The organism is Thalassospira marina (assembly GCF_002844375.1).
Lineage (GTDB): Bacteria > Pseudomonadota > Alphaproteobacteria > Rhodospirillales > Thalassospiraceae > Thalassospira > Thalassospira marina.
Genome location: NZ_CP024199.1, coordinates 662,225 through 892,910 on the forward strand (window position 1 = coordinate 662,225; position 230,686 = coordinate 892,910).

Annotated in this window: 201 protein-coding genes, 2 tRNA genes and 1 riboswitch (2 of these 204 cut by a window edge); of the genes, 104 read left to right on the forward strand and 99 right to left on the reverse strand. The window is 54.9% G+C overall.

Annotated elements, in window-relative coordinates; genetic code table 11:
- The 5 genes from CSC3H3_RS02930 to CSC3H3_RS02950 all read right to left on the reverse strand — a co-directional run.
- On the reverse strand, nucleotides 1-229 hold the start of the coding sequence (locus CSC3H3_RS02930; RefSeq protein ID WP_101283593.1) for an NAD-dependent succinate-semialdehyde dehydrogenase. 1,253 nt of this gene lie to the left of the window's left edge; 229 of the gene's 1,482 nt are visible here — the first part of the coding sequence; it begins with the start codon at nucleotides 227-229; its stop codon lies beyond the left edge, outside the window.
- 230 nt (nucleotides 230-459) lie between these two features.
- Nucleotides 460-717 carry a hypothetical protein gene (locus tag CSC3H3_RS02935; protein WP_101283595.1) on the reverse strand — a complete coding sequence of 86 codons (258 nt, stop codon included), beginning with the start codon at nucleotides 715-717 and terminating at the stop codon, nucleotides 460-462.
- Nucleotides 714-3,983, reverse strand: coding sequence for an ABC transporter transmembrane domain-containing protein (locus tag CSC3H3_RS02940; protein WP_101283597.1), 3,270 nt, complete (start codon nucleotides 3,981-3,983; stop codon nucleotides 714-716). The genes CSC3H3_RS02935 and CSC3H3_RS02940 overlap by 4 nt, the downstream gene beginning before the upstream one ends.
- 43 nt (nucleotides 3,984-4,026) lie before the next feature.
- The gene (locus CSC3H3_RS02945; protein WP_101283599.1) at nucleotides 4,027-4,806 is read right to left on the reverse strand and encodes an MBL fold metallo-hydrolase; all 780 of its coding nucleotides are present in this window, start codon (nucleotides 4,804-4,806) and stop codon (nucleotides 4,027-4,029) included.
- A 470-nt stretch (nucleotides 4,807-5,276) separates the two neighbouring features.
- Nucleotides 5,277-6,236: an acetyl-CoA carboxylase carboxyltransferase subunit alpha gene (locus CSC3H3_RS02950; protein ID WP_101263709.1), complete on the reverse strand. Its 960-nt coding sequence runs from the start codon at nucleotides 6,234-6,236 to the stop codon at nucleotides 5,277-5,279.
- Nucleotides 6,237-6,399: 163 nt separating this feature from the next.
- On the opposite strand from CSC3H3_RS02950, the gene CSC3H3_RS02955 reads away from it, so the two are divergent.
- Nucleotides 6,400-6,921, forward strand: a complete 522-nt coding sequence (locus CSC3H3_RS02955) for a GNAT family N-acetyltransferase (protein ID WP_101283601.1) — start codon at nucleotides 6,400-6,402, stop codon at nucleotides 6,919-6,921.
- Here CSC3H3_RS02955 and CSC3H3_RS02960 read toward each other — a convergent pair.
- Nucleotides 6,897-7,382, reverse strand: a complete 486-nt coding sequence (locus CSC3H3_RS02960; protein WP_101283603.1) for a winged helix-turn-helix transcriptional regulator — start codon at nucleotides 7,380-7,382, stop codon at nucleotides 6,897-6,899. The two genes, CSC3H3_RS02955 and CSC3H3_RS02960, sit on opposite strands and share 25 nt — an antisense overlap.
- A gap of 139 nt (nucleotides 7,383-7,521) precedes the next feature.
- On the opposite strand from CSC3H3_RS02960, the gene CSC3H3_RS02965 reads away from it, so the two are divergent.
- Nucleotides 7,522-8,544, forward strand: a complete 1,023-nt coding sequence (locus CSC3H3_RS02965; RefSeq protein WP_101283605.1) for a zinc-binding alcohol dehydrogenase family protein — start codon at nucleotides 7,522-7,524, stop codon at nucleotides 8,542-8,544.
- Between the two features lie 132 nt (nucleotides 8,545-8,676).
- Here the strand turns inward: CSC3H3_RS02965 and CSC3H3_RS02970 are convergent, their stop codons facing one another.
- The gene (locus CSC3H3_RS02970) at nucleotides 8,677-9,591 is read right to left on the reverse strand and encodes a LysR family transcriptional regulator (protein WP_101283607.1); all 915 of its coding nucleotides are present in this window, start codon (nucleotides 9,589-9,591) and stop codon (nucleotides 8,677-8,679) included.
- 97 nt (nucleotides 9,592-9,688) lie between these two features.
- Between CSC3H3_RS02970 and CSC3H3_RS02975 the strand changes: the two genes are divergently transcribed.
- The gene (locus CSC3H3_RS02975; protein ID WP_101283609.1) at nucleotides 9,689-10,519 is read left to right on the forward strand and encodes an NAD(P)H-dependent oxidoreductase; all 831 of its coding nucleotides are present in this window, start codon (nucleotides 9,689-9,691) and stop codon (nucleotides 10,517-10,519) included.
- Nucleotides 10,520-10,558: 39 nt separating this feature from the next.
- On the opposite strand, the gene CSC3H3_RS02980 is transcribed toward CSC3H3_RS02975, so the two are convergent.
- A complete protein-coding gene (locus CSC3H3_RS02980; protein ID WP_101283611.1) occupies nucleotides 10,559-11,545 on the reverse strand; it encodes an HpcH/HpaI aldolase/citrate lyase family protein in 987 nt (328 codons plus the stop codon).
- Between the two features lie 395 nt (nucleotides 11,546-11,940).
- Here CSC3H3_RS02980 and CSC3H3_RS02985 point away from each other — a divergent pair, with 395 nt between their 5' ends.
- The 4 genes from CSC3H3_RS02985 to CSC3H3_RS03000 all read left to right on the forward strand — a co-directional run bounded on the left by CSC3H3_RS02985 (nucleotide 11,941) and on the right by CSC3H3_RS03000 (nucleotide 19,233).
- Nucleotides 11,941-13,110, forward strand: a complete 1,170-nt coding sequence (locus CSC3H3_RS02985) for a GGDEF domain-containing protein (protein WP_101283613.1) — start codon at nucleotides 11,941-11,943, stop codon at nucleotides 13,108-13,110.
- Between the two features lie 177 nt (nucleotides 13,111-13,287).
- On the forward strand, nucleotides 13,288-15,033 hold the full coding sequence (locus CSC3H3_RS02990; protein ID WP_101283615.1) for a calcium-binding protein: 1,746 nt from the start codon (nucleotides 13,288-13,290) through the stop codon (nucleotides 15,031-15,033).
- A 113-nt stretch (nucleotides 15,034-15,146) separates the two neighbouring features.
- Entirely contained in the window at nucleotides 15,147-16,895 is a 1,749-nt protein-coding gene (locus CSC3H3_RS02995) for a calcium-binding protein (RefSeq protein WP_101283617.1), read from the forward strand.
- A 247-nt stretch (nucleotides 16,896-17,142) separates the two neighbouring features.
- Nucleotides 17,143-19,233 carry a calcium-binding protein gene (locus CSC3H3_RS03000; protein ID WP_101283619.1) on the forward strand — a complete coding sequence of 697 codons (2,091 nt, stop codon included), beginning with the start codon at nucleotides 17,143-17,145 and terminating at the stop codon, nucleotides 19,231-19,233.
- 91 nt (nucleotides 19,234-19,324) lie between these two features.
- Here CSC3H3_RS03000 and CSC3H3_RS03005 read toward each other — a convergent pair whose 3' ends face one another.
- Both CSC3H3_RS03005 and CSC3H3_RS03010 read right to left on the reverse strand, forming a co-directional pair.
- The gene (locus CSC3H3_RS03005) at nucleotides 19,325-19,852 is read right to left on the reverse strand and encodes a glycine cleavage system transcriptional repressor (RefSeq protein WP_101263720.1); all 528 of its coding nucleotides are present in this window, start codon (nucleotides 19,850-19,852) and stop codon (nucleotides 19,325-19,327) included.
- 422 nt (nucleotides 19,853-20,274) lie between these two features.
- Nucleotides 20,275-20,351: transfer RNA gene (locus tag CSC3H3_RS03010), tRNA-Arg, on the reverse strand.
- A 335-nt stretch (nucleotides 20,352-20,686) separates the two neighbouring features.
- On the opposite strand from CSC3H3_RS03010, the gene CSC3H3_RS03015 reads away from it, so the two are divergent.
- On the forward strand, nucleotides 20,687-21,799 hold the full coding sequence (locus tag CSC3H3_RS03015; protein WP_101263721.1) for a hypothetical protein: 1,113 nt from the start codon (nucleotides 20,687-20,689) through the stop codon (nucleotides 21,797-21,799).
- Between the two features lie 494 nt (nucleotides 21,800-22,293).
- Nucleotides 22,294-22,773, forward strand: coding sequence for a DUF4169 family protein (locus CSC3H3_RS03020; protein WP_101283621.1), 480 nt, complete (start codon nucleotides 22,294-22,296; stop codon nucleotides 22,771-22,773).
- 305 nt (nucleotides 22,774-23,078) lie between these two features.
- Here the strand turns inward: CSC3H3_RS03020 and CSC3H3_RS03025 are convergent, their stop codons facing one another.
- The 3 genes from CSC3H3_RS03025 to lipB form a co-directional block, all read right to left on the reverse strand.
- The gene (locus CSC3H3_RS03025) at nucleotides 23,079-23,612 is read right to left on the reverse strand and encodes a winged helix-turn-helix domain-containing protein (protein WP_101263723.1); all 534 of its coding nucleotides are present in this window, start codon (nucleotides 23,610-23,612) and stop codon (nucleotides 23,079-23,081) included.
- Between the two features lie 618 nt (nucleotides 23,613-24,230).
- Complete coding sequence (locus CSC3H3_RS03035; RefSeq protein ID WP_245881252.1) at nucleotides 24,231-25,274, reverse strand: diguanylate cyclase; 1,044 nt, start codon at nucleotides 25,272-25,274, stop codon at nucleotides 24,231-24,233.
- A gap of 23 nt (nucleotides 25,275-25,297) precedes the next feature.
- On the reverse strand, nucleotides 25,298-25,984 hold the full coding sequence (gene lipB / locus CSC3H3_RS03040) for a lipoyl(octanoyl) transferase LipB (RefSeq protein ID WP_101283625.1): 687 nt from the start codon (nucleotides 25,982-25,984) through the stop codon (nucleotides 25,298-25,300).
- 119 nt (nucleotides 25,985-26,103) lie between these two features.
- Here lipB and CSC3H3_RS03045 point away from each other — a divergent pair.
- The 5 genes from CSC3H3_RS03045 (at nucleotide 26,104) to mgtE (ending at nucleotide 32,973) form a co-directional block, all read left to right on the forward strand.
- Nucleotides 26,104-26,190: transfer RNA gene (locus CSC3H3_RS03045), tRNA-Leu, on the forward strand.
- A 384-nt stretch (nucleotides 26,191-26,574) separates the two neighbouring features.
- Nucleotides 26,575-27,777: an N-acyl amino acid synthase FeeM domain-containing protein gene (locus CSC3H3_RS03050; protein ID WP_101283627.1), complete on the forward strand. Its 1,203-nt coding sequence runs from the start codon at nucleotides 26,575-26,577 to the stop codon at nucleotides 27,775-27,777.
- The gene (locus CSC3H3_RS03055; RefSeq protein ID WP_157831811.1) at nucleotides 27,774-28,670 is read left to right on the forward strand and encodes a class I SAM-dependent methyltransferase; all 897 of its coding nucleotides are present in this window, start codon (nucleotides 27,774-27,776) and stop codon (nucleotides 28,668-28,670) included. Before CSC3H3_RS03050 ends, CSC3H3_RS03055 begins: the two co-directional genes overlap by 4 nt.
- A gap of 280 nt (nucleotides 28,671-28,950) precedes the next feature.
- Nucleotides 28,951-31,242 (forward strand): NADP-dependent malic enzyme, encoded by a 2,292-nt coding sequence (locus CSC3H3_RS03060; RefSeq protein ID WP_101263727.1) that lies wholly within the window; start codon nucleotides 28,951-28,953, stop codon nucleotides 31,240-31,242.
- Between the two features lie 318 nt (nucleotides 31,243-31,560).
- A complete protein-coding gene (gene mgtE, locus CSC3H3_RS03065) occupies nucleotides 31,561-32,973 on the forward strand; it encodes a magnesium transporter (protein WP_101283629.1) in 1,413 nt (470 codons plus the stop codon).
- Nucleotides 32,974-33,268: 295 nt separating this feature from the next.
- Here the strand turns inward: mgtE and CSC3H3_RS03070 are convergent, their stop codons facing one another.
- Nucleotides 33,269-35,887, reverse strand: coding sequence for a bifunctional diguanylate cyclase/phosphodiesterase (locus CSC3H3_RS03070; RefSeq protein WP_101283632.1), 2,619 nt, complete (start codon nucleotides 35,885-35,887; stop codon nucleotides 33,269-33,271).
- A 432-nt stretch (nucleotides 35,888-36,319) separates the two neighbouring features.
- On the opposite strand from CSC3H3_RS03070, the gene CSC3H3_RS03075 reads away from it, so the two are divergent.
- Complete coding sequence (locus CSC3H3_RS03075) at nucleotides 36,320-37,720, forward strand: class I SAM-dependent RNA methyltransferase (protein ID WP_101283634.1); 1,401 nt, start codon at nucleotides 36,320-36,322, stop codon at nucleotides 37,718-37,720.
- Here CSC3H3_RS03075 and CSC3H3_RS03080 read toward each other — a convergent pair.
- Nucleotides 37,717-38,760 carry an AraC family transcriptional regulator gene (locus CSC3H3_RS03080; RefSeq protein WP_101283636.1) on the reverse strand — a complete coding sequence of 348 codons (1,044 nt, stop codon included), beginning with the start codon at nucleotides 38,758-38,760 and terminating at the stop codon, nucleotides 37,717-37,719. The genes CSC3H3_RS03075 and CSC3H3_RS03080 overlap by 4 nt on opposite strands.
- 96 nt (nucleotides 38,761-38,856) lie before the next feature.
- Here CSC3H3_RS03080 and CSC3H3_RS03085 point away from each other — a divergent pair, with 96 nt between their 5' ends.
- Complete coding sequence (locus tag CSC3H3_RS03085; RefSeq protein ID WP_101283638.1) at nucleotides 38,857-39,846, forward strand: oxidoreductase; 990 nt, start codon at nucleotides 38,857-38,859, stop codon at nucleotides 39,844-39,846.
- Between the two features lie 138 nt (nucleotides 39,847-39,984).
- On the opposite strand, the gene CSC3H3_RS03090 is transcribed toward CSC3H3_RS03085, so the two are convergent.
- Nucleotides 39,985-40,485 (reverse strand): SH3 domain-containing protein, encoded by a 501-nt coding sequence (locus tag CSC3H3_RS03090; RefSeq protein ID WP_101283639.1) that lies wholly within the window; start codon nucleotides 40,483-40,485, stop codon nucleotides 39,985-39,987.
- A gap of 199 nt (nucleotides 40,486-40,684) precedes the next feature.
- On the opposite strand from CSC3H3_RS03090, the gene CSC3H3_RS03095 reads away from it, so the two are divergent.
- The 7 genes from CSC3H3_RS03095 to CSC3H3_RS03125 all read left to right on the forward strand — a co-directional run bounded on the left by CSC3H3_RS03095 (nucleotide 40,685) and on the right by CSC3H3_RS03125 (nucleotide 45,970).
- Nucleotides 40,685-41,671, forward strand: a complete 987-nt coding sequence (locus tag CSC3H3_RS03095; protein WP_101263734.1) for a 2-hydroxyacid dehydrogenase — start codon at nucleotides 40,685-40,687, stop codon at nucleotides 41,669-41,671.
- A 278-nt stretch (nucleotides 41,672-41,949) separates the two neighbouring features.
- On the forward strand, nucleotides 41,950-42,249 hold the full coding sequence (locus CSC3H3_RS03100) for a zinc-ribbon domain and TM2 domain-containing protein (protein WP_101283641.1): 300 nt from the start codon (nucleotides 41,950-41,952) through the stop codon (nucleotides 42,247-42,249).
- Between the two features lie 124 nt (nucleotides 42,250-42,373).
- On the forward strand, nucleotides 42,374-42,742 hold the full coding sequence (locus tag CSC3H3_RS03105) for an NINE protein (RefSeq protein WP_157831812.1): 369 nt from the start codon (nucleotides 42,374-42,376) through the stop codon (nucleotides 42,740-42,742).
- Nucleotides 42,743-42,937: 195 nt separating this feature from the next.
- A complete protein-coding gene (locus tag CSC3H3_RS03110) occupies nucleotides 42,938-43,624 on the forward strand; it encodes a fumarylacetoacetate hydrolase family protein (protein ID WP_101283644.1) in 687 nt (228 codons plus the stop codon).
- Between the two features lie 20 nt (nucleotides 43,625-43,644).
- Nucleotides 43,645-44,442, forward strand: coding sequence for an exodeoxyribonuclease III (gene xth / locus CSC3H3_RS03115; protein ID WP_101283646.1), 798 nt, complete (start codon nucleotides 43,645-43,647; stop codon nucleotides 44,440-44,442).
- Nucleotides 44,443-44,689: 247 nt separating this feature from the next.
- Complete coding sequence (locus tag CSC3H3_RS03120) at nucleotides 44,690-45,541, forward strand: DUF748 domain-containing protein (protein WP_101283648.1); 852 nt, start codon at nucleotides 44,690-44,692, stop codon at nucleotides 45,539-45,541.
- Nucleotides 45,542-45,772: 231 nt separating this feature from the next.
- A complete protein-coding gene (locus CSC3H3_RS03125) occupies nucleotides 45,773-45,970 on the forward strand; it encodes a YqaE/Pmp3 family membrane protein (RefSeq protein WP_101283650.1) in 198 nt (65 codons plus the stop codon).
- 132 nt (nucleotides 45,971-46,102) lie between these two features.
- Here CSC3H3_RS03125 and CSC3H3_RS03130 read toward each other — a convergent pair whose 3' ends face one another.
- Entirely contained in the window at nucleotides 46,103-46,339 is a 237-nt protein-coding gene (locus CSC3H3_RS03130; protein ID WP_101283652.1) for a hypothetical protein, read from the reverse strand.
- Nucleotides 46,340-46,775: 436 nt separating this feature from the next.
- Between CSC3H3_RS03130 and CSC3H3_RS03135 the strand changes: the two genes are divergently transcribed.
- Entirely contained in the window at nucleotides 46,776-48,458 is a 1,683-nt protein-coding gene (locus CSC3H3_RS03135; protein WP_172963388.1) for a putative bifunctional diguanylate cyclase/phosphodiesterase, read from the forward strand.
- Between the two features lie 63 nt (nucleotides 48,459-48,521).
- Here the strand turns inward: CSC3H3_RS03135 and CSC3H3_RS03140 are convergent, their stop codons facing one another.
- From CSC3H3_RS03140 to htpG, 3 genes are all read right to left on the reverse strand, one after another.
- Nucleotides 48,522-49,847 (reverse strand): deoxyguanosinetriphosphate triphosphohydrolase, encoded by a 1,326-nt coding sequence (locus tag CSC3H3_RS03140; protein WP_101286073.1) that lies wholly within the window; start codon nucleotides 49,845-49,847, stop codon nucleotides 48,522-48,524.
- Between the two features lie 121 nt (nucleotides 49,848-49,968).
- Nucleotides 49,969-50,751, reverse strand: coding sequence for an SDR family oxidoreductase (locus CSC3H3_RS03145; RefSeq protein ID WP_101283656.1), 783 nt, complete (start codon nucleotides 50,749-50,751; stop codon nucleotides 49,969-49,971).
- Between the two features lie 97 nt (nucleotides 50,752-50,848).
- Complete coding sequence (htpG, locus tag CSC3H3_RS03150) at nucleotides 50,849-52,738, reverse strand: molecular chaperone HtpG (protein ID WP_101283658.1); 1,890 nt, start codon at nucleotides 52,736-52,738, stop codon at nucleotides 50,849-50,851.
- A 261-nt stretch (nucleotides 52,739-52,999) separates the two neighbouring features.
- Between htpG and CSC3H3_RS03155 the strand changes: the two genes are divergently transcribed.
- A complete protein-coding gene (locus CSC3H3_RS03155; RefSeq protein WP_101263743.1) occupies nucleotides 53,000-53,323 on the forward strand; it encodes an HPF/RaiA family ribosome-associated protein in 324 nt (107 codons plus the stop codon).
- A gap of 136 nt (nucleotides 53,324-53,459) precedes the next feature.
- Here CSC3H3_RS03155 and CSC3H3_RS03160 read toward each other — a convergent pair whose 3' ends face one another.
- Nucleotides 53,460-54,095, reverse strand: coding sequence for an NADPH-dependent FMN reductase (locus tag CSC3H3_RS03160; protein ID WP_101283660.1), 636 nt, complete (start codon nucleotides 54,093-54,095; stop codon nucleotides 53,460-53,462).
- Between the two features lie 93 nt (nucleotides 54,096-54,188).
- Between CSC3H3_RS03160 and soxR the strand changes: the two genes are divergently transcribed.
- The 12 genes from soxR (at nucleotide 54,189) to ftsY (ending at nucleotide 67,049) form a co-directional block, all read left to right on the forward strand.
- Complete coding sequence (gene soxR / locus CSC3H3_RS03165; protein WP_101283662.1) at nucleotides 54,189-54,716, forward strand: redox-sensitive transcriptional activator SoxR; 528 nt, start codon at nucleotides 54,189-54,191, stop codon at nucleotides 54,714-54,716.
- 169 nt (nucleotides 54,717-54,885) lie between these two features.
- Nucleotides 54,886-57,762 (forward strand): helicase-related protein, encoded by a 2,877-nt coding sequence (locus CSC3H3_RS03170; RefSeq protein WP_101283664.1) that lies wholly within the window; start codon nucleotides 54,886-54,888, stop codon nucleotides 57,760-57,762.
- 209 nt (nucleotides 57,763-57,971) lie between these two features.
- A complete protein-coding gene (locus tag CSC3H3_RS03175) occupies nucleotides 57,972-58,382 on the forward strand; it encodes an RNA-binding S4 domain-containing protein (protein WP_101263747.1) in 411 nt (136 codons plus the stop codon).
- 524 nt (nucleotides 58,383-58,906) lie between these two features.
- Nucleotides 58,907-59,041 carry a 50S ribosomal protein L34 gene (gene rpmH, locus CSC3H3_RS03180; RefSeq protein ID WP_073953396.1) on the forward strand — a complete coding sequence of 45 codons (135 nt, stop codon included), beginning with the start codon at nucleotides 58,907-58,909 and terminating at the stop codon, nucleotides 59,039-59,041.
- Between the two features lie 16 nt (nucleotides 59,042-59,057).
- Nucleotides 59,058-59,504 carry a ribonuclease P protein component gene (gene rnpA, locus CSC3H3_RS03185; protein WP_245881365.1) on the forward strand — a complete coding sequence of 149 codons (447 nt, stop codon included), beginning with the start codon at nucleotides 59,058-59,060 and terminating at the stop codon, nucleotides 59,502-59,504.
- 17 nt (nucleotides 59,505-59,521) lie between these two features.
- Nucleotides 59,522-59,791: a membrane protein insertion efficiency factor YidD gene (yidD, locus tag CSC3H3_RS03190; RefSeq protein ID WP_245881366.1), complete on the forward strand. Its 270-nt coding sequence runs from the start codon at nucleotides 59,522-59,524 to the stop codon at nucleotides 59,789-59,791.
- 52 nt (nucleotides 59,792-59,843) lie between these two features.
- Entirely contained in the window at nucleotides 59,844-61,565 is a 1,722-nt protein-coding gene (yidC, locus tag CSC3H3_RS03195; RefSeq protein WP_101263751.1) for a membrane protein insertase YidC, read from the forward strand.
- Between the two features lie 46 nt (nucleotides 61,566-61,611).
- Nucleotides 61,612-62,274: a ribosome biogenesis GTP-binding protein YihA/YsxC gene (gene yihA, locus CSC3H3_RS03200; protein WP_101263752.1), complete on the forward strand. Its 663-nt coding sequence runs from the start codon at nucleotides 61,612-61,614 to the stop codon at nucleotides 62,272-62,274.
- A gap of 40 nt (nucleotides 62,275-62,314) precedes the next feature.
- On the forward strand, nucleotides 62,315-63,241 hold the full coding sequence (argB, locus tag CSC3H3_RS03205) for an acetylglutamate kinase (protein WP_101263753.1): 927 nt from the start codon (nucleotides 62,315-62,317) through the stop codon (nucleotides 63,239-63,241).
- A gap of 161 nt (nucleotides 63,242-63,402) precedes the next feature.
- A complete protein-coding gene (locus CSC3H3_RS03210; RefSeq protein ID WP_101283666.1) occupies nucleotides 63,403-64,461 on the forward strand; it encodes a GGDEF domain-containing protein in 1,059 nt (352 codons plus the stop codon).
- Nucleotides 64,462-64,869: 408 nt separating this feature from the next.
- Complete coding sequence (mtaB, locus tag CSC3H3_RS03215) at nucleotides 64,870-66,117, forward strand: tRNA (N(6)-L-threonylcarbamoyladenosine(37)-C(2))-methylthiotransferase MtaB (RefSeq protein WP_101283668.1); 1,248 nt, start codon at nucleotides 64,870-64,872, stop codon at nucleotides 66,115-66,117.
- A complete protein-coding gene (gene ftsY / locus CSC3H3_RS03220; protein WP_101263756.1) occupies nucleotides 66,114-67,049 on the forward strand; it encodes a signal recognition particle-docking protein FtsY in 936 nt (311 codons plus the stop codon). Before mtaB ends, ftsY begins: the two co-directional genes overlap by 4 nt.
- Nucleotides 67,050-67,160: 111 nt before the next feature.
- On the opposite strand, the gene CSC3H3_RS03225 is transcribed toward ftsY, so the two are convergent.
- The gene (locus CSC3H3_RS03225; protein WP_101283670.1) at nucleotides 67,161-68,531 is read right to left on the reverse strand and encodes a diacylglycerol/lipid kinase family protein; all 1,371 of its coding nucleotides are present in this window, start codon (nucleotides 68,529-68,531) and stop codon (nucleotides 67,161-67,163) included.
- A 128-nt stretch (nucleotides 68,532-68,659) separates the two neighbouring features.
- Nucleotides 68,660-69,163 carry a Dps family protein gene (locus CSC3H3_RS03230; RefSeq protein ID WP_101263758.1) on the reverse strand — a complete coding sequence of 168 codons (504 nt, stop codon included), beginning with the start codon at nucleotides 69,161-69,163 and terminating at the stop codon, nucleotides 68,660-68,662.
- A 279-nt stretch (nucleotides 69,164-69,442) separates the two neighbouring features.
- On the opposite strand from CSC3H3_RS03230, the gene CSC3H3_RS03235 reads away from it, so the two are divergent.
- Both CSC3H3_RS03235 and CSC3H3_RS03240 read left to right on the forward strand, forming a co-directional pair.
- Entirely contained in the window at nucleotides 69,443-69,805 is a 363-nt protein-coding gene (locus CSC3H3_RS03235; protein WP_245881253.1) for a hypothetical protein, read from the forward strand.
- 157 nt (nucleotides 69,806-69,962) lie between these two features.
- The gene (locus CSC3H3_RS03240) at nucleotides 69,963-70,574 is read left to right on the forward strand and encodes a YqaA family protein (RefSeq protein ID WP_101283672.1); all 612 of its coding nucleotides are present in this window, start codon (nucleotides 69,963-69,965) and stop codon (nucleotides 70,572-70,574) included.
- Nucleotides 70,575-70,664: 90 nt separating this feature from the next.
- Here CSC3H3_RS03240 and CSC3H3_RS03245 read toward each other — a convergent pair whose 3' ends face one another.
- Nucleotides 70,665-70,874: a hypothetical protein gene (locus CSC3H3_RS03245; protein WP_101263760.1), complete on the reverse strand. Its 210-nt coding sequence runs from the start codon at nucleotides 70,872-70,874 to the stop codon at nucleotides 70,665-70,667.
- A 347-nt stretch (nucleotides 70,875-71,221) separates the two neighbouring features.
- Here CSC3H3_RS03245 and CSC3H3_RS03250 point away from each other — a divergent pair, with 347 nt between their 5' ends.
- The 3 genes from CSC3H3_RS03250 (at nucleotide 71,222) to CSC3H3_RS03260 (ending at nucleotide 74,779) form a co-directional block, all read left to right on the forward strand.
- The gene (locus CSC3H3_RS03250) at nucleotides 71,222-71,749 is read left to right on the forward strand and encodes an RNA polymerase sigma factor (RefSeq protein ID WP_101263761.1); all 528 of its coding nucleotides are present in this window, start codon (nucleotides 71,222-71,224) and stop codon (nucleotides 71,747-71,749) included.
- Nucleotides 71,749-71,991, forward strand: coding sequence for a hypothetical protein (locus CSC3H3_RS03255; RefSeq protein ID WP_101263762.1), 243 nt, complete (start codon nucleotides 71,749-71,751; stop codon nucleotides 71,989-71,991). The genes CSC3H3_RS03250 and CSC3H3_RS03255 overlap by 1 nt, the downstream gene beginning before the upstream one ends.
- A 1,318-nt stretch (nucleotides 71,992-73,309) precedes the next feature.
- Nucleotides 73,310-74,779 carry an AMP nucleosidase gene (locus tag CSC3H3_RS03260; RefSeq protein WP_101263763.1) on the forward strand — a complete coding sequence of 490 codons (1,470 nt, stop codon included), beginning with the start codon at nucleotides 73,310-73,312 and terminating at the stop codon, nucleotides 74,777-74,779.
- 102 nt (nucleotides 74,780-74,881) lie between these two features.
- Here CSC3H3_RS03260 and CSC3H3_RS03265 read toward each other — a convergent pair whose 3' ends face one another.
- From CSC3H3_RS03265 to CSC3H3_RS03290, 6 genes are all read right to left on the reverse strand, one after another.
- Nucleotides 74,882-76,336: a serine hydrolase domain-containing protein gene (locus tag CSC3H3_RS03265; protein WP_101283674.1), complete on the reverse strand. Its 1,455-nt coding sequence runs from the start codon at nucleotides 76,334-76,336 to the stop codon at nucleotides 74,882-74,884.
- A 93-nt stretch (nucleotides 76,337-76,429) separates the two neighbouring features.
- Complete coding sequence (locus tag CSC3H3_RS03270) at nucleotides 76,430-77,587, reverse strand: MFS transporter (RefSeq protein ID WP_101283676.1); 1,158 nt, start codon at nucleotides 77,585-77,587, stop codon at nucleotides 76,430-76,432.
- Between the two features lie 128 nt (nucleotides 77,588-77,715).
- A complete protein-coding gene (locus tag CSC3H3_RS03275) occupies nucleotides 77,716-78,306 on the reverse strand; it encodes a helix-turn-helix domain-containing protein (protein WP_101286075.1) in 591 nt (196 codons plus the stop codon).
- 187 nt (nucleotides 78,307-78,493) lie between these two features.
- Complete coding sequence (gene rsmD / locus CSC3H3_RS03280; protein WP_101263766.1) at nucleotides 78,494-79,063, reverse strand: 16S rRNA (guanine(966)-N(2))-methyltransferase RsmD; 570 nt, start codon at nucleotides 79,061-79,063, stop codon at nucleotides 78,494-78,496.
- A complete protein-coding gene (locus CSC3H3_RS25135) occupies nucleotides 79,063-81,009 on the reverse strand; it encodes a pseudouridine synthase (protein WP_101283678.1) in 1,947 nt (648 codons plus the stop codon). The genes rsmD and CSC3H3_RS25135 overlap by 1 nt, the downstream gene beginning before the upstream one ends.
- Complete coding sequence (locus tag CSC3H3_RS03290; RefSeq protein ID WP_425444977.1) at nucleotides 81,006-81,728, reverse strand: gamma-glutamyl-gamma-aminobutyrate hydrolase family protein; 723 nt, start codon at nucleotides 81,726-81,728, stop codon at nucleotides 81,006-81,008. The genes CSC3H3_RS25135 and CSC3H3_RS03290 overlap by 4 nt, the downstream gene beginning before the upstream one ends.
- A gap of 290 nt (nucleotides 81,729-82,018) precedes the next feature.
- Here CSC3H3_RS03290 and CSC3H3_RS03295 point away from each other — a divergent pair, with 290 nt between their 5' ends.
- Nucleotides 82,019-82,483 (forward strand): nucleoside deaminase, encoded by a 465-nt coding sequence (locus tag CSC3H3_RS03295; RefSeq protein WP_245881254.1) that lies wholly within the window; start codon nucleotides 82,019-82,021, stop codon nucleotides 82,481-82,483.
- Between the two features lie 149 nt (nucleotides 82,484-82,632).
- Here the strand turns inward: CSC3H3_RS03295 and CSC3H3_RS03300 are convergent, their stop codons facing one another.
- From CSC3H3_RS03300 to CSC3H3_RS03310, 3 genes are all read right to left on the reverse strand, one after another.
- Nucleotides 82,633-83,382, reverse strand: a complete 750-nt coding sequence (locus CSC3H3_RS03300; protein ID WP_101283680.1) for an SDR family oxidoreductase — start codon at nucleotides 83,380-83,382, stop codon at nucleotides 82,633-82,635.
- 133 nt (nucleotides 83,383-83,515) lie between these two features.
- Complete coding sequence (locus CSC3H3_RS03305) at nucleotides 83,516-84,439, reverse strand: AraC family transcriptional regulator (protein WP_101283682.1); 924 nt, start codon at nucleotides 84,437-84,439, stop codon at nucleotides 83,516-83,518.
- Nucleotides 84,440-84,576: 137 nt separating this feature from the next.
- Nucleotides 84,577-86,184, reverse strand: a complete 1,608-nt coding sequence (locus tag CSC3H3_RS03310; protein WP_101283684.1) for an OpgD/OpgG family glucan biosynthesis protein — start codon at nucleotides 86,182-86,184, stop codon at nucleotides 84,577-84,579.
- 286 nt (nucleotides 86,185-86,470) lie between these two features.
- Between CSC3H3_RS03310 and CSC3H3_RS03320 the strand changes: the two genes are divergently transcribed.
- The 5 genes from CSC3H3_RS03320 to CSC3H3_RS03340 all read left to right on the forward strand — a co-directional run bounded on the left by CSC3H3_RS03320 (nucleotide 86,471) and on the right by CSC3H3_RS03340 (nucleotide 91,312).
- Nucleotides 86,471-86,725 carry a helix-turn-helix domain-containing protein gene (locus CSC3H3_RS03320; protein WP_101283686.1) on the forward strand — a complete coding sequence of 85 codons (255 nt, stop codon included), beginning with the start codon at nucleotides 86,471-86,473 and terminating at the stop codon, nucleotides 86,723-86,725.
- Nucleotides 86,722-88,056, forward strand: a complete 1,335-nt coding sequence (locus tag CSC3H3_RS03325) for a type II toxin-antitoxin system HipA family toxin (RefSeq protein ID WP_101283688.1) — start codon at nucleotides 86,722-86,724, stop codon at nucleotides 88,054-88,056. The genes CSC3H3_RS03320 and CSC3H3_RS03325 overlap by 4 nt, the downstream gene beginning before the upstream one ends.
- Before the next feature lie 71 nt (nucleotides 88,057-88,127).
- A riboswitch (cobalamin riboswitch) is annotated at nucleotides 88,128-88,329 on the forward strand.
- A 156-nt stretch (nucleotides 88,330-88,485) separates the two neighbouring features.
- Nucleotides 88,486-89,511: an ABC transporter substrate-binding protein gene (locus CSC3H3_RS03330; RefSeq protein WP_101283690.1), complete on the forward strand. Its 1,026-nt coding sequence runs from the start codon at nucleotides 88,486-88,488 to the stop codon at nucleotides 89,509-89,511.
- 2 nt (nucleotides 89,512-89,513) lie between these two features.
- Nucleotides 89,514-90,548 carry a FecCD family ABC transporter permease gene (locus tag CSC3H3_RS03335; RefSeq protein ID WP_101283692.1) on the forward strand — a complete coding sequence of 345 codons (1,035 nt, stop codon included), beginning with the start codon at nucleotides 89,514-89,516 and terminating at the stop codon, nucleotides 90,546-90,548.
- The gene (locus CSC3H3_RS03340) at nucleotides 90,545-91,312 is read left to right on the forward strand and encodes an ABC transporter ATP-binding protein (RefSeq protein ID WP_101283694.1); all 768 of its coding nucleotides are present in this window, start codon (nucleotides 90,545-90,547) and stop codon (nucleotides 91,310-91,312) included. Before CSC3H3_RS03335 ends, CSC3H3_RS03340 begins: the two co-directional genes overlap by 4 nt.
- Nucleotides 91,313-91,366: 54 nt before the next feature.
- On the opposite strand, the gene CSC3H3_RS24955 is transcribed toward CSC3H3_RS03340, so the two are convergent.
- From CSC3H3_RS24955 to purD, 4 genes are all read right to left on the reverse strand, one after another.
- Nucleotides 91,367-92,110, reverse strand: coding sequence for a YfdX family protein (locus CSC3H3_RS24955; protein WP_101263778.1), 744 nt, complete (start codon nucleotides 92,108-92,110; stop codon nucleotides 91,367-91,369).
- A gap of 258 nt (nucleotides 92,111-92,368) precedes the next feature.
- Nucleotides 92,369-93,886, reverse strand: a complete 1,518-nt coding sequence (locus CSC3H3_RS03350) for a sigma-54-dependent transcriptional regulator (protein WP_172963389.1) — start codon at nucleotides 93,884-93,886, stop codon at nucleotides 92,369-92,371.
- A gap of 1 nt (nucleotide 93,887) precedes the next feature.
- The gene (locus CSC3H3_RS03355; protein ID WP_101283698.1) at nucleotides 93,888-95,345 is read right to left on the reverse strand and encodes a sensor histidine kinase; all 1,458 of its coding nucleotides are present in this window, start codon (nucleotides 95,343-95,345) and stop codon (nucleotides 93,888-93,890) included.
- Between the two features lie 117 nt (nucleotides 95,346-95,462).
- The gene (gene purD, locus CSC3H3_RS03360; RefSeq protein WP_101283700.1) at nucleotides 95,463-96,746 is read right to left on the reverse strand and encodes a phosphoribosylamine--glycine ligase; all 1,284 of its coding nucleotides are present in this window, start codon (nucleotides 96,744-96,746) and stop codon (nucleotides 95,463-95,465) included.
- Between the two features lie 122 nt (nucleotides 96,747-96,868).
- Between purD and xseA the strand changes: the two genes are divergently transcribed.
- The 3 genes from xseA to CSC3H3_RS03375 are packed head-to-tail and all read left to right on the forward strand — an operon-like array spanning nucleotide 96,869 to nucleotide 100,985.
- Complete coding sequence (gene xseA, locus CSC3H3_RS03365) at nucleotides 96,869-98,596, forward strand: exodeoxyribonuclease VII large subunit (protein ID WP_101283702.1); 1,728 nt, start codon at nucleotides 96,869-96,871, stop codon at nucleotides 98,594-98,596.
- Entirely contained in the window at nucleotides 98,596-99,450 is an 855-nt protein-coding gene (locus CSC3H3_RS03370; RefSeq protein ID WP_101263783.1) for a M23 family metallopeptidase, read from the forward strand. Before xseA ends, CSC3H3_RS03370 begins: the two co-directional genes overlap by 1 nt.
- Nucleotides 99,447-100,985 (forward strand): gamma-glutamyltransferase family protein, encoded by a 1,539-nt coding sequence (locus CSC3H3_RS03375; protein WP_101283704.1) that lies wholly within the window; start codon nucleotides 99,447-99,449, stop codon nucleotides 100,983-100,985. The genes CSC3H3_RS03370 and CSC3H3_RS03375 overlap by 4 nt, the downstream gene beginning before the upstream one ends.
- 12 nt (nucleotides 100,986-100,997) lie before the next feature.
- On the opposite strand, the gene CSC3H3_RS03380 is transcribed toward CSC3H3_RS03375, so the two are convergent.
- From CSC3H3_RS03380 to CSC3H3_RS03410, 7 genes are all read right to left on the reverse strand, one after another.
- Nucleotides 100,998-101,504, reverse strand: coding sequence for a MarR family winged helix-turn-helix transcriptional regulator (locus tag CSC3H3_RS03380; protein WP_101286076.1), 507 nt, complete (start codon nucleotides 101,502-101,504; stop codon nucleotides 100,998-101,000).
- A gap of 186 nt (nucleotides 101,505-101,690) precedes the next feature.
- Nucleotides 101,691-102,260, reverse strand: coding sequence for a hypothetical protein (locus tag CSC3H3_RS03385; protein WP_133125738.1), 570 nt, complete (start codon nucleotides 102,258-102,260; stop codon nucleotides 101,691-101,693).
- Between the two features lie 355 nt (nucleotides 102,261-102,615).
- Nucleotides 102,616-103,515 carry an LpxL/LpxP family acyltransferase gene (locus tag CSC3H3_RS03390; protein ID WP_101283708.1) on the reverse strand — a complete coding sequence of 300 codons (900 nt, stop codon included), beginning with the start codon at nucleotides 103,513-103,515 and terminating at the stop codon, nucleotides 102,616-102,618.
- A complete protein-coding gene (gene lpxK, locus CSC3H3_RS03395) occupies nucleotides 103,505-104,479 on the reverse strand; it encodes a tetraacyldisaccharide 4'-kinase (RefSeq protein WP_101283710.1) in 975 nt (324 codons plus the stop codon). The genes CSC3H3_RS03390 and lpxK overlap by 11 nt, the downstream gene beginning before the upstream one ends.
- The gene (locus CSC3H3_RS03400) at nucleotides 104,466-105,755 is read right to left on the reverse strand and encodes a 3-deoxy-D-manno-octulosonic acid transferase (RefSeq protein WP_101283712.1); all 1,290 of its coding nucleotides are present in this window, start codon (nucleotides 105,753-105,755) and stop codon (nucleotides 104,466-104,468) included. Before CSC3H3_RS03400 ends, lpxK begins: the two co-directional genes overlap by 14 nt.
- Nucleotides 105,752-106,513: a lysophospholipid acyltransferase family protein gene (locus tag CSC3H3_RS03405; protein WP_101283714.1), complete on the reverse strand. Its 762-nt coding sequence runs from the start codon at nucleotides 106,511-106,513 to the stop codon at nucleotides 105,752-105,754. The genes CSC3H3_RS03400 and CSC3H3_RS03405 overlap by 4 nt, the downstream gene beginning before the upstream one ends.
- A 4-nt stretch (nucleotides 106,514-106,517) precedes the next feature.
- Nucleotides 106,518-108,332: an ABC transporter ATP-binding protein gene (locus tag CSC3H3_RS03410; protein WP_342751356.1), complete on the reverse strand. Its 1,815-nt coding sequence runs from the start codon at nucleotides 108,330-108,332 to the stop codon at nucleotides 106,518-106,520.
- A gap of 247 nt (nucleotides 108,333-108,579) precedes the next feature.
- On the opposite strand from CSC3H3_RS03410, the gene CSC3H3_RS03415 reads away from it, so the two are divergent.
- Complete coding sequence (locus CSC3H3_RS03415; protein WP_101283716.1) at nucleotides 108,580-109,413, forward strand: BUD32 family EKC/KEOPS complex subunit; 834 nt, start codon at nucleotides 108,580-108,582, stop codon at nucleotides 109,411-109,413.
- Nucleotides 109,414-109,490: 77 nt separating this feature from the next.
- On the opposite strand, the gene CSC3H3_RS03420 is transcribed toward CSC3H3_RS03415, so the two are convergent.
- Together CSC3H3_RS03420 and CSC3H3_RS03425 are read right to left on the reverse strand one after the other, a co-directional pair.
- Nucleotides 109,491-110,630 carry a glycosyltransferase family 4 protein gene (locus tag CSC3H3_RS03420; RefSeq protein WP_101283718.1) on the reverse strand — a complete coding sequence of 380 codons (1,140 nt, stop codon included), beginning with the start codon at nucleotides 110,628-110,630 and terminating at the stop codon, nucleotides 109,491-109,493.
- Nucleotides 110,627-111,559: a UDP-2,3-diacylglucosamine diphosphatase gene (locus CSC3H3_RS03425; protein ID WP_101283720.1), complete on the reverse strand. Its 933-nt coding sequence runs from the start codon at nucleotides 111,557-111,559 to the stop codon at nucleotides 110,627-110,629. The genes CSC3H3_RS03420 and CSC3H3_RS03425 overlap by 4 nt, the downstream gene beginning before the upstream one ends.
- Nucleotides 111,560-111,779: 220 nt before the next feature.
- Here CSC3H3_RS03425 and CSC3H3_RS03430 point away from each other — a divergent pair, with 220 nt between their 5' ends.
- The 4 genes from CSC3H3_RS03430 (at nucleotide 111,780) to CSC3H3_RS03445 (ending at nucleotide 114,458) form a co-directional block, all read left to right on the forward strand.
- A complete protein-coding gene (locus CSC3H3_RS03430; protein WP_101283722.1) occupies nucleotides 111,780-112,736 on the forward strand; it encodes a diacylglycerol/lipid kinase family protein in 957 nt (318 codons plus the stop codon).
- A 136-nt stretch (nucleotides 112,737-112,872) separates the two neighbouring features.
- Nucleotides 112,873-113,220 carry an ArsR/SmtB family transcription factor gene (locus tag CSC3H3_RS03435; protein ID WP_101283724.1) on the forward strand — a complete coding sequence of 116 codons (348 nt, stop codon included), beginning with the start codon at nucleotides 112,873-112,875 and terminating at the stop codon, nucleotides 113,218-113,220.
- Entirely contained in the window at nucleotides 113,210-113,920 is a 711-nt protein-coding gene (locus CSC3H3_RS03440; protein WP_101283726.1) for a glutathione S-transferase family protein, read from the forward strand. The genes CSC3H3_RS03435 and CSC3H3_RS03440 overlap by 11 nt, the downstream gene beginning before the upstream one ends.
- A gap of 4 nt (nucleotides 113,921-113,924) precedes the next feature.
- On the forward strand, nucleotides 113,925-114,458 hold the full coding sequence (locus CSC3H3_RS03445; protein ID WP_215907550.1) for an SRPBCC family protein: 534 nt from the start codon (nucleotides 113,925-113,927) through the stop codon (nucleotides 114,456-114,458).
- A 175-nt stretch (nucleotides 114,459-114,633) separates the two neighbouring features.
- Here the strand turns inward: CSC3H3_RS03445 and CSC3H3_RS03450 are convergent, their stop codons facing one another.
- Entirely contained in the window at nucleotides 114,634-116,340 is a 1,707-nt protein-coding gene (locus CSC3H3_RS03450; protein WP_101283730.1) for a methyl-accepting chemotaxis protein, read from the reverse strand.
- A 259-nt stretch (nucleotides 116,341-116,599) separates the two neighbouring features.
- On the reverse strand, nucleotides 116,600-118,585 hold the full coding sequence (locus CSC3H3_RS03455) for a BCCT family transporter (protein WP_101283732.1): 1,986 nt from the start codon (nucleotides 118,583-118,585) through the stop codon (nucleotides 116,600-116,602).
- 773 nt (nucleotides 118,586-119,358) lie between these two features.
- Between CSC3H3_RS03455 and CSC3H3_RS03470 the strand changes: the two genes are divergently transcribed.
- From CSC3H3_RS03470 to CSC3H3_RS03480, 3 genes are all read left to right on the forward strand, one after another.
- Nucleotides 119,359-121,365 (forward strand): methyl-accepting chemotaxis protein, encoded by a 2,007-nt coding sequence (locus CSC3H3_RS03470; RefSeq protein WP_101283738.1) that lies wholly within the window; start codon nucleotides 119,359-119,361, stop codon nucleotides 121,363-121,365.
- Between the two features lie 375 nt (nucleotides 121,366-121,740).
- Entirely contained in the window at nucleotides 121,741-123,750 is a 2,010-nt protein-coding gene (locus CSC3H3_RS03475) for a methyl-accepting chemotaxis protein (protein WP_101283740.1), read from the forward strand.
- Between the two features lie 161 nt (nucleotides 123,751-123,911).
- On the forward strand, nucleotides 123,912-126,065 hold the full coding sequence (locus CSC3H3_RS03480) for a methyl-accepting chemotaxis protein (protein WP_157831816.1): 2,154 nt from the start codon (nucleotides 123,912-123,914) through the stop codon (nucleotides 126,063-126,065).
- Nucleotides 126,066-126,240: 175 nt separating this feature from the next.
- On the opposite strand, the gene CSC3H3_RS03485 is transcribed toward CSC3H3_RS03480, so the two are convergent.
- Complete coding sequence (locus CSC3H3_RS03485; protein ID WP_101283744.1) at nucleotides 126,241-127,590, reverse strand: TldD/PmbA family protein; 1,350 nt, start codon at nucleotides 127,588-127,590, stop codon at nucleotides 126,241-126,243.
- A gap of 139 nt (nucleotides 127,591-127,729) precedes the next feature.
- Here CSC3H3_RS03485 and CSC3H3_RS03490 point away from each other — a divergent pair, with 139 nt between their 5' ends.
- A complete protein-coding gene (locus CSC3H3_RS03490; protein WP_157831817.1) occupies nucleotides 127,730-128,497 on the forward strand; it encodes a 2OG-Fe(II) oxygenase family protein in 768 nt (255 codons plus the stop codon).
- Between the two features lie 127 nt (nucleotides 128,498-128,624).
- On the opposite strand, the gene CSC3H3_RS03495 is transcribed toward CSC3H3_RS03490, so the two are convergent.
- Nucleotides 128,625-129,518, reverse strand: coding sequence for an AraC family transcriptional regulator (locus CSC3H3_RS03495; RefSeq protein WP_101283748.1), 894 nt, complete (start codon nucleotides 129,516-129,518; stop codon nucleotides 128,625-128,627).
- Nucleotides 129,519-129,674: 156 nt separating this feature from the next.
- On the opposite strand from CSC3H3_RS03495, the gene CSC3H3_RS03500 reads away from it, so the two are divergent.
- Nucleotides 129,675-130,340: a hypothetical protein gene (locus CSC3H3_RS03500; protein WP_101283750.1), complete on the forward strand. Its 666-nt coding sequence runs from the start codon at nucleotides 129,675-129,677 to the stop codon at nucleotides 130,338-130,340.
- A 43-nt stretch (nucleotides 130,341-130,383) separates the two neighbouring features.
- Here the strand turns inward: CSC3H3_RS03500 and CSC3H3_RS03505 are convergent, their stop codons facing one another.
- A complete protein-coding gene (locus CSC3H3_RS03505; RefSeq protein ID WP_101286078.1) occupies nucleotides 130,384-131,907 on the reverse strand; it encodes a UbiD family decarboxylase in 1,524 nt (507 codons plus the stop codon).
- Nucleotides 131,908-132,160: 253 nt separating this feature from the next.
- A complete protein-coding gene (locus tag CSC3H3_RS03510; RefSeq protein ID WP_101263810.1) occupies nucleotides 132,161-132,631 on the reverse strand; it encodes a hypothetical protein in 471 nt (156 codons plus the stop codon).
- Between the two features lie 245 nt (nucleotides 132,632-132,876).
- Here CSC3H3_RS03510 and CSC3H3_RS03515 point away from each other — a divergent pair, with 245 nt between their 5' ends.
- Nucleotides 132,877-133,233: a DUF4170 domain-containing protein gene (locus CSC3H3_RS03515; protein ID WP_101263811.1), complete on the forward strand. Its 357-nt coding sequence runs from the start codon at nucleotides 132,877-132,879 to the stop codon at nucleotides 133,231-133,233.
- A 12-nt stretch (nucleotides 133,234-133,245) separates the two neighbouring features.
- Nucleotides 133,246-134,001, forward strand: coding sequence for a hypothetical protein (locus CSC3H3_RS03520; protein ID WP_101283752.1), 756 nt, complete (start codon nucleotides 133,246-133,248; stop codon nucleotides 133,999-134,001).
- Nucleotides 134,002-134,110: 109 nt separating this feature from the next.
- On the opposite strand, the gene CSC3H3_RS03525 is transcribed toward CSC3H3_RS03520, so the two are convergent.
- Entirely contained in the window at nucleotides 134,111-135,085 is a 975-nt protein-coding gene (locus CSC3H3_RS03525; protein ID WP_101283754.1) for a LysR substrate-binding domain-containing protein, read from the reverse strand.
- A gap of 173 nt (nucleotides 135,086-135,258) precedes the next feature.
- On the opposite strand from CSC3H3_RS03525, the gene CSC3H3_RS03530 reads away from it, so the two are divergent.
- A complete protein-coding gene (locus tag CSC3H3_RS03530) occupies nucleotides 135,259-136,602 on the forward strand; it encodes an MFS transporter (RefSeq protein ID WP_245881255.1) in 1,344 nt (447 codons plus the stop codon).
- Nucleotides 136,603-136,698: 96 nt separating this feature from the next.
- Here CSC3H3_RS03530 and CSC3H3_RS03535 read toward each other — a convergent pair whose 3' ends face one another.
- Together CSC3H3_RS03535 and ubiA are read right to left on the reverse strand one after the other, a co-directional pair.
- On the reverse strand, nucleotides 136,699-137,406 hold the full coding sequence (locus tag CSC3H3_RS03535; protein ID WP_101283758.1) for a class I SAM-dependent methyltransferase: 708 nt from the start codon (nucleotides 137,404-137,406) through the stop codon (nucleotides 136,699-136,701).
- A 96-nt stretch (nucleotides 137,407-137,502) separates the two neighbouring features.
- A complete protein-coding gene (gene ubiA / locus CSC3H3_RS03540) occupies nucleotides 137,503-138,447 on the reverse strand; it encodes a 4-hydroxybenzoate octaprenyltransferase (protein ID WP_101283760.1) in 945 nt (314 codons plus the stop codon).
- A gap of 58 nt (nucleotides 138,448-138,505) precedes the next feature.
- Here ubiA and CSC3H3_RS03545 point away from each other — a divergent pair, with 58 nt between their 5' ends.
- From CSC3H3_RS03545 to CSC3H3_RS03555, 3 genes are all read left to right on the forward strand, one after another.
- A complete protein-coding gene (locus tag CSC3H3_RS03545) occupies nucleotides 138,506-139,306 on the forward strand; it encodes a 16S rRNA (uracil(1498)-N(3))-methyltransferase (protein ID WP_101263817.1) in 801 nt (266 codons plus the stop codon).
- Nucleotides 139,307-139,317: 11 nt separating this feature from the next.
- The gene (locus CSC3H3_RS03550; RefSeq protein WP_101283762.1) at nucleotides 139,318-140,688 is read left to right on the forward strand and encodes a glutamate--cysteine ligase; all 1,371 of its coding nucleotides are present in this window, start codon (nucleotides 139,318-139,320) and stop codon (nucleotides 140,686-140,688) included.
- Nucleotides 140,689-140,794: 106 nt separating this feature from the next.
- Complete coding sequence (locus tag CSC3H3_RS03555) at nucleotides 140,795-141,091, forward strand: chorismate mutase (protein ID WP_101263819.1); 297 nt, start codon at nucleotides 140,795-140,797, stop codon at nucleotides 141,089-141,091.
- 71 nt (nucleotides 141,092-141,162) lie between these two features.
- Here the strand turns inward: CSC3H3_RS03555 and glpD are convergent, their stop codons facing one another.
- The 5 genes from glpD to phnD form a co-directional block, all read right to left on the reverse strand.
- The gene (gene glpD / locus CSC3H3_RS03560) at nucleotides 141,163-142,683 is read right to left on the reverse strand and encodes a glycerol-3-phosphate dehydrogenase (RefSeq protein ID WP_101283764.1); all 1,521 of its coding nucleotides are present in this window, start codon (nucleotides 142,681-142,683) and stop codon (nucleotides 141,163-141,165) included.
- Between the two features lies 1 nt (nucleotide 142,684).
- On the reverse strand, nucleotides 142,685-143,509 hold the full coding sequence (phnE, locus tag CSC3H3_RS03565) for a phosphonate ABC transporter, permease protein PhnE (RefSeq protein ID WP_101283766.1): 825 nt from the start codon (nucleotides 143,507-143,509) through the stop codon (nucleotides 142,685-142,687).
- Complete coding sequence (gene phnE, locus CSC3H3_RS03570) at nucleotides 143,503-144,312, reverse strand: phosphonate ABC transporter, permease protein PhnE (RefSeq protein ID WP_101283768.1); 810 nt, start codon at nucleotides 144,310-144,312, stop codon at nucleotides 143,503-143,505. Before phnE (CSC3H3_RS03570) ends, phnE (CSC3H3_RS03565) begins: the two co-directional genes overlap by 7 nt.
- On the reverse strand, nucleotides 144,309-145,106 hold the full coding sequence (gene phnC, locus CSC3H3_RS03575) for a phosphonate ABC transporter ATP-binding protein (protein WP_101283770.1): 798 nt from the start codon (nucleotides 145,104-145,106) through the stop codon (nucleotides 144,309-144,311). The genes phnE (CSC3H3_RS03570) and phnC overlap by 4 nt, the downstream gene beginning before the upstream one ends.
- Nucleotides 145,107-145,191: 85 nt before the next feature.
- The gene (gene phnD / locus CSC3H3_RS03580; RefSeq protein WP_245881257.1) at nucleotides 145,192-146,160 is read right to left on the reverse strand and encodes a phosphate/phosphite/phosphonate ABC transporter substrate-binding protein; all 969 of its coding nucleotides are present in this window, start codon (nucleotides 146,158-146,160) and stop codon (nucleotides 145,192-145,194) included.
- A 240-nt stretch (nucleotides 146,161-146,400) separates the two neighbouring features.
- On the opposite strand from phnD, the gene CSC3H3_RS03585 reads away from it, so the two are divergent.
- Together CSC3H3_RS03585 and fumC are read left to right on the forward strand one after the other, a co-directional pair.
- Nucleotides 146,401-147,231: a DeoR/GlpR family DNA-binding transcription regulator gene (locus tag CSC3H3_RS03585; RefSeq protein WP_101283774.1), complete on the forward strand. Its 831-nt coding sequence runs from the start codon at nucleotides 146,401-146,403 to the stop codon at nucleotides 147,229-147,231.
- 391 nt (nucleotides 147,232-147,622) lie between these two features.
- On the forward strand, nucleotides 147,623-149,014 hold the full coding sequence (fumC, locus tag CSC3H3_RS03595) for a class II fumarate hydratase (protein ID WP_245881258.1): 1,392 nt from the start codon (nucleotides 147,623-147,625) through the stop codon (nucleotides 149,012-149,014).
- A 77-nt stretch (nucleotides 149,015-149,091) separates the two neighbouring features.
- On the opposite strand, the gene CSC3H3_RS03600 is transcribed toward fumC, so the two are convergent.
- Nucleotides 149,092-149,568 (reverse strand): DUF2867 domain-containing protein, encoded by a 477-nt coding sequence (locus CSC3H3_RS03600; RefSeq protein ID WP_101283780.1) that lies wholly within the window; start codon nucleotides 149,566-149,568, stop codon nucleotides 149,092-149,094.
- Nucleotides 149,569-149,812: 244 nt separating this feature from the next.
- Between CSC3H3_RS03600 and CSC3H3_RS03605 the strand changes: the two genes are divergently transcribed.
- The 4 genes from CSC3H3_RS03605 to CSC3H3_RS03620 all read left to right on the forward strand — a co-directional run bounded on the left by CSC3H3_RS03605 (nucleotide 149,813) and on the right by CSC3H3_RS03620 (nucleotide 152,375).
- Nucleotides 149,813-150,391: a hypothetical protein gene (locus CSC3H3_RS03605; RefSeq protein ID WP_157831818.1), complete on the forward strand. Its 579-nt coding sequence runs from the start codon at nucleotides 149,813-149,815 to the stop codon at nucleotides 150,389-150,391.
- A gap of 41 nt (nucleotides 150,392-150,432) precedes the next feature.
- On the forward strand, nucleotides 150,433-151,014 hold the full coding sequence (locus tag CSC3H3_RS03610) for a copper chaperone PCu(A)C (protein ID WP_101283784.1): 582 nt from the start codon (nucleotides 150,433-150,435) through the stop codon (nucleotides 151,012-151,014).
- A gap of 167 nt (nucleotides 151,015-151,181) precedes the next feature.
- On the forward strand, nucleotides 151,182-151,676 hold the full coding sequence (locus CSC3H3_RS03615; RefSeq protein WP_101283786.1) for a cupin domain-containing protein: 495 nt from the start codon (nucleotides 151,182-151,184) through the stop codon (nucleotides 151,674-151,676).
- A gap of 48 nt (nucleotides 151,677-151,724) precedes the next feature.
- Nucleotides 151,725-152,375: a LysE family translocator gene (locus CSC3H3_RS03620; RefSeq protein ID WP_101283787.1), complete on the forward strand. Its 651-nt coding sequence runs from the start codon at nucleotides 151,725-151,727 to the stop codon at nucleotides 152,373-152,375.
- Nucleotides 152,376-152,486: 111 nt separating this feature from the next.
- On the opposite strand, the gene CSC3H3_RS03625 is transcribed toward CSC3H3_RS03620, so the two are convergent.
- From CSC3H3_RS03625 to tldD, 12 genes are all read right to left on the reverse strand, one after another.
- Nucleotides 152,487-152,837 (reverse strand): hypothetical protein, encoded by a 351-nt coding sequence (locus tag CSC3H3_RS03625; RefSeq protein ID WP_101263833.1) that lies wholly within the window; start codon nucleotides 152,835-152,837, stop codon nucleotides 152,487-152,489.
- Nucleotides 152,838-153,056: 219 nt separating this feature from the next.
- On the reverse strand, nucleotides 153,057-154,052 hold the full coding sequence (locus CSC3H3_RS03630; protein ID WP_101263834.1) for a peptide ABC transporter ATP-binding protein: 996 nt from the start codon (nucleotides 154,050-154,052) through the stop codon (nucleotides 153,057-153,059).
- Nucleotides 154,052-155,041, reverse strand: a complete 990-nt coding sequence (dppD, locus tag CSC3H3_RS03635) for a dipeptide ABC transporter ATP-binding protein (RefSeq protein WP_101283789.1) — start codon at nucleotides 155,039-155,041, stop codon at nucleotides 154,052-154,054. The genes CSC3H3_RS03630 and dppD overlap by 1 nt, the downstream gene beginning before the upstream one ends.
- Nucleotides 155,042-155,047: 6 nt before the next feature.
- Complete coding sequence (locus CSC3H3_RS03640) at nucleotides 155,048-155,920, reverse strand: ABC transporter permease subunit (protein WP_245881368.1); 873 nt, start codon at nucleotides 155,918-155,920, stop codon at nucleotides 155,048-155,050.
- Between the two features lie 86 nt (nucleotides 155,921-156,006).
- Nucleotides 156,007-157,017, reverse strand: a complete 1,011-nt coding sequence (locus CSC3H3_RS03645; protein ID WP_101263837.1) for an ABC transporter permease subunit — start codon at nucleotides 157,015-157,017, stop codon at nucleotides 156,007-156,009.
- A 130-nt stretch (nucleotides 157,018-157,147) separates the two neighbouring features.
- Nucleotides 157,148-158,755: an ABC transporter substrate-binding protein gene (locus CSC3H3_RS03650; RefSeq protein ID WP_101263838.1), complete on the reverse strand. Its 1,608-nt coding sequence runs from the start codon at nucleotides 158,753-158,755 to the stop codon at nucleotides 157,148-157,150.
- Nucleotides 158,756-159,147: 392 nt separating this feature from the next.
- Nucleotides 159,148-160,173: a threonine aldolase family protein gene (locus tag CSC3H3_RS03655; RefSeq protein ID WP_101283791.1), complete on the reverse strand. Its 1,026-nt coding sequence runs from the start codon at nucleotides 160,171-160,173 to the stop codon at nucleotides 159,148-159,150.
- A gap of 134 nt (nucleotides 160,174-160,307) precedes the next feature.
- Entirely contained in the window at nucleotides 160,308-161,324 is a 1,017-nt protein-coding gene (locus CSC3H3_RS03660; RefSeq protein ID WP_101283793.1) for a threonine aldolase family protein, read from the reverse strand.
- Between the two features lie 163 nt (nucleotides 161,325-161,487).
- Complete coding sequence (locus CSC3H3_RS03665; RefSeq protein ID WP_101283796.1) at nucleotides 161,488-163,755, reverse strand: CHASE2 domain-containing protein; 2,268 nt, start codon at nucleotides 163,753-163,755, stop codon at nucleotides 161,488-161,490.
- Between the two features lie 17 nt (nucleotides 163,756-163,772).
- Nucleotides 163,773-165,863 carry a FecR family protein gene (locus CSC3H3_RS03670; protein ID WP_157831819.1) on the reverse strand — a complete coding sequence of 697 codons (2,091 nt, stop codon included), beginning with the start codon at nucleotides 165,861-165,863 and terminating at the stop codon, nucleotides 163,773-163,775.
- A gap of 13 nt (nucleotides 165,864-165,876) precedes the next feature.
- Nucleotides 165,877-167,289, reverse strand: a complete 1,413-nt coding sequence (locus CSC3H3_RS03675) for a tetratricopeptide repeat protein (protein WP_101283801.1) — start codon at nucleotides 167,287-167,289, stop codon at nucleotides 165,877-165,879.
- Between the two features lie 301 nt (nucleotides 167,290-167,590).
- Nucleotides 167,591-169,024 (reverse strand): metalloprotease TldD, encoded by a 1,434-nt coding sequence (tldD, locus tag CSC3H3_RS03680; protein WP_101263844.1) that lies wholly within the window; start codon nucleotides 169,022-169,024, stop codon nucleotides 167,591-167,593.
- Nucleotides 169,025-169,211: 187 nt separating this feature from the next.
- Between tldD and CSC3H3_RS03685 the strand changes: the two genes are divergently transcribed.
- Nucleotides 169,212-170,486, forward strand: coding sequence for a DUF3422 family protein (locus CSC3H3_RS03685; RefSeq protein WP_101283803.1), 1,275 nt, complete (start codon nucleotides 169,212-169,214; stop codon nucleotides 170,484-170,486).
- A 42-nt stretch (nucleotides 170,487-170,528) separates the two neighbouring features.
- Here the strand turns inward: CSC3H3_RS03685 and CSC3H3_RS03690 are convergent, their stop codons facing one another.
- The gene (locus tag CSC3H3_RS03690; RefSeq protein ID WP_245881259.1) at nucleotides 170,529-171,596 is read right to left on the reverse strand and encodes a COX15/CtaA family protein; all 1,068 of its coding nucleotides are present in this window, start codon (nucleotides 171,594-171,596) and stop codon (nucleotides 170,529-170,531) included.
- A gap of 279 nt (nucleotides 171,597-171,875) precedes the next feature.
- Between CSC3H3_RS03690 and CSC3H3_RS03695 the strand changes: the two genes are divergently transcribed.
- Both CSC3H3_RS03695 and CSC3H3_RS03700 read left to right on the forward strand, forming a co-directional pair.
- A complete protein-coding gene (locus CSC3H3_RS03695) occupies nucleotides 171,876-172,433 on the forward strand; it encodes a precorrin-2 dehydrogenase/sirohydrochlorin ferrochelatase family protein (RefSeq protein WP_101286080.1) in 558 nt (185 codons plus the stop codon).
- Nucleotides 172,433-173,176 carry a phosphoadenylyl-sulfate reductase gene (locus tag CSC3H3_RS03700; RefSeq protein ID WP_101263846.1) on the forward strand — a complete coding sequence of 248 codons (744 nt, stop codon included), beginning with the start codon at nucleotides 172,433-172,435 and terminating at the stop codon, nucleotides 173,174-173,176. The genes CSC3H3_RS03695 and CSC3H3_RS03700 overlap by 1 nt, the downstream gene beginning before the upstream one ends.
- A gap of 141 nt (nucleotides 173,177-173,317) precedes the next feature.
- Here the strand turns inward: CSC3H3_RS03700 and CSC3H3_RS03705 are convergent, their stop codons facing one another.
- From CSC3H3_RS03705 to CSC3H3_RS03725, 5 genes are all read right to left on the reverse strand, one after another.
- Entirely contained in the window at nucleotides 173,318-175,294 is a 1,977-nt protein-coding gene (locus CSC3H3_RS03705) for an amidohydrolase (RefSeq protein ID WP_157831820.1), read from the reverse strand.
- 172 nt (nucleotides 175,295-175,466) lie between these two features.
- Nucleotides 175,467-175,670 carry a DUF2256 domain-containing protein gene (locus CSC3H3_RS03710; RefSeq protein ID WP_101283807.1) on the reverse strand — a complete coding sequence of 68 codons (204 nt, stop codon included), beginning with the start codon at nucleotides 175,668-175,670 and terminating at the stop codon, nucleotides 175,467-175,469.
- The gene (locus CSC3H3_RS03715) at nucleotides 175,667-177,190 is read right to left on the reverse strand and encodes a cryptochrome/photolyase family protein (RefSeq protein WP_101283809.1); all 1,524 of its coding nucleotides are present in this window, start codon (nucleotides 177,188-177,190) and stop codon (nucleotides 175,667-175,669) included. Before CSC3H3_RS03715 ends, CSC3H3_RS03710 begins: the two co-directional genes overlap by 4 nt.
- 62 nt (nucleotides 177,191-177,252) lie before the next feature.
- Nucleotides 177,253-178,692, reverse strand: a complete 1,440-nt coding sequence (locus tag CSC3H3_RS03720; RefSeq protein WP_245881260.1) for a deoxyguanosinetriphosphate triphosphohydrolase — start codon at nucleotides 178,690-178,692, stop codon at nucleotides 177,253-177,255.
- A 127-nt stretch (nucleotides 178,693-178,819) separates the two neighbouring features.
- A complete protein-coding gene (locus tag CSC3H3_RS03725; RefSeq protein ID WP_101283811.1) occupies nucleotides 178,820-179,242 on the reverse strand; it encodes a DUF4870 family protein in 423 nt (140 codons plus the stop codon).
- A 201-nt stretch (nucleotides 179,243-179,443) separates the two neighbouring features.
- Between CSC3H3_RS03725 and gor the strand changes: the two genes are divergently transcribed.
- Nucleotides 179,444-180,805 carry a glutathione-disulfide reductase gene (gene gor / locus CSC3H3_RS03730; protein WP_101283813.1) on the forward strand — a complete coding sequence of 454 codons (1,362 nt, stop codon included), beginning with the start codon at nucleotides 179,444-179,446 and terminating at the stop codon, nucleotides 180,803-180,805.
- Nucleotides 180,806-180,879: 74 nt separating this feature from the next.
- On the opposite strand, the gene CSC3H3_RS03735 is transcribed toward gor, so the two are convergent.
- Nucleotides 180,880-181,344 (reverse strand): Lrp/AsnC family transcriptional regulator, encoded by a 465-nt coding sequence (locus tag CSC3H3_RS03735; protein WP_101283815.1) that lies wholly within the window; start codon nucleotides 181,342-181,344, stop codon nucleotides 180,880-180,882.
- Between the two features lie 161 nt (nucleotides 181,345-181,505).
- Here CSC3H3_RS03735 and CSC3H3_RS03740 point away from each other — a divergent pair, with 161 nt between their 5' ends.
- The 5 genes from CSC3H3_RS03740 to CSC3H3_RS03760 all read left to right on the forward strand — a co-directional run bounded on the left by CSC3H3_RS03740 (nucleotide 181,506) and on the right by CSC3H3_RS03760 (nucleotide 192,098).
- The gene (locus CSC3H3_RS03740; RefSeq protein ID WP_425444971.1) at nucleotides 181,506-182,531 is read left to right on the forward strand and encodes a 1-aminocyclopropane-1-carboxylate deaminase; all 1,026 of its coding nucleotides are present in this window, start codon (nucleotides 181,506-181,508) and stop codon (nucleotides 182,529-182,531) included.
- Between the two features lie 219 nt (nucleotides 182,532-182,750).
- Nucleotides 182,751-187,829, forward strand: a complete 5,079-nt coding sequence (locus CSC3H3_RS03745) for an MG2 domain-containing protein (RefSeq protein WP_101283817.1) — start codon at nucleotides 182,751-182,753, stop codon at nucleotides 187,827-187,829.
- A gap of 12 nt (nucleotides 187,830-187,841) precedes the next feature.
- Nucleotides 187,842-190,043 carry a penicillin-binding protein 1C gene (gene pbpC / locus CSC3H3_RS03750; RefSeq protein WP_101283819.1) on the forward strand — a complete coding sequence of 734 codons (2,202 nt, stop codon included), beginning with the start codon at nucleotides 187,842-187,844 and terminating at the stop codon, nucleotides 190,041-190,043.
- 124 nt (nucleotides 190,044-190,167) lie between these two features.
- On the forward strand, nucleotides 190,168-191,049 hold the full coding sequence (locus tag CSC3H3_RS03755) for an alpha/beta fold hydrolase (protein ID WP_101283821.1): 882 nt from the start codon (nucleotides 190,168-190,170) through the stop codon (nucleotides 191,047-191,049).
- Nucleotides 191,050-191,099: 50 nt separating this feature from the next.
- Nucleotides 191,100-192,098: a LysR family transcriptional regulator gene (locus CSC3H3_RS03760; protein ID WP_101283823.1), complete on the forward strand. Its 999-nt coding sequence runs from the start codon at nucleotides 191,100-191,102 to the stop codon at nucleotides 192,096-192,098.
- 96 nt (nucleotides 192,099-192,194) lie between these two features.
- Here CSC3H3_RS03760 and CSC3H3_RS03765 read toward each other — a convergent pair whose 3' ends face one another.
- The 4 genes from CSC3H3_RS03765 to CSC3H3_RS03780 form a co-directional block, all read right to left on the reverse strand.
- Nucleotides 192,195-193,505 carry a TRAP transporter large permease gene (locus CSC3H3_RS03765; protein WP_101283825.1) on the reverse strand — a complete coding sequence of 437 codons (1,311 nt, stop codon included), beginning with the start codon at nucleotides 193,503-193,505 and terminating at the stop codon, nucleotides 192,195-192,197.
- A gap of 50 nt (nucleotides 193,506-193,555) precedes the next feature.
- Complete coding sequence (locus CSC3H3_RS03770; RefSeq protein WP_101283827.1) at nucleotides 193,556-194,185, reverse strand: TRAP transporter small permease subunit; 630 nt, start codon at nucleotides 194,183-194,185, stop codon at nucleotides 193,556-193,558.
- 147 nt (nucleotides 194,186-194,332) lie between these two features.
- Nucleotides 194,333-195,364, reverse strand: coding sequence for a TRAP transporter substrate-binding protein (locus tag CSC3H3_RS03775; protein ID WP_172963390.1), 1,032 nt, complete (start codon nucleotides 195,362-195,364; stop codon nucleotides 194,333-194,335).
- Between the two features lie 2 nt (nucleotides 195,365-195,366).
- Complete coding sequence (locus CSC3H3_RS03780; protein ID WP_101283829.1) at nucleotides 195,367-195,990, reverse strand: gluconokinase; 624 nt, start codon at nucleotides 195,988-195,990, stop codon at nucleotides 195,367-195,369.
- 352 nt (nucleotides 195,991-196,342) lie between these two features.
- On the opposite strand from CSC3H3_RS03780, the gene CSC3H3_RS03785 reads away from it, so the two are divergent.
- Nucleotides 196,343-196,996, forward strand: coding sequence for an SGNH/GDSL hydrolase family protein (locus tag CSC3H3_RS03785; RefSeq protein WP_101263860.1), 654 nt, complete (start codon nucleotides 196,343-196,345; stop codon nucleotides 196,994-196,996).
- Nucleotides 196,997-197,018: 22 nt separating this feature from the next.
- A complete protein-coding gene (gene gntR / locus CSC3H3_RS03790; RefSeq protein WP_101283831.1) occupies nucleotides 197,019-198,053 on the forward strand; it encodes an HTH-type transcriptional regulator GntR in 1,035 nt (344 codons plus the stop codon).
- A gap of 60 nt (nucleotides 198,054-198,113) precedes the next feature.
- Here the strand turns inward: gntR and CSC3H3_RS03795 are convergent, their stop codons facing one another.
- Both CSC3H3_RS03795 and CSC3H3_RS03800 read right to left on the reverse strand, forming a co-directional pair.
- Complete coding sequence (locus tag CSC3H3_RS03795) at nucleotides 198,114-198,695, reverse strand: IMPACT family protein (RefSeq protein ID WP_101283833.1); 582 nt, start codon at nucleotides 198,693-198,695, stop codon at nucleotides 198,114-198,116.
- Between the two features lie 45 nt (nucleotides 198,696-198,740).
- A complete protein-coding gene (locus CSC3H3_RS03800) occupies nucleotides 198,741-199,484 on the reverse strand; it encodes a sulfite exporter TauE/SafE family protein (protein WP_101283835.1) in 744 nt (247 codons plus the stop codon).
- Nucleotides 199,485-199,722: 238 nt separating this feature from the next.
- Between CSC3H3_RS03800 and CSC3H3_RS24330 the strand changes: the two genes are divergently transcribed.
- From CSC3H3_RS24330 to CSC3H3_RS03815, 3 genes are all read left to right on the forward strand, one after another.
- A complete protein-coding gene (locus CSC3H3_RS24330) occupies nucleotides 199,723-200,175 on the forward strand; it encodes a GFA family protein (protein ID WP_157831821.1) in 453 nt (150 codons plus the stop codon).
- 308 nt (nucleotides 200,176-200,483) lie between these two features.
- Entirely contained in the window at nucleotides 200,484-201,866 is a 1,383-nt protein-coding gene (locus tag CSC3H3_RS03810) for a class II 3-deoxy-7-phosphoheptulonate synthase (RefSeq protein ID WP_101283836.1), read from the forward strand.
- A 244-nt stretch (nucleotides 201,867-202,110) separates the two neighbouring features.
- Complete coding sequence (locus CSC3H3_RS03815; RefSeq protein ID WP_101283838.1) at nucleotides 202,111-202,596, forward strand: hypothetical protein; 486 nt, start codon at nucleotides 202,111-202,113, stop codon at nucleotides 202,594-202,596.
- A 6-nt stretch (nucleotides 202,597-202,602) separates the two neighbouring features.
- Here CSC3H3_RS03815 and CSC3H3_RS03820 read toward each other — a convergent pair whose 3' ends face one another.
- Both CSC3H3_RS03820 and CSC3H3_RS03825 read right to left on the reverse strand, forming a co-directional pair.
- Nucleotides 202,603-203,007, reverse strand: a complete 405-nt coding sequence (locus CSC3H3_RS03820) for a PIN-like domain-containing protein (RefSeq protein WP_101283839.1) — start codon at nucleotides 203,005-203,007, stop codon at nucleotides 202,603-202,605.
- Complete coding sequence (locus CSC3H3_RS03825; protein ID WP_101283841.1) at nucleotides 203,004-203,684, reverse strand: DUF433 domain-containing protein; 681 nt, start codon at nucleotides 203,682-203,684, stop codon at nucleotides 203,004-203,006. Before CSC3H3_RS03825 ends, CSC3H3_RS03820 begins: the two co-directional genes overlap by 4 nt.
- Before the next feature lie 205 nt (nucleotides 203,685-203,889).
- Here CSC3H3_RS03825 and CSC3H3_RS03830 point away from each other — a divergent pair, with 205 nt between their 5' ends.
- The 5 genes from CSC3H3_RS03830 (at nucleotide 203,890) to CSC3H3_RS03850 (ending at nucleotide 210,457) form a co-directional block, all read left to right on the forward strand.
- A complete protein-coding gene (locus CSC3H3_RS03830; protein ID WP_101283842.1) occupies nucleotides 203,890-205,566 on the forward strand; it encodes an NAD+ synthase in 1,677 nt (558 codons plus the stop codon).
- Nucleotides 205,567-205,592: 26 nt separating this feature from the next.
- Nucleotides 205,593-206,945 carry a glutamate--tRNA ligase gene (gltX, locus tag CSC3H3_RS03835; protein WP_101264200.1) on the forward strand — a complete coding sequence of 451 codons (1,353 nt, stop codon included), beginning with the start codon at nucleotides 205,593-205,595 and terminating at the stop codon, nucleotides 206,943-206,945.
- Nucleotides 206,946-207,015: 70 nt separating this feature from the next.
- Nucleotides 207,016-208,401 (forward strand): cysteine--tRNA ligase, encoded by a 1,386-nt coding sequence (gene cysS, locus CSC3H3_RS03840; protein WP_101283844.1) that lies wholly within the window; start codon nucleotides 207,016-207,018, stop codon nucleotides 208,399-208,401.
- A 155-nt stretch (nucleotides 208,402-208,556) separates the two neighbouring features.
- On the forward strand, nucleotides 208,557-209,708 hold the full coding sequence (locus CSC3H3_RS03845; RefSeq protein ID WP_245881261.1) for an aldo/keto reductase: 1,152 nt from the start codon (nucleotides 208,557-208,559) through the stop codon (nucleotides 209,706-209,708).
- Nucleotides 209,705-210,457, forward strand: a complete 753-nt coding sequence (locus CSC3H3_RS03850; RefSeq protein ID WP_215907551.1) for a DUF6064 family protein — start codon at nucleotides 209,705-209,707, stop codon at nucleotides 210,455-210,457. The genes CSC3H3_RS03845 and CSC3H3_RS03850 overlap by 4 nt, the downstream gene beginning before the upstream one ends.
- A 66-nt stretch (nucleotides 210,458-210,523) precedes the next feature.
- Here the strand turns inward: CSC3H3_RS03850 and CSC3H3_RS03855 are convergent, their stop codons facing one another.
- The 3 genes from CSC3H3_RS03855 to CSC3H3_RS03865 all read right to left on the reverse strand — a co-directional run bounded on the left by CSC3H3_RS03855 (nucleotide 210,524) and on the right by CSC3H3_RS03865 (nucleotide 212,673).
- A complete protein-coding gene (locus CSC3H3_RS03855; protein WP_101286084.1) occupies nucleotides 210,524-211,162 on the reverse strand; it encodes a LysE family translocator in 639 nt (212 codons plus the stop codon).
- A 292-nt stretch (nucleotides 211,163-211,454) separates the two neighbouring features.
- Nucleotides 211,455-212,117, reverse strand: a complete 663-nt coding sequence (locus CSC3H3_RS03860; protein ID WP_101283845.1) for a DsbA family oxidoreductase — start codon at nucleotides 212,115-212,117, stop codon at nucleotides 211,455-211,457.
- Nucleotides 212,118-212,415: 298 nt separating this feature from the next.
- The gene (locus CSC3H3_RS03865; protein ID WP_101263869.1) at nucleotides 212,416-212,673 is read right to left on the reverse strand and encodes a hypothetical protein; all 258 of its coding nucleotides are present in this window, start codon (nucleotides 212,671-212,673) and stop codon (nucleotides 212,416-212,418) included.
- A 325-nt stretch (nucleotides 212,674-212,998) separates the two neighbouring features.
- Between CSC3H3_RS03865 and cimA the strand changes: the two genes are divergently transcribed.
- On the forward strand, nucleotides 212,999-214,612 hold the full coding sequence (gene cimA / locus CSC3H3_RS03870; protein WP_101283847.1) for a citramalate synthase: 1,614 nt from the start codon (nucleotides 212,999-213,001) through the stop codon (nucleotides 214,610-214,612).
- Nucleotides 214,613-214,825: 213 nt separating this feature from the next.
- A complete protein-coding gene (locus tag CSC3H3_RS03875; protein WP_101263871.1) occupies nucleotides 214,826-215,614 on the forward strand; it encodes an RNA methyltransferase in 789 nt (262 codons plus the stop codon).
- A gap of 220 nt (nucleotides 215,615-215,834) precedes the next feature.
- Here CSC3H3_RS03875 and CSC3H3_RS03880 read toward each other — a convergent pair whose 3' ends face one another.
- Entirely contained in the window at nucleotides 215,835-216,446 is a 612-nt protein-coding gene (locus tag CSC3H3_RS03880; RefSeq protein WP_101263872.1) for a fasciclin domain-containing protein, read from the reverse strand.
- A 435-nt stretch (nucleotides 216,447-216,881) separates the two neighbouring features.
- Between CSC3H3_RS03880 and rpsD the strand changes: the two genes are divergently transcribed.
- Both rpsD and CSC3H3_RS03890 read left to right on the forward strand, forming a co-directional pair.
- Nucleotides 216,882-217,499 carry a 30S ribosomal protein S4 gene (rpsD, locus tag CSC3H3_RS03885; RefSeq protein WP_101263873.1) on the forward strand — a complete coding sequence of 206 codons (618 nt, stop codon included), beginning with the start codon at nucleotides 216,882-216,884 and terminating at the stop codon, nucleotides 217,497-217,499.
- A gap of 306 nt (nucleotides 217,500-217,805) precedes the next feature.
- The gene (locus CSC3H3_RS03890; protein ID WP_101283849.1) at nucleotides 217,806-218,246 is read left to right on the forward strand and encodes a PACE efflux transporter; all 441 of its coding nucleotides are present in this window, start codon (nucleotides 217,806-217,808) and stop codon (nucleotides 218,244-218,246) included.
- Between the two features lie 76 nt (nucleotides 218,247-218,322).
- On the opposite strand, the gene grxD is transcribed toward CSC3H3_RS03890, so the two are convergent.
- The 3 genes from grxD to CSC3H3_RS03905 form a co-directional block, all read right to left on the reverse strand.
- Entirely contained in the window at nucleotides 218,323-218,658 is a 336-nt protein-coding gene (gene grxD, locus CSC3H3_RS03895; RefSeq protein WP_101263875.1) for a Grx4 family monothiol glutaredoxin, read from the reverse strand.
- 94 nt (nucleotides 218,659-218,752) lie between these two features.
- Nucleotides 218,753-219,661, reverse strand: a complete 909-nt coding sequence (gene rarD, locus CSC3H3_RS03900; protein ID WP_101283851.1) for an EamA family transporter RarD — start codon at nucleotides 219,659-219,661, stop codon at nucleotides 218,753-218,755.
- Nucleotides 219,662-219,781: 120 nt separating this feature from the next.
- Nucleotides 219,782-220,015, reverse strand: a complete 234-nt coding sequence (locus CSC3H3_RS03905) for a BolA family protein (protein WP_101263877.1) — start codon at nucleotides 220,013-220,015, stop codon at nucleotides 219,782-219,784.
- A 360-nt stretch (nucleotides 220,016-220,375) separates the two neighbouring features.
- Here CSC3H3_RS03905 and CSC3H3_RS03910 point away from each other — a divergent pair, with 360 nt between their 5' ends.
- Both CSC3H3_RS03910 and CSC3H3_RS03915 read left to right on the forward strand, forming a co-directional pair.
- Complete coding sequence (locus tag CSC3H3_RS03910; RefSeq protein WP_245881262.1) at nucleotides 220,376-220,885, forward strand: glyoxalase superfamily protein; 510 nt, start codon at nucleotides 220,376-220,378, stop codon at nucleotides 220,883-220,885.
- A gap of 14 nt (nucleotides 220,886-220,899) precedes the next feature.
- Nucleotides 220,900-221,403, forward strand: coding sequence for a GIY-YIG nuclease family protein (locus CSC3H3_RS03915; protein WP_101283853.1), 504 nt, complete (start codon nucleotides 220,900-220,902; stop codon nucleotides 221,401-221,403).
- Here CSC3H3_RS03915 and CSC3H3_RS03920 read toward each other — a convergent pair.
- Nucleotides 221,336-222,292, reverse strand: a complete 957-nt coding sequence (locus CSC3H3_RS03920; RefSeq protein ID WP_101283855.1) for a LysR family transcriptional regulator — start codon at nucleotides 222,290-222,292, stop codon at nucleotides 221,336-221,338. The genes CSC3H3_RS03915 and CSC3H3_RS03920 overlap by 68 nt on opposite strands.
- Before the next feature lie 86 nt (nucleotides 222,293-222,378).
- On the opposite strand from CSC3H3_RS03920, the gene CSC3H3_RS03925 reads away from it, so the two are divergent.
- Nucleotides 222,379-223,176 carry a phytanoyl-CoA dioxygenase family protein gene (locus CSC3H3_RS03925; protein WP_101283857.1) on the forward strand — a complete coding sequence of 266 codons (798 nt, stop codon included), beginning with the start codon at nucleotides 222,379-222,381 and terminating at the stop codon, nucleotides 223,174-223,176.
- A 105-nt stretch (nucleotides 223,177-223,281) separates the two neighbouring features.
- Here the strand turns inward: CSC3H3_RS03925 and moaA are convergent, their stop codons facing one another.
- The 3 genes from moaA to CSC3H3_RS03940 form a co-directional block, all read right to left on the reverse strand.
- Nucleotides 223,282-224,280 carry a GTP 3',8-cyclase MoaA gene (gene moaA / locus CSC3H3_RS03930; protein ID WP_101263881.1) on the reverse strand — a complete coding sequence of 333 codons (999 nt, stop codon included), beginning with the start codon at nucleotides 224,278-224,280 and terminating at the stop codon, nucleotides 223,282-223,284.
- A 172-nt stretch (nucleotides 224,281-224,452) separates the two neighbouring features.
- The gene (locus CSC3H3_RS03935; RefSeq protein ID WP_101283859.1) at nucleotides 224,453-225,304 is read right to left on the reverse strand and encodes a hypothetical protein; all 852 of its coding nucleotides are present in this window, start codon (nucleotides 225,302-225,304) and stop codon (nucleotides 224,453-224,455) included.
- A 107-nt stretch (nucleotides 225,305-225,411) separates the two neighbouring features.
- On the reverse strand, nucleotides 225,412-225,597 hold the full coding sequence (locus CSC3H3_RS03940; protein ID WP_101263883.1) for a DUF3553 domain-containing protein: 186 nt from the start codon (nucleotides 225,595-225,597) through the stop codon (nucleotides 225,412-225,414).
- 335 nt (nucleotides 225,598-225,932) lie between these two features.
- On the opposite strand from CSC3H3_RS03940, the gene CSC3H3_RS03945 reads away from it, so the two are divergent.
- From CSC3H3_RS03945 to CSC3H3_RS03965, 5 genes are all read left to right on the forward strand, one after another.
- Entirely contained in the window at nucleotides 225,933-226,544 is a 612-nt protein-coding gene (locus CSC3H3_RS03945; RefSeq protein WP_101263884.1) for a histidine phosphotransferase family protein, read from the forward strand.
- Nucleotides 226,545-226,700: 156 nt separating this feature from the next.
- A complete protein-coding gene (locus CSC3H3_RS03950; protein ID WP_101263885.1) occupies nucleotides 226,701-229,358 on the forward strand; it encodes a hybrid sensor histidine kinase/response regulator in 2,658 nt (885 codons plus the stop codon).
- 17 nt (nucleotides 229,359-229,375) lie between these two features.
- A complete protein-coding gene (locus CSC3H3_RS03955; RefSeq protein ID WP_101263886.1) occupies nucleotides 229,376-229,882 on the forward strand; it encodes a chemotaxis protein CheW in 507 nt (168 codons plus the stop codon).
- An 89-nt stretch (nucleotides 229,883-229,971) separates the two neighbouring features.
- On the forward strand, nucleotides 229,972-230,337 hold the full coding sequence (locus CSC3H3_RS03960; RefSeq protein ID WP_073953532.1) for a response regulator: 366 nt from the start codon (nucleotides 229,972-229,974) through the stop codon (nucleotides 230,335-230,337).
- Nucleotides 230,338-230,401: 64 nt separating this feature from the next.
- Nucleotides 230,402-230,686 carry the beginning of a chemotaxis protein CheB gene (locus tag CSC3H3_RS03965; RefSeq protein WP_101283861.1) on the forward strand. 1,554 nt of this gene lie beyond the right edge of the window, so only the first 285 of its 1,839 coding nucleotides appear in the window; its start codon is at nucleotides 230,402-230,404; its stop codon lies off the right edge, out of view.

The following is a 230,686-nucleotide window of genomic DNA, read 5'->3' on the forward strand; positions in this document are numbered from 1 at the left end:
AGGCCGGAAAGGCCTTTTGTGCGGCCTCAACAGCGCGGCGGGTTTCGGTGACACCCATATTGGGGACCGTACCCAGAAAACTGCCGTCAAACGGGTTGGTGACCTCGATCACCTGACGATTATCGGCCGAGCACCAGCGCCCATCAATATAGGCGTGTTCGCGCAGCAGGCGCAAATCGGTCAGATTGCTTAACGACACACAACGCTGTTCTTTCAATTGTGCCGTCATGGGAGCCTCCTTAAAAACGGGCCCGGCCATTTTTGTGATGCCGGGTCTGCCTGTTGAACTGAAGGCAGCCTAACAATATCGGTGCAGAGGAGGTTTCCGAAGGTGATGCCAATTGTTGCGGTTTTTTTGGCAACAGGGGCCGTTTGGAGGATGTTTTTTCTGCGGCCTGTTGGGGGATTTTGGTTAGTGATTTGATATTTATGGAAAATCATCAAATCCAGACGCAGAAATTATTGGCTGTCTTTTTCGTTATTGTCGTTCAGCCAGGCTTTAAGTTCGCGGCGTTTTTTCTGTTTTTCAAACAGGGTGCGAATGATCAGCACCAGAAAAACCAGCAATAACAGCGTTGTGGTGGTGGGGAAGGCAAAGGGAATGCCGATGACCACCATAAGGGCACCCGCCAGACTGCCACCAATAATCGCCACCAGCCCGAGAACAAGCAGGATGGCGACAATGGCGGCAATAAGAATGGCGGCAAGTTTATTCATCGGCCCTGTTGATCGCGGCTCGAAAGCTGTTTGGTGGTCAGGTCCAGCCGTTCGGCAAGAACGCGCAGCAACTGGACAGAAACGGCCTGGTCCTGACGGACAAGACCCAGGAATTCCGCCTTGTCGAGCTTAAGAACGGTCATGTCTTCGACCACGCGGATGGTGGCAGAACGGGGCTGATCGACCAGCAAGGCAATTTCGCCAATCACTTCCTTCGGTTCGACATCACGCAGTTTCAGGGTTTGGGCTTCTTCGGTTGTCAGCCAGATTTCACCACGACCCGAAATCACGATAAAGGCCGCATCACCCGGTTCACCCTGTTTGACGATGATTTCGCCACGCTTATAGGTGAGACGCGGGCTGGTAAATGCCAGCAGTTTGATGACATTGGGGTCCAGTGCCGAAAACAGCGGAATGGTGCGCAGCAGCCGGACTTCTTCCTCGATGCTGCCATCTTCGGCCGGGGTGGTATCGCTTTCGGCGGTGATGGCGGCGGCATCAGCGGCGGTATCTGGCGATGTGCCTTCCTGGGTGTCACGCCGGGTCAGCTTGCCGTTGGACATATGCAGGCAGGTCGAAAAATGTTCGCCCGACATATCGGCGCCATCAACCCAGATCACACTGCGATCCGTTGCGCTGCGGGTCAGATATTCGACCACCTGATCGCGGGTTTCGTTATCGATGGCTGAAAGGGCCTCGTCGACAACAAGGATATCGGGGTTTTTGATCAGCGCGCGAACCAGCGTGATTTTTTGCCGCAGGCTTTGTGATACACGGCTGCCACCCACACCCACATCGGATTCAAGACCAAGGGCGATCAGGGCTTCGTATAGGCCGCCATCGCGTGCGATTTCAAACAGAACATCGCCAACGCGTTCTTCGGAATGTGCACGGCCATAGGCAAAGCGCCCGAACAGCAGGTTATCGAGGATGGATGCGGCAGCGGTATAGCTGTTGGCATCAAAGAAGTCGATTTCGCTGGCGAGGTCTTCGGGGATGTTTTCGTGGAATTTGGGCCGTGCCTTCAATACCAGATCGCGGAAATTGTCGTCCATCACGCGCAGGCGGTGACGGGCCGGTGTCAGGTTCATGGCGACTTCAAGCAGGCGCAGTCTGTCATCTTCGCCAATGTCATTGACCGCGACGCCATCAATGCGTTTGAGCATGTTTTTGACGTCAGCCAGTTCATCGGCGGAAATAAAGCTGTAGCGGTCGAAAAATTCGTGCCCCGGCGGCAGGCCGGTGAACAGCTCGATCATAAGATCGAGCATATTACGGCCCATATTGATCATGGGTTCATACAGGCCGTTATCGCGCAACACCCCCTGGAAATAGGGATGGGCAAGGAAATTGCGTCGTTCGTAATTTGGATTGACCGGCACACCAAAGATCAGGTTGATCCCGACGGTGGCGTTGTCGTTATAGCGGTCAATGTCAAAGGGTTCGACAAGGTCGGCAAGGCCGCGTTCAGCCAGCAGTTCCTTCAGGCGCGGGCGTGCGGCCAGCACCGCCTTTGACAGGTTGGGGCGCAGTTTGGGATCAATACGGCGGAACAGACCAATGCGGTAAATATCGCGGTCCAGATGGACGACAGACAACAGCGACAGCAATTCGCTGTTAAGCTGTTCAAGCGATTCATAACCGGGGCCGACATAATCGATCCATTGCCCGCTGGGGTCATAGGGAATGTTGCCGGACCGTTTGATTTCATCAAACATTTCCGCCGTCAAATGATCGGGAAGGTCGGTTGGCGATGCCAGTTTGACTTCTTCGACCAGGGCGGGCGGGGGCAGTTTGCCAATATCGGTCAGGTTTTCGCCAATGGCGTCTTTGCCGGTATTGCTGCCTTCGTCGCCATTTTCATCATCGTTGCCGTCTTTGCCCGCACTGCCGCCTGCGGCAGTTTTATGGTCAATTACCGGGCGATGTTTAAGGCCGTAAAGCAGGTTATCGGAAATGGTGCCGTGAAACAGATACGAATCCGGCCCGACATAGGCGGTACGCTGCCCCAATGCCGATGCGGGGAGCTGTGCTGCGTTCAGGTCATCAAACTGGATGCGGCCGCTGCTGGGGGTGATCAGGCGAACCAGCAAGCGCGCCAGATGCGATTTGCCGCTATCGGCTGTGCCTGTCAGCAGGGCGGATCCTGGCAGGGTCATGTTGAATGATACATTTTCAACAACGCGCGTGCCGTCATCATCCATCCAGGACAGGGCATATACATCCATCGGTGATTTAAGATGGTCGGCAACCGGGGCGGTCAGTTCGTGTTCCTGGTCCAGGTCGGGCAGTTCAAACTGTTCATAAAGCTGGTCATATTTGATATGGGCATCAGCCAGACGCTGGTAATAGGCCAGAAGTTCCTTCCAGGGGGCGGACATATCCTTGTAGGCGGCAAGGGCCGCAACCAGCGCGCCAAAGGACAGGTCGCCAGCAATAACCAGATAACCGCCAATCGAATAGAAGAAAAACGGCGTGATCTGGGCGATGAAGTTGTTGAGGAACTTGATGAAAAACTTGCGGAAATAGATTTCCTTGCGGATTTCAAAAATACGCCCCATGCGCTGGGTATAGCGCATGAGTTCATAGCCCTGGGTATTGTGGGCGCGAATGTCGGTCGCGCCGCTGACGGTGTCGCCGATATGTTCGGAAAGCCTGCGGATATTTTGAACGCGATCCTTGCCAAGCTGGTTTACGCGCCGCTGCAATTTGGGAATGATATAGCCCTGCAGCGGATAAAACGATACTGCCGCCAGCCCCATTAACGGGTCCTGGATAAAGATAAAGGCCGAGATCGTTACAAGGATGCCGCCCTGATAAACGGGCAGGGAAAAGGCCTCGCCAAAGAAACCGCCTAACGGTTCGGCTTCGGCGGTGATCATGGAAACGATTTCGCCCTGGCTGGTTTTGCGGAAATGCGGCAGCGGAAAACGCAGGACCCGTTCATACAGGATATAGCGCATCCGGCGCAAAAGCCGTTCGGCCATGACCCCGGTATATACGTTGATCAGGTATTTGAACCCGCCATTGATGAAAACCAGGGCCAGGAAAATACCCGACAGACTGAACAGATATTCAACCTGGTTTAACTGCACCCCCAGAATTTCAAATGGTTCACCAGCGCCACCGATGGCCTGGTTGACGATCATTTTGGGCAGGTCGAGGGAATAATACAGGAACGGAAAAGACAGCACCGTAATGATCAAAAGAACGATCTGCTGTAAGCGGCTATGGCGCCAGATATAGGCAAACACCGAATGCGGCATGCACGTTTCCCGTTATACTGCAACGCCCGACCGGTTGATCCGGTCAGGCCAGGTCAAAGCTTTGTTCCGGCATGGCAAATCCACAAAAGCCGTCGGCTACGGCATCGGGCTTCGCATAGGCCGGATAGTGATAAAGCCACATTTTGGCTTTGATATCGTCGGGCAGGGTCTTTAGCTGGTCGTAATGTGCATGTACACCCGAATGCCTTGGACCCAGTTCGCAATCCTGAAAAATGATATCGGCCTTGCGGTAATAGGGCATATGGGCATCGGGATCGAAAATCGCATCTGTTGTAACAAAAAAGCGTGTCGATTTTGTTTCGCCAAACAGCGCATATGACAGCATTTTTCCTTCGTCGGCGACAATATGGTCAACAGGCAGGATATCCATTTTAACGTCATGCCAGTTAAAACTGCCTTTTGGCGCCATCGGCTTGACGTTAAAATAGGTGTCCAGGGTGCTGTCGCCATGATCGCTGACTTCAAGGCCGCCCCGCAGGCTGTGTTCCCAAAGCGGTTCGATCAGTTCATCGACCAGATACAGGTCGACACGGTGGCGGCGGAAAATGAAATAGTTGCTAAGCGCGATCCATTCGAGACCGCCGATATGGTCCGAATGCAGGTGGCTGACATAGATGGCTTCAAAATCTTTCGGCCACAGGCCAAGGCGGTGCAGCGCATGGCGCGCATCCGTGCCGCAGTCAATCAGCATGCGTGCCAACTGGCCGGTATCGGTATTCGTGGTTTCCAAAATCATATTGCTTTGGAAATTATCGGCAGCGGTACAGAACGCAGATCCTGTGCCCGCAAAAGTAAGCTTCATTCCCCAACTCCCCTTGCTTTGACAAAATCTTAGACGAGGAATGGTGTTTAGAACCACCTTAATTTATTCAATTTTGCGCCGATTGCACGGTTTTGGGCGGCTTTGCGGGCTTTTGCCTGGCAAACGGCCCGGAAAACCGGGCCAGGGCCTGCAAATTCCCCTGCCTTGGGCGAATTTGGGTTGGGGCAACAAAACCAAAGCGCGCGTGCCGTACCAAAGAACAGGTAAAGGCGATGACTCGTTATATGTCAGTATGTTGTGGAAAATACGCGCTGGGTGCATTTGCGACGTGATGCCGGTGCCGGCGGCGTGATGCCAGTGCCGGGGGACCGGCGGGGATGGTGGCATATTGCGACGACAGGCCCGGCGATGCTGCCTTGGTCGTGGCTGTGTTGATAGGGAATGCTACCAAACAAAAAGGGCCGGCACCAAAATGGGCCGACCCTTTTTTAAATTTGCGACTGTGCCGGTCAGTTAAGACCCTGACGGCCCATATCGAGAAACTTGTCGCGGCGACGGGCCTTGAGAACGCCGCCTTCAAGATCGGAAAGTTCGATCAGGGCTTTTTCGATGGCATCGCCAACCATTTTGCAGGCATTCTGCGGTTCGCGCTGGGCACCACCAAGCGGTTCTTCGACGATTTCGTCAATCACGCCAAGCTGCTGCAGGTCCTGTGCGGTAAGGCGCAGGGCTTCGGCGGCGGTTTTGGCTTCTTCGCCCGAACGCCACAGAATGGAAGCGCAGCCTTCCGGGGAAATAACCGAATAAATCGAGTTTTCCAGCATCAGAACGGTGTTTGCCGTGGCAAGCGCAATCGCGCCACCCGAACCACCTTCGCCGATAATGACAGAAACCAGCGGCACTTTGATATCAAGGCAGGTTTCAATCGAACGGGCAATGGCTTCGGACTGGCCGCGGGCTTCGGCATCGGCACCGGGGAAGGCGCCGGCAGTATCAACCAGGGTCACAACCGGAATGTTGAAACGCTCGGCCATACGCATCAGGCGGATCGCCTTGCGGTAACCTTCGGGTTTTGCCATGCCGAAATTGTGCTTCACACGGGTTTCGGTGTCGCGGCCTTTTTCATGGCCGATAACCATGACGCTGCGCCCACGCAAACGCGCAAGGCCACCAATGATGGCTTCGTCTTCGCCATAAAGGCGGTCGCCTGCCAGCGGGGTGAAATCATCAAACAGGAATTTGATATATTCCACGAAATGCGGGCGATCCGGATGGCGGGCAACCTGGGTTTTTTGCCATGGGGTCAAACGGCCATAGGTGCTTTGCAAAAGCTTGGTCAGTTTGTCTTGCAGGCGCGCAACTTCATCGGCAATGTTGACTTCATCATCATTGCCGCTCAAATGGCGGAGTTCTTCGATCTTGCCTTCGAGTTCGGCGATCGGCTTCTCAAAATCCAGAAAATTGTGCATCAGGACGTCAAATCCGGCTGGGAAACAATGGTGCGGAACATACGTGATCAGTTTGCTACGTCAAGGGTCGAGCAAAAAAAGGCGCGATAAATTCAAGATTCAACCGTATCATTGACCAAATTGCATGAAATATGCGCCCCCAAGTTTGCCTGATGGAAATAATATGTCCACAAATTTGCAGATCACCGAGCTGCTTTCGCCCGATATTTCCGATTTTGACCGCCTTGTGGTTATTTTAAAGGAAGCCTTTGCCTTTCAGGATGGCATCGTAAACCCGCCCAGTTCGGTCAGCCGTGTGGACAGCGCTGAACTGCAATGGCGATTTGACCGTGATACGGTGCTGGTCGCGCGCGATGTTGCCAATAATGGGTTTATTATTGGCCAGGTCTGGATCGAACAGGGGGTGGATGATGCCTATTTTTACAAAATGTCGGTTGATCCGGCGTGTCATGGGCGCGGGATCGGGCAGGCGTTAATCAATGCGGCACTTGATCATGTTGCAAAGGCAGGTCGCCTGACCAAGGCGCGGCTGCATGTGCGCAAGGAACTTGCCGGTAATATTGCCTTTTTTACCCGCTGTGGCTTTGCCATTACCGGCGAAGGCAACCATCCGGGGTTTGATGCGCCAACCTATGTGATCATGACCCGCGATATCCTGCCTCAGGAAACACTTTCCATCGCCTGATCGTGCATGCGCGCCGTTGCCTTTGTCCGTGCTTTGCTGCCTTTGCCTGGGGTTTCGTAACCCGCCCCGGCAGGCTGGGGGGATTTGGCGGATTTCGCCGGTTTGGTTTTGGCATCGGGCTTCGGCGCATAATAGGGCACGTTTTCTTCGCCCCAGTCCTTTAGCGCGATGATGATGGCGCGCAGGCTTTCGCCCTTTTCCGTCAGGCTGTATTCCACGCGCGGGGGGACTTCGGCGTAAACCTCGCGGTGGATAACGCCATCCTGTTCAAGTTCGCGAAGCTGGCGGGTTAACATGCGCTGGGTGACGCCGGGCATTAACCGGCCCAGTTCGTTAAACCGTTTGGTGCCATCAAGCAGGTGAAACAGGACAACGCCTTTCCATTTGCCGCCAATCACCATCAGCGCCCCCTCAACAGGGCAGCCGGGGCTTCGGTTGGGCGGGCAGTTGAAACTGGTCATGTATCCTCCAAAACGGCAGAAAAGCCCAATAGTATACAAAGTGTCACTAGTGGCTTTAATTGTGCGTACTTATCATGGCCGTTATTATGGGGTAGGAAATTGGCATTCGCAAATCAAACCTCAGCAAGGAGGATCGACCATGAAAGCCATTGGCCTGAAAATTGCCCGTCCGGTGACGGATGAAAACCTGTTTGAACAAACTGACATTGAAACCCCCACTGCAACCGGGCATGACATTCTGGTGCGGGTCAAAGGTGTTGCCGTAAACCCGGTGGATTTCAAAGTCCGCCGTGGCAAGGCCGATGATGGTGCCTTCAAGGTGCTGGGCTGGGATGCCGCCGGTGTTGTTGAAGCCGTTGGTGACAAGGTCACACTTTTTAACAAGGGTGATGAAGTCTGGTATGCGGGGGATGTAACGCGGCCTGGTTCAAACAGTGAATTGCAACTGGTTGATGAACGCATTGTGGCCCTGAAACCCAAAAAACTGGATTTCGCAACCGCTGCTGCCCTGCCGCTGACGACGATTACGGCGTGGGAAGCGATGTTTGATCGCATGAAAATCGACCGGACTGCTGTTTCTGCCAATCAGGGGAAAAGCATCCTGATCATTAATGGTGCGGGTGGTGTTGGATCAATCGCCATTCAGTTGGCGAAAATGGCTGGCTTGACGGTGATTGCAACTGCATCCCGCCCGGAAACCATTTCGTGGGTCACGAAAATGGGGGCCGATCACGTGATCAACCATCATCAACCCCTGAAAGAACAGGTTGAAGGGGCCGGTTTTGCCGCCGTTGAGTATGTGCTTTGCACATCGGAAACCGATGAATATTGGGATGTGATGTGCGATCTGGTCGCACCGCAGGGCCATGTCGTGACCATTACCGAAGCCAAGAACAACCATAATGTGGATTTGCTCAAGGCGAAATCGGCCAGCTTTTCCTATGAATTCATGTTCACCCGTTCAATGTTCCAGACCGGTGACATGGTTGAACAGCACAAACTGTTAAGTGAGGTTGCCGCCCTGGTGGATGGCGATGCGCTGCAGGTTACCACCGGTGAAAATTTTGGCGCGCTGACACCCGAAAGCCTGCGCAAGGCCCACGCCCTGCTGGAAAGTGGCAAGGCCATTGGCAAGATCATTTTTGACGGGCTGGGTGCCTGAGGCATTTATAAGCCGGGCAGATAAAGGCCGTAATGATGGCGGGGGTTTTGCCCCGGACAAAGCCAATGCGGCATGAGATAGCAGACCGGACCGGTGATTTTTCGCCGGTCCGGTTTTGTTTTGGCGCGATATTTAAGGGTTTTGGGTGGGATCGCGCAGGAGCTGGTATATCCGTTCGCGCAGCCAGCGATGCATGGGGTGAGTTGTTGTGCGGTCATGCCAGACCAGGGCCATGTCAAAACCCGGCACTGGCAAAGGCGGTGGCAGGATTTGCAGGCGGCCTTCGCGGTTTTGCGCCACCCGTTTGGGGACAAGGGCGATCATGTCGCTTTGGGCGATGATATCGGGCACGATCAGAAAGCCCGGCGCGGAAAGGTAAACCCGGCGGGTTTTTCCCAGTCCTTTCAGGGCGGCATCGGCCGGGCCTTCAAACCCGCCGCCTTCGGGCGAAACCATGACGTGATCAAGCATGCAAAATGTTGCAAGGTCCAGTTTGCCGTGAATGGCAGGGTGGTTGGGCCTTGCAATGGCAACGTAATCTTCGTGGTAAAGATGGCGCATATGCAGGGCTTTTGGGGCGGTTTCGGGTGTGGTCATGGCCAGGTGAATATCGCCCCGGACCATTTCATCTTCCAGATGGGCGGTATCAATGGTGCGCCATGACAGGCGAATGCCCGGTGCCTCGTCATGCATGGCATGAAGCAACGGCAGCAGCACCGAATATTGCACATAATCGCTAGCCGCAATGGCGATGGTTGCCCGGATTTCGGCGGGGTTAAACGGGCTGGTTTCGGCAATGACACGGCGCACAGCTTCGATTGCGTCATGGAGTGGTGCCTGAAGTTCGAGCGCGCGTTCGGTCGGGATCATGCCGCGCTGGGATGGCAGCAATAACGGGTCATTTAGCAGGTCGCGCAGGCGGGTCAGCCGCGCGGAAAGGGCGGGTTGGCTGATATTGAGGCGCTGTGCCGCCCGGGTAACATTGCGTTCTGCCAGCAGGGTATCGAGGGTGACCAGCAAATTCAGGTCAAGCTGTTTGATATCCATTGAAATTATACCAAAACATAAAAACTTTGATTTCAACGATAGCAGGGCAATGGGGAATGATCACCCGATAAAGTGATTTTCCAAAAAGGATGAGACCGTGAAAAAGATCCTGATTGTCCATGCCCACCCCGAGGCACAATCGCTGACATCGGCCTTGAAAGATGTTGCCGTAACCACATTGCGGGCGCGCGGCCATGATGTGCAGGTATCGGACCTGTATGCCATGGGCTGGAAAGCCGGGGCCGATGCCGATGATTTTACCGACATCACGAACCCCGATTGCCTGCGGTATGTGGCGGAATCCCGCCATGCCTTTGCATCTGGCACCCAAAGCCCGGAAATTGCCGCCGAACAGCAAAAACTGTTATGGGCGGATGCGGTTTTATTTACCTTTCCGCTGTGGTGGTTTGGCATGCCTGCCATTTTGAAAGGCTGGTTTGACCGGGTTTTTGCCTTTGGCTTTGCCTATGGTGTTGGCCAGCACGGCGGGGAGCGCTGGGGTGATCGCTATGGCGAAGGTGTTATGGCCGGGCGGCGCGCCATGGTGATTTTGCCCATTGGCGGGCGTGCGCCACATTATAGCGACCGGGGTGTTAATGGCAGCCTGGACGATATTTTGTGGCCGATCACGCACGGAACACTGTTTTATCCTGGCTTTGATGTGTTGCCGGCTTTCCCGGTTTATCAAAGTGACCGCATGGATGACGAAAGATGGCAACAGGTTAAGGTGGACCTGATTGATCGCCTTGATACCCTGTTTGACGCCGAACCGATTGCCTTTCGCACACAAAATGGCGGCCATTACGATGGGCAACAGCGTTTGAAACCCGGCCTTGGCGGGGGCGAGGGCGGCACGCGCATTCATCTGGTGCAGCCGGGCGACCCGGTTGAAACCGTTCCTCGCCCGGCGCGACGTGCCGCCAGCTGATATTGGCATTGCCCGGTTGGGCAGCGGGCCTGTGATGCCCTATTGTGCGTCCTTGGCGGCAATGATGTTGGCCTGATGCACCATGACTTCGGCCTGCTTGATCGATGCGATATCGATCAGGCGGCCATCCAGGGCAACGGCACCAGCCCCTTCATTCTGGGCTTTTTCCATTGCTTCGAGAATACGTTTTGCCTTGGTGACCTCGGCTTCCGATGGGGAATAAACATCATTGGCAAGGGCGATCTGGCTGGGATGGATGGCCCATTTGCCTTCGCAGCCCAGAACCATGGCACGCGCGGCCTGGGCACGGTAACCATCGGGGTCGGAAAAATCGCCAAACGGCCCGTCAATCGGGCGCAGGCCATTGGCGCGCGCAGCCACCACCATGCGGGCAATGGCGTAATGCCACATATCGCCCCAGTGATAATCGCGCGGGGCATCGCCATCTTTATCGGTTAGTACGCCATAATGCGGGTTGGGGCCGCCAATGCCGGTGGTCATCGCCTTGGTCGATGCGGCATAATCGGCCACACCAAAATGCAGGCTTTCATTGCGTTTCGATGCAGCGGCAATTTCGTGAATGTTTTGCATGCCAAGGGCGGTTTCAATGATCAGCTCGAACCCGATGCGTTTTTTGCGCCCCTTGGCGGTTTCGATCTGGGTTGCCAGCATATCAAGGGCATAAACATCCGATGCGGTGCCAACCTTGGGGATCATGATCAGGTCCAGCCGGTCGCCCGCCTGTTCGAGCACATCCACCACATCGCGATACATATAGTGGGTATCAAGCCCGTTGATGCGTACCGATAAAACCTTGTCGCCCCAGTCGATATCATTGATGGCGGCAATGATGTTTTTGCGCGCCTGTTCCTTGTCGCGCGGGGCAACGGCATCTTCCAGGTCCAGGAAAATGGCATCGGCCTTTGATTTTGCCGCTTTTTCAAAAAGTTCGATCCGGCTTCCGGGCACGGCAAGTTCGGACCGGTTCAGGCGTGCGGGTGCCGGGGTCGGTGTGGTGAAGCTCATGTGTTTCTCCTTGCTGCATTGCGCAAAGGCATTGCCGAAAAATGCGCAATGGCGTCAAACCTGTACCGGGGCCTGCCTGGGCAGAAAAAGCGGTCTTTTATAATGTTGTGCCGCCCTGTTGCCGCGCATGTTAGCAAAATTTTCCCGCCCGCGTCCAATTCGACGATGGTGTGAAAGGGCGTGTCAGGTGAATTTTTTGTGCATCGCACTGCCAATGCATTGGAGACCCGGCAAAAACGGGCGGAAACAGCGCCGCCTACGGGGAATTGGCGTGTTTTGCGGCCGGATAATGTGAATAATTATCCGAAATTGAAACTAATGTAGGAATTTTTCAGGTTTTAACTTTATATTGCCGGTCAAATCTCCGGGGAAGATTATAACGGGCCAGGGGTCGGATGCGTCGTGCCTTTTTTGCCTGCATTTCAGTCGGGTTGATACCGCTTGTCATACTTGCTGCGGTAACGGCACTGGTATTTGGCGACAAGGCCGGTGTTTTACCCGATGGTCTTGTGGGTTTTATGCAGTTTCGCCCGTTTATGATGGCGATATTGGGCATCGTGCTGGGCGGCTGGTTTAGCCGGGGCCGCGTTGTTTATGCGATGCTGGTGCTGGCATTTTGCTACTGGTTTTTTATCGGTGCGCCGGTTGTTCTTTCCCCTGAAGGTGTGCGTTTCCTGCGGCTGGCAACTTTGTATGTGGTGCCGGTCAATCTGCTTTTGCTGTCTTTCATGTCGGAACGCGGGGTGTTTCGCAAACGGGGCATTGCCCGGCTGCTGTTTCTGGCATTGCAGTTTTTCGCCCTGATCCTGTTTGCCACCCGGCCAGACCTTGCCAATGCGCTTTATGCCCTTTTGAACACCCGTTTTATCGAGCTTGACGGCGTTGCCAATACCATCCCGCAACTGGCGTTTCTGGTATCTGTGCCGGTTGTCCTTGTGCTGCTGGCAAAGGGGCGGTCGCTGGAATTTGCCTTTGCCTGCACATTGCCGGCGGTTTTTGCCGCCGAACTGGTTGAAACCCGGTATATCCCGTTTGGTTATCTGGCGGCGATGGGCGTGGTTTTGGGCGGTGTGGTGCAGGAAGCATGGCGCATGGCCTTTGTCGATGATCTGACAGGCCTGGCAGGGCGACGCGCCCTTGGCCATGCCCTGATGGAGCTTAGCGGGCAATATTGTATTGCCATGCTGGATGTGGACCATTTCAAAAAGTTCAATGACAGCCACGGCCACGATGTGGGCGATATCGTGTTGCGCAAGGTTGCGCGCGAATTGTCCCATGTGGGGGGCGGTGGCAAGGCATTTCGTTATGGTGGCGAGGAATTTTCCATCCTGTTTTCCGGGCGCGATATGGCCAAGGTTTATGAAACGCTGGAAAATCTGCGCAAGAAAATCGCCAACAGCAAAATCACCCTGCCGGAATCCACCCGTCAGGTGGGGATCACTGTTTCCATCGGGTTGGCCCAGCGCCCCGAAAGTGAAACTGACCCCTGGGCAGTGTTAAAAGAAGCAGACGGCAGGCTATTTTGCGCCAAGGAAGCCGGGCGTAACCGCATATTTGCCGGTTGATGCGGTTGTAATTCATCAGTTATTTTGCATTATTTCAAAATTCATTTCAAATAACGGCGAAAAAACTTCCGATCACGTCATTTTTTGCTTGGATATATTTAGTTTTTATCCGTTTGTCTTGTTTAACTTCTGGTAGTAGCCTTTTCGCATTATTCACCTGCATAAAGGGATATGGCGATGGCGACCATTACCGGGACCAGCGGAGATGACGTGCTTGCCGGAACCAGCGACATTGACCTGATTGACGGGTTGGCCGGGGATGACCGGCTGACTGCCGTTGGCAATGGTGATGTGCTGATCGGTGGTGAAGGGGCAGATACCTTTGTTTTTAACGAACAGGGGCAAAATGCGACCCTGTCCTATGCCGGGTCCGGCGCCGCGATCAGCGTTTTTTATGACCCCTATGCCGCCCACCTTGATGCCAGCGGGGGGGATGCCACAGGCGATAGCGTGACCAGTACGGCTGGCCGCGTTGATTTGACAATTGTGGGATCGGACCATGATGACAGCTTTGATGGCAAAAACGCCGTTTTTGAAGGTGGCGGCGGGGCAGACCATTTTGAAGGATACAATTATGTCAGCTATGCCCATTCCGATGCCGGGGTAAGCGTTAACCTGACCACCGGGGCGGCCAGTGGGGGCGATGCCCAGGGCGACAGCTTTGGCACCTATTTCGGCCTGCAGGGTTTGATCGGGTCTGCCCATGACGACCATTTGACCAATTCGCATTACAGCGCGCAATGGATGGATGGGGGTGCCGGGGATGATGTGCTGACCGGGTCATCATCGATGGATACATTGCTGGGCGGGGACGGGGATGACACCCTGCTGGGGGGTGGTGGAAATGATAATATGGTGGGCGGTGCCGGGGCTGACCATTTTGAAGGTGGCGCGGGTATACTGGATTCCGTGCATTATGATACGGCGGATGCCACAACCGGCGTTTATGTGGACCTTGCCACGGGTGAAGGGCAGGGCGGTGACGCCACCGGCGATACCTATAGCGGTGTTGAAGTGGCCTATGGCACCAGTTTTGAAGACACCCTGATTGGCGATGATGGCGGCAATGTCCTGAGCGGCCTTGGCGGTGATGATTTTATTTTTGGCGGCGGCGGCAATGATTTCCTGCGGGGCGATGAGTTTGGCCTGACCAGCAGTGATGATTACCTTGATGGAGGTGCGGGCAATGACGACCTGGATGGTGGTGCTGGCAGCGACATCCTGATCGGTGGTGATGGCAATGACATCCTGACCGGCGACCTTGGCGGGGACCTGTTAAAGGGTGGGGCCGGTATTGATACCCTTGATTACAATGACCACGGCGAAAGCGGTGTGCATGTCAATCTTGCGACGGGCCTTGCCGAAGGTGAAAGTGCCGACGGGGATGTGTTCGAGGATATCGAGAATCTGAGCGGTTCACGCTATGACGATATCCTGGAGGGGGACCAGGGCCGCAATATGATCGAAGGCCTGTTTGGCAATGATATTGTGCGCGGTGGCGACGGGCATGATGGCCTGCGCGGTGGTGCGGGTGATGACACGCTGGTTGGCGGCGATGGCAATGACCTTCTGACCGGGGATGGCGAAAATGCCCACGGGGTTCATGGTGCCGATACCTTCCTGTGGGAAACATTTGAAGGTGGTGCAGAGCGTGACCGCATCACCGATTTTGGCAGCGAAGACAAACTGCAATTCAGTGCGGAATTCCAGGACAAAGCTGGCATTCACGATTTCACCGATTTCCTTGCCCATGCTGAGCAGAACGATACCGGCGTTTATGTCGATTTCGCTGACGGCCGGCATTACGGCTATGGCGTGCAGATTGATGGCATTGATTTGTCCGATCTGGGGGAAGGCAATGTGCAGTTCGATGACCCTGATACAGACACAGCCGGCGCCGGGATGGGCGATGCCCTGATATAGGCCGCACGCAGCAGGAACCAGCAGCGGGACATTGTGCACTAGTTCCATTGGTCCTACTGGTCCGAGAGTGTGTCTGTAAATCTGGCCTCAATCTGGTGTAAGGGAGCAGGACAATGACAACAACCATCATCGGAACCATCGGCAATGACGTGCTGACTGGCACAGAGAACATTGACGAGATTTATGGCCTTGCCGGGGATGACCGGCTGATTGCGGTTGGCGATGGTGACACCCTGATCGGTGGTGCCGGTGCCGACCAGTTTGTGATCGAGGAAAGCGGCCACACCGCAACCCTGTCCTATGAAGGATCAAGCGAAGCAATTACTGCCGTTTATGGCGGGTATTCGCGGCCCTACTTTTTGCTTGAGGGTGGTGATGCGACGGGGGATTCCCTTGATTTCCCCGAATATGGCACTGAACTTGGCATTATTGGCACCGACCATGACGATATTTTTCGGGGCTACTGGACTGCTGCCGAAGGTGGTGCCGGGGCTGATCACTACTACAACCTGGGATATGACAGTTCGATCAGCTATGCGCATTCGCCCGAAGGTGTTTCGGTCGACCTTAACACCGGTGCGGCATCGGGCGGGGATGCCGAAGGTGACGTGATTGATGCGGTGCATAATCCCCCCGGTCTGATCGGGTCGGAATTTGATGATTATCTGGTCGCGCGGTTACGCGGCAATGGCTCGCTTTCGGGCGGTGGCGGCAATGATGTGCTGATGGGCGGCGATGGACACGATTTCATCCACGCGGGTGATGGCGATGACATCATCCATGGCGGGCCGGGCAATGACCATATCACAGGCGGGCCAGGTGCGGACCTTATTGATGGCGGTGAAGGGGACCGCGATAGTGCGGGTTACACCAATGATGATGCCGTGACAGGTGTGAATGTCGATTTGGGATCGGGCATTGGCTGGGGCGGGGATGCCGAAGGCGATATCCTGATCGGGATCGAGATTGTGCAGGGCAGCCCGCTGGATGACCTGTTGATCGGTGATGAAGGCGATAACGAATTGCGCGGGCGTGGCGGCAGCGATGTATTGATCGGTGGTGCCGGTAATGACCGCCTTGAAGGCGAAGCAAGCTATGACGAAACCAGCGGCGATGACACCCTGTTTGGGGGTGCTGGCGATGATGGCCTGCGCGGCGGTGGCGGAAACGATATCCTGATTGGTGGCACGGGCGATGATGGTTTTAATGGCGGTGAAGGGGCCGATATCATTGACGGTGGCGAAGGAAATGATCTGATTTCCTATGGTTATGGCCGGGTGGATGACCCTGCCGTGCATGTCAATTTAACCACCAATGAAAGCTATGGCGGCGAGGCTGAGGGCGACACCATCCGCAATATTGAAAACATTTATGGCGGCAGCGGTGATGATAGTCTGGTCGGTGAGGCGGGGCGCAATGTGCTGTATGGCGGCCAGGGCGATGATGTGCTGCAGGGGCTTGGCGGGCATGACCTGCTGATTGGCGGCGCCGGTGCCGATATCATCGAAGGTGGCGATGGGAACGATTATCTGGTCGGGGGCTATATGAATAGCGACTATCTTGACCAGGATGACAGCTTTGTCTGGAATGTTTACGAAGGCGGGGCGGAACGCGACCGGATCGTGGATTTTGTCGCGGGGAAACGCGGCGATCATATTGTTCTGGGCGACGATTTTCAGGACAAAGCCGGCATTCACGATTTTGGCGATTTTCTTGCCCATGCCCAACAGAATGATACCGGCGTGTATATCGATTTTGCCAATAACGCCCATTATCAATATGGCGTGCAGATTGACAATATCGCCATTGCCGATCTCGATGAAAACAACGTTGTGTTTGATGACGGTGTGCTTGCGAGCTGATCGAATAATGACGTCGCCTCTGCGTTAACTCTCCTTTGTATCGCTGGCTGCATTCGAGCTGTTATCCGTTGTGCTATGTCAGCGGGTGATTTCGTGTGTTCAAGGTGCTTGAAACTTCAAAAACTGTTCCAAATTTATTTAATTAAAACAATGATTTAATTGGTTATTTTTATTTCTTATCCGTTTGGTTATTTAAACCTTGGGTAGTAACCTTGTGGCTGGTTTTATCCATCGCAAGGAGGTTTAAATGGTAACGATTGTTGGAACGGCTGGTGATGATAGCCTTGCCGGCGCCGAAGGGCTTGATCACGTTGATACCCTTTATGGTCTGGATGGGGATGATCTGCTGGTATCGACAAGCGGTAACGATACGCTGGTGGGCGGAAATGGTGCCGATACCTTTGATGCGGGTGGTCCGGGTGGCAAGACCGTGCTTTCCTATGCGCAGTCAGATAGCCCGGTTTCGATCGAATATTATTCCGATGGTCGCGAGATTGATGAAAATGGCGAGCCACGCGTTGTTTTTAATGCTTCTGGCGGTGAGGCCGAAGGTGACCAGATTATCAATACCAGCCACATTTACAGTACCCAGCTTGGCCTGATCGGATCGGACGGGGATGACAGCTTTACCGGCACCCTGTTTTTCGTCGAAGGGGGAAAGGGGGCGGATACCATCACGATTGACCCGATATTCTATACCAGGCCGACTGTCAGTTACGCCCATTCCGATGCTGGTGTCAGTCTGGATATGAATGATGGCCTTGGTCATGGCGGTGACGCCGAAGGGGACCAGGTTTCCGTTATTGATGAAGATGGCAGACTGGAGATTATCGGCTCGGATTTTGATGATAACCTGGTCGCAGCCGAGGATTCCGGTTTTAGCGCGGTGGGGGGTGCCGGGGATGACCGCCTGATTGGCGGAAGCCAGTTTAACCAGTTTGATGGCGGCACTGGTGACGACTATATGCTGGGCAACCAGCAGGGGGATGAATTTCTGGGCGGGCCTGGTGCCGACTATATGGATGGTGCAGGCAACATTGACTTGCTGAGTTACGCGAATTCAAGCGAAGGTGTTGAACTTGATTTGCGTATTGGCGTTGGGCATGGCGGGGATGCCGAGGGCGATACCATCCTGAATATCGAAAAGTTTACCCTGACTGATCACGATGACGTGGTTTACCTTGCCGATCGAGAAGAAGGGGTGGCACAGTCTGTTTTTGGAGGTGAGGGCGTTGATACAATTTATGGCAGTGCCGGGGGGGACAGACTTACGGGGGAAACCCTTTATGGGGGCGATGGCCACGATAGTCTGAGCGTCTATTCCGGTCGTGATGTTGGCGACAGCGAGGATAATTACCTTAATGGCGGTGACGGCCGCGACAATTTGACCGCCGATGGCATTGGAAATGACATTCTGATCGGCGGGGCTGGCAATGACTCGCTTAACGCCGGTCTTTATGACCGCTCAGCAACCGGAAACGCCACCTTGTTTGGTGGTTCGGGCGATGATTCGCTTAGTAGCTATGGCGGAGGCAGTGACACCCTGTTGGGTGGCAGTGGTGATGATATCATTGAGGGCGGTAATGAGGATGACGTGCTTGATGGCGGAAGTGGCTATGACCTTTTCAGGCCGCAGGGCTATCAGGGGGAACAGCTTTATATCGACCTGATGGAAAATGAAATTCATGGTAGCCGGTATGAGGGGACCGTGATCAAGGGGTTTGAAGACGTTATCGGAACTGGGGCCGACGATACCCTGCTTGCCACAAATGAGGATGATGATCTGCGCGGCCTGAGCGGTGACGATGTGCTTTACGGTCGCGATGGCGATGATTTCATTAGAGGTGATGGTGGCAACGACCTTCTTGAAGGGCAGAATGGCCGGGATCGTCTTGATGGTTCAACCGGCGGCGATACCCTGCGCGGTGGCGATGGCCACGACGTGCTGCAGGGTGGGTATGGCAGTGACACGCTTGAAGGCGGAGATGGCAACGATTACCTGATTGGTGATGTGCATTACCGGTTTTTACATTCCAGTTCCGACACCTTTTTATGGGACGAATATGAAGGTGGTGCCGAACGTGACCGGATTGTCGATTTTCAGATCGATGAAAATGGCATTCATGACCGGGTCCAGCTTTCCGAGAATTTTCAGGATCAATCGGGCATCCATGATTTCCGCGATTTTCTGCAGCATGCCGAACAAAATGACACCGGCGTTTATGTCGATTTCGCCAATGGGTCCGATTATGATTATGGGGTGCAGATAGACGGCATCACCCTTGACGAACTTGGCGAAGAGCATGTCTTCTTTGGGGAAGATACCCTGGTTGGTTGATCTAATGCCCTGAATGAAACGCCCTGATATTGCATCAGGGCGTTTGCCGTTTGGGTGCTATCTGGTGTTGCCTGGGCTGTTTTGGGCGATATCAGCCTGCCAGTGTGTCAAACTTGAATAATAGGCGGAGGGACCCGGCCGTATTGGCAAGGGTGGCCAAGCAGGCTGCGGCGCGATCCTCGGGGATGGCGACGGCAAAGCGGGTGGTGTAAACGCGGGAATCGTTTTCGTTGGTCGCGCTGGCGGCCAGTTGCACGATATTGGCGTTAAATTCGATAAAGATTTCAGACAGGCGTGCAATCAGGCCCGGCTGGTCAATACCGGCGCATTCGATCATATGCGTGGCACCCGGTGCATTGGTGGCCGGAATGACAGGATAAATTGCTTCCACCGTGACTTCGGCCTGTTCCATCGTCAATTCGCACAAGGCGGCTTCGCATTCCGTGATCGGGCAGGTGTCGGGCAATTCGCATTCGGTGGTAAAGGTCGCGCGGCCCTGATCAAGGGCAAAACCCGTTGGGCCGAGATTGACGCCAATGTCAAACAGGCGACCGGTAATATCGGATACCAGACCAACCCGGTCCTGACAGGAAATGGTAATGCGGGTATTGGCGTTCATGTGGGTCTCCGTTGTTTTACGGCATGGTGGCGGCGCGCAAACAGGGCGCATAACACTTTATAATATAGTGATGCCCTGTCTAGCACAGCTTCGATGACCTGATCCATTCGCAGTTTGACCGATCATCAGGGCAGATTGCGTGTGATTGCGCATGATTGCGAAGGTGATGCCCGCTGAAAATAAAGTGCGACGAGAATCCTGATTCTTTGCCAGGGCACGATGCATTCGTTTTCGAGCGTGACCGTTTTGGGGACGTGGACCTGCCTGATTCCGGCGATCGGTACGATGTGATGGCGGCAATGGTGCACAAAAATGGCGGCAGCGCAGACGTGCGTATGCGTCAAAACGGCAGAAAAGCTGGAAAAATTTGGCGAGGGGCTGGAAAAGACAAAGGCCCGACGCTTTAACGTCGGGCCTTTCAATGGCGCGCCCGGAAGGATTCGAACCTCCGGCCTTCTGATTCGTAGTCAGATGCTCTATCCAGCTGAGCTACGGGCGCTTCGTCTTCTTTTCCGCCGGTTTGCGAAGTGTGCTCCCCGTCGGCGGAGCGGAACTTATGAAAACGCGTTGACCTTTGCAAGCGGTAATTTTCAAAAAAGTGTATTTTTTCTTCGGGCCCGTAAAATATCGCCTGTAAGTACCCTTGAGGGGCGCTGTTTTCCGCCATGTTGGCGAATATCGCTATGTTACGGGGAAAAAAGGGGGAAATGCGTCTTGTTCCTTAGGGAACCCTCCATTAAGATGCTTTTCAATCCCAGGGGAGCAGGGGCTTGTTTACGCATAAAAAAACAGGCCCAGGGAGATTCGCTTATTCCTATTAGGTAATTGATCGAAATGGCCGTTCGCAAAACCTACCTCGCCGTTTTCGGCGTCGCCCTGCTGCTAGGCGGGTGTTCAAATTCTACCGATGCCATGTGGCCGGCGCTGAGCGGGGAGGATGCCGGATCATCGGCGAGCCAAACCACGGCCCAGGCCGATATGGGGACAGGGGCCGGACAGGCCGACGTGATGCGCAGCACGCAGCCGTTAAGCGGCATGTCATCGACGGGCACTTTCGTCGGGACCAAAGTTGAAAGCATGCGTCAGGAATTGAACCGCCTGAAATCAGCGCTCAATACCCATAACAACGAATTGCAAAGCCTGCGTGCCCAGACCGTAAGCCATTCACAGGCTTATCATGGCACCGTCGCTGCCATTAATGCCCGTCTTCAGGTTGGCACCACACCGGGTAACCCGGTGCTGGTTAACCAGTGGAACCAGGCACAGCAGGAACTTGACCGTGTGAATGGCGATATCGCATCGCTCAATTCGCTGGCCAATGATGTTGCCGCTGACTCGACGCTGTCGACCTTCCTTCTGGAATCGGTCCGCTCGGCCTATCAGGTTTCCGGCGCTGTTGATGAAGACCATCGCCAGCTTGCCATGCTTGAAGACGAAACCAACCGCACGTCGGTGCTGATTGATCGTCTGCTCAGCGAAATCAGCGAAGACCTTGCGCGTCAGACGAATTATATCGCTGGCGAGCGTTCAAACCTGAATGCTTTGTCGCTTGCGGTGAAGAACGGCGAAATTTTCGGCGAATCGCTGGCTGCGAAATCTGCACCTTCCCAGCCGGTCGCCAGCAGCCGTTCGATGCCCGATTCGGATGACCGTCCGCTTGTTGTTATCCGCTTTGACAGTGCCAGCGTGAAATACGAACAGGCGCTTTATAATGCTGTTAACCGTGCGCTGGAACGTCGCCCCGATGCGACCTTTGACATTGTTGCCGTGACCCCGAACCGCGGGACCCCGGCACAGGTGGCGCTGAACAGCAGTAAGGCAAAGCGCGATGCGCAAAGCGTTCTGCGCTCGCTGACCGATATGGGCATGCCGAACTCCCGTGTTCGCCTGTCAGATTCGACCAGCACTTCGGTCTCTGCCAACGAAGTACATGTATACGTCCGCTAATCAGTCTCGATCCTGATCAGTTGAACGGCCGGAACAGGGCACCTCAAACGAGGTGCCCTTTCTTTTTGTCTGTTGCGTGCTTGTCGAAATGAATGCGCTGTTCTTCATGGTGGTTAAAGCGCGTCTGGCAATTTGTGGTGCAGGCGGAATGCCGGGGAATGCCGAGCGTTGCCGGGTGCTACAATGCCGTTGTTTTCGTTGCGGCTTTGATTGATCCTTCTGGATGCTCCGATGCTCCGATGCTCCGATGCTCCGATGCTCCGATGCTCCGATGCTCCGATGCTCCGATGCTCCGATGCTCCGATGCTCCGATGCTCCGATGCTCCGATGCTCCGATGATGCGCGACTCTGCTTCTGGCTTGTGAAGCTATTGCGGTGTTTGCTGATGGGGGATGCAGGCGGGCAGGGCGGATGTGATAAAGCCGTTAATTGCTGCCAGATATGTTAAAATCGCCAACTGTTGGGTTGGGCACATAACAAAGGACACGGCGAAAATGGCGGATATTGTCAATTTGCGTCAGCATCGCAAGCGCAAGGCGCGGGATGAAAAGGCGAAAAAGGCAGATGCCAACCGCACCGAATTTGGCCGGACCCGTGCGGAACGCCGCCAGACCAAAGCCCTGCAAGATATTGAAGATCGCAAGATCGATGCGCATCGCCTTCAGCCGGAGCGGGATAAGGCGGATAAGGTGGCGTCAAAGGAAGATAATCCTGCTGTAGCTGATCCCGAAAAGGGCGAGCGGCAGGCGGGTTTGGATGCTGGCAATACTGCGGATGGTGATGTGGCGCTGTCTGATGCGACGAGCCTGGCCGGGGATGATTTAGCGGCTTCATCACGAAAGCCAACGAAAGCTGAGTTTTTGACGGAAAGGACATCGGCTGGCGAGGATGCGAAGGGGAAGGCCGCGCGCAAAAAGCAGCCTGATGGGGCATCCAATGTTGTTCACCTGAAACCCCGGTCGCCGGATAAATAGGTTTTGCCGCAATGTTGGCTGATATTCGACCGACTGAGAGTGTTACCGGAGGTTGATGCTGTATGCGTCGTGCCATGTTGATATTTGGCGCGTTCAGGTTGATTGCACGGATCGACGATCGGGAAGGTTTGAAAAGCCGTGTCGGGGATGCGCACCGTGCAGGGTTGCACAATGTCAAACTGGCTGGTCGCGAGGCTGGGTAAAAATCGCAACAGGGGTGGGTGCAAAAATGCACCGGATGTCAAATAGCAGGCAGGGTTAAACCGGGATCATTCGTTTTAAATATTTGCCGGTTTTAACAGGCATCAGTTTAGCAGGGTTTCCTTTTCACGTTTGTCCTGGTCCAGGGCTTCGTCCCAGCCCATCAGCCAGTCTTCATGTTCGCGGCTGTCGGCGGGATAGGGGTTTTCGGTCAGGCGGTGTGCGCCCAGACCAGCAGAAAAACCGTAATTCAGCGCCGCATTGGGAATGGCGCGGACCGCAGGGGCATGTTCACTGTAAAGCCGGTTGCGAAAGGCAGGCAGGGAACACAAAACACCATCATCAATGCCCAGCGGATAAGTGATCAGCATTGCTTCACCCAGCGAGGTAATGGTCAGCGTACCATCAGCCGAAATACGGATAAGGCCAGCCATTTTCAGGTGGGATTTTGCATATTCGATGCGGGTGCGAAGGGCGGGTGAATCCTGCAGGATGATCTGGGTGCCATCATCATCGCAGCAGAAAAGCGACAGGACTTTTTCCTTTAGCGCTTCCTGACCAAGACCGGCTGAGGCAGAGCGAAGCACAGTCAGCATCAGGGCGGGATCACCGGGGATATAGTCGGTAGTGGTCGTCATTTTGGGCCTCCGTCTTTGGCGAAACGAATTCCCTCCCAAGGGTAATCTTTATTATCAGACCGGTATAAAAACCGGCTGCGTTATTATTATTATAGTTTGCAGATATGTTTCAAACTTGTGAAGACAAGAGTGCGTGCCGGTAGAATTTTTTTGATTTGCGGGCGGGTTTTGCAATCCCGGGTAGGGATAGGCTGTTGAAAATACGGGAAACCGCAATCAATTTTCCCGTGATGGTAGATATAATCCGTGCTTTTAAATTCTTTTAGGATGCCTTTGTTTGAAATGTGCCGGTTTTCGGTTTGATGCGACATGGGTGGTTATCAGCCTTCACATCATGGCGCATCCTGTTTTAAGGAACGTGGCAACTTGAAGTTATGTTCCGGTAATTCCGCAGGCCATTACCCGGCTGCTGGAATACGCGTCCGGGTTTAATCAGCGGTTGGCGGGCTGGGGTGGGAATAGTCGGGCGTTCCCGGAAGGGGCCACCCTGCGGTTAAGGCCCTGATTGCGATGCAAAAAGGCAGGGCCGACCGTGCCCTGTTCGTTTTAGGGCAAAGCGATATTGGGGAAGAGGCGGCACGTCAGCAGGACGCAGAGGGAAAGGCCCGCGATGGCAGGTTATTTTTTGCCGTTTTCGGTGCTTTCCGGGGTGCGCCACACGCGCACGCGGTTACGCCCGCCTTCCTTGGCGGCATAAAGGGCGCGGTCGGCCTTTTCAATGATCTGGCCGATTTGGCGGTCCTGCAGGATGGGGGCGGCACCAATGGAAGTGGTGATGGGCAGTGAAATGCCGTTGGTGAGCGTGACTGGTGATGCCTCGATCACGCGACGCAGGCGTTCAAGGATACGTGCGGTCTGGCGCATATCGGCATTGGGCAGGCAGATCAGAAATTCCTCGCCGCCATAACGGTAGACCTTGTCAAAGGGGCGGACATGGGACTGCAAAATACCGGCAATGGTTTGCAAAACCAGATCACCCGCCTGATGGCCGTGGGTGTCGTTAACCGATTTGAAGTGATCCAGGTCCACCAGGGCAATGGCCGCGGCTGATTTGGTGCGAATCGCCCGTTCGCGTTCAATTTCCAGATCGGACATCATGGTTTGGCGGTTGTAGGCCCCGGTTAACGGGTCCACATCCGACCGGGCGGTGCGAAAGGCGCGTTCAAGACGCCGGATCTGGGCAAAGAACGATTCCGCGCGCAAGGCCATGGCATCATATTCGGCGGCATCGACGCGGCCATCATGTTCAAAATGTTCCAGCAGACGCCGAGCCGCTGCATGAAGCTGTTCATGCGTGGTGGCAAGCGAGCGGATGGCTGGTTGGTCAATCAGGCGGTTATGCTGGTTGAGCGCATACCATGCACCAAAATTGCAGTCATGGTCATCTGCGTGGCTGTGGGCGTGGTTATGACTATGACCGTGATTTTGTACCGGGCTGGTATCATCATCATCACGGTTCGAATCGCTGCCCGGGACGAGCAGGCGGCGATTCCATTCCAGGACCAGGGCAATATGTTCGGACAGGGCGGTTTCGAGTTCCGCCAGAATATCGCGTTCTGCATCGACCAGATTACCGACCGCAATGCTTTCGGGCATTTCCGATTCTCGTCCACCAGAAAAGTCAGAGTCGCGGTTGGTCATTTCATCCATCGGTGCAGCCATATTGCGCAGTTCCGTTCCGGTTGTCACAGGGGGCAGGCGTTGCTGTCCTGTGATACCGGGCTTGGGAAAACGTCATCGAATGTCTGTGCAAGCAGGCTGTCAAGCTGCTGCATTGTCATGTCGATTCCCAAATCCTGAAGGCTTGTCACACCATGTTCAGCAATACCGCACGGTACGATGCCGCCGAAATGTGTCAAATCCGGGTTTAAATTAATCGCAATTCCGTGAAAGGTCACCCAGCGGCGCACCCTTACACCAATGGCAGCAATTTTGTCTTCGCGACCATTGCCACGATCCACCCAGATGCCGACACGGCCATCGCGGCGTTCGCCGGTAACACCCGCCAAGGCCAGGGTGCGAATGATCCATTCTTCAAGATTATGGACATAGGCACGCACATCGCGGCCCCGTTTGCGTAAATCCATCATCAGATAGGCGGTACGCTGGCCGGGGCCATGATAGGTGTACTGGCCGCCGCGCCCAGCGTCATAAACGGGGAACCGGTCCGGATCGACAAGATCTTCGATCTTTGCACTGGTGCCCGATGTGTAAAGCGGCGGGTGTTCCACCAGCCAAACCAGTTCGCCGGCGTCGTCACGCGCGATGGCTTCGGCGCGGGCTTCCATTTCGGCAAGGGCTTCGGGGTAGGAAACAAGGTCTTTTGCCACCCGCCATTCCGGCTTTTGGGCACTAAAATCGATACTTTTCATTTTTCCTGTCAAATAAATGAAAACTCCCCTTGATTGGGGGTGACCTTTTTGCTATCTCCCTTTCCGCGCCAAGGCAAGCCCGCAACGTTACCTCACAGGGCTTGTTGCAAACATACTATGCGGTCGTGGCGGAATTGGTAGACGCGCAGCGTTGAGGTCGCTGTGGGCTAACCCCCGTGGAAGTTCGAGTCTTCTCGACCGCACCAAAAAGGCCTTTCCCTGGAAACAGGGAAGGGCCTTTCTGATTCTGGCGTTATTTCCTGTTTTTCAACGAAAATTCCGGCTGCTGATTTGGGGCGTTGATTCGAATCGCTTTGTCACTGGCGGGGCAACATTAATGCGAATCCGTCGGGCCGGGGCGGCAGGTGCAAATGCGACTTTACGGCCGCCAAAAAAAGTTTCTGCAATCTTTCATGGATAACGGCCTACTTCTGTATATTATCCAGGTCTTATCGGGGTATAGAAAGAAAGTACGATCGTTTCCAGAATGTACTATTTTCACCAAAGTCGTGTGATGGCGGGGTGAAAAAGGGGCGGGGGCCCTTTTTATTGGAAACGCAGGCTGGAACGGGGAGCAAAGCAGCAGGGCCATGTCTATTCGGATTAAAGTCGCCAAAACAGATAAAGAACTTAGCGACGTCTATCGTCTGCGTTACCAGGTTTACAGTGACCACGGATATTTCGCCGACAAATATGATGGGGCGGTGGTTGATCTTTATGACGCCATTCCATCGGTTGCGAATCTGATTGCCTATAGCGATGATGTACCGGTCGCCACATTGCGCCTGAACCGCGATTCGGCTTTGGGTTTGCCGTCGGATCATGCGTTTGATTTTTCCGGCTATCGTCAGCAGGTGACGGAAGAAGAACGAGTCGCCGGGCGCGGCGCGCCGTTATTTTCCAGTGCAGGTATGCTTGCCATTGCCGAAGAATGGCGCAATCGCCGTTATGTGTTTGGCGGCCTGTTTCGTATGGCGGCTGATATCGGCCATATGTGGGGTGTTACCCATATTATGGCGACGGTCAATGTGACCACGGCAGGCATTTATGAAAGGCTGGGCTGGCAACGCCTGGCTGACCCGGTTTCGATCCCGGCGCTTGGCGTTGAAATCCTGCCTTTTGCATCGGCGGTGGAGCCGATGTATCGCTGGGCTTTTGGCATGTTCAAGGACCAAAGGGGGCTGCTGGATCATTTCAGTGGCTGTTTCCAGTGGTATCTGGTTGATGGCGGCAAGGAAATTTTCCGGCAGGACGAAACCGGTGACGAAGCCTTTTTGATTACAAAAGGCAGTGTCGACATTATGCGCCACCATGAAGGGTCGGATCGGACCCTGCGACTGGCCAAGCTTGGCGCGGGCGACATGTTTGGTGAATTGTCACTGATCGATTCGTCGCCGCGTTCGGCAACGGCGGTTGCCAGCCGCAACACCGAACTGGTTGTGATCAACCGCGATGTTTTTTGGGAAAAAAGCAACGAAGACCCGCAACGCCTGAAGGATCTGATGCAAATCCTTTCAGGGCGGCTGCGTGATGCCAATAACCTGGGCATGATTTACGCCTGCGGGTCGGATGACGAAAGGCTGGCCTATTTCACCGAGCGCGTGCGCCATGCCGCAATTCCGGACCCCAGGAACCCGGAAGTTTTGAAATCGCGCATATCCATTGAAGAATTTGCCGATATGGCGCTGGTGACAGCGGAACAGGCCGAACGGCACCTGGCCAATTTGCAGGACCAGGGATTGCTGGAATTTACAGCACGACAGATTACGTTTTTCGGGGGCGAGACGAAGTGAAGGAAGATACCGCAAGTTCAACGGCCTATACCGTATTGCAGGGCCTGGTTTATGTGGCGCGGCGCACGCAGCACAGCTATCTGGTGCCTGAAAATGTGAAGCGGTTAGGGGAATGCGTACTTTCCGCATCCGAAGAAGGCCGTGCGCGCCTGGCCGAGCTTGATAAACCCTTTGTCGAGCTGAAAGCCAGCATTCGCGAGTTCATTTTTTTGCCGGGCATTACCCTGCATTATATTTTGCGCAAACGCTGTATCGAGGATAAGGCCCGTGCGGCCATTGCGGGCGGTGTAACCCAGGTTATCAGCCTGGGGGCGGGTTATGACAGTTTGGTGTTTCGCCTGTCCTGCGAATTTCCCGATGTGAATTTCATTGAAATCGACCATCCGGCGACCCAGAAATTCAAAGCAGATGCCTTTGATAAAACGCCGGAATCGCAGGCAGGCCTTGCCCGTGTAAATTACCTGAGTGTTGATTTCACCCACCAGAATATCGAAGACCGCCTGCGCGGCTTTGACCATTTTGACCCGTCCCGGCCGACCCTGTTCATCAGCGAAGGTGTGACGGTTTACCTGACCGAGGAGGAGGTAACGCATATGTTTACCTCTATTCGCAATCTGTCGGGGGTGGGGACGCAGTTTCTGTTTACCGTGGTGGAGCCGCATGGCAGCCCGCGCAGCAATACCCGCAAGGCGCTGGCATGGTATTTGAAATTTATTGGTGAACCCCTGAAATGGACCATGGAAGCCCCGCATATGGAGGCGTTCCTGAAAAAGCAGGGCTGCAAGCTGCATTCGATTGATGCGACCGAACAGTTCCGTGAAAAATACATGTCGCCGGAACGCCGTGCCCGTTTGCATCACGGCGAATATGTTGTTCTGGCCGAATTTGCCTGATCGCCCGATTTATGGCATGGCAGGGGCGTAATGCAGGTCGCCCCTGCAGAACTGGAATGATCTTAAAGTTTTCAGAAGCCATTCCAGACGTGATATGATCGGCCATTGCGCATGGATTTTCACAATCAGGCAGGAGAAATATTCAGGCGCGGGACAACAGAATGCTTCTCTCGATGTGATAATTCCACTAGGCTGGCCGGTCCCACACGGCTACAGATTTTCAGGGCTTAATCCACTTTAGGTTAATTTCACCTAAATACCTGAAGTTAAAGGTATTAATATGACAAACAGAAACGACAAGCTGCGCGAAGCCGCTTTGGACTATCACCGGTATCCCACCCCCGGTAAGCTGGCAGTCACCGCAACCACCACCCTTGCCAACCAGCGCGACCTGGCACTTGCATATTCGCCCGGCGTAGCATTCGCCTGCGAAGAAATCGTCAAGGACCCGGAAACGGCGGTGCATTACACCGCGCGCGGCAATCTGGTCGCCGTGATCAGTAACGGTACGGCAGTGCTGGGCCTTGGCCCGATTGGCCCGCTGGCATCCAAGCCGGTGATGGAAGGCAAAGCCGTCCTTTTCAAGAAGTTCGCCAATATCGACGTGTTCGATCTGGAAGTGAACGAACTCGACCCGCAAAAATTCATCGATATTGTTGCTGCCCTTGAACCCACCTTTGGCGGCGTCAATCTTGAAGACATCAAAGCACCGGAATGCTTCATCATTGAAAAGGCGCTGCGCGAGCGCTGCAATATTCCGATTTTCCACGATGACCAGCATGGTACGGCGATTTGCGTGGCTGCGGCTGTTCGCAACGGTCTGCGCGTTGTTGGCAAGGATCTGGACAAGGTCCGGCTGGTGGCATCGGGTGCCGGGGCAGCGGCCCTTGCCTGCCTTAATCTGCTGGTATCAATGGGCCTGCCGCGCGAAAACATCACGGTAACGGATCGTTTCGGTGTGGTTTACAAGGGCCGCCAGGAAGAAATGGACCCGTGGAAAGCGGAATATGCCATTGAAACCAATGCCCGCACCCTTGATGACGTGATTGAAGGGGCTGACATTTTCCTGGGTCTTTCCGCCCCGAATATTATGGGTGAAAAAGAACTGCGCAAGATGGGCGAACGCCCGATCATTATGGCGCTGGCAAACCCGACCCCGGAAGTCTCGCCCGAACTGGTCAAGGAAATCCGCCCGGATGCGGTTATGGCGACTGGCCGTACGGATTACCCAAATCAGGTTAACAACGTTCTTTGCTTCCCGTTCCTGTTCCGTGGCGCGCTTGATGTTGGTGCGACCGAAATCAACGAGGAAATGAAGATCGCCGCGGTCGAAGCAATTGCCGACCTGGCAACAGCCGAAGTTTCCGACATTGTTGCCACGGCATATGGCGGGGAAGAACTGAAGTTCGGGCCGGAATATCTGATTCCGAAACCGTTTGATCCGCGTTTGATGCTGGAAATTCCGCCGCGTGTTGCCAAGGCCGCCATGGATAGCGGCGTTGCGAAACGCCCGATTTCGGATTTCGATGCCTATCGCCAGCAGCTTGAAGGCTTTGTCTTCCGCTCCGGTCTGGTGATGAAGCCCGTGTTTGACATGGCACGCAGCCACAAGAAACGGGTTGTTTACCCCGAAGGCGAATCGCGCCGCGTATTGCAGGCCTGCCAGGTTCTGGTTGATGATGGTGTTTGCCATCCGGTCCTGATTGGCCGCCGCGAAGTTATTCTGGAGCGGATTGCCGAACTGGGCCTGCGTATTGTGCCTGATGTTCATGTCGAAATTCACGACCCGGATGATAACCGCCATTTCGAACAGGACTGGCAGGATTTCCACAACATTATGGGCCGTCGCGGGATCAACCCGGAATATGCCCGTTCCATCGTGCGGACACGCCCGACCGTGGTTGCCTGCCTGATGCTGCGCCGTGGCGAGGTTGATGCCATGATTTGCGGTTGCCAGGGCGGTTTCCTGCGTCACCTGCGTTATGTGCGCAATCTGGTTGGTCTGCGCAAAGGCGTTTCGGATTTCTCGGCTGTGAACATGATGATCATGAAACACGGCACCTTCTTCCTGACCGACACCTATGTTTCGGTTGATCCGACGCCCGAACATGTGGCCGAAACCACCATCATGGCCGCCGATGTTGTCAAACGGTTTGGTTTGACGCCGAAGGCAGCACTGATTTCGCATTCCAACTTTGGCAGCCACGAAAACCCGTCGGCCTGCAAAATGCGCGATGCCCTGAAAATCATCCGCGTTCAGGCACCTGACCTGGAAGTTGAAGGCGAAATGCACGCCGATGCCGCGATTTCGGAAACCATCCGTAACCGGATTTTCCCGAATTCGATGCTCAAGGGGGCAGCCAACCTTCTGGTTATGCCGACCCTGGATGCGGCGAACATTTCCTATAACATGGTCAAGATGCTGGGTGATGGTTTGCCGGTTGGTCCGATTCTGGTCGGTGCGGCAAAATCGGCACACGTTGTCAGCCCGTCCATTACCGTGCGTGGCCTTGTGAATATGAGTGCGATTGCCGTGGTCGATGCGATGGACCGGGAACAGTCGCGCAGCTAAGTGCGTTTAACCCGGGTAAAGAATACCACACTTGACCGGGCTTAAACCTTGGCGCAGAAACAGCCGTGCCGGACTTGTCTGTCCGGCACGGCTTTTGTCTAAAGCCCTTTGCCCTTGATCAGGCGCATTTTGCCGATGTCATTTGTTGCCGGGCAAGGAGAAGTCCGCAGGGCGTAATGGTTTTACGGCCAAGGATTTCGACGCAGCAGGGCGGGAAATGTCACCGGCCCGAAGGGTTTCAAAATGAACCTGATCAAGGGTTAAGGGCTTTACGGGCAGGTAACAGGCACGAGAACGAAACCAACCGGGGAGGGGCAGATGACTGACATCAACGAACTTGATCGTCCGGGAAATACGACGTCATCCGCATCAACCGGTGATGATTATGTTGACCTGACCCCGGAATATGCCCGCGAAATCCTTGATGCCCTGCACGAGGAAGACACCCCGCGCGTCGAAGAACTCGTTGGCGAACTGCACTTTGCCGATATTGCCGACCTTTTGGGGTGGGCGGGCAGTTCCGAACGCGAACAGCTTGTTGACGTTATCCGCCCGGATTTTGACCCGGAGCTTCTGACCGAACTTGATGATGAATTGCGCGAAGAAGTGATCGCGCAGTTGGGTACGCAGGTGGTGGCCGAAGCGATTTCCGAACTTGATTCGGATGACGTGGTTGAGGTTATCGAGGATCTGGAAGAAGCCGAGCAGCAGGAACTGCTGGGGGCCCTTTCGGAAATAGAACGTGCGCGTGTTCAGGAGGCACTGTCCTATCCTGAATATACCGCTGGCCGTATCATGCAGCGCGAACTGGTCGCCATTCCTGATTACTGGAGTGTTGGCCAGACCATCGACTTTTTGCGATCCGCCAAAAACCTGCCTGAAGATTTTTACGACATCATCGTTGTTGATCCGCGCTATCGTCCGGTGGGCATGGTGCCGCTTTCACGTGCCATTCGCACCAACCGCCCGGTTCTGGTGCGGGATGTGATGGAAAGCGATGACATGCGCACTGTGCTTGTCACCGAAGAACAGGAAAATGTGGCGCACCTGTTTCGGCAACGCGATTTGATTTCAGCACCGGTTGTTGACGATAACGGCCGCCTTGTCGGTGTGATCACGGTTGACGACGTTGTTGACGTTATCGACGAAGAATATGAAGAAGACATGATGCGCATGGCCGGCGTTGGCGAGGAAGATGACCTTTCCAGCGCGGTTTTGGATACCACGCGATCGCGTTTTACCTGGCTTCTGGTTAATCTGGGTACGGCGATTGCCGCATCCATGGTGATTGGCCTGTTTGAACATACCATTCAAAGCCTGGTGGCCCTGGCTGTTTTGATGCCGATTGTTGCCTCGATGGGCGGTAATGCCGGGACCCAGACCCTGACGGTGGCGGTGCGGGCCATTGCCACGCGCGAACTTAACAGCACCAATGCCTGGCGTGTTGTGCGCAAGGAAGTTGCGGTCTGTACGCTAAATGGTCTGGCATTTGCCGTGTTAAGCGGGCTGGTCAGCTGGTTCTGGTTTGATGATATGCGCCTTGGCATGGTGATTGGCGTTGCCATGGTCATTAATCTGATTGTTGCCGGTGCCGCCGGGGCGATTATTCCGCTGGGGTTGGAGCGGGCCGGTGTTGACCCGGCTGTATCCTCGTCAGTGTTTTTAACCACCATTACTGATGTGGTTGGCTTTTTTGCCTTTCTGGGGCTGGCGGCAGCGTTCCTGCTTTAATGCTCTTAGCGCGCAGCACTTAGCCTTTAATCAGGTTCATTTCAGCAGGCAAATGCCCCTTGTGACCCTGCTACGTCGAAGCCCTTGGCCGTAAAACCATTGCGCCCCTCGGACTGCTCCTTGCCGGGCAACAAATGACGTCGGCAAAGTGGCCCGGATGAAGGGCGAAGGGCTTTCGGGGCATATTGCCAGCGTGCCATTGTGGCGTGGGAAATAATTCAGGTGCGCCAACGAAACCGGCCAGTCGCAGTGCGCAGGCCGGTTTCGTTGATTGGTATCGGGATATGGCTGGTGATTAGCTGTCTCGGTCTGACTGGGCGTCTGCTGTGTCGGGCACATCGTTGCCCGGTGCCTGACGGGTCAGGAAGCGGGTGGTAGCCGTGTTGGCAACCGGTGGGGAGAAGATGAAACCCTGCATTTCATCGCAATCTGCTGCGCCCAGAATTGCCAGCTGGTCTTCGGTTTCAACGCCCACGGCAACAACACGGCGGTTCAGGCTTTTGCACAGGCGAACGGCCGGGTTCAGCACGCTGTTTTCCGGTTGTTCATCCAGTTCGATATCAAACAGGCTGTGCGACAGCTTGATGCGCTGAATCGGGAAGCGTTTCAGATAACGCAGCGACGAATTGGCCGCCCCGAACTGATCCAGCGTCAGGCTGATGCCAGCTTCCGAGAAACGGTAAAACTGTGTCAGTGAACGTTCAGGGTCGCGCATGGCGATATCTTCGGCCACCTCGATTTCGATCAGGCCGGGATGGATGCTGTAGCGTTCGGTTTCTTCGATAATGTTTTTGATGATATCGGCCTGGATAAATTGCCGCCCCGACAGGTTAAGGGCGATAGGAACAGGCAGATATCCATCTTCGCGCCACTGGTTGATCTGCTGGCAGACCGACGCAATGATCCAGCGGCCCAGAGGGGCCAGAAGACCGGTGCGATCGGCAACGGCGATAAAATCGGGCGGCAGGTGGCGCTGCCCGGTATCATCGACCCAGCGCAGCAGGGCTTCAAACCCCGTCAGGCCATGGTCGGAAAGGCGGAAGCGTGGCTGATATTCCAGAATAAAGCGTTTTTCATCCACGGCACGACGCAACTGGGTTTCCAGCGACAGACGCGCATGCATGACGTTGTTCATGGTTTCAACAAAGAAACAGTAAGACGATTCCGCCGATTTCTGCGCGCGATACATGGCAGCATCGGCATTGGCCAGCAATTGCGATGGTGCACGTGCATCATTGGGATAAAGGGCAACACCGACACTGACATGCAGGCGAATTTCATCACCGGCAATGGGGATGGGGTGGGAAATTGCCTCGACAATGCGTTCGGCAACCAGGGCGGCACCTTCGGCCTCGGACAGGTCGGTGGCGATAATGGCAAACATATCGCCCGAAAGGCGTGCGCAGGTGTCCTTTTCGCGCACAGTGGCGCGCAGACGCCCGGAAATGGAGCGCAGGGTTTCATCCCCCACATCCGATCCATACCTGTCATTTACCGCGCGGAAATTGTCGATATCCACCACCAGAACCGACAGCAGCTTTTCATAGCGTTTGGCATGGGCAACCGCCTGGTTCAGGCGGTCATCAAACAGGGCACGGTTGGGAAGCCCGGTAAGCGGGTCATGAGTTGCCAGATACCGCAACCGGTTGACCGCGGCATTGGCTGCAGGGTTGTGATGCAGCAAAACATCAATGCAATCGGGATGTTCTTCTGACGGGGTCATCAGAAGATCGCACACCACATGGACGCCTTCGGCACTGCGGACAACCCATTCGCGGCGGACTTCGGTTTCGCCCTGTGAAATGGCGGCCAGCAGTTTGTCCTGGGCGCGGTGCGATGATGTGCCGTCGGACTGAAATTCGGGGGCAATATTATAAAGGCGAATGAAGCCGTAATCTTCTTCGCGCAGGTCAAAGAAGCTGGCGGTTTCGGGCGACATCATGCGCAAATGACCGTCGGCACGGCTGATGGTCAGGGCAAGGTCGCTGATATTTTCACGGCCGCGCATCCGCTGGATATTGCGGGCAGCCGGGCTGTCACTGCGATTGGCGTAAACAAACATCAATCCCGCAACCAGTGCCGCCAAAACCAGCCCGACAATCGAAATCAGGTTGGGGGAGGCAGCATCAATACCGGCCATCGATGGATCGGCGGTGACTTCGATATCCCAGTTGCGGCCGGCAACATTAATGCGGGTATTGCGGGTGAGGTGGGGATCGTTGCTGTCGCCCTGCATTTCAAACAGGACGCTGTCATTTTCGCGCACGCGAATGGTGTAACCTGCCAGATAATCACTTTCCAGGACCCCGCCCAGCATGGTGCGGATGCGAAACACCCCGTTGACCATGCCTATGATTTCGCCCTTGGGGTTGATCACGGGTACATAGGCGGCAAAGCCACGCCCGCCCTGCAGCAATTCCAGCGTCGGGGTCATTTGGACCTTGCGCTGGTCAAATGCCATATCAAGGACGGGGCCAGCAACAGGATGGCGTTTTAAATCCGCCCCCATGGCCGGGACATTGCCCTTTATCGGGGCGACAAATTTGATGATGTAATTGGGTGAAATCCAGTTGACGGCCTGCAGGGCCTCGAACCGGGTTTGCAACGGGGATGCATGGGCCAGATATTGCCGTTCATCCCCCGGCGCATCGCCCTGCCAGCTATCGGCAAAGTTTTCCAGGGCATGAAGGTTGGCATTGATGGTTTCATCAATGCGTTCACCCAGATTTAACGCCAGCAATTCGGCATTGGCCGTCAGGGCGTGTTCATTGCCCTGTTTCATTTGCCGGGCGACAAGCAGGGATGCGCCGCCGATCAGGCAGAAACATAAAGCCGCAATAATCGCAGCGCGTGGTTTGATTGCCGTCCTGCCTTTTTCCCGACCATCGTCAGGCGTCTCGATGCCGTCCTGCATGGGCTCCCCGTTTTGTTATCCCTGTTCTTTGCGGCGGCCTTTCTGGCCGGATAATCCCCCCGGACATGACAATTGCTGCCAATTGCCAATATCAATCCGCATGTTATGCCCGCAGCTTATCGGATTTCCGGGCAAATGTGTCGCGAAATGTTTTTTCCCGTAAATGTTGGTGTAGCAGTTCACACTTGTCATTGGGGGCTAGTGTGCAATGTCGGGATGATACCGGGATATGCAAGGTCGCAGGATGGATGGCGCTGCAATTTGCGCAGTTTGTGGCCCAAAGCCGAATTATCGGGCTGCCCCTAGGCACGGGCGGTGCAAACCCCTATAACGGGGCAGCATGGCCCGCCCGGTTACCCCGCCAGAATAATACGCCATATTCAGGTAGCCGCCGGGCCATATGACAGATTTATCCCGGGCAAGAGATTTGAGATGAAAAACCGTTCGCGCAATTCCCGTTCCCGTCCCGGACGCCGTGGCAATGCCCCGCGCCGTGACCCCATGGTCGGAAAAGAGGTGGATGTGCGCATCGCCGATATTGGCGCGCGCGGGGATGGCCTGGCGGAAACCGCCGCCATCGATGGCAAATCGCTGCTGGTTTATGTTGATAATGTTTTGCCCGGCGATGAAGTGCGCGTGAAATTGCGCCAGAAACGCGGGGATGGTTATGGCGCCGAGGTGATTTCCGTTAAGGCCCGCCCAACCCCCCATGCCGATGCCAAATGCCCGCATTATGACCAGTGCGGTGGCTGTTCATTGCAACATCTGCCCGATGCCGATTATCGCGACTGGAAACGCCAGCGTGCCGTGCAGGCGGTTATGCGCGCCGGTATTTCGGACCGGGGCGAAGCCGAAAACCTTGTTGGCGGGCTTGAGACATCGCCACCGGCCAGCCGTCGCCGGGCGGATTTTTCGGTTATTTCAACGCAGGATGGCGTTTTTGTCGGCTTTGCCGAACGGTTCAGCCACCACATTATCAATGTGTCGGGCTGTGCGGTGCTGTTGCCCGATATTGTTGAATTCCGTAATCACTGCCAGTCCTTTTTGGAAAGCCTGCCGCGTGAAACTGCCGCCATTGTCAAAAGCATTGTCATCAATGCGGCCGATAACGGGCTGGATGTGGTGATTGGTGCCAGTGCCGACCCCGACCTTGATTTGTGCCAGGGGCTGGCCGAACTGGCCGATTATGCCGATCTGGCCCGCATGGCATGGAAAACCGGCGATAACCCGGCTGAACCGCTGGCACAGCGCCGCACACCCGAAATCCATTTTGCCGATATTGCCGTTCCTGTACCTGCCGGGGGCTTTTTGCAGGCAACACGCCAGGGCGAAGAAGCCCTGACCCGCGCGATTGCAAATGCCCTTAGCCATATTCCCGCCCGTCAGGTGATTGACCTGTTTTGTGGTATTGGCAGTTTTACCTTTCCGTTGGCCCTGCAGGGGGATCGCCGCCGGGTTTTGGCGGTTGAAGGCGATGCCAATGCGGTTAAGGCATTGCAATATGCGGTTGGGCGCGCATCCGCACCCATCGAGGTTTCGCGCCGTGACCTGTTTCGCCAGCCCCTTGATGCCGACGATTTGAAAAATGCCGATGTGGTGCTGTTTGACCCGCCCCGTGCCGGTGCACTGGCACAGTGTGAAATACTGGCTGATTTTGGCCCGGAATGGATTTTGGCGGTGTCGTGCAACCCGGCGACCTTTGCCCGCGATATCCGCCTGTTGCGCAATGGCGGCTATGAACTGCAAAAGGTGGTGCCGGTTGACCAGTTTTTATGGTCGCCACATCTGGAAATGTTTGCGGTTCTGCGCCGCACGCTTCCTGCGGCTGCCTAAATATTTTCGGGTTCTGTGGCCGGGGTTGCCGGTGCTGATGGCGGTGTTGCCCCTGTCGGGGCCATTGCCGTGCTATCCGCGCCATTTGCCCCGGTGGGAATGGTTTCCGGTTGCTGGCGGATATGGTGGCGAAACTGTTTGGGGGATCGCCCGCTATGGCGTTTGAAGGCGTTGCTGAACGCGCTTTCGGACTGATAGCCCAGTTCCATTGCCAGCGATGATACGGGAATATCGCGGTCGCGCAGTGCCCGGCGTGCCAGACGCATGCGCCAGTTTTGCACATATGTCAGCGGTGGCATGCCAACCTTGGTGCGAAAATGCAGGGCAAAGCTGGTACGCGACATGGCAACTTTTTGCGATAGCTCGGCCAGGGTCCAGTTATGCGCCGGTTGCGTGTGAATATGGCGCAGGGCCGGGCCAATATGCGGGTCGCCAATGGCCTGCAGCCAGCCGCGTTCCTGTGGGTCGGCTGTGGCGATATAGGCGCGCAATACCTGCACGAACATCAATTGCGCCAACTGGTTGGCTGCCACATTTTGCCCGGGCAGGGACAGGGTATTTTCGGCAATCATCTGTTCCATCAGCCAGCGTAAAATACCGGCTTCGCGGTGATTGGCGCGAATACGCACCAGTTTGGGCAATGTGCCGGTCAGAAAATCGATGCCATCGGCATCAAGACGCACATGCAGTCCCAGCATATGGCATTCCAACCCATCGCCCAGAACCAGGCAGTTATCCGTGGTCTGGCGGTAAGCTTCACGCCCGTTTTGCGGTGTCAGCGCCGGTTTTGGGTCGCTGGCCATGACATAGCCATAACAGCCGTTAAACAGCACAACATCGCCGGTTTTGACCCATATTGTTTCAAGGTCCTCGCGTGGGTCGGGGATAAGCCAGTATCCGCCTTTGACCACGGCATTGAATTTGACCCCCTGTGGTTCGGGCAATTGCAATGCCCATGTCCCGCCAGCTTTCAGCGCGCCGGAAATGGCGCTGCGGGCATTTAAAACATTCAGGGCATCGGATAGGGGATCAAGGGTCATTTGGTACGATCGCGCAATTTATTGGTACGTTATCGCATTCATCATTCAGATATCCCGGCATATATCAAGTGTCACCGTAAAATCAGGAGACACGATATGACCACGCAACAGGCACCGATTGGATCGGGTTTTGAAGCAGCCTCGACCACGGATGACGTTATTGCCGGGCTGGATTTGACCGGGAAGGTCGCCATTGTGACCGGTGGATATTCCGGGCTGGGAATTGAAACGGTCCGTGTGTTGTTAAAGGCGGGTGCCAACGTAATTGTGCCCACCCGCAACCGGGCAAAGGCCGAAGCCGCGCTGGCCGGTTTGCCCGATGCCGAATTGATGGATCTGGATTTGTCCGACCCGGCATCGATTGATGCCTTTGCCACGGCGTTTCTGGCAAAGGACCTGCCTTTGCACATGTTAATCAATAATGCCGCCGTGATGGCATCACCATTGATGCGGGATGGCCGTGGAAATGAAATGCAGTTTTCAACCAACCATCTGGGGCATTTCCAACTGACCCTGCGGCTTTGGCCTGCACTGATCCGGGCAAAGGGTGCCCGTGTTGTGGCGGTTTCGTCGCGCGGGCATCGTTATTCGCCGGTTCACCTTGATGATCCGAATTTCCTGCATCGCGAATATGACCCATGGCAGGCTTACGGGCAGTCCAAAACGGCCAATGCCCTGTTTGCGATGGCGCTTGATAAACGGGGTGAAGCCGAAAATATTCGTGCCTTTTCGCTTCATCCGGGCGGCATTCTTGCAACGAATCTCAGCCGTCATATGTCGGCCGAGGCATTGCAGGCCACCGGCTATATTGCCGATGATGGATCGCCGATTATTGACCCGGCAACAGGCAAAAAGACCCTGCAACAGGGGGCTGCCACCACCATCTGGTGTGCAACCAACCCGATGCTTGCAGGCAAAGGCGGCGTTTATTGCGAGGATTGCGATATTTCGCCGCTGGTCAGTGCCGATGATGAATCGCTTGGCTTTTATGTTCCCGGCGTCTGGCCGTGGGCCGTTGATGCCGACCAGGCAGAAAAGCTTTGGGCGTTAAGCGAGGAAATGACCGGTGTGGTGCTTAAGGGTTAAACCCGGCATCACACTGCGGAACATATTGCGCGCATGAAGGGTGACGGGCTTCGTCACCCTTTTGGCCCTGGCAGGGGCAGGGGTGGCGGACAGTGTCGCACGACTGCACCCCGATTAAATCAGCTATTCGTACCGCGGCTATTCAATCGACTCGTTATCATAAACACCCCAGATGCCCTGTCGCTGTACCCAACCGTCATAATCCTGAAACTGGACCTGGCACCAGTCCACACCCTTGGGGCAGGTATCGACCTTGCCGACCACACCGTTTTTAACCAGGGCAATGCGGCGCGCGCTTTTGTCTGCGGCGGCATAAAGGGTAACTTCGTCGCCCGTTACAATCACATAGCGTGTGCCGATCAACAGGCTTTGATGCACCCAGCCTTCACTGCCTTCCCAGTCGCGAACCTTGCGCCAGGTATCAAATTCGGACACCACTTCCATTGGCAGATGGCTGCGCTGATAGATCCAGACCTTGGGATAACGCAGGCCCGGCCCGGAGCGCAGATGCACCTTGTCGGACCGCAACGCAACAAAGCGCGGGATCGGCAGGCCCGATTCCTGTGCGATTGCAAAATTCGGCAGCAAAAATCCGCAAAGGACGATCAGTGAAAGGAGCTTTCGCATCCTGGCAGGCATGGGGTGGATTCCCTTTTTGTGGTCTGATACCCGACTTTACGGTCGAAATCGGATATTTAAGAAATAAAATTACAAAAAAGACGTCAAAATTCTTGCTTTCGTACCTTTGGCCGTGGCATCACTGCATTGCGGCAAGATGCAAATCACGGATAACCGATTTTGCCAGCAAAAGAGTTAAAAGACCGCATAGGATCGGCAGATGACCAAGAAAAAGCCCCTCGTCATCGTGACCCGCAAGTTGCCGGAAGCGATTGAAACCCGCATGATGGAACTGTTCGACAGCCGCTTGAACATCGATGATTCACCGATGGACAAAGCCGCCCTGATCGAAGCGGTAAAACATGCCGATGTCCTTGTCCCGACGGTAACCGACCGCATTGATGCCGCCGTTCTGGCGCATGCGGGGCCGAACCTGCGGCTGATTGCCAATTTTGGCAATGGTATTGACCATATCGACCTGCAAACGGCCCGCCAGCGCGGCATTACCGTAACCAACACCCCCGATGTCCTGACCGAAGACACCGCCGATATGACGATGGGCTTGATCCTGTCTGTCTCGCGCCGTGTGGGCGAGGGCGAACGCCTGATCCGTTCCGGAGACTGGAATGGCTGGGGCCCGACATTGATGCTGGGCCACCGTATCTGGGGTAAAAGGCTGGGTATTGTCGGCATGGGCCGTATTGGCCGGGCGCTGGCGCGCCGGGCAAAGGGTTTTGGCCTGTCGGTGCACTATCACAACCGTCGACGGGTACATCCTGATATCGAAGAAGAACTTGATGCCACCTATTGGGAAAGCCTTGATCAGATGCTGGCCCATGTTGATGTGGTGTCGGTCAATTGCCCGCATACGCCTGCAACCTACCATCTGCTGTCCGCCCGGCGGTTAAAACTGCTGCAGCCCCATGCCATTCTGGTCAATACGGCGCGTGGTGAAATTGTGGATGAAACCGCGCTGACCCGCATGCTGGCCAATCAGGAAATTGCCGGTGCCGGCCTTGACGTGTTTGAACATGAACCTGCGGTAAACCCCAAACTGATCGAGCTGAATAACGCAGTCTTGCTGCCGCATATGGGCTCCGCCACCATCGAGGGCCGCGTGGATATGGGTGAAAAGGTGCTGATCAATATCAAAACCTTTGTTGATGGCCACACCCCGCCAGATCGTGTGATTGAAGGGTTGTTGTAACCCGTCAATTCGCGACCATCGCCTGGAAACAGAACCTGCCGCTCTTTGAGTTGGCAGGTTTTTTATTGGCAAGTATAGCATTGTTTATACCTTTACTTAGTAATGGAGGTTTTGCTCTCCCACAAAGGTATAGAACATGAAAAACTATCTTGTTTTTTGAACAATATTTGTTGTTTATTCCCCGCGAAAGTAAGGTTGGAGCCACTATTTTTATTGAGTTTTCCGGTGAAAATGGTGCGCTGTTTCAAAAATATTAAATAAAATAAAAGGAACGACACGTGATTTATTGCACTTCTTGCGGAACTGAAATTTCAGAAGCCGCGATTGCCTGTCCGAAATGCGGTCAGCCCAATGCAGCCGCTGGCGAACCGGGTTCGCCCAAAGGGTTCGTCCCGACTTTGTTGCTGTGTCTTTTTCTGGGCGTTTTCGGTATCCACCGTTTTTATGTCGGTAAAATCATCACGGGCATTCTGATGATTTTGACGTTTGGTGGCTTTGGGATCTGGTCGTTTATTGATTTGATCATGATTATTGTCGGCAGCTTCCGCGACAAAAACGGCCTGCGCGTTAAGCGATAAGGTTTTGGACGGTTCCGTTTAATGGCGGGTGAAAGTTATGGATGAATCTCGCGATGTAATTGGCGTGTCCGATGTGCCAGCCGCACCTGAAAACGTGAAGTTTTGTGCGAAGTGCGGGTATAAAATGCCCAGGGAAACTGAAGTATGTCCGTCCTGTGGGCATCCCTGTTCCCTGCCGCCAACGGCCACTGCTGCGGATTTGCACGACATCAGCCCAAAAAGTTTCGGTACGGCCGTGGCATTATGCGGGGTGTTCGGAATATTGGGCATCCATCATTTCTATCTTGGCAACATTTTGCACGGGATAGCCGACTTTCTGTTGTGCGTTGTCGCCCTGGCCTGTTTTGCCAGCCATGAGCCATCCTTTGTATTGATCGGGATGTTTTTGTTGCTGGTCGATATTTCCCATACCGTTTGGGTCATGATCCGGTTGTTTACCGGCAATACCCGGGATGGGCATGGCAAACTGGTGGTGTATCCCGGCCAGATATGATTGTGCCGGGATCGCGCATTAACACAAAAAAGCACCTTGTCGCTGGCAGGGTGCTTTTTGTTTTGCGCCATCGTGCCGGGGCAGCCTGCTGACACATCCTGACAGGGGGATGTGAATTTTGCGTGTTGTGGCATTTCCTTTTGTCGCGCGCTTCGCTATCACTGGGGCATAAATGTTTTTCAGGGAGTTCCCCAGATGGCCTATTTGTTTGCACCTGCCGACGCAACCACCGTACCGGTTGAGGGTAGCGACGATGTTTTCCCGGTAAACCGCATTTTCTGCATCGGCAAAAACTATGCCGACCATGTGCGTGAAATGGGCTCGGACCCGGCAAGCACGCCGCCCTGTATTTTCATGAAACCGGCTGACACCCTTAAGGTCTGTGACGGGGACCTTGCCTATCCTTCGGCAACCGAAGACCTGCATTATGAAGGCGAACTGGTTGTTGCCCTGGCAAAGGGTGGCAAAAACCTGGATCGCGCCAGTGTTGAAGAAGCCATTTTTGGCTATGCCTGCGGCCTGGATATGACCCGCCGTGATGTGCAAAGCGGCCTGAAAGAACGCCGCCTGCCATGGGATATGGCAAAATCATTTGATGATTGTGCCGCCATTTCCGCAATCCGCCCCAAGGCCGAATGTGGCACGCCGGCTGATGCCAATTTGAAACTGTCGGTCAATGGTGATGTTCGCCAGAATGATACAACGGCGAAAATGATCTGGCCGGCCATTGATGCGCTGGTTCACCTTTCCACCCTGATCGAGCTTAAGGCTGGCGACCTGCTTTATACCGGTACGCCCGAAGGTGTTGGCGCGGTGGCCCGGGGTGACCGGATGGATGTGGTCATTGAAAATGTCGGTTCGCTGAGCGTGACACTGAAATAACCCCAGAAACGGAGCCGGTTTTGAAAGTCGTAAGCTGGAATATCAATTCGGTACGTTTGCGTATTGACCAGGTGACGCAGTTTTTGCGTGACCAGCAGCCCGATGTGCTGTGCCTGCAGGAACTGAAATGCCCGGACGAGCATTTCCCGCACGAAGCCTTTGAAGCGCTGGGCTACAAGCATCGCCATGTGCATGGCATGAAGTCCTATAATGGGGTCGCCATTCTGTCCAAGCTGCCCTTTACCAGCACCGAAATTAAACATTTTTGCGCCAAGGAAGACCGCCGCCATTGCATGGCCGCGTTTGAAAATGGCGTTGAAGTGCATAATTTCTATATCCCGGCGGGTGGTGATGAGCCGGACCCCGCAATTAACGAGAAGTTTGCCCACAAGCTGTCATTCCTGCAGGAAATGACCCAATGGTGGACCGAACGTTTGCGGGGCGGTGCCGGGAAAAAAGCGGTTCTGGTGGGGGATTTCAACATTGCCCCGTCTGAAAATGATGTGTGGTCGCACAAGCAGCTTTTGAAGGTTGTCAGCCATACCCCGGTCGAGGTTGAGGCGCTGGAGCGTTTTCGCAAAAGCGGTGATTTCATTGATGCGGTTCGTGAAATCTATCCTGAGCCGGAAAAGCTTTATAGCTGGTGGAGCTATCGTTCCAAGGACTGGCGCCAGTCCAATAAAGGCCGTCGTCTGGACCATATCTGGATGACCCCGGAAATGGCCGGGTCGGTTACGAAGGCATCGGTATATGACACCGCGCGTGACTGGGTGAAACCGTCCGATCATGCGCCGGTGATTGTCGAATTCAAAATCTGATATCGCATGGCCGTGCCCGGTACTTTTATCTGATGACAGGGTGAAAGTGCCGGTCGGCCGGGTGAAGATACAATATTGGCACAGGTGGGGTATCTGCTTGAAACAGGCGGATTTTTCTTCCGCCTGTGCCTTTTTTATGGGACACTTCGCGCGGTTCGGGGGCTTTGGAATATCGGTTGATCGGGTTTGGCACCAAGCCAGTTGATGCCTGCCCAATGGCCGGTTTTCCGCAAGTGGGAATGGTAAAATGCGCAAAATCCTGATTGGCCTGACGATCATTGTTCTGATCGTTGTGGGTTTCCTTGTTTATTTATACGCCAATCTGGATTCGATTGTTAAATCGACCATCGAGGATGCGGGCACCCGCGTAACGCAGGCTGATGTCAGTGTGGCGTCGGTCAAAATCGAAACCACGCAAAATACGGCAACCATTACCGGGCTTAAAATTGGCAACCCGGCCGGGTTTTACAGTGAACAGGCCTTTTCGCTTGGCGATATTTCGGTCGCGATTGATGGATCATCGCTGACGGAACCGGTTATTCACGTGGAAAAGGTCGTGATCAAATCGCCGTCCATTACCTATGAGGTGGGCGACAATACATCGAATATCGCGACCATTCAGCGCAATGTCGAAAGCTTCATCAGCCGTGTTTCCGGGCCGTCGGGCGAAAATGCCACCAAGGATGCCGATGAGATTAACAAGGAACAGGGCGGCACCCGCGTTGTTATTGACCATGTTTATATTACCGATGGATCGGTTGGGATTTCGGCCAGTTTCCTGGGCGGCAAGCAGCTTTCAACATCGCTGCCAGACCTGCATCTGACCGATATTGGCCGGGACAGCAATGGGGCAACCCCCGCCCAGGTGGCCGAAGAGATCCTGTCGGCAATCAATGGGGCGGTGATCAATTCGGTATCCAAGCTGAATGTGGATGGCTTGATGCAGGGCGTTGGCGATTTTGGCAAAAGCCTGGCCGCGCCGATTGAAAAACTGGGTTCGTCCGATACCGCCACCGAGGGCAGCAACAGCCTTAAAGACGGTGCCGATGCCGTGGGGAATGCCGTAAAGGGCCTATTTGGCGGCGATAAGGCGGAATAACGGGCTTTGCCTGTTTTGCTCGGTTCGGTGTTTCCGGTTTGTAATGGCTTGATGCGGCAAACAAATAAGTGCGGGGTTCTAGCCCGGGGATTGAAATTCGTCGTAAACTTGCCCGAATTTATTTGTTATATGGCGTAACGAGGGGATTGATCGTCAGACACGGTTGCGCCAGCGGTTTTGCGATTTACTGTTTCGGATGTTTTGCATCCGTTAAAGAACAAGGAAAATGAAATGCGTTTGCTGATTGCAATTCTGTTTCCGTGGCTTCTGTTCTTCACCATTGGCCGGCCGATTGCCGGTATTATTTGCCTGATCCTGCAGCTTACTTTTGTTGCTTGGATCGTGGCGTCGATTTGGGCGGTTTACGCCCTTAGCCAGTATAATACCGACAAGAAAATCAAATCGGCCATGGGCGAGCGGACTTTCTGATAAAGCCAGCGACACCGCGATTTGACATGAAAACCGGTACGGGCCATCCGTGCCGGTTTTTCTTTGGGCAATGGGCAATGGGCGATGAGTAATGGGCAATGGCGCGGGCGCAGGCGGCATGGGAAAGCGGCGTTAAAACCGCAACCGGCCCAGGATCACACCACTTAGCTGTCCTAACAGGCGACGAATGATCAGCCGGGTAAAAACAAAGGCCAGCATCGCACAAAGGGGCGGCCAGTACCATGCGGCCAATTCGGCACGCGGGCTTTGCTCCACCAGCCCATAAATTACGGCTGCGCTTCCCCCTGCTGCCAGCAGGGCAAGACGACGGTAATAACGCGCCAGAAATTTTCCCAGAAACCACCACATGGCAGCTCTATTGTCGGCTTTTGCCTGCGCGGGCAAGGAAAAACAGGGGCATCAGAGCGCTGGACAGCGTTAACGATGCCGCGCCAAATGAGGGGATGGTCGGTGACTTGCGTGTCCTGTCCTGTCCAGTTCGCGGCGGTCCTGTGTCACATTCCTTAAATAATGCAGGCATGGGGGGCAAAATGGGGCAACCCGCCATGCGACAGGCTGAATGCAGCACCGTACGAACAGCCGTAAGCCGGGATGTGCTGTGTTGGTGCTTTTTGTTTGTGCGGGCAAGTTTGGATTGTTTGCATTCTGGATTGAGGCACAATGGGCTGTGTGCCATGTCATGCTGCACTTCGTTTCAGGACAAAAATTGTATACTGGATACGAACCCATTGCGTTAAGTTCGCGTATCACGGAGATCGAACAGCGAAATCAGGTAGAACAGGCAATGAAAGATCTATGGCTTTATGACTGGATGTGCCGGTTTCGGTTTTTGAATTACCGTGGCAAGATCATGGTCATGGCGTTTATCGGCACGCATATTCCGCTTATTACCCTTGCGGTTTATTTTGCCTTTCAATCCGCGCCTGACTGGAATGTGTTTTTTACCACTGTTGGTATTACATTGCTGGCAACGCTGGGCGGAACAGCGCTAACGCTTTATGTGTTGAATGCCCTGTTAATGCCGGTCGTGCAGACATCGCGCAGTTTACGTCGCTATCGCCAGGAACGGGTCGCTGTGGGCCTGCCGACCCATTATACCGATGAAGTCGGCACCCTGATGGCCGATGCATCGGAAACCATCCATCACCTTGATGCCGTGCGCCACAGCCTTGAATATGTTGACGAGGTTACCGGCCTTCCCAACCGGCGCAGCCTGGAACATTCGATCAGTATGCGGATGGCGCTTGAAAAGCCGTTTCATGTTGCGGTCGTGCGCTTTGGCAATTTTTCGCGCCTGGTGCAAACGGTGGACCCGGAAGAAGCCAACCATGCCGCCCAACTGGTGGCAGAGCGCCTCGATGCGGCATTGGCCGGGCGTGCGCAGCTTGCGCGCATTGGCAAGGCGGAATTTGCCTTTTATTTCGATAAACGCGACTTGCCGCTTTCGACCCTGAATTCGCGCCTGAACGATATTTTGCAATCATCATCCGATGACATCATTTTTGCCAATCTGACCTATCAGCCCGAACTGCTATGTGGTGTTGTTGCCTTTCCGGAAGACGGGCAGAAGGCGGAAAACTTGCTTAGCAATGCCATATCGGCCGCCCGGCAGGGCAGTGCGGGTTCGCCCGTTGTGCATCATTCGTTTGAGGCCCGTGGTGCTGCCTTTGAGCAATTGAAACTGGAACAGGATTTACGCCTGGCGATCGAGCGGGGCGAGTTTGTGCTGTTTTATCAGCCGGTGGTTAATATGCAGACCGGGACGGTGGAAGGGGCCGAGGCCCTTATCCGCTGGCAACATCCCGAACGGGGCCTGTTGGGGCCGCAGGTTTTTATTCCGGTTGCCGAAGAAGCCGGGCTGATTGACCAGATTGGTCAGTGGGTGTTGCGGGAAGCCTGCGCACAGGTGCAGATGTGGGAGAAGGCGGGTAAAACCAGCTTGCGCATATCGGTGAACCTGTCGGCGCGGCAGTTGCTGGAACCTTCCCTGATTGACCAGGTGTTTGATGCCATTTCCCAAAGCGGGATTGCACCACAAAAGCTGGAACTGGAATTGACCGAGACGGCGGCCATGGCCGACTATGCCAACAGCTTTAGCGTCTTTAACCGCCTGCGCGAACGGGGCGTGACGATTGCGATTGATGATTTTGGCACGGGTTACGCCAGCATGAGCTATCTGCGCCAGTTACCGTTCGACAAACTTAAGATCGACCGGGAGTTCGTCCAGAATGTTCAGCAATCGCCGGATGGACAGGCAATTTGCCGGGCGATGGTGGCCCTGGCGCAGGGGCTTGGCCAGAATGTGGTCGCCGAGGGGGTGGAAAATGTCGAGGAGGCATCATTCCTTTCTGATATCGGCGTGCAGCTTTTTCAGGGATTTTATTTTGCCCGTCCGGTGCCGGTTGCAGAATTTGATGCATCCTGCCTTGCCATTGGAGCCATGGCCCGCCCCCAGACCCTGCATTAAACCGGGGTTGGGGGCTGTTTTGCCGATAAGTGCCGTGCTGATGTGATGCATGGGGGCGGGCGATTAACGCCCCTGTGATCCACCAATATCGCGGGTCAGGCGGGCGGCGAAGTCGTCTGTCATGCCGGAAATATAATCCAGAATGGCAAGGTAAAGGCTGTAAAGGCGGCCACCAACGGGCATGTCGTCACGGCCGATCAGTTCGCGAACGCGCGCGGTGCGATAGCTAAGGTCGCTTTCGCCCTTGGCCTGATGCAGCTCCAGCGCGGCCCGGCAGAAGGTATCAAGCAGGACTTCAATACAGGCAAAGGCGCCTACCTCGATCTGGACCTTGCGACGGTTCAGAATGATCTGCTGTTCGGAAAATGCCTTGGCCGCCAGAATCATATCGTTATAGGGGCCATCAACATATGCCAGAAGATCTCCGGTAAGCTCGCCTGCCAGAAGGTGTTCTTCATGGGCAAGAAATGCATCACTGATCGCGGCGAGAAGGCCGGTCATGATGCGGCCCCGCAGGAAGTTCATTTTGCGCGTGATGCTGGCTTCGCGGTGATATTCGGCCGGAACATCCTTGATGCAGGGCATGATCAGATTTTCAAAAACCTGAAAATCCACCAGTTCCAGTTCAATGCCATCTTCAATATCGATCAGGGCATAACAAATATCGTCCGCTGCCTCGACCAGATAAACCAACGGGTGGCGGGCATAACAATGTTGCCCGCGTTCCAGAAGGCCGGTTACCTCGGCCACCTGTGCCAGCATTGGTACTTCCTGCTGAAAGGCACCAAATTTGCGCTTTTCGGGGAAGGGGCTGTTAATCGCCGTCCAGGGATATTTGATGAAACTTGCCAGCGTGGCATAGGTCAGGCGCATGCCACCATCATGCAGGCCGGTGCGCTTGTTCGTCAGCAGGCGAAACCCCTGGGCATTGCCTTCAAAGGTTAAAAGGTCGGCGCGTTCGCCTTCTGTCAGCAGGGCGAGAAATTTGGCGTCGGCCTCGGCAAACCATTGGCGAATGGCATATTCACCAGCATGGCCAAAAGGAGGGTTGCCGATATCGTGGGCAAGGGCCGCAGCCTGGACAATAGCGGCAAGGTGGTCGGCTTCGACATGGTCGGGCAGGTGCTGCTTTTCGGCCAGGCGGTGCCCTACCATCAACCCCATCGACCGCGCGACACAGGATACTTCCAGACTATGGGTCAGCCGGGTGTGGATATTGTCATTTTCCGGCAGGGGGTGAACCTGCGTTTTGCGTTGCAGGCGCCGGAACGCCGATGAAAAAATGATGCGGTCGTAATCCTTGTGGAAATCCGACCGGCCAAAAGTCCCGACAGATGAATGTTTGGTGCCCAACCGGGCCGGTGACAGCAGCTTTTGCCAGTTCATCATCTGTTTTGTTTCCTGCATTCTTTCATCATTGCGGACGTTTGTGTCGTCCCCATTGGCGGTATTACGGGTTGTGATATAGGCCCAAAGGCACGATGACGAAAACCCCTGTTGTGTGTTTTCATCATGAGCCCGGCACTGCGGCGGACCCGGCCAGCAAACCACCATCAATTGTCAGCTCGGTGCCGGTCATATAGGCGGCCTCGTCAGATGCCAGCATAACCGCCAGTGCCGCGACCTCGGCGGGGCTGCCAAAGCGTTTTGCCGGGGTATCGGCAACAAGGGCAGCCATGTTTGCGGCCCGTTCCGGCCCTGATCCCAGCATGGGTTCCCACATGGGGGTTAATATTGCTGCCGGATGGATGGAATTGCAGCGAATGTTATAGCCTTGCTGGGCACAATAAAGCGCGACGGTTTTGCTATGATTGCGAATGGCCGCCTTTGACGCGGCATAGGCCGCCGCCGCCGGAATGCCGACCATGCCGGAGCGTGATGATATATTAATGATCGACCCTGATGGCCGGTTGCGCATGGCACCAATCGCGTATCGGCACCCCAGGAATGTACCATCAAGATTAACCCGGTGAACCGCGTGCCAGTCCGCAAGGCTGGCATGTTCCGGGTCATGGGCAACCATGCCCTGTTCAAACCCGGTAATGCCGGCATTATTTACCAATACGTCAATTTCGGGATACTGCGTGGCAAAGGCATTCCAGTCATCCTCGCAACCAACATCAAGGCGCATGGCTGAACAGCCCTGTTTTTGGGCAAAGTCGTGCAGGGCGGTTTCATTGCAATCGGTTGCGATAACCTGTGCGCCTTCGGCCAGGAAGGCTTCGCAAATGGCGGCACCAATGCCACGCGCTGCACCCGTGACGACGCAAATCCTGTTTTCAAGGCGTTTCATGGGTGCATCCTTTCAGCTTGGCGGCACGATACAGGCAAAAAAAGTGGCGCGTTTTTCAACGCGCCACCCATCATCGCAGGTCAGCCTTAAGGCTTGCTTAGTGACCCAAACCTTTTTCCATCACGCTATCCAGGCGACGGGCAAAGGCGACAGGGTCGGGCAGGGCCTCGCCTTCAAGGATGCGGGCCTGGTCCAGCAGAAGCTGGGCAGCATCTTCAAGGACGGGGGCCTTGGCATCGGCCTTTGCCAGATCCGAAAGTTTGCGGATCAGGCTGTGTTTCGGGTTGATTTCAAGGATACGCGCACTGACATCGTCAACGCGGTTATGCTGTTTCATCAACCGTTCCATCCGAAGGTCCATATCGGTTTCATCGGCAATCAGGCAGCAGGCCGAACTGGTCAGACGGTCTGATTCGCGGACATCCTTCACACTGGTTCCCAGCGCAATCTTGATGGCGGCAATCAGGGTATCAAGCTCGGCATCGCTAACAGCCTTGTCCTCGGCATCGTCTTTTTTGTCGTCGCTGGCATCATCGGCTTTGACGTCGTTCAAATCGGCACCGCCACGGGTGACAGATTTGAAGTCTTTCTCGTCGAACTGGCCAACAGCAGGCATCCAGAATTCGTCAACCGGGTCGGTCAGCAGCAGAACTTCGACGCCCTTGGCGTCAAAGCCTTCCAGCTGCGGGCTGCGGCGCAGCGCATCCACATCTTCACCGCTGATATAATAGATGGCCTTCTGGCCTTCCTTCATGCGGTTGACATAATCTTCCAGGCTGGTCCAGCCATCGGCCTTCGATGATTTGAACCGGGCTAGTTTCAGGATGCGGTCGCGATTGGCGTAGTCTTCGTAAAGGCCTTCCTTGACGACCGAGCCAAAGGCCTCCCAGAAGGTATTGTAGCCTTCGATATCCTTTTTCGCGCTGCTTTCAAGTTCGGAAAGAAGCTTTTTGGTCAGGCCGTTCTTGATTTTGGTCAGAAGCGGGTGGTCCTGCAGCATTTCGCGCGACACGTTAAGCGGCAGGTCCTGGCTATCGACCACGCCCGAAACAAACCGCAACCAGGGCGGCAGCAATTCATCGGCCCCTTCGGTGATGAAAACCTTGCGGACATAAAGCTTCAGGTGCCCCTTGCGCGACGGATCATAAAGGTCGAACGGGCGCATGGTCGGAATGTAAAGCAGGCCGGTATATTCAATCGCGCCTTCGGCCTGATAGTGGATGGTTTTCCACGGGTCATCAAAGGCGTGCGAGCTGTGCTTGTAGAATTCCTTGTACTGCTCGTCGGTGATTTCCGATTTCGGCCGGGTCCAAAGGGCCGAGGCTTCGTTCAGGGTTTCATCCCCGCCATCTGCCTTCATCAGGATCACCGGAATACCGATATGGTCGGAATAGGTTTTGACGATGTGGCGCAGGCGGTATTCTTCGGTGAAATCCTTGGCATCTTCATTGAGATGCAGGGTGATCTGCGTGCCGCGGCCTTCCATTTCGGCTTCGGCGATGGTGTATTCGCCCTTGCCATCGGATGTCCATTTCCAGGCCTGGTCTTCGCCCGCCTTTTTGGTGGTGACTTCAACCTTGTTTGCCACCATGAAGGCCGAATAAAAGCCGACGCCAAACTGGCCAATCAGATCGACGCTTTTTTTCGCGTCTTTTGCCTGGCTCATGGCTTCAACAAATTTGGCCGTACCGGAATTGGCAATCGTACCGAGATTTTCCACCAGGTCGGCTTTGTTCATGCCAATGCCATTATCGATAATGGTCAGGACATTACGAACATTGTCCGTCATCAGGCGAATTTTGAATTCGCTGTCGCCGGCAATCAGTTCGGGGTTGCCAATGGCTTCATAGCGCAGCTTGTCACACGCATCTGATGCGTTGGAAATGAGCTCGCGCAGGAAGATGTCCTTGTTGGAATAAAGCGAGTGGACAACGATGTCGAGAAGGCGGCTGACCTCTGCCTCGAACCGCATTTTTTCTTCCGTCATGACCTCTGTTTTCTCCTTTGGGATCAATGGACTTACCATCACTTTACGAGGATAAAAAATATATCCTCCGCGACCGCAACCTGCTTGATATGCGTCAACACATCTTGCAGCGCAAGCCCTGTATCCTACATCTAAAGGAACACGGTTTTTCCCGGCACCCCAAAAACGGTGTCGATCCTGCCCCGGGATGGGCAACATCCCGGATAAAAATGCAAGGTGTCATACCTTGTGAACGTCCAAGGCTTAAACAGGAGGCCAAATATGAAGGTTCCCGTGCAAATCACCTATCGTGATGTTGACCAGTCCGATGCGCTTGACGAGCGTATCCGTTTCAAGGTGGAGAAACTGGAAGAGACCTTCGATCGCATGACGTCCTGCCATGTGATTATTGAAAGACCGCATTCATCCCACGCCCGCAGCCAGTATGCCGTTCATTTCGGCATTAATGTTCCGGGCAAGGAAATCATGGTCAAGCGCGATAGCGCCGATCACGCGCACGAGGATGTTTATATCGCCCTTAAAAACAGCTATCAGGCCGCGCGTCGCCAGCTCAAGGAATATGCCGAAAAGATGCGCAACCATTAAACAGGTTGCCAGGCAATTGATCCCGTAGAGGGTTTTGAAAGGATCGGGGCGGCAAGGATGCCGCCCCGTTGTTGTTTCTGCTATTTGTGCTGCGTTCGGGTGTAACCCCGGCAGGATTGGGGCCGTTTCGCCCCTGTCAGGCAAACTGGTTTTGCAAAGCACCCTGTATGCCCTGTTGCGGGCCGGTTCCGGCCACCGGTGCATGTTCAAGCGTTTCAAGCGGCAGGCGGGCGTCACGCAGGGCACGGGCCCACCATTTCAAATCGGCAAGCTGTTTTTGGACGGCGGCCCTGGCGGTGGCGCTGTCATAGGGGCGGCCATCGTCGCCAAAACAGTCCCAGACATTGGCAAAGCTGACGGTTTCGCGGATGGTGGCAACGTGAAGTTCGCCAAAAACATTGCGTAACTGTTCGGCGGCGCGCAATCCGCCGGAAATGCCGCCATAGGTCACAAAGCCCGCTGGTTTGCGGCACCATTCATCGCGGGCCGAATCGATCAGAAGTTTCAGTTCACCGGTAAAGCTGTGGTTATATTCCGGTGTCACGATCAGATAGGCATCCGCCTCGGCAATGGCGGGGCGGATTTGTGTGGTGACGGGGCAGTTTTGCCGCCCGCCGCGCGGGGTATGTTTGATCAGGGCGGGGTCGATGGTTTCAATCAGAAAATCGCCGTCTTCCAGAATGATGGGAACCAGCCAGTTCACAATCGTATCGCAAAACCGGCCCTTGCTGGCACTGCCATAGATGATAGCCAGATTTAAACGTTCCATCATTTCATCCTCTGTTTTTCTGTTCAGGGATTTCGTTTCTAAAACCTCAACTTATGTTAAGGTCAAGCGGATAATGAAATTGATGGCAGGATGAAAATGGCACCTGTAAAACCGGCCACCCGGCACCGGATCAGCCCGGTTCTTTCGGTGGGCGACGTGGCGGCCCGAACCGGCCTTGCGGTTTCGGCGATCCATTTTTACGAACGTCAGGGCCTGATCCGCAGTATTCGCACCCAGGGCAACCAGCGCCGTTTTCATCGCGGGGTGTTACGGCGCATCGGCATTATCAAGGTGGCGCAACGCACCGGTATTCCCCTTGCCGAAATTCGCGAAGCCCTGTCCAGCCTGCCGATTGACCGTCCCCCCACAGGGCGGGACTGGCAACGCCTGTCGTCGCGCTGGCGCGATGACTTGAATGTCCGCATCGAACAGCTTACCCGCCTGCGCGACCAGTTAGGCGACTGCATTGGCTGTGGTTGTCTGTCATTGTCGGATTGTCCGCTACGTAACCCTGATGATTACCTGGCAAAAGACGGGCCGGGGGCGCGCCTGTTGGAAGGCGCTGCCGGGGATGTTGCAGAAGACGCCGTAAATGCCCCGGCAAGTGATGACGGGCACGAATGATTTCGCTGCTTTTGTATGCAGATGTGACACCGGGGTGAAAAATGCCCTGAAAATTGGCGTTTTGCCGGGGGTGAAAATGGCTGAATGCTTGACTTCGCCCGGGCAAAGTGTTGAAAAGCGCTAAGACCGGTGGTTTCCGTACCCGGTAACCGCCTGCTGGAAGAGTTTTATGCAGATTTCAACCCGATCCGGTCCCCGCATTCTTGCCGTTCTGGGGCCGACCAACACCGGCAAGACCCACCTGGCCATGGAACGGATGTTGGCGCATACCACAGGTATGATCGGCTTTCCGTTACGCCTGCTTGCGCGCGAAAATTATGATCGCGCCGTGGCCAAGGTTGGCAAAGGGGCCGTTGCCCTGATTACGGGTGAAGAACGCATCCTGCCGCCGCGTGCGCGCTATTATCTGTGCACGGTCGAGGCCATGCCGGTAAATATGCCGGTTGATTTCATGGCAATTGATGAAATCCAGATGTGCGCGGACCCGGAACGCGGCCACGTTTTTACCGACCGGTTGCTTCATGCCCGCGGGCGGCATGAAACCATGTTCATGGGCGCTGAAACCATTCGCCCCGTGATCCGCCAGCTTGTTGATAATGTCGAATTTGATACCCGTGCGCGGTTTTCAACCCTGACCTATTCCGGGCCAAAGAAAATCCAGCGTTTGCCTTCGCAATCCGCTGTTGTGACATTTTCCGCGCAGGAAGTTTATGCCGTTGCCGAACTGGTCCGCCGCCAGAAGGGCGGGGCAGCCGTGGTATTGGGCGCGCTTAGCCCGCGCACACGTAATGCCCAGGTCGAAATGTTCCAGAATGGTGATGTGGAACATCTGATTGCGACGGATGCCATTGGCATGGGCCTTAACCTTGATCTGCAGCATGTGGCATTTGCCGCCCTGTCGAAATTTGACGGGCAGTTCCACCGGAATCTGAGCGCTGCCGAAACCGCCCAGATTGCCGGGCGCGCCGGGCGCCATATGAATGATGGTTCCTTTGGCGTTACCGGGAATTTGACCGGCATTGACCCTGACATCATCGAACAGATCGAAGCCCACGAATTTGATGCGCTGACCAAAGTATACTGGCGTTCGGCGCGGCCTGATTTCCGGTCTGTCGAGGGATTGCAGCAATCATTGCGGCGCTTGCCTGATAATCCGATGCTGATTCGCGTGCGCGAACCGGTTGACGAGATCATGCTTGATCATCTTGCGCATAGCGAAGACATCGCCCGCATTACCCGGTCGCCTGACCGGGTGCGGCTGTTATGGGAAGTCTGCCAGATTCCAGACTTCCGAAATATCCATACTGACGCCCATCCGCGCCTGCTTGGTTCCATCTACAAATTCCTCTGTCAGCCAAAAAGCAAGCTGCCAACGGACTGGATGGGCGAACAGGTCTTGCGTATGGATCGTTATGATGGTGATATCGACCAGCTATCTTCACGGCTCGCGGGGATTCGCGTCTGGACATATGTTTCGCACAAGCATAACTGGCTTGATGACGCGAATCATTGGCAGGAACGAACGCGCGCCATTGAGGACAAGCTGTCAGATGTGCTACATGAACGGTTGACCCAAAGGTTTGTGGATCGCCGGACCTCGGTTTTATTGAAAAGTCTCAAGGACAAGTCTGAACTCATGTCTACCATCACTGCGAATGGTGAAGTCCAGGTCGAAGGTGAATTCGTCGGCCGATTGGAAGGATTCCGTTTCATTGCCGATGAAACCGATGCCGCTTTCGAAGGCAAAGCAATTGCCAGTGCCGCCCGTCGCGCACTGAGCGGTGAAATTGCCCAGCGTGTCAAAACACTGGAAACGGACGAGGATGGCCAGTTCGCCGTGAATGGCAAACTAGAGATCCTGTGGAACGGTGCCGCCGTTGGAACCCTGAAAAAGGGTGACACGGTTCTGAGCCCGGAAATCAGCGTCATCGACAGCGAATTTTTTGATGGCCCCACGCGCGAACGTGTGCGGATCCGGTTGCAGACATGGCTGAACAGCCATATCGAAACCCGCCTCAAGATGCTGACCCGCCTGCGGGACTGCCAGCTGACCGGCGCGATTCGCGGCCTGTTGTTCCAGCTTAACGAAGGTCTGGGCTGTGTTCCGCGTTCGGAACTTGAAAGCCTGATCAAGGACCTGAGCGATGATGATCGCAAGGCGCTGGCAAAACTGGGCGTGCGCCTGGGTGTTGAAACGGTTCACGTTCTTGATGCCCTGAAGCCGGACCCCGTTGAACTGCGTGGCATTCTTTGGGCGGTTTCGCGTGAGCTTGAAGAACTGCCGGAACTGCCGCCGGCAGGCCGCACGTCGGTTCCCAATGATCGTGCCAATTCCAAGGGTTTCTATCTGGCTGCCGGTTACATGCCGGTTGGCCCGCTTGCGGCCCGCGTTGACATGCTGGAACGTTTTGCCGCCCTTCTGCGCCAGAAAGCGCGTGAAAATGACGGCAAGGTTCGCCCTGATCCCGATCTTCTTTCGCTGCTGGGCTGCACGGTTGAGCAGGCCGAAGGCGTTTTCACCGCCCTTGGCTGGCGTGCCGAGATCGTAAAGGTCAAAAAGGCACCGGCGGCCGAAGCGGCCAGCGAAGCCAAAGCGGAAGAAACTGCCGAAGCAGGCGAATCGGAAGCAGCTGTTGCCGTTGAAGCACCGGCCGAAGCCGAAGCGACCAGCGAAACCGAAGTGAGTGCCGATGCATCGGCACCGGCCGAATCGGCTGAAGGTGCTGCTGGCGATGATGAATTTGAAGAAGTGAAATTCTTCGTTCGTGTTGATCGTCGCAAACGCCATCATGCTGGCCAGAATGCCCGTGGCCCGCGCAATAACCAGCAGGCAAATGCAGCTGGCGAAGGTCGCGGTGCTGGCAATGGCAACCGTGGCGGCCAGAAAGGCGGCCCGCGCAATGCCAAGGGCGGCCCGAAATCGGGTGGTCCGAAAGGCAATGGCCCGCGTCATGGCGGTAAACCGCAGGCACCTGCGAAAAACAATCAGATCAACGAAGATTCGCCCTTCGCGAAGCTTAAGGAAATGCTTGCCGCCAAGGGCTGATGCCAGGCTGGCTGCATAATGATCCGGTTTTCGGCCTGTTGTGGAAACACAGCAGGCCGAACTGCTTTTTGGGCTCTGTTTGGCAGCGTCTGTCAAGGGCCCGGGGCAGGGGGACGTGTTCTGGCATCACAGCCTTGCCAAATACCCCGCCAAAATGAAACAAAGTGGGTCAGATCAAACAATCCAGACCAATCGGGAAATTTGCACTGATGTCCGATCCGGAAGGCGGCAAGATCCGCATTGATAAATGGCTGTGGTATGCGCGGTTTTTCAAAACGCGTTCACTGGCCAGCAAGGCCTGTCAGGGCGGGCATATCGTCCTGAATTCGGCGACGGTTTCAAAGGCCAGCGTGGCCGTTGGGCCGGGTGACCGAATCCAGTTTTTCCAGGGGCCGCATATTCGCATCGTCGAAATTGTTGCCGTGGGCACCCGGCGTGGGCCCGCACCGGAGGCGCAGGCCCTTTATGAGGACCATTCACCGCCCCGCATCAAAAAGGCCGATGCAGACGCCGATATCAGGACGGCTGCGGTCGCTGTACGCGAAACCGGCAGTGGTCGCCCCACCAAGGCGGAAAGACGCGCCTTGGACCGTTTGCGGGCCGAAGGAGAGCCAGACTGATTTTACCGCCCTGTGAGGGGACATGAGGGGGCTTGCCCAAAATACCTGAAACAGAACGCCACGGTTGCTGCAAAGCCCGTGGCGTTCTGTTTTATGGTCGGTGTTGGTTGCTGATTGCTTTCTGGCGTCAGCTTGCTTGTGTATCTGCGCACTGTGATCTGGCGCACAGGGTAGGGCTTTAACCCGCATTTTCCAGTGTTTGGGCGCGGTGGCAACGCAGTTGGCGGTGGTATGTGGGGTGGGGCGAATCTACCGTTGTGATCGGCTTTGCAGAGGCATGTCGGCGCGGGCGATTCGCAAAAATGTGGCGGTAATGGTGCCGAATTGGCGTTGACTTTGTGCGCTGCGCCGCTTATCCACTGCGGCCTTGCGTTCCAAATCGATGCTGCGTTTGACAAAACCCGCCGCTATTGCCGGATTTCGGGGATAAAAGGCGGTGGCGTGATTGACAGCGCAGGTGGGAAGCCCTATACAGCGGACCTCGAATTTTATTGGATTACCTTCATTAGAACGGAGTAAGTGCAGTGAAGCGCACCTACCAGCCCAGCAAACTCGTACGGAAACGCCGCCACGGCTTCCGTTCCCGCAACGCGACCGTCGGTGGCCGCCGCGTGATTACCGCACGCCGCGCCAAGGGCCGCAAGCGTCTGTCGGCCTAATCTTGTGACCGTTACGGTGGAACGCCTGAAAAAGCGTGCGGAGTTTCTCCGTGTCGCTGGTACCCGCCGTAAATGGGTTACAGACGGTTTGATCCTGCAAGGTGCACCGCGCCCCGGGATCCAGCCGGAAGACCAAAGCGCCGGAGAAGACCGGTTCGCCCGAATCGGTTTTACCGTCACCAAAAAGGTGGGCAAGGCCGTCGTACGCAATCGCGTTCGGCGGCGTTTGCGTGCAGTCGCCGACCTGTTGGCACCTGACATGGCTTTGCCTGGATGGGATTATGTCGTTATTGGACGGCAGCAAACCATCGAGCGGCCATTCGAAGCGCTGGTCGACGATATGAGAACTGCCTTGCGGCGTATACCTGATGCCAAACCATCCCCAGCCGACCGATCACGCCCTGTGCGGGGCCGGGCAAAGGCAAAAGGTGGTCAGCGTCGGGCGGGAGGCCCGGTAAAATGAGCCCCCTGGCGCGCCTCATGCAACTCGCCGTTCGAGGCTATCAGCTTTTTTTATCTCCCTATGTTGGATGGCAATGTCGTTACCAGCCAACGTGTTCGGCCTACATGATGGAGGCCTTGGCGAAACATGGGGCGTTGAAAGGCGGCTGGATCGGGTTTAAACGGATCATGCGCTGCCACCCGTGGGGTGGTCATGGTTATGACCCCGTGCCTGGTTGTGGTTGCGAACGTAAAGAGGCGCCGCCGGACAGAGACCCTCGGTCCTCGGCGCTTTCGTCATATAGATAGAATAAACAGCCGGTCAGGCCCCGTGGCCGCCGGACGAAAGCGGAAAGAGGCGATGAACGAACAACGTAACCTCTGGATTGCGATTGCGGTTTCGGTCGTAATCCTGGTCGGGTTCCAATTCCTTTTCCCTCACAAACCTGATCCCCAGGTTCGCGAGGCGCAGGTTCGCGAGCAACTGGATGTCAATTCCACTGCACCGAAGCCTTCAACTTCGACCGCGGCACCTTCTGCCCCTGGTGGATCAACTGCAGCGCCGGTTGCGAACCGCGACGACGCGCTGGCTTCCTCGCCGCGCATCGCGATTGATACGCCGCGTGTGAAGGGGTCGATTCGTCTGGTCGGTGGCCTGATTGACGATATCCAGTTGCAGGATTATCGGGAAACCGAAGACCCGCAAAGCCCGCTTATCCATGTTCTGAACCCGGCTGGTTCGGACGATGCCTATTTCGGTGAATTCGGCTGGGTTGCTGCTGATGGCAGCAAGGTTGCCCTGCCGGGTAACGATACCCGCTGGCAAGCCGATGGTGAGAAGCTTTCTGCCGACAAACCCGTGACCCTTTCCTGGGACAATGGCGAAGGTCTGGTTTTCAAGCGCACCATCTCGATCGATGAAAACTACATGTTCTCGGTCAAGCAGTCGGTCACCAACAATAGCGGCCAGGATGTTTCGCTTTATCCCTATGGCCTGATTTCGCGTCGTGGCCTGCCGCATACCTCGGGTTACTATATTCTTCATGAAGGTCCGATCGGCGTTGTCGATGGCTCGCTGAAAGAAATCAGCTACAAGGACCTGATGGAAGAAGACGGCACTGTCAGCGAGAAATCGACTGGCGGCTGGGTTGGTATCACCGACAAATACTGGCTTGTGGCGCTTGCGCCGGCAAATGACGAAAGCCTGACGGCCCGTTTCAGCCATCACAATGCCAATAACACCGACAAGTTCCAGGCGGATTATCTGGGTTCCCAGCGCACGATCGCCAATGGCGAAACGGCCAGCTCGGAAAGCCACATGTTCGCAGGCGCCAAGGAATATAACCTTCTGGATGCCTATGCCGATCAGTACAACATCAAGCTGTTTGATCGTGCAATCGACTTTGGCTGGTTCTGGTTCCTGACCATTCCGTTCTTCCAGATCCTGCAGTGGATCAACCATGTGATTGGCAACTTTGGTCTGTCGATCCTGGCCTTCACGGTTCTGGTCAAGGCGGTCATGTTCCCGCTGGCGAACAAGTCCTACAAATCCATGAGCGGCATGAAAAAGCTGCAGCCGAAAATGACGCAGATTCGCGAACAGTTCGCCGATGACCGTCAGCGTCAGCAGCAGGAAATCATGGCCCTGTATAAACGTGAAAAGATCAACCCGGCTTCGGGCTGTCTTCCGATCGTTGTGCAGATCCCGGTATTCTTCGCGCTTTATAAAGTGCTGTTTGTGAATATCGAAATGCGCCATGCGCCGTTCTTTGGCTGGATCCAGGACCTGTCGGCACCAGACCCCACGACGCTGTTCAACCTGTTTGGTCTGATCGACTGGACCCCGCCGCATATGCTTATGATTGGCGTCTGGCCGTTGATTATGGGGATCACCATGTTCCTGCAGCAGAAGCTGAATCCGGCACCGGCTGACCCGACCCAGGCAAAGATTATGATGTTCCTTCCGATCATCTTTACCTTTATGCTGGCCAAATTCCCGGCAGGTCTGGTGATCTACTGGGCATGGAACAACACGCTGTCGATCATTCAGCAGCGCTATATCATGTACCGGATGGGGGTCTGAGGACCCCCGTCTTCGGGCCGCCCATAGGCGGGCGGATACGGAAAAAATGACCGAAGCAAACATAACGGCACTTTCGTCAGTGCCGACTTACAAAGAACACCAGATCGAAGCCGGGCGCCTGCTTTTCACGCGCCCGGTGACTTTCATGTTGGGGGTTGCCAAACTTGAGCAGCTTCCCGCCGAAGAAAAAGTCGAGATCTGTTTCGCCGGCCGATCAAATGTCGGCAAATCCAGCCTGATCAATGCACTTTGCTCGCGCAAGGATATGGCCCGTACGTCAAATACGCCCGGCCGTACCCAGCAGCTTAACTTCTTTGACCTTGATGGCGCCTTTAACCTGGTCGATTTGCCCGGTTATGGTTTTGCCCAGGCACCCAAAGATGTTGTGCGCAGCTGGCAGGGGCTGATTCGTCATTACCTGCGTGGCCGTGTGAAGCTGCGCCGTGTTTTCGTCCTGATCGATTCGCGCCATGGCTTTAAGGGTGCCGATCTTGAAATGATGAAAATGCTTGATGAAACGGCTGTGTCCTATCAGGTCGTGCTGACCAAGGCGGACAAGCTGAAAAAGGGCCAGATGGAAAAGCGTATCGCCGAAGTGGTGACCGCGCTGAAAAAACATCCTGCCGCCCTTAACCAGATTTTTGCGACTTCAAGCGAAAAAAATACGGGCATTTCGGAGTTGCGTGCCGAGATCGCAAGCCTGTTATAATCACCCGACGACCATCGTGTTGCATGAATTGGGGAGCAATATGAGCGAAGAAATCCGTCCTGAAGACGACAATTCCGAATCCAGTGCGTATCGGACTTTGGCCCGTGCCAAGGTTCTGTCGGAAGCTTTGCCCTATATGCGACGCTATAACGGCCAGAAAATAGTGATCAAATATGGCGGTCATGCCATGGGTGATCCCGAACTGGCCCGTTTGTTCGCCCAGGATGTCGTGTTGCTCAAGCAGGTTGGCATGAATCCGATTGTGGTTCATGGTGGCGGCCCGCAGATCGGCCAGATGCTCAAGGAACTCAACATCCAGTCCGAATTTGTCGATGGCCTTCGCGTCACCGACCAGCAGACCATCGACGTTGTCGAAATGGTGCTGGCCGGCAAGATCAACAAGGAAATCGTTTCCAACATCAATTCGTCGGGTGGGGTTGCTGTTGGCCTGTGTGGAAAGGATGCGCACCTGATTACCGCGCGCAAACTGACCCGCACCAAACGCGATCCGGAAAGCAACATTGAAAAGGTCCTTGATCTTGGCTTTGTTGGCGAACCGGTTGCGGTGAACCCGCATGTGCTTGATTGCTTTGCCAGCACCGATATCATTCCGGTTATTGCCCCGATCGGGGTTGGCGAAGATGGCCAGACGTACAATATCAATGCTGATACCGCGGCTGGTGCCATTGCCAAGGCGGTCGGCGCCCGTCGCCTTTATATGCTGACCGACGTCAAGGGCATCCTTGATAAGGAAAAGCAGCTTGTGCGTGATGCCAATGTGGACAGCATCAATGACATGATCGCGGATGGCACCATTTCGGGCGGGATGATCCCGAAAACCGAAACCTGCCTGGATGCGGTCCAGAATGGTGTTGAAGCTGCGGTCATCGTTGATGGTCGTGCGCCGCATGCCGTTCTTCTGGAACTGTTCACCGAACGTGGTGCCGGAACAATGATCCGGGGGTAACCCCGGATATTTCTGCTCTGCTTTTGATGGCAAAGATGTGCCTATCGCCCCATCTGTAGTACAGTAACTTCTCTGTAGGGATAGGCATTTCCTGTTTGATATCCGGTAAGTTGCCGGCGGCGTACCCTGCGCCATACGAGGTTGTGCGGAGCAAACACAAGGTGACAACGGAGTCCCCTCTTAAATCCCGACACTGGGACATTGCCGCAGCGACGCTTGAAGCGTTGCGCGAATATAATCTGTCGCCCGTGCCTGAACTGTTTCATGTCTGGTTCGTCTATTTTGCTGACGAAAATCCGGATATTTTCCGCACCCTTGATATGGCCCGCCAGCAGGGCACGGCGATTGATGAAAAGCAGTTGCTGGAGCTTTATCACCGTTTCATTCTTCATCGCCAGACGACTGAATTTCTGCGTCAGGGCATGGAGAATTTTGCCGATGTCATCGAAAACAGCGAACACAGCATTGCCTCTGTCACGACCGAGCTGAATGTTTACAACAAGGTGCTCGATGAGGCGGATGCCATTTTGCGCCGCGATGGGCAGAAGTTTGAAATCCTCGGTGCGGTTGCCCGCCATACCCGGCAGGTACAGCAGACCGTCACCACCCTGGCCGATCAGCTTCATACCTATCATCAGCAGATTTCGCATTTGCAGGTTGAACTGCAAAAGGCACGTGAACAGTCCTTTACCGATGGGCTGACCCGCGTTTCCAACCGCCTGCATTTTGAACAGCTTCTCGCCGACCTGACCAGCGGGCAGGAAGAAGGCCGGGATGCCGAACCTTTCAGCCTGCTTTTGATCGACCTTGACCAGTTCAAACAGATCAATGACCGTTATGGGCACCGGGTGGGTGATGAAATTCTGGTGCTGATCGCCAAGATTTTGAAATCCAACGTCAAGGGTCGCGATACGGTTTCGCGCTATGGCGGCGATGAATTTACGGTTCTGTTGCCACAAACCACGCTTGATGAAGCCTTGTTCCTGGCCGAAGACCTGTGTAACCGGGTGCGTGCGCGCGAAGTACGGGCGAAATCATCGGGTACGTCCTTTGGGCACATGACAATTTCAATCGGTGTTGCCGAATATCAAAAGGGCGAAGGCCCGGCATCACTGGTGGATCGCGCCGATAACGCGCTTTACCGTGCCAAGCAGGCCGGGCGTGACCAATATAGCGTTGCAGTCCCCTTTGAAGGTGATGCCGAACCGGCCAAGGCCTGATCCCTGTTATTGCGACCCGGCTAAGCAGCCAATTGCCCGTTGATGCATGGCTGTGTTGCCCAAAGTGGCCGGGACCGAGGCGGGGGCGGGTGGCGATGATTGCTGATCAAATGTGCCGAAGCGTTTGTTTTGGTTTATGAATATCGCCTGAAATCAAGTGGTTGGGCTGGGATGAGCTGCCGTGTATCGGACGGCATAGGGCCGCCCGATGCTGTTAGGGGGCATTGGTGCCTGCGGTGCAGGCCGGGGGCTGCGGTCTTGCAATAAGTTGTGCAAAAGCGTATGTAACCAGCGCCTGATAGCGATGGTTGCTGCCGGGCTGTCTGGCGTTTGCGGCAGGGATAGACCGCGATCGTGCCAGAAACAGAATGTGTTTCCGTATTTACCGCCAGCCGCAGAAAGCCGAGCATGACAGAGCCGCGCGTCATTACATTTGGTTGCCGTTTGAACACCTATGAATCAGAGGTGATGCGCGACCACGCCAAGGCAGCAGGATTGGATGATGCCATCATCATCAATACCTGCGCTGTTACGACCGAGGCCGAACGCCAGGCGCGGCAGAATATTCGCCGTTTGCGCCGCGAAAACCCGGACGCCAAAATTTTCGTTACCGGCTGTGCCGTGCAGGTAAACCCGGAAAAATTCGCCGGGATGAAAGAAATCGACCGCATATTTGGCAATGATACCAAAATGAAGGCGGAAACCTTCATGGATATCAGCCATGAACGCGTGATCGTAAATGACATCATGTCGGTGGAAGAAACCGCCAGCCATCTGGTATCGGGTTTTGAAGGCCGCGCGCGCGCCTTTGTTCAGGTCCAGAATGGCTGTGACCATCGCTGCACATTCTGCATTATTCCCTATGGTCGCGGGAATTCGCGCAGCGTGCCGCTGGGCGAGATTGTGACCCAGGTGCGTGAACTGGTTGCCAATGGCTATGCCGAAGTCGTTTTGACCGGCGTTGATATCACATCCTATGGGCATGACCTGCCGGGCAAGCCGACGCTGGGGCAAATGGCGCGCCGGCTTCTGGCCCAGGTGCCCGAATTGCCGCGCCTGCGCATTTCATCGGTCGACCCGGTGGAAATTGACGAAGACATCTTCCGTCTGATCGAAACCGAACCGCGCCTGATGCCGCATATGCACATTAGCTTGCAGGCGGGCGACGACATGGTGCTCAAGCGCATGAAACGCCGTCATTTACGCCAGGATGTGATCGATTTTTGCCAAAAGGTCCGCGCGCTGCGCCCCGATGTGACGTTTGGCGCCGATATTATTGCCGGTTTCCCGACCGAAACCGATGAGATGGCCGAAAATACCCTGCGCCTGGTGGAAGAATGCGGGCTGATTTACCTGCATGTTTTCCCCTATTCATCGCGCCCGGGCACACCGGCGGCCAAAATGCCGCAGGTCGCCAAGGAAAAGCGCAAGGAACGGGCCGCGGCCCTGCGCGACGCGGGCGATATTCAACTGACAGCATTTTTGCAATCACGCGTTGGCCTGATCGAGAATGTGCTGATCGAAAAGGAAAATACCGGCCATACGGAGCATTTTGCTCCCGTTGAGCTGGATCGCGTGATAGAACCGGGCACAATCGCCAAGGCCAAAGTCATTGGCCATAAAGACGGAAAACTGATTGCGGAGCTGATGGTATGAGTGAAGAGGGGAAAAAAAGCTGGTTTGCCCGATTAAAGGACGGGTTGAAACGGTCCTCCTCGAAACTGACTACCGGTATTGCCGATATTTTTACCAAGCGCCGTCTTGATGATGATGCGCTGGAAGAATTTGAAGACCTGCTGATTACATCCGACCTTGGTGTTGCCACGGCGGCGAAACTAAGTGGTGAGCTGGCAAAAACCCGCTTTGACAAGGAAGTGGATTCTGCCGAGATCCAGGAATTTATCGCCCAGGAAGTTACCAAGATCCTTGATCCGGTGGCAAAGCCGCTGGTTCTGGACCCTGCGCGCAAGCCCCATGTGGTGCTGGTGGTAGGTGTGAATGGATCGGGTAAAACTACCACCATTGGCAAACTGGCAAAATCCTATAAGGATCAGGGTTTGAAGGTGATGATGGCGGCGGGCGATACGTTTCGTGCCGCTGCTGTTGAACAGCTTAAGGTCTGGGGTGAACGCACCGATTGCCCGGTGATTTCCCGTGATACCGGGGCGGACGCCGCTGGCCTTGCCTTCGATGCCATTGAACAGGCGCAGCGCCAGGGCATGGATTTGCTGCTGATTGATACGGCTGGTCGCCTGCAGAACAAATCGCACCTGATGGAAGAACTGAAAAAGATCGTTCGTGTTATTCGCAAGCGCGACGAAACTGCGCCGCATGACACGCTTCTGGTGCTTGATGCCACAACCGGTCAAAACGCCCATTCGCAGGTCGAACTGTTTTCCGAAGCCACCAATGTTTCCGGCCTGATCGTGACCAAGCTTGACGGTACGGCAAAGGGCGGTGTTGTTGTGGCGCTGGCCGAAAAATTTGGCAAGCCGGTCCATGCGATTGGCGTTGGCGAAAGTGCCGAGGACTTACGCCCCTTCGATGCGCGCAATTTCGCCCGCAGCCTTGCCGGTCTTGCTGATTGAGCCCTGAGATATCGTTAAACGTAAAACGCCGCCCGGAGCCTTCCTGGCGGCGTTTTGTTTTGCTGTGATGGTTTTTGCCCGGCGTGGGGCCATATAGGCCCTGTATAGGACTTAAGCCGTTTCTGACGAACGGATGGTGCCCAACTGGCCTTCAAGCTCTGTCAGGGTTGATTTCAGGGCCAGAAGGCTGGTTTTGATCTGGTCGGGCTTATTATCGACCGGGCAGGCTTCCAGCGTGGTCAGAAGCTGGCCGATCTGGTTTAGCAGGCCGGTTGCCATGCGGTCATCAAGGTCGTTCAGAACCCAGGACAGCGCCTTGTCGCGCAGGGTTTCAAGGCTGTGCAGGTCCGGGTCGGGAGATGATAACGGCAGCCCATAGGGGCGCAATGCCAGTTCCAGCTGGCGGATGATATTGCGCAGCTTGCGCGATTCATCATGGCAGATGGCTTTCAGGTGGCCATTACTGGCGATTGTGCAAATGGCTTCCATGCGAATGGCAAGGTCTTCGGCATCGATGGTGATGTCGTTTAAGGCATCGCCATCGGCAATGTCGCCATCGGTAACCACGCCGCCGGTAAAGGCATTGGGGGCAAATACCGGCAATACCGCACGTTCCAGGGTGAATTTTGCGGGCAGTTTGCTGATGATTTCGCCATCCGCCAGAATCGGGTGCGGTTCGCCGCAATCAATATGGATATCGTCGCATTCCATGGTCAGGGCCAGTTCGGATTCATCGACCGACCCAAACAGCAATGCCGCGCCAATATCCATGCCCGACAGCGTATCGACATCGGCGCGAATGGCGAAAACATGCAGTTTGCCATCATCAAGGCGTTTGTTTTCGCGTGGGCGCAGGCCGCCGCCAAAATACTGGCCGTTGGTGACGGTTAATTGGCGCAGCTTCAGATGCTGGGTGTCGTGCCCGGCACAGGTTACATCCAGTTCCAGCGGGGTCATTTCGTGCCAGCTTTGCCAGTTGGCAACGGCATAGCTGATGGCACCCGTCCAGCGCTTAAGGTCCGGGTTTATACGCTTGCGAGCATCGGCGGGTACACCGATGGATGCGGCATTGACAAAACTTTTGCCATTTACCCGGCCGATATCAAGCATTGAAAGCTGGCCGTTAATGGCGGCCTGGGCGGCTTGCACCGGGTCGTCTGGCAGTTTCAGGCTGCGCGCAAAATCATTGGCGGTGCCAAGGGGCAGGGCGATCAGCACTGTGCCGGAATCACGGATCGGGTCGATCATGGCATTGATGGTGCCATCCCCGCCGCCAACAGCAACGATATCGCCGGGGCGGGTATTGGTTTTGACCTGTTCGATCATGGCATCGGGATTATCGCAGAAAACCAGTTCCGTCTGGTAACCGGCATCTTCAAAGACGCTGCGCAGCGGCTGTGCGCCATCGCGCCGCCAGCGTTCGATGACCTTATGACGGGTCAATAACATCAGAACCTTGCCGGTAAGATCAGAGTTTTCCACCTTTGGTGTCTCCCTGTGTTGCCAAACCGCGAGAATTTGCCATGCGGCCCAATATTATAGGATGTGAATATCTATAAAAAAACCGGCGCCTTTGTGGCGCCGGTTTACCGTCTTTGGGACAAACGCCCTCAGGCAAGGGTGGCGCGCAGCATCCAGGCTGCTTCTTCATGCACACCAATGCGTGCTGTCAGCATGTCTGCCGTGGTCGGATCATCGACGCTGTCGGCTTCTTTGACACTTTCACGCAGAAGCTTTGCCATCTTTTCATGGTCTTCGATCAGTTCGCGCACCATTTCATCGGTGCTGAGAAGTTCGGTTTCGTCCGTAATCACGGATTTTTTCATCATGGTCGAAAGACCGGTCGGTGCATTAAAGCCGATGGCACGAATGCGTTCTGCCATGTCGTCATTGGCGGTGTGCAGGTCTTCGTACTGTTCTTCGGTCATTTTATGCAGGGAATAAAAGTTGGGCCCCACAACATTCCAGTGCACGCCACGCACCTTGCCATACAGCACGTGCGAGGAGGCGACGATCTGGGTCAGCATTTCCGCCAGCTTGCGGCGGTCCTTGCGTTCGACACCGGTTTCGATCGGCAATTCCTTGGCGACGGTCTGCATATTGCTCTGAGCCATTGTTAACTCCTGATTTTCTTATTAACAGTTCGTTCAAAGTAAGATGAACGATTGCCATAGGAACGCGCGCACGAGAGGGAAGTTCCATTTAAATAAATAACGAAAAACGGGAACATCATCTTTCCCATGTCGTTATCAGGGGCAAGCAACGTCAAATAAAGGCGTCGCTCTTAACAAAAAATGGAGGTTGTGATGCTTGCTAAGGCAATGTTGATGGCTGGTACTATTATGGTTTCTTCGGCTGTTATGATTCCGGCGTATGCAGATTCTGCCAATACGATGAAAACGGATGATGCCATCGAAGCCGATGCGACCCAGATGAAGAACGAAGCCAAAGACGAATATGAAGATGCCAAGGATTATTCGTACGAGCAGAAAGAAGATTTCATGGACTGGGCAAAGTCCAAGTCCGAGGCACTGGGCGATAAATACGACGAGATGAAGGAATCCGCCGCTGACAATAGCAGCGATGCCATGGATGCCATGTCGGAAGCCTGGGAAGATGCCAAGGACAATCTGAGCGAGGCAATGGATGACGTTCAGGATGCATCGGCCGAAACATGGGAAGATGTGAAGGCTGAAACCGTTGCGGCCCTGAACAAGGCACAGAATGCACTCGACGACGAGCATGACGCTCAGTAACAGACATCACAACCTGCCTGGGCGTGAGTAAGTCCACGGGTGCTACGGCCCGCCTCAGCTTCCTGGGGCGGGCCGTTTTATTTTGATTGTTTGGTCTTGCGGCAATAAAGGCCGGTCAAACACACATTTCCACAATAAAGAACACAGCAGGTCGCCAATGAATTACGATCAGCGGGATAATAATGAAACTGTGGCCGGGATTGAGGCCCAATCAAACGCGCCGGGCTGGTGGCAGCGTTTGCGCCGCCCGCTTGTTGCGCTGGCTGCCGGGAAACGCGGTTTGACCGGGATCGGTATGGCGTCGTTTCTTGAAACCACCATTATTCCGATACCGGTTGAATTCATTATTGCGCCCTTGATGGCCATATCGCGCAAACGCGGCATGCAAATTGCCACCGTAACCCTGATTGGCAGTGTTGCGGGGGCTATTGTGCTTTATTTACTGGCCTGGGGCGTGTTTGACGATGCCGTCACCCCGTTTCTGGACTGGACACACGGGCACGATGAATTCGCCGAGCTCAAGGATCGGTTCCAGGAGGGCGGATTCTGGCTTGTCTTTATAATAAGTGTCACGCCAGCCCCCATGCAGCTTGCGGCATTGGCTGCAGGGGCAACAGATTATCCATTCTGGCTGTTTTTTATCGCGATTCTTCTGTCCCGGGCGATTCGATATTACGGACTTTTCGCGATTGTCCGTCTACTTGGCGCGGGCTATGTGCATTATTTTGCTGGTCGTAAGTCCAAACAGGGCAGGACGGTGGCAAAATAGCGTCTGAAAGCTGCAAATATTGAAGCGAAGAATTGTTTTCTTCTTGAAATAAAAACGCCCGGCAACTTTTTTCCGGGCGTTTTTTGGTCGTTATTCCGCTTCGATGCGGAAATCAGTGGTCGTTTTACCCTCGACTTCGGGTGCTTCAACGTCCTCAGAGATCAGACCACGGCGGATTAATTCACGGATCGCAGCTGCCCGTGTGGGCATTCTGTGCTCGAAACGCCAATCATCGATCACCTTCAGCTCGTCGTCATCCAACATAATTTGGAGCTTCTCGGTCCGTTTGGTGGTGGGCACTTTGTGCTCCTTTGCTCATCCGCGTCCTTATAGGGTGCCGCGGAAACCGTTGATATTCGTTGGTTTCAGAAATTTTTGAGTAAGTGACGTTACCGCTGTTTTCTCCGTAACTCAACCACAATACTGAAATTCCTGAGAATACGGACGTTCATCAATATGCGTAAAGTAATCAAAGTGAATAACGTATGTATTGTGATGATGTTATTGAGAGTGATGATGTTAATCACCATGAGTTAGTTGTTTATACTGTGTATTGGGAGTGTGTTGATGTAGTGAAGTATACGAAATTACTTGGAATATCTCTGAGTTTTGTTAGGTTGGGTCATCAACAAAAAACGGAGGTTGTGATGTCGGGCCAGGTAATGAATGAAATTGAAGATCATGTTCCAGCACTGCGTCGTCATGCTTATCGACTGACTGGTACTCAGGATCGTGCGAACGATCTCGTTCAAGACACCCTGCTTAAAGCTATTAGCAAACAGGACAAGTTCGAGGAAGGCACCAGCCTGAAAGCATGGTTGCACCGGATCCTGTTCAATACGTTTATTTCTGAAGTGCGCCGTGCCAAGACCCGTGGTCATCATGTCGACTGGGATGATCTTGGTGATGTCTACGGACATGGCAGCAACCAGATGGCACGTTTGCAGCTTCGCGATGCAGACCGCGTTCTCGAAGAGCTTCCCGAGCAGGAGCGTCAGGCCATTCTTCTGACCACTGTAGACGAAATGTCCTATCAGGACGCCGCCGAGTTCATGAATGTTGAAATTGGCACAGTAAAATCACGTGTAGGCCGTGCACGCCGCAAGTTGCGTGGCATGGTTGGTCAAATTGAAGCACGTGAACACGTATCTCGCTTTGTATCGGAGGCAAGTTAATGGCAGCAATTCTTGCTATCTATGGCAGGGAAGACATTCTGAATTATGTACATGGCAAGATCGAAACGGATGCTGACAAGCACGAAATCGAACAGCTTGTCCAAAGTGACCCAATGGCAGCCAAAACGATCATCGATATTGAAAAAGGTCACGTGAGCGACACAAATATGGTCGACTTTCTTCAATATCGCCGCGTACAAAGATTGAAGAGGTTAGCCAAGTCTGTTGGCTTGCTTCACTAGACTACCACACACGGGATTGTCATCTTTTCCCTCAACGTCTTTTTTGTTCAATCCCGAATTGGGCCGGTTCTTTTACAAGGACCGGCCTCTTTTTACTTAAAAATTTATTTGATAGTTCAAAATTTGTCGATTTAACAAGGTTTTAGCGCGTATTTTGTAGTGTTGTTTCTACTTTTTAGACGTTGCGACTCGGGCCCTGAAAGTTTCGGTTTATCGACGAATCGCAAATTACGTCAAACATAATCGAAAGTATATGGTGGTTAATCTTTTAGCTGGGTTTTTGCCGCTGCGACCCATGGTTGAATGACCGTGTTGCCGGACAGATTTGTCGCGATGGTGAAATGACGCGGCATCATGTTGCGAGAGTGTGATTGCCGGTCAGTTATTCTTCGTTATCTGTCTTCCCGGCTTTTACCCGTTTTACAAAGTGATTGCCTGCTTTCTTGCGTATCTCTGTATCACAATGTGAAAGCTGCTTGCCGGTTACACGCACGATTGGCACGCCTTGGTTTATCAAGGTGACCGCAGGCGCGTTGCAGCCGGTTCTTTTGGTGCGCCTGGGTGAAATAGCGTCCCTGCACGGTCCTATCGGCGGGGGATGGATCAAAACTGTGATGAATTTGTTGCAAACGCGAAAACAGCACGTCTGGAACGTTTACAGGCTTGCGTTCCGCTGCGTTTTCACGTATTTAAAACAAATGACCAGTAGTCATTTATTGGTTTTCGGCAAGTGTGCCTCTTGCCGAACCGGGGTTGTGGTCTTTTTCCTCAACGTCTTATCAGCCCCTTTCTTGGGTCGGTGCTTTTGCCCCGACCCCTTTTTTTGCCTGCATCCCAGCCCGCCTTCTCCTTTTGCGTCGTGCCATCCTGGCGTTGTACGTTGGCTTAGCCGTTTGTGTGCGCATGATATTGGGGCGGTGTTTGGCGGCTTCAAGATGATGCATATGACCATTGGTCATTTAATGGTGCTTTTTTGCAGGTCGGCGGAATGCCGGCGATCATGCTCCTGCTTTGTGCGATTGCGTTGATCCGGGCATTGAACCAATCTGGCACCTGCTAATCACTGATATCCCAGTCTCTTTTCCCGAATTGGGGAAAACTGTCATTTGGAATTTTTGAAAATAGCGGGCACACTTGCACGATTGGGTACGTCCAATCGTGCGGAATTGTGCGCATTTCAGCCCCGCCTGCAGCCCGTAAATGATGCGGGCGCGGGGGAAATGCATTTCACGATTGCGCAATTGGGGGTTGCCAGAACCGGGTTGAGCGGTGATAAATCTCGCGCTCACAACCAAAAAAAATAAAAAGGAGCAATATCATGGTATCCGGAATTCACGGATCGGTTCGCGATCTATTTGAATTTACCGATGCGGACAGGGCACTGGCCCGTATTCGCGATATTTACAATACCGGCGCAACGGCCGTTCGCGAAGCATTCACCCGTTTTGGCGATGGCCAGCAAACTTCACCCGTGCGCGCCTATTACCCGTATCTTGGCATCGAGGTTCCGCCCGAAAAGCTGCATGTTGAAAGCACGCTTTCCTATGGGGCGCCGCGCGATCCGGGTGTTTATGGCACCACGCTGACCCGTCCGGACCTGTTTGAGGAGTATTACCGCGAACAGATTGAACTTCTGCTGAAAAATCACGATGTCCCGGTTGTTGTCGGTGTGTCCGACCGGCCCATTCCGGTGCCGTTTCTGGTGGAAACCGCGACCGATGCCATCGGCCCGACCGACATTCGCCAGTTGCAGATGACCTTTGACATGCCCGACCTGGCGCGGACAGATGATGACATCGCCAATGGCGTGCATGTCCGCAATGGTGATGTGCCCAAGCCCCTGTCGCTGTTTTCGGGCGAACGGGTGGATTATTCGCTGGCACGTTTGCGTCACTACACCGCGACCCTGCCGGAACATTTCCAGAAATTCGTGCTGTTTACCAACTATCAGCGTTACGTTGATGAATTCATCGAATATGCCAAGGCACAACTGGAAGACCCCAAAAGCCCCTATGTCGCCTTTGTCGAGCCTGGACCGGCCGTTCATGTGCGCAAAAACGCGCCCAAGAAATGGCAGGCAGGGGGCGAAGCAGTAAAACAGCTGCCGCAAATGCCCTCGTACCACCTGATCCGGGAAGACGGGCTGGGTGTGACGCTGGTTAATATCGGGGTGGGGCCGTCAAATGCGAAAACTGCAACCGACCATATCGCGGTACTACGCCCGCATTGCTGGCTGATGCTGGGCCATTGTGCCGGTTTGCGTCGCAGCCAGCTTCTGGGTGACTATGTGCTGGCGCATGGTTATGTCCGTGATGACCATGTCCTGGATTCCGACCTGCCGCTTTGGATACCGGTCGCGCCGATTGCCGAGGTGCAGGTGGCACTGGCAGATTCCGTTGCCAAAATTACCGGCCTGACGGGCAAGGAAATGAAGGCGCGTATGCGCACCGGCACCGTTGCCACCACCGATAACCGCAACTGGGAACTGCGTTACAGCGAATTGTTCGTGCGCCTTAACCAGGCCCGTGCGATTGCCGTGGATATGGAAAGTGCCACCATTGCCGCCAATGGTTTCCGTTTCCGTGTGCCATATGGCACGCTGTTGTGTGTTTCCGACAAACCGGTACATGGTGAATTGAAGCTGCCTGGTATGGCGAACAATTTCTATCGCCAGCGGATTGGCCAGCATCTTGAAATCGGCCTGCAGACCATCGAAACCCTGCGCGCCGAAGTTAACCAGCTTCATTCCCGCAAGCTGCGTTCGCTAGACGAGCCTGCTTTCCGGTAATTCTTCTGTCCGCATAAATCACAAAGCAAAGGCCCCGTCGGATGCTTCTGGCGGGGCCTTTGCTTTGAATATTTTGTTTTATTTGGTAACGGGGCGTTTTACTTAATTCGCCGTTCCATTATTGCCGGTGTCTGTACCTGTTGGGGTGTTTTCACCGTCGCCGGATGCATCGGCATCCTCATGTTCGGGAAACAGGTTTGAAACCTCGCCAACAAAGCGGTGCAGGTTAAATGCCTTTTTGTTGCGCGTCAGGCCAAGGCGGACAATGACCAGGTCGCGTGACGGGATAATGCTGAGCGATTGGCCATCATGGCCCAGGGCGAAAAATGCGTCGGCAGGGATGGCTGGGGTATCGGCGGCCTGTTGTCCCTCTGATGGCAGTTTAAGCCACCAATGCGCGCCATAAATGCCGTTAGGCGCCTGCGGTGCCGGTGTTGTGGCATGGGCAACCCAGCCTTCGGGCAGCAGGCGTGTGTCATTCCAGACACCATCCTGCAAATAAAGCTGGCCCAGTTTGGCCCATTCGCGCCCGGTTGCATGCATGAAGCTTGAGCCAACAAGGTAGCCATCGCTGTCGGCCTCAATCACCGCATGGTCCATGCCAAGCGGGCGAAACAGCAATTCGGAAGGCAGTGCCAGATATTGCTGGCTGGAATTGCTTAGGTTACGCATGGCGGCCGAAAGCACATTTGTCGTGCCCGAACTATATTGCCATTCGCTTCCCGGTGTTTTTGCCAGCGGTTTGGAAACCGCAAGCCCGGCTGCACTGGGCGCAACAAAAAGCATCTGCACCACATCGGCAAGCGGGTTCCAGTAGCTTTCGTCAAATTCAAGGCCGCTGCTCATTTGCAGAAGTTCGTCATAGGTGATTTTGACGCGCGGATCGTCGGGCAGGGTATCCCATTCATTGATGCTGACCGGGTAATTCAGCGGCGGTAACATGCCGGTCATGCGCATCCGCCCCAAAATGGCGGAAAAGGCGCTTTTGGTCATCGACCAGCCGGTCAGCGGGGTATTGACGGTAATCCCTTCGCCGTAACGTTCGGCAACCACGCGGCCCTTGTATAACACCACAATGGCACGGGTGCGGCGGCTGGGTTCAACCGATGGCTCGTCCATGGCGGCGGCCAGAATATTGTTGAATTTGCGACGCTCCACACCGGGTGGCAGGGGGGCTGTCAGCAAAGGCTGGGGCGTGATCGGCCGCAGGACGGGTGCGGTATTTTGAAGGGCGGCGGCGTTTTCGGGGTCGGTCAGGGTGCAGCCCATATTGGGGCGATAAACCGCAACACGGGTGCGAAAGCCAAAGGCATGGGCGCTGACGGTTTGGTGGCGCAGGTCAATATTGGCGGTAATCAGCGATAGCAGGCTGTTATTGTCGGCCATGACATCTTCATCGAGCGCGCGTTCGGATGATAAACCACTGACAAAGATGCGCGAACACATGACTTTGGCAGTATATCCCGCGCCAACAGGCGCCAGCCAGATGAAAAAACCGGAAACGGCCACAATAATCAGAAGCACCAAACCGACAAATATGGCTTTCAGCCAGGCCATTCCACATCCTTTACCCTAATTTCGCGCAAGGAAAGTCGCCCGCTTTCACCTTTTGGTCAAGTGGCGTTCCCGCAAGGACGTGAAATACCCCATTCATGCCATAATGGCGATCCGCCGGCCGGCCACACCCATCGAGGCAAGGTAAAAAAGGGCAAAGGCAATGGCCGCGCCGGTCCAGGCGAAATCATCAATGATCAGGCCGGAAACAGGGGGGATGATGACCACGAATATTTCGGCAAACTGTGCGAGCATTCCCTGCAGGGCCGGCATCGAAAGGTTATTGCCTGCAATACGCGGCAGCAGGGCAAAACAGGTGCCCGCCACAATGCCCTGGCCAATATTGAAGGCGCATAAAACAACAATGACGGTGGCAAGATTGGGTGCCATGTAAATAATTGCAATACTGCTTGCCATTAAGGGCAGACCAACCAGCAATAATAACCGCCCCTGAATATTGCGCCCCAGCAAGATACCACCCAGAAGCGACCCGGCAATATTCCCGGCAATGGTGGTGATACCGATAATGGTGGCCGCAATCGTCAGGGTGATATCAAGGCGGTCCATCAGCATGGTGGGCATAAAGGCCACAGTAGCCGATGTGGTCCCGGCAAAAATGGCGAAGGTCAGGGCAATGGCGATGGCGTTTTTGTCGCGCAATACGCCCGAAATGCCTTTTGCCAGCGACCGGTTGAAACCCTCGCGCGGCGGGTTGGCCCGCATCATTAACGGAATAACACAAACAAGTGCCGGGATCGCACAACCCAGAACCGCCATGCGCCAGCCCAGCCACGCGCTTAACCCGGCGCTGATCCAGGTGCCCATGGCAATGCCGACGGGCACAAAGGTCCCCCATAAACCCATGGCCAGGGCCACGGTGCGCCGGTCGCCCAAATGGGTCATCCAGCTGGGGGCGGCCACCACAATTAACAGATAGCCAAAACTGGTTAGAAACCGGCCGATATATAAAAACGCCACATGATTGGCCTGAGAAAAAACAATGGCCCCCAAAACGATGGTAATCGCACCAACAATGACCGCCTGTTTCAGGCCCAGCCGGGCGGCCCAAACGCCAGCAGGTGTTGCACAAATGGCCCCCGCCGCCGTGATCAGCGATGCCACCAGCCCGAATTGCGCCTGTGTCAGGTCAAACTGGCCGCGCAACATATTGGCAATCGGGCCGACCAGACCTACCTGCATCGAGGCGCATAAGCCGGTTCCATAAAGGAATAACATGGGTAAAAAGGCACGCATCGCATCACTTCCTGCTTGGGGATGCGTGCTTGTACCTGTTTGGGGCTGGCGCGGCCACGTATGAAATATGCGTGCGCGTATGTTGGGGCGGGGCGGGTTATGGGCAGGGACAGGGGCAGAAAAGGCCCTTATGCCTGGTTACCCTGGGGTTTCTGGTCGAACCCGGTGGTCAGGCGCACGGCACGCCCGTCTGAAAGGTAAAACCGTTCCCATAAAATATACCGGTCGATAATGCGCATGGGCGCACCTTCGCGGGCGGAATTGGCAAACATGACATGATCGGCCTGATCATCATGCCAGCCAATGTGATGCAGGTTCTTTTCCGCCGCAGCAATTTCCACCGTGGCATAGCGCCATAAGGATTGCCCCAACAGGCCAATATCATCGCGCTGCCATTCGCGCTGGCGCGGTTTGGATGAACAGAGCAGGCGATGGCTGCGATCCTCGATCAGGTGTACCCGCTCGCTGGACTGTGTGACCAGCCGTTTCAGGGCATGATCGAGCCGGAAATTGCGGTTGCGCGTCATCATGTCGCAAAGCAGTTTTTGCTGGAAGGGTGCCGGGGATTGCACACCCTTTTCCCAGCGCGAAACCGTTGCCTGCGTCACACCCAGTATATCAGCCAGCCGCTGTTGCTTGATATCGGCCGTGCGTCGCCAATGCCGCAATTTCTGGCCAAAGCGGGTAATGTCATCGGCGATGTCAGGCGTATCTGTCATGGCGCTGCGGGCTGTTATCAAACGGGCAGCAGAATACCGTGCAGGCGACTGGCATTCAAGGTGGATGGGCAAAATGCCTTGTGCAATCCGGGGCCAGAAATGCCGCTGCCCCGGCCATGTCATGGCAGCGGGGCAGGGGATAGTAGTGTTATAGCGCTGATTTGCGGGCCAATATCAGGGCGGATGCTCAGGCGTATAACCGCATGATATCGATCTGGCAGCGGCCATATTTGCGGGTATCAAGTATGTCGATACCGGCAATATCTGTAATCGCGTCGCGCGGGTCGCGTTCGGCGATGATCAGGGTTTTATCATCAATCCATCCCGCTGCGCGCAGGGCCTGAATGGATGGCGTGATCAAATCCTGATGATAGGGCGGATCAAGGAAGATCAGGCTGGCAGGCGCGCTTGCCTTTACCGGTTTGGTGGCGTCGGCCCGCCGGGCGCTGGCGCGGTCTTCCAGTTTCAGGGTTTTGATATTTTCATCAATTGCGGCAAGGGCCTTGCTGTCGCGGTCAAAAAACACGGCCCGCTGCGCCCCGCGTGACAGGGCCTCAAGACCCAGCGCGCCAGACCCGGCAAACGCATCAAGAACAATGCCGTCATAAAGCGGGTTTTCATCGTCGTCATACCAGCGGCTGGCATGGGACAGAATGTTGAAAAGGGCTTCGCGAACACGGTCCAGGGTCGGGCGGACATCCTTGCCTGCCGGGCAGGCAAGGTTACGGCCACGCAGACTGCCACCAACAATGCGCATTAACGATCACCCCCGCGACGGCCATTGCCACCGGTCGGGCGGCCACCATTGCGACCGGCAGGGCGGCCATTGGTGCGGTCATTTGACCGGTCACTGGTGCGATCGCTTGGACGGCTGTTCTGGCTGTTGCCACCGGCATAACGGCCGCGCCCTTTGTTGGTTGGACGGTTGGTTGTATCGCGGCGGGTGTTATCACCCTCGTCGCGGTCATGCCGTGCATCGGGTTTGCCACGACCTACCGGGCGGCCCGAACGTGCTTCCGGGCCGGAACCGCGTTTGGTATCGCCAAAATCATCGCTGCGGTTTTGCTGGTCACGGCGTCCGCTGCGGCCACCACGCCCGGCAAATCCACCGGCCTGGTCGTTGCTGCGGAAGCCATCATTGCGATCAGCATCATTATTGCGGTTCCGGTTACCGCCAAATGACCGGCTTGTATTGTTTCCATCGCGGTTGTCGCGATTATCGCGGCTATCCTGGCGACCCCGGAAGCCGTCATTACGGTCGCCACGATCATTGCGCCCGGTGCGCTCTGTGCGGTCGTTACGATCTGCGCGATCGTTGCGGTCATCCCGGCCTGCGCGGTTATCCGGGCGTCCTTGCCCACGCGGTGCGCCGCTGCCCTGGCTATTGCGGCCACGATAGCCGCCTTCTGAACGTTCACCACCAGCGCTGAAATCATCGCGGTTGCGTTCATTGCGGAAACTGCGATTGGGGTTTTGGTTCCGATCCGTACGATCGCTACGATCCTGGCGATAATTGCTATCCCCTCGGTCCTGACGATCATTCCGATCATTGCGGAAATCATTGTTACGGTCCTGGCCGCGTGCATCATCGCGGCTGCCAAAACCACGGCGTTGGCCGGTTCCGGTTCCGGTTCCGCTGCCCTGTTCCTGGCGGTCGCGGTTAAACGGGCGTGCGCCACCCGTGCGGCGCGGGGCCGAACTGCCAAAGCTACTGGCATCATCATCGCTGCGGGGGCGGTCAAACCGTTCCTTGCTGCGGTCGGCCGGTTTGCGGGCCGGGGCGGCTTTTTTCGGGCGTGGTTTGGTCGCGCGGCCATCGCGGTCCGGATCGGCCTTGCCGCCTTCACCGCTGAAAAAGCCGGTAAGCTGTTCTTTCATCACCTTGCCGGTGATTTCATCAATTTCACCCGGGGCCATTTTACCCAGATGGAACGGGCCATAGGACAGGCGCATCAGGCGCGTTACCGGCCAGCCAAGATGTTCCATCACACGGCGGATTTCGCGGTTTTTACCTTCGCGCAGCGTTACGGTCATCCAGGCATTGGTGCCTTTTTGAACATCAATTTCGGCCTGGATGGACCCGTAATTGATGCCATCAATGGTGATGCCGTTTTCAAGCTGTTTGAGTTTGGCTTCATCAATAAAGCCATGCACACGCACGCGATAACGGCGCGCCCAGCCGGTTGATGGCAGTTCCAGATACCGTGCCAGTTCACCATCATTGGTCAGCAGCAGCAGGCCTTCGGAATTAAGGTCAAGCCGGCCAACCGAAATGACGCGCGGCATATGGGGTGGCAGATTGTCAAATACCGTTTCGCGGCCCTGTTCGTCGCGGTGGCTGGTGACCAGTCCGCGTTTTTTAAACAGACGCCACAGGCGCGGTTTCTGTTTTTCGGGCAGGGGCGCATCATTGACGAAAATAATGTCGTCGTCGCTAACGGTAACGGCTGGCGTATCCAGGCGTTTGCCATTCAGCTTTACCTTGCCATCCAAAATCAGCTGTTCGGCATCGCGGCGCGAACAAACGCCAGACCGCGCAATGCGCTTGGCAATGCGTTCGCGCGGCAGTTCTTCTGCCGGGGCGCTATCTTTGGCGTCTTTTTCTGCATCGGCACCGAAATCATCCTGCGGCATTTCCGCATCAAATTCGTCTTCGGTATGCAGGTTTTCCTGTGACGGGGCGTTGTCAGCCTTGTCAGTCATTTCTGGGCCTCAATGATCAGGGCGTCGAAGATTTTCGCATCTCCGGTGCTGATGTGAAATTCGGGATGCCATTGCACCCCAAGGCAATAACGATAACCGGGATGTTCAATGCCCTCGATCACGCCATCGGGTGCGCGGGAATTGATGATCACGTCCGGTCCAACTTCTGCCACGGCCTGATGGTGGGCCGAATTGACAGATAAATGATCTACATTGTCGCAAATGCGCGCCAGCAGGGTGTTTGCTTCCACTGTTACGTCATGTCCAGCCTCGTCACGGGGATTGGGCTGTTCGTGGGGCAGGCAGTTTTCAACGCTGTCGGGGATATGCTGAATAAGTGTGCCACCCAGAATAACGTTCAGCAATTGCTGCCCGCCACAAATACCCAATACCGGCATGTTGCGCTTTAACGCCCCTTCGGCCATCGCCCATTCAAACTTTGTGCGGCGGTCCTTGGTGATCACGCTGTCATGGCGTTCCTCGGCCCCAAACAGGGACGGGTCAACGTCAAATGCGCCGCCTGTTACAACCAGGCCATCAATCAGTTCCAGCAGTTCGGGAACCAGTTCCACCTCGTGGGGCAGGGGCATGGGAATGCCGCCTGCGGCCACAACGGCCCCGGCATAATTCTGGCGCAGCGCATACCACGGAAATTTCGAATAGCCACCGGGCTCTTCGGAATCAAGGGTGATGCCAATAATCGGTTTTTTCTTCTGGATGCTCATGGGCGCTGTTTAGCCTTCTCTCAGAGTAGGGGCAACGGCTATCATTCAACCGGGCGGGTTTATCGTTACTTTTAGCACGCTTTTTCACAATCACGGCCCGTCCTGCTTTTAAACAGGCCATTTCATGCAATGGTAAGTGCGCCTGATCATAGGCATTACATGACAAATTGAAAACAGGTCACTAAAACAGATCCGTCATGCGTGCATGCATGTGCTGGCCGGGGCTGGCAAATGTGTGATGTGCGAAATTTCCGGTTTCAGCCCCAGGGAAACAGTCAACGCCCATGAGCAATACGACCCCATCAAACCCCTATATGGACCTTGCCATGCAGGAAGCACGGGCGGCCGCCGCGCGCGGTGAAGTACCGGTTGGCGCCGTGGTGGTTGATGGGGAAACGGGCGAGGTTCTGGCATCAGCCGGGAATTTGACCGAAGCCAACAATGACCCCAGCGCACATGCCGAAATTCTTGCCATTCGGGCGGCAGCGGCCAAGCGCGGTGCGCCCCGCCTGCCGGGGTGCGATTTATATGTGACGCTGGAACCCTGCCCGATGTGCGCAACCGCCATTTCCTTTGCCCGCATTCGCCGGGTTTATTTTGGTGCCTATGACCCCAAAGGCGGTGGTGTGGACCATGGCCCGCGCATTTATCAAAGTTCAAGCTGCCATCACCAGCCCGATGTTTATGGCGGTATTGGCGAAACCGAAGCCGCCGATTTGTTGCGCGAATTTTTTGCTGCGCGCCGGTAGTCCTGCGATTTCTGCGCTTGTTGGTTAGAATAAAACCGGCCCGTTTATGGTGAAACGGGCCGGTTTTATTTGTTTATCGGCAGTCTTTAATTCGATATTTGCCAATAAATCTTAGCGTGCTTTGGTAAAACGCCTGGCCATTTGATGGCTTATTTGGACAGGGCAACTGCATCGGCCCCGGCTGGCAGGCGGGTCGGGCAGTTCGGGTCGGTTGCGGCCTGCCACACGGCTTCGGCGACGTCTTCGCTATGGGTCACCATATCGGCCGGTTCCTGTTCAAAATTGGCAAAAACGCTTTGGATCTGGTCGTTATAGGCGTCGTGGAAACCGCCATTATTATTGATCAGAACACCGGCATTCTGGCCAAATTTGGTTGTCGGCGCACGTCCCGGAAGAACAACACGGGCCTGCACGTTAAACGGTGCCAGTTCCAGCGCCAGGGAATCGGTAAAGGCATTTACCGCTGCCTTGCTGGCACTATAAACCGCAAGCATCAGAAGCGGTTTTAACGTGACCGACGAGGTAACGTTGATAATGACACCACTTTTGCGGGCGCGGAATTGCGGCAAAAATGCCTGGGTCAGGGCGATGGTGCCAAATGTGTTGGTTTCAAAAATCTGGCGTACGATATCCATCGATGTGGCTTCAACCGCATTAAGCCAGCCGATACCGGCATTATTGACCAGAACATCAATTTCACCGGCGGCCTCGACTGCCTGTTTGATGCTTTCTTCGCTGGTTACATCCAGGGCCAGAACCTGCAGGTTTTCAGCAGGGGGTAAAACCGCGTCATCGGGTTTGCGCATGGTCGCAATGACCTTCCAGCCCTGGGCGAGAAAATATTGGGCGGTTTCAAGGCCAAAACCAGATGAACAACCTGTAATCATTACCGTTTTCATGGACAGTCCTTTCTGTCGGGGGAACCGTCCATGATATAATTTGCAAATTCCGGATCATCTATAACAGGTAATCCATAATTCGTTCGAATCAGTCCAATCTTGCGATGGGGTGCCCAAATCGCATGTTAATGGATCATTCCTGCATTTCAGGTTTGGGGATTTCCTGGCGCCCATATTGTGCCGGTGGGCAGCCAACATGGCGCGAAAATGCCACGCTAAATGCGCTGGCCGATCCATACCCCACCTGCTGGGCGACTTCGGCGATGGTGCATTTTTTCTGGCGCAGCATTCTTTGGGCCAGCGACATGCGCCAGTTCAGCAAATAATCCATCGGGGCAATGCCGACCGATTTTTGAAAACGGTCAAAAAAGGCGGAACGCGACATACCGGCACGTTTGGCAAGTTCGGCGATGGTCCAGCTATGGCCCGGTTTTTCGTGCAGGGCACGAAGGGCGGTGCCTAGTCTTTCGTCGCTCAGCCCGCGCAGCAAGCCGGGGCTTGCCTTCATTTCCGGGGCGGATCGCAGGGTTTCGATCAACAAGGCTTCCAAAAGATGTTGCAGGATAATTTCGCGCGCCGGGCGGTTTGCGCGGGCTTCGTCGGCGACCAGCTTTGCCAGCACACCCAGCCTGTTTTCACCGCGCACCACAATCATGTCGGGCAGCAGCGGCACCAGCACGGCAGCATCGGGGGAATCAAACACGCAATAGCCGATTAATTGCTGGGTATCGGGCGGGCCATCCTGCCGGCCAACGCGAAATGTGCCATCTTCAAGTTTGACGGGCAATTGCGCCACGCCGCGCGGTGGCGGTGCCGGGTCAACACTTGCCATACTAAAACTGTAGGCCGCCGGGATTAATACAAAATCACCCGGGCCGATAATGACTGGTTCTTTGTTTTCAACGCTCAGGCAGGCCTGCCCGCTTAGCATCATGCCATAATAGACCTTGCCGGTTTCATAACGCTCCACCCGCCAGCTTCCTGCGGCGCTAACCATTTTTGAAAAGGGCGCATCGGGCTTTAACAGCGAAACAATCTCGGCAAGCGGGTCGGACATGCGGGGCAGGGTCTTTCATTGGATCTCGGGTGGGAAAATTAGCCTGCACAGCATATCGCCTTAACGGCTTTGCCGCCAACGGCCAAAAAGAAACCCCGCCATTGAGACGGGGTTTGCAATGCTTCTTGTGCAGGTTTTTAATTTGAATCCCAGTTTTTAAGGCCGGGCAGATGCTGGAACATCCAGGTTTCCGAAAGCGGGGCGTCGCCACGTTTCAGATACATGCGCATATCAACCGGGTCGTTGCCTTCGACCTCCAGGTCAAAAATCGCGCGCCACAGGCGGGTATCGGGGATCGGTTCGGTTTTGATGCGCGACAGTTTACCGCGCGATACCGAAATAATGGCTTCGGGATATTCGCCGTATGCCAGCGTACCCAGAATATCGCCTTCAAAATCGACCACAAATTTGGTCAGGCCTTTGGGGCGGGGCAAACCTTCCTGTCCGCCGCGGCCCAGGCGGGTTGCCTTGGCATAGGCCAGTTTTTCCAGCGGGTAAGGATTATGTGCCTGCCAGTATAGCCGGTAACGGAAATCATAGGACTGGCCTGCCTTTGCCGGGGCTTCCGGCACCCAGAAAGCGGCGATATTGTCGTGAATTTCATCATCGGTCGGAATTTCAACAAGCTGCACGGCACCCTTACCCCAGGCGCCCAGCGGTTCCACCCACAGGCTGGGACGGCGATGATACAGCACGCCATCCAGATAATGGCTGACATCGCGATCACGCTGCATCAGGCCAAAGCCGCGCGGGTTGTCATCGCCAAAGGCGGATGCGCGGGTAAATTCCGGGTTGTTAAGCTGGCGCCAGATGCGCTCGCCCCCGCCTGTCCACAAGGCAAGCCCGTCGGAATCATGCACTTCCGGGCGCCAGTCCATGCGGAATGGGCGGTTCTGTTCCGAATACCAGAACATGCTGGTCAGCGGGGCAACACCAAAACGTTCAATGTCTTTGCGGATGAACAGGAATTTTTCCACATCCATCGTCACGCCTTTGCCCCGCGTCAGATAAAAGCGATAGGCACCGGTGATGCTGGGCCCATCAAGCAGGGCATAAACCGTAACCGGGTCTTCGGCACTTTTGGCCGGTTCGATATAGAATTCGGTGAAATCGGGGAATTCCTCGCCCTGCGGGGTGGCGGTGTTAATGGCAATACCGCGGGCAGACAGGCCATATTGCCCTTCATCGCCAATGGCGCGGAAATAGGACGCGCCCAAAAAGGCGACCCAATCCTGGGTTTTCCAGTCATCGCGGTGAATGTCTTCATGCAGGCGGAAGCCGGCAAAACCGATATTTTCCGAAAGCTTGCGCGCCGGGCTGTCGGCGGGCATGTCAAAATAGTCGGTTTTGTATTTCACTTCCTGCGATTTACCGTCTTCAAGCAGGAACATATGCACCGGTTTCTGGAAAAACTGGCCCATATGGAAATAGGTTACCGGATAGGTGCCCGAACCATCGGAAAACGGGGCGAAGTCGCGTTTGTATTTCAATTTGCCGTGTTCGGCATAATCGATCTGCTCAAGGATTGCCTTGTCTGGCGTTTTCGGTGCGACATAGGGTTTTGCCGCCATTTTGCGGGCACGTTCGACCAGCGCGTCAAAACTGAATTTCTGTTTTTTTCCCAGTTCCAGCTTTTTCACGGCATCGGCGGCAAAGGCCTGCTGCCAGAGCGACATGCCCGGCAATACCAACCCGGCAGCCGCAGCGGACTTCAAAAACTGTCGACGCTGAGCAGAAGTGTCCATCGAAATTATCCCTGTTATATTTTTGATTTGCACAAACTTGCGAAATACTGTGGTGGCAATTCGGACAAAGCATGGCGAATTCGCGGCCAAATATACCAACGCGCAAGTTTTTGAATTGATCCCGTTTTCGATGGCAGCACATCATTTTGTGCGATTGACATTTGAGGGGAAGCTTTAGCGAGAGGATGGTTGGGAATTTTCTTTTACGCTATAGCGTAATATGGCAAAATTTGCGCTATGGCGTAAAATGATATAAATTACGCCATAGCGTAATAAAAGGTGGTCCATGAAAATTACAGCCCGAACGCCAGACCAGATTGGTAATGCCTTGCGACGTGTGCGCAAAGCCAAAGGCATGACCCAAAAAGATGTCAGCGCAAGAACCAATTTGCGTATCGCCACTATTTCATCGCTGGAAAATGGGGACCCGGGCACGCAAATGCGTACGCTGATCTCTGTCATGGCAGCCCTTGATCTTGAATTTGTTGTTCAGAACCGCATTCAGGAAAGCCGACCCAGCATAGAGGATATTTTCTCGTGAGGTCGACGCGATGCAAGCCGCCTTTGACAGTTGTTCTAAACGGAAGACCTGTTGGTGAAGTTGCTATGGCTGCCAGTGGCGCGGTGGCATTTCGATACGATCAGGCTTGGCTGGATTGGGAATATGCATTGCCAATTTCACTGTCGCTTCCCTTGCAGGCACAGGCCCATATTGGTGCGCCAGTAATTTCCTATCTGGAAAATTTGTTGCCCGATAATCAGAATATCCGGGAGCGTGTGGCAGCACGAGTGGGGGCTGGCGGCACAGATGCCTATCATATGCTGGAGAAAATCGGTCGTGATTGCGTCGGTGCCTTACAATTTTTTGTCGATTACACCGGTAATGAAATTTCGCCAGAGATAACAGGGGGAGTCCTGAGCGATAGTCAAATTGCAGGGATGATTAAAAATCTGTCGACCGCGCCCTTGGGGATTCGTGCGGAAGATGATTTCAGAATTTCGATTGCTGGCGCGCAGGAAAAGACGGCCCTTTTGAAGAAAGATGGCAAATGGTTGCGTCCATTTGGTTCCACGCCAACCACCCATATCGTCAAAACACAATTAGGCCAGTTGCCGAACGGCGTTAATTTATCCCATAGCGTGGAAAACGAATTTTTCTGTATGCAGTTTTGCCGTGCGATGGGGGCAAACGTGGCGAACGTTGAAATCCACGATTTCGACGACACGCGCGCCCTGATTGTCGAACGGTTTGATCGGCGCTGGACCAACAGGGGAGCGTTGATAAGGCTCCCCCAGGAGGATTTTTGCCAGGCCTTGAAATATCCGCCGAGCCAGAAATACCAGACAGATGGCGGACCTGATATAACATCCTGCACAGCGTTGCTGTCAGGCAGTAATACGCCAATCAATGATCAGCTTGCATTCTTTCAAGCCCAGATCCTGTTTTGGATTTTAGGAGCAACGGATGGTCATGCAAAAAATTTCAGCCTGTTTTTACAACCGGGCGCAAGTTTTGCGATGACACCTTTATACGACATTTTGTCCGCGCAGCAGGCGGTTGATGAGGGGCAAATTCGGCATCATCAATTTCGATTGGCAATGTCTGTCGGGGCGAACAATCATTATCGCATTGATGAAATTTTTCCGCGTCATTTCCTGCAATCGGCAAAGGCAGCGGGTTTGGGTGTGGCCCTGGTATCGGATTTATTGACCAGAATTTTCAATGATATGCCTGCTGCAATTGATAAAGCAATTGCCGTGTTGCCCAATGATTTTCCGTCAGATTTATGTGACGCGCTGGTGAGCGGTATCAAGATGCGGCATCGAATGCTGGGTTTGGGCCTGACCCGCGATGCCCAACTGGAAGGTTGAATTTCGGTTTAGGTGCGTAATTTGTGATCTGGTCAATACGATCATACGCCTTGACGATCAGGTGCCTGTGTGTGACACCATTTTTTGCCGGTATCCTTTTTGGATAAAAGGGAATTCAGTGCTGTTTTGATTTATCAGACAGCGAAACGAAGCTGCCCCCGCAACTGTATGCGGCGAGCATGTCCTGAAAATGCCACTGGGGTTCACCCCGGGAAGGCCAGGAACATGTTGTGACCCGCGAGCCAGGAGACCTGCCGGCAATCGTGACGACAGACTGGGCGGGGTGCCCCGGAGATGTCCTGCTGATATGCCATTGCCGGGGCGACTGTGTTTCCTGTTATGGCGGTTTTGCCGGATTTTCTTTGATTTTGCTGGTATTTCACCGGTTTGTCGCTGGATGTAACTGGTGTTCCTTTGAAAGGACATGAAATGACCAGCGTTTTAAAACGGGTCCTTGCTGCCGGGGTGTTTGCAGCGGGCCTGATCAGTGTTGCGGCTTCTGCGCAGGCAACCCAATATCCCCTTGAAATACAAAATTGCGGCCGAACCATTACCTTTGATCATGCGCCAGAACGTGTGGTGTCATTGGGGCAAAGCAATACGGAAATTCTTTATTTACTTGGCCTGTCATCGTCGGTGGTGGGGACGGCTGTGTGGTTTGACCCGGTCATGGCGCAATTTGCCGATGAAAATGCCAAAATTCCCCGTTTGGCCGATAACGACCCGTCCTTTGAAAGTGTGGTGGGGCAGCGCCCCGATATGGTGACAACCCAGTTCCAGTGGCATGTCGGGCCAAGTGGCATTGTTGGTACCACGGCACAGTTTGATGAACTGGGCATTCCTGTTTACACCGCCCCGGCTGATTGCGTGGGCAAGGACAACACCACAGGCGGTGATGGCACACGCATCGATGCCTTTTCAATGGATCGCATCTATCAGTCGATTACAGATTTATCGCGCATCTTTGATGTCGAAGATCGCGGCACAAAACTGATTGCGGATTTAAAACAGCGCGAGCAGGCTGCCCGCCAAGATGTTGCCGGGCTGGCACATAACGATGTTTCCGCCGTTTTCTGGTTTTCCAGTTCGGAATTGCATGCCGACCCGTATGTGGGCGGGCAAAAAGGTGCACCGGGTTACATTTCCAGCGTGCTGGGCATTAAAAACGTTATTCAAAGCGATGATGAATGGCCAACAGTGGGCTGGGAAACCATTGCCCGTGCCGACCCCGACATTATCGTGATTGCGAAGATGGACCGCCGCCGTTTCCCCGCCGATGACTGGGAACTGAAAATGAACTTCCTTAAAACCGACCCGGTCGCAAGCCAGATGAAGGCCGTCAAGAACGGTCATGTGGTGGTGATGGAAGTGCTGGCAATGGACCCGACCATTCGTACCATTGATGGCATCGAACAGCTGGCAAAGGCGATCAAATCCTTTGGGCTGGATAAATAGGCATGGGCCTGTTTGCACAGACAGCTTTCTGGCAACGCATCAGCGCGGTTTTCATCGCGCTGATGTTGCTGGCTGTGGCAATGGCATTTGCAACCTCGATCGGGGAAACGCCGATACCCATCCAAACCGTGATCGATGCGCTGGCAAACCATATCTTCGGTGCCAACCGCCATATCGACCCGATTGATGCCGGTATCATCTGGAATTACCGGTTAAGCCGGGCCGTGGTGGCGGCGGCCTGCGGGGCAGGATTGGCAGTTTCGGGCGTGGTATTGCAGGCTTTGTTGCGCAACAGCCTGGCGGACCCCTATTTGCTGGGTATATCGGCTGGGGCATCGACCGGGGCGGTAAGTGTGGTCATTCTGGGGGTGGGCGGTGGCATGCTGACGCTTTCGATGGGTGCATTTGCCGGTGCGCTGCTGGCCTTTGTTTTTGTCAGCCTGCTGGCCTTGCAGGCCGGGCGTGGGCAGGGCGGTATTATTCTGGCCGGGATTGCCGGTTCGCAAATGTTTAACGCCCTGACATCCTTTATCGTTACGAAATCGGCCAATGCGGAACAGGCGCGCGGCATCATGTTCTGGCTTTTGGGCAGTTTAAGTGGCGTGCGCTGGCCTGATGCCAGCCTGGCTGTCCCGGTGATTGTGCTGGGCCTTCTGGTGTGCCTTTGGCATTCACGTGCGCTTGATGCATTTACCTTTGGCCGGGAATCTGCCGCGTCACTTGGGATATCGGTGCGGCGTGTGCATGTTGTGCTGATTGGCACAACCGCGCTGATGACGGCGGTGATGGTCAGTATTGTGGGTTCTATCGGCTTTGTCGGGCTGGTTATTCCACATGCGGCGCGGTTTTTTGTCGGCGCGCGGCATGGTTTGTTATTGCCGCTGGCGGCCCTGATCGGGGCGTTGTTTCTGGTGGGGGCGGATATTGTTTCGCGCATTATCGTGCCCGGCCAGGTGGTGCCGATTGGCGTTGTTACCGCCCTTGTTGGTGCGCCAGCCTTTGCCCTGATCCTGTGTCATCGAAGGGTGCTGCGATGAGTTTGGAACTGATCGATGTTACCTGGATGGCGGGCTACCGCACCATCATTTCCGATGTATCGTTAAAGGTGACACCGGGCGAATTTCTGGGGCTGATCGGGCCGAACGGGTCAGGCAAGACCAGTTTGATGTCGATCCTTTCAGGGGTGCGCCGGCCGTTTCGCGGGCAGGCCCTGATGGGCGGGGCGGAAATGCGCCGTTTGGGGCGCCGCACGCTGGCGCAAAATATTGGTTTTGTTGAACAGCAGGCCGATACAACCGACCGCCTTACCGTACGCGAGGCCGTATCGCTGGGGCGCACACCCTATCTAAGCCTGTTATCGCCCTGGTCACCACGCGATGATGAACAGGTAAACCAGGCGCTGGTGGATGTGGATATGGCCCATATGGCCGATCGCTACTGGCAAACCCTTTCGGGTGGGGAAAAGCAGCGCGTGCATATTGCCCGCGCATTGGCACAGGAGCCGAAATACCTGTTGTTGGACGAACCCACCAACCACCTTGATATCCGCCATCAATTGGGGTTGCTGGAACTGGTCCGCACCCTGAAGGTAACAGCGGTGGCCGCCCTGCATGACCTTAACCACGCCGCCATGTTTTGTGATCGTATCGCCGTCATGAGCGAAGGCCGCCTTGTGGCCCTTGGCAGCCCGGCCGAAATTTTAACGCCCGAATTATTGCAAACTGTATTTGGCATTTCAGCCGCGGTTGAAACCGACGGGCAGGGGCGTTGCCATATTCGCTATCACGCGCTGAACGGTTAAATGCCGGGCCTGCAAAATGCAAGGTCCCGGCATTTTAAATAAGATCACGAAGGATCAGGAATTGGAACTGCTGGTCATGGAGCCGGTTGTAACCTGTGCTGTCGTTACAGAAAGGTCCTGTTCGACAAGACCAAGCGTCTGGTTGGCCTGAAGCGGGTGGCTGTTGATCAACTGGGTGTAGGCCAGGTCGAGATTGCCACGGGTTTTGCCAAAGGGCAGCACAACCTGGCTAAGCTGGGCATTGCCCTTGGCCTGGTTGCCAGCGGCAAAGTCCTGATCAAAAACCAGCGGTCCGGTAATGATGATATTGCCATTGGCCCCGTCATCATACATGTCCGAAAGTGTTGCCCGGGCATTGTGCAGCAACTGTTTGGCGGTGTCGTGGTCGCCAGCCGAAAGGGCAACCCGGGCCTGGTGAACCTGCTGCAATACGGTTTCACCTTTTTTCGAGAAATCGGCTTTCATTGCGGCACTGTTGGGATCGGGCTGGGTGAATTTGGCCTGCTGTGCCAGCCAGATATCGTGTTCCTTGCGCGCACGGTGCGGGCCGGATGCGTTATTGGGAACAAAACTGTCATTATATTCCGAAACGGTGGCCTGGTTGGTCGGGCTTTCCGGGTGCTGAGCCAGCCAGATGTCATATTCCTTGCGGGCACCATGGGGACCCGACGTATTGTTGGGTACGATTGCCGGGTAGGTGCCGTTTTCGGCAGCACTGGCAATATTCGGTGCCATGGCAAGGGCGGAAACACCAAAGGCCAGGGTAACGATGGCGATGTTGCGTGACAGATTTTTCATGATGGTAATCCTTTGCAATAACCCGATTGACATGATGAACAGGCGGTCCTGGACGGGGTAATGGTCGATGGGCCGTTCTGCATGTCGTTATCAGCGACATCTGCCAAAGGAATTGCATCTGCCATGCCAAATATTAAGGCATTGAAAAATATGAATTTATTTTAAATCTGGCATTCCGGCCTGTGTCAATTGGTGGTTATTTCCACCATCTGGGGGCCGGTTTGGGGGATGTGGTGGTTTATATCCCCCGCAGGTTGGTTAGCCGGTTTGGCCCAAAAGGTCTTCCAGCCCGTATTTGCGAATGCGATAGCGCAGGGTTTCACGCGTGGTGCCCAATGCGCGAACTGTTGCCATCACGTTATAGCCGTTCAGGGCCAATGCCTTGCGAATGATCTTTTCTTCCATTTCTTCGAGCGAAACAGACCCATCCAGCGGCAGGGTGATGGCAGGTTCGACGGGCGAGCGGGCGGCATCGCCCATTTGGCCGCTTGCCGTTTTAGTATCATTGGCCAGGGCATGTGTTATGGGGGATGTATCTTCGCTGGTCGTGGCTCCGGCTCCGGCTCCGGTCATGGCTGGTACCTGAGTGCCGGGCGTTAGGGGCGACGGGCTGATGCCCAGCCATTCACCGGGCAGTTCCGGCCCGTTCGCCAGCATGACGGAACGTTCAATCACATTGCGCAGCTCGCGTACATTGCCCGGCCAGCCATAGGATTGCAAAATTGCCATGACCGGTTCGGGCACGGTTTGAACCTGCTTGCCGGAACGGGCGTTAAATTCGCTGATCAGGTTGGCAACAATGGGGGCAATATCCTCGTTACGGTCGCGCAGGGCCGGCAGGGCCATTTCAAACACCGAAATGCGATGATAAAGGTCCAGACGGAAATCACCACGGGCGGATGCCGCACGCAGATCGCGGTTCGATGCGGCAACAAGCTGGATATCGACCGATATCTTTTCTTCCCCACCCACCCGGCGAAAGCTTTGTTCCTCGATCGAGGTTAAAAGCTTGGATTGCAGGCCGATATCCATTTCGCCGATTTCATCTAAAAACAGGGTGCCACCATCAGCCTGTTCCATCAGGCCGCGATGGCGGCCTTTGGCCCCGGTAAAGGCACCGGATTCATGGCCAAACAGTTCGGATTCCAGCATGTCTTTGGGAATGGCGGCACAGTTCAGGTCAATGAAGGGGCCATCCTTGCGCAAGCCCGAATAATGCAGGATTTTTGCCACCAACCCCTTGCCCGTACCGGTTTCCCCACCGATCAGGATGCTGGTGATTGGCACCTTGCCCAATTGCACCAGCATGTTGCGCACCTGTGCAGCGGCGTCGCTGGGGCCGATAAAACTTTCGGGGCTAAACCGTTCAACGGCCTGGCGGGTGGTATCATCAATGCGCTGGCGGGCCTGTGCACCACGGGTGGCGGTAGCAATTGTCAGGTCGAGTTTGTGAAAATCCAGCGGCTTTGCCAGAAAATCCAGCGCGCCCAAATCAGCGGCGCGCTCAATATCCTTGCGCGTGCCATAACCGGAAAGGAATATCCATTCTGATTGCACATTGTGTGCGCGTGCTTCTTCGAGAAAATCGAGGCCGTTACCATCGGGCAAATTCATATCGGATAAAACAATGGCCGGGGCAAAGCCAAGCTCGATGAATAACCGTCTGGCATCTTCGATGCGCGGTGAATGCGTTACGCGCCAGCCTTCGCGTTCAAACCGGCGTTTCAGTTCATTTCCCAGCAGTTTTTCATCTTCGATGATGGCAATTGTTTTCATGTTATTCGCCCTCGCATGGCAAAATGATTGTTGTTTTTGCCCCGCCAAATTCGCTTTGGCCCAAATGCATTTCGCCGCCGTGGCTGCGCACCAGGTGGTCGGTAATTGATAGTCCCAACCCTGCCCCATTCGGTTTGGCCGATTGTAACGGGCGCGCCCCCTTGCCCAGCAGGGCAGGCGGGTAGCCGGGGCCGGAATCCGCCAGGGTCAAAACGGCGTTTGTGCCTTCAATCGCAAAATGCACGCTGATTTTTCCGGCATCATTGCCAATGGCCTCGCAGGCATTTTTCAAAAGGTTCAGCAATATCTGGCGCATGGTATCGCGGGGCAGGCAAATGTCGGCATCTGCGATTTCCGATGTCAGGGTGATATGGGCGGGCAGGCGATAGCCAAACAGTTTAATGACATCGCCAATAAGCTGGTCGGCCGCAATGCGCACGGCTTCTTCCTGCAGGAAGGGGCGGCTTTGTAACAGCGAGTTCAAAAGACGCGTGACCCGGTCCATTTCCTCGGCAATCAGGTTGAGGCGTTCCTTATGGTCGGCATCGTCTATTTCGATTTCGAGGTTATGTAATGCCATCGAAATGCCCGAAATCGGGTTGCGCAACTCATGGGCAAGACGGGCGGAAAATTCGCCAATTGCGGCCAGACGGGCACCGTTTTCAAGTTCATCCTGCTGGCGCAGCAGCGTTTCGGCCGCGGCGCGCACCTGCGCCTGTAACTGGCTGGTATGGTTGCGCTGCTGTCGTGCAGCATCGCGCAGGCGTGTGGTCATATCGTTATAATGGGCGTAAATGGGGGTTAACGGGTCATCATCCGATAGCGGGGCGATATTGGCAAAGCGCAGATTACCCACATTATCAAGCAATTCGGATAACCGGTTAACCGCGCGAAAGGACCGTCGCTGCATCCATATGATCAGGATAATCGACAAAACCGGGATGGTCGCCAATGCCACCAGGGCAACACTAAGTTCCTGGTTGGCGGAATGCCGCGCCTTTTTAACTGCCTTTTGCTGCAGGCTGCTTTCTGCGGCGCTGACTTCGCGAATAATCGATAACGCCCCAATCAGGTTGGTGCGCGGATTATCAATGGGGGGTGTCAAATAATCGGCGGCGGCACGTAGTTTTTCGGGTGTTTGCGGCGATAATGCCCCACCTGCGCCGATAAGCTGTTCGATATCGGTGCGGATATCGGCCAGTTCGGCATTGGTTGGCGGTATCTGGCTGCCCAGATGGCGCACCAGCAATTTGCCAATATTGATATCCACCTGTCCAAGGCCCTGAATATGGTGAATATGGCTTTCCAGCGGATCAAGCCGGTTGGCAGACCGCCACGCCGTAAAAGCCAGAAAGGCCAGCGATAGCATCAGGCCGATGGTAGCAAGGGCAATGGACACCTTTAAGGGGCGCAGCAGGGTTCTGCGCGCCAGTGCTGGTCTTGCGCTGGAAATGTTCATCAAGGCTGTTCCCGAGCGAAACGGAATTGCCGCGATCCCGATGGTAGCGGGATCGCGGCAAAGGCAGGAACAGCTTGTTTAAAAACAGATTACGGCAAACAAATGGTTGCCGGTTAATCAGTTCTTTTCACGGGCAACGGCGCGCCAGCCAATATCGCGGCGGCAAAAACCCTCCGCCCAGTCAATTTTATCAACGGCTTCATAGGCGCGTTTCTGTGCTTCGGTCACGCTGTTGCCGCGCGCGGTAACACCCAGAACACGGCCACCGGTGGCTGTCAGGCGGTCGCCATCCATTTTGGTGCCAGCATGCAGGATTTTAACCTTATCAAGCGCATCGGCTGCCGCAACATTGCGAATTTCCGTGCCTTTTTCATAGGACCCCGGATAGCCCTTTGCGGCCATCACAACGACCATGGCGGTTTCATCAAACCATTCAGGTTTCACCTGGTCCAGCGTGCCGCTGGCTGCACCATCAAGAATATCAAGAATATCGGATTTCAACCGGCTCATCAGAACCTGGCATTCCGGGTCGCCAAAGCGGATGTTGTATTCGATCAGCTTGGGATATTCGTTTTCATCAATCATCAAGCCAGCAAACAGCACGCCCTTGAACGGGTGGCCTTCGGCGGCCATGCCCTTGACGGTGGGGACAATGATGTCGCGCATCACGCGTTCTTCAACGGTGGCGGTGAAAACCGGTGCCGGGCTATAGGCGCCCATGCCGCCGGTATTGGGGCCGGTATCGCCTTCGCCAACGGCTTTGTGGTCCTGGGCTGCGACCAGCGGAATAACGTTTTCGCCATCGCAAACGGCAAAGAAGGATGCTTCTTCGCCGGTCATAAATTCTTCGATCACGATTTCCGCGCCAGCATCGCCAAATTTGCCGCCAACCATGCATTCGTCAATGGCGGCTTGGGCTTCGGCAACAGTCTGGCAAATCGTCACACCTTTGCCTGCGGCAAGGCCATCGGTTTTAACCACAATCGGCGCACCCTGTTTTTCCACAAAGGCCCTGGCATCGGCCGGGTTGGTAAAGCGGCCATAGGCGGCAGTCGGCACGCCGAATTTGGCAACCATATCCTTCATGAAACCCTTGGAACCTTCAAGCTGGGCGGCTGCCTTTGAACAGCCAAAGGATTTGATCCCGGCGGCGTCAAGGGCATCAACCAGGCCAGCGACCAGCGGGGCTTCGGGGCCAACAACAACCAGATCAACGGCATTGTCACGGGCGAAAGTAACCAGCCCTTCAATATCACTATCGGAAATGGCGACACATTGCGCAGAATCGGCAATGCCGGCATTGCCCGGCGCACACCACAGTTTGGTCAAACGCGGGCTGCGCGCAATCGCCCAGCATAATGCGTGTTCACGTCCACCGCCGCCAACGACCAGAACTTTCATGACTTTTACCCCGACTGCTTGATGGGCCAGATGTGATCCTTTAGGCTTCACATCTTCACTGCGTAACGATTTACGCAACCGCGTTAATAATTCACGCGGGCTTTTAGCATAAAGTACCCTTGATGACGCAAGATTTGTTCGACCCATATGCCCCGCAACCGCAACAAACCGGCAATCTGCCGGAATTTTCGGTTTCCGACCTGTCCAACGCGCTGAAACGCACGGTCGAGGATGCCTTTTCATTTGTCCGGGTGCGTGGCGAAATTTCCGGCTTTAAACGTGCCTCCAGCGGCCATCTTTATCTGGCGCTAAAGGATGATAATGCCGTGCTCGATGGGGTTTGCTGGCGTGGGGCGGCGGCCAAACTGGGCATTTCACCCGAAGATGGCATGGAGGTGATCGTCACCGGGCGCCTGACCACCTTTCCCGGCCGGTCCAAATACCAGATCGTGATCGACAGCATGGAAGTTGCTGGCGAAGGCGCGCTTCTGAAATTGCTGGAAGACCGCAAAAAGAAACTGGCCGCCGAAGGCCTGTTTGACGCGGACCGCAAACGCCCCATTCCGTTTTTGCCCGATGTGATTGGTATTGTCACTTCACCCACCGGGGCGGTGATTCGCGATATCATGCATCGCCTGCGCGAACGTTTTCCGCGCCGGGTGCTGTTATGGCCGGTATTGGTGCAGGGCAAGGGCGCGGCCGAACAGGTGGCCCATGCCGTGCGCGGCTTTAACGAATTACTGCCCCATGGCGATATTCCGCGCCCGGATGTGCTGATTGTCGCGCGTGGTGGCGGATCGCTGGAAGATTTATGGTCTTTTAACGAGGAAATCGTTGCCCGTGCGGTGGCGCAATCTTCCATTCCCGTCATATCGGCGGTGGGCCATGAAACCGATACCACCCTGATCGATTTTGTATCTGACCTGCGGGCGCCGACCCCCACCGGGGCGGCGGAAAAGGCCGTACCCGTGCGGCTGGATTTGCTGGCACAGGTTAACGACGATGGCCAGCGCCTGATTGGTGCCGTGCGCCGTTTGGCGGGTGATAAACGCATGGGGTTGGAAAGTGCAGCCCGTGCGCTGGGCGATCCGCGCCGGATGCTTGAAGATCGGGCACAAAGCTTTGATAACTGGTCGGAACGTTTGCCACGTGCGATGCAATCGGTTTTGCAGCAGGCACGCGCACGACTGAACGAAACCGCATCGCGCCTGGCAAGCCCGCGTGAACAGCTTTCGGAAAAACGCAACCGGCTGGAAAATGCCGGGCTGAAGCTGCAAACCGTGATTGACCGGCAGGTGCAACAGCAAAAATCACGGCTGGACCGTGCCGCAGCAGGCCTGCGCCCCAACGATGCCAAAAACGATATCCGCCGCAATAACCGCCAGATCGAGGATTTGGGTGATCGGCTGAAACGTGCCATGCAGAATACCATTGTGCGGGAAGGCGAGGGACTGGCGCGTTATGACCGGCTGCTGGAAAGTTTTTCCTATCGCAATGTTTTAAAACGCGGTTTTGCCGTGGTGCGCGATAGCAATGGCAAGCTGGTTGATCATGCCGCCCTGTTGGCAATGGGCCAGCATTACCGCCTGGAAATGCGGGATGGCAGTGCGGATATGCAGCTTGCCGGGGAAACGCCGACGGGTACGGGGGCACAGCCCTTGCGCCCCGCTGCACCGGTTGAAAACACGGACAAGCCAGCGGCACCGTCGCCCGTTGAGGCTGCGCCGGTTGTACCTGCCACCAAACCCGATGCCGCCGCATCAAATTCTTCGGCGGAAAAACCCAAAAAGCCGCGCCGTAAAAAAGACCCCACCCCACAGGAAGATGACCGTCAAGGGAGCCTGCTATAATGCGTTCAAACTTTGTTGCCGTTGCCCTGACACTGATGGGCGTGGTGATCACCGCACCGCTGGCAGCCCGTGCGGACGAGCCTGCCTTTAAAGGCAGTTTTACCCAGGGCGGGATTGTATTTGGTGAAACCACACCGGGTACGAAGGTGGAACTGGACGGCGAGAAAATTGATACCGTCGCCCCTGATGGCAATTTTGTTTTGGGGTTTTCGCGCGATTACGAAGGTCCGGCAACTGTTACGTTGCTGCATGGGGATGGCAGCACCGAACAGTTTACCTATCCCATTACCCATCGCACCTTTGATATTCAGCGTATTGATGGCCTACCCAAGAAAATGGTCACGCCAGACCCGGCGGTGATGGAGCGCATCCATGATGATTCCCGTCAGGCCCGCGAGGCCCGTGTCGCCCGGTTTGACCAGGAATATTACAATTCCGGTTTCATCTGGCCCGCAACCGGGCGGATCAGCGGTGTTTATGGATCGCAGCGCATTTTAAATGGCGAACCGCGTGCCCCGCATTGGGGGGTGGATATTGCGGTGCCCAGTGGCACCCCGATTGTCGCCCCGGCAGATGGGGTGGTGACACTGGCCCATCCCGATATGTATTTTTCCGGTGCGACGCTTTTTGTGGATCATGGGTTGGGTGTTGTTTCGGCCTTTTTGCATCTGTCAAAAATTGACGTCAAAGTCGGCGATGTCGTGCATCAGGGCGATGTTATTGCCCATTCCGGTGCCAGTGGCCGGGCCACCGGCCCGCATCTGGACTGGCGGGTTAACGTCGGGCCGACGCGCATTGATGCGGCCTTGCTGGTCCCGCCGATGGAACAGGTTCTGGCAGGGGCAAAAAAATGAAAATTCGGGGCGCGGTTGCCGCAGGACATATTGAAACGGCCCGCGCCGCCCGGGATGTATTGGAAGCTGGCGGCACGGCCTTTGATGCCATTATTGCGGCGATGTGGGCTGCCTGTGTGGCCGAACCTGTTTTGGCATCACTTGGCGGTGGCGGGTTTTTAATGGCGCGCCCGGCGGGCAAACCGCCCCAGCTTTATGATTTTTTCGTTGAAACACCGCTGGCAAAACGCCCGGCCGAACAATTGGAATTTGAAAGCTGCATTGCCACCTTTGCCGGTGGTGTTCAGCAGGAATTTCATGGTGGTTATGGGGCGGTGGCAACGCCGGGCATGGTTGCGGGCCTGTTTGCCGTGCATCGCGATCTGGGGCGGTTGCCCATGGGTGATCTGGCCATGTCGGCGCGCAATCTGGCGCGCGATGGTGTGGAGGTCGATCCTTTCCAGCATTATGTGATGAATATTGTCACCCCGCTTTTGGGTTTTTGTGATGAAACCCGTAAAACATATGGCAAAGCGGGCGATACCAGCACTGATTTCACTGTTATTTCCGCCAATGCCCGCCATCATCAGCCCCAACTGGCCGCATCGATTGATGAACTGGTGCAACATGGTGCCGAAAGTTTTTATCGTGGCGATCTGGCATCGGCACTGGTGGTGGCCTGTGCGCAGTCTGGCGGTTACATCACGGCGGACGATCTGGCGAAATACCGGGTATTGATACGCGATCCTCTTCTGGTCCGCGGGCGTCAGGGGAAATTCGTGCTGAACCCACCCCCGGCATCGGGCGGGGTTTTGGCCGGGTTTGGCCTTAAACTGGCGCGCGATATTGATTTGGGCGAATTTGGTGATGCCCGCCACCTGGATGCGGTATCGGCCATTTTAAAAACAACGTCGGTGGTGCGCGGTGAATTTGGCGCGGCCCCGTCGATCCTGGGTGATGAATTTTGCGAAGGATACCGCAATCTGATCGGGGATCGGCCATTAACCCAAAACGGCACCACGCATATTTCGGTGGTCGATGAATTTGGCAATCTGGCATCGGTGACCCTTTCAAACGGGTCAACATCCGGGCGCATGATTCCGCAAAGTGGTATTCTGCTTAATAATATGCTGGGCGAGGCGGATTTATCCCCCGAAGGTTTTCATAACTGGCCCTGTGGTGTGCGCATGACATCCATGATGACACCGGCCCTTTATCTTGCCAATGACGGGGCGCTGGTCGCACTTGGGTCTGGCGGGTCCAACCGCATACGGTCCACCATGATGCAGGTATTGCTTAATCTGGATGTGTTTGGCATGTCGCTGGAAGATGCCATTGCCGCCCCGCGCATGCATTTTGATGATGACCTGCTATCGATCGAGCCCGGTTTTGATACCGCCCTTCTTGATCAATTGCATTTAAACGAACAGCACCGCTGGCAGGAAAGCGACATGTTCTTTGGGGGGGTACATGCCGCATCGCTTAACAGCTTTGCCGGGCGGCTGGATGCGGCTGGGGATGCGCGCCGCAACGGGCACTGTTTTATCGTTGATTAAGGGCAAAGGGCCTTATTCGCCGGAATAATCCGTTTGGCTTGGCACAACCGCGCCAACATCAAGCAGTGGTGCTGCATCAATTTTTTCCGCATGCATCATGGCCGCCACCCGTTGCAGGGATGACAGCATCTGGGTTTTTTCCCACACCGGCAATTCTTCAAACTGGCGAATGAATTCTTCATGCAGCAGGTCCGGGGCATTGGCGATGATGTCGCGCCCGGCATCGGTCAGTTCGGTATTAACCACGCGCTTGTCGGTGGTGGATCGGCGGCGTTCCATCAAGCCGCGTTGTTCCAGGCGGTTCAGGATGGTGGTGACCGTCGCCTGACTTAGCGAAACATGGGTTGAAATGCGCTTTACCGTTACGTTTTGCAGCTCGCCAATGGCCCGCAAAACCATGATTTGCGGAATGGTCAGCCCGTAAACTTTCATGATGCGCTTGGAATGCAGGTCCGTTGCCCGGATAATCTGCCGCAAGGTGACCAAAACATCCTGCCAGTAGGGTTGCTGCTTTTCCATGGTGGTTCTTTTACGTTCTGTGTTCCGGGTGGCGAAATTGTGGGGCCTTTGCCAGCACGTCCGGCTATCGGTTAGCGGTCTTTGGGCCGATAAGCAAACAAAATTGGCGTGCATGGGCAGGGCAACAGCCATGCGTACCCGTTTGCCTGCAAAACAAAACATCAAAAGTAAAATGAATGATCCTGTTTAACCGCGAAAACGGCGAAGATACAAATACAGGCCGCCAAAAATGGCGCATAAAACCGCAAGCCCGCCAGCAAACAACGTGATTTTCTCAAACCGCAGCGAACTGGCTTGCCGGTTTTCCATATAAACCAGAATATGTTTGCGCAGTTCATCCATATCCGGTGTCAGGTCACGTTCAGGAACAAACAGTGGTAAACCCGCGCGCGACAGCAAATCGTTGGTTTTGTTAACCCGTTCATTATAAAGGGCAAACCGTTCCTCTGCCGCGCCCAGATCCAGAAGCGGGCGGTTGGGGCTATCGGTGCCGATTGCGGGTGATGGTTTGATGGTAACGGTGGCGCGTGTCAGGCTGCGATAGGGGCCTGAAAGGCATTCCTTTAAGGTTGCAGGGTGCGTTTTGCACTGAATAACCCGGTCGGGTGCCGTTTGGATGGCATCGCGCAGGCTGTGCTGCAAATCCTTTTCAAACCGCGCGATATTCATGCGCAGTTCCAGTGCCTCGTTGCGAATGTCGCTTTGTTCGGATGCGCGTACTGGCAGGCCAGAAGCCGCCACAAGCAACGGTATCATGATCATACCGGTCAACAGTCGCACGCGCACGGCATTGTCCTTTCGGGCATGCGACAATTCGCGACATGCCGGGTTTTTGACCGATTTTCTTTAAAGAAGCCCCATTTTGCCCGCCGAGGTCATTGCCCGGCAAGAAGAATTTCGCCGCAATAACGGTTTAGCCAATCACAGCGATCACTTGGTAAGGCAAGGGACCGGTTTTACCGAATGACTGCCGGTCAGGTTGGTGTCACAGGTGTTTGGTTGGGGCATGGCATGGGGAGGGCGCGCCAAAAGGCACGCCCGGATAAGCGGGAAGGGGCCGAAACAGGTTGGAATAGGTCAGAGCAGGCCGGAATAAGCTGGCAACCGCGCCTTAATCGGGCCAGCGGCGATGCACCCACAGCCATTGTGCCGGGCGCTGGCGGATCCAGTCTTCGATGAAGGCATTTACATCGGTCATGATTTTGAGGATATCGGCGTGGCGGTCATCCGTTTTGACGATGTCGATCTTTGGATAGAATGTCATGCGGAAATAGGCGCCATGCAGGCGTTCCAGGCGGACCGGTACAGCCGGGGCATCATATTTGACAGCAAACTGCGCAAGTGCGGGCGCGGTCATGGCATCGCGGCCAAAAAACGGGACGGCGATGCCGTCATTCATTTTCTGGTCCACCAGCATGGCGATATGGCCGCCCTTTCGCAAAAAGCCGGTCAGCTTGCGCGCCCCTTCTGGCCCCTTGCGGACCATTTCACCCTTAAAGCCCTGTCGGGCCTTTGAGAAAATGTTATCGACCCAAGGGTTGTCCGGCGCGCGATAAACACACATCATTTCCAGGTCCATGGCGCGTGCAAGCAGCATGGCGACTTCCCAGTTGCCAGCATGGGCGGTAAAAAACTGGCCTGGCTTGTCATCATTTTTCAGCGCAAGGCCGTTTTCCAGCCCGACAACTTCAAGACGGTCCGATCCTGGTTCAATCTTGTGAATATGCGGTACTTCGGCAATGCTGCGGCCCAGATTTTCCCACATATCGCCCAAGATCGTTTCAATTTCGTGGGCCGATTTTTCGGGAAAGGCGCGTTCCATATTGCGCCGGGCCCGCTTGGTAATGCTGACCCTGGCGCCTATCTTACGTCCAATCCAGCCGCCAACGGCAGATGCGCGATCAATCGACATGATTGAAAACAGCCAGAAAAACAGATGCGCCGCCAATCCCTGCAGGGGATAGCTGAAGTAACGCTGGAAATTGCTGATGTTTTTGTTTTTAGGCGCCATGGGCAAATACCGTTTCGATCATTTGGGTCATGCCTGGCAAGTCGTCAAATTCCAGGGCAATGCGCAGCGTCCTTATGCCGGTTTGATCCGCGAAGGGCAAGCGCACCAGGTCTTTTTCCGTGGTAACCAGCATGGCCCCGGCCTTTTGGGCATCGGCACGCAAGGCGGCCAGTTCATGTGGCTTAAACAGATGGTGGTCGGGGAAATCGCGCGCAAGGGCAATTTCCGCCCCGCAATCGCGCAGGCTTTGGTAAAACTTTTCCGGTCGGCCAATCCCGGCAAAGGCAGCAACCTTCTGCCCGGCAAATTCATTGGCATTTTCCGGGCGAATACGGGCCTTGAAAACCGAAACATGGTTGGGCATTTGCGGTGCCAGCCCGGTTTTATCATCCCCGATGATGATGGCGGTACGCACACGCGAAAACCCGCTTTTGATGGTTTCGCGAAGCGGCCCGGCGGGTAAAACCCGGCCATTGCCAAACCCGGTGGCACCATCAATCACGACAATGCCCAAATCCTTGATCACGGATGGGTTTTGTAAACCATCATCCATAATGATCACATCGGCCCCGGCAGCCTTGATGGCTTCTGCCCCGGCGGCACGATTGCGCGAAACCCATGCCGGGCCGGTGCGCGCCAGCAACAGGGGTTCATCGCCAACATCCGATGCGCGATCGTGCGACAGATCAACCCTGTGCGGGCCCTGTTGGGTGCCGCCATATCCCCGGCTTAGAAAATGGGGGTTATGGCCAAGCCCGGTTAAAATACCAAACAGCGCCTGTGCCGATGGCGTTTTACCCGCCCCACCCACGGTGAAATTCCCCAGGCAAATCACCTTGCAGCCCGGATGCAGGGCCGGTGTCGTTGCCTTGCGCCATGCGGCCCCCGCCCGCCACAGAAGCGAAAGTGGCGATAGCGCACGGGAAATAACATTATCGGTTTGCCAGAAATCAGGGGCGTGCATGTGGCCCCCGGCATGCCACCAGCAATTCCGTAATGGCAGACATGGTACGTTCCAGAACTTCGGCTTTGCTGTTGGCATAGTTGCGCGCCGCATCGGTCAGGGCATCGCGCGCGGGCTGGTTTGCCAAAAGTTGGTCAAGCTGGCGTTCAAGGTCGGCTTCATCGGTGCAGGGGCGCGCAGCACGTTCCGCCAGCATTTCACGGCTGATTTCGGCAAAGTTGCTCATATCCGGGCCATGCAGGATGGCACAGCCAAGGCGTGCTGGTTCCAGCGGGTTTTGCCCGCCACCCACCGCCAGGGTTTTGCCAATAAAGCAAATTGGTGCCAGCCGGTAATAAAGGCCCATTTCCCCAATGGTATCACCCAAAAACACATCGGTATCGCGGGTAATGATATGGTCCATGCTGCGCCGGGCAATGCGCAGGCCCTTGCCCATCAGGGTGGCTTCAATGCCAGTTGCCCGGTTGGGGTGGCGCGGAACGATGATGGTTAAAAGATTGCGGTGTTTTTCACGCAGGCGCGCATGGATGGAGGCGGCAATTGTTTCTTCGCCTTCAAACGTGCTTGATGCCAGCCAGACAGGGCGATCGCCAATCTGGTCGCGATATTTGCGCAATATGTCATCTTCAACCGGTAGGGGCAGGGCCGCAAATTTCAGATTGCCCGTGGTCATGACATTGGGCGCGCCCAGTTCGCGAAACCGTGCTGTTTCTTCCTCTGTCTGGGCCAGCACAACACTGAAACAGGCCATCACCGGGCGAATGAAGGATGAAAACCGGCGATAGCTTTTAAAGCTGCTATCCGATATCCGGCCATTTAACAGGGCGATTTTTGTGCCGGATTTACGCGCGCGGGTCAGGATATTGGGCCAAAGGTCGCTTTCCAGCCACAGGGCAATATCGGGCCGCCAGTGATGCAGGAAACGCGCGACATAAACCTGTCGGTCCACCGGGATAAACTGGTGAATAACATTTTCCGGCAGGCGTTCGTGCATCATGCGCGCCGATGTGACGGTGCCGGTCGTAACCAGTATGGTAAATTCCGGGTATTCGCGCTGCAGCCGGTCAATAACGGGCAGGGCAGAAAGGGATTCACCAACACTGGCACCGTGAATCCAGATCAGCGGGCCTTCGGGGCGCATATGGCCGGGATGGCCAAACCGTTCGCCGATGCGGCCGGGGTCTTCCTTGCCGCGGTTTTTACGCCGGTGCAAATACAGGCCCACAATCGGGCCCAGCATGCGTGTTGCTGCACGATAGGCGTAAAACAGGCTCATCGCGGTGTTTCTCCGGCTTCGCGCGCGGCGCGTTTCTGCTTTACGGGTTCATCGGGGCCGGCGGGCTCAATCACATCAAGGCCAAATTCCCGGTCATGCTTCTGGGTTAGCGCGACCATGCTGGTTTCCAGCTCCAGGCGTTTTGCCTCCATGCCGTCATTATCCAGGTCTTTGGGCACATAAATGGGTTCGCCCCAGGCAAACACACCACGTGAAAAGGGAAAAGGCAGCACAAACCTGTCCCAACTGCGCATGACACGCCGCCGCGATGCGGAATAGGTAAGCGGGAAAATCGGAACACCACTGATGCGTGCTGCCGAAATGACACCGCCGGATGCATGCATGCGCGGGCCGCGTGGCCCATCGGGCGTCATGCCAACGACTTCACCGGCCTTTAGCGATTTTAAAATCCCACGCAGGGCATTTGCACCCCCGTTGCTTGATGACCCGGCAATGGTATGGACGCCAAAATGGCCAATGGTGCGCGAAATGATTTCGCCGTCACGATGCGCTGAAATCAGCATGTTAAAGGGCGCATCCCCGCCAACGGCCTGCCATGTATAAGGCATCATCAATAGGCGCTGATGCCAGAAGGCAACAATAAAGGGTTTGCCTTCGGCCATCATCTGGCGTGGCAGGTCTGTTCCCTTTTGCTGCCATTTACCGGTATGGCGCACAAGGCGGATGTAAAAGGCGGCAAGGTGGCACAATGTCGCCCGTGCCTGCGCGCTTTTGACGATTCCTTTATACCACTTCACGCGTTCAGTCCTGATCGGTCACCAGATGGGGTTGTTTGCCCGGTTCTTCGGAAAACTGCAGGTTATAAAGGTTGGCATATGCGCCGCCAAGTGCAAGTAATTCTTCGTGTTTTCCCTCTTCAATCAACTGCCCGCGATGAATGACACAGATTTTGTCAGCATCGATGATGGTTGAAAGACGGTGCGCAATAACCAGCGTGGTGCGGTTTTTCATCAGCTTGGCAAGTGCTGTCTGGATATGGCGTTCGGATTCCGTATCGAGTGCCGATGTTGCTTCGTCAAGCAGCAGGATCGGCGCGTTTTTCAGCATTGCGCGCGCAATGGCAATACGCTGGCGCTGCCCGCCCGAAAGCTTGACGCCATGTTCACCAACAATGGTGTCATAACCATTTTCAAGCTCCATGATAAAATCATGGGCAGCGGCATTGCGTGCGGCTTCCTGGATTTCCTCGTCACTGGCACCGGCACGGCCATAGGCAATATTGGCGCGCACGGTATCATCAAACAGCGAGATTTCCTGGCTGACAAGTGCAGTGGCATTGCGCAGCGTGCGAAGCTGCACATCGCGAATATCCTGCCCGTCAATGGCGATGCTGCCGGAATTGATGTCATAAAAGCGGGGAATAAGGTTCAGGATCGTCGATTTCCCGGCACCGGACTGGCCGACAAGTGCCACCGTTTGCCCGGCAACAATATCAATATTGATATTGCTAAGCGCGTTGCTGTCATCTTCGCTGTTATAGGCGAAATCGACCTTCTTGAAGGTGATGCCACCACCTTTGACATTCAGCGGTTTGGCATCGGGCTTGTCCTTGATGTTCGGTTCAAGGTCGAGAATGGTGAAAACGCGCTGGGATGCCGCAAGGCCCGCCTGCAAATTCATATTGATATTTGCCAGTCGCTTTACTGGTTCATAAGCCATCAAAAGGGCGGTGATAAAGGCGAAAAACCCGCCTGCATCATTGCTGCCTTCAATAACGCGATAGCCGCCATAAACGATAATCACGGTAACCGCGACACCGCCCAGCGTTTCCATGATGGGGGATGAACGCGCGCGAACCTTTTGTGCCTTGAAATTCAGGCGGAAAATATAATCAACCAGTTTGCCAACCCGCGAGCTTTCGTATTCTTCCATGCCATAGGCTTTGACATGGCGAACGCCGTGAAAGGTTTGCTCCAGCAGGGTGGCGAATTCGCCGATCTGTTGTTGGGTGTTGGACGAAACCTTGCGCATGCGCCGGCCCAGGCGGGCAATTGGCATGATGGCAAGGGGAAAGACAAAAATGGCGATAAAGGCCAGTTGCCAGTCTTTTACAAACATCACCCCGATCAGGAAAATCGCCGACATCAGGTCTTTGCCAAACCCCGTCAGGCTTTCTGATACGGCCGAACGCATGGCGCCAACGTCGCTGGTAAAGCGCGCAATCAGCTTGCCGGTATTGGTGCCGTGGAAAAAGTCGATATCCAGGCTCATGACGTGTTCGTAAAGGCGGTTCTGAATATCAGTCAGGATGCGACCACCAACAAAGCTCATCATCACAGCCTGGCCGTAATTGCCAAACCCTTTAAGCGCAAAGGTAATCAGCACCGCTGCACCGACGGGAAGCAGCATGGCGCCGTTTTTGTTGATGAAAATCTCGTTGATCACCGGGTCCATCAGCCATGCTGACGCACCTGTTGTCGCAGCAACAACAACCATGAAAAACAGGGCCAGAACAATTTTGCCGATATAGGGCCGTACCGCTTCGCGGACGATCCGTTTGACCATCGGCCATGTGTCCCAGTGTTCGGTGGTATGGTCGATATTCTGTTTGGACAAGAAGGTAATCCTGACTGTTGTGCGCATGGAAATTCGGACCGGCCGACTGTATCGGATTGCCCCGATTTTGCCTTTTATCAAGGCCCAATTGTGCCCGATTTTACGTGCAGTTTGCTATCATGGTGATGGCTTCACGGCAAGCATCCGTGTGTTGAAAGGCACAGATCAACATACAACGACAGGATGCGGGAACCTGGAAGGCATGCACGCGTTCTTTCCTAATATGGTTCATTTAAAAAAATAAGAAATGAGCAAACAACTTAAAAACCAGATCGAATGCACCCTGTCACTGGGTGTTGAAAGCCGCGTTTTCCCCCTGCACTGGCATGGCCAGGATTTGTGGGTAAAGCAGGCTGTCAATTCCAAACATAAAGTCTGGCATAGTCTGCAGCGCTTTGCAGCGGGTTTGCTGGGTGTTCCCATGTTGCGGCCCACCGTGTCGCAAGGCGGGAAATGCGGCCTTGATGATGAAACCAGCCACCTGTTGCGCATGCGTGATCATGGTGTGCATGTTCCTGACCTTGTGATGGCAAGTGATTGCTGGATCGTGCTGGGGGATAATGGCTGCATCCTCAAAGACCAGTTAAAAGCCGCACTGGCCGCTGGTCGGGATGACAAAATATGCGAGCTGATCACAAAGGCCGCACATGGCCTTGCTGATTTGCATATGCGTGATTGCGCCCATGGTGCGCCGCTTTTGCGCAATATCACGCTATGTGATGATGGTTGCATCGGCTTTATCGATTTCGAGGAAGACCCCGAAGGCTGCATGCCCATTGCGGATGCCCAGGCGCGCGATGTTTTGCTGTTTCTGTTTTCCATTCAACGCGAAATCAAAAAACGGCCTGATCTGCTGCATCTGGGGTGGGAAGCCTATCTTGACCAGGTTGGGCAAAATGCCCCGGCCATGCGCCCGCTGGCATCGGTTTTGCGCCGGATATTCCCGGTTTACCTGTTGATGATTGTGTTTCGGCGCTGGCTGGGCACCGATGCGCTGAATGGCATGCAAACCTATCAGGTTTTGTGCCGGGACATCATGCATGGCGCAACGTCGCATCAGGGCCAACTGACACGCCATTGATCGGTTTCGCACTGATTAAACCCTGCACCACTGCGCTTACCGGCAAAAATCCACCGCAGCCAACCACAACCAGCGCGTTATTGCGCCGGTTGTGGTTGTGGCTGGCGCAGGTCCTGATCATCGCTTTGGGCAACGTCGGCATTCCGTTGGGATGCAGGCGTTGCTGCCACACTTTCGGCGACCGATATCCGCGTTGCTGTTTCCCCATCATACCCGCCGGAAAACGGGGCAAGATTGTAAAGAAACTGCCGGGCGGAATTATGCCAGCTATATTGTTCGGCCAAGGCGCGGGCATCGTTGCGATCAAGTTTTAAGGCATCAAGGGCGGCCTGGCGCAGGTCGCTGTTGATGGCACCTGCCTTGGTATCACGCACAATATCGGCCGGGCCCTGCACCGGGAAAACGGCAACTGGTGTGCCCGATGCCAGGGCTTCCAATATCACCAGTCCAAAAGTATCGGTCTTGCTGGGAAAAACAAAAACATCGGCCGAGGCAAAGGCGATGGCCAGGCTTTCGCCGGTTTTTTTGCCCAGAAACTGCGCCTTGGGATATTTCTGCTTCAAATCGTTTAATTGCGGACCATCGCCGACCACAAATTTGGTGCCGGGCAAATCAAGGTCGAGAAAATGGCCGATATTTTTTTCAACCGCCACCCGACCGACAAACAGCCAGTGCGGCTTGGGAAAATCACCAAAGCTTGCATCTTCACGGGGATGAAACAGCGAAAGATCCACCCCGCGCGACCAGATATGCAGGTTTTGAAAACCCCAGCTTTTCAGCTCGTCGCGCAAGGATTCGGTAGCGACCATGACAGACTGTGATTTACCATGAAATCGGCGCATGCCCCGATAGGAAATCGCCAGCGGCAATTTGGTGCGCGCATGAAGATATTCGGGAAAGCGGGTGTGATAGGCGGTGGAAAACGGCAATTTCCGTTTCAGGCAATAGGCACGCGCAGCCTGACCCAACGGCCCTTCGGTTGCGATATGGATGGCAACGGGCTGCATTGCATCAATCATGCGCGAAAGTTTGCGTCTTGCAAAAATCGCCAGCCGGATTTCCGGGTAGGTCGGGCAGGGAATGGTTGTGAACTGGTCGGGTGAAATGATGCGTACATCATGGCCCTGGGCAATCAGTTCGGCGCTTACCGTTTCCAGCGTCCTGACAACACCATTAACCTGTGGCCGCCAGGCATCGCTGACAATCAGTATTCTCATGCTGTTTTTCCAACCGGGCTGGTGGTTGCTGCGCCAGTATTGGCGATGCGCGGGCTTTGCGGTTTGCCTGTGTTTTCAATGTCGCCTGCTGTGCGAAACAGCGACATTAACCGTCCCAGCCCAAGGCTGGCCGGGGTGCTGGCCGAATTTGGCGTGACATAGGACATTGCCATATTGCGCATATCCGCCCAGTGCAGAAGCTCCAGCTCGCCATCCTTGTGTTCAACAAGGGCCGTGCAGCTTTCAACCCAGTCACCGTCATTGCAATAAAGCACGTTGCCGATCATGCGTTTTTCGGCATGGTGGATATGGCCGCAGACAACGCCATCGACCTTGCGTTTGGCGGCAGCATGGGCAACGGCATTTTCAAAATTGCAAATGAACTGAACCGCGTTTTTCACCCGGTTTTTCAGATAGGCCGACAGCGACCAGTACCCATATCCCAGCTTGCGCCGGGCGGCATTGAAATACCGGTTCAGCATGATGGCAAGGTTATAGGCCGTATCCCCCAGATAGGCGAGCCAGCGGGCATATTTCACCACGCCGTCAAACTCGTCCCCGTGAATGACCAAAAGGCGTTTGCCATCGGCGGTGGTGTGAATGTCGTTCATGCGCACATCGACATGGCCAAAGGTCATATCGACAAATTCGCGGGCAAATTCATCATGGTTGCCGGGCACAAAAATGACCTTTGCGCCGTTCTTGGCCTTTTCCATGATATTTGTGATAACGGCATGGTGGCTTTCGGGCCAATACCAGCTTTTCTTCAGGCGCCAGCCGTCTATGATGTCGCCCACCAGATAATAGGTATCTGCCGTTACTTCGTTAAGGAAATCTACCAGCAGCTCTGCCTGGCAGCCGCGTGTACCCAGATGCACATCTGAAATCCATACCGTGCGGTAGTGGGGTTTCGTGTTCATTGCTGTCATCGTCGCCCTCCAGGTCCCCATGCAAAGGATGGTCGCGCACCCCGGGTGCTGGCCCGTAAATATTGGGCTCGACCAATACCTGAATAAAACAAAAGGGGCGAACATATAACCCGTTCACAGAAATTTATCAGTATTGAAAGGATTTTGTTACATATTTACTTTTGTATAAGATGGCGATGGCGAAATATTTTTCAATTTTATTACAGGTAATATTTGTTTCATGGCCGAAGATGGCATCACCATTATTTTTAACCCCCGTGCTGGCGGTAACAAGCAGCGCTTCCTTTCTGCTATTCTGCAGCGCGCCGGGGTAAAGGTTGAATTGCTGCAAACCACCCATCCCGGCCATGCCCGCGAATTGGCCAGGCGGGTGCGGGCGGGGCGCAGGCTTTATGTGGCGGGCGGCGATGGTTCGTTAAACGAGGCCCTTAACGGCCTGCTTGATGCACAAATCGATGGTCACGAAGTACCGCCCCTGGGCATTATCCCGCTGGGAACGGCCAATGTGCTGGCTGTCGAGGTGGGGCTGGGGGTTAATACCCGTGCCGTAGCCGACTATATCAACGATCCGGTCCATGTATGGGTGCGGCCGGGGCTTTTGAACGGGCGCGCCTTTTTCCTGATGGTGGGTATTGGTGCTGATGCCGATACGGTTGCCAATGTGTCGCTGAAATTAAAACGGCTGATTGGCAAGGGGGCTTATGTGCTGGAAGGGCTGCGCAATATTGCCTTTCCCCGCCATCGTGATTTTGAAGTCCATATTGGCCGGGACCAATACCGGGTCGCGGGTGTCGTTGCCACCCACGCCAGCCATTATGGGGGCAAATTCATTATTTCGCCCGATGCATCGCTGACAGATAACAAACTTGATGTGGTTCTGATGCCTGCCAGCGGCAGCCTGGCGACGGCCCGATATGGGCTGGCATTGACCATGAACCGCCTGTTTCGCCAGTCCGATGTTAGCGTTATCCGCACCGAACGCCTGACGATCACCAGCCATTGCGGCCCTGCCCCGGTGCAGATCGATGGGGAGAATGCCGGTGCATTGCCCTGCGAAATCAGCCTGTCGCCCTATCCGGTCCGGCTTTTGGTGCCGCGCGCCTATTTTAACGCTACCAGCCAGAAAGACGGGCAGATCGGGGCATCTTCCCAGCCACTGCAAATCGCAAGTCAGTAACGCCGATAAGCCCTGATATGTTGGTGTTCCCGCCTATGCCGGGTGCTTTGGCATGTTTCGGGTGATGCCGCAGGAAAAAATGGCGCCTTAATACTAAAGTAATTGCCTAACTATTTTTCTCGTGATAGTTAGGCATATGCTTAACCAACAAACAGACCTTAATCGCCTTTTTGGTGCCCTTTCGGACCCCGCCCGTCGCACGATGGTCGAACGGCTTAGCCGTGGTCCGGCACCGGTAAGCGAGCTTGCCGGCCTGTTGCCGATGTCATTGCCATCGGTCATGCAGCATCTGGGTGTGCTTGAAAATGCCGGTATCGTCCGATCTGAAAAGGTCGGCAGGGTACGAACCTGTTCTATCGCACCCGAGGCCTTAAGTGCCGCGGAACAGTGGATCAATGCGCGCCGGACCCAGTGGGAACAGCGCCTGGATCGCCTGGGTGCATACCTTGCCAGTCAGCCAGAGGAGCCTGACGATGCCCCATGATCATGCCGGTTTAACGCTGCATATGCACCCGCTGGCATCCTATTGCTGGAAAGTGCTGATCGCACTTTATGACGCCCATATCACCTTTGAGGCCGTGCAGTTGGACGGGTTGCCAAAAAACGACAGCGCCTTTACCGATTTGTGGCCGCTGGCGAAAATGCCGCTGTTACAGCATGGCGCGAATGTGGTGCCTGAAACCTCGATCATTATCGAATATTTGCAACTGCATTTTCCCGGCAAGCTGCGTTTGATCCCGGAAAATGGGGATCAGGCCATCGAGGTTCGGCTGTGGGACCGCTTTTTTGATCTTTATGTGCATACGCCGATGCAAAAATTTGTATCCGACGTCCTGCACTCTGAACAATCGCGCGATCCTGCCGGTGTCAGCGAGGCGGGTGAAACCCTTGAAACCGCCTATGCCATGTTGGAAAAACGGATGGAAACGCGGCACTGGATGGCAGGGGATGCCTTTTCCATGGTTGATTGTGCAGCCTTCCCGCCGCTTTTTTACGCCGATGCCATCAAACCCTACCGTGCAACGCATCCGGCCCTTTCTGCCTATTTTGAACGCCTGTTGCAACGCCCGGCCATTGCGCGTGTGATCGACGAGGCCCGGCCCTGGCTGGCCTATTTCCCGTTTGTTGACGGGCTTGAACCGCGTTTTCGCCCGCTTGCCGATGTCCCCCCCAACAAGGAATGACGTTATGACCGATAACAAACATGAAAACGGCGATTTCATCGATGCCCATGCAGCCGCCCGGGCGCGCATTCCTGAGGGGGTGAAACGGTCTGTCGTGCATGCGACCTTTAGCCTGGAACGCACCTATGATGCCTCAGTCACGCGGGTGTGGAAGGCATTGACCCTCCCCGAAGCCAAGGCGCAATGGTTTGGTGCGCCACCCGAAGAACTTGAAGTTCTGGAAAGCAATATGGATGTGCGGCCAGGTGGGCGCGAAAGGCTGAAGGGGCGCTGGGTCAGTAATGTGGTTTCAACCTTTGATGCCACCTATTACGACGTCATCGAAAATGAACGTCTCGTCTATTGTTATGAAATGCATCTGGATGACCATAAAATTTCGGTTTCCATTGCCACCCTGCAATTACAGGCAGTTGGCAAGAAAACCCGCCTGATGCTGACCGAACAGGGTGCCTTCCTTGATGGTTATGACGATGCCGGTTCACGCGAACATGGTACCAACGAACTGTTTGACAAACTTGGTACTGTTTTAAGCCAGTAACATTGGTATTTCCCAGGGGTACAGGACGTTTAACAGGCGGGGCAAAAGTGATCTTTGCTTGCCGCAATACGAAAACAACCACGTTAAGCAGGCGAATACTTCATCTTGCAAACAAAGACCGGGGCAAGCTGATCCCGGTCTTTGTTTTTTATTAGGGGCGGAGTATTGAAGGCTGTTAACCGGCGCGGACTTTGGCGATAAAATTATCGACCTCGCGGCGCAGATTTTCCGCCGATGTTGAAAGTTCGCGTGCACTTGAAAGCACCTGTTCGGCGGCGGCACCGCCTTCATTGGCGGCTTCGCTGACCTGCGAAATTGCGCTGGAAACTTCCTGTGTGCCGGCCGATGCCTGCGAAACGTTGCGCGCAATTTCCTGGGTGGCCGAATTTTGCTGATCCACCGCTGAAGAAATCGAGGATGCCGTTTCGCGGGTGCGCGAAATGACGTCGGAAATATCGCGAATGGCATCCACCGTGGTTTGCGTAACGGCCTGGACCTCGGAAATATGGCTGGTGATGTTTTCGGTTGCCCGTGCCGTTTGGGTCGCCAGGTTTTTAACCTCGGATGCGACAACGGCAAATCCCTTGCCTGCTTCGCCCGCGCGGGCCGCCTCGATGGTGGCATTCAGGGCCAAAAGGTTGGTTTGGGCGGCAATATCCTGGATAAGGTTGACCACTTCGCCAATTTTTTGCACCGATTCAACCAGCCCTTCGGCCGTGCGCTGGGTTTCGGCACCTTTTTCAACGGCAATTTGCGTCACCTCGGATGAATGCACCACCTGTTCGCCAATCTGGCGGACTGATGCTGCCAGTTCCTCGCAGGCGGTGGCAACGGTTTCGACATTGGTGCTGGCTTCTGTTGCGGCGGCTGAAACCGTGCTGGATTGCGCATTGGTTTCATCAAGCGAACTGGTCAGGGTTTGGGCCGCTGTTTCCAGTTCGGTTGCGGTAGAGGCAACAATGGTAACGATGGCCCCAACCGTTTGGTCGAACTGGTTGGCAAGGTCGTTCATTGCCTGTTTTTTGTCTTCGATGGCCTGCTGTTCGGCGCGTTCGGCGGCTTCTTCCATTTCGCGGTTGCGAATCATGTTGGTTTTGAAAATTTCCATCGCAGCAGAAATTTCACCAATTTCATCGCGCCGGTCAGTGCCGTAAACATGAACATCCAGGTTGCTGTTGGCCAGTTCATTTAAGGACCACACAATTTTGCGAATGGGCTGCACAATACCAAACCGCGCAATCAGCATGCCCATACCAAGGCCAAGCGCCAAACCAACAATTGCGACAATAATGGTAATGCTGAGCCCGGTGGTAAAGGCCGCATCCGCATCGGCAACGGCGCCATTCAGGCGTTGCTGGGCATAGGCGACGTAATTGCGAATGCTGTCATTTAGGCCGCGCGCCTGTTCGCGGTTGGCGCGTGCCTGAAGGGTTAACTGGTCGGCAAGGGCGCGCCTGTCTTCGGATGCTTCGCTGTCATTGGCGGTTTTTAAAACCTTGGCGATGCTTTGTTCGTAAATCTGGTAATGTTCCTGCACATCCTGCAGCAATGCCAGGCGTTTGGGACCGGCTGTTTTGGCGGTTTCAGCCAGGATGGTTTGAAATTCCTGGGTTTCGCGCAAAATGGTGTCGTTCAGATCATCAATGGTGTCGGGCGTCGGGTCGGCTGCGATGCGAAATTCGGCCCGGTTCAGCGATGTAATCAGTTTCGTCAGGCGTAAACCATCCAGTGCTTCATTTGCTGCCGTTTCCTGTAATCGCGAAGACTGGTTCATGGTACTGAGGCCGTAATAGCCATTGATGGAAACGGCGATAATCGCAATTCCCAAAACGGCGATTATTGCAAATACCTTGGTAGCAATACCAAAATTTCCCAGTTTCATGCGTCTTCTCCCGGTCTGGAGCAAGTGGGGCCGGCGATATAGCCAGTCGTCTGATTGGTGAATAGCCTCTATTTAAGGTGGTTATGTGCGCTTATACATTCAGCCATAAATTGGGTTATCCGAAAAGGGAAAAACGACCGGCTTTGCGGTTTGGCCTGTTTTGACCTTCTTTTAAATGGCTGTTTTGTGCAGTTTCCGGGCCACAGATAGCCCAAACGAAATCACCCCGGCCTGAAACCAGACCGGGGTGCGATGATGTTTACGCCGATACTGCGGAATGCAGGAAATGGCGATGTTTTTCATAGTGGTTCAAGACATCGGCGATAACCTGTTCCTTGTTATAGCCAAAGATGTCGTAATCCTGCCCACCATCGAGCAAAAAGACCTCTGCCCGGTAATATTTGGTGGTTTTTTCCGGCGATTTGATTTCGGGGAAGGCAAAATCGGGCATGGAATATCCGCGCAGGCGTACGCCATAGACAAAGTCCTGAACGTCACCATGGGAAATTTCCAGCCGCACCTCGGTTTCGCTATGTGTCACATCTACCTGAAGGTCGGTTTCGCGCAATTCAACGGCCACACTTTCAAGTGCGGGTACTGCCGTTTCCGCAAGGAAGGTTTTGCAACGGTCCAGTTTCGGGTAGCTGACAATGGTTTGCAGGCGGGTCTTCCACGGGACATGCGCACCATGTACGGATGTTGTGGGGGCCAGGCCCATGCTGTGCTTTTTCAGCTTTTCCAGGCGCAGGCCTTTTAACAGGCCATAACAGACAAACAGCATGACCGCCGAAAAGGGCAGGGCGGCTGTAAGCGATGCGGTTTGCAGGGCATTAAGCCCGCCCATCACCAGCAACACGGCGGCAACAACGCCTTCGGTGATTGCCCAGAAGACACGCTGCCAAACCGGCGGGTCCTCCTGGCCGCCCGATGTGATGATGTCAATCACAAGCGAACCTGAATCCGATGATGTGACAAAGAACGTGACCACCAGCACCGTTGCCAGCAGCGATGACACGCTTGCAAACGGGAAGTTTTCAAGGAATTTGAACAGGGCGGTTGAAATATCGGCCCCGACCGCATCGGAAATCAGCCCGGATGCCGACCCCATATCCAGCCACATGGCGGCATTGCCAAAGAAGGTCAGCCAGATAAAGGTAAAGCCGACCGGCACAAACAAAACGCCAATGACAAATTCGCGAATGGTGCGGCCTCGCGATACACGGGCAATGAACATGCCAACAAAGGGTGACCACGCAATCCACCAGGCCCAGTAAAACAGGGTCCAGCCGCCAATCCAGTCATTGGGTTCATAGGCAAACAGGTTAAAGGTCTTGTTGACCACTTCGCTGAGATACAGGCCAACATTCTGAACCAGGGTTTGCAGCAGATAAACCGTCGGTCCGACCAGCAGCACAAAAAGCAGCAAGGCAAGTGCCAAAAACAGGTTCAGTTCCGACAGGCGTTTAATCCCGCTATCAAGACCCGCTACCACCGACATGGTGGCACAGCCGGTAATGATCGCAATCAGGATCAACTGGGTGATTTCGGACTGGGGAATGTCAAACAGGTAATTCAGCCCCGAATTGACCTGCAAAACCCCAAGGCCAAGTGACGTTGCCACACCAAACATGGTGCCCAGAACGGCAAAAATATCCACCGTATGGCCAATCGGGCCACGAATGCGTTCACCAATCAGCGGATATAGGGCCGAACGAATGGTCAGCGGCAGGTTGTGGCGGAAACTGAAATAGGCCAGCGACATGCCGATAACGGCATAAATCGCCCAAGCGTGAATCCCCCAATGGAAAAACGTTGTCGACATCGCCTCGCGTGCGGCATCCATGGTGCCGCCTTCGCCAACGGGCGGGTTGTCAAAATGCAGGATGGGTTCTGCCACGCCATAAAACATCAGGCCGATCCCCATGCCGGCACTAAACAGCATGGCAAACCAGGATGTGTAGCTGTAATCGGGTTCGGAATCATCCGGCCCCAGTTTGATTTCCCCATAGGAGCTAAAAGCAAGCCCCAGCGAGAAAATCAGGAAGACAGCCACGCTAAGCATGTAAAACCAGCCAAAATTGCCGGTCAGCCAGGATTGTACGCTGCTGAAGGTGTCCTTGGCGGTGTCAGGCATGGTGATGGTAAACAGAACCACCAGAAAAATTAAAATCGCAGAGCCAAAAAACACCGGTGGTGATAGTTGCGACTTTGGTTTTTCAGCCACGCCGTTTTCTGACGATGACATAAAATTTGCTCCAAATAATCGGTTTGCTCGACTGGCCCGTATGGGCCGGCGCGGTTCGCCGTTTTGGGATCGTCTCGAATTTGATATGCAGGCGCGGGTCTATCGCCTGGCGGTTCTGGCCGGTTTGGCGCGCCATTTTCGCGCCGTCGCATATCGAAACATTTACCCCCGCATCCCCCAACCGGGTGACGCAAAGCTGGCGCATATCCAGCGGTTTCCAGCATGTGGAAATTTTGCTCAGGGGCTCCCTGCATATGCGAACGCATCCGATGTGCCCATTGTTCCATAGGGTCGCAGACAAGGGCTGCCAGGATGAGCGGTTGTTGGTCCGTTTTGTTTTTTCGTCATGCCTTGGGGAATGGGGCAGTTAAACGACAGTCCCAATATGGGGACTGTGGGCAGCGTTTTGCGGGTGTAAAACATAATCATGAAAGCAAGGCAGCGTTGATCTGGTTTGGCCTTCTGGCCCTGATACAGAATTTGCCAGTCAACTGCCGCGGGCCATTTGGCCTGGCTTGAAGTTTTCTCCCTCGTCCGGTTTGAAAGAACCGGAACCCGATGTTCGGACCTGCCCGGACTTTGCCTCCAACTAGGCCGCACTTTACCCCCGTGAAGTGCGGTCCTTTTTTTTGGGGTCTGCAACGACACTCCCTATATGCGGATATGGGGATATTATCCAAACAGGTAATTTGCCGGTATGAATTAAACCGGGACGACCCTGCGGGGATGTTGGGCACGCATAAGCGGCCAACGGCAGGAAAGGGAAGAATGCGATGTCAAATCTGAAAATTCGGACCAAGATTTTACTGGGTTTCGCCGTTGTGCTGGCCGTTCTTCTGTCGGCCCTGGCATTTTCCGGTTACAGCTTTGTCCATGTTTCGCACAACGTGGATAAATACGCGCTTAGCGTTGAGGAAGCGACCCTGACATCGCATATCGAAGCGCGATTTGTAAAAATGCGCCTGCATGCCCGTGAATTTGCCTATAGTGGTGCCAGCAAGGATGCCCAGGCGGTTTATGAGGTTGCCGCGAGCCTCGAACCAATGCTTGCCGAGGCCCGACATATTTTTACATATCCCAAACATATCGCTGCGCTTGAAATTATGGAAAAGGACCTTGCGATCTATCTGGATGACTTTCGTCGCGCAGAAAAATTAAGTAACGAATATCGCAATGTCATTATCCAGCAGCTCGAACCCAGTGGCGAAAAAATGGTTGCTGATTTGGACCATATCATCGAGCTGGCTCGTGAACGCGGCGATATCGATACCATGAATGATGCGGCACTGGCCCGCGAACATGCCCTGCTGGCGCGCCTTTATGCCAATATCATGATCGGTCGCAAGGATGACAGCTTTGGCGATCGTGCTACGCGAGAATTCAAGGCCCTGCAGGATACCTTTGCCCAACTGGCCGGACATGACATTGGCCCCGAACAGCGCAAGGCGCTGGAAGAATCCCGTAAACTGTTTGACCAGTATAACAACGCGTTTGATCTGGTCCTGCGCGATGAGAAGCAGATCGTCGAACTGGTTGATGGTGAAATGGCGCAGGCCGCCGAGGAAATTGTAAGCAGTGCCGAACTGCTGCTGCAGGATTTCCAGAATATCGAAGAATCCATTCGCATTGAAACCAAAAGCACAATTGCCACAACTATGGTCGAAATTGTTATTGCTGGCCTGGTTGGTCTAGTGGTTGGGGTTGCGCTGGCGTTGATTTTGGGTGTGCGCCTGTCACGCCCGGTGATGAAAATTGCCGAAATCATGCATCGCCTTGCGGCGAATGATTTTGATGTGGTTATTCCGGCACGCGATCAGAAAGACGAAATTGGCAGTATGGCGCGCTCGGTCGATATTTTCCGCCAAAATACCCTGCGTGCCCGTGAACTTGAAAAAGAGGCCGAGGAACAAAAACGCATTGCTGCCCAGGAACGTCGCGAAATGATGCAGCGAACGGCGGAAAACTTTAACCTCAATGTGGGCGAAATTCTTGAAATCGTCGCGGCGGCTTCGACCGAATTGCAGTCTACCTCGGCCAGCATGGTCGGGCTGGTCAATCAGGCTGGCAACCAGTCGAATACCGTTGCCGGTGCCACCGAAGAAGCCAGCAGCAATGTCAGTTCCGTTGCGGTCGCAACCGAACAGCTTAATGCCTCGATTGATGAAATTAACCGCCAGGTGGCCCTGTCGACCCAGTTGATGCATGAAGCCGTTGGTCAGGCCGATGCCACCCAGTCAACAATGGAAGAGCTTTCAACCGCAGCCGAAGGCATTGCATCGGTTTTGAAGCTGATTACCGATATTGCCGAACAAACCAACCTTCTGGCCCTTAATGCCACGATCGAGGCTGCGCGCGCTGGTGATGCCGGCAAGGGATTTGCCGTTGTTGCAAGCGAGGTCAAGGCACTGGCGGTGCAAACCACCAAGGCAACCCAGGAAATCACCGATCAGATCATCAATGTGCAAAAACGCACCGGCGACGCAGTTGAAATGGTTTCGGGCGTGCGGTCGTCGGTTTCGAAAATGGATGGTATTTCATCAACCATTGCGGCTGCCATCGAAGAACAGAACGTCGCGACCAAGGAAATCGCCTATAACATTACCCAGGCTGCCGAAGGTACCCGTGTGGTCAGCGAAAGTATCGGTAATGTGAATTATGCGGTCAGCGAGGTCGGTGCTGCATCCGAAGCCGTGCAAACCGCCAGCGAAAGCCTGTCTCAGAACTTCGCCAGCCTGCAAAAGGCAACGCACAAATTCGTTTCCATCATTCAGGCAGCCTAGGTGAACGGGGCTGTAAGGGCAGTCCCGGTACAATTCGGGATTGCCCGGGAACGTTCCGGATCGACCTGGGTATTTTAGGGACATTTGTGGGGTGTTCCGGGCCGCGTGGCCCAATATGGGCAGCTTTCCCTGTCAACCAGACTGGAATGGGCAATCAGACCTGGTCGTGGAGGTCGGGCGGGGCCGGGGCTGGTTGTTATTACGATCCGTTTGGGTAAGATTCCTATTCTTCTGCACCAAATCCCCCTGCATTGAAAGCAGGTTAGCAACATCAAATATAACCTTGAATGGTATTTATCCATTCGTTTAACGCCTTAGTGGCGATTGCACCGGGTTAGAAAGCAGGTTGCTACTTGGTTATCAGGGGACCCATTCATGTTTGCGCATCTTCGGATCAGGACAAAAATCGTTCTGGGATTTTCTGTGGTGTTGCTGGTTTTGCTGGCAGCACTGGTTTATTCCTATGCCAGTTTTGTTGTTGTTTCGCGCGGGGTGAACAATTTTGCCGCCCGCGTTGACGAGGCCAGCCTGACAGCGCGTATTGAATCGCGCTTTATCCGGCTGGGTCTGCATGTCCGCGAATTTGCCAATACCGCCGATCCCGCCGATGCCGATGCGGTCTTTCGCCTGGCCGATGAAATAAGGCCGATGCTGGCAGAAGCCGAAAACAGGCTGCCAAACCCCGATGATGTTGCGCGCATTGCCCGCATGTATGAAGACCTGAACGCCTATGTCGATGATTTTGCCCGCGCTAGAAAACTAAGCGACCATTACCACGCACTTATCCTTGATAAGCTGGAGCCTGATGGCGAACAGATGGTGCGCGAACTTGACCAGATCATCGCAAATGCCATTGACACCGGGGATCAGCAGGCCATTTCCGAAGCCGTTGCCGCCCGCGAGCATGCACTTTTGGCCCGTCTTTATGCCAATATCCTGATCGGCCGTCAGGATGACAGTTTTGGGGAACGTGCTGCGGCCGAGTTTGGCCAGCTTGAAAAATCGTTTGAGGCACTTGGCCAGGTACAAAATATTGACGGGCAGGCAAAGCTATTGGGGGAAGCCCAAAAGCTGTTTGGTGATTACCGTGCCGTCTTTGATGGCGTTCGCAATGATGAAGTGCAAATTGCCCTGCTGGTAAATAACGATATGGCAAAGGCCACCCAGGCCATTGTCGATAATGCCGAGGCCCTGCTGGGCGATTTGATCAAAAGCGAAGAAGCCATTCGCAATTCGATGACATCGGGTATTTCGCTGGCGGAAAAGGAAATTATTGCCGCATCGGTGATTGGCGTGATTTTGGGGTTTGTGATTGCCGTTATTTTGGGGACACGCATTTCCCGGCCCATCATGGGGATTGCCGGGGTGATGCACCGGTTATCGGATAATGACCTGTCAGTTGAAGTGCCCGCGCGCAACCGCAAGGATGAAATTGGCGAAATGTGCAGTGCGGTTCAGGTGTTCAAGGAAGGGGCCATTCGTAACCACGAACTGGAAGAAGAAGCCAAAATGCAGGAAGTGCGCATGGCCGAACAGCGCAAAGCCCTGATGCACCGCACGGCTGACAGTTTCCAGATCAGCGTTGGCAAAATTGTCGAGGCGGTGGCGGCCGCCTCGGTCCAGCTTGAAGCAACGGCAAATGCCATGTCCTCGCTTGCGGAAGGGGCCAGCCACCGGACAACGGCCGTGGCTGCCGCCACCGAAGAAGCCAGCGGCAATGTCAATTCCGTGGCTGCTGCAACCGAACAGCTTAATATGGCCATTGCCGAGATTAACCGGCAGGTTGCCCTGTCGACCGAAATGATGCGTACGGCCGTTGACCAGGCGCAGGCGACCTATGGTTCGATGCGTGAATTGCTTGATGCCACCCAAAGCACGGATCAGGTCCTTAAAATCATTTCCGATATTGCCGAACAGACCAATCTTCTGGCGTTAAATGCCACCATCGAAGCCGCCCGCGCAGGCGAAGCCGGGCGCGGATTTGCTGTTGTCGCGACCGAGGTTAAAAACCTTGCCGAACAAACGGCCAAAGCGATTGGTGATATTGGCACCCAGCTTGAAAATGTGCAGGACCGTACGCGCAAGGCGGCAACCGATGTCGAGAATATCGGCAAAACCATTCATGACATGGATGGTATTGCTGCGGCCATTGCCTCTGCCATCGAGGAACAGGGCGTTGCCACCCGCGAAATCGCCCATAATGTTGAACAGGCGGCATCGGGCACCACCATTGTCAGTTCCAACATTACCGGGGTTAGCGAGGCGGTAAATGAAACCGGGGCTGCCGCCCAGCAGGTTTTGGGCGCGGCCAGCATGTTGTCGGAAAACTTCACCGAACTGCGCGGGGCGACCGATAAATTCATGGCGACGATCCGCGCGGCATAAAAGGCAGGCAGGCGGGCATAATTGCCCGTTCGCCGCAGGTTACGGTCAGATTAAACTTTTTATCAGTCCTCAAATGTGGATGGTTGAAAACAGCCAATAGTGCGATTTTGCCGCCGGTTCACCCGGGAGAGGGTGGCATTTCAGCCAGTTTGGGTATCACCATGATAAGTTTGAAAACGTCGCGGATCTCGTTTCGGTTACCGGCCATCATCATCGGGCTTATTGCGATATCCTGTCTGGCAATTGTCGCCATTCTGTCTTTCCGGTTTTCCGAAGACAGGGTTACTGCCATTGGTGACCGCCTGGCAGCCATGAACAATGCCCGCCAGGTCGCCCTTCAGGATTACCTTGGCGCGATTGGCGAAGACCTTGATGTGCAGGCCAAAAGCCCGCTGACCCTGGATGCTCTGGCCGATTTCAAGGCGGCCTGGGGCGAACTGGGCAACAACCCGACCGAAACTCTGCAAAAGCTTTACATCACTGATAACCCCAATCCGATGGGTGAAAAACACCGTCTTGACCAGGCCAAAGACGGTTCGGACTGGAGCGTTAAACACGGCTTTTACCACCAGTATTTCCGCAATCTTCTGGAAAAGCGCGGTTATTACGACATCTTCCTGTTTTCACCGGCGGGCGACGTTATCTATACCGTTTTCAAGGAAGAAGATTTTGCCACCAATGTCATGACCGGCAAATGGCGCGATACCGACCTTGGCAAAGTGTTTCGCGCATCGGTGGAGCAGAAACAGGCAGGAAAACCGGCCTTTGTTGATTTTCACCCCTATGCGCCCAGCCACGATGCCCCGGCCAGCTTCATTTCCGAGGCCGTCTTTGATGCGCAGGGTAAACTTGCTGGCGTGATTGCCTTTCAGATGCCCATTGATCGCATCAACCACATCATGCAGGTGTCGGTCGGCATGGGCGAAAGCGGTGAAACCTACCTTGTCGGCGATGATAATCTGATGCGCAGTGACAGCCGTTTTTCAACCGAATCAACCATTTTGAAAACATCGGTTACCGGTGAAACGGTTGATCTGGCCTTAGCCGGGCAAACCGGCACCGAACAGATTGATGACTACCGCGGTGTTCCGGTCATTTCCAGCTATGCACCGCTTACCTTTCTGGGCACCACCTGGGCTATTTTAAGCGAAATGGACACCGCCGAGGCAATGGGCCCGGTTAAATCGGCCCTGTGGTCGGCATTGTTGATTACGCTGATTATTTTGGTTGTTGCTGCGATTATTGCGCTGGTATTTGTAAAATCCATTACCCGGCCGATTGACCGTATTGTACGTGGGCTGACCGAACTTGCCGATGGCAACCTCGATATCAAGGTATTTGGCGTGGGGCGCCGCGATGAAATTGGTGACATTGCCAATTGCATGGATGTGTTCAAACTGAATATGCAGCATACCCGTGAAATGGAACGCCAGGCCGAACACGCCAAGGAACAGGCACGCGAAACCAAACGTCGCGAAATGGAGGCCTTGGCCGCCGAATTTGAACGCAGTGTCGGTTCCATCGTTAAGCTGGTTTCAACATCGGCCAGTGATTTGCAAATGACAGCCGAAAGCCTGAATGCATCGCTTGATCAAACCAATAATCAGGCCGGTGCGGTGGCCGCTGCCGCCGATGAAGCCAGCCGCAATGTAGAAAACGTTGCCGCTGCCTGCGAACAGATGCAGCGCGCGGTTCAGCAGATTGGCGATCAGGCCGGGCATTCATCCTCGCTGGCGAACCGTGCGGTAAATAACGTTAACAGTACCCGTATCGCGGCCGAAGGCCTGGAAGGCGCGGTTCAGCGCATTGGTGAAATGGTTGCCATGATCGAGGATATCGCATCGCAGACCAACCTGCTGGCACTAAATGCCACCATCGAGGCCGCGCGCGCCGGTGAAGCAGGCAAAGGTTTTGCCGTTGTCGCATCCGAGGTCAAAAACCTTGCCAATCAGACCGCACGGGTGATTACCGAAATCACCGACCAGATCGACGAAATTCAAACCGTGACCCGAACCACGGTGGGGTCGATCCGCGATATTTCGGGCGTGATTGATGAAAGCCTGCAATCGGCCGAAACCATTTCTTCGACCGTGGCACAGCAGGAAGCATCAACCAACGAAATTTCGCAAAATATGGCCGAGGCCGCCCAGGGCACCAATGATGTTTCCGGTGCCATCACCCGCGTTAGCGAGGCAGCAACACAGGGTGGGGCTGCTGCTGCACAGGTGCTTTCCAATGCCAGCCACCTGTCAAGTTCGGCTGTGTCGCTGCAAAAGGAAGTCGATCTGTTCCTGCGTCAGATCCGCTCGGCCTAGGCCGCCTGCCCGGCGTGATCGGGCGGGGCAGGCAGATCAGGCTGATTGGTCTGATCGTCCTGAATTAAGGGTCTTTCAAACATAAACACCCCGCAAGCCTGATGGCTGCGGGGTGTTTGTGATTTTGCGCCATTTGGGCCGGGTTTGGTGTAACCCGCGCCCTGGAAACGGTTGATTACTGGCCAGCGACCGTCATGCCATCGATGCGCAGTGTGGGGGCATTGGTGCCATATTTAAAGGTCAGGTCATTGGCCGGGGTAACGGACTTGAACATTTCCTTAAGGTTGCCCGCCACGGTAATTTCCGAAACCGGATAGGCCAGTTCGCCATTTTCGATCCAGTAACCCGATGCGCCGCGCGAATAATCACCCGTGATGCCATTCACGCTGCTGCCGATCATTTCCGTAATATAAAGGCCCTGCTTTATATCGCGGATCATGTCTTCGGGCGAAAGGGTACCCGGTTCCATATAAAGGTTGGTGGTCGAAGGCCCCGGCAGGCTGCCAGCCCCGCGCGATGCATTGCCGGTTGATTTCAAACCAAGCTGGCGGGCGGATCGCAAATCAAGGATCCATCCCTTAAGGATGCCATTTTCAACCAGGTTACGTTTGCCATTGGCAACGCCTTCGGCGTCAAACGGTTTGGACCGCAGGCCACGTTTGCGGTGCGGGTCATCAACAATGGTGATGTTGGGCGCGAAAATTTCCTTTTCCATCATGTCGATCAGGAAACTGGTGCCGCGCGCAATGCCCGAACCGTTAATCGCACCGGCCAGATGCCCGACAATGGATGCCGAAACGCGCGGGTCCATAATGATGGGAACCTGCGTGCTTTTCACCTTGCGCGGGTTCAGGCGGCGAAGGGTTTTTTCGGCGGCCATGCGGCCAATTTCGGCAGGGTCGCGCAGGTCGGTTGAAAAAACCGCACTGTCATAATCATAATCGCGTTCCATTGCCGTGCCGGTCCCGGCCAGCACCGAAACCGAAATGTGGCTGCCACTGCCGGCATAGCTGTTGGCAAAGCCATTGGTGGCGGCCAGGGTAATCTGATGGCGGCCCCAGCCGGCATCGGCGCCTTCGGAATTGGTGATGCCTTCAACCGAACGGGCGGCTTCTTCACAGGCGCTGGCCCAGGCGATCAGTTTATCCTGGTCAACTTCGCCGGGTTCGCACAGTTCCAGCCCGTCAATGTCAAATGTTTCGGCCAGTTCGGCAGGGTCGGCAATACCGCAAAACGGGTCCTCCGGGGCATTTTTTGCCATGGCGACACAACGTTCAACCAGTTCGTCCAGTGCGGCATCGCTGGTATCCGACGATGAAACAACCGCCTGCTTTTTGCCAATCAGCACGCGCAGGCCAAGGTCGGCACCTTCGGAACGTTCCAGTTTTTCAAGCTTGCCCAACCGTTGCGCCACCGAAAGCGAGGTGCCTTCGACATAAACGGCATCCGCGTCGTCTGCGCCGGCCTTTTTTGCACGGGTCAGCAGGTCATTGATGCGATCAAGCGTCATTTCAGTTTTGGGCATTGATATTCCTTTTCACACAAAGTGCCTTACCACCGTTATAGGTAGGCAAATGCCATTGCGCAAAGGGGAACAGCCTAATTTAATGGTTTAAGGGCAAAATTATCCTGCGTTTTGGTGTCAAGGTGACCTTTCAGGGGGAATGATGAAAGGGACAATTCTGGAAAATGCCGGGCGGGCGCAAGTACTGCGCGCGCCTTTTGTTCATGCCGTGATCGATGATGCCCTGGACCCGGCCCTGTTTGACACCCTAAAGGCCTGTCGCCCGACAATGGCCGGGCAAAACGGGGTGTCGGGGATGGATGGGCAAGTACCGGCGAAGGGAAATGTGCGCATTCCCATATCGGCAAAGCTGTTTCGTGATCTTGAATTTTACCCAACCTGTTGGCGCGAATTTGCCACCCGCCATATCAAGGCCGATATTTATTTTGCCATCCGCGCCCTGTTTGGCGATTTGTGGCCCGAAAACCAGCCAAAACTGGTGGAAGGGCAAAGCCGTTTTGGCTTGCTGGGTGCAGATGATTTTGAAAATCACGACGTGCTATGCGATGCCCGGTTGGAACTGATCAGCCCCGGTGGGGTATCGGGCAGCCACCGTCGCGCCCACCTTGATGCACCCAATCGCCTGTTTTCGGCCCTGCTTTATTTTCGCAATGACGATGATGATACCAAGGGTGGCGGTCTTGACCTGTTTGCCTGGAAAAACGGCCCGGTGCTAAAGGCAAAATCGGCGTTCGAGCTGGGTGACGATGCGGTCAGGCGGGTTGTGACCGTGCCCTATAAGGCAAACCGGCTGGTGATTTTCCCCAATTGCATCAATGCCCTGCATGGGGCGGAGCCGCGCGATGCCAGCATTCATGAACGGGCCTATATGTTCATCACCGCCGAAATGCAAAATGACTGGTTCTAGCACCCGGTTTTAACCCCCGTTGCCGTGCAAATTTGGGCCATTTCGGGCAAACTTACCGCCCGGCACCATCCTGCCGCTTCATTGCGGCGTTGGTGCGCAGGCGGTAACAGGCCTTCCATCCCTGTTTTCAGGCCGGGTTTTGCACAGGGATCCATATTTCAACGGCACCATTGCCGGTTTCAGGGTCAAATTCGCGGCCGTAACGTTCAAATTCGGGCGCGGAAAGGGGTTTTAGGCCCGATTTTGGCAAATAATCGTTCCAGATGGTGTAGGTTGTGGCGCGAATGCCCGAAATATGCCCGCGATGGGTGAAAACTGCATAGGTTTGCGGGGCAATATCGATTACGGATAATTCCGGATCGGTTATTTCGGCCTGCGCGGCAATGGCGACACCGCAAATATAATCAAAATAAACAGTGTTTTCGTTAGGTTCGGTTTTGGCAACACCCGTATCCGGGCTGGTGCAGATGCCATAGGTTTCATACCCGCTTTGCCCGTCAATATTGCCAATCCAGGGAATGAATTGCTGCCATTGCGCGGGGATGGCGGTGCTGCTTTCCGCGCAGTAGCTGCGCCGCAGGCCTGCAACGCGGAATTTATCGCGTTTTTCAAATCGCGGTTCTTCGATTTCTACAATCATATGGTCAGACATGCGTAAACACTCCTGCAAAACAAGGGGTTCGATCTGTCCACGACGGCGAAGGTCATCGGGGGTTAGTTTGAAACACTCGCGAAAGGCGCGGCTGAATGCCTCGTGCGAGGTATAACCAGCTTCAAGGGCGATGGTCAGGATGTTACAATGGGCAAAATCCGGTGCCACCAGCTTTTGTGCTGCCCGCGATAATTTGCGTGCCCGCGCATATCGCATCACCGACATGCCCGTGGCAACCGCAAAGGCCCGCATCAGATGCCGCGTCGAAATGCCGCATTTTTGGGCCAGTTCGGTTAAATCCGGGCTGGTTTCGGCATCGGCCTCGATATGGGTTTCAATCAGCCAAACGGCCTTGTCTGCCGGTGTCATGCAACCTCCGTCGTGGATACATGTCTGCTATAGCCAATGCCAAAATCCCCGATTTGATCAAAAGCGACCTTTGACATGCTTTCGCCAGCTTTTTTTAACCTTGCCCTGCAATAGTCCAGGCACAGATATGACGGATTATTCCTGACGGAGACTTCAATGTCCAAACTTGCGCCTTTTTATGTTGTATGTGCCCTGGCCGGTGCCGCTGGCATGGCTTTGCCTGCACAGGCCGAAACAGCAAAGGATGCAGTTGACCAGACCAGTGCTGCAATGGCCGCAAGCACAGCCCCGCAGGATGGGGCAGGGGGTGAAACGGCAAAGCCCGCCGGTATGACCACACCAAAATTATCGGATGATGGCGATGATAAAGCCGGGCCGGTTACCGATAACGACCTTTACCGCGAAATGCGCGTTCAGGCCGGGCAATATGCATCGCAAAATATGCATCAGATACTGGTGGGGGATTTCACCTGTGACGGGCAAACCGACCGCATTGCCGGCTGGGTGGACCGCGATAACCCCGACGGGCCGTTTTTTGATGTGCTGTTTGTCACGCGCGATGGCGGCAAGCTAAGCTCGGAAATGAAGCATATCCCCTTTGCCCAGAACGAACAGTTTGCCCTTTGCCTTGCCGATGATACTGCCCCGCCACCCATGAGCTGGCAGCAGGTGGAACAGGATTATGTGCGTGATGTGGTAGGTAATGGCAATTTATGCACAACCGCCGTTCGCGTCGAAGATTTCATTTGCGACACACCGCAATTTTACTGGAACAGCAAAGTCGATGAAAATGGCGATCACTGGGTGTTTTACCGCAATTGATAAAAGAAACGGGCCGTTTGCATGAAACGGCCCGCTTTTTGATTTATTTCCAGATTTTGGTGCCGCTGCCGGGCAGGCCGTAGCGGTCCCATTTTTCATCGACACGTTCGATGATGTCATCCTGCATATAAATTTTTTCGCCCCATTCGCGGTGGGTTTCCGGGGGCAGCTTGTTGGTGGCATCAAGGCCCAGCTTCCCACCCAGCCCGCTTTCGGGTGACGCAAAATCCAGGTAGTCAATCGGGGTATCGGTGATGGTGGTAATGTCGCGCACCGGGTCCATGCGGGTGGAAATCGCCCACATTACGTCTTTCCAGTCGCGCGCATTGATGTCGTCATCGACCACGATCACGAATTTCGTATACATGAACTGCCGCAGGAACGACCAAACGCCCATCATCACGCGCTTGGCATGGCCAGGATAGGCCTTTTTCATCGATACAACGGCAATCCGGTAGCTGCATCCTTCCGGCGGCAGCCAGAAATCGACAATTTCGGTAAATTGCTGCTGCAGCAATGGCACGAACACATCGTTCAGGGCCTCGCCCAAAACGGATGGTTCATCTGGCGGGCGACCGGTAAAGGTCGACAGGTAAATTGGCTTTTTGCGCATGGTGATGGCAGTAATGGTGAAAACCGGGAAGTTTTCGACCGAATTGTAATATCCGGTATGGTCGCCATAGGGGCCTTCGGGCGCATATTCGTCGAGCGAGACATGCCCTTCCAGCACGATTTCGGCCGTGGCGGGCACCTTGAGCGGAATGGTTTTGCAATCCACCAGTTCCACCTTTTCCCCACGCAGAAGCCCGGCAAACTGGTATTCCGACAGGGTATCAGGCACCGGCGTTACGGCAGCCAGGATCGTGCCAGGGTCTGCGCCCAAAACAACCGCGCAGGGTAGGGGGTCCTGCTTGCTCTGTTTCCAGCGGGCGTGGTGCTGCGCGCCGCCGCGATGCTTGAGCCAGCGCATGATCGCCTTGTCCTTGCCCAGCACCTGCATGCGGTAAATGCCCAGATTGAACACATCGCGCTTATCGCCACCTTTTTCGCCCACACTGGGGCCCTGCGTCACAACCAGCGGCCAGGTTATCAGCGGGGCGGGTTCGCCCGGCCAGCATCCCTGAATGGGCAATTTGCCAAGGTCGATATCATCGCCGGTCAGGACAATTTCCTGGCAGGGTGCTTTGGAAATCGTTTTGGGCTTCATCGCCATAACGGTTTTGGCCAGCGGCAACATCGAAAAGGCTTCTTTCAGGCTTCCCGGCGGTTCGGGCTGCTTGAGGAAAGCAAGGGTTTCGCCCACTTCGCGCAGTTCTTCGGGTTTGCGGTTCATGCCCGCGGCCACCCGTTCGACCGTGCCAAACAGGTTGACCAGAACCGGCATGTCATATTTGCGGCCACTGTCATCGACGACATTTTCAAAAATAACCGCCGGTCCCCCTTCGGCCAGAAGGCGGGTCTGGATTTCGGTCATTTCCAGATGGGGCGAAACCGGTTCGCTGACACGAACAAGCTGGCCTTTTTTCTCAAGTTCTTCAATGAAATCGCGCAAAGACTGATAGGGCATGGCACCGCAATCTTGTGGGGCGGGCGATGTGCGGCCCGCATTTGAAAACATGGTCACAGGTGGTAATACGCCGCCGGGGTCTTGTCCAGTATATGGCGCGCCAAACCTGAAATCAGGGTGCAATCGGCCCCTTTTGCAATGTGTATTGCTTGGGGATTGCGCATAAAAAATCCCGTGCAAACGGATGTTCGCACGGGAAAAGGCATCATGGTTATACCCGCTCACATTAACGGGCGATGCGCAAATCTGGCAGTCAGGACTGCGTCATGTAATGAATTTCGCCGTCATTATCGATGGTGGCGAGCTGGCCTGCCTTGGTAAAGACGGTTGCGCAATCATCATCTTCGCTATGATCCCAGGTGCAAAGATATTTGCTCTGCTCGACGGTCCACAGGCGTTTTTTCATGCCGCGGTCGCCGTCATCGTCGCTCCAGGTCATCGAGGCAACGCCGTTTTCAAAATAGGTAACATTCACATTGGCGTCTTTTTCGCCATCCCGATAGGAGAAGGTGCGGTTATTGATCGCCGATACCAATGATGTGCCCGTCAGTGGTTGATAGCCCTGATTGACCAGGACGGTTCCAGCTTCGGTCATATCGTTGCTATCGACATCAATATCGGCACTATTGACGGTGGTGGTCGAGCCGCAGGCCGAAAGTGACAGGGCGGCACCCAGTGAAATCATGCCGGCGATACCGATATTCTTGATCTGTTTTGCTCGCATTTTTCTTCTCCTTGTTCTGTTGTACGAAACAAGTTCTGGCGTGGGCAGGTGCCCGTTTGCGCCGTGAACACAAGGTTTACCGCCAAACTTGGCAATTCCACGACGGTCATGCGTCACTTGCATGGCAATGTTATTGAAATTGTCGGTTTTGGTTCTTATGTCGATTGGTTATACAGTGGGCAGAATCGGTCGCATTGCCCACAGATGCGGCATTTCATATCACCAAGAAAACGAAGGACGCACAGATGGCCAATTACTGGGTTATCGGGGGCACCTATCAGGATACCGGGTTTGATTCGCCGATTGGCGAAGAAACCAAAGTAGGCCCGTTCGGCACATTTGAAGATGCCGAAAAAGAATGGTCAAAGCTGGCCTGGCAGTCGGTTGACGACGCCAATTCGCGCTACCGTGTTGAACGCCTGGACGAATACTGGGTTGTTGGCGGCGAATATGTAGATACCAGTTTTGAAAGCCCGGTCGGTGGTTCGGAAGAACGCCACGGCCCCTTTGCCACCTTCGAGCAGGCCGAAAAGGAATGGTCGAAACTGGCATGGCAGCATGTTGACGATTGCAACTACCGCTACCGCGTCGTCGAAGGCTGATCGCAGCTAGCGATGTTTGCCGTTTCCGACATACACCTGCTTACGGACGAAAACCTCCGCCAGCAGGTTAAGGAACATCCGCGCGCGCAGGAACTTCTGCGCGCGCTTTTGTATCCCTATGCCGCCCCTGACCATGATTATGTGCTGCGCAATCGCAAGGTCAGCCCGCTTGATGCGGGGCGTTCTGAGGCGATGGATGATCTGCTGCGCGGCAGGGTGCCGGTGATTGCGGCAGGGTCCAACCGGTCCCCCCGGCAATTGGCGCGCAAATTTGCCCCGCCCCACGAAACGGTCGATATTCCCGTTACCATGGGCTGGATGGAAAATTACGATATTGTCTATTGTGCCCATCTTACTGGTTACGGGTCGGTTCCTGCGACGATCCTGAAATCGCCCGGTACAACGGTGCGCGTTGCGGTCAACTGGTTGCTGCCCGATCAGCTTCATCGCATGCATGCCACCGAAAGCCTGGGCCATCATTACGATTACGCTCAGTTGCCATCAGTTGGCATTGCCCTTGATTGTGGGCTGACGGTGCAGCGTGCCGGGGCCTATATTGCCCGTTACGGGGCGGAATTTTCACCGGGTGATATTTTCGCCCTGGATAATATCAAGGCCGAAAATCGCCGTTACCCGGCCCGCAGCCAATGGGAAATGCTGCAATATGTTGCCCGTCGTGCAGGGCAGGTGCCCCATCCCGATTTTATCCTGCGCATCATTGATGACGAAAATTTCCGTCATGCGCAAAACGGTTTGCGGGTGGACTGATCAACGATCCATCCCTGCGCACAGCCCAAGCTGCCCTCCTGTTGTTGTCGCCTGACTTCTTCGCAGGCATCGCGTTCAAAGCCCGAATGCTGCCTTTTGGTACATCCCTTTATGCGCCCGTTTTGGGCTTGGCCATGGTTGCCTGGTGGTGTTCATCATGGTCAAAGGTTTCCAAAAACCAGTCGCGAAACAGGCGCACAGGTTCGTTTGCACCACGGCCATAGGGCACTGTCAGGTAATATCCCGATGCCGATAACAGGCTTTGGGAAAAGGGTGCAATCAGGCGGCCTGCGGCAATGTCATTGTCGATCAGGGGTGTGCGGCCCATCACCATGCCAACACCCTGTATTGCCAGTTCAAAACACGAATATAGCAGATCGCAGGTTATTTCGCTTTGAAAGGCAAGGCCGGGTACGCCAGCCGTTTCCAGCCACAGGGGCCAGTCATCGCGTAACAAAAGCGGGGTTGTTGCCCGAATAACGCGGTGTTGTGCCAGTATCGCCGGGTTCAGCGATGCATCGGCCACGCTGGCATCGTTCAGCCCCAACAATGCCGGGCTGCATACCGGAAAAATCCGTTCCGTGCTGATCTTGTAGGCATCATGGCCGGGAAAGGTGCCCAGGCCATATCGGACAATCAGGCTTAAATCCTTGAAGTCGCGGCTGCCTTCACGGTCGCTGATGCTGTATGGGTCCAGGGTTAGAAGGCGCACTTCGATATCGGGGTGGCGGGCGATGAATTCGCCAATACGCGGGGTCAGGCATTTCAGCAAAAATGTACCGGGGCAGCCAATACGCAACACCGTATCGCGATGGCCGCTTGCCAGGCGGTCTGTTGCATGGGAAATGCCCACCACAAGCGGACGAATATCTGCCAGGTAATCCTCGCCCTGTGGCGTCAGGCTGATGACGCGGCCATTGCGCAAAAACAGTTCCGTTCCCAGCAATTCTTCCAGTTTGCGGATCTGATGGCTGATTGCCGTTTGCGTCAGGTTCAGTTCAACCGCGGCCCGGCTAAAGCTGCGATGGCGTGCAACGGCCTCGGCGGCACGCAGGCAGGCAATGGATGGCAAACGGCTGACCATGTCGGACCTCGGGCGTGGCGGAAATATAAGTATGAAAATTCATCATATAAAGCCTTACGAAATTTCATTTGTACAGTTCGGAATATCACCTATCAAGATGGATATTAGTAAGAAAAATTGCGGTCAAAAGCCGTTTCGTCGGTAACCGGCGTCAATGAAATATGAAAGGGAGGATGATGAAATTTCAGGAAAAGGATGCAAGTTCATCCGGGGCGGTTGCTGCGGGTTCGTCATGGTCGAGCGGTCTGACGGGCCAGCACTGGCGTACCCTGTGGGGCAGTTACCTTGGCTGGATTTTTGATGGCTTCGAGGCCTTTGCCCTGGTGCTGTCACTGCCATTTGCGATGAAAAGCCTGCTTACCCCCGAACAGGCCCAAACCCCGGCCCTGTATGCCGGGCTTGCTATTGGTATTACCCTGCTGGGTTGGGGCATTGGCGGGCTGATTGGTGGTGTGCTCAGCGATTATATTGGTCGCAAGCGCATGATGATGTTTTCGATTTTCTTTTATGCGCTGTTCACGGGCCTGACGGCCTTTAGCACCAGTTTTGCGGCCCTTGCCATTTTGCGCTTCGTTACCGGCCTTGCCATTGGCAGCGAATGGAGCACGGGTATCGCCCTGGTTTCCGAAACCTGGCCTGACCGCGCACGGCCCAAGGGCTGCGGCTTTTTGCAGTCCGGTTTTGGCGGTGGTGCGTTGCTGGCGGCACTTGTGTGGTATTTTCTGTCCCATTATCAGCCGCTGGGTGCCGAAAGCTGGCGTATCATTTTTGCCGTCGGTGCGTTGCCTGCATTCTGCGTGCTTTATTTGCGCAAGGCGCTTGATGAATCCGAAAAATGGGCACAGGCGGTCAAGGCCGAACGGGATTCCCAAAAGGGTGGTAAATCCGGCCGTCCCTTTACCCTTGCCGAAATTTTCCGTGACGCCGAAAGCCGCCGTCTGGTGATTTTGACCACCATCCTGTCCTTTGTTACCACCGTTGGCTGGTGGGCAGTTTCAAGCTGGATGCCGGGCTATACCGAACAGCTTGCGCATATGCACGGCGAACCAGCCGGTGTTTGGGCGCCGCGCATGTCGCTGATTTATAATGTCGGGGCGATTTGCGCCTATGTTGCATCCGGCTTTGTCGCCGATGCCCTGGGGCGGCGCTTATACCTGTTTCTGACCTTTGCCGGGTCGCTCGGCTTTTCGGTGCTGACCTATACTTGGACGGGGAATCTGGAAACGTTCATGGTCATCGCCTTCTTCAATGGTGTTTTCACCCTTGGCTTTGCCTTTAGCTGGATGGCGATTTATCTGGTCGAACTGTTTCGGTCCGTGGTGCGGGCAACGGCGGCGGGCTTTATTTTCAATGCCGCACGTCTGGTTGCCTGGGTCTTCCCGATTATTGCCGGGGTGATGGTATCGACCATGGGTGGTTTGGCGCAATCCGCCCTGATCATGGGGAGTGTTTACGTCATCGGTTTGATCGTGCCGTGGTTCCTGCCTGAAACAGCGGGCAAAAGCCTGCCGGAATAATCCTTGCGTTAAACATACCAGCCATACAGACAAAACCCCGATTGCCAGTTGGTGATCGGGGTTTTTCCGTGATGGGGGTTTTATGAAAGCTGGGCGTTACCTGTTGCGGTCAGGCAGCAACTGCCACACGCGGGTAAATTTTGTATCCGCATCTTCCACGGCGACATCAACGGGCACGTCATAGGTTTCCAGCTCGTCGATATTGCGTGTTGGCGCATAGGTCCGGCCAGGATCGGCCAGAATAACCCGTGTGCCCAGCAATGCCTCGCCCATTAGCCATTGCAACACGGCATCGGCCATATCCTGCTGGTAACAGACGTCACCAGCAAAAATCACATCCCAGCGTTTTTCCGGCCCGTTTTTGCCGACCAGATTGTCGGTCACGGTGGTAAAGCTGACATTGTTGCGTGCTGCATTCAGGCGGGTGGCGGTAATGGCAACAGGGTCAATATCGTTTGCGGTTACTTCGGCTGCCCCCATCATGACGCAGGCAATGGCCTGCATGCCGCCGCCACAGGCAAAATCCAGCACCTTTTTGCCGCGCACCAGATCGGGGTTATCCAGGATATAGCGGGTAATGGCCTGCCCGCCGGGCCAGGCAAAGGCCCAATAGGGGGGCGGAATATCCAGCACGCCTAAAATATCCTCAGTCGCTTGCCAAAGCGGGGTGATATGCGTTGCCAGATACATTTCAATTTCCGGCGTCAAGGGTACGCGCGCCGGAACAGTAAAAGTGGCAATCAGATCGGCAAATTGCGGATCATCCACCTGGGGTACCAGCGCATCGGCAAAGATATTTTCCATTCTGCGCGTCTTCCTGTTACCGCAATGAAACTGCGCTCAACTACGTGGTTTGCACCGATCATGCAACCGCTTTGATATGGGAATGGTGATGGGATGTTAAAACGCCCCGCCATGGCCCACGACATTGGCAATAATGATGCTGGCGGTGACCAGCAGGGCAAAATCGCGGTTGGACTTAAACCGTTTCAGGCAATTTGCCGCGTCGTTCAAATCAACCGTTTTCACCTGCCAGATCAGATGCAGGCAGGTTAGCGCCAGAAGCGGGAAATAAACCCAGTGCAGCCCGGCCAACCCACCGGCAATTGCCAGCATGGATGCGGTAACGCAGTAAAAACCCAGCGCCCATTGCGGCGTTGCATCCCCCAGGCGCAGGGCCAGCGATTTGACGCCAATTTTAATGTCGTCATCCTTGTCCTGGTGGGCATAGATGGTGTCATAACCCAGTGTCCAGAAGATGCCGCCAATATACATGGCAATGGCGGCTGGCACGATGGTGCCGGTGACGGCAGCCCAGCCCACAAACGCGCCCCAGTTAAAGGTCAGGCCCAAAAAGGCCTGCGGCCAATAGGTGATGCGTTTCATGAAGGGATAGGTAAACACCAGCGGCAGCGAACAGATGCCGACAATGATGGCCTCGATGCGAAACTGCACCAGCACGGCAAGGCCGATCAGCAATAACAGGCCCAGAAAGGCAAATGCCTGCCAGATTTTAACCTGGCCTGATGGAATGGGCCGGGTGGCGGTACGTTCCACCTTGCCATCAAAATTGCGATCGGCCAGGTCATTCACCACACAGCCCGCGCCGCGCATGACAAGGGCACCAATGGCAAACAGCACAAACATGGTCCAGTCCGGCGCACCATCGGATGCCATGGCGGTGGACCACCAGCAGGGCAGCAGCACAAGCCAGGTGCCAATAGGTCGGTCCATGCGGGCCAGCTTCAGATAGGGGCGCACCGGTTCGGGCATATATCTGTCAACCCAGCCATCGGCTGGCATATCGTTTTTCGTACGATTTAACGGTTGGTTGACCTGTGCCATAATAACCCTAAACCTTGCAATATGATCGCTAATTTCAAATCTGTTCCGGGAAGGCCCGATGCATCAAGATACACCACGCGCCCGCCAAAGACTGTTCGTTTCCGATGCCATCACCGCCGGGGCGGAAATTGCATTATCGCCGGAACAGTCTCATTACCTTGAACATGTCATGCGCCTCAAGCCCGGAACACCCGTAAAAATATTTAATGGGGCCGATGGTGAATGGCTGGCAACCATTTCCGAGCTGCGCAAAAAGAAAGGTGTGGTCAGCGTTGAAAGCCTTTTGCGTGACCAGCAAAACAGCACCGGTCCGGCTTTGGCCTTTGCGCCAATTAAAAAACAGCGCCTGGACTTCCTGATTGAAAAGTCGGTCGAGCTGGGTGTTTCCCGCCTGATGCCAATCATTACCGCGCACAGCATTACCGACAAAGTCCGCCTGGATCGCCTTCAGGCACAGGTGATAGAGGCCGCCGAACAAAGCGAACGCCTTGATGTGCCAGAAATTGATGCGCCGGTAAAATTGTATGACTGGCTGGCGAACTGGCCGGAAAACAACCATTTGCTGTTCTGTGACGAAACCGGGTCCGGATCACCGATTGGTGAATACCTGACAGAATCCTTGGCAAATCCTGCCAGCTCGGCTATCGACAACAACAATGTTGTTAACCATACACTCGTGATTGGACCAGAAGGCGGCTTTGCCCCAGACGAAATAGACCGGATCAGAAAACAGTCCTTTGCCACTGCTGTCAGCCTTGGCCCGCGCATTTTGCGGGCCGAAACCGCAGCAATTGCCGCATTGGCCGTTTATCAGGACCGGATTGGCGACTGGTCGAACCGTCCCGTCACGAGAGATTAAGGAATACCCTTATGAGTGTCAGTGCTGCTACCGGGGAAAGCCCGGAAATTGAAAGCCGGGCGCAATTGCTTGAATGGTTCGAGTCCGGGTGCAAGCCCAAACGTGACTGGGCCATCGGAACCGAGCATGAAAAATTTGCCTTCACCCGCGAAGATTTGCGTCCGATCCCTTATGAAGGGGAACGTGGCGTTAAAGCCCTGCTAAACGCCCTTGCCGAGCGTTTTGACTGGGACCCGATCCTTGAAAACGGCAAGGTCATTGCACTTTCCAAGGATAAATGTTCCGTCTCGCTGGAGCCGGGCGGGCAGATCGAACTTTCCGGTGCGCCGCTTAAAAACATTCACCAGACCTGTGGTGAAGTACATCAGCATCTTCATGAAATTCGTGAAGTTTGCGCCGGGCTTGATATCGATATGCTTGGTGTCGGGCATAATCCCAAATGGGCGCGTGATGACATCCCCTGGATGCCCAAGGGCCGTTACGACATTATGCGTAACTATATGCCCAAGGTCGGCACGCTTGGCCTGGATATGATGCTGCGCACCTCGACCATCCAGGTCAATCTGGATTTCGACTCCGAAGCTGACATGGCGCATAAATTCCGCACGTCTCTGGCACTTCAGCCGGTGGCGACCGCTCTGTTTGCCGCATCACCCTTTGTCGATGGCAAACCCAGCGGTTATTTGTCCTCGCGATCCCATGTCTGGACCGATACCGACCCGGATCGTTGCGGCATGCTGCCTTTTGTGTTCGAAAACAGCTTCGGTTTTGAACGCTATGTCGATTACATGCTTGATGTGCCGATGTATTTTGTCTATCGCGATGGCAAATATATTGATGCGTCCGGCAAATCGTTCCGCGATTTCATGGCAGGCAAGCTGGATGTACTGCCCGGTGAACGCCCGACCATGAATGACTGGTCGGACCATATGACAACGGCCTTCCCCGAAGTGCGCCTGAAAAAGTTCCTTGAAATGCGTGGTGCCGATGGTGGCCCGTGGCGTCGTATCTGTGCGTTACCGGCCCTTTGGGTTGGCCTGCTTTATGATGGTGCCAGCCTTGATGCCGCCTGGGACCTGGTCAAGGATCTGAGCGTTGCCGAACGCGAAGCACTGCGTAATGACGTGCCGCGCCTTGGCATGCAGACACCGTTTAAAAACGGTACGGTTCAGGACCTGGCAAAGGATGTGCTGGCCATTTCCAGACAGGGCCTTAAAAACCGCGCCAAACTGGACGGTTACGGCGATGACGAAAGCCATTTCCTTGAAAGCCTGGAAGATGTTGCCGAAAGCGGCCGTACCCTTGCTGATGAATTCCTGGATCTTTACGAAACCCGTTGGGAAGGTTCGGTTGATCCGGTATTTCGCGAATACGCCTACTGATTTCAAGGCAGGTTAAAATGTTGCAAGGGCGGTGGTAAATCCACCGCCCTTGTTGTATCAGGCTTTACGTCAAATCTGTTTGCCCACCGAAAAAGGATGCCAGGCAATGAAAGCTGTGCCGTGTGAAACCATGCAGGATGTTCGCGAAAATGTGGACCGTCTTGACCGGGTTCTGGTGGGCTTGCTGGCAGAACGGCTGGGCTATATCGAACAGGCGGCGCGCATCAAACAGTCCCGCGATGCCGTGCGCGATGAAGACCGCATCGAAGACGTGATTGCCAAGGTCAAAGCCCAGTGCAAAATTGACGGGCTTGATGAAAACATTGCCGAACGCCTGTGGCGCTTCATGATGGAAGATTACATCGCCCACGAATTCGTCAAATGGGACGAAATTCGCAAGTAATCTGCGTTTAAGCAGCGTTTATCGTTTATCCGACATAATATCAGGATGCCATGTGGCACCCTGACTATTGCCTATTGGGCGACCTTGCGGCTGGCATCAATGTCGTTAAACCAGTTGGTAACGGCATCAATATCGGCCTGTTTCATGCCAAGGCCCAGTTTGGTCCTGCGCCATAAAACATCATCGGCACAACAGGCCCATTCGGTTTTCATCAAAAAGCGAAGTTCGATTTCATAAAGGCCCGGCGCAATTTCAGGGCCAAGGTCGGAAACGCCCTGTGCCGCGCCCAGCATGGCAAACAGGCGTGTGCCATAACACCGTGCCCAGCGCTGCAAAATAACCTTATCCAGCCAGGGCAGTTTTGCCGTGCAGTTCGCCAGAAATGCGTCAAAGTCCCCACTGGGAATATCCCCGCCCGGCAAAGTCGCCTGCGCTGTCCAGTCTCCGGTTTGATTGCCAAGGCAGGGGGCAAGTTTTTGCAGGGCATGTTCGGCCAGCCGGCGATATGTGGTGATCTTGCCACCGTAAATCGACAGGATTGGTGCCAGTTCGCCAGTGTCCCCGCGATCAAGGTCAAAAACATAATCGCGGGTAACGGCCGATGCGCTGCTGTTTTTATCGTCATAAAGCGGGCGTACGCCGGAATAATCCCACACCACATCTTTGCGTTTGACCGGCGTTGCCAAATATCCATTCACCAGTTCCAAAAGGTAGGTGATTTCATCTTCGCTAATGGCAACCTGTGCGGGGTCCCCGTCATAGGGGATGTCGGTGGTGCCAATCAGGGTGTAGTTGCGTTGGTAGGGGATGGCAAAGGCAATGCGCCCGTCCTGGTTTTGGAAAATATAACAATGGTCATGCGGGTGAATGCGCGGCACCACAATGTGGCTGCCCTTTACTAGGCGTAAACCGGCGGCCTTGGCACCCAGCCCGGCCTGTTTGACCATGCCGGTCACCCATGGCCCGGCAGCATTGACAATGGCCCGTGCCGTAATGGTTCGGGGGCCATTTTTGCTTGATGTGATGGTGGCTTGCCATTGCCCGTTTTGGCGCGATAGCGCCTCGCACCGGGTTTGTGTTTCAATAATCGCCCCACGGGATTGCGCATCAAGGGCGTTTAAAACCACCAGCCTTGCATCATCGACCCAGCAATCGGCATAGGCAAAGCCACTGGTGAAGACGGGTTTGATCGGGGCCCCTTCGGGTGTGCCCCGAAACGATACCGCGCGCGAGGCGGGCAGGCGTTTTCGCTTTGCCAGATGGTCATATAAAAACAGGCCGGCACGCAGCATCCATTTCGGGCGCAGGCCCTGGTGGTGCGGCAAAACAAATGTCAGCGGCCAGATGATATGCGGGGCTGCAGCCAGCAGAACTTCGCGTTCCTGTAAGGCCTCGCGCACCAGGCGAAATTCGTAATGTTCAAGATAGCGTAATCCGCCATGAATAAGCTTGGTCGAAGACGAGGACGTTGCCGATGCAAGGTCCCCCTGTTCGACCAGCAGGACGGACAGGCCGCGTCCGGCGGCATCGCGCGCGATACCCGCGCCATTGATGCCGCCGCCAACGACCAGAAGGTCGTACTGTTCAGACACGTCAGATTACCTTTTTGCGCAGATAGGCCGCCACGGCTTCGCCAATAATGACAAGGCCGATAATCGCCAAAAGGATCGTGGCGACGGTTTGCCAGGCAAAAGTATCAATTGCACCCTGCAGGATGATGCCAATGCCACCGGCACCCACCAGCCCCAGAACGGTGCTTTCGCGCAGGTTGATATCCCAACGCAGGATCGATACGGCGAAAAAGGTGGGCATCACCTGCGGGATCACTCCGTAAATCAGGATTTTGAAGCGCGATGCCCCCACGGCTTCCAGGGCCTCGATCGGGGCGCGGTCAATTTCCTCGATCGCTTCGCCTAGCAATTTGCCAAGAAAACCCAGCGACCGGAAAATGATGGCAAGAATACCCGCCAGCACACCGGGGCCAAATACCGCCACAAACAGCAAAGCCCAGATGATGGTATTGACCGAACGTGACGACACCAGAATAAAGCGGCCCAGCCACAGGGTGAATTTGTTTGGCGTTGTGTTTTGGGCTGCAATCAGCGCCACCGGCAATGACAGGAACACCGCAAAAAACGTGGCGATGGTCGCGATATTGACGGTTTCAAGCAGGGTGATGGCAATGTCGTGCCAGCCATCTAGTGAAGGCGGAAACATGCGGGCAAAAAGGTCGCCCATCTGTTTGGGGGCATCCCACAACCACGGCCAGATGATGTTGATGGTTGAAAGCGACCAGACAAGGGCCAGTGCCACAAGGGCGGTCAGGCCAAAACGGGTCCAGCGGTCTTTGGTCGAATATTTGGACCATTCGCGCAGGGCAATGGCGTCGGGGCCGGTTTTTTGTGTGGTGGCTACCATAGGTTCCTCCGGATCCGTCCGCTAATTGCTTCGCTCACCAGAATAACGCCAATGATGCAAAGCGTGATGGCCAGCGCAAAATCATAATCATACCGGCCAAACGCATTCAGCAGAGTTGACCCAATGCCGCCTGCACCCACAATGCCGACAATCGCCGATGCGCGCAGGTTGCTATCAAGCTGATAGATCGAAAGGCCGATCTGGCGGGGCATGATTTGCGGAATAACGGCGTAAAGCAGGGTGACAAGCGTACCGCCCCCGGCGGACCGGATGGCTTCAACCTGGCCCCATTCGATTTCCTCGATCCGTTCGGCCAGCATTTTGGCAACAAAACCGATGGAATAGACCGTTAAGGTCAAAATGCCTGCCAGCGGGCCAAAGCCAACGGCCTTGACGAAAATGATGGCAACAATCACCGGGTGGAAACTGCGCGCGACAATGATCGCGCCACGGCCAATTATGTATAACCAGCGCGGCGCAAGGTTGCGGGCGGAGGCAAAGGCAATGGGAACAGACAGGGCAAGACCCAGCAATGTCGAAACAATTGCGATCTTGATGCTTTCCATAAAGCCGTCAAACAGCAGCCCGCCACGGGTAAAGCTGGGTGGGAAGGCACCCTTGAAAATACGCATCGCACGCGGAATACCCTGCTGGATGCGGTCCCAGTCAAAGGGCAGGCTGGAAAGTGCCCACCATACATAGGCCAGAACGCCGATAATCAGCGCCCAGCGCAAGGCTGGATTGGCTATGAAGGCAGGTTTCTTCCAGCTATACCCCGTCCGGGTTTGAGCGGTGGTGTTCATCGTGCCGCAACCTCGCGCAAATGGGTGCTGCTTTGGGCGCCATCGCGTTCTTCGGCCGGGACACCGGCATAAATTTCATCCATTGCGTCCTGGTTCAGATCGCCCGGTTTGCCATCAAAAATGATGCGGCCAAACCGCATGCCAACAATGCGCTGGGTATATTCGCGGGCCTCATTAACATTGTGAATGTTGATCAGAACCGGCAAATGCAGCTCGGATGCCAGGGCACGCAGCAGTTCCATAATCTGTTTGGATGTTTTCGGGTCCAGCGATGCGGTGGGTTCGTCGGCCAGCAGGATTTCGGGTTCCTGCATCAGGGCGCGCACCACGCCCACACGCTGGCGTTCCCCGCCCGAAAGCTCATCTGCGCGTTTATTGGCATAATGGGCAATGCCCACCCGTTCCATCAAATGAAAGGCGCGATCAATATCTTCCTGCGGGTAGCGGCGCGTCATTGCGCGCCAGGTTGGCAAATATCCCAACCGGCCCGATTGCACATTTTCCATAACCGTTAAACGGTCAATCAGGTTAAAGCCCTGAAATACCATGCCAATACGGCGACGAGCCAGGCGCAGTGCCTTGCCTTCCAGTTTGGTCAGTTCGGTGCCGTTCAACTCGATCGAGCCTGATGACGGTTCCACCAGTTTGTTGATGCAGCGTAGAAGCGTGCTTTTGCCCGCGCCCGATGCACCAATGATCGAAACAACGCTTTCGCCGGGGACTTCAAGGTTCAGGTTCTTCAACACTGCCTTTTCGTCGCCATAGCGTTTAACAAGTTCCTTGATACGCAACATTGCGTTTCCCCTGTGACAGATACCTGGCCGGGGCCCGGCCATGCAGGCTGGCCCCGGTAACGACAGGCAAATTGAAAGACTGGCGTTATTTCAGGTTGTCAGGGGTGTATTTGACACCGTTTGCGGCCTGGATTTCGCGAATGACGTCCCAGTCTTCCTTGTAGGTGACCGGTACGAATTTCGAGACGCCCTTGAATTCTTCGCCCAGTGCCGTGCCCTTCATGTCAAAGGTAAAGAAGGCTTCCTTGATCTTTTCGATCAGTTCGGGCTTCAGGTTATAGGCATAGTTGAACGATGTGGTCGGGAAGGGTTTGCTTTCGTAAATGATCTTTACGTCGTTCGGATCATAAAGGTCGCGCTGGACCATGCGTTCAACCACTTCGGATGCGACCGGGGCGGCGTCATAGTCACCGGCAACTACACCCAGGATCGACTGGTCGTGCGAGCCGGAATAGACAACTTCATAATCCTTTTCCGGGACAATGCCCTGGGCCGGAAGCAGCGCGCGTGGTGCCAGATTGCCCGAATTTGACGTTGGCGATGTATGGGCAACGCGCTTGCCTTTCAGATCGGCCAGCGTGTTGATGCCGCTATCAACGCGGGTATAAAGCTGCAGGGTATAGCCAAACCGGCCATCATCGCCGCCCATCAGCGCAAACGGAACTGCACCGGCCAGATTAACGGCAAAGGGCGTCGGCCCGGTGGAAAAGCCTGCAACATGCAAACGGCCGCTACGCATGGCTTCAACTTCGGCCGAATTCGACTGAACGGCAAAAAACTGCACATCCTTGCCGGTTACTTTTTCCAGATGTTCCAGGAACGGTTCCCAGATATCGGCATAAACCGCCGGGTCTTCGACCGGGGTATAGGCAAAAACAAGGGTGTCGGGATCGACGGTTTTATCGGCTGCTGGCGCATCTGCTACCAGGTCGCCATCCATGTCGCAATACATGGCATCAAGGTCGCCACGCGCGACGCAATCCTCGGCGGCGGATGCGCTGGTGGGGGCAGCCATAAAGCCCATCATGCCAACCGCAGCCAGCAATGTGGTCATCTTCAAACTGTTGGTTTTTTTCGCATACGAAAACATTTCTGTGGAGCCTTTCTTCCCTGTAACGCTGCAAAAGCGCGATTTTAAAAGTTGTTTTGTTGGTTTTATTGTTGTTTTTATCAACATTATAGAGCGTCAAAAAGTTTGGAAAGCAACATAAAACTGTAACAAACCGTTACAGAGACAAATGCTAATATCCCTGAAAACCCGCGTTATCAGGCCCCTTTCCCGGAGGAATGGCATTTGCGTATCGGAAAAAAAGAGCGGCAACACCGCATTTTGCAGGAATTGCAAATTCACCCACATGTGAGAGTTGCCACATTGGCCGAGCGATTCGATGTGGCAACTGAAACAATCCGCCGTGATCTTGATGCATTGGGGCAGGCAGGGCTGCTGATGCGCGAATTTGGTGGCGCTTCGGCGCGGCCGATGGGCCATCAGCCCGATCTGGCCCAACGTCAGTTAGGTGCGGTTGCCGGTATTGACCGCATTGGTGCGCTGGCAGGCAAAATGGTGCAACCCGGCGAAGTCATCATGATTGATGCGGGTTCAACCGTTACCCAGATCGCGCCCTATCTAGCCGGTATTGCCGATATTGCGGGCAGTGCAAATGGGCAGAAACGCACGATCCTGACCAATTGTTACGCTGTGGTACATGGCATGGGCGAACAGGCCCTGATTGATGATGTCATTATGTGTCCCGGCCAGTTTGATCCGCGTGAAAATGCGGTTTACGGGCATGACACGGTCGATTTCCTACGCCGTTTTTATGCCAACCGGGCCTTTATCGGGGCGTCTGGCCTGTCATCGATTGGTTATAGTGATGTGAACCGCAAGGCCGTTGCCGTGAAACGGGCGATGATGGAACGTTCCGATGAAACCTGGCTTTTGGTGGATCACACCAAATTTGAACGCCGTTATCTTGAAAGCATCGGCCCGTTTAATGACCTTGCCGGTGTCATCACCGACCGCACCCCGCCCGATGCCTTGCGCGATGTGCTTGCCAAAGCCGGTATCAACCTGATCGTGGCTGACGAAACCGCTGATATCCCCGAAATGCAGGCTGCCGGTTAATCCTTGATCCTCCCGTTCTTCTAGCTCTCCCTTCATCTCTCTCCACTCTCCACTCTCCACTCTCCACTCTCCACTCTCCATTCTCCATTCTCCATTCTCCATTCTCCATTCTCCATTCTCCATTCTCCATTCTCCATTCTCTCTATTCGCCTTCTTTCCTTTCCAGACCTGCCATTTGGCTGCCGGTTTTGCCGTGCGGTTTGGCTTTTTCTGTCTGTTTGCTGTTTTTCTTTGCGCGGCTCCGCCCGGTGCCAGATATTTGCATTGTTTGTATTTTTTCGTGCCGGGTGCTTTGCGCTTGGCATGACTGCGACCCATATTGCAGGGCAACAAACCAATGCCGCCGGGTTCCCGCCCCGGTCAGTATCTTCTGACACGGAGGAGTTTTATCGTGACCAAACAAGCCAGCACCCGTACCGAAAAAGACACCATGGGTGAAATTCAGGTGCCTTCGGACCGTTACTGGGGCGCACAGACCCAGCGGTCGAGCGAGAATTTCCGCATTGGCGGCGAAAAAATGCCCGAAGCCCTGATCCGTGCCTTTGGCCTGCAAAAGCTGGCAGCCGCCCGTGCCAACCGGGCACTCGGCAATCTGGAACCGAAAATTGCCGATGTTATTCAGGCGGCCGCCCGCGAAGTGGCCGACGGTAAACTGTCCGATCATTTCCCGCTGGTGGTTTGGCAAACCGGGAGTGGCACGCAAACCAACATGAATGCCAATGAAGTCATCGCCAATCGTGCCTGTGAATATCTGGGGGCACCGCTGGGCCAGCGTGAGCCGGTCCATCCCAATGACCATGTCAATCGCGGTCAATCCTCGAATGACAGTTTCCCGACTGCCATGCATATCGCCGCCGTGGTCGAGATCGAGGAACGTTTAAAGCCCGCCCTGCGCCATTTGCGCGAAACCCTTGAAACCAAAAGCCGCGCCTTTGATAAAATCGTCAAAATTGGCCGCACCCATATGCAGGATGCCGTGCCTCTGACATTGGGTCAGGAGTTTTCGGGTTATGCCGCGCAAATCGAACTTGGCCTTGATCGCATCGAAGATGGCCTGAAACGCCTGACCAAACTGGCACAGGGCGGCACGGCCCTTGGCACCGGTTTGAATGCCCCCGAAGGCTTCGACGAACAGTTTGCCCGTGAAATCAGCAGCCTGACCGGCCTGCAATTCGATACCGCCGCGAACAAGTTCGAGGCGCTGGCCGCCCATGATGCCTGCGTTGAAATGTCGGGTGTAATGAATGTTCTGGCTGCATCGCTGATGAAAATTGGCAATGATATTCGCCTGCTGGGGTCTGGTCCGCGCTGCGGGCTGGGCGAACTGATTTTGCCCGCCAACGAACCAGGGTCGTCGATAATGCCGGGCAAGGTCAACCCCACCCAGGCCGAAGCCCTGACCATGGTTTGCGCCCAGGTGATGGGCAACCATGTTGCGGTTACGGTTGCGGGCTCGAATGGCCATCTTGACCTTAATGTTTTCAAGCCGGTGATTATCTATAACCTGTTGCAATCCATCCGGCTGATTGCCGATGCCGCCGTCAGCTTTGCCGATCATTGTATTGCTGGCATCGAAGCTGACGAGGAAAAGATCAAATCCTATGTCGAACAAAGCCTGATGCTGGTAACCGCCCTTGCGCCGCATATTGGCTATGACAATGCTGCTGCCGTTGCCAAAAAGGCGCATGCCGAACGGTCCAGCCTTAAGGAAGCCGCCATCGCCCTGGGCCATCTGGATGCCGAACGGTTTGACGAGCTAGTCCGCGCCGAAGACATGATCTGACCGGCTGTGCCCAAGCCGGGGCACCGTTTTGATCGTGCTGCCGATATGTTGGCCGGGTGTATGACGCCCGGCCATTTTTATTGCGGAAAAGCCGCCTTTAGCATGGTGGGGACAATCACCCTGTGAAACGGCATGATGGTCGCCAGATAGGCGCGTCCAAACAGGTTATGGCGCTTCGTCAGGGTCGTGGTTGTAATCAGGGTCTGGTCCGTGCCGCAGGGTTCGGTTTCAACCACCAGTCGAAAATCAAGATGCCTGTCATCAAGGCCCAGTGTGATCGATGTGTCTGAGCGCGCAATGACGGGGAAAAGGCCGATAATGTTCGGATCATTGCTGTCTTTGGCCCCGGACTTCAAACCAAACGGCCGCACGATGGTGTCGCGCAACCGCATCAGATGAACAACCCAGTCTGGCCGCGATGACATGATTTTATGCGCCGCCATTTCCGGTGTGATGGCATGTTGGGTTGTGCGAATGCTGAACGCATCGGCCCAATCGGCATTTGGCATCGAAATATGGGGCAGGGAAACCGGAACAACAGATGTCTGGACCACAATGCAATCCTTTTCGGATGGGGCAATACGGCGCTATCATAGTGCTAAATTGCTGATTTGTCTGGTTTAATTGTGTGTTTTTGGCCTTGTTGTGTGCCAGATTACAGCCGGGTGGCGGATGCGCCACATAGCCGGCAGGTGGATTGGCAAAATTTCGCATCAACCCTGTATGGAACGGCATTTTCTGGCGAGGAATTGATATAGGATATTGCTGAGAAACCATCGATTGGGCATATCTTTTCCCATGGCAGCAGGAATTTCAGCATATCTGTCGTTTCCTGCCGCGATGCTTATGGCATTGCGCGCACGGCTACGGCGCACCCGGGATGGTGCTAAATGCTCCCCGCAACATGGTCTGCGGGTGTGGGGGCTGATTTGTGTTGTCATGCTGGCTACGCTGACCCAGGCGGGTGTCCCGCTTGCCCTGCATGGGGCGGGTGGAAGCGGGCCGGGTTCGATGCAGGCTGCGTCAGATATTATTTATATCTGTACAGGCAGCGGCATTCAGCCTGTTCGCCTTGTTGCGCTTGGCGATGGCCAAACCGGTATTTCCCCCACACTGGCGAGTGATGGTGCAAGTACCGAAACGACCCAATCACAAAACCAGCCAGAAACCCGAAGCAGTGGCAAACCGGCCGCGTCACATGCCTTTTGCGCCCACTGCGCCTTTTGTCATGTATTGCCGGTTATCACTGCCGGTTTTTCCTGGTCGCACCCTGTGGTGCAAACCCGGTTTGTGGCCTTTCGCGCGGGTAAAAATGCCCGCTATGAAATGGCGGCACACGGGTTTGATGCCCGCGGTCCTCCTGCCTTTTCTGCCTGACAAAGACATATCCCACTTCAAATTCAGACAGGTAGAATATCATGCGTAAAGCACTTTTCGCAGGGGCAGCCATTGCTGCCGGTTTGTTTGCAGCCCTTCCGGCATTTGCCAATGACATTTCCATTTCCAACGCCTGGAGCAAGGAAAGCCTTGGCCGCGTGCCCAATGGGGCTGTGTTTTTCAATGTTGAAAATGCAGGCGACGGGGATCGCATTATTGGGGCGACATCCGAAATTGCCGATAAGACCGAACTGCATACCCACATCATGAAAGACAATGTGATGAAGATGCGCCAGGTCGAAGGCGGTGTTGAGGTTCCTGCGCATGGCGGCGTTGCTTTCAAACCCGGCAGCTATCACGTCATGCTTTTGGGGCTGCATGACCCGCTAAAGGCTGGTCAGCACATTTCCCTGACTTTGCAGTTTGAAAAGGCCGGTAATGTCCCGGTCGAGGCCGAAGTTCTTTCACTTGATGACGCGGCGAAAATGTCGGCCCATGGTGAAATGAAAATGGATATGAAACATGGCATGGATGGTGCCATGGATAGCGCCAAAGAAGGTGCCATGGATGGCAGCATGGACCATTCCGCCCATGGCGGCACCATGGGTAAGATGAAAAACTGATCTACCGGTTTTTTATCTGACGGGCAGCGCAAGGCTGTCTATTTGGCTGGGGCCGGGGATAGGCCCTTTCGCCCGTTTCATACAGGGGGTGCGGATTGAACCGCGCCCCTTTTGCCGTCATGATGGGGTACTGTTCAAACCCGCCCCAACCGCCAGGACAATGCCCCATGCCCACGATTGATGATCTGATTTCCCGTCTTAATCTGTTGCCCCATCCGGAAGGCGGCTATTACGCCGAAACGTTTCGTGCCGACGAAACCACCAATCCCGGCGGGCGTTACCCAAGCGATCGGTCAACGGGGACGGCGATATATTATCTGTTAACCCCCGATACCTTTTCGGGCATGCATATCCTGACCTCGGATGAAATCTTTCATTTCTATCTGGGCGACGCGGTTGAACAGTTGCACCTGTTTGCCGATGGCAGCCACAGAATGGTTGAAATTGGTACCGATATTGTCGCCGGGCAAAGACCGCAAATGGTGGTGCCTAATAATGTCTGGCAGGGCGCACGCCTTAAACCAGGCGGGCAATTTGCCCTGCTGGGCTGCACAGTGGCACCGGGTTTTGACTTCGCCGATTTTTCAATGGGCAAACGCGCCGATCTGGTAAAACGCTGGCCGGATGCAACGGATATGATAACGGCCTTGACCCGCGACTGATTTTACGGCGCAATCACCCCATCAATTGATTGTTTGGCGGAGTTTACGATGTCGTTCGATACATGGCTGGTATTTGCCGGGGCGGCTTTTGCGCTTGCGATGGCGCCGGGGCCCAACAACCTGATGGCGATGTTTAATGGTGCGCGCCATGGTGTGGTGGCATCCGCGCTTGGCGGTATTGGCCGTCTGCTGGCCTTTACCCTGATGATCACGGTGACGGCAACCGGGCTGGGCGTTGTGCTTGCCGCAAGCGAACTTGCCTTTGGTATCATCAAATGGGCCGGGGCGGCATATCTGGTGTATCTGGGCATTAAAACCTGGCGCAGCCACGTGGCATCGGCCAGCGACGATGGGGCGGTAAACCTGCCAGAAGACGACTTGGTCTTTGCCGCGCGCCCACGTGCCTTTGATCTGGCCCGTCGCGAATTTTTAACTGCGGTGGGGAACCCCAAGGCGATCCTGATTTTTACGGCCTTTTTCCCGCAATTTTTGAATGCGCAGCATCCCTATGGCGGGCAGTTCGCCATTATGGGCGTTACATTTCTGGCGATGGAAGCCTGCGTATTGCTGGCTTACGGCCTGGTGGGCGGGCAGGTGAAGGGCTTTGTGCGGTCTGCCCGGCATTTGCGCATTCTTAACCGCGTTAGCGGAGGTGTGCTGATTGGTGCCGGTGCCATGCTCGCCGCTGCGCGCCGGTAATTCTGATTCCGGCAGTTCGGGCATTATTGCCGGGTTATTGCGCTGGAGCTTAAAGACAAACGGGCTGCCGATGAGGCAGCCCGTTTTGCATAAAGGCAGTGGGTTAAATGCTTAATTGCCGTTGGCAAAGATGCTTGCCAGGCAGGCGCCAAACACAACCAGCGTAACAACCGCCATCAGATAGGCCCAATAGCGCACCTTGATGAAAAAGATGCTGTCGCCACGTTTCAGCAAAACGGTTTCGCCGGTTTTTTCGTCCAGCAATTCGCGGCCCTTGTCGGACCGTTCCAGCCAGCGCACGGTTTGAAACGCCGCTAGTGTCGCGCCCAGAATGATAATGGCCGGTGCCAGGTCCTGGGGAACATATTGTTCAATCAGCGCATAGAAAAACAAGGAAATCAGCGCGCCAACCAGGGCGCCCAGCGGCAGCAAAATGCCCCAGCCTCTCCAGACAATAAACATATAACCCTCTGTGTTTGCTTTGTTTATTTTTAAGCTCGATGCAGGGGATATATGACCCAGGATTGATTTTCTGAAAACAGGAAATTGCACAATTCTCCAGAAATTTCACATCTTTGAAAAGCGGGCTGCTTTTGATGGCTGGGATTGCGCAAAGAAAAAGGGACGCATTGTCTGCTGCGTCCCTTGTGAATGCCGTTTGATCGCGGGAGTAAGGCGAAATCAGGAGATTTCTTCTACCCGGTGGCAAGCGACCTCGCGGCCTTCAAAAACGCGCAGTTCCGGGCGAACCTGGGCACATTGCTCGGTCGCAAACGGGCACCGCTTGTGAAAGGCGCAACCCGATGGCGGGTTGATCGGTGATGGCAGTTCACCCTTTAACGGTTCGGCCTTTACCCGGTGTGCCGGGTCGATTTTCGGGGCGGAAGCCAGAAGGGCGCGGGTATAGGGGTGAAGCGGGCGGTTAAACAGTTCCTCGGTCGGGCCTTTTTCGGCAACCCGGCCCAGATACATCACCATCACATCATCGGCGATATGCTGCACCACCGAAAGGTCGTGCGAAATGAAGACATAGGCGACATTCATTTCGTCCTGCAGGTCCATCATCAGGTTCAAAACCTGTGCCTGTACGGATACGTCCAGTGCTGAAACCGGCTCGTCGGCAACAATGACCTTGGGCTCCAGGATCAGTGCGCGGGCAATGGCGATACGCTGGCGCTGACCACCTGAAAACATATGCGGGTAACGCCCGTAAAATTCGGGACGCAGGCCAACTTTTGCCATTGTGTCGCGAACACGTTCCTGCCGTTCCTTGCGGCCCAGCTTGTCCATGTTCAGCAATACCGGCTCTTCCAGAATCTGCCCGACTTTTTTACGCGGGTTAAGCGACCCATAGGGGTTCTGGAAAATCATCTGCACGGTGCGGCGAAACAGCTTCGCATCTTTTTCCGAAAGATTGCCAACCGCTTCGCCATTGATTTTAAGCGCACCCGAAGACGGCTTCTCAATCAGGGTCAACTGGCGCCCAAGGGTGGATTTGCCACAGCCTGATTCACCAACAACCGCCAGCGTCTTTCTGGCTTCAAGCGAAAATGAAACCCCGTCCAGCGCCTTTACCGACGCAGTGGGCTTGCCAAAACCGCCACCCACCGTGTAATGCCGCGCCAGATTGTCGCCTTCCATCAGGGCGACGCCGGGTTTTGATTCAAGAAAGCTCATTATGCGGTCCTCCCGGTCGGCTGGCCGTTATCATCAAGCGGATAGAAGCAGCGAACATCGCGACCGTAATAATCGCCAACCAGCGGCTGCTGGGCGACGCATTTATCCGTGGCATAGCGGCAACGCGGGCTAAGCAGGCAGCCTTTCGGGCGGTCATGCGCACCTGGAACCACACCAGGAATGGTGCGCAGGCGGTCATGACCGGCAGAACGTTCCGGCAGGGCCTCAAGCAGGGCCTGGGTATAGGGGTGGCGCGGGGCGGCAAACAGGCCGTCTGCCGGGCCGCTTTCAAAAAGCTGGCCCGCATACATCACCTGGATGCGGTCTGCGGCCTCGGATACCAGTGCCAGATCGTGGGTAATCAGGATCAGAGCCATATCGCTGTCAGATTGCAGTTTCAATAGCAGGTCAATGATCTGGGCCTGAATGGTCACGTCCAGTGCGGTAGTGGGTTCGTCGGCGACCAGCAGGCGCGGGTTACACGCAATGGCCATCGCAATCACGATACGCTGGCTCATCCCACCAGAAAGCTGGTGGGGATAGGCCTTCATGCGTGATTTCGGGTCGGGAATACCCACCTGGTTAAGCAGATCCAGGGTGCGTTCACGACGCTGGCGTTTATTGCCACCTTCATGAACCTTCAGGGCTTCCATGATCTGGGTTTCAACCGTGTAGCACGGATTAAGTGCCGACATCGGGTCCTGAAAGATCATGGCAATGTCTTTGCCGGTGATGTTTCGGCGCTTGCGCGCCGGCATCTTGAGCAGGTCCTGCCCGTCAAAGGTCAGGCTGTCGGCGGTGACACGGCCGGGATAATCGATCAGCCCCATCAGGGCGAGTGAACTGACAGATTTGCCAGAACCCGATTCACCAACGATGCCCAGGACTTCACCACGTTCAACCGAATAGCTGACGGAATCAACTGCCCGGAACGGATTGCTTTCCGAGCCAAATTCGACCGTCAGGTTTTTAACTTCCAAAAGTGCCATGACGATTTACCGCTTCATCTTGGGATCGAGGGCATCGCGCAGACCATCACCCATAAGGTTAAAGGCAAGCACGGTGATCAGGATGCACAGGCCGGGGAACGTAACGATCCACCAGGCGGAACCAACGAATTCGCGGGCATTTGCCAGCATCGAACCCCATTCCGGCGTTGGCGGCTGGGCACCAAGACCCAGAAAGCCAAGGGCCGCGGCATCCAGAATGGCATTGGAAATACCCAGCGTGCCCTGAACGATCAACGGGGCGGCACAGTTGGGCAGGATGTTGATGAACATCTGGCGCAGGGCACCGGCACCGGCAATTTGCGATGCGGTGACATATTCCTTGTTCAGTTCCGAAATTACCGAGGCACGGGTCAGGCGCACATAATGGGGCAACTGGACAATGGCGATGGCCAGCATCGCATTGATCAGGTTCGGGCCAAGGATGGTCACAATCGCAAGGGCCAGCACCAGGCTTGGGATGGACAGCATGATATCCATGACACGCATGATGCCAACTTCGACCCAGCCGCGGAAATAACCGGCAGCAAGGCCCAGCGTGATGCCCGAAACAACCGAAATCACCACAACAAACAGGCCGATAAAGACCGAAAGCTGCGCGCCATACATCAGGCGTGAAACCATGTCACGGCCAACTGCATCGGTGCCAAGCAGATATTCCGAACTGCCGCCTTCCTGCCATGCCGGAGGCATCTGGATGGCGGTACGGTCCTGCGAAATCGGATCGTGCGGTGCAACGACCTGGGCAAAAATGGCCAGGAAAACGACAATTGCCACAACAACAAGACCGGCAAGGGCACCACGGTTCTGGCGGAAATAGTGCCAGAATTCGGCCAGCGGCGAGGGCGGCTTTGCCACCATGCTGGCTTCGAGTTCCTTAAGCGCGGCATCGTCCTGTTCGGGCGAAGTAGCGGGATTTGTTTGTGTATTCATAAACTTGCCATCCCTTAGCGCGTATGACGGATGCGGGGATTGATCACGCTGTAGGTCAGATCGACCAGCAGGTTGACCAGCATGATCATGATCGCGATCAGAAGAATTCCGCCCTGAATGGTCGGATAGTCGCGACGGCTAACAGCTTCGACGATCCATTTGCCGATACCCGGCCAGGAAAAGATCGTTTCGGTCAGGATTGCACCGGCCACCAGCACGCTGACCTGCAGGCCGATCACGGTAACAACCGGGATCAGGGCATTACGCAGCGCATGCACGATTACGACCTTGGCCGGGCTCAGGCCCTTGGCACGGGCAACGCGGATGTAATCTTCACGCAGCACTTCAAGCATTGACGAACGGGTCATACGGGCAATCACGGCCATCGGAATGGTGCCCAGCGCGATGGACGGCAGGATCAGATGCTGCAGGGCATCGATAAAGGCGCCTTTTTCGTCGCTTAACAGCGTGTCGATCAGCATGAAGCCGGTTGTGGGTTCGATGAAGTAAAGCACCGACAACCGCCCTGAAACCGGCGTCCAGCCCAGAGATACCGAAAAGAACATGATCAGCATCGTTGCCCACCAGAAAATCGGCATCGAATAGCCGGCAAGCGAGATGGTCATGGTGGTGTAATCGAAAATGCCACCGCGGCGCACTGCGGCGATAACACCGAGCGGCAGGCCGACAATAATGGCAAATAGAATGCCCATGACGCCCAGTTCAACTGTTGCCGGGAACAGGGTCATGAATTCTTCAAGGACGGGTTTTTTGGTCACAAAAGATTTGCCAAGGTCGCCCTGGAATACGCCCAGCAGGTACTGGAAGTACTGAACGATGACAGGCTGATCAAATCCGTATTGTGCCTTGAGCTGGGCGTAACGCGCCGCATCGACACCGCGTTCACCGGCCATCATCAGGATGGGGTCGCCGGGAATGAGGCGGATCAGGAAGAAGACCAGCAGGGTAACGCCGAAGAATGTCGGCACAATGTCACCCAGTCTGCGGAAAAGGAATCCTAGCATGCCTTGGGGCCTTTTTGCTCATTCAGGCGCGTAATGGTTGTGCGCGCTTGAACGTTCTCTCTCTTATTTTTTGATCTGATAATGCGAAGAGGCCCGGATAACCGGGCCTCTCGACTTCATGGTGGCGTGATTATTCTTTGATATCGACGCCGTAGAAGATGTGACCGCCAAACGGGTCAATCTTGTAGTTTTCGACTTCCTTGCGGATCGGTTCGAAAACGACCGAGTGCGCGATGGTTGCCCACGGAGCCTGTTCCTTGAACACGACCTGAGCCTGTTCGTAGAGACGGGTACGTTCGAGAACGTCCGAAGTAGTCTTCGCCTGCTGGATCAGCTTGTCGAAGTCTTCGTTGCACCACTGTGCACGGTTCGAACCGCCAACAGCATCACAGCCAAGCAGAACGGCCAGGAAGTTGTCGGGGTCACCATTGTCACCGGTCCAGCCCATCAGGAAGGAACCCTGTTCGCCTTTTTTGGTGCGCTCAAGGTATTCGCCCCATTCATAGGAAACGATCTTGGCCTGAACGCCGATCTTGGCCCAGTCAGCCTGGATCATTTCAGCCATACGGCGTGCGTTCGGGTTGTACGGGCGCTGTACCGGCATTGCCCAGATATCGGTCTCAAAGCCGTTCGGATAACCGGCATCAGCCAGCATCTTCTTTGCAGCTTCAGGATCGTAGGGATCGTCCTGGATGTCGTTGTTGTAAGACCAGATCGTCGGCGGAATCGGGTTTTTCGCTTTCGAACCTGCACCCTGGTAAACGGCTTCAAGGATCGCGTCCTTGTTGATCGCCATGTTCAGGGCCTTACGGACTTCGGTTTTGGTGAACGGCTCTTTCTGGGTGTTGTAACCCAGGTAACCAACGTTCAGACCTTCCTGGCTCATCAGGTTGATGGAATCATCGGCATCCATCGCCTTGAGGTCAGCCGGGTTCGGATACGGCATCACCTGGCATTCGCCAGCTTTCAGCTTCTGGTAACGAACGGTGCTGTCCGGGGTGATTGCGAAGATCAGGTTGTCAATCGCAGCCGGGCCTTCCCAGTAATCCGGGTTGGCTTTGTAACGGATGACAGCGTCTTTCTGGTACTGGACATACTGGAACGGACCGGTGCCGACCGGCTCCAGGTCAACCTGTTCCGGGGTGCCGGCTTCAAGCATCTTGTCGGCATATTCGCCCGACAGGATCGATGCGAAATCCATTGCCATGTTGGCAATGAACGGTGCTTCCGGACGGTTCAGGACGAATTTCACGGTGTAGTCGTCAACCTTGACGATGTCCTTGATCAGGTCCGGCATCGACATTGCGTCGAAATATTCGTACGAGCCACCGCTTACGCCGTGATACGCATTTTCTTTGTCCCACATACGGTCAAAGGAATACATCACGTCATCAGCATTGAAATCACGGGTCGGCGTGAAGAAGCTGGTGGTCTGGAATTTTACGCCTTTGCGCAGGTGGAAGGTGTATTCAAGGCCATCGGCCGAAACATCCCAGCTGGTTGCAAGGCCCGGAATGATCGTGGTGGTGCCACGTTTGAACTGGACCAGACGGTTGTAAATGTTCTTTGATGTCGCATCAAAGGTGGTACCCGAGGTGTAGAGCTGCGGGTTGAAACCTTCCGGGCTTCCTTCCGAGCAATAAACCAGGGTCTTTGCCGAAGCGGCCGTCGGTGCGGCCCAGGCAGTCGTCGCAACAAGGGCTGCGCCCAAAGCCGCTTTGACGAAAGTCGCTTTCATTTATGTGCCTCCCTCAAGGCTGGCCCGAACCCCCGTTTGGCATCTGCAAGTCTCACCCGCTGCAGGATGCCCGACAAGTCCGGGCTGGTTGACCCGATCCAACGCACATGTTGGTAATCGTCGAGGGAAAGTAATCAGGGTTTTTGCGTACCGTCAACGTCTGCTGAGGGATTTTACGGAGGGAAAAAAGCCCGACGACACCTGAATTTATGTCAAGTGTTTGTTATTTTTATGAAATTAAGGATAATTTTTTTCGTGGTCTGCCATGCGATTTTTTCGGGTCAGCTTGTGCCACTACGTAAAAATGCGCCTCCGTCATGTAAAAACGGGGCGCATTTTCATATTTTATCCCATGCAGGGATTCGTGCATTTTTTCAGACGATTAGTGAAACTTATGAACTTTGCAACCGCGTCTTGAGCGCGTTTATTGCGTCAATGTCGCTATTCCATGCAGTCACAAATCGGTAAGCCTGTTTGCCCAGCGACGGCCACGGGTAAAAAAGCATCCCCGCGTCGCGCAGGCGCGTTACCGCTGCGTCAGGCAGGGCAACAAACAGTTCGTTTGCCTGGCTTTCGATCAAAATGCTGCCGCCCTGTGCCTGTAAAAGGCTGGCCAGTGCGCGGGCGGCATTGTTGGCGTTGCGGGCATTTTTCAACCACAAATCGTCGCGGATATAGGCCGCAAGCTGTGCTGCGAGATAGCGATGCTTTGAAAGCAGATGCCCGCTGCGTTTACGTGCCAGTTCGGCCTTTGCGCGCAATGACGGATCAAACAGGATAATCGCCTCGACCGCGAGCGCCCCGTTTTTGGTGCCATCAAAGCTTAGCGCATTGACGCCGGCTTTCCAGGTGACGTCTGCCGGGTGGCAATCAAGGGCGGCAATGGCATTGGCAAAGCGTGCGCCGTCCATGAACAGCTTGGTGCCAAATTGCTGGCAAACACCGCCAATCGCCGCAATTTCATCAGCATCATAAACGCCACCCAGTTCGGTGGACTGTGTAACGGCCACGCATTCCGGCGTTACCGAATGCACACCGCGATCAACCCGGCTTTCCAGAAAGGATGCCAGGGTGATGGCTTCAAGTTTGGCCGCCGGGCCATCGATGGGCAGCAATTTTGCCCCACCGGTAAAATGGGCAACGGCGGTTGATTCATCTTCGTTGATATGGGCTTCGTGGTGGCAAACAATGCCGCCATAGGGTGATACCAGCGTTGACAGGCTGATGCAGTTTGCCGCCGTACCGGTGCTGACGGGAACAACCGCAACTTCGTGATCAAACAGGTCCGAAAAAGCGCGATCAAGCGTTGCTGATACATCATCATTGCCATAGGCCGGGGCGTTGCCAGTGCATTGTTCGTCAATTGCGGCCTGTATTTCGGGGCAGACCGGGGTGACATTGTCAGAAGCAAAATTCATTTTCGTGATATTCCTGTTGGTGGCGGGCAAATTCCGGGCTGGCGGCAGGGCGATGTGCCGCCAGTGTTATAATTTATGCGCGTATTGTTTCATGCCATTTGGCGCCAAACAACCGGCCTTGGGGGCTGTGTGGCTTAAAGGCCATTGGCCAGCGCGGTGATGTCTTCAAGCGGGCTGTTCCATGCGGTGACAAAGCGGTATGCCCCTTTGCCAACAGCGGGCCAGGGCCGGAAAATGATGCCTGCTGCCTGAAGGGCTGCTGCCAGGTCATCTTCCATCCACATGAAAAGTTCGTTGCCCTGTGGCTGATGGGCAACACGGGCACCAAGGCAGCCAAGGGATTGTGCCAGAAGCTTTGCCGCCATATTGGCGTGCTTGGCGTTTTTAAGCCACAGGTCGCCTTCAAGATAGGCCAGCAATTGTGCGGCCAGGTAACGGTGTTTGGAAAACAGATGCCCGCCGCGTTTGCGGGCCTTTTCGGCCTTTTTGCGCAGGGTTTTGTCAAACAGGATAATGGCATCCACCGCCAGCGCCCCGTTTTTGGTGGCACCAAAGCTTAGCACATCCACACCGGCCTTCCAGGTGATGTCTGCCGGGTGGCAACCAAGTGCGGCCACCGCATTGGCAAAACGTGCGCCATCCATAAACAGGCGCATGCCATGTTCTTTGGCAACCCGGCCGATATCCTGAATTTCAGCCACACTGTATACCGCGCCAAATTCGGTGGCCTGGGTAATGGCCACGCATTCAGGGTCCACGGCGTGAATGCCCCGGTTGCTTTGCGCGGTTAAAAAGGCATCCAGTGCAGGGGCTTCAATCTTGGCCGAGGGGCCATCCATCGTCAGCAATTTTGCCCCGCCGCCAAAAAAGGCAACACCGGTTGATTCCGTCTGGTTGATATGGGCTTCATGGTGGCACACCACCCCGCCATAGGGCGATACCAGCCCGGAAAGGCCAATTAGGTTGGCAGCCGTGCCTGTTGCCACGGGAATAACCACACAGTCAGTTTCAAACAGCGTGGAAAATGCCGCATCAAGCCGGGCGGAATCTTCATCCTGGCCATAGGGCAGGGCGCTTGAACTGGACTGGGCAACAATCGCGGCAAGGATTTCCGGGCAAACCGGCGACACATTATCGGATGAAAAATTCATGGGGGACCGTTTGTGATCTATGCGGGTGGCAAAAAGGCGTTAATGCCCACCATTGGCCGATAAATGCCGAAATGCAAGCATAACAAAACCCGCCAAATGATCTTTGGCGGGTTTGTAATGGTGTTGGCATTATAGGGTGCTGATTGGTGTGTTAATCCGCGTGCTATTTGCTGGTGGCGACAAAAACACCGTCCCATTCCGGCCCCGGGGGCATTTTGCGAAATGCGGAAATGCGTTCGTTATACATATCATAAAGAACAGATAGATCGCAGATCGTATTTTCCCGAAGCCCGGCGAGAAGTTCTTCAACCAGATCCCAGTTCTGCCCGCGATAGGCGGTGATCATGGCATCATGGTTTTGCGCAAGTTTGGCAAAATCAGCACTATCACGCAGGTCGAGATCACCCAGCACGGTGAAAATCTCGACAGCTTCGCTTTTGCCCTTCACTGCGATCAGGTCAAGCTGCAAAACAGCAAAGCGTTCGGAAACCGTCACTGCCGTATCCTGGCCGATGACGATATCCACGCCGTAATTTTTGGATTGCCCCTCAAGGCGCGATGCAAGATTTACGGCATCGCCCAGCACGGAATAATCAAATCGCTGGTCAGACCCCATATTGCCGACAACGCAGGTGCCGGTATTCACACCAATGCCGATATTTAAGGGCAAAAACACTTTGCCTTCGGCCTTTGCTTCGGCTTCGCGTTCGTCATTTAGGGCACGCAAGGCAACAAACATGGCAAGGGCAGATTCACAGGCCTTTTCCGGGTGCAACGGCACATCAAGCGGCGCATTCCAGAACGCCATGATGCAGTCACCCATATATTTGTCAATGGTGCCATCACGCTGTAAAATGCAACTGGTCAGCGGTGTCAGCAGACGGTTGATCAGTTGGGTTAAGCCCTGCGGGTCGGACTTATAGCTTTCGGAAATGGTGGTAAAACCGCGCACATCACAAAACAGCAGGGTCATGTCGCGCATTTCGCCACCCAGTTTCAACCGTTCGGGATGCTGGGCCAGCTGTTCGACCAGGGCAGGTGACAGATAGGTTGAAAAGGCCCCACGCACCTGGCGTTTTTCACCTTCGGTGCGCATAAAACCAATCAGGCTGCCGGTAAGATAAACCAGGATGGTGGCAAGACTGGCATATAGCGGATCAATCAGCAGGTGATGCTGTCGAAACGCCCACCACGAAAAACCAATGGCCCCGCCAATCAGCGCAACACCAATGACGGCGGGCCATAATGGCCCTAATCGCGGAATGGCAATAATGAAAAACAGGCCAACAATCACCAAAGCCAGCATTTCCGCCTGCGATGCCCAATAGGGCCGCGAAAGGAACTGCTGCAACAACATCTGTTCGAGCATTTCGGCATGGACCTCTACCCCCGGTAAAACCGGGTTTAGCGGCGATGATCGCAAATCAAGCAGGCCCGCGGCACTGGTGCCAATCAACACTGCCGTATCCTGAAGGGCACCTTCGGGCAGGTTGCCATTCATCACATCGGATGCGGAAATATAACGCTGCTGTTCATGCCCGGTGAAATAGACCCACATATTCCCCGTTGCATCGGATGGAATGGTTAACTGACCCACACGAATAGCATCCACCCCGTCCGATGTGGTCCAGCTTGCCGCCCCGCTGGCACCTGAAAGGCGCACATTCATGGTGCGCGGGGCATCCTGCATCACACGCAGCATTTCCATGCTAAGTGTCGGGTAAACCGGCTTGCCGATCAGGGGCTGTTCGGCATCAAGGGCCAGTAACAGGGGCACACGGCGTACAACGCCATCGGCACCTGGCGTTACATTGATCAGGGCGTTGCCTGCTGCGGCATCTTCAAGGGCGGGCAGGTTGGTCGCCGCGCCCGAAAGGGTCGGGATATATTCGGCAATATTGCGGCCCTGTGCCCCGGCAATGGAAAAATTGCCAACCTGGCGCGGCACATTGCCCAGCTTGCCATTGGTTAGCTGGGTCGCTGTGACAATCTGTCCAACCCCATCAATGAACTGTGCAAACAGGGCGTCATGGTCGGGCAGGTTGCCCGCCAATTTGCGGATTTCGGCACTATTGTCGTCCTGCGGCCAGTCGCCCACCACCCTGGCGGGGGATGTCCGGTCGGGTTCGGCAAAGATGATGTCAAAGCCAACAACCGCCGCCCCGGCAACGCGCAATTTGTAAATCAGTTCGGCCAGGCGTGTGCGCGGCCAGGGCCACTGGCCCAGTTCGGCCAGGCTTTTGTCGTCGATATCAACAATGCGCACCCCGACATCCTGAAAATCACGCGGGGCGATCCGCTGATAGGTGTCGAACACATTCATGCGCAATTGGCCGACCAGGGGCACATCCTGCCAGCGCAATATAATGCATGCCGCCAAAACCAGCAGCGGGATCAAATAATGCAGTATGCCAGACAGCTTTTTGCGCATGATGCTTGTTTTTCTTATCAGGGATTTTGCTGGATGGGGGGATCTGGATCGGGGGCAGGGCCCGGATCGCCTTTATCTTCAATAATGCCATAGGTCAGCTGCGCGCCATCCGGTGCGGCATTTGTTGTCAGGTTTACCTGAACGGTGGTTGGCGAAGTAAAGGCAACCGTCGCGTCACAGCCCATTGTTTCGCAATTGTTCCCGCTTGGAATGTTGAAATCGTCACCGGTCAGCACGGCATAGTCTGAATTGTTGGTAAATGTTTTGCTCGCGCTCATATACCCATCGGCACCGGCTGTGTCGGTGATGTTGAACAGTTCCGTGAAAATTTCCCGCGAACCAAAATCAACCGCCGTATAGGAGTTGAAAGACATGCCCTGTGCCGATGTCAGTCCACTGCCGGTATAGAAACCGGTCTCGATCTGCCCCAACTGCTCATAGGTGATGGCGTCAAGATAGTTGTCATCCTCGACATCCGTCAGCCCATAGGCACCCTTGACGGCATCGCTGACATTGTTGGTTGAAAGTTCGACTTCAACATCTGTCGGCGTTTTGAAAATGACTTTTCCCGTACAACCGATATTCAGGCAGCCCTGGCTGATATAGGTGAAATCCTCGTTGGTGAATACCAACTGCCCCGACGTATTGTCGGTGTAGGATTTCTGCATGATCATTTCATATGTTTCCTGATCGGGGATGATCAGCTGGAGCTGCGAACCCTGTGTTTCGGTGATCTGGCTAAAGCTGGATTCAATCTGACGGCTGCCAAAATCGACGGTCGTCATCGAATAATAGCCGAGATTGGCACCTTGCACATACGTTCCACCGACATAATAGCCGCTACTGATGTCACGCATGGCATCATATGTTGCGGCTTCAATCTCGGTGCCGGGATTGGTGATTTCAGGGTCGCTATGCACATCATTGTTTTGCTGTGCGGTTTCATTGCTGGTGTCGCTGGTTTGCGATGTCACATTGCCCTGGTTAACTGCAACATTCAAAACCTGCGCCACTGTCTGGCCGGTCTGGTTGTTGGCGCTGGCCATTGTGTTGCTGTTTAGTGCTGCTGCCTGGCGACCACCTGATGAACTGCCATTCTGCCCGGATGCGTTTGATGATGATGACTGGCGCGCCTGGCCCGACTGACCCGATCCATTGCCGGAACCCGAATTGCTGCTGGTTGACGAGCCGGAATTGCCGTTTCCGCCACCGCCGCCATTTCCATTGCCGCCGCCACCATTGCCGTTCCCACCGCCATTATTATTGCGGTTTTGCGGTGACGGACGCGTGACAAGCGCACTCATATCCAGCCCGGCCAGTTCGGTTGGAAAGCGGGTGGGCGGGGTTACGGTTTCGCCGGTAATAAAGGCACCAAACCCTTCACTTGAAAGCGGTTGGGTCACACCATTTAACGATGTCAGTTCCACCGCACCGGGGCGCGAGCCTGAATCATTTCGATCCGCCCCCGGGCCAAGATTGACCACCCCGACAATCGGCCCGGTTGGCGTTTGGCCGCCCAACTGGTTTTGCGCAAATTGCTGCGTTTGCGGTGACCAGTTGCTGCCACCACCCGCGCCATTGGGGCCTGGCCCGTTTTCAACCGACACCAGAAACTGTGTGCCACGAATACCGATCGAACCAACCGGCAGGTTGATCTTCATGGTTTTCGGATCGTTATGGGCCAGTTTGCCGGTCAGAACGCGCACAACGCCGCGCGTGATGCTGGCTGTCATATGGCCCTGATTGTTCGATGGGTCATAGACAAAATCGTCAATCGCGATTTCGCTGTTCGGGCCGATTGTGAAAACGGTTTCATCCATCAGCAATATCTGCATGCCCGACCCGGCGGACGACGTAATGTAATCACCCAGATAAATGGGTTGGCCGCTTTCGATCTGGGTGCCGACAATGCCTTTTGCCTCGGCCAGTTCGACTTCACCGCGCACAGCCGCACTGACACCTGCCTGTTGGCCGCGTGCAAAGGCCGGCTGGCTTGACAGCATCGTACCAACAGCCAGAAGCCCCAAGGTGCCCAGCATAAACGGTGTGGGGCGGTGTGGCCTGCCTGACGGGCGGATTGTGACGTGGGGGACGATTGATCGGGTCATATCGCGTCTCCGGTTAAAATGCCCAACGGCGCGACAGCAGAAACTGTGTGCGCCAGTTGTCATAGTCATAGTTGGCAATATTGGATGAAGTCGCCTGGTATTCTTCGGTAATGGACCATGAAATCGGCGCCAGGAACTGATAGATATCCTGGCCAATTTCGCTTTCAAACCACGATGCCTCAAGCAGGTTTGAAAGGTTGGAGCCATAGGAAAGCCGGGCGCGCAGCGGGTAATCCTTTCGGGTGATCGGGCTGCTGCCCGTCACCAGGGCATCGGGCTGCTGGTATTGATCAACGCCGTAAGAAACGCTGCCAAGAATATATTTTCCCCCGGCCAGAAGCAGCGTGTGGCTAAGCTCCGCGCCAACACTGCGATAGGTGTAGTAGCTGCGCGCGGCTTCCTTGCGCGCCATTGTCACACCAAAGGTCGTACGGTTCTGGTTATCCCAGGCATAGGTCACACCCGCCTTGCCCTGGTAACGCTGCCCGGACCGCAGCGGCAATGCCGATGAATCCGGTGTCGCGCCATAACGTTCATCAAAATAGCTGGTCTGCCCCCACAGCGTGGTGTCGGGCTGAACTTTCCAATCCGCGCGAATACGTGCTCCGCGTGAGGTCAGGAATTTTTCGTTGTTCAGTTCAGCCGATGTCTGCATCAGGGTTGGGGTAATGGTCAGATAGGGGCTGCGCCAATGCGCACCCACTTCAAATCCTGCCGTGCCCACATCAAGGTTATCAAGACGAACCTGGTCATCGTAATATCCGGTGACACCGGCAAAAATATCATGCCCGGCCTGGGTGCCCAGATCATAGGTAATGTCGTAATGGGCTGCGGCCATATATCCGAAATCGGACTGGTGCCGGTCTTCGGTATTCGTGATCGGCTGCATGGAACCCAAAACAAGGCGTTCGTCATCGGTCGGGGCTGAATTGCGGTTGGTATCGTAATGGACACCAAAGCTGACCGACAAAGTCTGCTTTACGCGCTGGCGGCGCTTTTTGATGGCATCAAGATACTGGTCAATCTGCGCTGCGACCTCGGGCGTAATAGGCAGGGCGCGCAGTTTTTCAAACTGGGTCTGGGCGATATCAAGGCTATCAAGCCGATATTGAATGATCGCGTAATACAGGCGAACTGGCGCCAGATCGGGGTCAAGGATCAGGATGCGTTCAAGCGTTGATGAAGCCCCGCGAATATTGCCCTGGGCCATTTGCGCCTTGGCCCAGCGGAAATTCAAAACGATATTGTCGGGATCGCGCAGAATATCGGCAAAGGTAATGCCTTTGCCTTCATCGGTACTAAGCAGAAATTGCGATTTTTCCGCCGCGCTGGAAAGTTCCTGGAACTCTTCCTGCATCTGGGCGGAACGTTGTGCTGCATCAACAGCGGACGGTTCCTGCGCCCATGCGGTTCCAAAAGCAAGCATGGAAATACCAGCATAAAGCGCAGCTGCGGCGTACCTGCCGCACCGGAAATTCGATAAGGACAATTCAAGACCCCAGTTTTTTGGCGGCCCGGCGGTGCGTCACATGCGCGCGCGGTATTGGGCCAGCCATCCCCATATTCTGTATACAGAATAGACTGAACCGGGAGGGTTGAAAAGTTCTAGATCACAACCGTTCCGATAAGGTCTTAACCAATTGCTCTAATTCGATAAAAAACAAAAAGGGTGCCGCCCGACGGGGCCGCACCCTTTATAAACGATCGTTCTTAAATGACCGCCGGTTCTACATCGCGGTGCCACCAACGGTCAGCCCGTCGATGCGCAGGGTTGGCTGGCCAACGCCAACCGGCACGCCCTGGCCATCCTTGCCGCAGGTGCCAATACCATCATCAAGTTTCATGTCATTGCCGATCATGGAAACTTTGGTCAGGCTGTCTGGGCCGTTACCAATCAGGGTGGCGCCCTTTACCGGTGCGCCCAGTTTGCCATTTTCGATCAAATAGGCTTCGGATGCCGAAAACACGAATTTGCCCGATGTAATATCGACCTGCCCGCCAGCAAAGTTAACGGCAAAAATGCCCTTCTTCACCGATGCCAGGATTTCTTCGGGGTGATGTTCTCCGCCCAGCATATAGGTGTTGGTCATGCGCGGCATAGGCGCATGGGCATAGGATTGGCGCCGTCCATTCCCGGTCGATTTAACGCCGGTCAAACGGGCATTCAGGCGGTCCTGCATAAAACCTTTCAGGATGCCATCTTCGATCAGAACCGTGCGCTGGGTCGGTGTGCCTTCATCATCAATCGACAGCGACCCGCGACGGTCATGAATGGTGCCATCATCAACAACGGTAACGCCCGGTGCAGCAATGCGCTGGCCCAAAAGCCCGGCAAAAGCGGATGTGCCCTTGCGGTTAAAGTCACCCTCAAGGCCGTGACCAATGGCTTCATGCAGCAAAATGCCAGGCCAGCCCGGCCCCAGAACCACGGTCATCTCACCTGCAGGTGCGGCCACGGAATCCAGGTTGACAATCGCCTGGCGCAGGGCCTCGTCCACGGCGGATTTCCAGGTTTTTTCATCAAAGAAGCCATCAAACCCGATCCGGCCACCTTGCCCGTGCGAACCGCTTTCCATGCGGTCACCATCCTTGACGACGACCGAAACGTTAAACCGCACCAGCGGGCGAATATCGCCAATGCGCTGCCCGCCTGAACGCCAGATTTGTACAGCCTGCCAGTTACCGGAAATGGATGCCGAAACCTGTGAAACACGCGGGTCTTTGGCGCGTGCATAGGCATCAATTTTGCCTAACAGGTCTACCTTGGCTTCAAAGGTTGCCTCGCCCAGCGGGTTAACATCGGTGTAAAGCGAAACGTTGGTGCCAATCGACCCCAAATCGACCTTGCCGGACCGGCCCGAGCCAACGGCCTTCACCGTTTCGGCTGCGCGGGCGACTGCGGTGTTTGACAGTTCATTGGAATGGGAAAAGGCTGTTGCCTCGTCTGCGACGGCGCGCAGGCCAAAACCCTGGGCGGTGTCAAAATTTGCACTACGCAGGCGGCCATCATCCCAGGTCAGGCTTTCGGACTGGCGATATTCCAGAAACAGTTCACCGTCTTCGGCAGCGGACAATGCGTCATTCACCTGGCTTTCCAGCCGGTCGCGGTCCAGTTCGCCCTTGTCGAAAAAGAGGTTATCGGTTTTGCTCAGATCGGTCATGAAACCTCCTTGTCCGTCATCATCGCGCATCCGCGCCTGACGGGTGATCCTACCCTGCATGGTACAAATACCCGGACAGTATTTTCCCTTACGGTTTCGGGCTATCTGTCCTCAAGGCTTTTGGTTATACAGGGTTCTATAATCATCCTATATAGACCGGCGAAGTCGAAGATGAAAGCCCGTGGCAATGTTTGTTGAACATCCCCAGCGTGTCGCCCTTCACAATGAAATCCACGCGCGGCCTTTTGGCGGGGTTGAAAGTCCGGTTCGCTGCACCTGTCTGGCCTTTCAGGCCGGCGAAGACCTTGATGGCGAGGTCCGGCAGCATTTTCGCGGTTTTTGTGAACGTTACACCCTGACACCACCTGCCGATGACCAGAAATATTTCGAGGCATCGTGCGATGGTTTTACTGTCATATGGGAACGTCATGCCGAATTTACGGTTTATGTTTTCAAACGCCAGGCGGCCTTTGATCAACCTTTTGATGATCCGGTCCTTAACCTGATCCCGCGGGACTGGCTGGAATCAACACCGGGGCAGTTGCTGGTGGGGTTGCATATTGCCATGGACCGCCAGGATCGCAGCAGCGACGATATTGCACGCCTGTTTGATTATAACGGCCTGACCGGCAGCCGCGTTTTAGGGCGCGGCGCATTGATCTGGACCGATTTTCGCCTGCATGGCGATGGTTTTGGCCGCATCCTTATTCGCGATAACGGGCTGGAGCGCCTTCAGGCGGGCCGATTGATCCAGCGGCTACAGGAAATCGAAGTATACCGGATGATGGCGCTGCTGGCCTTTCCGCTGGCGCATTGCGCAACGCCCAAGGTTTCAGAAATTGATTCGCGCCTGTCGCTGATTACCGCCGAAATGGCCAGTAAAACCCACACCAATGACGAAGAAACCCTGCAAAAACTAACCGACCTTGCCGCCCAGACCGAAGAAATGGCCGCATCGCTGAATTATCGCTTTGGTGCGGCACGGGCCTATTACCGTATTTTGCAGGCCCGGCTGGGCGAATTGCGTGAAGAACGTATCGAGGGCATGCAAACCCTGAACGAATTTATGGAACGCCGCCTCGCCCCGGCCATGCGCACCTGCCAGAATATCGGTGACCGGCTGGAAGTTTTGTCCAAACGTGTGGCGCGCGCCAATAATCTGCTGCGCACCCGGGTCGATATATTGCTTGAAGCGCAAAACCGCGACCTTCTTGCCAGCATGGACCGGCGCGTAAAACTGCAATTGCGCCTGCAACAGACGGTCGAGGGGTTATCCGTCGCCGCCATTACCTATTACGCAGTGGGTTTGCTTGGTTATCTGTTCAAAGCCCTGAAAGGGGCGGGGATGCCGGTAAATGATACTGTTGCCACTGGCGCATCGGTGCCGGTGGTTTTGGCAATCATCTGGTTTTCCATGCACCGCATCAAAAAAGCCCTGCACCGCGATGACGGGCAGGGCTGATTTCCGGCGTGATTTCGGGCCGACAGGCTTTGCTAAACGCCCTTAGGCAGGATCACGCAGCTTGTAGGCGCAAAAGGTGGTGGCGGTGATCAGCACCACTGCCCCCGCCTGGTGCAATACACCCAGCGGCAGCCACACAACGCTTAGCAATGTTGAAATGCCCAGTGCCACCTGCAGGCAAACCGCAGCCAGCATCAGGTGGCAGGCCTTTTTCTGATCGCTGGCAAGGTCTTGCCGGGTGGTGCGCCACCAGAAAAACAGCACGACAAAAAAGGTCAGTTTGGCAAGCCAGCGGTGATCAAACTGGATGGTTTTCAAATCCTCGAACGGGGACATCCAGGCGGGGTCAAAGGCAAAAAGACCATTCGGGATCAAATGCCCGTCCATCATCGGAAAGGTATTATAAATAAAACCCGCATTGGTCCCGGCAACAAACCCGCCAGAAAGGGCGGTAAAAACCACCAGTGCCAGCACACCCAGAATGCGCCGGGATTTCGCAGTTGCCACCGGGCGCGGGGCATATTGGCCCAGGCCAACCCACAAAAGGGCAATGAAAATAACAAGTGCCAGCCCGAAATGCGCGGTTAGGCGATACTGGCTGACATCGGGGCGATCTACCAGGCCGCTCATGACCATGTACCAGCCCATAACACCCTGCAAGCCGCCTAATACAAACAGTCCTGCCAGTTTCCATTTGGTGGTGCCATCAATGCTGCGTTTCACCAGAAACCAGACAAAGGGCACAAAAAACACCACGCCAATTAACCGCCCCCACAGGCGATGAATGAATTCCAGCCAGAAAATCGATTTGAAATCCGCCACCGACATCCAGCCATTGACCTTCTGGAATTCGGGGTAGCGGCTGTATTCCTCGTACAGGCGTTGCCAGTCGGCCTCGTTTAACGGGGGGATGATGCCGGTAAAGGGGTGCCATTCCACAATCGACAGGCCTGATTCGGTCAGGCGGGTCAGGCCGCCAATCACCACCATGACAAAAACCATGAAGGCACAGAAAAACAGCCACATGGCAACAGCACGGTGCGGCTGTGGGGCTGTCATATCGGTCAGGCTGGCGGTGGGCTGAAGGGTGGGGGAAACACTGCGCGACATCGAATCCTCTGGCTTGGGCAATGTAATTTTGATCGGCACTATAGGCCGAAAAATCCGGATTTTGTACGAAAAGCCGCATCAAACGGCTTTGTCTGGCTGATCACGAAGTTGTCATTGCCGTTGGGGATGGCTGAAACACCCGGTTTTCCGGTGATTTTTATTTATAACACTATATTTTTGTTTAATGTGAATAAAACACATAAAAAATGTATTGAATTGAATAAAACACACCTTCATAGTGCAATCAACAAACAGAAAACCGTATTCAGAGGATCGACGATGTTTCCCATCAATCTGGACCTGGGCCGCCTGTCGGTGGCACTGGTTGGCAACGGCGAGGCTACGCTGAACCGTTTGCGCCAGCTTGACGGTGATGGGGCCAAATTTGTCACCGTTTATAGCGAAGACCCAAGTACCGACCTGGCCGAACAGGCGGGCGACCGCCTGCACCGCTATCTGCCCAATTCAGCCGACATCAATGCTGTTGCCGTCATGTTTGTGGTGGATCTGCCCGAAGCCAAGGCAGCCGAACTTGCCACAACCGCCCGCGCCGTTGGCACGATCGTCAATGTCGAGGACGTAAAGGACTATTGCGATTTTTTTAACCCGGCCCGTGTGCAGCGCGGCGATCTGGTTATCACGGTTTCGACCAATGGTGCCAGCCCGCGTCTGGCTGGTCGTATTCGCAGGGCGATTGAAAACTGGTTGTCGCCGCAATGGGGCGAACGGCTGGGTGAACTGGCGAACCAGCGCGCCAAATGGCGCAAGTCCGGTGCCGATATGAAACAGCTTGTCCGTCTGACGGATGACTATATTGACCGGCGGGGGTGGTTGTAATGCGCGTGATGAGAGAGGACGACATTGTAACCGGCGGCAGCATGACGGTGGATGAAACCACCGAACGTGCGCGCAAACTGCTGGACCGTTACGGCCATTTGCAGGGCATTTCCCTGATTGAACCCATGGTTCACGAGGAATTTGCCGGTAAAATCACCATGACCTCGTCCTTCGGGACCGAGGCCGCAGCCCTTTTGGCCCTGGTGGCAGAAGTGGACCCGAACCTGCCGGTGATTTTCCTTGATACCCGCAAGCTGTTTGGCGAAACGCACCGTTACCGCGAACAGCTGGTTGATCAGCTTGGCCTGACCAATATCCGCATCATGCGCCCGGATGAAGAAAAGCTGAAAGCCGAAGACCCGGACGGAATGCTGTTTGCCAAGGATGGCAATCGCTGCTGCTTTATCCGCAAGGTTGAACCGCTTCAGCGTGCCTTGCAGGGCTATGATGCCTGGCTGACCGGGCGCAAGCGCTTTCATGGTGGTGAACGCGGTGCCCTGCCGGTCATTGAAACCGCAGGAACCCGCATCAAGGTTAACCCGCTGGCCGGTTATAACCGCCAGGATATCGAAGATATCTTCGAAAACCGGGCCTTGCCGCGCCACCCGCTGGAAGCCGACGGCTATATGTCAATCGGCTGCATGCCGTGTACGGATCGTGTTGACCCGAATGTTTCGGATGTCCGTGCTGGCCGCTGGGCCGGGCAGGACAAAACCGAATGCGGCATTCACTACATCATCTGACTTTTTCTGATAATCCCGTTATCAGACGTCACTGGCCCTGCCCGGTTTCCCGGACAGGGCCAATTTTTTACGATTATCCGCAGGCAGCGTTGATTGCCAACAGGTGATACGTTTATGTATCAGCCTGGCATTGTTTTTATATCACTGATCAAGTGCGCTGCGGCCGCCGATATAAACGCTTTGAACGGCGATATCGCGCATTTTCAGATAGGCGGTTTCACCATCCATTTTGACCGGGTCCTGCGCCAGAATGACAAGGTCGGCCAGCTTGCCGATTTCAAGTGACCCGATCAAATGATCGGCATGGCATTGCCAGGCGGCGTTAAAGGTTGCTGCTGCCAGGGCCTGTGCCGATGTGATGCGTTCCTGCGCATTTAATACGCCGGCATCGGGATCACCTTCCATTTTGCGGGTAACAGCCTGTTCCATCATGCGAAGCGGGCCAAGCGGTGATACCGCGCAATCGCTATGCAGGCTGAAACAGATATCGCGCGCGATGCTGCTATTGCAGCGATCAAGCTGTTCGGCTGCCTTTTCCTTGAAAATATAGTTGCTGAATGTCCATCCCCAATAACCGACATGCCCGATAAGATAGCTGGGATGGATATTGGTTTTTTTGATCCGCTCCAGCCGCTCGTCTGTGAGAAGCGAGCAATGTTCGATCCGGTTGCGCAGGCTGTCCGCTGCGATATCGCTATTGGCGGTGGCGGCTTCTTCAAACGCCTGCAGGGCATAATCAATGGCGCGTTCGCCGTTGGCATGGATCATTAACGGCCAGTTCTTTTTCCACGCCGCCCCAACAAGCTGCAAAAATTCGCGCGGGGCGCCGGTGGGCGTGCCGGTGTGGGGCAGGCCATCATCAAGCGGGAAGTTATAAAGGCCATAATTCTTTTCCGGCGGGCAGCAATAGGGATCGATCTGATAGCCGGTCAGCCCCTGGTTGGAGCCGTCCGAAACGATTTTCAGGCTGCCATAATAGAAATTCAGCGAACCGGTTTCATAGGGATGGCTAACACTGGGATGGGTCGGCTTGGCAAAGATGCTGTCACTGGGGATATCGTCAATTTTGCTGACCAGATGCGCCATGCCGATGCGTGGGCTTGGCCATTTCGGATGCAGGATTTTCTGGCCCTGCAGGGTCAGTTTGATCATCCGGGCAAAGCTTGCCTGCATCCCGGCATCATAAAGCAGGGTCACGCCGCGCTTTTGGGCCACTTTAAACATCTTGATCAGATTGCCCGGCAGGTTGGCAATCAGATGTTCGATCTGGGCTTTGTTGATCGATGTCAGGGCGGGAATGATTTGTTCCATTTCCTGCAACACGCCCGATGAATTATCCAGGAAGGCCTGTTCGGTTTTGTATGCCGCCTTCAGTTTTTCATGCAGGGCCGGGTTTGCCCACATCGCTTTTAGGGCCGGGGTGTTGACATAGGCCGTATGTTCGGATGCGGAAACCAGCATGATCGGGGTTTGACCATCAATCGGATCAAGGAAGGTCTTATCAATGCAGTTCAGCAGGGTGAGATTATCGCTTTTGCTGGGAAAATCGCTCATCAGCGAGGTATCAACCCCATCGCCCAGCAACCACCAGCCATCTTTTTTCGGATCGGCCTTCAATTTTGCCACATCCGCCTTCAATGCATCGGTCAGCTTGCCCAGGCAATATTCAGGCCGCAGGTTTTGCGCTTCCATTTCAACAGACGGGTCATCCGTCCCGGCAGGATCACCCAGGGCCGTGTCGCCAAAGGGCGAATAATTGATCCAGTCCATCATCATTGGCGACGTGGTGATATGTACATGGGGCTCGATCAGCCCCGGGATCACGCATTGCCCATCGGCAAGTGCGATGGTCTGCAGGGCCGGAATATCGGCGTTTTTGCTGGCAATGGATTGTGCCGCACTTTGCGCATCTTCAAGGCTGCCCGAAAACAAAATCTGGTCGCCAAAAATAACCAGCGCGCTGGTGGTGGCATTGCCATCGCCATTGGCAACGGTGCGAATAATGCCTTTGCCGCCATTATCATGGATCAGCATAAAGGGCGTTTCAGGCCGTGCCAGTACAGTTGCCCCCGGCGCATTATCTGCTGCCGGTGCCGGGGATGAGTTTTGAACAGCCATTTTAAGCAGGGCTTCGGCTGTGGGGTTGTGACAACCGCAGCTAAGGCCGTGATCGCAATCGTGCGCCATGTTGATGCTTCCCAAATCAGATTTTTGCAAATCCGCGCCAGTTCGTTGAACCGCCGCGAATGATTCAGAAAGCAGACGTTCCGATGCGTTCGTTGTGATGGTTTCAGGATTGGGTAAAATGCGTTCGGGACGTGTCTGTGCTTTTAACCGTCTTCGCGGCTTCGGGGGCTTCACCTTTGCGATTTCGCCGGCACCGTTCGGAACAGTATTTGACCTCCTGCCAGCAATCTTTCCATTTTTTGCGCCAGGCAAAGCTGCGCTGGCAGATGGGGCAGGTTTTGGTGGGCAGGTCGGATTTTTTCTTCATGACAGGCTTTTAAGAAACCGGCTTGCGTCATCGGTGATGGCCTGTTTTTTATCATCCCCCATGCGGTCATAGGTTTTATACATCATGCCAACACGCTGGTTATCGGCCAGTTTGGCGCGGTTGCGTGCCAGAAAATCCCAATAAAGGTAATTGAACGGGCAGGCCTTGGGGCCGTTCTTTTTGCCGACTTGATAGGAACAGTTGTCGCAATAGTTCGACATCTTGCTGATATAGCCACCACCTGCCGCATAGGGTTTGCTGGCAAGAAAACCGCCATCGGCAAACAGGATCATGCCGCTGACATTGGGCATTTCCACCCATTCAAAAGCATCGGCATAGACAATTAAAAACCATTCATTGACTTCAGCCGGGGAAACACCCGCCAGCAGGGCGAAGTTGCCTAGCACCATCAGGCGCTGGATATGGTGGGCATAGGCGTTTTTGCGGGTTTCAAGCACGCATTGGCGCAGGCAGTTCATTTTGGTGTTGGCGGACCAGTAAAATTCCGGCAGCGGGGCGTTGGCCGCAAAGAAGTTTTCATCGCCATAACCCGGCATTTTCAGCCAGTAAACGCCACGCACATATTCCCGCCAGCCCAAAATCTGGCGAATAAAACCCTCGACCGCGTTTAGGGGCGCATCGCCCCGGTGCCAGGCATTTTCGGCCGCGCGAATACATTCCAGCGGTAATAACAGCCCGCAATTCAAATAGAACGCCAGATGGGAATGAAACATCCAGGGCTGGTTCTGGATCATGGCATCCTGATAATCGCCAAACTGTGACAGACGCTGGGTGATAAACTGATCAAGCGCGTTTAGTGCCTGCTGGCGCGTCACCGCAAAATGAAAGGGGTGCAAATCGCCAAAATGGCTGTCAAAGCGGGCTTCGACCAGATCCAGCACCTCGCTGGTAATGTCATCAGGCCGGGATTGATGCGGGGTGGGGATATCAAGCCCGTCTTTCGGGGGCTTGCGGTTTTCGGCATCAAAATTCCATTGCCCGCCCGCCGGATTGCCATTTTCCAGCAGGATGCCGTGCTTTTTGCGCATCTCGCGATAGAAGAATTCCATGCGCAACTGTTTGCGCCCTTTTGCCCAGTCGCGAAATTCATCAAGGCCACACAGGAACCGGTCATCCTCGCGGATCTCGACGGGCAGGCCAAAGGTTTCCTGCCAGGTTTCGATATCCTGTAACACGCGGTATTCGCCGGGATGGGTGATGATGATGCGATCTATGCTGTGCCGGGCGATGGCACGTTTTACTTCACCCTGAAAAGACCCGGCATTTTCGCCGTCATCGAGTTTGGTGTAATCAACCTTATATCCAGCCTTTTGCAGGTTATGGGCAAAGTGGCGCATGGCCGAAAACAGGAAGGCGATTTTCTTTTTGTGATGGGCGACATAGGTGGCTTCGTCCCAGACCTCGCACATCAAAATCACGTCGCGGGATTTATCACATCCCGCAAGGCTGGTGATGGTTTGGGAAAGCTGATCCCCCAGAATGACGCGCAAAGTCCCCATGACATAATCCGTGTTGATGCATTTGCATGTCTATACGGATATGAGGGCGCTTATGGTTCAGGTTAGATCGTAATGCCCTGAAGTTTGCGAAACAGGGTGACGGCGTAACGGTCTGTCATGCCAGAAATATAATCCATCACCCGCATCAGGCGACCATAAAGGTCATCGGCTTCTTTCAGTTTGCCTGATAGCAGCTTGTCGATGCGGTCGGCCTGTGGGGGCAGGCGTTTGTCGTGGTTTTTATATTCTTCAATATCGATGGCAGCACGCACAAAACTGTCCAGCAGGCCGTGAATGACCTCGAACCCGGCAATTTCAATCGGCAGGACATGCTGGGCGTTGTAGATCTTTTTAACAGCCAGTTTTTTGCAATATTTGGCATCCGGCCCCAAAGGCGTATTTGCCAGAAGGTCGCCTTCAAGACTGCCGGCCAGAAGGGCATCTTCATAGGCGATAAAGGCATCAACCGCCGCCTTGACCAGATTGCCAATTGCCTTGCCGCGCAAAAAGCCGATGCGGTCATTTTCTGACTTCTGTTTGTACCAGTCTTCTTCGCGCAAGGTTTGCCAGCGCTGGTCGGCATCGCCTTCATATTTATCGGGGTGGCGCGCAATCGGGGCCAGGGCACGTTCAACTTCCTCGAACGTTACACAGCCCAGTTCCCAGCCATCTTCAAGGTCCACCACCGAATAGCAAATGTCATCGGCGGCTTCGACCAGATAAACCAGCGGATGGCGGCGCCACGCACCATCCAGCCCGTCATGGGGCAAAAGGCCGCAAATTTTGGCAATTGCCTGGGCGATATGGCGTTCGGCCTGATAATAGCCGGGTTTTTTAAGGCCGGTATAATCCCCTTTGCGGTCCTGCGCGATGCTGGTGGCACGGGGATATTTAATGAAAGTGCCCAGTGTGCCGAAGGTCAGGTTCAGCCCGCCTTCAAAGCGCATCATTTCAAGCTGGCTGACAATACGCAGACCCTGGGCATTGCCTTCGAAATTGCGCAAATCTTCAAGCTGCGGGCCGGAAAGACGCGATGTCAGTTCTTCCTTGGCCAGACGCGATGTTTTGAACCATTCATTAATCGCATCTTCGCCGGAATGGCCAAAGGGCGGGTTGCCAATATCGTGCGCAAGGCAGGCTGCCTGCACCATATAACCAATATCGGCCACCGTAACCGGGCTGTTTTCGCCCAGTTGTTTGACAATATGCGCACCCGCCATCAAACCCAGCGATTGCCCGACGGAGCCAACCTCGATGGTGTGGGTCAGGCGGGTATGGACATGGTCGTTATCCGATAGCGGATGGACCTGGGTTTTATTTTGCAAACGCCGGAACGAGGATGAAAAAATCACCCGGTCGACATCGATCTGAAAGGGGCTTCTGCCATCGGCAGCAGGGCGGGCCGGGCCATCGGGCAGGGTCACCCTGCCTTCATTTACAACAAGCCTGTGGGCCGAAAGCAAATCTTCCCAGCGCATAAGGGTGGTTGCATCTGTGCTCATCAGGCTGAATGTCCCTGTTATCAATGTCCCGCAGGCGCGACTTTAACGGGGCAGTGCCATCGGTGCAATCACCGAGCCACGCACCACCCCGAACAACGCCACCTTCTGACCGGGCCGGAAGGGGATATCAGCCGAAAAACCAGCTTTGCGGATTGTTGATCGGCTTGCCTTCAAGGGCGCGCAAAAGGCCAATGACATTGCGGCCGATAAACCAGGCGGCGGTATAAAGCCCCATCAGGCCGATAACAGCCCAGCCAATCAGCGGGATCCACCAGACAAAGAAGGTCACAATCCCTGTTAGCACCGCATAAAGAATGCTGATCCAGAAGGTGCGAATGACAAAGGTGTAGTGGCTGTTGGTCCAGTGCCCATCATCCTCGCGCGCAACATAGGCGACGATCAGGGCAATCAGCCCGGTGGCATAAACGGTAAACATTGTCGCGATCATAAGCCCGTAGCAGACAATGGCCGTATTGCCGCTGCGTTCTTCGGCGTAAGCCTGCGGTGCTGCCTGATAGGTCGCATCTTCTGAAAAACGGGCGTCGCTCATTACTTTTCTGTCCTGTGTGGGGCGTTTGTTAACGCATGATCGGTTCTTCTGATCATATAGGATTAATTGTGCAAAACGCTATCGCTGGTTGCGCTTCACGAAGACGTGCCCGCCCATAATAAACTCTGTTCTAGACTCTGGCGCATACATCCCTACATTTGGCGCCATGTAGCGGGGATTATCGAACCCAAGGAATTTTATATGTCTGACTATGATTATGATCTGTTTGTGATTGGTGCCGGCTCTGGTGGCGTGCGCGCAGCGCGCGTGGCATCGGGCTATGGCGCCAAGGTCGCAATCGCCGAAGAAAGCCGCGTGGGTGGCACCTGTGTCATTCGGGGCTGTGTTCCGAAAAAACTGCTGGTTTACGGTGCCCATTTTTCCGAAGATTTTGAAGATGCCAGCGCCTATGGCTGGACCCTTCCCGGCGAGCCGACCTTTAGCTGGAAAACGCTTATTGCCAATAAGGACCGGGAAATCGACCGGTTAAATGGCATTTATAAAAAGCTTCTGGCCGGATCGGATGTGGAACTGTTTGAAAGCCGTGCGGTATTCAAGGATGCCCATACCCTTCAGGTCGGCGATCAAACCGTTACGGCAGAACGCATTTTGATCGCGGTGGGGGGGCACCCAACGGTGCCCGATATTCCCGGCATAGAACATGCGATTACATCAAACGAAGCCTTCCATCTTGAAGACCAGCCCAAACGAATTGCTGTTGTGGGGGGCGGTTATATCGCGGTTGAATTTGCCGGTATTTTTGCCGGTCTGGGCTCGGATGTATCGCTGCTTTATCGCGGCGAGCAGATTTTGCGCGGCTTTGATCGCGACATTCGCAACCATCTTGCCGAAGAAATCGTCAAAAAAGGCATCGACCTTAAGGTTGAAACCAATGTCACAGCGATTGAAAAACAGGCCGATGGCAGTCTGAAACTCGCCCTGACCGATGGCAGCGACATGGTGGTTGATGCCGTGATGTTTGCAACCGGGCGCGCGCCCAATACGTCGGGTCTTGGTCTTGACGAAGCCGGGGTTGAAACCAACCGCAAGGGTGCGGTTTTGATCAGCTCGGGTCTGCAAACCAATATCGACAATATCTATGCCGTTGGTGATGTGACCGACCGGGTGCAGCTTACCCCGGTTGCAATCAAGGAAGGCATGGCCTTTGCCGATACGGTTTATGGCGGTAAACCCTGGCATATGACCTATCAGGCCATTCCAACGGCGGTCTTTTCCCAGCCGCCGGTTGGCACCGTCGGGTTAAGCGAGGAAGAGGCCCGCGCCAAGGGCGGCGAAGTCCTGATTTTCAAATCAACCTTCCGCCCGATGCGCCATACCCTTTCCGGGCGCGAGGAAAAGACCCTGATGAAGCTGGTTGTCGATAAAACCACCGACGTGGTCCTGGGCGCGCACATGGTCGGCCCCGATGCCGCCGAAATCATTCAGGGTATCGGCATTGCCGTGCGCATGGGGGCTACCAAAGCCCAGTTCGACCAAACCGTTGCCGTCCATCCCTCAGCCGCCGAGGAATTTGTGACGATGCGAACACCGGTTGGTGGCTGATTGCCGAAATTAACTGAAATCTAAAATGCGAAAGGCGGTGCCATATGGTGCCGCCTTTTGTTGTGCGGACATGTTCAAAACGCCAACGGCGCATTATCCACCACCTCTTTCATCACAAAGAATGTACGGGTTTGGCGCACACCGGGCAGGGCGATGAGCTGGTCGCCGTGCAGGTGGTTGAAATCGGCCATGTCGCGGACGCGGATTTTCAGGAAATAGTCGAAATCGCCTGCCACCAAATGGCAATCGAGGATGAAGGGCAGTTTGCGGCAGGCATTTTCAAATTCGGCGAAACTTTCCGGCGTTGAGCGGTCCAGCACCACACCGACCATAACAAGTGCGCCGCGTTCGACCTTTTTCGGGTCGATCATGGCGCGAACGGAACTGACATAGCCTTCGTCAAACAGGCGTTGAATGCGGCGGTGGCAGGTGGCGGGGCTGACATTGACGCGCTTGGCGATTTCGGCATTGCCCATGCGGCCATCGCTTTGAAGCAGGCGCAAAATCTTGTGATCGGTCCGATCCAGTGGCTGTTCCATGAAAGGTTGTTCCGTATTTGATGCTTTAATCAAAATTATAAGCACATATTTTCCCCTGCGGGAATGATTGCGTAAAAAATATGACCCAAGTTCGAGAGCACCTTTCACGGATTAGCCGCTAGCATTTCCCGGTTGATGATTGCCAGACAGGGAGTGCAAAAATGCGAAAAATGAATTTGGGCAAGTTTGACAAATACAGCCTGACCTTTGGTCCGACCCCGATTGAAGCCCTGCCGCGCCTTTCGGCCCATCTGGGGGGCGATGTAGAGCTTTATGCCAAACGTGAAGACTGTAATTCCGGCCTGGCCTTTGGCGGGAATAAAGTGCGCAAGATGGAATATATCATTCCCGATGCCATTAAGTCGGGCGCGGATACATTGGTGACGATTGGTGGTGTGCAGTCCAACCATACCCGCCAGGTTGCCGCGATTGCCGCGAAAATCGGCATGAAATGCCGCCTGGTGCAGGAAAGCTGGGTGCCGTTTAATGACGCGGTCTATGACCGCGTTGGTAATATCCTGATGAGCCGGGTTATGGGTGCCGAAATTGAACTGGTCGATGAAGGCTTTGACATTGGCAGTCGCGAAAGCTGGGAAGCCGCCCTTGAAGATGTAAAGGCCAAAGGCGGCAAGCCCTATCCGATCCCGGCGGGGGCATCGGTGCATAAATATGGCGGTTTGGGCTTTGTCGGTTTTGCCGAGGAAGTCCGTGCGCAGGAAGCCGAGCTTGGCTTTGAATTTGATTATATTGTGGTTTGCACCGTAACCGGTTCGACCCATGCCGGGATGCTGGTTGGCTTTGCCGCCGATGGCCGCGCTGACAGGGTTGTGGGTATTGATGCATCGGGCACGCCAGATCAGACCCGTGCACAGGTTTTGGCAATTGCCGAAAAGACCGCCGATCTGGTGGAACTGGAAGGCGGCATTTCGGATGCCGATATTACCCTGATCAATGATTATGCCTATCCTGCCTATGGGGTGCCATCGGATGAAACCAATGATGCCATTCGCCTGGCGGCACGCACCGAAGGCATGATGACCGACCCGGTTTATGAAGGTAAATCGATGCAGGGCATGATTGATCTGGTGAAAAAGGGATATTTCCCCAAAGGGTCAAAGGTCTTGTACGCCCATCTGGGCGGGGTGCCGGCGATTAATGGTTATAGTTACCTGTATCGCAACGGCTAATACCCCTAAAAATTGTATTTGAAAGCGGCCGGGGCGGCATCTATCTGCCCCGGTCGTTTTTTATTTCTCAATTATGAAATAAAGGGCGGCGTTGGCAGGGGATGGGGCGCGTGCAATTTTTGCGTGTTGCCTAACCGTAAAAAAACCGTTTTTCTGGACTGGTTAGAGAATTCCGCCTGACTGTTTAACCTGACTGATCCACGCGACATCGAGGTCCTGATGCCCTGCGAAAAACGGCTAGCCGCAGTTTTCCTGTTTGTTTTTGCGCTATTTTTGCCTGATCTGGCCCATGCCAGTGAAACTTACCCGGCCAGTTTTCCGTGCGAGAAGGCATCAACCAGCATTGAAAAGGCGATTTGCCACAACGCCGACCTGGCTGCGCTGGATGTGAAAATGGCGCAAACCTATAAACAGGTGATGGGCGAGATTGACGAGGTAACGCAGATCGGGCTGCAAACCGACCAGCAGGCGTGGCTGCGTAATGTGCGGAATAGCTGCGTTTTGCAAAAGGACGAAAAACCCGATGCCCTGCGCCCCGAAACCCTTCAATGCCTGAGCGGTAAATACCAGGACCGTATTGCCGATTTGCGGGCTGAATTGAAAGGCGATTTGAAGATTGCCAAGGTCACGGCCAATGCGGACAAGGCGGTAACTGAAACCTGCTTTGCCTTTGACCATGACCTGGATGTGGACCAGCCCCTTGATGTGCGGTCCTATATCGAACTGGCACCGGTACGCGATTATTCCGCGCGCATCGCCAATGGCAAGCTGTGCCTGATGGGCCTGCCGCATTCGCAAACCACCAAGGTTACCCTGCGCAAGGGATTAAAGGGCGTTTATGATTTTGCCCTGGCAGAGGATGTTTCGCGCGATGTGATGATGGGGGCCCGCAAGGCGGAAATTACCCTGGGCACCAATAATTATGTGCTGCCCAAAAGCGATAGCCCGGTGATCCCGATTACCACGGTAAACCAGGATAGTGTTGATCTGCGCTTTTTCAGGATTGTGGAACGCAACCTGGTCAATACCCTGACATCGAACCTGTTGGCGCGTCGCCTTGACCCGTGGGATATGGACAATATCAACGAGGAAACCGGAGAGGAAGTATGGGCCGGCACCCTTGATGTGCGCAATGTGCCCGATCAGGAAGTGGTCACGCAAATTCCCCTGCGTGATATGGTATCGGATTTCAAGCCGGGCCTTTATGCCCTGGTGGCAAGTGCGCCCGACGATGATGACCGCTGGAGCAACAAACCCACCCAGTGGGTGGTGGTAACGGATCTGGGCCTGTCGGCCTATAATGGGGAAAAGGGCCTGTCGCTTCAGGTTCGGTCACTTCGCAGTGCTGCGCCGGTCGCCGGGGCAAAGGTGCGGCTGGTGGCGCGTAACAATGCGCTACTGGGCGAAGTAAAGGCCAATGATGATGGCTGGGCTGATTTCCCCGGATCATTAATGGCGGGCAAGGGCGGCAAGCAGGCGCTGTATTTGACCGCCGAAACCAGTGATGGCGATTTTTCCTTTATCTCGCTGGATCAATCACCGCTGGAGCTTTCGGATCGGGGTGTTTCGGGGCATGAACCGCCCGCTGCCCTGCAAACCTATTTATATTCAGACCGGGGCATTTACCGGCCGGGTGAAAAAATCCATCTGGGATATTTGCTGCGCGATGATTTGTCGGCTGCCCAGACCGGTGTGCCTGTAACCATTGTGCTGTATCGGCCCGATGGCAAGGAAGCCTTTAAAACCGTACAGCAACCCGATGATGCGGGTGGCGGCAAGGTGGATATTGCCATTTCCAGCGCGGCGGCCACGGGAAAATGGCATGTTTCGGCCTATAGCGACCCGAACGGCGAACCGATTGGCGAACTTTCTCTGCAGGTTGAGGAATTTGTCCCCGAACGGCTGGAGGTCAAGGCCAGCACCACGGCACCCTATATGGTTTTTGGCCAGGCGATGCCCCTGGATGTGCAAACTGATTATCTGTTTGGCGCGCCGGGCAGTGGCCTTATGGCCGGGGGCGATGCCTTTTTGCAGGTGGATCATCACCCCTTTGCCGATTTGAAAAACTATTATTTTGGCCTGCAGGATGATGTGGCGCAGGTGCGCAAAAACTTTGATGGCGTCAAAAGCAACGCCAGCGGTTATGCCGATATTCGCGTTCCGGCTTTTGGACGGGTGGATATTTCGTCACCCCTGAAGGTCAGCCTGAATGTGGAAGTGGCCGATATCGATGGCCGCCCGTCGCGCGCGCGGCTAAGCCTGCCATTGCAGGCCAATGAAAGCCTTGTGGGTATTCGCGCCGGGTTTGAGGGGGATTCACTGGCATACGGGCAGGATGCCGGTTTTGATGGCATTGTCGTTGATGCCAAGGGTCAGCCCCTTACCAATCGCAAACTGGTGATTGACTGGATCCGCGAGGAACGGGATTACAACTGGTATTATCAGGGCGGCGAATGGCAATCGAGCTATGATAAATATGATGTGCCGGTGGGCCATGAAAATATTACCGCCGATGCCAATGGTACGGTGCATTTCGCCCAGTCCTTTGACCGGTGGGGATATTATCGTGCGGTGGTGCGTGACCCGATAACGGGCAGTGCGGCGGATCATACCTTCCGTGTTGGCTGGTGGGCCAATGGCCAGTCACCCGACCGCCCCGATCAGTTGAATATGAGCATCAAGTCCGCCGATATTCAAACCGGCGAGCAGATTGACGGTTTCATCAAGGCTCCGTTTGACGGCCACCTGGTTGTAACCGTGGCACAGAAAAATGTGCTGTGGCGCCGCGAATATGAAATGTCGGGCGATGGCGTGGAATTCCATATTCCGGTTGATCCGAAATGGGGCAATGGCGCCTATGTGCTGGCAACGGCCTATCGTGCGGGGCTTCACCAGGTGCCGCAGGGCGCGATGGGGCCGGTTCGGTCGGTCGCGGCACACTGGGTCAGCTTTGGCAAACAGGACCGCACATTGAATGTGGCGTTGGATGTGCCAGGCGAAATTCGCCCTTCAACCAGCATTGATGTGCCCGTTTTGATTACTGGTGCGGCCATTGCTGCGGGTGAAAAGGTGCGGGTGAATGTCTTTGCCGTGGATGAGGGCATTTTGCGACTGACCGGCTTTAAGGCCCCAAAACCCGAAGATGCCCTTTTGGGACAGCAGTTATTGCAGCTTTCATATCATGACCTGTATGGGCACCTGATTGTCCCGCAAAAGGGCGATATGGGCGTGCTGCGCTCTGGCGGTGATGAAATGGGCGATGGCAACCAGGCATCGCTAAATTCACGGGTATTTAAAACCGTGGCCCTTGCCAGCGATACCGTGCAGGTTGATGCAGACGGCAAAGGTGTTGCGCATTTTGACCTGCCAGATTTTAACGGTAAATTGCGGGTCTTTGCCGTGGCCTACAGCAATGGTGCAATTGGCAGCGGTGTCACCAATATGCTGGTGCGTGCCCCGGTGGTGGCTGACTTGTTGCCGCCGCGCTTTATGGCACCGGGTGACCATGCCGATTTTGCCCTGCGTCTGCAAAATCTAAGCGGACCGGAGGGGGCCTATAAAATCCGCCTTGAAACGAATGACAGGCTGTCGGTGACCAACCCAGAATGGCAGGGCGAAATTGCCAAAGGTAAACCGGTGGAAAACCGGTTTGATGTTAGCGCGGATCGTGTCGGGCAGGGTAAGCTGACCCTGAATATTGATGGCCCGGCGGGGTATCATCAGGTGCGGCACTGGGATATGGAAATTCGCCCGGCCCAGGCATGGCAAAGCAATGTTGGCCAGCGCCAGTTGGCCGCGGGCGAAACCCTGGACCTTGATGGCACCTATCTTGATATGTTCCGCCCGGAAACGGCATCGCTGGATGTTTCCCTGTCAACCGTGCCGGAAATTGATGTGCAACGCCTGATAACGGCATTGGACCGTTACCCCTATGGCTGCCTGGAGCAAACCACCAGCCGGGCCTTTCCGTTATTATCCTTCCGCGACGCGCGCGCTCGCTGGCAGGGTGTTGAATTTGATGAAAACAGCCTGGATGACAAAATCCGTGACGGCATTGACGGGGTGCTGGCAAAACAGCGGACCGATGGCAGCTTTGGCCTGTGGAACCGGCATAGTGATGCTGAACCCTGGTTAACCGCCTATGCTACCGATTTTCTGACAACGGCACGGGCCAAAGGCTATGACGTGCTGGATGCAAGGTTTGAAAACGCGCTTGACTGGATGCAGAATGTTGTTCGATCCGAACAATATTCCCCCGAGGCACGGGCCTATATGGTGCTGGTGCTAACGCGCAATGACCGTTATTCAAAATCAGCACTGGAATACGAAACCACTCGTATTCTGAATGATAAAATCGGTTCGCTCGCCTGGGCGCAACTGGCTGCAGCGCGCGTGATCAATGGTGGAACCGTCGATGGTTTCACGCTTGATAACTTCACCTATTTTATCGGCAGCGAACGGCGTTATTACCACAGCTATGGCTCGCCCTTGCGCGATCTGGCGGCGATTTTGACTTTGCCGGTGGATATTTTTGCCAGCGATGGCGAACGCCTGTCGCTGCTGGGCACGGTTACCGAAGAAGCTGAAAACCAGCACTATACCAGCACCCAGGAAAAGGCGTGGCTGTTGCAGGCGGCAACTTCCATTGCCACGGGGGCGGGCAAGAACCTGTCTTTGCAGGTGAATGACCAGCCAGCAACAAAGGTGCAAAGCTACCGTGTCGGGTTGACGCCAGGCCAGGTCAGGGACCATTACCGCATTGAAAATGCAGGTCAGGGCACGGCGTTTGTCAAATGGTCGGCAACGGGGATTCCCGCCCAGCCCTTGGTGGCGGCATCTCAGGGGCTTTCGATTAAACGGCAATATTTTGGCATGGATGGCAAGCCAGCAAAGCTTGATCAGGTGAAAACCGGTGATCGGTTTATTGTTGTTTTGTCCGGTGCGGCAAAAAATGGCCTGTCGCATCGCGCACTGGTGGTGGATCTGCTGCCTGCCGGTTTCGAGATCGAGGCCAATGCCCGTTTCCCCGAACTGGAAAAGCGCCTGTCGATCACGCCTGATGATTTGTCACCCACCGAATTTGTTGCCGAACGTGACGACCGATACGTTGCGGCAGTGAATTTGGGCGAGGACCGCTATGGCGATGACAAAGGGTCGAAATACCGCCTTTATTACGTCGTGCGGGCCGTAACGCCGGGGCAATATGTGCATCCGGCACCGTTTGTCGAGGATATGTATAAACCCGCCTATTTCGCCCGTGGGGCGATGGGTAATCTTGTGGTTTCACCGGTTAACTAGGCCTTGTGGGAAATGCGCGGTTCACCAGCCCCCGGTAAAATGGGCAAGCTTAAAGCCATAGCGACAGAAAATCGCAAAGCCACCAACCTTTTGGCAATGTTGCTGGGGATGGGGGCGGTGGCGGTTTTGTCGCTGTGGGGGCTGGACCGTGCCTTGCCGCCTAATCTGACGCGGCTGGATCATATTTCGGCGGTGGTGGAAGGGCAAAACGGGCAACCCTTGCGCATGTTTTCCACCGAAGGCGGGATTTTGCGCCTGCAAACCCGTGTGGATGGGGTGGATGCGAAATATCTGCGCTTTTTAAAAAGTTATGAAGACCGACGCTTTGACAGCCATTGGGGCGTGGACCCGGCGGCGTTGATCCGGGCAAGCTGGCAATGGCTGTGTGCCGGGCATATTGTTTCGGGTGGGTCGACCCTGACGATGCAGGTGGCACGGTTGCTCGAACCGCGTGATCGCACCTTAGTCGCCAAGGGCATCGAGATTTTGCGCGCCCTGCAATTGGAATGGCATTATTCCAAAACCGACATTTTAAACATGTATGTCACGCTGGCGCCGTTTGGCGGGCGCATTGAAGGGGTGCGCAGTGCCGCAAATGTTTATTTCCGCAAGGACCCGGCGCATCTAACCATTGCCGAGGCCGCGTTATTAACCGTGCTGCCGCAATCACCCAGCACCCTGCGGCCAGACAGGTTTCCTGCCCGCGCCCGTGCCGCTCGGCAAAAGGTGCTGGAACGCCTGCTGGGACAGAAGGTGATTACACAGGCCGATTATGACGAAGCCATTGCCGAGCCACTGCCCGACCGGCAGTTTCCCGTGCCGATGCTGGCGCCGCATCTGGCCGAACGGCTGGTGGCGGCCTATCCGGGCCAGGACCGCATTACCAGTACCATCGAACCCTGGTTGCAGGCCGATATTCAAAAGCTGGTGGAGTATTATGGCGGTCGGAATATGCCGCAACGATCTGTGGCGCTGATGGTGGTGGAAAATAAAACCGGCAAGGTGCGCGCACATTTGGGATCGCGCGATTATCTGGACCGTGCCAGCCATGGTTTTGTTGATATGACGCAGGCGGTGCGGTCGCCGGGATCAACCTTGAAACCGTTTATCTATGCCCTGTCATTCGAAGCACATCAAACCCACCCGCAGACCCTGATCTGGGATCGGGCGATTGCCGATGGTGGCTATCGCCCGGCAAATTTTGATCATGGCGAAGCAGGCGAGGTTAGTATCGCCGATGCCTTGCGGTTCAGCCTGAATATCCCGGCAGTCAAGGTTCTGGAACGGTTCGGGCCGATCCGCTTTAGCGAAACCATGCGCCATAACGGCCTTGATTTGCGTCTGCCCCACGACGGCGATGTGCCGAACCTTGCCATTGCCCTGGGCGGTACGGGCATTCGCCTTGATGAAATGACACAGCTTTATCGTGCCCTGGCAACGGATCGTAAAAATTGCCCATTGACCTATTTGCAGGGGGAAACTACCCAACCTTGCGCCAGCAGGCAGGAATTGTTTTCACGCCAGACGCAAAACTGGATCACGGGCATTTTGCAACATACCCCGCGCCCCGCAGGATACCGCGCGCAGGCAGCACGCAGTGGCGGGCAGGGTGCGGTGCCAATCGCCTTTAAAACCGGCACGTCATATGGTTATCGCGATGCATGGGCATTTGGCTATAACGCCGATTATACTGTCGGTGTCTGGGTTGGGCGGGCATCGGGCGAACCGGTAAATGGCCAGACCGGCCTTAACAGTGCCGCACCATTGTTATTTTCCGTGTTTGAAAAACTGCCCCCTTTGTCGCGGTCATTGCCCGCTGCCAGCGCCAATGATTGGCAAAACCCAGCACCGGTGGGCCTTAAATATTTTGGCGTGAAACATGCCGACCCGGTTCTGGTTGCGGCAAATGCGCTGGATATTGAATTTCCCGCCGATGACAGCGTTTTTATGGCCAGCAGCCTTGGCCCGCGCGGGCTGGTTTTACGCGCGCGAAATGGTGAACGGCCATTGGTCTGGATGGTAAATGGTGTGCCATTGCCATCGGACCCATGGCAGCGCAATGTGCGCTGGCAACCCGAAGAACCGGGCTTTTATGATATTACCGTGCTGGATAAAAATGGCGTTGCCCGTCACCGGCAGGTCACCATTCGCGCAAATGCACCGCTGGTGTCACCCATTCGCCAAATCTCGCTGACGTCATCATCAACAAAGTAATTGATAGCCATAATTGATAGATTTTATTGATCAGTAATGGCGCATAATGGCAATCTGAAAATTGGCTAGACTTGGCAGAACAGGGTGACCGGAAAACCGGCACCCGCATGTCAGGAGGAATGTCATGTTTGAAGGTTTTAGCGAAGCCGTGATCACCGGCGAAGGTGCCGATATTTTTGTGCGCCATGGCGGAAATTTGGCTGGGCCAGGTTTGTTATTGCTGCATGGTTACCCGCAAACATCAGCCATGTGGCACAAGGTCGCGCCGCAACTGGCTGATAAGTACCATGTTGTTTGCGCCGATTTGCGCGGTTATGGCCGGTCATCCAAACCGGTAACGGACGGGGATCACAGCCCCTATTCCAAACGGGTAATGGCGGCTGACATGGTGCGCGTCATGACGAAATTGGGCCATGACAGCTTTTATGTTGGTGCGCATGACCGGGGGGCGCGCGTGGCACACCGTTTGGGCCTGGATCACCCGGCATCGGTCAAGGCGATTGCGATGCTTGATATCGCGCCAACGCGCGAAATGTACCGCGAAACCGACGATGCCTTTGCACGCGCCTATTGGCACTGGTTTTATCTAATCCAGCCCGCACCTTTCCCCGAAACCATGATTGGCGGGGACCCGGATGCCTATTGGAAATTCAAATGCAAGGCGCAAAGTGCCGGTGCATCGCCCTTTAGCCCCGAAGCCCTGGATGAATATCTGACCCTGTTTCGTGACCCGGCCGTTATTCACGCCAGTTGCGAGGATTACCGTGCAGGCGCCAGCATCGATATCCGCCACGATGATGAAGATGGCGGGCGCAAGCTTGCCATGCCTCTATTGGCGATCTGGGGTGGGCGCGGTGTGATTGAACACTGCTTTGATGCGCTCGCCCTTTGGCGGGAACGTGCCGAAAATGTAACCGGTTTTTCCCTGCCTGCCGGCCACTACCTGGCAGAGGAAATTCCCGATCAGGTGGCAATGCATTTTCGCGAATTTTTTGCCCGGCATTAAGGCAATCTGTCGGGCAGCAGGGCGACATTTAGGGAAAAGGAGCGACGGGAATGGAGATCAGACAATTGCAATGCTTTGTTGCGGTTGCCGAAGAACTGCATTTCCGGCGTGCTGCCGTCCGCCTTGCCATCAGCCAGCCAGCCCTTTCGGCCAGCCTTGCCGCACTTGAGGCCGATTTGGGTTTTGCCCTGTTTTTCCGGACGACCCGGCAGGTCAGCCTGACCCAGGCAGGGGCGGTATTTTTAAAAGATGTGCGCCAGATTTTGCGTAATCTGGATGCCGCCAAACGGCAGGCGCGCGACATTGCCCATTCTGCCGTACCCGCCATTCGTATTGGCGGGGTGGATGAAGCCATTGTAACCCTGGTGCCGACGCTGATGGCGCGCTTTCGGCAGGATTATCCCGATATTCACCTGCAGGTTCACGAGGTTTCATCATCCGGGCGCAATTTGCAGGCATTGGAAGCCCACCGGGCCGATATCGTGTTTATTCGTGAAAATGTTGATAGCGATCACATCGCATGCCGTCTGCTTTATCGGCAGCCGGTAATGGCAGCGTTGCCGGTATCTGCAAGGTCTGTGACTACTAGCCCGCACCCGATCATATCGGACGCGTCGCCTGCATCGGGTCAGGGGGATAATACCGACTGGAAGGAACGCATAGCCGATGATATCGCCCACGTTACCCCGGATGAATTGGCAGCATGGCCGTTGATTGGCTTTCCACGTCATGCCCGGCCATTACTGCATGATCTGGTGATGGGCAGTCTGGCGCATATTACCGCAACCCCGGCGGTGACCTGCGAAGTAATTGATAAATCAACCATGCTGCAACTGGTGCGTCAGGGCGTGGGTGTGGCGCTGGTTCCCAAATGGGCGCAAGCCATTGCGCCAGAGGGCGTACGTTTTGTGCCATATGGGGACCCGGTATTGGAATTGCCGCTTTATATCGCCTGGCGCAAACGCGATTATTCCCCGCAACTGGGCCATTTTGTTTCCCTTGCCTGTGCGTTAGGCGAGGCGCAAGGCGGCAACGGCAAGGACATGTGATCCGGGTTGATTGTGCCTTAAGCGGCACGGCGGTGTGGCCAATTAAAAAGGGCGAGGTGCCATGGCACCCCGCCCTTTTTGTTGGGCATTTTTGTTTTACCGCCCGGTAATGCCGGGGAAGATGATGAGAAGGGCCACGGCAAGGACCTGCAGGCAGATGAAAGGCACAAGGGATTTGAAAATTGTGCCCAATGTTATGTCTGGAGGGGCCACCGATTTGAGATAGAAGGCTGCCGGACCAAAAGGCGGGGACAGGAAGCTGACCTGCATGTTCATCGCAAACACCACGCCAAACCAGACCGGGTCAAAGCCAAGCTGTTTTACGATGGGTACGAAGATGGGCATGGTCAGAAGGGCGATGCCGACCCAGTCCAGGAACATGCCCAGGATAAACAGGATCAGCATCATCACCAGGATAACCACGGTCGGGTCATCGGAAATGCCCGTGATCATGCCTGACACGAATTTGATGCCGCCCATCAGGTTAAACACACCCACCAGGGCCGATGCGCCAATCCCGATCCAGACAATCATGCCGCAGGTTGAAAGGGTTTGCATGGCCGCCCCCTTCAACATCGACAGGGAAAATTCGCCGCGCAGCATGGTCGAGGCAATAACACCTGCAACACCAACAGCCGATGCCTCGGTTACCGATGCAATGCCGCCATAAATCGAACCTAGAACGCAGATCACCACAAGAATGGGCAGGAAAAGGCCCTTGAGGAGACGGAGCTTTTCCTCGGTCGGGATATGTTCGGTGCGGGGCGGCGGGGCGACATTATCGCCGAAATAGCAGCGAAACAGCACATAGGCGACATAAAAGCCCGCCAGCATGAAGCCGGGAATAAAGGCCGATGTGAATAGATCCCCGATCGAAACATTGGCCGTTAGGCCATAAATGATCAGCACGATCGAAGGTGGCACCATGGTACCGAGTGAGCCACCCGCACAGACAACACCAATCGCCAGGTTTTTATCATAACCCTGACGCAGCATCTGGGGCAGGGCGATCATGCCGAGAAGGACGATCTCGCCGCCGATAATGCCGCTCATGGCAGCAAGGATGACGGCGACAAAAATGGTCTGAACCGCAACCCCGCCTTTAAGCCGGCCACCAAACAGGCGCATCGCCTCGAACAGGTCCCGGGCGATGCCTGATCGGTCCAGAAGGGCCGCCATGAGGACGAACATGGGGACGGAAACAAAAACGAATGAAGAAACAAACGAATAGACCCGACTGGTAATCAACGACACCGCCATGATGTTGTCGAACCAGCCAAGGGTGAAAATCAGGGCGACCAGCAGGGTTACAAATGCCAGCGGCATGCCTGTCAGCAAAAAGCCGATCAGCATGACAAACATCGCCAGCGTGCCGTATTCAATGCCCAGTGATTGCAGATGTAACATGGGTAATTATCCTGGTGCGCTTTTGGCGCAGGAAATGGAACGGAAAATGATTAGCGGCGTGCGGGCGCTTCGCTGGCGGAGAGATCAGGTTTCTGTCGGAAATAGTTATAGGCCAGGATCAGAAACTGCACCGTCAGGGCGACCATGATAACCAGCATGAAAATTTTAAGGATCGCCGGAAAAGGCGGGTTCCATGCACTGCCGCTGGTTTCAAGGCGAATGCCGCCGGTTGGCGCAAAGGCCGCCTTTTTAACCATCAGCCAGGCCGCGAAACTGAAAAAGCCGGTTGAAAGCGCGCAGATCAGTGAAATGACAATATTCAGAATGCGCCGTGCCTTTGGCCCGACCATGTCATAAATGATCACCACCCGGATATGCTGGTTGCGCGATGCACAGAACAGCCCGGCAAAGACAAATCCCATGCCACACAAAAATGTCGTTGTTTCATGGGCCCAGATGGTGGGCGCATCAAAAATGTGACGCATGCAGATTTCAAAGATCAGGGCGGCCATCGAACAAAGGAAACCAATGGCAAAGATGGTGCCAAGATGATTGACGCCGCGGCCAAAAACGCCGGATTCCGGCGGTAAAACAGCGCGGTTGTCATCAATCAGTTCGGCCACGTCCCCTTCGGATGTGCCAAGTGGGGCATGTGGGTCGCTGTGTGGCGTGTTGGTCATGAAACCATTCCTTAAACGCGGAGTACGTCGCGAAGCAGGCGTTTGCATTTGGGCAGGAAGGGAACGGCCGCGAATGGCATGTTAAGCCCCAAACCCGAAACGCGATACCCCCGGCCCGTAAAACAGGCCGGGGGCAGATAGGGTGGATTATTTCAACAGACCCTGGGCTTTGAGGTATTTGGTCAGGGTTTCGTAAACTTCCTTGGCGTTGTCCGAACGTTCGGCAACTTTCTGCCACTGCTTCATGGCAATGGCGCGGAATTTGGCGCGTTCTTCGTCGGACCAGTTGGTGATCTGGATGTCACCCTTGGCCTGATCCTTGGCAACGGCTTCGCGGTCTTTCATCTGCAGGCGTGCTACCAGATCCTGGGACAGGTCACGTACCGAAACGGTCAGAATTTCCTGCAGGTCTTTGGGCAGGGCGTCCCATTTTTCCTTGTTCATCGAAACTTCGACCAGCGGCATGGAATGGAAGCCGGGATAAACAGGGTGTTTGGCGATATCGTTCAGGCCCATGGCCGAATTGGTGGCATAAACCGTGGCGTCCGCCGCATCGATGACCTTTTTGTCAAGCGAGGTATAGACTTCGGACTGCGGGATATTGACCGGGGCTGCACCGGCAGCAGCAAACACTTCCTGCACCATGCCTTCCGGTGCGCGGACTTTAAGGCCCTTCAGATCGGCCACACCATTAAGCGGAACTGAGGAAACAAAGGCTTCAAGACCCGGGGTGATGGCGCCAATGAAATGCAGGCCATAGGGTTCTTCAAGTTTGTTCATCAGTTCCTTGCCACCACCATAATTGATGAAGCGGAACATCTGCTGCGGGTCGGCCCAGGCGCCAATCGGGTTGGCGATCAGGCTGAATGCCGGGTCTTTACCGGAAAAATAGCTGACATCGGTAATGTGACCATCAAGGATGCCTGCCGCAATGGCATCCTGGGTTTCGGCATGTTCAACGATGGAACCGACCGGCAGCAATTCGATCTTGATGCGGCCATTGGTCATTTCCTCGACCCGTTTGGTCCATTCCTGATCGATTTCAAAGGTGGGGGTGCCGGAATTGTCGCTGGACTGGAATTTCCATTCGTAATCGGCGGCATGTGCGCTAAGCGAGGTGCTGGCAGCCAAAGCCACGGCAAAAGCCGCGCCCAGAATTGTTTTCATCGACGTTTTCATGATCATCCTCCCTTGGATGTGGATTTTTGGCCTGGTGGTACGGAATTTTCCGTCCGGTTTTGTTGGGCTTCACGTGCAGTCAGATCATCCAGCACTTGCCAGACGATGTCGTCTAACGGGGCGATTATGGAAACAGTCAGCGGATCTTCATCCGGCCCCAGCGGTTCAAGATCACCAAGCTGGCTGTCAAGCAGGGCGGAAGGCATGAAATGCCCGGCCCGGTTATTCATCCGGTCCAGAATCAGGTCGCGCGGGCCTTCCAGAAAAACAAACACCAGTTGCGGCCCCAGATGCGTGCGCAAAAAATCGCGATAGCGGCGTTTAAGGGCGGAACAGGCAATAAAAATGGGCGGGGTTGGCTGGCCAGGGCGGGCGTTATTCCCGGCAGTGGCGGCAATTTCATTGCGGGTGGCAATCGCGACCTTGCACAGGGCATCAAGCCAGGGCCAGCGCATTTCATCATTTAACGGCAGCCCGCGACGCATATGTTCGACATTTTCCGCCGGATGGTGGTCATCCGCATCGAGCCAGGCACTGTGTGTGGCCGTGGCAAGGCGGCGGGCAGTTTCGGTTTTACCCGACCCGCTGACACCCATGACGATGACGAATTTCGCAACGCTATTCATTGGCAAAGACTGTTTCCCGGACGCTGTATGGCAGGGCTTCTGTTGACTCAATGTTAGCGCTAACATAATGATAGCGCTAACATTGAGTCAACAGAAATCCTCACACAATTTTTGCGCGGTTAATCATCGGTAAATTCAGCACCTTAGAATGATTTCAATAATTGTGTGCAGGGCGGATACGTCTATAATAAGAAAAATGTGATACGCTTTGCATCTGTTCCGCGAAAGCAGTGCCACCCGAAAGGCCGCAAAGACGGCCAAAAGGGCCAAAAGGGCAGGCCGCGTGAAACAGGCTGGTTGAAATCACACCGTTTTTCAAGGGATCGCACCAAATCTCGTCGGGAATAACGCCATGTATACGAAAACAGTTCTTGCCTATGGGGATAGTCTGACCTGGGGCCACCACCCTGAACATGGCAGGCGCCATCCCTTTAATGATTTATGGCCAAGTGTATTGGGTGAAGGGCTGGGGCGACAGGCGCGCGTCATCGCCGAGGGGCTTGGTGGCCGGACCACCGCATTTGATGATCATACTGCCCCGGCCGAACGCAATGGTGCGAAAGTGTTGCCAACCCTGCTGGGCAGCCACGACCCGCTTGACCTTGTGATCATTATGCTGGGATCGAACGATTTGAAATCGTTTATTTGTGGCGATGTCTGGGGGGCCGCGGCCGGGATGGGCAGGCTTGTCGATATTGTCCGGACATACCCCTATAAGGCCGGGCCCGCACCGGCTGTGATGGTGGTGGCCCCGCCGCATTTTTGCGAAACCGATAAGGTGGGCGGCACCCTGCCTTCGGGGCGCAGCATTGCCGAATCGCAAAAATTTGCCGGTGCCTATCAGTTGCTGGCACGTGACAAGAACTGCCATTTCTTTGACGCATCGCGCGTTGCGGTGCCATCACCTGTTGACGGCGTGCATCTGGATGCGGCTAATACACGGGCGATAGGGACGGCGCTTGTTCCCCTGGTTGAGGAAATATTGCGCGGCGGCCCCCACGATTAATGCAGATTGCAGTCAGGCTGGAATGAGAAAACGTAAAGGGGCAGGACGACCGACAATTGCCGATGTCGCCGCCCAGGCAGGGGTGAGTTCCATCACGGTGTCGCGTGCCTTGCGCGATCCGCAAAAAGTATCCGAGCGGCTGCGCGGCAAAATCGACAAGGCAGTGCGCGCGCTAAATTACATTCCCGATACCCATGCCAGTGCGCTGGCATCCTCGCGGTCCAATGTTGTCGGGGTGCTTGTGCCCTCGCTTACCAACAGCGTTTTTGCCGATACCCTGCGCGCGATTTATGACGCCCTTGATGGCAGCCCGTTACAGGTGCAGCTTGGCAATTCGCGTTATTCCGCCGCCGAACAGGAACGCCTGATAGGCATATTTTTAAGCCAGCGGCCAACAGCCATGATTGTTTCAGGCATTGATCAGACGCCCGCTGCGCGCAAAATGCTGGAAGAAGCCAATTGTCCGGTGGTGCAGATCATGGAAACCGGGCCGGACCCGATTGATATGATGGTGGGCTTTTCGCATTATCAGGGCGGGCGGGCCGCAGCCCAGCACCTGATTGATCAGGGATATCGCCATATCGGATTTTTGGGCGCGCGGATGGACCCGCGCACAACCCGCCGCCTTGCCGGGTTTCGCAGTGCGCTGGAAGATGCCGGCATGTTTGACCCGGACCTTGTAAAAACCACCACCACGTCATCCAGCGTGACGCTGGGCGGTGTATTGTTGCGCGAACTGGCCCGCCACCGGCCAGATCTTGATGCTGTTTTTTGCAACAATGATGACCTTGCATTGGGTGCGCTTTTCGGGGCGCAGAAGGCGGGTATTTCGGTGCCCTCGCAATTGGGCATTGCCGGGTTTAACGACCTTGAAATGATGGAGGCCGCCTGCCCGTCGCTGACCAGTATCCGCACGGATCGCTACGGCATTGGCCGCCATGCGGTAAATATGATCCATGCCGTGCTGGATGGTGCACCGCCGCCCGAAAAGATCATTGATCTGGGGTTTGAATTGCAGCAACGCCAAAGCACGGACCGCAACCGTCAGCCTGCCTGATATTCGCAAGGGTTTTGCCGCAGGGCCAGCAATGCGAAGCCGTGTGCACTGCGTACAGAATTAATCAGTGTTTTCGCTGCCCATCAGGGGAAAACGTGCGCTTAGATCAGCCAGAACTTCGCGCGGGCCGGTAATTTCGATCAGGCTGCCAATGGTATCAAACTGGCGGTCCAGCACGGTGATATCTGCGCGCGAGCAGGCCTGTTCCATGCCCCCGGCATCGGCAAAGCTGGCAAATAACCGGGTTGTCCCCTGCGGGATATAGGGTTTGATATCGGCAATATCGCAAACAGCCTGTGTCGCGCCGCTATAGGCACGTACCAGCCCGCCGGTGCCCAGTTTCGTGCCGCCAAAATAACGGGTGACGATAACGGCAATATTGATCAGGTCGCGCCCCTGCAACACCTTCAGGCAGGGCATGCCTGATGTACCTGATGGTTCACCATCATCCTTGCCATGTTCGATCAACTGGTCTTCGTCGTTAAGATAACGATAGGCCGTAACGTGGTGGTTGGCCTTGGGGTGTTCCTTGCGCAATTCTGCCAGCCTGTCGGCAAATTGGGCATAGGGCACCAGTGTCGCCAGAAATCGCGATTTCTTTTCTTCGGTTTCGCAAAAAGCGGGCTGTTCGATGGTTTGCATGGCTGTGTCTTATCAGACCGCAAAGCGGGGCAACAGGTTTAATGATCAGGCCAGCAGGGCCTTCCCGATCAGGATAATGCCAAACAAAATCAGCATGATCAGCACCAGCTTGCGAAAGGTTTCGGCTTCCAGCCGGGAACGAACATAGCTGCCCGCCTTTACGCCGATAAAAACCGGGATCAACCCTGCCAGCGAAATCCACACGCTATGCCATGTCATCAGGCCAATACGGCTAAGCCCGGCTGCCATGATCAGGCTGGAAAGCGTAAAGGATATATTCACCCCCTGAACAAACCGTTTGGGGTCCAGGCGCAGGGACAGGAAAAACGGCAGAATCGGCATCACCTGCGAGCCGGTAACACCATTGATCAAACCGGTAAGAAAACCCGAAATCGGCGCAATGCGTTTTGCCAGCCGGTCGGGGATGTGAATGGCGGGGCGACTGATGGTGACAACGCCATATAAAATCAAAACCGTGCCCAAAACCGCACCGGCGACCAGCCCGTTTACCTGGTCCAAAATCAGCAGACCAACAATCAGCCCGGGAATGGTCGCCAGAAACATCGGCCAGAAACGTCGCACCGTTTCGCGAAAATGCCCGGCCTGAAACATGACGATTACGTTGCTGACCACCGAAGGAATAATCACCAGCGGCATGGCCGATTTAAGGCCAAGCCCCAGCGTCATCACGGGCAGGGCGGATGTCGAAAAACCAAGGCCGGTTGCCCCTTTGACAAAGGCAGCAATGAAATAGGCGCAGGCAATAATCACTGCTGTTTCGATGGTCATGGGGCGTCCTGAAATCAAAAGCCGGTGGGGCGGCGACGTAGGGTTTGGGTATTGTTCTGGCGTCGTTTTTGGTTGGCTTGGAACGGGCCGGGTCTGCTGCCATATCTGGCAGCAGCGCAGCATGCGGCGAAACGCCCCGGGGTGCAACTGTTTCGCGCCCGCGTTAAACTGCCCGCATATCGGGGCTGCGCGTGGCAGATGCGCTGTAACCATAAACGCAATGGCAAGGAGGCAGATCATGACGATGGCAACATCACTTGAAAAATCACCATCACCGGATCCCGTGACAGGCGGGTGCCAGTGTGGTGCTGTGCGCTATCAGGTGAAGGGTGTGTTGCTTCAAACCTATATCTGCCATTGCCGGGAATGTCAGAAACAGTCGGCGTCGGCATTCGGCATTTCGGTTCTGGTGCATGGTGCGGATATCATCATAACGCAGGGGCAGGTAAAAACGTGGCAACGGCCAACGGATAGCGGGCGTGTCCTTGATTGCCATTTCTGCCCTGAATGCGGATCACGCCTGTTTCATGGCGATCTTGCCGGGCCGGAGCTGGTCAGCATCAAAGGCGGGTCGCTTGATGTGATGCCCGATCTTTCGGGGGGGGATCATATTTGGGTGGCGCGAAAGGCACCTGGAATTGCGATTCCGGCTGGTGTGCGAACACATTTTGGTGAACCCAATGAAGGATAGTGGGGAAAACGGGCTGAAACCCTGATGGATTCGCGATTTTGATGTGCGTATTGCGCGTAATGATTTTCGCCTGTTTCAGCCACAAGTGGCTAAAGTGGGTGGAATTTTGCGTGCAAATGCGCAGTATTGGCAAAAATTTGCCATTTTTCTGTTGTCGCGGTGCGGGAAAGACTGGAAACGGCGGCGCAAAACCCTTATCTAGTTGGACCCGGCAAATGGCTGGTTTTGACCCCTATAAATCGGGTCGCACGATAGAAATGATGTTATGCTAGGGATGTTGAAAGAGACATCCGATGGAGAGGAAGCAAATGAGCAAGAGCTGGAGCATTGATAGTTGGCGGAACCTGCCCGTAAAGCAGATCCCGACATATCCGGATGCACAGGCCCTCAAGGCCGTAGAACAAGAGCTCGGCAGCTATCCTCCTTTGGTATTTGCTGGCGAGGCCCGTGCGCTGAAAGAAAAGCTGGGTGCTGTTGCGGAAGGTAAGGCTTTCCTGCTTCAGGGCGGCGATTGCGCAGAAAGTTTTAAGGAATTTCATCCCAACAACATCCGCGACACCTTCAAGGTCATGTTGCAGATGGCGGTGGTGCTGACCTATGGCGCATCCTGCCCGGTGGTCAAGGTTGGCCGTATGGCCGGCCAGTTTGCCAAGCCGCGTTCGGCCGACATGGAAACAATCGATGGTGTCGAACTGCCGAGCTATCGCGGTGACAATGTCAATGGGATCGAATTTACCGAAGAATCCCGCATGCCGGACCCCCAGCGCCAGATCAAGGCCTATAACCAGTCGGCATCGACGCTGAACCTGCTGCGCGCTTTTGCCCAGGGTGGTTTTGCCGATCTGACCCAGATTCACCGCTGGAACCTTTCATTTGTCGATAACAGCCCCGCGGGGGAACGATATCGCCAGATGAGCACCCAGATCGACGAAGCCGTTGCCTTCATGCGCGCTTGTGGCATTACGCCCGAAACCGCCCCGCAAATGCGCGAAACCGATTTCTATACCTCGCATGAAGCCCTTCTGCTGGGTTATGAGCAGGCCCTGACCCGTCAGGACAGCCTGACTGGCCAGTATTACGACTGCTCGGCGCATATGCTCTGGATTGGCGACCGCACCCGTCAGCCCGATGGCGCGCATGTTGAATTCCTGCGCGGGGTGAAAAACCCGATCGGCCTGAAATGCGGCCCGACCCTGGAAGAAGATGAACTGATCCGCCTGATCGACATGCTGAACCCGGCTGATGAAGCTGGTCGACTGACCCTGATTTGCCGTATGGGTTCGGGCAAGGTGGCAGAACATCTTTCGCGCCTGGTTCGCCGTGTTAAGGCCGAAGGCCGCAAGGTGGTCTGGTCGTGTGATCCGATGCATGGCAACACGGTTAAAGCCAGCAATGGTTACAAGACCCGCGCCTTTGATTCGATCCTGGGTGAAGTCAAAACCTTCTTTGACATTCACAAGGCCGAAGGCACCCATGCCGGTGGCGTTCACTTTGAAATGACCGGTCGCGATGTGACCGAATGCATCGGTGGCGCACAGGCCATTACCGAAGACAGCCTGTCGGATCGTTATCACACCCATTGCGATCCGCGCCTGAACGGGGCACAGGCCCTTGAACTCGCCTTCTTGATGGCGGAAATGATCAAGCAGGAACGCGACAACATTCGCGATGAACTGCTGGCAAGTGCCTGATCGGTCTTAATGATCAGACAATTGACGATTTCGATTGTCAAAAAGGGTGTCCGCAATGCCGGGCGCCCTTTTTCTTTTCAATATTGACCGTTCGGACAGCCAAAAAACATGAAACGGGTCTAAAAAACGCTGAAAATAACCCTATTTGGGAATTTGTCTCAGATTGATATTGATGAGATGCCTTTGCTTTAGCATATAAAAGAAACGGGGCGCACTTGCCGGCGAGAGAGGGATAAACGCGAACATGTCAGCAGATGACGATTTTGCACTCTGGCAAAAGAAAGTCGAGGGGACGAACATTTCCTCTGCAACCCTGCTTGCAACGGACTACCTGAATCATTTCAACGAAATTGTCATGTTGCTTGAAATGGTTCCGGATATGCCTGACATGCTTGAAGACTGTCGGGAATGGGCACCCAAAAGCTATCAGCAGCATTTTCAGGACAGCGCCTTTTCCGATCGCGAACTGGCGATTGAAGCCTATGACCATGTGCCGGAAAAATTTCGCCGTCCGTTCGAGGAAACCATCGAGCATATGAATGCCATGGTCCTGCGTGCCAATGACCAGCTTGAAGTTGTGATCAATGAAGGCAACCCCGAAGTCATCCGCATGACGGCAAGCAGTACAACCGCCGCCCTGCAACGGTTTATGGATGTTGCCAGTTCGATTATTCATGGTTCGGCAAAAACCATGAGCCAGGATGAAATCGACGCGGCAATGGCTATCTAGTTTTGATTATCTCGAAGCTTTGAGTGGGGATGGCGATTGTTTTGCCGGAAGGCAAAACAATTCACCCGGAGTAGCTGTCTTCGCTGCGCTCGTGATTTCCGGCCACCACCGGACAAGGTATGCGGACTTTTCCCAAAATTTTTTTTTAGTAAAATCTTTGGGTAGTAAGAAGGCTACTAGATTGTTTTGCTTGAAGGCTAGCTTCTCATGAGGCCGTGTATGAATTCGGCGGTCGCAACTGATCGTAAATCCTGAACCTTCTTGACCTGCTTGCGTCATCCAGTTGATGTCGGCTGTCCCAGGACCAAATTTTTCTCTTACGAGTTCAACTGAATATTCTTCATTTTCGGCGAGAATGCGAATTGCCCTAGCTAACCGTGGGGGCATGTTCTCGTCGAAGTAGAAGATCATTTTCGCATGGCTCTTTCAAATTCGATAGCTTGCTGTGCGTAAGTTTCAGGAATTTCATATAACGCGGAAACTTCCTTGATTGAGCCTTCAGCCTCATAAGCTTCAAAAATTGTACGAGTTGGAACAGAATAATTGTCAATTATAGGTTGCCCAAATGATCTCTTGGGATCAAGAATAATTTGATCTAATCTTTCACTTGGATGCCAACTGGTAGCATATCCATTCTTATCAAAGATAATTCCTTTTTTTAGGGCAGGTTGTAGAACAGAATACATTGCGTATTGTTTGTTCACTAGGTCGCATAGTTGTAAGTCACCGGTTTCTTTCGCCGTTTCCTCAAAAATGGCGAGCCCATCGCTAATAAATTTAGTTGCAAAGGGATGGTCTATCTTAAAGAAATTTCTAGCGTTGATTGCCGCGATCTTCAGTGTGGACCATTTTACTCCGACTTTTAGGAAGTGGCTAATGAAGTGAAGCTCCATTAAATCAAGAAATCCTAATGCGTATTTGTTTTCGATTGGCTTGATTTGTCCAGATAGCCTTGGTCGCGTTTTTCCGCCATTCGGCTTTGAATAACCATTCAACCAGCCGCGAACACGCTGTTGAGATACACCTGTCAAAGCAGAGGCATCCCCTATACTATATAGACCTGAGTTGGCTAGGTTGATGGCATTCATTCTTTTGATCCAACTGTATCGCGAAGATTTGGCCAATACCGATTTTTAAAAATCTTACATATGAATATGGCACGTTTTTAGCTCATTTTCGAATGAATAGCCTATCATATTTTTTGTGATCAGCAGTTTTGTATGCCTTTCACGGCGGCTCCCGTTGCAATTTCCGCAATTGACTTGCGGGCGGACCCCTCCTATTCCAAACAACATGAAAAACAAACTCGCCATTGCCATTGCCCAGTTGAACCCGATTGTCGGCGACGTTGCCGGGAATGCGGAAAAGATTGTGGCTGCCTGGGAAAACGCGGCCGATCAGGGCGCGGATATCATCCTGTATTCCGAACTGGTGCTGTCGGGCTATCCGCCCGAAGACCTGGTGATGAAACCGTCTTTCATGCGCCATTTGCGCGATGCGGTGGCTGATATCTGTCAGCGTACCGGCGCACGCAAAAACGGGCCGGCCCTGTTGCTGACAACGCCGTGGGAATTTAACGGCGCCCGGCACAATGCCGTATTGTTGATTGATGGTGGCACGATTGAAACCGTGCGCGCCAAAAATGACCTGCCCAATTATGGCGTGTTTGACGAAAAACGTGTTTTCACCGCCGGTCCCATGCCCGATGTGGTTGATTTCCGTGGCATCAAGCTTGGCGTTCCCATTTGCGAGGATGTCTGGACGCCCAAGGTGGTTGCCCATCTGGCGACACGGGGTGCCGAAATCATGCTGGTGCCCAACGGGTCACCGTTTGAAGCCGACAAGGATGGCCTGCGCCGCCAGCTTATTCGCGACCGCGTTCTCGAATGCGGCCTGCCGATGATTTATTGCAACGAAGTTGGCGGGCAGGACGAACTGGTTTTTGATGGCGGGTCCTTTGGCCTGAATGGCGATGGCACGCTGGCCGTTGCCCTGCCGGGGTTCGCCGAAGCCGTTCAGATGTCGCGCTGGTCGCGGGATGGCGATGGTAAATGGTATTGCGATGATGCAACACCCGATGCGCGTTATCCTGGCGGGCTGGATGCCATTTATCAGACGCTGGTTTTGGGCCTGCGCGATTATGTGAATAAAAACCGGTTCCCCGGCGTTGTTATTGGCATGTCCGGCGGGATTGATTCGGCCCTGTCAGCCGCGGTGGCGGTTGATGCATTGGGGGCGGAACGCGTGCGCCTGGTGATGATGCCATCGCCCTATACCTCGGCTGATAGCCTTGAGGATGCGCAGATTTGCGCCGATATGCTGAAAACCGGCATTGAAAGCATCAATATCGGTCTGGCAATGGAGGCCTTTGGCACCATGCTGGCCCCGGCCTTTGCCGGGCGAAACCCCGACATTACCGAAGAAAATATCCAGGCGCGGTCGCGCGGGATTATTCTGATGGGGATTTCCAACAAGTTTGGCCATATGGTTCTGACCACGGGCAACAAGTCGGAAATGTCGGTGGGCTATGCCACGTTGTATGGCGATATGTGCGGTGGTTATTCGGTCCTGAAGGATTTGTATAAAACAACCGTCTTTGCCCTGTGCACCTGGCGAAACGGGCATCACCCTGATGGGTGCCTTGGCCCCGATGGCATGGTGATCCCGCAACGCATTATTACCAAGCCGCCCTCGGCCGAATTGCGCCCGGACCAGAAAGACGAAGACAGCCTGCCGCCTTACGACGTGCTTGATGATATCCTTCATCAGATGATTGAAGGGGAACGCAGCGTTACCGAGATCGTTGCCAGTGGGCATGACGAGGAAATCGTGCGCAAGGTGTGGCGTCTTCTTGATCGTGCAGAATACAAGCGCCGCCAGGCCCCGCCCGGTGTGAAAATTACCCCGCGTGCCTTTGGCCGTGACCGGCGTTATCCGATTACCAATGGTTTTACCAATCTGGTAACCTGACCCATATTTGTTTGAAAAATATTGATATGAAAAAACCTGTATTACGTTTTGCGCCCAGCCCGACCGGCTTGCTTCATGTGGGGAATGCCCGTGTTGCAATGATGAACTGGCTGTTTGCCCGCAAACATGGCGGTGAATTTATCCTGCGTTTCGACGATACCGACCCGGAACGCTCCAAGGATGAATATGTTGATGCCATTCGCGAAGACCTGCGCTGGCTGGGCATTGACTGGGACCGCGAAGAACGCCAGTCCCTGCGCCAGGACAAATACGATGTCGCAATCGAACAGCTGAAATCTGAAGGGCTGCTTTATCCGTGTTATGAAACGGAAGGCGAGCTGAACTGGAAGCGCAAAGCCGCCCGTCAGCGCCACCAGCCGTTTATCTATGACCGCAAGGCATTGCTGCTGGACCCGGCGGAAATTCGCGCGCTGGAAGCCGAAGGCCGCAAACCGCACTGGCGTTTCAAACTGCCTGATGGCGTGGTTGAATGGGATGACATGTGCCGTGGCCTGTGCCATTTCGATACCCAGCACGTATCCGACCCGGTTCTGATCCGTGAAGATGGATCGCTGCTTTATATGCTGGGCTCCGTCGTTGATGACCTGGAAATGGGTGTTACCCATATCATCCGCGGCGAAGACCATGTGACCAATACGGTTGCACAGATTCTGGTTTATATGGCGCTTGGCGGTCAGCCCGGCGGGCTTGATTTTGGTCATACGCCACTTTTGGCCGGGCCGGGTGGTTCGCAGCTTTCAAAACGACTGGGCAGCCTTTCGCTGCGCGAATTGCGCAATGACGGGTTTGAAGTTCCGGCGCTGGTTGGTCTGCTTACCGGGCTTGGCGCATCGGACCGGATCGAACCGGCCACTATGCGTGAAGCGATTGAAACATTCGATATTTCGGCTTATGGTCGTTCCACGCCCAAATTCGATCCGGCGGATCTGGCATCGCTGAACGAAAAAATCGTTCATGAAATGCCCTATGATCAGGCCCGCGACAAGCTGGTTGCCGCCGGAATGGAGGGGATGGACGACATATTCTGGCAAGCCGTTCGCGGCAATTGCTGGCGTGTTGCCGAAGCCCGCGAATGGTGGGATGTCGTCAATGACGCGATTGTGCCGGAAATTGACGATGAAGATCGTGAATTTCTGTCTCAGGCGGCAGATGTGCTTCCGCAGGGGGCGCTGGATGCCACAAGTTGGAAAAGCTGGACTGGGGCTTTGAAAGAAGCAACCGGACGCAAGGGAAAACAGTTGTTCATGCCGTTACGCAAAGCCCTTACCGGGCGCGAACATGGTCCTGAGATGTCAGCATTGCTGCCGATTATCGGCAGCGAAAAAGCCCGTGCGCGCCTGTGTGGTCAGGCGGTCTGACATATCATTGTCGGATCGCCGTAAAGAAATTGTGCCACACTGAGATGCGATAATTTAACGGACGAAAAAAATGACGGACAGTTCAGCGGAATTGCGTATTTACGACAGCATGAGCCGCCAAAAGCAGCGCTTTGAGCCGATTGATCCTGCGCATGTGCGCCTGTATGTGTGCGGACCGACGGTTTATGACTATGCCCATGTCGGCAATGCCCGCCCGGTGGTGGTATTTGACACGCTGGTACGGCTTTTGCGCCATGTCTATCCCAGGGTAACCTATGTCCGGAACGTCACCGACGTTGATGACAAAATCAATCAGCGCGCCCGTGAAAGCGGCGAGCCGATTTCCGTCATCACGGCACGGACCCATCAGGCCTATCTGGATGATATGGGTGCGCTGAATGCGCATAAACCCGATATTGAACCACGTGCAACCGACCATATCGATGATATGATCGCGATGTGCGAAAAGCTGATTGCGCAGGGCTTTGCCTATGCCGCCGAAGGTCATGTGCTGTTTTCGGTTTCCAAATATGATGAATACGGCAAACTTTCGCGGCGCAACCGCGACGAGATGATTGCCGGTGCCCGTGTTGAAGTTGCCCCCTATAAACAGGACCCGGCAGACTTCGTGCTTTGGAAACCGTCTGATGATGAAACACCGGGCTGGGACAGCCCGTGGGGCCGGGGACGACCGGGCTGGCATATTGAGTGCTCGGCCATGTCAACGCGCTATCTGGGTCAGGAATTTGATATTCATGGCGGCGGGATCGATCTGGTCTTTCCGCATCATGAAAATGAAATTGCCCAAAGCTGCTGCGCAAATCACGGGTCCAGCTACGCCAAATACTGGATGCATAACGGCCATTTGATGGTTGAAGGCGAGAAAATGTCCAAGTCACTGGGCAATTTCGTCACCGTGCATGAATTGCTGGAAAGCTGGCCCGGCGAAGCCATTCGTCTGGCAATGATGGGAACCCATTATCACCAGCCGATCAACTGGACGGCGGAAAATCTGCGTCAGGCCAAAGAGGCGCTGGACCGTTTTTATACAGCCCTTCGCCAGACGGCAGGTATTGCGCCGGTTGATACCGGTGTGCAGGCAGGTGTTTTGAATGCGCTGTGCGATGATTTGAATACACCGCTTGCTATTGCTGAATTCCACGAACTGGTCACCCGCCTGAACAAGGCAGGAACGGACGGCGAAAAGGCCGAAGCAAAGGGACGTGTCCTTGCTGCTGCCCGCCTGTTGGGTATTCTGGAACAGGATGTGGATGGCTGGTTTACCGGCGGTGGCGATGACGGCGAAGCCGCCGAGATCGAAGCATTGATCGTCAAGCGGGCGGATGCCAAGAAAAACCGCGATTTCGTCCTGGCTGATACAATCCGCGATGACCTGAAAGCACGTGGCATCGTGCTGGAAGATTCAAAGGACGGAACAACCTGGAAACGCGGCTAAGGCCCGGCTTCACGGTTGATAATTTACAATGATCAAGGCGCTGTCAGGAAAAGGCAGCGCCTTTTTCCATGTTTGCGTGCAAGTGTGCCTGTTTGGGAAATGGCTGGGCCGTGGCTTGCAAGGGTGAGCCATTTGCGGCACTGTTGGTGTTGGAAATGGCATTGATCAATTTGATCGTGTTGTGGCCCGTTGGGTACGCAGCTTTTTTAGTCTTTGCCGTTTGTGGCGCACGCTACGAAATGCCGCTGCGCTGGCCAGATATCCGTTATCGTGATCTGGTAAACTTGTTTGCAAATGCGACGACCAAGGGAAATGGTAACATGGCCTTTGACCATATCAGTCGACGCGCCTTTATGGCCGGTGCTGCTACGTTTGGTGTTGGCAGCCTGATTGCCGGTGGTTTACCTGCGTTTGCGCAAGCCGAACAATCAACGCAGCCGCAACCGGCAAACCTGCCTTTACACCGTAAAATTCCCGGTTCTGAAAAATCCCTGCCGACCATAGGGCTGGGGAGCTGGATTACCTTTAATGTCGGGCATGACCCGGTTTTGCTGCAAAACTGTACCGATGTGATGGCGGCCTTTTTTGCTGCGGGCGGCCAAATGATTGATTCATCCCCGATGTATGGCTCATCCCAGGCAACCATCGGGCATGGGTTGGCGGCATTGGAGGTGGAACGCAGCACCGTTTTTGCCGCCGACAAACTTTGGACCAGCGATGAAACGGGTGGGGCCGCGCAAATTGCAGAAACGGCCCAAAATTGGGGCCTGCGCCAGTTTGACCTGCTACAGGTTCACAATATGCTGGATTGGGAAAACCAGTTTCCTGTCCTTCAGGGTATGAAGGCGCAAGGCGCGCTGGATTATGTTGGCATCACCACATCCCACGGTCGCCGCCACGAATTGATGGCGGTGATCATGCAGCGCGAACCGCTTGATTTTATTCAGGTTACCTATAACCCGCTAGACCGCGATGTGGAAAACCGCATTTTACCTATCGCCCAGGACCGCAATATTGCCGTGATCATTAATCGCCCGTTTCAGGGCGGGCAGCTGACGCGCGCCTTGCGAAATGCGCCCTTGCCGGGTATCGCGCAGGATTATGGCGCACAAAGCTGGGCGCAACTGATTTTAAAATATATTGTCTCGCACCCGGCTGTAACCTGTGCCATCCCGGCCACCACACGGGTTGATCATGTGCGTGAAAATATGGCGGCGATATCGCCAATTAGCGATGAAATGAATACCCGTTTGCCTGAAGGCAAGGAACGCCATGCGATCGCCAATGCCATCGGGGATGCCCTATGACGGATTGGTGGGATTATCACCTGATTGATTTTCTGCTGTTTTCAACGCGGGTTTATTATCGGTTGTTTGTCAGTTTCAATACCACCTTCTGGCCGGTTAATCTGGCGTTGTATCTGGGTGGGGCGATGCTGGTATTTGGCATCATGCGCAATCGTGGTCGTCGGACGCGGATGGTGCCAGCGGCCCTTGCGGGGATGTGGGCGTGGTGCGGCACGCTTTTCATGTGGCAGTATTACCAGCCCATCAATTGGGGGGTGCCGTATCTGTTGCCGCTATTTGCCTTTGAAACATTGATGCTGGTTTTATTTGCCTTGCGCCGCACGCCGCTTTTTTTTGCCTGGCGCGGGGATTTTTCCAGCACGGCGGGTATTGCCCTTCTGGTACTGGCGATCCCGGTTTATCCGTTTTTCAGTCTGATTTCCGGGCGCGATATCTTATCGGCTGAACTGTTTGGCAGCGCGCCGGACCCAACCATTATCGGCACGCTGGGGATGCTGCTTCTGGCGCGTGGAACCTGGCGCTGGGTATTGCTGCCGGTTCCCGTGATCTGGTGCCTGATCACAAGCCTGACCCTGTGGGCGATGGACCAGCCCGTGGCATGGTTGCCGGTTATTGCGGCCTGGCTGGCGATATTGGGCGGCTGGATGGATGCGAAAAGTGGCGTTACCCGCAAACCCGTTGCGACCCCGCCAGCACATCTTCACATCACCGAACCTGAAAGCCGCGATCATACCGGGTTTATCAAATAAAACCCCGCAATCCTTTACCTGTGTCAGGTTAGAATTGCGGGGGATATAAAGGCTGGTGTTGGTGGTTTATTTGCTGAAAATCAGTTTCAGGCCAATGGCGGCAAAAAACACGCCCAGGGCACCATCAATCCAGCGGGCCATGCGGCGATAAACCGCAATGACAGGCCGGGTGGAAAAGGCCGTCGCATAAACCAGATGCATGGTAGTCGAAATGGCAGCGCACCCGCCAACAATGATCATCCCCACCCATATTGGCGCACCGGGATGAAACCCGATCGAGATGATGGCGATCCAGGTCAGGATGGCCTTGGGGTTGGTTAAATGCAGTGCCAATCCCCGGCCGAAATAATGGGCAGCAGGGCGAAGCGGGGTATTTTCGGCAATGACATCGGGCCGGGCCGGGCGGGTCGCCGATTTCAGGGCCTTGAACGCCAACCACAGCAGATAACAGCCGCCAACAATGCGAATGGCATACATCGCGTCGGCATAAGCCGCCAGCAGGGCCGACAGCCCCGAAAGCGTGATTGCCCCAATGCAAAAAGACCCGCTGCCAATACCCAGCGCAAAAAAGCGCCCGGCACGGCGGCCTTCGCCCAACGAAACCCCCATCAACGCAACCAGTGCTGGCCCCGGGCTGATCAACCCGACCAGAAGGGCCGTATAGGCCAGTAAAATGCCCGGTAAATAGCTTTGAATTTCCGCCATAACGCCCGCCTTTTTGAAAACCTTTAAAGCATCAGAATCATAGGCCATTGGCAGGGTAGGGTCGATTGTGGAAAACACGCGTGCCAAAGGTTGCTGACCGGGTATGTCAGGAGGCAGCGGGAATGACAGCGAGGGAGAGTTTGTGGCGCGATAGAGCGGTCTCAGGTTAACCTTGCGAACGAATATTCGGGTAATGCCGTGGCCCCATTTCGGCAATCGCGCAGTAAAAAGCCCGGCAAACATACATCGCCGGGCTTTGTGCTATTTGGTGCCGTGTCGAGCGTGGCGCTGATCAGATTTCTTCAACGCCGCGTGCGATTTCGGAAAGCGCCTGTTCAAATACCTCGGGCGGATGGCCGCCGGAAATGGCGTATTTGCCATTGACCACATAGGTCGGAACCGACGTGATACCGGCACTTTTAAACTCTTCTTCCTCGGCGCGGACTTCGCTGGTGAATTTGTCGCTGGCAAGGATATCGGCGGCTTCTTCGGGGGACAGGCCCACTTCCTCGCAGCAGCGTTTCAGTACACCATGGTCACCGGGATTTTCCGCTTCCTGGAAATAGGCCGCAAACAGTGCCAGTTTCAGTTCGGTCTGTTTGCCCTTTTTACCCGCCCAATACAGCAGACGGTGGGCATCAAAAGTATTGTAAATCCGGCTGTCCGAGCTGAAACGGATTTCAAAACCGGCATTTTCACCCATGGTCTGGATGCGGGCACGGTTTTCAGCGCTTTGATCCGGGGTCAGGCCGTATTTTTCATGGATATGTTCACCCAGTTCCTGTCCTTCCGGCCCCATATCGGGGTTCAGTTCAAACGGGTGCCAGCGCAGTTTGGCCTCGATCTGGCCATCCAGATTTGCTAGCGCCTGTTCCAGATGTTTATAGCCGATAATGCACCAGGGGCAGACGACGTCTGAAACAATGTCGATCTGCATTTTGGTCGGATTGGTCATGCCGGGACCTTCTTTAATGAAACAATATGCCCCAGACATAAGCCCTTGCACGGGGAACGCAACCGTTCTTGTGCCCGGCAGCCAACTTTGCACCCGGTTTGGTGCAAATCGCTGCCCGTTCGCCTGCTGTTCAGCCCGGTAGCACCATTTATAAACGCCGGGCAGGCTGCATGTTATGCAGTGCTGATTAAGGGCAAAGAGCTTTAGCCTGCCGAATGCGCATTCGCACATACCCCATGGCAACCGGATCAAACAGGTGGGCAGGTGGCAGGCATCAGGCAGGCGCAAGGCGTGATGGTCAGTCAATTTCCAGACGGGCGTGACGTACCTGATCAATCAGGTATTCGGCATAGGTTTCAATCGTCGGGCAGGACCATTCTGCACGCGTTTTAATGCCATTGCGCATCCAGTAGCCATGCCATCTGTCATCGGTATCACGACAGATGGTGTATTCGGCAAATCGGTCGGCGGCGCGCCAGCAATGCTTGCCGTCGCGGTGCCAGGTCAGCCCGCCCAGAAAAATAAGATCGTCTGATATGGAAGCAATGCGATCCATCTGGCTGATTCCTTAAGTACCGGAGAAAGTTTATATACGCACGGATAGCAACGCCATGTTGAGGTGAGAATAATTCTGCACCTTTAAGTGTATGTAACAATATAGTGCTACCGCACTGGGCCGCACAATCATGCAGGGGGACAGGTTTGCTACTCTAAAGGCGGAGAAAAGGCGGAATTTGCCGTTTTTCCGCGATAGACGGTAACGAGGTTGCGCCCCGCGTGGTTTTGCGGCAATTTGCCAGACCGTCCCGGCGTTACTGGCCGGGGATTTCCCGTTTTTGACCGGCGTTTTACGCCGCATTCTATGCAGATTTGGAACCAATATGTCTGACAAGCGCGTCTATTTATATGACAGTACCTTGCGCGATGGGCAACAGACCCAGGGCGTTGATTTTTCAGCCGCGGACAAAACCGCGATTGCAAAGGCACTGGACGAGCTGTCGATTGACTATATTGAAGGTGGCTGGCCCGGGGCAAACCCGACCGATGATGCGTTTTTCGCCAATCCCCCCAAATTGAAAAATTCCCGCCTGACCGCCTTTGGCATGACGCGGCGTGCGGGGCGTTCGGCATCGAATGATCCGGGTTTGACCACGCTGATCCAGAATGCGCCGGTGGTGTGCATGGTGGGCAAAAGCTGGGACTTTCAGGTGACCGAGGCGCTGGGCATCGAACTTGAAGAAAATCTGGCGATGATTTCGGAATCGGTTGCACATGTAAAACAGCATAGCGACGAAGTCCTGTTTGATGCCGAGCATTTCTTTGATGGCTACAAGGCCAACCGGGATTATGCCCTTGCAGCCATTCAGGCAGCCTACGATGCCGGGGCGCGCTGGGTTGTGTTGTGCGATACCAATGGCGGCACCCTGCCTGACGAGATTTTTGACATTGTCAGCGATGTTTGCGCACGCATTCCCGGTGGCAATGTGGGCATTCACTGCCATAACGATACCGAAAATGCGGTGGCAAATTCGCTGGCGGCGGTGCGTGCCGGGGCGCGGCAAATTCAGGGCACCCTTAATGGTTTGGGCGAACGTTGCGGTAACGCCAACCTGATTTCCATCATCCCGACCCTGATGCTGAAAATGGGTTATGATGTGGGTATCAGCGAACATCAACTCACGCAGCTGCGCCGTATTTCGCATATCCTTGATGAACGCCTGAACCGCGAACCCATCCGCCAGGCGGCCTATGTGGGGGATTCCGCCTTTGCCCATAAGGGCGGTTTGCATGTGTCGGCAGTTGAAAAAAACCCGACCTGCTATGAACATGTTGAACCGGAAAAGGTTGGCAATCAGCGCCATATTCTGGTTTCCGACCAGGCGGGGCGTTCCAATATCCTCGCACGTTTCCGCGAAATCGGTGTCGAGGTTGATCCGAAATCCGAAGCCGTTGGCAAGCTGGTGGAACTGGTCAAACAGCGCGAATTTGATGGCTACGCCTATGATGGTGCCGAAGCCAGCTTTGAGCTTCTGGCACGTAAGGCCATGGGGCAGCTTGAACGTTATTTCCGGGTAACATCCTTTCGCGTGATCGACGAACGCCGCTGGGTTGACGAGCAGGATGAACAGGTCATCACCATGTCCGAGGCGACCGTGAAGGTCGTGGTCGGCGATGAACAGTTTATGTCGGTTGCCGAAGGGAACGGCCCGGTTAACGCCCTTGACGCGGCGCTGCGTAAAGTGCTGCTAACCGTACCAGAATATCGCGAGGTCATCGCCCCGATCGAACTGATAGATTATAAGGTCCGCATCATAACCCGTGGTGATGGCACCCGTGCGGTAACCCGCGTCATGATCGAAAGCCGTGATGCCGAAGGCAACAGCTGGTCCACCGTTGGCGTTTCAACCAACATCATCGAAGCGTCCTATAACGCACTGCGCGATTCCTTAACCTACAAACTGTTCAAGGCCGGGATTCGTAGTCAGCATTCGTGATGTTGGTTAGGGATACTGGTTCTGATGGTTTGCAATAAATGATATCTGTCCGCCTGTTTCGGGTCCGGTAATGCTGGTGCTGGCACTGGCGGACAGGAAATGTTAAATCAGCCGGCAAATTTGGGTGCGGTTGCTGTCTTGCATGGCAATTATTTTGCCATTTGGCGCTGCAGGTGCCGCATTTATGGATGACAAAACAGGAGAAGTCAGGGGATGAACGATACCCCAACTGCCGCCCGCCCCGAGACAGCGGGTGTGGTTAATCCGCCGGTGGTTATTCTGATTGAACCGCAGCTTGGCGAAAATATTGGCAAGGCGGCGCGGGCCATGCTCAATTGCGGGCTGGTGGAAATGCGTCTGGTGCGCCCGCGGGATGGCTGGCCGAATGAAAAGGCCGTTGCCAATGCATCTGGTGCGGATATCGTTATTGAAAATACCCGTATCTTTGAACGTGAAGAAGATGCGCTGGCGGACCTGAACCGCATTTACGTCACCACAGCGCGGACCCGCGATGCGGTAAAGCCGGTTTTTACCCCGCGTGGCCTTGGCCCGGAAATGCGTGCCAATATCGGCCATGGTGAAAAGATCGGGGTTATTTTCGGCCCGGAACGTACCGGTGTGCGTAACGAGCATATCGCCATGGCTGATGCCGTGGTGACGGTGCCGCTTAATCCTGGTTTTACCTCGCTTAATCTGGCGCAGGCGGTTTTGCTGATCGGGTATGAATGGTGGCAGGCCGGTGTTGATGTGCCTGATTACCAGATGATGCTAAACGATTCGTTCCCCGCCACCCGTGATGAGATCGAACGGATGTTTGTGCATCTGGAAGATGAGCTTGATGAATCGGGTTTCTTCCGCGTGGCCGAAAAACGCCCGGCGATGATGCGCAATATCCGTAACATTTTTAACCGCGTGGGCATGACCCATCAGGAAGTGCAAACCATCCGCGGGATGGTTGCCGCCATGCGCGGGGCCAAACACAAACCGAAATCTGACGACTGATTTCGGCATGGCCCAATCCGTATGGGCGCCCGTTTGTGGGCAGCAAGATAGCTGAAATGCCAAAACCCCCGGGAATTGCCGGGGGTTTTGTTTTGTGTGTTTAGGGCGGGGGCTGCATTTGGTTGAAAAACACGGCTGACGTTGCCGCCTCAACCTCAGCCTTTGCCCCTCCATTTATTCTGGCGGGTTAATGCGGCCACCCGAAAGGAAACGTGCCTCGTCAGTTGGGCATCAGGACGGTATCGACAACATGGATCACGCCATTCGACTGCATGACATTGGCCGTGGTGACTTTTGACCAGTTGCCTTTTTCATCAACGATATAAAGGGCACCGTCTTTCATTTCGGCGGTAATGGTGCCGCCTTCAACGGTGGTCATTTCATACATGCCGCCCATCATCATGGCTTTTTGCATCAGGTCTTTGGCGGTGAGTGTGCCCGGAACCACGTGATAGGTCAGGATTTTGGTCAGGGTCGGTTTGTTTTCCGGCTTTAACAGGCTGTCAACGGTGCCTGCGGGAAGTTTGTCAAAGGCTGCGTTGGTTGGGGCAAATACCGTGAACGGGCCGGGGCCAGACAAGGTATCAACCAGGCCCGCAGCCTTGACCGCGGCAACCAGCGTTGTGTGGTCTTTGGAATTGACGGCATTTTCAATAATGTTTTTTGACGGATACATAGGCGCACCACCCACCATCACCACGTGATTTTCCGGGGTCATGGCGGTGTTGGCTTTCATCATGTCATCTTTGTTTGCATGCATGTCAGACGAACATGCGCCAAGGGTTAGGGCCATGGTCGCAGTTGCGATAACCATCAAGGAACGGATTTTCATAATACGCGTCGTCCTGTGCTCGTTCGTTCGCGGCTTGGCTTTTTTTATCCTGCGTGTTTCGCCGCGTAACTTCGTTATTGTCAAAACGGGTCCCAAGAGCTGATCCGGTTTTGAACACGCATGGTCCCTATGCTTACGCAGTCTATGCGCTGCTGGATCGCATTTTTCTTAAAAAGCCAGATATTCGATGATGTTGGTGGCAGGGACGGGGGCTGGATGGGAGCTGGATGGGGACAGGATGGGAACGGGTTGGCAAAGAATCTTCAAAAGCCGCCGGTTTTCTGCGGTTTTGGTTTGACTCGCGGGGATTCATCTCTATATTGCGCCTCACTTCCGAGAAAGCGGGTCGTGGCAAAAGTCTGCGGCCCCGTTCTGTATTGTATTTGATGCAGAAACTATCGGGACAACAAAGCACTTTAAAAAAGCGAGTTTAAAATGTCGAAACGTATTGCTGCCAAGCATAAAATTGACCGCCGCCTTGGTGTAAACCTTTGGGGCCGTTCCAAATCGCCGCTGAACAAGCGCGAATATGCACCGGGCATGCACGGCGCGACCCGCCGTAAAAAACCGACCGATTATGGTACCCAGCTTTTCGCCAAACAGCAGCTCAAGGGCTACTATGGCAACATCTCCGAAAAGCAGTTCCTGCGTTACTACAAAGAAGCATCGCGTCGCCCGGGTGACACCTCGGAAACCCTGGTTGGTATCCTGGAAACCCGTCTGGACGCCGTTGTTTACCGTATGAAATTCGTCCCGACCGTTTTCGCATCGCGTCAGTTCGTTAACCACGGCCACATCCTCGTGAACGGCAAGAAGGTCACCATTCCTTCTTACCTCGTCAAAGAAGGTGATGTTGTCGAAGTTAAATCTGCTTCGCGCGAAGTTCCGATGGTTCTCGAAGCTGCTAACCTGGCAGAACGTGATATCCCCGAATATCTCGACGTTGACGCGAAGGCCTTCAAAGGCACCTTCGTTCGCGTCCCGAAATTCTCGGAAATCCCGTACCCGGTTCAGATGCAGCCGAACCTGGTCGTCGAATTCTATTCGCGTTAATCTGCCCCGCAGATTTCGCCGAATTCGAACAGAAACGCCCGCTGGCTTCAGCGGGCGTTTTCTTTTGCGCGCGAGGTGGAGAAGAGGGCGCTGACCTGGGGCTGTAGCGTCGCGTTCCGATGAACGGTGCCGTTTATCGCCAATCAGGCAGCATCAAAGCCATGGCATGAGTGCAGCGGTGATAGAATGCAAAGGCATTTGCCAGAACGCCGATAGTGCGGCAGGATAAGCCGCAAACGAGGACGACCTCGCCCGTTTTGGGATAAAGCGTTCGGGACGACCCGGCAAAAGCAGGAGGTCGCCGCCATGCGCACGACACTGGATCGTATCCGCCACGCTGTTTCATTTGAAATTATCGGTTTGCTGATTGTCATCCCCCTGGGCGGATGGGTGTTTGATTTTGGCATGAATGAGATTGGCGTGGTCGCCATTGTCAGTGCCACCATCGCCATGCTGTGGAACTATGTGTTCAACCTGGTGTTTGACCACATCACGCGCGCCCTTTGCGGCCATACCGGCAAATCGCTGGTTCTGCGCGTGTTTCATGCCATCGCCTTTGAGGCCGGTTTGCTAACGGTGCTGATGCCCTTTATTGCCTGGTATCTTGACGTCAGCCTGTGGCGGGCCTTTACGATGGATGTGTCGTTTTCGGCCTTCTATCTGGTTTTCGCCTTTGCCTTTAACTGGGCCTATGACGTGATCTTTCCCATACCCGCAAACCGCCCGAAAGATAGTTATGCGTCGTAAAAGCAAAGGGCGTTAAGGCATAAAAAAACACGTCAGGGCGGACCCTGACGTGTTTTCAATGTGATATGCCGGAAAATCAGGCAGCAGCGGCAACACCCTTGTCGCGCATATGCTGGCCGAGTTCGCCCGAGGCAAACATTTCACGAACGATATCGCAGCCGCCAACAAATTCACCTTTGACGTAAAGCTGCGGAATGGTCGGCCAGTTCGAAAAATCCTTGATGCCCTGACGGATGGCCGGGTCAACCAGAACATTGACGTCCTTGAAGGGAACACCAAGTTCGGCCAGAACCTGAACCACGGCAGCGGAAAAACCGCACTGCGGGAACATGGACGTGCCTTTCATGAACAGGACAACGTCGTTTTCGTCGATATCCTTCTGGATGCGGTCAAAAACCGGATTTTCGGACATAGCGGGTATCCTTGACTGTAAGAAGCGCGATAGGGCTTGCTACCGCTGATATGAATGAAGCTGGCCGAAGATATGGCGCTCTGCGGCGTTTATGTCAACTGTTGGCGCGCGATAACCGGGCGGTACGCAGGTTATCCCATGTAAAAAGCGCCAGTCCGCACCAGACAAAAATATAAGTGATCAGGTGGGCTTGCGTAAAGGGCTCGCCAAACAGCAGCACCGCGACGAAAAGCTGCATGGTCGGATTCACATATTGCATCAGGCCCAGTGCGCCAAATTTCATGTTGCGCGCGGCAAAGGCAAACATCACCAGCGGGAAGGTCGTCATCGCGCCAAGGCCGATCAGAAGGGCATCATGGCCAGTGCCGGTATGGAGGAACGCCATCTCGCCTTTGCTGTCCAGCCAGCCCAGATAAATCAGGGCAAGGGGCAGCAATGTCAGGCATTCCACAAACAGGCCGGCAATCGGGTCTGCCGGGATCAGTTTGCGCAACAGGCCATAAAACCCGAACAGAAACGCCAGGCTAAGGGCGATCCAGGGCAGGGTGCCAAAAAATACCAGCAGGTTCAAAACCCCGGCAGTCACAATAACAACCGATATGATCTGGGTGCGGTTAAGCTGCTCGTTTAAAAAGATGCGGCCCAAGATCAGCATGATCAGCGGCATGATGTAATAGCCAAGGCTGGCTTCAAGCGCATGACCATGATTGACCGACCAGATATAGATCAGCCAGTTGCCGGCGATCAGCAGGCTTGTGATAAACAAAAGACCCATGGTCCGCGCAGAGCGCAAAAGGTCCATCAATGCCTTTTTGCGACCCAGCGCAAAAATCAGGATCAGCGTCAAAAGAGCTGACCACAGCACCCGGTGGCTTAGGATTTCCATGGCATCGGCAAAGCCGACCGCGTGGAAATAGGCCCCGGCGATCCCCCAGGTGACGAAAGCACACAATCCGGCCAGTGGACCAGCCCCGATCAGGGCAGGTTTGTTTGAACGCGACATATCAGATGAACCAGGGTCAGTTATTGGGGCATAATCTGGCCCCGGAAACCGGATGCACCCCTGTTTGGGGCAGGGCGCATCGGGTGGGATTTCCGAAAAGGGTCGTGCGGGCGGTGCGTGTTATTCGGGAACAGATGTCTGCAGGGCAAGGGCGTGCAGTTCGTCGCCCATTTTGCCTTTCAGTGCGGCATAGACCATCTGGTGCTGGATCACGCGGGTTTTGCCGCGAAATGCTTCGGACACAACCATTGCAGCATAATGATCACCGTCGCCGCGCAAATCCTCGATTCGCACCTGCGCATCGGGAAGGGCTTCCTTGATCATGGTTTCAATTTCGTGTGCTGCCATCGCCATGTGTATCATCCTTTGTAAAACAGGTCCTGTGGCCCGTGCGGGTGGGCGGACCTGTTAAAAACTCACTCTTTATTCTGGTATATGTTGCGCCACGGGGGCTGTCAATCAAGGTGCGTAACATGGCGCGGATGGCAGGTAAATCATGGTTTGGGAACGGGGTGATGTTGTCGGCTTTGTCCCTGTGATAACGCCATAAAGCGCGATTACGTTGAAATTTCCGGCAAATTGGGCTATTGCCAGTTCCGGCTATGCGACAGCCTGCCGTTCGCACCCGCAAGGGATGGTGAATGCCGCAATCAGATATCTTTCGGTTCCGCGTCGGACCGGCAATGCGAACACCCGGCCTCCTTGATGGAGACGATGATGCGTATGAATAACCCGATTGATCAAAATGCCGATGCCCCGGCCAATGGCGCACCCAAAAACTTTACCAGCGATAGCGCCGATGCCCTGAAGGCACAGGCCAAACGTCTGCGCGCAGCCCTTGCCAGCCGTGATGTCAGCGTTTCCCACGCTGGCAGCCTGGAACTGATGGCGCAATGCTATGGTTTTCGGGACTGGAACACCGCCCTTGCAATGACCCGTCGCAATGCAGCAAGCATTAGTGTTGCTGATTTGGGCATCGGAAAACGGTTTGCCGGGTCCTATCTTGGCCATGCCGTGACCGGAAAAATTCTGGGCCTGACAGGCACGCCGGTTGGCGGTGTTTACCGCATCGAGGTGCATTTGGATCACCCGGTGGATGTGGTGGCATCAAAGCATTTCAGCGGCTATCGCCAGCGGATCGCCTCGCGGATCAACAAGGATTGTGAACCGGTTCTGGCATCGGGCCAGCGTGGGCCGGGCCTTTCGGTTGATCTGCTGTTATAGGTTGGGGCCGGTTTTTGACGCTGTTGTTGGCTGATATTTCCGACCATACCCTCCGGCTGCTGCCCAGGGCAGCCGGGGCCTATATTCTGGCAATTGCCGCGCGCCAGCCAGTTATCCTGACCCAACGGCAATTTGCCCATCAATGCCTGGTGCCGGGCATGTATTTTTATTGCGGCAGTGCGCGGGGGCCAGGCGGCATTGCCGCGCGGGTTAAACGCCATTGTGCCACCAGCAAAAAGCCCCACTGGCATGTCGATGCCTTAACCACCCTTCCCACCGGCCAGGTTGCCGCCTGCCTTGCCATCGAAGGCGGGGATGAATGCCGTTTACGCGCCCATCTATGCGATGATTTTGGGTTAATCGCCCCCATTGCCGGCTTTGGCAGCTCGGACTGCCAGGATTGCCCGGCGCATTTGCTGGCGGTTGCTGGGGGCGAAGGCGCAGCATTGGCTATGTTAAAGGCATTGCAGGCGAGTTTGGATCAAACCCTGTCTGGTCGTCAGGGGCTGCCGGTTTGATGAAGTGCTGGCAGATCAGGTTTGCGGCTGTGCTGATCACGTTTGAGGGCGGCAGGTGGTTGCTGCGGGCCAGAATGATGGATTCTATCGCGCTGCTATCGCAAATTTCGCGGGCAAGTACCGGGTTGCCATCATAGGAAACATCGCCCGGTGGCCTGGTATAGGCGATGCCAACCCCGTCATCGGCGGCGGCAAGGCTGCGCATGACCTCCAGCGCGCGGACCCGGTGAATGACCTTCGGATTATGCCCCTGCATGCGAAACAGGTTTAACATGTGGCGAATGGAAAGGCCTTCTTCAAACAGGATCAGGGGGTGTGTGGCAAGGTCCGCCAGATGAAGGCGGGGTAATGTTGCCAGCGGGTTTTGCGGGGCGATGAAAGCATGGGGTGACACCGCCCTGAGGGCGGTTTTATCAAAGCTGGAATCAAGGCCAAGATCATAGGTAATGGCCAGATCAATCTGGCCTTCGCGCATATCGCGGGCCAGGCTTTCAAAATCCTGGATGCGCCAGCGCAGGGCAACATCGGGCAGATGGGCGCGCAAGGATTGCAGCACAGGGGCAAGGCAGGTTGGTGCCAGATCATCAAAGCAGCCAAGTGTCAGCGTGCCATTGATGATGCGGGCAAGGGCGGCGGGGTCTTCGAGGCGTTGTGCCTGTGCCAGCAGCTTTTCGGCCTCGCTGATATAGTTTTGGGCGAAGGCCGTTAGGGTGATGGGGCTGCCCTTGCGGCGGATAAACAGTTTCTGGCCCAGTTTTTCCTCGACCAGATTTAGGGCTACCGACAGGGCCGGTTGCGACACATGCAGGTTTTGTGCGGCCTGTGCCAGGCTTCCGGCATGGGCAACAGCGACCACATATTCGATCTGACGCAGGGTTAAATATAACATCAGATTAATTCTAACTTTATTATCTATTATTGGAAGCTATTAGTGGAATGCGGCAGGCTGGGGAGGTTGCCACAAGGAGATTTGTTATGGTCCATCCCCTTTTGACCCCTGCCGATATTGAAACCTACCAGCGCGACGGTGTTGTGCTGGTGCGTGGCCTGTTTGCAGATTATTTGCCGCAACTGGCTGATGGCATTGAAGCCAATATGCGCGATCCCGGCCCCTATGGGGCAGAAAACCTGAAGGCGGGCGAAGCGGGCCGGTTTTTTGATGATTACTGCAACTGGCAGCGTATTGATGAATTTGAACAGGTTATTCGCCATTCCCCGGTGGCAGCGGTGGCGGCAGACCTGATGGGCGCGCAGCAGGTGCAGCTTTTCCATGACCATGTTCTGGTCAAGGAACCGGGTACATCCAAACCCACACCCTGGCATCAGGATAGCCCCTATTATTTTGTCGAGGGGGAACAGACCATCAGTTTCTGGTCACCGCTGGACCCGGTGCGCGAGGCGACATTGCGCTGTGTGGCCGGGTCGCACAAATGGCCGCGCGCGGTGTTGCCGACACGCTGGTTATCGGAAGAAAGTTTTTACCCCGATGAAGACACCTATATGCCCGTGCCAGACCCGGATGCCGAGGGCATGGATATTCGCGAGTGGCATATGGAGCCGGGGGATGCCGTGGCGTTTGATTTTCGCATTCTGCATGGGGCGCGCGGCAATCTGACACAAAACCGCCGCCGCGCCTTTTCACTGCGACTGGTGGGGGATGATGCCCGCTATGTTGAACGGCCGGGCCGCACATCCCCCCCGTTTCCGGGCCATGACATGCAGGCAGGGCAAAAATTGCGCGAAGACTGGTTTCCGGTGGTTTTTGAACGTTAAGAGATACCGCCATCGCGGATGCGAAAAAGGCGGGCCAGTGATGATCTGGTCCGCCTTTGATATATATAAAACCTGAAATCTACTTTGCCGTTTTGGCAGGGCAGGTTAACCGCCCGTCATGCTCATATGCCGGGAAACAGCGGGTTTCTGGCCCTTGCGGTCGATAATGAAATCATGGCCCTTGGGTTTAAGCAGCATGGCACGATCAAGCGCAGCATCAAGTGCGGCCGGGTCATTTTCGCGAAGGATTTCGCGCAGGTCGATATGGTCTTCCTGACCCAGGCACATATAAAGCGTGCCGGTGCAGGTAATGCGCACGCGGTTGCAGCCTTCGCAGAAATTATGGGTTAGCGGCGTGATAAAGCCCAGGCGCCCGCCGGTTTCCGCCACGGAAACATAACGTGCCGGGCCCGGCGTGACATGGTTGCTGGGGATCAGCGTCCAGTCTTTTTCAAGGCGTTCACGCACCACGGTCAGCGGCAGGTAATGATCGGTGCGATCCCCATCAATATCGCCCAGCGGCATGGTTTCGATCAGGCAAAGATCAAAACCTTCCTGCCCGCACCACGCCAGCATGCGCGAAAATTCGTCTTCATTCTGTCCGCGCAGGGCAACAGCATTGATTTTAATGCCAATGCCGGCTTCCTTTGCGGCCTGAAGACCGGTCAGCACCTGTTCCAGGCGGCCGCGACGGGTGATTTCGGCAAATTTCTGATGGTCCAGCGTATCGAGCGAGATATTGAGGCGTTTGACCCCCGCGCGTGCCAGATCATCGGCATAGGTGGCAAGCTGGCTGCCATTTGTCGTCAGGGTCAGTTCTTCAAGAGCACCGGATTTAAGATGGCGGGAAAGATCGCGGATCAGATCCATAATACCACGGCGCACCAGCGGTTCCCCGCCTGTCAGGCGCAGTTTGCGCACGCCGCGCGCAATAAAGGCGCTGCAAAGCTGATCGAGTTCCTCAAGCGTCAGGACCTGCGACTTTGGCAGAAAAGTCATGTTTTCGGCCATGCAATAGGTGCAGCGGAAATCACACCGGTCCGTTACGGATACCCGTAAATAGGAGACATGGCGGCCATATTTGTCGATCAGCGGTTTGTGCACGGTTTCCCTGCCTGAATTTTTCTAAGTTCCGGATTCCCCACACCCGTTTGAAAACAGATAGTGCATGGATAGGGCCGCGGGCAAGGCCCGCTTCCTCACTTTTTGCTGAACAGGGCGATATTCACGCCCGCAAATGCCTGTTGCGATCATGGCAACGGGCATTGATGGCGTATCAGGCCTGGTCTTCTTCCTGCCAGGTGGCGGCTTCGCGGTTATGCAGGGCGGCAATGTCGCGGTCCAGATTGGCCATGACATTGCGCAGCACGCTGACTTTGTCGTGGTCAATTTCAGCGGCCAGCAGGGCTGAACGCTCCGGGCTTGCCAGAATGGCGCGCACATCGCGAAACAGGGCGCGGATCAGTTTGATGAAATGGTCTTCGGTGAATTCCCACGTCGCACCATTGCGGTGCATATTGTCATTCACAAGCTGGATGAACCAGTTTTTGCGTTTGGCATAATCGGAAAAATGCATTGCCATCCGCACGAAAACCATCGTGATCTGTTTGGAAACCAGCGGGTTTTCTGCCAGATGGTCCCAGTAATCGGTGGCATCGCGCATTTCGTCTTCTTCATCGGCATGGGCTTCGACGATGCTGCGGATTTCGGCATCGATCTGCTCGATGGTGTCGGCCCCGACCATCATGCGAATGGCATGGAAAAACGGCTGCAGCATATCGCGCGACAATGCACCATGTTCAAGGTCACCTGCTTCACGCCCTTCAAGAAGGTGGGCAAAACGGCTGACCATCAAACGGCCAAACGGATCGTTGCGGATAGAAGGCGTGCGCCGTGTGTTGGCGGCCGAAACCTCGGTTTTAAGTGCGTTCCAGGCTTCATCAAACAGGTTTGGCTGCCCCTTGAGCGATGCCAGAGATTTATTGATTTCATCCACGCTGATGGCATTGCCGTTGCTGCGCGCCCGATCGGCAAGACCCACGGCAAAACGTTCCAGCACGGTCCAGGCGGCATCATGATGGCGTTTTTTAAAGCTGTCCGGGGCAAGGGGCGTTTCGGTTTTTGTCATTATCCTGTCCGCATTTGTTCGGGGTCATCAGAACGCAACTGAATTATTCGGGGCTGCCCGTTTTCGGGCGGGGCGGGCCCGGCCGATAGGGCGCCGGTGGGGCAATCTTATTCGTAACCCATTGCCGGTTCGACAATTTCCAAAACGACATGCCGGGTGCGAATGATCTGGCGGCCAACTTCCTCGAAATTGACGGCAAGGCTGTCGCCATTCACGGCCTGGATGCGGCCCAAACCCCAGTCGGGCTGGTTGGGATGGCGAACAATGGTGCCGGGTGTCAGTAGAAAATCCATGTAAACCGCGTTCTTTTTATGTGTCGCCGTTATGCGCCTGCACCGGCATCCTTTGTGGCGTGTCAGGCAGGCTGCGCTAACAGGGCTGATCTGTTGGTAACTGCTGGCATAAATCTATCATTGCAACGCAGTCGTGACAAAGAAGGAAAACAGGGCATGATGGTTTTTCGCGCCCCGTGCCATGCGTTTTTGCCTGTCCATTTAAATAAGGTTTTAATACCTGTTTTGCACATTAGGGCGATGGATTCCCGCGTATCCGTGTGGGATACGCTTTGTTTTTATGTGGGGATGCGGCTTCGGGGGAAGCCGCACCATCAGAATCTGGAGCACAGTGCATGCAGCAGGACAGGCAGCTAGAGCTTATCCTGATAGAACTTATCAGCTCGCGAATTTGCCATGATCTGGTTGGGCCGGTCGGCGCCGTAAATGCGGGGGCCGAACTGATGGACGAGGCAGGCGGCACCGATGACGAGGCGCTGGCCCTGATGCGCAGAAGTGGGCAGGAGGCACAGCGCCGCCTGCAGCTTTTCCGTCTGGCTTATGGGCGCGCGGGCAATAGTGTGGACGCCGCAACCATGCGCAAAACCGTGACCCAGGCCTATGAGGCCGACGGCAAGGTGACGCTGGAATGGGATAGCGATACCGGCATTGATGCGACAACGGCGCGTGTTGTCCTGAATATGATCATGATGGCGCGCGAGGCTTTGCCATTTGGCGGGGAAATTTCGGTGCAATGCGACTCCGGGGCGAAAATACGGGTGATTGCCCGTGGAAAACGCGCTGCAATACGTCCGGAGATTGAAAATGTGCTTTCGGGGCCGGTCGACCCGGAGGACCTTGATCCACGTAACATTCAGGGCTTTTTTGCCCGGAACCTAGCCGAAAGACTAGGGAAGCATCTACAGGTGGAAGCCGAAGAAAATTCTGTCACTTTGATCTATGTTTAAAAAAATTGACGTGCCAGTATAGTAAAACCGTATGCTAGGCTCTACCTACATGGTAGCTCTCGTGTAAGACGGGAATTCGAATTGATTGGGCTATTTGATGCGGTTGACGTCCCGGGTCCGGTGATGGTCTGATTGCCGGCATTGTGGAGGGGGTATATGGACGATCTTTTAAGTGAATTTCTGACCGAAACTTCGGAAAGTCTTTCGACGCTTGACGTCGAGCTTGTGAAGCTTGAGCAGAACCCGAATGACCCGGATATTCTGTCGAATATCTTCCGTCTGGTTCACACCATCAAGGGCACATGCGGCTTTTTGGGGTTGCCGCGTCTTGAAGCTGTTGCCCACGCCGGCGAGAACGTCCTGGGCAAGATTCGTGATGGCGAACTGATCGTTACCCCGGATGCCGTAACACTGGTTCTTGAATCCATCGACACCATCAAATACCTGCTGGGCGAGCTTGAAACCAACGAGACCGAGCCCGACGGAAATGATGCCGATCTGATTTCGCGCCTCAACCATTTTGCCGATACCGGAACACTTCCTGCCGGAAGCGGTGGTGCGCCCAAGGCCCAGGCCAGCGCGCCCGCACCCGAGCCGGAACCGGAAGTTTCGTTCGAGCCGGAACCCGAGCCCGAGCCGGAACCCGAGCCCGCACCTTCGGCCCCTGCTGCTGCGGCAACGCCGCCTGCAGCCCCGAAATCGCAGGCCGTTCAGGCCGCTGCCCCGGCACATGATGCCGGTGCCAAGCATGACGCCCATGTGCGCAATGAAACCAAGGAAAGCTCCGTCGCGGCCCAGACCATCCGCGTTAACGTTGAATTGCTTGAAAACCTGATGACACTGGTTTCCGAACTGGTGCTGACCCGTAACCAGCTTCTGCAGATGGTACGTGGCAAGGATGACAGCGAATTTACCGTTCCGCTTCAGCGTCTGTCGCACATCACCACCGACCTTCAGGAAGGTGTGATGAAGACCCGTATGCAGCCGATTGGCAATGCATGGGCGAAGCTGCCGCGTATTGTTCGCGACCTTGCCCTTGAAATGGGCAAAAAGATCGATCTGCAAATGATCGGTGCCGATACCGAACTTGACCGTCAGGTTCTTGAACTGATCAAGGACCCGCTGACCCACATGGTCCGTAACTCTGCCGACCATGGCCTTGAAGACATTCAGGGTCGTCGCGATGCAGGCAAGCCGGAAACCGGTACGGTCACGCTGAACGCCTATCATGAAGGCGGTCACATCATCATTGAAATTTCCGATGATGGTCGCGGCCTTAATGTTGAACGTATCAAGTCCAAGGCGCTGACCAATGGTCTGGTGACCGAAGGCGAACTGGAAAACATGTCGGATCAGCAGATCCACCAGTTCATCTTCAAGCCGGGCTTCTCGACGGCTGAAAAGGTAACGTCGGTTTCCGGTCGTGGCGTGGGCATGGACGTTGTCCGTACCAACATCGAAAAAATCGGCGGTACGGTCGAACTGAAATCGGTTGAAGGCCGCGGGTCGACCTTCATCATCAAAATTCCGCTGACCCTGGCGATTGTTTCGGCCCTGATCGTTGAAAGCGGCGGTGAGCGTTTTGCCATCCCGCAGATCAGCGTTCTGGAACTTGTTCGTGCATCGAGCAATTCCGAACATTCGATCGAACGCATTCACGATACCCCGGTCCTGCGCCTGCGTAACCGCCTGCTGCCGCTTGTCACGCTCAAGAAAATACTGGGCCTTGATGAAGCCGCCGAAGGCGATGTTGATGAAGAAGCCTTCATCGTTGTTGCCCAGGTCGGTACCTACAGCTTTGGTATCATCGTTGACCGCGTCTTTGACACCGAGGAAATCGTGGTCAAGCCGGTGGCGCCGATCCTGCGTGATCTGTCGCTGTTCTCGGGCAATACCATCCTGGGTGATGGCAGCGTGATCATGATCCTTGATCCGAATGGCATTGCGACCCGTACAGGTGAAATCACCGTTGGCGGCCAGCAGGGTGTCGAATCCAAGGCCAAATCGGAAAGCTCGGATCGCGAAACCACGTCGATGCTGGTCTTCCGTGCTGGCGGGAATGAAGTTCGCGCCGTGCCGCTGGCCCTGGTGGCCCGACTGGAAGAAATCGATGTTGAAAGCATCGAATATTCAAACGGTCGTCCGCTGGTGCAGTATCGTGGCAAGCTGATGCCGCTGGTCTTTATTGACGGTGCCTATCAGATGAAGGGCGAAGGCCGCCAGCCGACCCTGGTGTTCCAGGATCGTGAACGGACCATGGGCCTGGTTGTCGATGAAATCGTCGATATCGTTGATGACGTCCTTAATGTTGAACTGACAGCCGACCGCGATGGTCTGGTCGGTTCGGCCGTGATCGACGGCAAGGCAACCGATCTGATTGATGCAGGCTACTATCTTGAACTGGCCTTTAGCGACTGGTTTGGCAAGGAAGAAGGCGGCAGCGAGAAGAAGAAGGTTCTGCTTGTTGATGACAGCCCGTTCTTCCGTAACCTGCTGACCCCGATGCTGTCGGTTTCCGGTTTCAAGGTGACGTCAGTTGAAAGTGCCGAACAGGCGATCGAGCTGAAAAACAATGGTGCCGTGTTTGACGCCATTATCAGCGACATCGAAATGCCGGGCATGAACGGGTTTGAATTCGCCGAAAGCCTGCAGAATGACGAGAGCTGGGGTGAAGTTCCGATTATCGCCCTGTCGTCTCATACCAGCGAAGAGGATTTCGAGCGGGGACGCCGTGCCGGATTTAGCGACTATGTCGCGAAGTTTGACCGTGATGCCCTGGTATCGACCCTGATCCAGACGCTGGCCGCTGTCTAAGTCGAAGGTAAAGTATCATGAGTGACAAAAACGCACTTGTCCCCAGTTCCGATCGCCACACGGCCCTTGATCTGGGGGGATCAACCAAGGATTTCGTGACGGCGACAATCGGCAAACAGATGTTTGGCATCCCGGTTTTGACCGTGCAGGACGTGCTTGGCCCGCAGCGCATCACGCGTATTCCGCTTGCTCCGCCAGAAGTGGCAGGCTCGCTGAACCTGCGGGGACGTATTGTGACCGCAATTGACGTGCGCAAGCGCCTTGGCCTGCGCAACAAGGAAGTTGAAGATCCCGGAATGAGCATCGTGGTTGACCAGGGTGGCGAGCTATACAGCCTCATGGTCGATCAGGTCGGTGAAGTTCTTAGCGTTCCGCAGAATGCATTTGAACGGAACCCGGCTACTCTTGATCCGCGCTGGCGGGAATTTTCCGACGGGATTTTCCGTCTTGAAAAGAACCTGCTGGTTATTCTTGATGTGACCCGGCTGCTTGATTTTGCAGGGTCAGTAAAGCAGGCAGGCTGATGTCTGTCTGTTAACGATGTTCCGGGCGCGCCCGGCGCCCGGATATTGCCGGTCGTGGCTTAACAAGTGAAATTGCGAGAAGGAAATCGATGAAGAGTTGTCTCGTCGTCGATGATTCAAAAGTCATCAGAATGGTGGCACGCCGTATCCTTGAGGAATTGGGATTCGAGGTTGTCGAAGCCGAAGACGGTATGGAAGCACTTGAAAAGTGCCTGTCCGACATGCCTGACGCGGTGCTGCTTGATTGGAACATGCCGGTTAAAAGCGGCATCGAGTTCCTCCGGGATCTGCGTGCAGCACCGGGGGGGGATGAACCCGTTGTAGTATTCTGCACCACGGAAAACGACCTGGAGCATATTCAGGAAGCCATCACCGCCGGGGCAAATGAATACATCATGAAGCCCTTTGATAGCGAGATCATCCAGGCCAAATTTGAACAGGTTGGCCTGATCTGATCCTTGTGGCCGCGACATCGCTTTGGGCGTTGCGGCCTTTTGACCAAGCGGGAACATCGTGCCTGTGGAACAAAACCACATCGATCCACCATACAAAGTCCTGATCGTTGATGATTCGGCAATTGTACGCGGGCTTGTCGCGCGTATGTTGCAGGATGATTCGGATATCGAGGTAGTCGGCGCAGTTGCCAACGGGGAAGATGCCCTGGGGGTGATGCACGAAGGTGGCATTGAAACGGTTGTTCTCGACATCGAAATGCCCGTGATGGACGGCCTGACGGCCCTGCCGAAAATTCTGGAAATTGACCCGACGGTTCGCGTGATCATGGCATCGACCCTGACCAAGCGA

Coding starts and splice junctions, on each gene's coding strand:
- CSC3H3_RS02935 (WP_101283595.1), bottom strand. CDS start 717: ATGAATAAACTTGCCGCCATTCTTATTGCCGCCATTGTCGCCATCCTG.
- CSC3H3_RS02940 (WP_101283597.1), bottom strand. CDS start 3,983: ATGCCGCATTCGGTGTTTGCCTATATCTGGCGCCATAGCCGCTTACAG.
- CSC3H3_RS02945 (WP_101283599.1), bottom strand. CDS start 4,806: ATGAAGCTTACTTTTGCGGGCACAGGATCTGCGTTCTGTACCGCTGCC.
- CSC3H3_RS02950 (WP_101263709.1), bottom strand. CDS start 6,236: ATGCACAATTTTCTGGATTTTGAGAAGCCGATCGCCGAACTCGAAGGC.
- CSC3H3_RS02955 (WP_101283601.1), top strand. CDS start 6,400: ATGTCCACAAATTTGCAGATCACCGAGCTGCTTTCGCCCGATATTTCC.
- CSC3H3_RS02960 (WP_101283603.1), bottom strand. CDS start 7,382: ATGACCAGTTTCAACTGCCCGCCCAACCGAAGCCCCGGCTGCCCTGTT.
- CSC3H3_RS02965 (WP_101283605.1), top strand. CDS start 7,522: ATGAAAGCCATTGGCCTGAAAATTGCCCGTCCGGTGACGGATGAAAAC.
- CSC3H3_RS02970 (WP_101283607.1), bottom strand. CDS start 9,591: ATGGATATCAAACAGCTTGACCTGAATTTGCTGGTCACCCTCGATACC.
- CSC3H3_RS02980 (WP_101283611.1), bottom strand. CDS start 11,545: ATGAGCTTCACCACACCGACCCCGGCACCCGCACGCCTGAACCGGTCC.
- CSC3H3_RS02985 (WP_101283613.1), top strand. CDS start 11,941: ATGCGTCGTGCCTTTTTTGCCTGCATTTCAGTCGGGTTGATACCGCTT.
- CSC3H3_RS02990 (WP_101283615.1), top strand. CDS start 13,288: ATGGCGACCATTACCGGGACCAGCGGAGATGACGTGCTTGCCGGAACC.
- CSC3H3_RS02995 (WP_101283617.1), top strand. CDS start 15,147: ATGACAACAACCATCATCGGAACCATCGGCAATGACGTGCTGACTGGC.
- CSC3H3_RS03000 (WP_101283619.1), top strand. CDS start 17,143: ATGGTAACGATTGTTGGAACGGCTGGTGATGATAGCCTTGCCGGCGCC.
- CSC3H3_RS03005 (WP_101263720.1), bottom strand. CDS start 19,852: ATGAACGCCAATACCCGCATTACCATTTCCTGTCAGGACCGGGTTGGT.
- CSC3H3_RS03015 (WP_101263721.1), top strand. CDS start 20,687: ATGGCCGTTCGCAAAACCTACCTCGCCGTTTTCGGCGTCGCCCTGCTG.
- CSC3H3_RS03020 (WP_101283621.1), top strand. CDS start 22,294: ATGGCGGATATTGTCAATTTGCGTCAGCATCGCAAGCGCAAGGCGCGG.
- CSC3H3_RS03025 (WP_101263723.1), bottom strand. CDS start 23,612: ATGACGACCACTACCGACTATATCCCCGGTGATCCCGCCCTGATGCTG.
- CSC3H3_RS03035 (WP_245881252.1), bottom strand. CDS start 25,274: ATGGCTGCACCGATGGATGAAATGACCAACCGCGACTCTGACTTTTCT.
- lipB (WP_101283625.1), bottom strand. CDS start 25,984: ATGAAAAGTATCGATTTTAGTGCCCAAAAGCCGGAATGGCGGGTGGCA.
- CSC3H3_RS03050 (WP_101283627.1), top strand. CDS start 26,575: ATGTCTATTCGGATTAAAGTCGCCAAAACAGATAAAGAACTTAGCGAC.
- CSC3H3_RS03060 (WP_101263727.1), top strand. CDS start 28,951: ATGACAAACAGAAACGACAAGCTGCGCGAAGCCGCTTTGGACTATCAC.
- mgtE (WP_101283629.1), top strand. CDS start 31,561: ATGACTGACATCAACGAACTTGATCGTCCGGGAAATACGACGTCATCC.
- CSC3H3_RS03070 (WP_101283632.1), bottom strand. CDS start 35,887: ATGCAGGACGGCATCGAGACGCCTGACGATGGTCGGGAAAAAGGCAGG.
- CSC3H3_RS03075 (WP_101283634.1), top strand. CDS start 36,320: ATGAAAAACCGTTCGCGCAATTCCCGTTCCCGTCCCGGACGCCGTGGC.
- CSC3H3_RS03080 (WP_101283636.1), bottom strand. CDS start 38,760: ATGACCCTTGATCCCCTATCCGATGCCCTGAATGTTTTAAATGCCCGC.
- CSC3H3_RS03085 (WP_101283638.1), top strand. CDS start 38,857: ATGACCACGCAACAGGCACCGATTGGATCGGGTTTTGAAGCAGCCTCG.
- CSC3H3_RS03090 (WP_101283639.1), bottom strand. CDS start 40,485: ATGCCTGCCAGGATGCGAAAGCTCCTTTCACTGATCGTCCTTTGCGGA.
- CSC3H3_RS03095 (WP_101263734.1), top strand. CDS start 40,685: ATGACCAAGAAAAAGCCCCTCGTCATCGTGACCCGCAAGTTGCCGGAA.
- CSC3H3_RS03105 (WP_157831812.1), top strand. CDS start 42,374: ATGCCCAGGGAAACTGAAGTATGTCCGTCCTGTGGGCATCCCTGTTCC.
- CSC3H3_RS03110 (WP_101283644.1), top strand. CDS start 42,938: ATGGCCTATTTGTTTGCACCTGCCGACGCAACCACCGTACCGGTTGAG.
- CSC3H3_RS03120 (WP_101283648.1), top strand. CDS start 44,690: ATGCGCAAAATCCTGATTGGCCTGACGATCATTGTTCTGATCGTTGTG.
- CSC3H3_RS03125 (WP_101283650.1), top strand. CDS start 45,773: ATGCGTTTGCTGATTGCAATTCTGTTTCCGTGGCTTCTGTTCTTCACC.
- CSC3H3_RS03130 (WP_101283652.1), bottom strand. CDS start 46,339: ATGTGGTGGTTTCTGGGAAAATTTCTGGCGCGTTATTACCGTCGTCTT.
- CSC3H3_RS03135 (WP_172963388.1), top strand. CDS start 46,776: ATGAAAGATCTATGGCTTTATGACTGGATGTGCCGGTTTCGGTTTTTG.
- CSC3H3_RS03140 (WP_101286073.1), bottom strand. CDS start 49,847: ATGATGAACTGGCAAAAGCTGCTGTCACCGGCCCGGTTGGGCACCAAA.
- CSC3H3_RS03145 (WP_101283656.1), bottom strand. CDS start 50,751: ATGAAACGCCTTGAAAACAGGATTTGCGTCGTCACGGGTGCAGCGCGT.
- htpG (WP_101283658.1), bottom strand. CDS start 52,738: ATGACGGAAGAAAAAATGCGGTTCGAGGCAGAGGTCAGCCGCCTTCTC.
- CSC3H3_RS03155 (WP_101263743.1), top strand. CDS start 53,000: ATGAAGGTTCCCGTGCAAATCACCTATCGTGATGTTGACCAGTCCGAT.
- CSC3H3_RS03160 (WP_101283660.1), bottom strand. CDS start 54,095: ATGATGGAACGTTTAAATCTGGCTATCATCTATGGCAGTGCCAGCAAG.
- soxR (WP_101283662.1), top strand. CDS start 54,189: ATGGCACCTGTAAAACCGGCCACCCGGCACCGGATCAGCCCGGTTCTT.
- CSC3H3_RS03170 (WP_101283664.1), top strand. CDS start 54,886: ATGCAGATTTCAACCCGATCCGGTCCCCGCATTCTTGCCGTTCTGGGG.
- CSC3H3_RS03175 (WP_101263747.1), top strand. CDS start 57,972: ATGTCCGATCCGGAAGGCGGCAAGATCCGCATTGATAAATGGCTGTGG.
- yidD (WP_245881366.1), top strand. CDS start 59,522: ATGCAACTCGCCGTTCGAGGCTATCAGCTTTTTTTATCTCCCTATGTT.
- yidC (WP_101263751.1), top strand. CDS start 59,844: ATGAACGAACAACGTAACCTCTGGATTGCGATTGCGGTTTCGGTCGTA.
- yihA (WP_101263752.1), top strand. CDS start 61,612: ATGACCGAAGCAAACATAACGGCACTTTCGTCAGTGCCGACTTACAAA.
- argB (WP_101263753.1), top strand. CDS start 62,315: ATGAGCGAAGAAATCCGTCCTGAAGACGACAATTCCGAATCCAGTGCG.
- mtaB (WP_101283668.1), top strand. CDS start 64,870: ATGACAGAGCCGCGCGTCATTACATTTGGTTGCCGTTTGAACACCTAT.
- ftsY (WP_101263756.1), top strand. CDS start 66,114: ATGAGTGAAGAGGGGAAAAAAAGCTGGTTTGCCCGATTAAAGGACGGG.
- CSC3H3_RS03230 (WP_101263758.1), bottom strand. CDS start 69,163: ATGGCTCAGAGCAATATGCAGACCGTCGCCAAGGAATTGCCGATCGAA.
- CSC3H3_RS03235 (WP_245881253.1), top strand. CDS start 69,443: ATGAAAACGGATGATGCCATCGAAGCCGATGCGACCCAGATGAAGAAC.
- CSC3H3_RS03240 (WP_101283672.1), top strand. CDS start 69,963: ATGAATTACGATCAGCGGGATAATAATGAAACTGTGGCCGGGATTGAG.
- CSC3H3_RS03250 (WP_101263761.1), top strand. CDS start 71,222: ATGTCGGGCCAGGTAATGAATGAAATTGAAGATCATGTTCCAGCACTG.
- CSC3H3_RS03255 (WP_101263762.1), top strand. CDS start 71,749: ATGGCAGCAATTCTTGCTATCTATGGCAGGGAAGACATTCTGAATTAT.
- CSC3H3_RS03260 (WP_101263763.1), top strand. CDS start 73,310: ATGGTATCCGGAATTCACGGATCGGTTCGCGATCTATTTGAATTTACC.
- CSC3H3_RS03265 (WP_101283674.1), bottom strand. CDS start 76,336: ATGGCCTGGCTGAAAGCCATATTTGTCGGTTTGGTGCTTCTGATTATT.
- CSC3H3_RS03270 (WP_101283676.1), bottom strand. CDS start 77,587: ATGCGTGCCTTTTTACCCATGTTATTCCTTTATGGAACCGGCTTATGC.
- CSC3H3_RS03275 (WP_101286075.1), bottom strand. CDS start 78,306: ATGACAGATACGCCTGACATCGCCGATGACATTACCCGCTTTGGCCAG.
- rsmD (WP_101263766.1), bottom strand. CDS start 79,063: ATGCGCATTGTTGGTGGCAGTCTGCGTGGCCGTAACCTTGCCTGCCCG.
- CSC3H3_RS25135 (WP_101283678.1), bottom strand. CDS start 81,009: ATGACTGACAAGGCTGACAACGCCCCGTCACAGGAAAACCTGCATACC.
- CSC3H3_RS03295 (WP_245881254.1), top strand. CDS start 82,019: ATGAGCAATACGACCCCATCAAACCCCTATATGGACCTTGCCATGCAG.
- CSC3H3_RS03300 (WP_101283680.1), bottom strand. CDS start 83,382: ATGAAAACGGTAATGATTACAGGTTGTTCATCTGGTTTTGGCCTTGAA.
- CSC3H3_RS03305 (WP_101283682.1), bottom strand. CDS start 84,439: ATGTCCGACCCGCTTGCCGAGATTGTTTCGCTGTTAAAGCCCGATGCG.
- CSC3H3_RS03310 (WP_101283684.1), bottom strand. CDS start 86,184: ATGGACACTTCTGCTCAGCGTCGACAGTTTTTGAAGTCCGCTGCGGCT.
- CSC3H3_RS03320 (WP_101283686.1), top strand. CDS start 86,471: ATGAAAATTACAGCCCGAACGCCAGACCAGATTGGTAATGCCTTGCGA.
- CSC3H3_RS03330 (WP_101283690.1), top strand. CDS start 88,486: ATGACCAGCGTTTTAAAACGGGTCCTTGCTGCCGGGGTGTTTGCAGCG.
- CSC3H3_RS03335 (WP_101283692.1), top strand. CDS start 89,514: ATGGGCCTGTTTGCACAGACAGCTTTCTGGCAACGCATCAGCGCGGTT.
- CSC3H3_RS03340 (WP_101283694.1), top strand. CDS start 90,545: ATGAGTTTGGAACTGATCGATGTTACCTGGATGGCGGGCTACCGCACC.
- CSC3H3_RS24955 (WP_101263778.1), bottom strand. CDS start 92,110: ATGAAAAATCTGTCACGCAACATCGCCATCGTTACCCTGGCCTTTGGT.
- CSC3H3_RS03350 (WP_172963389.1), bottom strand. CDS start 93,886: ATGAAAACAATTGCCATCATCGAAGATGAAAAACTGCTGGGAAATGAA.
- CSC3H3_RS03355 (WP_101283698.1), bottom strand. CDS start 95,345: ATGAACATTTCCAGCGCAAGACCAGCACTGGCGCGCAGAACCCTGCTG.
- purD (WP_101283700.1), bottom strand. CDS start 96,746: ATGAAAGTTCTGGTCGTTGGCGGCGGTGGACGTGAACACGCATTATGC.
- xseA (WP_101283702.1), top strand. CDS start 96,869: ATGACGCAAGATTTGTTCGACCCATATGCCCCGCAACCGCAACAAACC.
- CSC3H3_RS03370 (WP_101263783.1), top strand. CDS start 98,596: ATGCGTTCAAACTTTGTTGCCGTTGCCCTGACACTGATGGGCGTGGTG.
- CSC3H3_RS03375 (WP_101283704.1), top strand. CDS start 99,447: ATGAAAATTCGGGGCGCGGTTGCCGCAGGACATATTGAAACGGCCCGC.
- CSC3H3_RS03380 (WP_101286076.1), bottom strand. CDS start 101,504: ATGGAAAAGCAGCAACCCTACTGGCAGGATGTTTTGGTCACCTTGCGG.
- CSC3H3_RS03385 (WP_133125738.1), bottom strand. CDS start 102,260: ATGATACCGTTGCTTGTGGCGGCTTCTGGCCTGCCAGTACGCGCATCC.
- CSC3H3_RS03390 (WP_101283708.1), bottom strand. CDS start 103,515: ATGGCGCCTAAAAACAAAAACATCAGCAATTTCCAGCGTTACTTCAGC.
- lpxK (WP_101283710.1), bottom strand. CDS start 104,479: ATGCACGCCCCTGATTTCTGGCAAACCGATAATGTTATTTCCCGTGCG.
- CSC3H3_RS03400 (WP_101283712.1), bottom strand. CDS start 105,755: ATGAGCCTGTTTTACGCCTATCGTGCAGCAACACGCATGCTGGGCCCG.
- CSC3H3_RS03415 (WP_101283716.1), top strand. CDS start 108,580: ATGAGCAAACAACTTAAAAACCAGATCGAATGCACCCTGTCACTGGGT.
- CSC3H3_RS03420 (WP_101283718.1), bottom strand. CDS start 110,630: ATGAGAATACTGATTGTCAGCGATGCCTGGCGGCCACAGGTTAATGGT.
- CSC3H3_RS03425 (WP_101283720.1), bottom strand. CDS start 111,559: ATGACAGCAATGAACACGAAACCCCACTACCGCACGGTATGGATTTCA.
- CSC3H3_RS03430 (WP_101283722.1), top strand. CDS start 111,780: ATGGCCGAAGATGGCATCACCATTATTTTTAACCCCCGTGCTGGCGGT.
- CSC3H3_RS03435 (WP_101283724.1), top strand. CDS start 112,873: ATGCTTAACCAACAAACAGACCTTAATCGCCTTTTTGGTGCCCTTTCG.
- CSC3H3_RS03440 (WP_101283726.1), top strand. CDS start 113,210: ATGCCCCATGATCATGCCGGTTTAACGCTGCATATGCACCCGCTGGCA.
- CSC3H3_RS03445 (WP_215907550.1), top strand. CDS start 113,925: ATGACCGATAACAAACATGAAAACGGCGATTTCATCGATGCCCATGCA.
- CSC3H3_RS03450 (WP_101283730.1), bottom strand. CDS start 116,340: ATGAAACTGGGAAATTTTGGTATTGCTACCAAGGTATTTGCAATAATC.
- CSC3H3_RS03455 (WP_101283732.1), bottom strand. CDS start 118,585: ATGTCATCGTCAGAAAACGGCGTGGCTGAAAAACCAAAGTCGCAACTA.
- CSC3H3_RS03470 (WP_101283738.1), top strand. CDS start 119,359: ATGTCAAATCTGAAAATTCGGACCAAGATTTTACTGGGTTTCGCCGTT.
- CSC3H3_RS03475 (WP_101283740.1), top strand. CDS start 121,741: ATGTTTGCGCATCTTCGGATCAGGACAAAAATCGTTCTGGGATTTTCT.
- CSC3H3_RS03480 (WP_157831816.1), top strand. CDS start 123,912: ATGATAAGTTTGAAAACGTCGCGGATCTCGTTTCGGTTACCGGCCATC.
- CSC3H3_RS03485 (WP_101283744.1), bottom strand. CDS start 127,590: ATGCCCAAAACTGAAATGACGCTTGATCGCATCAATGACCTGCTGACC.
- CSC3H3_RS03490 (WP_157831817.1), top strand. CDS start 127,730: ATGATGAAAGGGACAATTCTGGAAAATGCCGGGCGGGCGCAAGTACTG.
- CSC3H3_RS03495 (WP_101283748.1), bottom strand. CDS start 129,518: ATGACACCGGCAGACAAGGCCGTTTGGCTGATTGAAACCCATATCGAG.
- CSC3H3_RS03500 (WP_101283750.1), top strand. CDS start 129,675: ATGTCCAAACTTGCGCCTTTTTATGTTGTATGTGCCCTGGCCGGTGCC.
- CSC3H3_RS03505 (WP_101286078.1), bottom strand. CDS start 131,907: ATGCCCTATCAGTCTTTGCGCGATTTCATTGAAGAACTTGAGAAAAAA.
- CSC3H3_RS03510 (WP_101263810.1), bottom strand. CDS start 132,631: ATGCGAGCAAAACAGATCAAGAATATCGGTATCGCCGGCATGATTTCA.
- CSC3H3_RS03515 (WP_101263811.1), top strand. CDS start 132,877: ATGGCCAATTACTGGGTTATCGGGGGCACCTATCAGGATACCGGGTTT.
- CSC3H3_RS03520 (WP_101283752.1), top strand. CDS start 133,246: ATGTTTGCCGTTTCCGACATACACCTGCTTACGGACGAAAACCTCCGC.
- CSC3H3_RS03525 (WP_101283754.1), bottom strand. CDS start 135,085: ATGGTCAGCCGTTTGCCATCCATTGCCTGCCTGCGTGCCGCCGAGGCC.
- CSC3H3_RS03530 (WP_245881255.1), top strand. CDS start 135,259: ATGATGAAATTTCAGGAAAAGGATGCAAGTTCATCCGGGGCGGTTGCT.
- CSC3H3_RS03535 (WP_101283758.1), bottom strand. CDS start 137,406: ATGGAAAATATCTTTGCCGATGCGCTGGTACCCCAGGTGGATGATCCG.
- ubiA (WP_101283760.1), bottom strand. CDS start 138,447: ATGGCACAGGTCAACCAACCGTTAAATCGTACGAAAAACGATATGCCA.
- CSC3H3_RS03545 (WP_101263817.1), top strand. CDS start 138,506: ATGCATCAAGATACACCACGCGCCCGCCAAAGACTGTTCGTTTCCGAT.
- CSC3H3_RS03550 (WP_101283762.1), top strand. CDS start 139,318: ATGAGTGTCAGTGCTGCTACCGGGGAAAGCCCGGAAATTGAAAGCCGG.
- CSC3H3_RS03555 (WP_101263819.1), top strand. CDS start 140,795: ATGAAAGCTGTGCCGTGTGAAACCATGCAGGATGTTCGCGAAAATGTG.
- phnE (WP_101283766.1), bottom strand. CDS start 143,509: ATGGTAGCCACCACACAAAAAACCGGCCCCGACGCCATTGCCCTGCGC.
- phnE (WP_101283768.1), bottom strand. CDS start 144,312: ATGAACACCACCGCTCAAACCCGGACGGGGTATAGCTGGAAGAAACCT.
- phnC (WP_101283770.1), bottom strand. CDS start 145,106: ATGTTGCGTATCAAGGAACTTGTTAAACGCTATGGCGACGAAAAGGCA.
- phnD (WP_245881257.1), bottom strand. CDS start 146,160: ATGACCACATTGCTGGCTGCGGTTGGCATGATGGGCTTTATGGCTGCC.
- CSC3H3_RS03605 (WP_157831818.1), top strand. CDS start 149,813: ATGGCAGCAGGAATTTCAGCATATCTGTCGTTTCCTGCCGCGATGCTT.
- CSC3H3_RS03610 (WP_101283784.1), top strand. CDS start 150,433: ATGCGTAAAGCACTTTTCGCAGGGGCAGCCATTGCTGCCGGTTTGTTT.
- CSC3H3_RS03615 (WP_101283786.1), top strand. CDS start 151,182: ATGCCCACGATTGATGATCTGATTTCCCGTCTTAATCTGTTGCCCCAT.
- CSC3H3_RS03620 (WP_101283787.1), top strand. CDS start 151,725: ATGTCGTTCGATACATGGCTGGTATTTGCCGGGGCGGCTTTTGCGCTT.
- CSC3H3_RS03625 (WP_101263833.1), bottom strand. CDS start 152,837: ATGTTTATTGTCTGGAGAGGCTGGGGCATTTTGCTGCCGCTGGGCGCC.
- CSC3H3_RS03630 (WP_101263834.1), bottom strand. CDS start 154,052: ATGAGCTTTCTTGAATCAAAACCCGGCGTCGCCCTGATGGAAGGCGAC.
- dppD (WP_101283789.1), bottom strand. CDS start 155,041: ATGGCACTTTTGGAAGTTAAAAACCTGACGGTCGAATTTGGCTCGGAA.
- CSC3H3_RS03640 (WP_245881368.1), bottom strand. CDS start 155,920: ATGGTGGCAAAGCCGCCCTCGCCGCTGGCCGAATTCTGGCACTATTTC.
- CSC3H3_RS03645 (WP_101263837.1), bottom strand. CDS start 157,017: ATGCTAGGATTCCTTTTCCGCAGACTGGGTGACATTGTGCCGACATTC.
- CSC3H3_RS03650 (WP_101263838.1), bottom strand. CDS start 158,755: ATGAAAGCGACTTTCGTCAAAGCGGCTTTGGGCGCAGCCCTTGTTGCG.
- CSC3H3_RS03655 (WP_101283791.1), bottom strand. CDS start 160,173: ATGAATTTTGCTTCTGACAATGTCACCCCGGTCTGCCCCGAAATACAG.
- CSC3H3_RS03660 (WP_101283793.1), bottom strand. CDS start 161,324: ATGAATTTTTCATCCGATAATGTGTCGCCGGTTTGCCCGGAAATCCTT.
- CSC3H3_RS03665 (WP_101283796.1), bottom strand. CDS start 163,755: ATGCGCAAAAAGCTGTCTGGCATACTGCATTATTTGATCCCGCTGCTG.
- CSC3H3_RS03670 (WP_157831819.1), bottom strand. CDS start 165,863: ATGACCCGATCAATCGTCCCCCACGTCACAATCCGCCCGTCAGGCAGG.
- CSC3H3_RS03675 (WP_101283801.1), bottom strand. CDS start 167,289: ATGCTTGCTTTTGGAACCGCATGGGCGCAGGAACCGTCCGCTGTTGAT.
- tldD (WP_101263844.1), bottom strand. CDS start 169,024: ATGACCGATCTGAGCAAAACCGATAACCTCTTTTTCGACAAGGGCGAA.
- CSC3H3_RS03685 (WP_101283803.1), top strand. CDS start 169,212: ATGTTTGTTGAACATCCCCAGCGTGTCGCCCTTCACAATGAAATCCAC.
- CSC3H3_RS03690 (WP_245881259.1), bottom strand. CDS start 171,596: ATGTCGCGCAGTGTTTCCCCCACCCTTCAGCCCACCGCCAGCCTGACC.
- CSC3H3_RS03695 (WP_101286080.1), top strand. CDS start 171,876: ATGTTTCCCATCAATCTGGACCTGGGCCGCCTGTCGGTGGCACTGGTT.
- CSC3H3_RS03700 (WP_101263846.1), top strand. CDS start 172,433: ATGCGCGTGATGAGAGAGGACGACATTGTAACCGGCGGCAGCATGACG.
- CSC3H3_RS03705 (WP_157831820.1), bottom strand. CDS start 175,294: ATGGCTGTTCAAAACTCATCCCCGGCACCGGCAGCAGATAATGCGCCG.
- CSC3H3_RS03710 (WP_101283807.1), bottom strand. CDS start 175,670: ATGAAGAAAAAATCCGACCTGCCCACCAAAACCTGCCCCATCTGCCAG.
- CSC3H3_RS03715 (WP_101283809.1), bottom strand. CDS start 177,190: ATGGGGACTTTGCGCGTCATTCTGGGGGATCAGCTTTCCCAAACCATC.
- CSC3H3_RS03720 (WP_245881260.1), bottom strand. CDS start 178,692: ATGAGCACAGATGCAACCACCCTTATGCGCTGGGAAGATTTGCTTTCG.
- CSC3H3_RS03725 (WP_101283811.1), bottom strand. CDS start 179,242: ATGAGCGACGCCCGTTTTTCAGAAGATGCGACCTATCAGGCAGCACCG.
- gor (WP_101283813.1), top strand. CDS start 179,444: ATGTCTGACTATGATTATGATCTGTTTGTGATTGGTGCCGGCTCTGGT.
- CSC3H3_RS03735 (WP_101283815.1), bottom strand. CDS start 181,344: ATGGAACAGCCACTGGATCGGACCGATCACAAGATTTTGCGCCTGCTT.
- CSC3H3_RS03740 (WP_425444971.1), top strand. CDS start 181,506: ATGCGAAAAATGAATTTGGGCAAGTTTGACAAATACAGCCTGACCTTT.
- CSC3H3_RS03745 (WP_101283817.1), top strand. CDS start 182,751: ATGCCCTGCGAAAAACGGCTAGCCGCAGTTTTCCTGTTTGTTTTTGCG.
- pbpC (WP_101283819.1), top strand. CDS start 187,842: ATGCGCGGTTCACCAGCCCCCGGTAAAATGGGCAAGCTTAAAGCCATA.
- CSC3H3_RS03755 (WP_101283821.1), top strand. CDS start 190,168: ATGTTTGAAGGTTTTAGCGAAGCCGTGATCACCGGCGAAGGTGCCGAT.
- CSC3H3_RS03760 (WP_101283823.1), top strand. CDS start 191,100: ATGGAGATCAGACAATTGCAATGCTTTGTTGCGGTTGCCGAAGAACTG.
- CSC3H3_RS03765 (WP_101283825.1), bottom strand. CDS start 193,505: ATGTTACATCTGCAATCACTGGGCATTGAATACGGCACGCTGGCGATG.
- CSC3H3_RS03770 (WP_101283827.1), bottom strand. CDS start 194,185: ATGACCAACACGCCACACAGCGACCCACATGCCCCACTTGGCACATCC.
- CSC3H3_RS03775 (WP_172963390.1), bottom strand. CDS start 195,364: ATGAAAACGTCGATGAAAACAATTCTGGGCGCGGCTTTTGCCGTGGCT.
- CSC3H3_RS03780 (WP_101283829.1), bottom strand. CDS start 195,990: ATGAATAGCGTTGCGAAATTCGTCATCGTCATGGGTGTCAGCGGGTCG.
- CSC3H3_RS03785 (WP_101263860.1), top strand. CDS start 196,343: ATGTATACGAAAACAGTTCTTGCCTATGGGGATAGTCTGACCTGGGGC.
- gntR (WP_101283831.1), top strand. CDS start 197,019: ATGAGAAAACGTAAAGGGGCAGGACGACCGACAATTGCCGATGTCGCC.
- CSC3H3_RS03795 (WP_101283833.1), bottom strand. CDS start 198,695: ATGCAAACCATCGAACAGCCCGCTTTTTGCGAAACCGAAGAAAAGAAA.
- CSC3H3_RS03800 (WP_101283835.1), bottom strand. CDS start 199,484: ATGACCATCGAAACAGCAGTGATTATTGCCTGCGCCTATTTCATTGCT.
- CSC3H3_RS24330 (WP_157831821.1), top strand. CDS start 199,723: ATGACGATGGCAACATCACTTGAAAAATCACCATCACCGGATCCCGTG.
- CSC3H3_RS03810 (WP_101283836.1), top strand. CDS start 200,484: ATGAGCAAGAGCTGGAGCATTGATAGTTGGCGGAACCTGCCCGTAAAG.
- CSC3H3_RS03815 (WP_101283838.1), top strand. CDS start 202,111: ATGTCAGCAGATGACGATTTTGCACTCTGGCAAAAGAAAGTCGAGGGG.
- CSC3H3_RS03820 (WP_101283839.1), bottom strand. CDS start 203,007: ATGATCTTCTACTTCGACGAGAACATGCCCCCACGGTTAGCTAGGGCA.
- CSC3H3_RS03825 (WP_101283841.1), bottom strand. CDS start 203,684: ATGAATGCCATCAACCTAGCCAACTCAGGTCTATATAGTATAGGGGAT.
- CSC3H3_RS03830 (WP_101283842.1), top strand. CDS start 203,890: ATGAAAAACAAACTCGCCATTGCCATTGCCCAGTTGAACCCGATTGTC.
- gltX (WP_101264200.1), top strand. CDS start 205,593: ATGAAAAAACCTGTATTACGTTTTGCGCCCAGCCCGACCGGCTTGCTT.
- cysS (WP_101283844.1), top strand. CDS start 207,016: ATGACGGACAGTTCAGCGGAATTGCGTATTTACGACAGCATGAGCCGC.
- CSC3H3_RS03845 (WP_245881261.1), top strand. CDS start 208,557: ATGGCATTGATCAATTTGATCGTGTTGTGGCCCGTTGGGTACGCAGCT.
- CSC3H3_RS03850 (WP_215907551.1), top strand. CDS start 209,705: ATGACGGATTGGTGGGATTATCACCTGATTGATTTTCTGCTGTTTTCA.
- CSC3H3_RS03855 (WP_101286084.1), bottom strand. CDS start 211,162: ATGGCGGAAATTCAAAGCTATTTACCGGGCATTTTACTGGCCTATACG.
- CSC3H3_RS03860 (WP_101283845.1), bottom strand. CDS start 212,117: ATGACCAATCCGACCAAAATGCAGATCGACATTGTTTCAGACGTCGTC.
- CSC3H3_RS03865 (WP_101263869.1), bottom strand. CDS start 212,673: ATGGATCGCATTGCTTCCATATCAGACGATCTTATTTTTCTGGGCGGG.
- cimA (WP_101283847.1), top strand. CDS start 212,999: ATGTCTGACAAGCGCGTCTATTTATATGACAGTACCTTGCGCGATGGG.
- CSC3H3_RS03875 (WP_101263871.1), top strand. CDS start 214,826: ATGAACGATACCCCAACTGCCGCCCGCCCCGAGACAGCGGGTGTGGTT.
- CSC3H3_RS03880 (WP_101263872.1), bottom strand. CDS start 216,446: ATGAAAATCCGTTCCTTGATGGTTATCGCAACTGCGACCATGGCCCTA.
- rpsD (WP_101263873.1), top strand. CDS start 216,882: ATGTCGAAACGTATTGCTGCCAAGCATAAAATTGACCGCCGCCTTGGT.
- CSC3H3_RS03890 (WP_101283849.1), top strand. CDS start 217,806: ATGCGCACGACACTGGATCGTATCCGCCACGCTGTTTCATTTGAAATT.
- grxD (WP_101263875.1), bottom strand. CDS start 218,658: ATGTCCGAAAATCCGGTTTTTGACCGCATCCAGAAGGATATCGACGAA.
- rarD (WP_101283851.1), bottom strand. CDS start 219,661: ATGTCGCGTTCAAACAAACCTGCCCTGATCGGGGCTGGTCCACTGGCC.
- CSC3H3_RS03905 (WP_101263877.1), bottom strand. CDS start 220,015: ATGGCGATGGCAGCACACGAAATTGAAACCATGATCAAGGAAGCCCTT.
- CSC3H3_RS03910 (WP_245881262.1), top strand. CDS start 220,376: ATGATGCGTATGAATAACCCGATTGATCAAAATGCCGATGCCCCGGCC.
- CSC3H3_RS03920 (WP_101283855.1), bottom strand. CDS start 222,292: ATGTTATATTTAACCCTGCGTCAGATCGAATATGTGGTCGCTGTTGCC.
- CSC3H3_RS03925 (WP_101283857.1), top strand. CDS start 222,379: ATGGTCCATCCCCTTTTGACCCCTGCCGATATTGAAACCTACCAGCGC.
- CSC3H3_RS03935 (WP_101283859.1), bottom strand. CDS start 225,304: ATGACAAAAACCGAAACGCCCCTTGCCCCGGACAGCTTTAAAAAACGC.
- CSC3H3_RS03940 (WP_101263883.1), bottom strand. CDS start 225,597: ATGGATTTTCTACTGACACCCGGCACCATTGTTCGCCATCCCAACCAG.
- CSC3H3_RS03945 (WP_101263884.1), top strand. CDS start 225,933: ATGCAGCAGGACAGGCAGCTAGAGCTTATCCTGATAGAACTTATCAGC.
- CSC3H3_RS03950 (WP_101263885.1), top strand. CDS start 226,701: ATGGACGATCTTTTAAGTGAATTTCTGACCGAAACTTCGGAAAGTCTT.
- CSC3H3_RS03955 (WP_101263886.1), top strand. CDS start 229,376: ATGAGTGACAAAAACGCACTTGTCCCCAGTTCCGATCGCCACACGGCC.
- CSC3H3_RS03960 (WP_073953532.1), top strand. CDS start 229,972: ATGAAGAGTTGTCTCGTCGTCGATGATTCAAAAGTCATCAGAATGGTG.